The sequence below is a fragment of the Maribacter luteus genome, assembly GCF_009674825.1.
GTDB classification, from domain to species: Bacteria; Bacteroidota; Bacteroidia; order Flavobacteriales; family Flavobacteriaceae; genus Maribacter_A; species Maribacter_A luteus.
In genome coordinates, this window is record NZ_WKJH01000003.1 from 1 (window position 1) to 230686 (window position 230686).

General features: G+C 38.6%; 187 protein-coding genes and 2 pseudogenes (1 of these 189 cut by a window edge). 121 read left to right on the forward strand and 68 right to left on the reverse strand.

The window, feature by feature from the left end; translation table 11 throughout:
- Positions 1–204: 204 nt before the first annotated feature.
- Positions 205–474: pseudogene (locus GJ691_RS05840) on the forward strand (type II toxin-antitoxin system RelE/ParE family toxin); the annotation flags it as partial.
- A gap of 1 nt (position 475) precedes the next feature.
- Entirely contained in the window at positions 476–766 is a 291-nt protein-coding gene (locus GJ691_RS05845; RefSeq protein WP_089895954.1) for a helix-turn-helix domain-containing protein, read from the forward strand.
- A 660-nt stretch (positions 767–1426) separates the two neighbouring features.
- Here GJ691_RS05845 and GJ691_RS05850 read toward each other — a convergent pair.
- Positions 1427–1882 carry a winged helix-turn-helix transcriptional regulator gene (locus GJ691_RS05850; protein WP_246200127.1) on the reverse strand — a complete coding sequence of 152 codons (456 nt, stop codon included), beginning with the start codon at positions 1880–1882 and terminating at the stop codon, positions 1427–1429.
- 126 nt (positions 1883–2008) lie between these two features.
- Between GJ691_RS05850 and GJ691_RS05855 the strand changes: the two genes are divergently transcribed.
- The 4 genes from GJ691_RS05855 (at position 2009) to GJ691_RS05870 (ending at position 5331) form a co-directional block, all read left to right on the forward strand.
- Complete coding sequence (locus tag GJ691_RS05855) at positions 2009–2878, forward strand: SDR family oxidoreductase (protein ID WP_154364772.1); 870 nt, start codon at positions 2009–2011, stop codon at positions 2876–2878.
- A gap of 1 nt (position 2879) precedes the next feature.
- Positions 2880–3620, forward strand: a complete 741-nt coding sequence (locus tag GJ691_RS05860) for an SDR family oxidoreductase (RefSeq protein ID WP_154364774.1) — start codon at positions 2880–2882, stop codon at positions 3618–3620.
- 17 nt (positions 3621–3637) lie between these two features.
- On the forward strand, positions 3638–4003 hold the full coding sequence (locus GJ691_RS05865) for a nuclear transport factor 2 family protein (RefSeq protein WP_154364777.1): 366 nt from the start codon (positions 3638–3640) through the stop codon (positions 4001–4003).
- Between the two features lie 584 nt (positions 4004–4587).
- A complete protein-coding gene (locus GJ691_RS05870; protein WP_154364779.1) occupies positions 4588–5331 on the forward strand; it encodes a hypothetical protein in 744 nt (247 codons plus the stop codon).
- Between the two features lie 94 nt (positions 5332–5425).
- Here the strand turns inward: GJ691_RS05870 and GJ691_RS05875 are convergent, their stop codons facing one another.
- Complete coding sequence (locus tag GJ691_RS05875) at positions 5426–5632, reverse strand: transposase (RefSeq protein WP_154364781.1); 207 nt, start codon at positions 5630–5632, stop codon at positions 5426–5428.
- Between the two features lie 99 nt (positions 5633–5731).
- Here GJ691_RS05875 and GJ691_RS05880 point away from each other — a divergent pair, with 99 nt between their 5' ends.
- The 18 genes from GJ691_RS05880 to corA all read left to right on the forward strand — a co-directional run bounded on the left by GJ691_RS05880 (position 5732) and on the right by corA (position 27413).
- Positions 5732–6289 (forward strand): hypothetical protein, encoded by a 558-nt coding sequence (locus GJ691_RS05880; RefSeq protein ID WP_154364783.1) that lies wholly within the window; start codon positions 5732–5734, stop codon positions 6287–6289.
- Between the two features lie 324 nt (positions 6290–6613).
- Positions 6614–7054: a hypothetical protein gene (locus GJ691_RS05885; protein WP_154364785.1), complete on the forward strand. Its 441-nt coding sequence runs from the start codon at positions 6614–6616 to the stop codon at positions 7052–7054.
- A 131-nt stretch (positions 7055–7185) separates the two neighbouring features.
- A complete protein-coding gene (locus GJ691_RS05890) occupies positions 7186–8418 on the forward strand; it encodes an adenylate/guanylate cyclase domain-containing protein (protein WP_154364787.1) in 1233 nt (410 codons plus the stop codon).
- Between the two features lie 427 nt (positions 8419–8845).
- Positions 8846–9955 (forward strand): alpha/beta hydrolase family protein, encoded by a 1110-nt coding sequence (locus GJ691_RS05895; protein WP_154364789.1) that lies wholly within the window; start codon positions 8846–8848, stop codon positions 9953–9955.
- Between the two features lie 493 nt (positions 9956–10448).
- Positions 10449–12197, forward strand: a complete 1749-nt coding sequence (locus GJ691_RS05900; RefSeq protein WP_154364791.1) for a S41 family peptidase — start codon at positions 10449–10451, stop codon at positions 12195–12197.
- A gap of 236 nt (positions 12198–12433) precedes the next feature.
- Positions 12434–13186 (forward strand): DUF2971 domain-containing protein, encoded by a 753-nt coding sequence (locus GJ691_RS05905; RefSeq protein ID WP_154364793.1) that lies wholly within the window; start codon positions 12434–12436, stop codon positions 13184–13186.
- A gap of 526 nt (positions 13187–13712) precedes the next feature.
- On the forward strand, positions 13713–14207 hold the full coding sequence (locus GJ691_RS05910; protein ID WP_154364795.1) for a DUF6653 family protein: 495 nt from the start codon (positions 13713–13715) through the stop codon (positions 14205–14207).
- A gap of 149 nt (positions 14208–14356) precedes the next feature.
- A complete protein-coding gene (locus GJ691_RS05915; RefSeq protein ID WP_154364797.1) occupies positions 14357–15244 on the forward strand; it encodes a hypothetical protein in 888 nt (295 codons plus the stop codon).
- Positions 15245–15544: 300 nt separating this feature from the next.
- Positions 15545–16039, forward strand: coding sequence for a hypothetical protein (locus GJ691_RS05920; RefSeq protein WP_154364799.1), 495 nt, complete (start codon positions 15545–15547; stop codon positions 16037–16039).
- A gap of 190 nt (positions 16040–16229) precedes the next feature.
- Positions 16230–17036 carry a carboxypeptidase-like regulatory domain-containing protein gene (locus tag GJ691_RS05925; RefSeq protein WP_154364801.1) on the forward strand — a complete coding sequence of 269 codons (807 nt, stop codon included), beginning with the start codon at positions 16230–16232 and terminating at the stop codon, positions 17034–17036.
- A 454-nt stretch (positions 17037–17490) separates the two neighbouring features.
- A complete protein-coding gene (locus tag GJ691_RS05930) occupies positions 17491–20022 on the forward strand; it encodes a cellulase N-terminal Ig-like domain-containing protein (RefSeq protein WP_154364803.1) in 2532 nt (843 codons plus the stop codon).
- Between the two features lie 179 nt (positions 20023–20201).
- Positions 20202–21032, forward strand: coding sequence for an RluA family pseudouridine synthase (locus GJ691_RS05935; RefSeq protein WP_425481736.1), 831 nt, complete (start codon positions 20202–20204; stop codon positions 21030–21032).
- A 111-nt stretch (positions 21033–21143) separates the two neighbouring features.
- The gene (locus tag GJ691_RS05940) at positions 21144–22454 is read left to right on the forward strand and encodes a Kelch repeat-containing protein (protein ID WP_154364807.1); all 1311 of its coding nucleotides are present in this window, start codon (positions 21144–21146) and stop codon (positions 22452–22454) included.
- A gap of 31 nt (positions 22455–22485) precedes the next feature.
- A complete protein-coding gene (locus tag GJ691_RS05945) occupies positions 22486–23076 on the forward strand; it encodes a hypothetical protein (protein WP_154364809.1) in 591 nt (196 codons plus the stop codon).
- An 11-nt stretch (positions 23077–23087) separates the two neighbouring features.
- Positions 23088–24677: a glycoside hydrolase family 43 protein gene (locus GJ691_RS05950; protein WP_154364811.1), complete on the forward strand. Its 1590-nt coding sequence runs from the start codon at positions 23088–23090 to the stop codon at positions 24675–24677.
- 183 nt (positions 24678–24860) lie between these two features.
- Complete coding sequence (locus tag GJ691_RS05955) at positions 24861–25502, forward strand: hypothetical protein (protein ID WP_154364813.1); 642 nt, start codon at positions 24861–24863, stop codon at positions 25500–25502.
- A gap of 14 nt (positions 25503–25516) precedes the next feature.
- Positions 25517–26149 (forward strand): class I SAM-dependent methyltransferase, encoded by a 633-nt coding sequence (locus GJ691_RS05960; protein ID WP_154364815.1) that lies wholly within the window; start codon positions 25517–25519, stop codon positions 26147–26149.
- 331 nt (positions 26150–26480) lie between these two features.
- On the forward strand, positions 26481–27413 hold the full coding sequence (corA, locus tag GJ691_RS05965) for a magnesium/cobalt transporter CorA (RefSeq protein WP_154364817.1): 933 nt from the start codon (positions 26481–26483) through the stop codon (positions 27411–27413).
- Between the two features lie 181 nt (positions 27414–27594).
- On the opposite strand, the gene GJ691_RS05970 is transcribed toward corA, so the two are convergent.
- Positions 27595–28548, reverse strand: coding sequence for a phosphoribosylaminoimidazolesuccinocarboxamide synthase (locus tag GJ691_RS05970; RefSeq protein ID WP_154364820.1), 954 nt, complete (start codon positions 28546–28548; stop codon positions 27595–27597).
- A gap of 9 nt (positions 28549–28557) precedes the next feature.
- Complete coding sequence (locus GJ691_RS05975; protein ID WP_154364822.1) at positions 28558–29511, reverse strand: PhoH family protein; 954 nt, start codon at positions 29509–29511, stop codon at positions 28558–28560.
- Positions 29512–29639: 128 nt separating this feature from the next.
- On the opposite strand from GJ691_RS05975, the gene GJ691_RS05980 reads away from it, so the two are divergent.
- The 3 genes from GJ691_RS05980 to dnaN all read left to right on the forward strand — a co-directional run bounded on the left by GJ691_RS05980 (position 29640) and on the right by dnaN (position 32234).
- Positions 29640–30470, forward strand: coding sequence for an SAM hydrolase/SAM-dependent halogenase family protein (locus GJ691_RS05980; protein ID WP_154364824.1), 831 nt, complete (start codon positions 29640–29642; stop codon positions 30468–30470).
- Entirely contained in the window at positions 30471–30758 is a 288-nt protein-coding gene (locus GJ691_RS05985) for a putative quinol monooxygenase (RefSeq protein ID WP_154364826.1), read from the forward strand.
- Positions 30759–31115: 357 nt separating this feature from the next.
- Positions 31116–32234 carry a DNA polymerase III subunit beta gene (dnaN, locus tag GJ691_RS05990; RefSeq protein ID WP_154364828.1) on the forward strand — a complete coding sequence of 373 codons (1119 nt, stop codon included), beginning with the start codon at positions 31116–31118 and terminating at the stop codon, positions 32232–32234.
- A 76-nt stretch (positions 32235–32310) separates the two neighbouring features.
- Here the strand turns inward: dnaN and GJ691_RS05995 are convergent, their stop codons facing one another.
- Together GJ691_RS05995 and GJ691_RS06000 are read right to left on the reverse strand one after the other, a co-directional pair.
- On the reverse strand, positions 32311–32676 hold the full coding sequence (locus tag GJ691_RS05995; RefSeq protein ID WP_154364830.1) for a DUF4870 domain-containing protein: 366 nt from the start codon (positions 32674–32676) through the stop codon (positions 32311–32313).
- Between the two features lie 75 nt (positions 32677–32751).
- Positions 32752–33168 (reverse strand): hypothetical protein, encoded by a 417-nt coding sequence (locus GJ691_RS06000; protein WP_154364832.1) that lies wholly within the window; start codon positions 33166–33168, stop codon positions 32752–32754.
- 134 nt (positions 33169–33302) lie between these two features.
- On the opposite strand from GJ691_RS06000, the gene mnmE reads away from it, so the two are divergent.
- On the forward strand, positions 33303–34715 hold the full coding sequence (gene mnmE / locus GJ691_RS06005; protein ID WP_154364834.1) for a tRNA uridine-5-carboxymethylaminomethyl(34) synthesis GTPase MnmE: 1413 nt from the start codon (positions 33303–33305) through the stop codon (positions 34713–34715).
- Between the two features lie 230 nt (positions 34716–34945).
- Here mnmE and GJ691_RS06010 read toward each other — a convergent pair whose 3' ends face one another.
- The 6 genes from GJ691_RS06010 to GJ691_RS06035 all read right to left on the reverse strand — a co-directional run bounded on the left by GJ691_RS06010 (position 34946) and on the right by GJ691_RS06035 (position 44043).
- Positions 34946–37819, reverse strand: coding sequence for a type I restriction endonuclease subunit R (locus GJ691_RS06010; protein WP_154364836.1), 2874 nt, complete (start codon positions 37817–37819; stop codon positions 34946–34948).
- Positions 37820–39358 (reverse strand): Fic family protein, encoded by a 1539-nt coding sequence (locus tag GJ691_RS06015; RefSeq protein ID WP_154364838.1) that lies wholly within the window; start codon positions 39356–39358, stop codon positions 37820–37822.
- A 342-nt stretch (positions 39359–39700) separates the two neighbouring features.
- Positions 39701–41002 carry a restriction endonuclease subunit S gene (locus GJ691_RS06020; protein ID WP_154364841.1) on the reverse strand — a complete coding sequence of 434 codons (1302 nt, stop codon included), beginning with the start codon at positions 41000–41002 and terminating at the stop codon, positions 39701–39703.
- A complete protein-coding gene (locus tag GJ691_RS06025) occupies positions 41002–42582 on the reverse strand; it encodes a type I restriction-modification system subunit M (RefSeq protein ID WP_154364843.1) in 1581 nt (526 codons plus the stop codon). The genes GJ691_RS06020 and GJ691_RS06025 overlap by 1 nt, the downstream gene beginning before the upstream one ends.
- Before the next feature lie 6 nt (positions 42583–42588).
- Positions 42589–43086, reverse strand: coding sequence for a hypothetical protein (locus tag GJ691_RS06030; protein ID WP_154364845.1), 498 nt, complete (start codon positions 43084–43086; stop codon positions 42589–42591).
- A gap of 48 nt (positions 43087–43134) precedes the next feature.
- Positions 43135–44043, reverse strand: a complete 909-nt coding sequence (locus GJ691_RS06035) for a phospholipase D family protein (RefSeq protein ID WP_154364847.1) — start codon at positions 44041–44043, stop codon at positions 43135–43137.
- Between the two features lie 763 nt (positions 44044–44806).
- On the opposite strand from GJ691_RS06035, the gene GJ691_RS06040 reads away from it, so the two are divergent.
- The 4 genes from GJ691_RS06040 to GJ691_RS06055 all read left to right on the forward strand — a co-directional run bounded on the left by GJ691_RS06040 (position 44807) and on the right by GJ691_RS06055 (position 47809).
- On the forward strand, positions 44807–45022 hold the full coding sequence (locus GJ691_RS06040; RefSeq protein ID WP_154364850.1) for a helix-turn-helix domain-containing protein: 216 nt from the start codon (positions 44807–44809) through the stop codon (positions 45020–45022).
- Positions 45022–45369, forward strand: coding sequence for a HipA N-terminal domain-containing protein (locus GJ691_RS06045; RefSeq protein WP_154364852.1), 348 nt, complete (start codon positions 45022–45024; stop codon positions 45367–45369). Before GJ691_RS06040 ends, GJ691_RS06045 begins: the two co-directional genes overlap by 1 nt.
- On the forward strand, positions 45356–46333 hold the full coding sequence (locus GJ691_RS06050) for a type II toxin-antitoxin system HipA family toxin (protein WP_343033463.1): 978 nt from the start codon (positions 45356–45358) through the stop codon (positions 46331–46333). The genes GJ691_RS06045 and GJ691_RS06050 overlap by 14 nt, the downstream gene beginning before the upstream one ends.
- Positions 46334–46804: 471 nt before the next feature.
- A complete protein-coding gene (locus tag GJ691_RS06055; RefSeq protein ID WP_154364856.1) occupies positions 46805–47809 on the forward strand; it encodes a sugar kinase in 1005 nt (334 codons plus the stop codon).
- Between the two features lie 42 nt (positions 47810–47851).
- Here the strand turns inward: GJ691_RS06055 and GJ691_RS06060 are convergent, their stop codons facing one another.
- A complete protein-coding gene (locus tag GJ691_RS06060) occupies positions 47852–48763 on the reverse strand; it encodes a helix-turn-helix domain-containing protein (protein WP_154364858.1) in 912 nt (303 codons plus the stop codon).
- A gap of 252 nt (positions 48764–49015) precedes the next feature.
- On the opposite strand from GJ691_RS06060, the gene GJ691_RS06065 reads away from it, so the two are divergent.
- The 7 genes from GJ691_RS06065 to GJ691_RS06095 all read left to right on the forward strand — a co-directional run bounded on the left by GJ691_RS06065 (position 49016) and on the right by GJ691_RS06095 (position 57273).
- A complete protein-coding gene (locus GJ691_RS06065) occupies positions 49016–51133 on the forward strand; it encodes a DUF5916 domain-containing protein (RefSeq protein WP_154364860.1) in 2118 nt (705 codons plus the stop codon).
- A 62-nt stretch (positions 51134–51195) separates the two neighbouring features.
- Complete coding sequence (locus GJ691_RS06070) at positions 51196–52305, forward strand: carboxymuconolactone decarboxylase family protein (protein ID WP_179955041.1); 1110 nt, start codon at positions 51196–51198, stop codon at positions 52303–52305.
- Positions 52302–53378, forward strand: coding sequence for an alpha/beta hydrolase (locus tag GJ691_RS06075; RefSeq protein ID WP_154364861.1), 1077 nt, complete (start codon positions 52302–52304; stop codon positions 53376–53378). Before GJ691_RS06070 ends, GJ691_RS06075 begins: the two co-directional genes overlap by 4 nt.
- A 21-nt stretch (positions 53379–53399) precedes the next feature.
- Positions 53400–53852 (forward strand): nuclear transport factor 2 family protein, encoded by a 453-nt coding sequence (locus tag GJ691_RS06080; RefSeq protein WP_154364864.1) that lies wholly within the window; start codon positions 53400–53402, stop codon positions 53850–53852.
- A 35-nt stretch (positions 53853–53887) separates the two neighbouring features.
- Positions 53888–54388 carry a cupin domain-containing protein gene (locus tag GJ691_RS06085; RefSeq protein WP_154364866.1) on the forward strand — a complete coding sequence of 167 codons (501 nt, stop codon included), beginning with the start codon at positions 53888–53890 and terminating at the stop codon, positions 54386–54388.
- A gap of 188 nt (positions 54389–54576) precedes the next feature.
- A complete protein-coding gene (locus GJ691_RS06090; protein WP_154364868.1) occupies positions 54577–55044 on the forward strand; it encodes a (2Fe-2S)-binding protein in 468 nt (155 codons plus the stop codon).
- Positions 55045–55074: 30 nt separating this feature from the next.
- Complete coding sequence (locus tag GJ691_RS06095; RefSeq protein ID WP_154364870.1) at positions 55075–57273, forward strand: xanthine dehydrogenase family protein molybdopterin-binding subunit; 2199 nt, start codon at positions 55075–55077, stop codon at positions 57271–57273.
- Between the two features lie 108 nt (positions 57274–57381).
- On the opposite strand, the gene msrA is transcribed toward GJ691_RS06095, so the two are convergent.
- Together msrA and GJ691_RS06105 are read right to left on the reverse strand one after the other, a co-directional pair.
- Complete coding sequence (gene msrA / locus GJ691_RS06100; protein ID WP_246200128.1) at positions 57382–57879, reverse strand: peptide-methionine (S)-S-oxide reductase MsrA; 498 nt, start codon at positions 57877–57879, stop codon at positions 57382–57384.
- A gap of 133 nt (positions 57880–58012) precedes the next feature.
- Positions 58013–59578, reverse strand: coding sequence for a protein adenylyltransferase SelO (locus tag GJ691_RS06105; RefSeq protein ID WP_154364872.1), 1566 nt, complete (start codon positions 59576–59578; stop codon positions 58013–58015).
- A gap of 474 nt (positions 59579–60052) precedes the next feature.
- Between GJ691_RS06105 and GJ691_RS06110 the strand changes: the two genes are divergently transcribed.
- The 18 genes from GJ691_RS06110 to GJ691_RS06195 all read left to right on the forward strand — a co-directional run bounded on the left by GJ691_RS06110 (position 60053) and on the right by GJ691_RS06195 (position 78401).
- Entirely contained in the window at positions 60053–60487 is a 435-nt protein-coding gene (locus GJ691_RS06110) for a hypothetical protein (RefSeq protein WP_154364874.1), read from the forward strand.
- Between the two features lie 236 nt (positions 60488–60723).
- On the forward strand, positions 60724–63453 hold the full coding sequence (ppdK, locus tag GJ691_RS06115; protein WP_154364876.1) for a pyruvate, phosphate dikinase: 2730 nt from the start codon (positions 60724–60726) through the stop codon (positions 63451–63453).
- A gap of 163 nt (positions 63454–63616) precedes the next feature.
- On the forward strand, positions 63617–64354 hold the full coding sequence (locus GJ691_RS06120) for a tyrosine-protein phosphatase (RefSeq protein WP_154364878.1): 738 nt from the start codon (positions 63617–63619) through the stop codon (positions 64352–64354).
- Positions 64355–64867: 513 nt separating this feature from the next.
- Entirely contained in the window at positions 64868–65935 is a 1068-nt protein-coding gene (gene rfbB / locus GJ691_RS06125; RefSeq protein WP_154364880.1) for a dTDP-glucose 4,6-dehydratase, read from the forward strand.
- 3 nt (positions 65936–65938) lie between these two features.
- Positions 65939–66805: a glucose-1-phosphate thymidylyltransferase RfbA gene (gene rfbA / locus GJ691_RS06130; protein ID WP_154364883.1), complete on the forward strand. Its 867-nt coding sequence runs from the start codon at positions 65939–65941 to the stop codon at positions 66803–66805.
- Positions 66802–67218, forward strand: a complete 417-nt coding sequence (locus GJ691_RS06135) for a sugar 3,4-ketoisomerase (protein ID WP_154364885.1) — start codon at positions 66802–66804, stop codon at positions 67216–67218. The genes rfbA and GJ691_RS06135 overlap by 4 nt, the downstream gene beginning before the upstream one ends.
- Positions 67205–67612, forward strand: a complete 408-nt coding sequence (locus GJ691_RS06140) for a sugar 3,4-ketoisomerase (RefSeq protein WP_154364887.1) — start codon at positions 67205–67207, stop codon at positions 67610–67612. The genes GJ691_RS06135 and GJ691_RS06140 overlap by 14 nt, the downstream gene beginning before the upstream one ends.
- Position 67613: 1 nt before the next feature.
- On the forward strand, positions 67614–68636 hold the full coding sequence (locus GJ691_RS06145; protein ID WP_154364889.1) for a GNAT family N-acetyltransferase: 1023 nt from the start codon (positions 67614–67616) through the stop codon (positions 68634–68636).
- A gap of 140 nt (positions 68637–68776) precedes the next feature.
- Positions 68777–69346: a GNAT family N-acetyltransferase gene (locus GJ691_RS06150; RefSeq protein WP_154364891.1), complete on the forward strand. Its 570-nt coding sequence runs from the start codon at positions 68777–68779 to the stop codon at positions 69344–69346.
- 237 nt (positions 69347–69583) lie between these two features.
- On the forward strand, positions 69584–71308 hold the full coding sequence (locus tag GJ691_RS06155; RefSeq protein ID WP_179955042.1) for an HAD-IIIC family phosphatase: 1725 nt from the start codon (positions 69584–69586) through the stop codon (positions 71306–71308).
- A gap of 3 nt (positions 71309–71311) precedes the next feature.
- Positions 71312–71551, forward strand: a complete 240-nt coding sequence (locus GJ691_RS06160; RefSeq protein ID WP_154364893.1) for an acyl carrier protein — start codon at positions 71312–71314, stop codon at positions 71549–71551.
- Positions 71552–71571: 20 nt separating this feature from the next.
- On the forward strand, positions 71572–71994 hold the full coding sequence (locus GJ691_RS06165; RefSeq protein ID WP_154364895.1) for a VOC family protein: 423 nt from the start codon (positions 71572–71574) through the stop codon (positions 71992–71994).
- A 146-nt stretch (positions 71995–72140) separates the two neighbouring features.
- A complete protein-coding gene (locus GJ691_RS06170) occupies positions 72141–73208 on the forward strand; it encodes a 3-oxoacyl-ACP synthase III family protein (protein ID WP_154364897.1) in 1068 nt (355 codons plus the stop codon).
- Between the two features lie 5 nt (positions 73209–73213).
- Positions 73214–73429, forward strand: coding sequence for an acyl carrier protein (locus GJ691_RS06175; RefSeq protein ID WP_154364899.1), 216 nt, complete (start codon positions 73214–73216; stop codon positions 73427–73429).
- A gap of 182 nt (positions 73430–73611) precedes the next feature.
- Positions 73612–74715: a DegT/DnrJ/EryC1/StrS family aminotransferase gene (locus GJ691_RS06180; protein WP_179955043.1), complete on the forward strand. Its 1104-nt coding sequence runs from the start codon at positions 73612–73614 to the stop codon at positions 74713–74715.
- The gene (locus GJ691_RS06185) at positions 74708–76213 is read left to right on the forward strand and encodes an O-antigen translocase (RefSeq protein ID WP_154364902.1); all 1506 of its coding nucleotides are present in this window, start codon (positions 74708–74710) and stop codon (positions 76211–76213) included. The genes GJ691_RS06180 and GJ691_RS06185 overlap by 8 nt, the downstream gene beginning before the upstream one ends.
- Positions 76214–76248: 35 nt before the next feature.
- Positions 76249–77226, forward strand: a complete 978-nt coding sequence (locus GJ691_RS06190; RefSeq protein WP_179955044.1) for a glycosyltransferase family 2 protein — start codon at positions 76249–76251, stop codon at positions 77224–77226.
- Positions 77227–77417: 191 nt separating this feature from the next.
- A complete protein-coding gene (locus GJ691_RS06195) occupies positions 77418–78401 on the forward strand; it encodes a glycosyltransferase (RefSeq protein ID WP_154364906.1) in 984 nt (327 codons plus the stop codon).
- A 268-nt stretch (positions 78402–78669) separates the two neighbouring features.
- Here the strand turns inward: GJ691_RS06195 and GJ691_RS06200 are convergent, their stop codons facing one another.
- The 5 genes from GJ691_RS06200 to GJ691_RS06220 all read right to left on the reverse strand — a co-directional run bounded on the left by GJ691_RS06200 (position 78670) and on the right by GJ691_RS06220 (position 85720).
- The gene (locus GJ691_RS06200; RefSeq protein ID WP_154364908.1) at positions 78670–79581 is read right to left on the reverse strand and encodes a glycosyltransferase family 2 protein; all 912 of its coding nucleotides are present in this window, start codon (positions 79579–79581) and stop codon (positions 78670–78672) included.
- A 96-nt stretch (positions 79582–79677) separates the two neighbouring features.
- Positions 79678–80544, reverse strand: a complete 867-nt coding sequence (locus GJ691_RS06205; protein ID WP_154364910.1) for a VOC family protein — start codon at positions 80542–80544, stop codon at positions 79678–79680.
- A 31-nt stretch (positions 80545–80575) separates the two neighbouring features.
- Positions 80576–82960 (reverse strand): GumC family protein, encoded by a 2385-nt coding sequence (locus tag GJ691_RS06210; protein WP_154364912.1) that lies wholly within the window; start codon positions 82958–82960, stop codon positions 80576–80578.
- A 14-nt stretch (positions 82961–82974) separates the two neighbouring features.
- Positions 82975–83739, reverse strand: coding sequence for a polysaccharide biosynthesis/export family protein (locus GJ691_RS06215; protein WP_154364914.1), 765 nt, complete (start codon positions 83737–83739; stop codon positions 82975–82977).
- A gap of 46 nt (positions 83740–83785) precedes the next feature.
- A complete protein-coding gene (locus GJ691_RS06220; RefSeq protein WP_154364917.1) occupies positions 83786–85720 on the reverse strand; it encodes a polysaccharide biosynthesis protein in 1935 nt (644 codons plus the stop codon).
- Positions 85721–86520: 800 nt separating this feature from the next.
- Between GJ691_RS06220 and GJ691_RS06225 the strand changes: the two genes are divergently transcribed.
- The 8 genes from GJ691_RS06225 to GJ691_RS06260 all read left to right on the forward strand — a co-directional run bounded on the left by GJ691_RS06225 (position 86521) and on the right by GJ691_RS06260 (position 98331).
- Complete coding sequence (locus GJ691_RS06225; protein ID WP_154364919.1) at positions 86521–87918, forward strand: nucleotide sugar dehydrogenase; 1398 nt, start codon at positions 86521–86523, stop codon at positions 87916–87918.
- Positions 87915–88943 (forward strand): NAD-dependent epimerase, encoded by a 1029-nt coding sequence (locus tag GJ691_RS06230; RefSeq protein ID WP_154364921.1) that lies wholly within the window; start codon positions 87915–87917, stop codon positions 88941–88943. Before GJ691_RS06225 ends, GJ691_RS06230 begins: the two co-directional genes overlap by 4 nt.
- Before the next feature lie 119 nt (positions 88944–89062).
- On the forward strand, positions 89063–90061 hold the full coding sequence (locus GJ691_RS06235) for an SDR family oxidoreductase (protein ID WP_154364923.1): 999 nt from the start codon (positions 89063–89065) through the stop codon (positions 90059–90061).
- A 41-nt stretch (positions 90062–90102) separates the two neighbouring features.
- Positions 90103–91383: a nucleotide sugar dehydrogenase gene (locus GJ691_RS06240; RefSeq protein WP_154364925.1), complete on the forward strand. Its 1281-nt coding sequence runs from the start codon at positions 90103–90105 to the stop codon at positions 91381–91383.
- Positions 91384–91781: 398 nt separating this feature from the next.
- Positions 91782–93230, forward strand: coding sequence for an MBOAT family O-acyltransferase (locus GJ691_RS06245; protein WP_154364927.1), 1449 nt, complete (start codon positions 91782–91784; stop codon positions 93228–93230).
- Positions 93231–93240: 10 nt separating this feature from the next.
- The gene (locus tag GJ691_RS06250) at positions 93241–94155 is read left to right on the forward strand and encodes a hypothetical protein (protein ID WP_154364929.1); all 915 of its coding nucleotides are present in this window, start codon (positions 93241–93243) and stop codon (positions 94153–94155) included.
- Positions 94156–94788: 633 nt separating this feature from the next.
- Complete coding sequence (locus tag GJ691_RS06255) at positions 94789–95982, forward strand: O-antigen ligase family protein (RefSeq protein WP_154364931.1); 1194 nt, start codon at positions 94789–94791, stop codon at positions 95980–95982.
- A 453-nt stretch (positions 95983–96435) separates the two neighbouring features.
- On the forward strand, positions 96436–98331 hold the full coding sequence (locus GJ691_RS06260; RefSeq protein ID WP_154364933.1) for an Ig-like domain-containing protein: 1896 nt from the start codon (positions 96436–96438) through the stop codon (positions 98329–98331).
- 191 nt (positions 98332–98522) lie between these two features.
- Here GJ691_RS06260 and GJ691_RS06265 read toward each other — a convergent pair.
- Positions 98523–99644: pseudogene (locus GJ691_RS06265) on the reverse strand (IS3 family transposase).
- 397 nt (positions 99645–100041) lie between these two features.
- Here GJ691_RS06265 and GJ691_RS06270 point away from each other — a divergent pair.
- The 7 genes from GJ691_RS06270 to GJ691_RS06300 all read left to right on the forward strand — a co-directional run bounded on the left by GJ691_RS06270 (position 100042) and on the right by GJ691_RS06300 (position 108149).
- The gene (locus GJ691_RS06270) at positions 100042–101136 is read left to right on the forward strand and encodes a glycosyltransferase family 4 protein (RefSeq protein ID WP_154364935.1); all 1095 of its coding nucleotides are present in this window, start codon (positions 100042–100044) and stop codon (positions 101134–101136) included.
- Positions 101137–101353: 217 nt separating this feature from the next.
- Positions 101354–102475 carry a non-hydrolyzing UDP-N-acetylglucosamine 2-epimerase gene (gene wecB, locus GJ691_RS06275; RefSeq protein ID WP_154364937.1) on the forward strand — a complete coding sequence of 374 codons (1122 nt, stop codon included), beginning with the start codon at positions 101354–101356 and terminating at the stop codon, positions 102473–102475.
- The gene (gene wecC / locus GJ691_RS06280) at positions 102475–103686 is read left to right on the forward strand and encodes a UDP-N-acetyl-D-mannosamine dehydrogenase (protein ID WP_154364939.1); all 1212 of its coding nucleotides are present in this window, start codon (positions 102475–102477) and stop codon (positions 103684–103686) included. The genes wecB and wecC overlap by 1 nt, the downstream gene beginning before the upstream one ends.
- Positions 103687–103700: 14 nt before the next feature.
- Positions 103701–104771, forward strand: a complete 1071-nt coding sequence (locus GJ691_RS06285; RefSeq protein WP_154364940.1) for a glycosyltransferase — start codon at positions 103701–103703, stop codon at positions 104769–104771.
- Positions 104772–105267: 496 nt separating this feature from the next.
- Positions 105268–106020: a glycosyltransferase family 2 protein gene (locus tag GJ691_RS06290; protein WP_154364942.1), complete on the forward strand. Its 753-nt coding sequence runs from the start codon at positions 105268–105270 to the stop codon at positions 106018–106020.
- Between the two features lie 206 nt (positions 106021–106226).
- Positions 106227–107135 (forward strand): NAD-dependent epimerase/dehydratase family protein, encoded by a 909-nt coding sequence (locus GJ691_RS06295; RefSeq protein ID WP_154364945.1) that lies wholly within the window; start codon positions 106227–106229, stop codon positions 107133–107135.
- A 51-nt stretch (positions 107136–107186) separates the two neighbouring features.
- Complete coding sequence (locus GJ691_RS06300) at positions 107187–108149, forward strand: MraY family glycosyltransferase (RefSeq protein ID WP_179955045.1); 963 nt, start codon at positions 107187–107189, stop codon at positions 108147–108149.
- A 54-nt stretch (positions 108150–108203) separates the two neighbouring features.
- Here the strand turns inward: GJ691_RS06300 and GJ691_RS06305 are convergent, their stop codons facing one another.
- The 10 genes from GJ691_RS06305 to GJ691_RS06350 form a co-directional block, all read right to left on the reverse strand.
- Positions 108204–108569 carry a hypothetical protein gene (locus tag GJ691_RS06305; protein ID WP_154364949.1) on the reverse strand — a complete coding sequence of 122 codons (366 nt, stop codon included), beginning with the start codon at positions 108567–108569 and terminating at the stop codon, positions 108204–108206.
- Positions 108570–109316: 747 nt separating this feature from the next.
- Positions 109317–110483: an OmpA family protein gene (locus GJ691_RS06310; RefSeq protein WP_154364952.1), complete on the reverse strand. Its 1167-nt coding sequence runs from the start codon at positions 110481–110483 to the stop codon at positions 109317–109319.
- 119 nt (positions 110484–110602) lie between these two features.
- Complete coding sequence (locus GJ691_RS06315) at positions 110603–111001, reverse strand: hypothetical protein (protein ID WP_154364954.1); 399 nt, start codon at positions 110999–111001, stop codon at positions 110603–110605.
- Between the two features lie 67 nt (positions 111002–111068).
- Entirely contained in the window at positions 111069–112217 is a 1149-nt protein-coding gene (gene bshA, locus GJ691_RS06320; RefSeq protein WP_179955046.1) for an N-acetyl-alpha-D-glucosaminyl L-malate synthase BshA, read from the reverse strand.
- A 161-nt stretch (positions 112218–112378) separates the two neighbouring features.
- A complete protein-coding gene (locus GJ691_RS06325; RefSeq protein WP_154364956.1) occupies positions 112379–115291 on the reverse strand; it encodes a serine hydrolase domain-containing protein in 2913 nt (970 codons plus the stop codon).
- A 107-nt stretch (positions 115292–115398) separates the two neighbouring features.
- Positions 115399–115881: an ABC transporter ATPase gene (locus tag GJ691_RS06330; protein WP_154364958.1), complete on the reverse strand. Its 483-nt coding sequence runs from the start codon at positions 115879–115881 to the stop codon at positions 115399–115401.
- 37 nt (positions 115882–115918) lie between these two features.
- Positions 115919–116710 (reverse strand): (Fe-S)-binding protein, encoded by a 792-nt coding sequence (locus GJ691_RS06335; RefSeq protein ID WP_154364959.1) that lies wholly within the window; start codon positions 116708–116710, stop codon positions 115919–115921.
- An 18-nt stretch (positions 116711–116728) separates the two neighbouring features.
- On the reverse strand, positions 116729–118054 hold the full coding sequence (locus tag GJ691_RS06340; protein WP_154364961.1) for a 4Fe-4S dicluster domain-containing protein: 1326 nt from the start codon (positions 118052–118054) through the stop codon (positions 116729–116731).
- On the reverse strand, positions 118055–119023 hold the full coding sequence (locus tag GJ691_RS06345; RefSeq protein WP_154364963.1) for an MlaD family protein: 969 nt from the start codon (positions 119021–119023) through the stop codon (positions 118055–118057).
- Between the two features lie 55 nt (positions 119024–119078).
- The gene (locus GJ691_RS06350) at positions 119079–120374 is read right to left on the reverse strand and encodes an N-acetylmuramoyl-L-alanine amidase family protein (protein WP_425481735.1); all 1296 of its coding nucleotides are present in this window, start codon (positions 120372–120374) and stop codon (positions 119079–119081) included.
- 71 nt (positions 120375–120445) lie between these two features.
- On the opposite strand from GJ691_RS06350, the gene GJ691_RS06355 reads away from it, so the two are divergent.
- The gene (locus GJ691_RS06355) at positions 120446–123187 is read left to right on the forward strand and encodes a putative LPS assembly protein LptD (protein WP_246200130.1); all 2742 of its coding nucleotides are present in this window, start codon (positions 120446–120448) and stop codon (positions 123185–123187) included.
- 75 nt (positions 123188–123262) lie between these two features.
- Entirely contained in the window at positions 123263–123643 is a 381-nt protein-coding gene (locus GJ691_RS06360; RefSeq protein ID WP_154364965.1) for a RidA family protein, read from the forward strand.
- A gap of 3 nt (positions 123644–123646) precedes the next feature.
- Here GJ691_RS06360 and GJ691_RS06365 read toward each other — a convergent pair whose 3' ends face one another.
- From GJ691_RS06365 to GJ691_RS06380, 4 genes are all read right to left on the reverse strand, one after another.
- The gene (locus GJ691_RS06365; protein WP_154364967.1) at positions 123647–124498 is read right to left on the reverse strand and encodes an N-acetylglucosamine kinase; all 852 of its coding nucleotides are present in this window, start codon (positions 124496–124498) and stop codon (positions 123647–123649) included.
- An 81-nt stretch (positions 124499–124579) separates the two neighbouring features.
- Positions 124580–125581 carry a type I glyceraldehyde-3-phosphate dehydrogenase gene (gene gap, locus GJ691_RS06370; RefSeq protein WP_154364969.1) on the reverse strand — a complete coding sequence of 334 codons (1002 nt, stop codon included), beginning with the start codon at positions 125579–125581 and terminating at the stop codon, positions 124580–124582.
- 22 nt (positions 125582–125603) lie between these two features.
- Positions 125604–126587, reverse strand: coding sequence for a 6-phosphofructokinase (gene pfkA, locus GJ691_RS06375; RefSeq protein ID WP_154364971.1), 984 nt, complete (start codon positions 126585–126587; stop codon positions 125604–125606).
- Between the two features lie 158 nt (positions 126588–126745).
- Positions 126746–131131: a translocation/assembly module TamB domain-containing protein gene (locus GJ691_RS06380; protein ID WP_154364973.1), complete on the reverse strand. Its 4386-nt coding sequence runs from the start codon at positions 131129–131131 to the stop codon at positions 126746–126748.
- Between the two features lie 90 nt (positions 131132–131221).
- Here GJ691_RS06380 and tsaD point away from each other — a divergent pair, with 90 nt between their 5' ends.
- The 10 genes from tsaD (at position 131222) to GJ691_RS06430 (ending at position 146812) form a co-directional block, all read left to right on the forward strand.
- Positions 131222–132283, forward strand: a complete 1062-nt coding sequence (tsaD, locus tag GJ691_RS06385) for a tRNA (adenosine(37)-N6)-threonylcarbamoyltransferase complex transferase subunit TsaD (protein ID WP_154364975.1) — start codon at positions 131222–131224, stop codon at positions 132281–132283.
- A 10-nt stretch (positions 132284–132293) separates the two neighbouring features.
- Positions 132294–132644, forward strand: a complete 351-nt coding sequence (locus GJ691_RS06390; RefSeq protein ID WP_154364978.1) for a TfoX/Sxy family protein — start codon at positions 132294–132296, stop codon at positions 132642–132644.
- 15 nt (positions 132645–132659) lie between these two features.
- On the forward strand, positions 132660–133367 hold the full coding sequence (locus tag GJ691_RS06395) for a 16S rRNA (uracil(1498)-N(3))-methyltransferase (RefSeq protein ID WP_154364980.1): 708 nt from the start codon (positions 132660–132662) through the stop codon (positions 133365–133367).
- Positions 133368–133390: 23 nt separating this feature from the next.
- A complete protein-coding gene (locus GJ691_RS06400; RefSeq protein WP_154364982.1) occupies positions 133391–134041 on the forward strand; it encodes a DUF4159 domain-containing protein in 651 nt (216 codons plus the stop codon).
- A gap of 3 nt (positions 134042–134044) precedes the next feature.
- A complete protein-coding gene (locus GJ691_RS06405; protein WP_154364984.1) occupies positions 134045–135133 on the forward strand; it encodes an AI-2E family transporter in 1089 nt (362 codons plus the stop codon).
- A 73-nt stretch (positions 135134–135206) separates the two neighbouring features.
- A complete protein-coding gene (locus tag GJ691_RS06410) occupies positions 135207–136325 on the forward strand; it encodes a THUMP-like domain-containing protein (protein WP_343033466.1) in 1119 nt (372 codons plus the stop codon).
- A gap of 364 nt (positions 136326–136689) precedes the next feature.
- Entirely contained in the window at positions 136690–139878 is a 3189-nt protein-coding gene (locus tag GJ691_RS06415) for a SusC/RagA family TonB-linked outer membrane protein (RefSeq protein WP_246200131.1), read from the forward strand.
- A 9-nt stretch (positions 139879–139887) separates the two neighbouring features.
- Positions 139888–141582, forward strand: coding sequence for a RagB/SusD family nutrient uptake outer membrane protein (locus GJ691_RS06420; protein WP_154364988.1), 1695 nt, complete (start codon positions 139888–139890; stop codon positions 141580–141582).
- 37 nt (positions 141583–141619) lie between these two features.
- Entirely contained in the window at positions 141620–143227 is a 1608-nt protein-coding gene (locus tag GJ691_RS06425) for a fasciclin domain-containing protein (RefSeq protein ID WP_154364990.1), read from the forward strand.
- A gap of 255 nt (positions 143228–143482) precedes the next feature.
- The gene (locus GJ691_RS06430; protein WP_154364992.1) at positions 143483–146812 is read left to right on the forward strand and encodes a VCBS repeat-containing protein; all 3330 of its coding nucleotides are present in this window, start codon (positions 143483–143485) and stop codon (positions 146810–146812) included.
- Between the two features lie 97 nt (positions 146813–146909).
- Here GJ691_RS06430 and GJ691_RS06435 read toward each other — a convergent pair whose 3' ends face one another.
- The 3 genes from GJ691_RS06435 to GJ691_RS06445 all read right to left on the reverse strand — a co-directional run bounded on the left by GJ691_RS06435 (position 146910) and on the right by GJ691_RS06445 (position 159006).
- Complete coding sequence (locus GJ691_RS06435) at positions 146910–148418, reverse strand: sulfatase family protein (protein ID WP_154364994.1); 1509 nt, start codon at positions 148416–148418, stop codon at positions 146910–146912.
- Positions 148415–150142 carry a glycoside hydrolase family 9 protein gene (locus GJ691_RS06440; RefSeq protein ID WP_154364996.1) on the reverse strand — a complete coding sequence of 576 codons (1728 nt, stop codon included), beginning with the start codon at positions 150140–150142 and terminating at the stop codon, positions 148415–148417. The genes GJ691_RS06435 and GJ691_RS06440 overlap by 4 nt, the downstream gene beginning before the upstream one ends.
- A 266-nt stretch (positions 150143–150408) precedes the next feature.
- Complete coding sequence (locus GJ691_RS06445) at positions 150409–159006, reverse strand: T9SS type B sorting domain-containing protein (protein WP_154364998.1); 8598 nt, start codon at positions 159004–159006, stop codon at positions 150409–150411.
- A gap of 140 nt (positions 159007–159146) precedes the next feature.
- On the opposite strand from GJ691_RS06445, the gene GJ691_RS06450 reads away from it, so the two are divergent.
- Positions 159147–160268, forward strand: coding sequence for a PQQ-dependent sugar dehydrogenase (locus GJ691_RS06450; protein ID WP_154365000.1), 1122 nt, complete (start codon positions 159147–159149; stop codon positions 160266–160268).
- A 10-nt stretch (positions 160269–160278) separates the two neighbouring features.
- Positions 160279–160680, forward strand: a complete 402-nt coding sequence (locus GJ691_RS06455; protein ID WP_246200132.1) for a c-type cytochrome — start codon at positions 160279–160281, stop codon at positions 160678–160680.
- A gap of 6 nt (positions 160681–160686) precedes the next feature.
- Here the strand turns inward: GJ691_RS06455 and murQ are convergent, their stop codons facing one another.
- Positions 160687–161499, reverse strand: coding sequence for an N-acetylmuramic acid 6-phosphate etherase (murQ, locus tag GJ691_RS06460; protein WP_154365002.1), 813 nt, complete (start codon positions 161497–161499; stop codon positions 160687–160689).
- Between the two features lie 5 nt (positions 161500–161504).
- Positions 161505–162254 carry a DeoR/GlpR family DNA-binding transcription regulator gene (locus tag GJ691_RS06465; RefSeq protein WP_154365004.1) on the reverse strand — a complete coding sequence of 250 codons (750 nt, stop codon included), beginning with the start codon at positions 162252–162254 and terminating at the stop codon, positions 161505–161507.
- A 184-nt stretch (positions 162255–162438) separates the two neighbouring features.
- On the opposite strand from GJ691_RS06465, the gene nagB reads away from it, so the two are divergent.
- The 4 genes from nagB (at position 162439) to GJ691_RS06485 (ending at position 168812) form a co-directional block, all read left to right on the forward strand.
- The gene (gene nagB, locus GJ691_RS06470; RefSeq protein ID WP_154365006.1) at positions 162439–164367 is read left to right on the forward strand and encodes a glucosamine-6-phosphate deaminase; all 1929 of its coding nucleotides are present in this window, start codon (positions 162439–162441) and stop codon (positions 164365–164367) included.
- 65 nt (positions 164368–164432) lie between these two features.
- Positions 164433–165953, forward strand: coding sequence for a glycoside hydrolase family 10-like protein (locus tag GJ691_RS06475; RefSeq protein WP_154365008.1), 1521 nt, complete (start codon positions 164433–164435; stop codon positions 165951–165953).
- Positions 165950–167224, forward strand: coding sequence for an MFS transporter (locus tag GJ691_RS06480; protein WP_154365010.1), 1275 nt, complete (start codon positions 165950–165952; stop codon positions 167222–167224). Before GJ691_RS06475 ends, GJ691_RS06480 begins: the two co-directional genes overlap by 4 nt.
- Positions 167217–168812 carry a glycoside hydrolase family 3 protein gene (locus GJ691_RS06485; protein ID WP_154365012.1) on the forward strand — a complete coding sequence of 532 codons (1596 nt, stop codon included), beginning with the start codon at positions 167217–167219 and terminating at the stop codon, positions 168810–168812. The genes GJ691_RS06480 and GJ691_RS06485 overlap by 8 nt, the downstream gene beginning before the upstream one ends.
- Before the next feature lie 91 nt (positions 168813–168903).
- On the opposite strand, the gene GJ691_RS06490 is transcribed toward GJ691_RS06485, so the two are convergent.
- On the reverse strand, positions 168904–169710 hold the full coding sequence (locus GJ691_RS06490; RefSeq protein WP_154365014.1) for a 3-keto-disaccharide hydrolase: 807 nt from the start codon (positions 169708–169710) through the stop codon (positions 168904–168906).
- 89 nt (positions 169711–169799) lie between these two features.
- The gene (locus tag GJ691_RS06495; protein WP_154365016.1) at positions 169800–171311 is read right to left on the reverse strand and encodes a Gfo/Idh/MocA family protein; all 1512 of its coding nucleotides are present in this window, start codon (positions 171309–171311) and stop codon (positions 169800–169802) included.
- 347 nt (positions 171312–171658) lie between these two features.
- Between GJ691_RS06495 and GJ691_RS06500 the strand changes: the two genes are divergently transcribed.
- Positions 171659–172735 (forward strand): anhydro-N-acetylmuramic acid kinase, encoded by a 1077-nt coding sequence (locus GJ691_RS06500; protein WP_154365018.1) that lies wholly within the window; start codon positions 171659–171661, stop codon positions 172733–172735.
- A 10-nt stretch (positions 172736–172745) separates the two neighbouring features.
- Here GJ691_RS06500 and GJ691_RS06505 read toward each other — a convergent pair whose 3' ends face one another.
- Positions 172746–173414: a 3'-5' exonuclease gene (locus tag GJ691_RS06505; RefSeq protein WP_154365020.1), complete on the reverse strand. Its 669-nt coding sequence runs from the start codon at positions 173412–173414 to the stop codon at positions 172746–172748.
- Positions 173415–175325 carry a DUF294 nucleotidyltransferase-like domain-containing protein gene (locus GJ691_RS06510; protein ID WP_179955047.1) on the reverse strand — a complete coding sequence of 637 codons (1911 nt, stop codon included), beginning with the start codon at positions 175323–175325 and terminating at the stop codon, positions 173415–173417.
- A 195-nt stretch (positions 175326–175520) separates the two neighbouring features.
- On the opposite strand from GJ691_RS06510, the gene GJ691_RS06515 reads away from it, so the two are divergent.
- The 10 genes from GJ691_RS06515 to acs all read left to right on the forward strand — a co-directional run bounded on the left by GJ691_RS06515 (position 175521) and on the right by acs (position 186778).
- Positions 175521–175940, forward strand: coding sequence for a transposase-like zinc-binding domain-containing protein (locus GJ691_RS06515; RefSeq protein WP_154365022.1), 420 nt, complete (start codon positions 175521–175523; stop codon positions 175938–175940).
- A 108-nt stretch (positions 175941–176048) separates the two neighbouring features.
- Complete coding sequence (locus GJ691_RS06520) at positions 176049–177269, forward strand: hypothetical protein (protein WP_154365024.1); 1221 nt, start codon at positions 176049–176051, stop codon at positions 177267–177269.
- 13 nt (positions 177270–177282) lie between these two features.
- Positions 177283–177543, forward strand: a complete 261-nt coding sequence (locus tag GJ691_RS06525) for a DUF4212 domain-containing protein (protein ID WP_154365026.1) — start codon at positions 177283–177285, stop codon at positions 177541–177543.
- 29 nt (positions 177544–177572) lie between these two features.
- Positions 177573–179348: a sodium:solute symporter family protein gene (locus GJ691_RS06530; RefSeq protein WP_154365028.1), complete on the forward strand. Its 1776-nt coding sequence runs from the start codon at positions 177573–177575 to the stop codon at positions 179346–179348.
- Between the two features lie 84 nt (positions 179349–179432).
- The gene (locus tag GJ691_RS06535) at positions 179433–179627 is read left to right on the forward strand and encodes a hypothetical protein (RefSeq protein ID WP_154365031.1); all 195 of its coding nucleotides are present in this window, start codon (positions 179433–179435) and stop codon (positions 179625–179627) included.
- On the forward strand, positions 179620–182310 hold the full coding sequence (locus GJ691_RS06540; RefSeq protein ID WP_154365033.1) for a sensor histidine kinase: 2691 nt from the start codon (positions 179620–179622) through the stop codon (positions 182308–182310). The genes GJ691_RS06535 and GJ691_RS06540 overlap by 8 nt, the downstream gene beginning before the upstream one ends.
- Before the next feature lie 19 nt (positions 182311–182329).
- On the forward strand, positions 182330–182692 hold the full coding sequence (locus GJ691_RS06545) for a response regulator transcription factor (protein WP_154365035.1): 363 nt from the start codon (positions 182330–182332) through the stop codon (positions 182690–182692).
- Between the two features lie 51 nt (positions 182693–182743).
- A complete protein-coding gene (locus GJ691_RS06550) occupies positions 182744–182968 on the forward strand; it encodes a hypothetical protein (RefSeq protein WP_154365037.1) in 225 nt (74 codons plus the stop codon).
- Positions 182965–184857 carry an acetate--CoA ligase gene (locus tag GJ691_RS06555; RefSeq protein WP_154365039.1) on the forward strand — a complete coding sequence of 631 codons (1893 nt, stop codon included), beginning with the start codon at positions 182965–182967 and terminating at the stop codon, positions 184855–184857. The genes GJ691_RS06550 and GJ691_RS06555 overlap by 4 nt, the downstream gene beginning before the upstream one ends.
- Before the next feature lie 13 nt (positions 184858–184870).
- Positions 184871–186778 carry an acetate--CoA ligase gene (gene acs, locus GJ691_RS06560; protein WP_154365041.1) on the forward strand — a complete coding sequence of 636 codons (1908 nt, stop codon included), beginning with the start codon at positions 184871–184873 and terminating at the stop codon, positions 186776–186778.
- A gap of 72 nt (positions 186779–186850) precedes the next feature.
- On the opposite strand, the gene GJ691_RS06565 is transcribed toward acs, so the two are convergent.
- From GJ691_RS06565 to GJ691_RS06580, 4 genes are all read right to left on the reverse strand, one after another.
- Positions 186851–188068: a multidrug effflux MFS transporter gene (locus GJ691_RS06565; RefSeq protein WP_154365043.1), complete on the reverse strand. Its 1218-nt coding sequence runs from the start codon at positions 188066–188068 to the stop codon at positions 186851–186853.
- A 112-nt stretch (positions 188069–188180) separates the two neighbouring features.
- Entirely contained in the window at positions 188181–189722 is a 1542-nt protein-coding gene (locus GJ691_RS06570) for an acyl-CoA carboxylase subunit beta (protein WP_154365045.1), read from the reverse strand.
- Between the two features lie 3 nt (positions 189723–189725).
- Positions 189726–191168 carry an acetyl-CoA carboxylase biotin carboxylase subunit gene (gene accC / locus GJ691_RS06575; protein ID WP_154365047.1) on the reverse strand — a complete coding sequence of 481 codons (1443 nt, stop codon included), beginning with the start codon at positions 191166–191168 and terminating at the stop codon, positions 189726–189728.
- A 99-nt stretch (positions 191169–191267) separates the two neighbouring features.
- Positions 191268–191753, reverse strand: a complete 486-nt coding sequence (locus tag GJ691_RS06580; RefSeq protein ID WP_154365049.1) for an acyl-CoA carboxylase biotin carboxyl carrier protein subunit — start codon at positions 191751–191753, stop codon at positions 191268–191270.
- 491 nt (positions 191754–192244) lie between these two features.
- Here GJ691_RS06580 and meaB point away from each other — a divergent pair, with 491 nt between their 5' ends.
- The 3 genes from meaB to GJ691_RS06595 all read left to right on the forward strand — a co-directional run bounded on the left by meaB (position 192245) and on the right by GJ691_RS06595 (position 196151).
- Complete coding sequence (meaB, locus tag GJ691_RS06585) at positions 192245–193249, forward strand: methylmalonyl Co-A mutase-associated GTPase MeaB (RefSeq protein WP_154365051.1); 1005 nt, start codon at positions 192245–192247, stop codon at positions 193247–193249.
- Positions 193250–193287: 38 nt separating this feature from the next.
- Positions 193288–194376 carry a glycoside hydrolase family 76 protein gene (locus GJ691_RS06590; RefSeq protein ID WP_154365054.1) on the forward strand — a complete coding sequence of 363 codons (1089 nt, stop codon included), beginning with the start codon at positions 193288–193290 and terminating at the stop codon, positions 194374–194376.
- Positions 194377–194561: 185 nt separating this feature from the next.
- Positions 194562–196151, forward strand: coding sequence for an aspartate:alanine exchanger family transporter (locus GJ691_RS06595; protein ID WP_154365056.1), 1590 nt, complete (start codon positions 194562–194564; stop codon positions 196149–196151).
- Between the two features lie 101 nt (positions 196152–196252).
- Here the strand turns inward: GJ691_RS06595 and GJ691_RS06600 are convergent, their stop codons facing one another.
- From GJ691_RS06600 to mce, 10 genes are all read right to left on the reverse strand, one after another.
- Complete coding sequence (locus GJ691_RS06600; RefSeq protein WP_154365057.1) at positions 196253–196492, reverse strand: cysteine-rich CWC family protein; 240 nt, start codon at positions 196490–196492, stop codon at positions 196253–196255.
- A complete protein-coding gene (locus GJ691_RS06605) occupies positions 196485–197189 on the reverse strand; it encodes a Dph6-related ATP pyrophosphatase (protein ID WP_154365058.1) in 705 nt (234 codons plus the stop codon). The genes GJ691_RS06600 and GJ691_RS06605 overlap by 8 nt, the downstream gene beginning before the upstream one ends.
- A gap of 183 nt (positions 197190–197372) precedes the next feature.
- Positions 197373–199502 (reverse strand): methylmalonyl-CoA mutase, encoded by a 2130-nt coding sequence (scpA, locus tag GJ691_RS06610; RefSeq protein WP_154365059.1) that lies wholly within the window; start codon positions 199500–199502, stop codon positions 197373–197375.
- 5 nt (positions 199503–199507) lie between these two features.
- The gene (locus GJ691_RS06615; protein ID WP_154365060.1) at positions 199508–201298 is read right to left on the reverse strand and encodes a methylmalonyl-CoA mutase family protein; all 1791 of its coding nucleotides are present in this window, start codon (positions 201296–201298) and stop codon (positions 199508–199510) included.
- Between the two features lie 55 nt (positions 201299–201353).
- The gene (locus tag GJ691_RS06620; RefSeq protein WP_154365061.1) at positions 201354–202640 is read right to left on the reverse strand and encodes an acetyl-CoA hydrolase/transferase family protein; all 1287 of its coding nucleotides are present in this window, start codon (positions 202638–202640) and stop codon (positions 201354–201356) included.
- A gap of 44 nt (positions 202641–202684) precedes the next feature.
- Positions 202685–204007: a sodium ion-translocating decarboxylase subunit beta gene (locus tag GJ691_RS06625; protein WP_154365062.1), complete on the reverse strand. Its 1323-nt coding sequence runs from the start codon at positions 204005–204007 to the stop codon at positions 202685–202687.
- Positions 204008–204084: 77 nt separating this feature from the next.
- Positions 204085–204504, reverse strand: coding sequence for a biotin/lipoyl-containing protein (locus tag GJ691_RS06630; protein WP_154365063.1), 420 nt, complete (start codon positions 204502–204504; stop codon positions 204085–204087).
- A gap of 59 nt (positions 204505–204563) precedes the next feature.
- Entirely contained in the window at positions 204564–204932 is a 369-nt protein-coding gene (locus GJ691_RS06635; RefSeq protein WP_154365064.1) for an OadG family protein, read from the reverse strand.
- A complete protein-coding gene (locus tag GJ691_RS06640) occupies positions 204929–206488 on the reverse strand; it encodes an acyl-CoA carboxylase subunit beta (protein WP_154365065.1) in 1560 nt (519 codons plus the stop codon). Before GJ691_RS06640 ends, GJ691_RS06635 begins: the two co-directional genes overlap by 4 nt.
- 30 nt (positions 206489–206518) lie before the next feature.
- Positions 206519–206926 carry a methylmalonyl-CoA epimerase gene (gene mce, locus GJ691_RS06645; RefSeq protein WP_154365066.1) on the reverse strand — a complete coding sequence of 136 codons (408 nt, stop codon included), beginning with the start codon at positions 206924–206926 and terminating at the stop codon, positions 206519–206521.
- Positions 206927–207384: 458 nt separating this feature from the next.
- Between mce and udk the strand changes: the two genes are divergently transcribed.
- From udk to GJ691_RS19690, 9 genes are all read left to right on the forward strand, one after another.
- Positions 207385–207993: a uridine kinase gene (udk, locus tag GJ691_RS06650; protein ID WP_154365067.1), complete on the forward strand. Its 609-nt coding sequence runs from the start codon at positions 207385–207387 to the stop codon at positions 207991–207993.
- A 6-nt stretch (positions 207994–207999) separates the two neighbouring features.
- Positions 208000–208332, forward strand: coding sequence for an FtsB family cell division protein (locus GJ691_RS06655; RefSeq protein WP_154365069.1), 333 nt, complete (start codon positions 208000–208002; stop codon positions 208330–208332).
- A 213-nt stretch (positions 208333–208545) separates the two neighbouring features.
- Positions 208546–209319, forward strand: coding sequence for a ParA family protein (locus GJ691_RS06660; RefSeq protein ID WP_154365071.1), 774 nt, complete (start codon positions 208546–208548; stop codon positions 209317–209319).
- A complete protein-coding gene (locus GJ691_RS06665) occupies positions 209320–210222 on the forward strand; it encodes a ParB/RepB/Spo0J family partition protein (protein ID WP_154365073.1) in 903 nt (300 codons plus the stop codon).
- On the forward strand, positions 210215–210862 hold the full coding sequence (locus GJ691_RS06670) for a DUF5683 domain-containing protein (protein ID WP_179955048.1): 648 nt from the start codon (positions 210215–210217) through the stop codon (positions 210860–210862). Before GJ691_RS06665 ends, GJ691_RS06670 begins: the two co-directional genes overlap by 8 nt.
- Positions 210863–210866: 4 nt before the next feature.
- The gene (dapB, locus tag GJ691_RS06675) at positions 210867–211568 is read left to right on the forward strand and encodes a 4-hydroxy-tetrahydrodipicolinate reductase (protein WP_154365075.1); all 702 of its coding nucleotides are present in this window, start codon (positions 210867–210869) and stop codon (positions 211566–211568) included.
- 94 nt (positions 211569–211662) lie between these two features.
- Positions 211663–213405 carry a signal peptidase I gene (lepB, locus tag GJ691_RS06680; protein WP_154365077.1) on the forward strand — a complete coding sequence of 581 codons (1743 nt, stop codon included), beginning with the start codon at positions 211663–211665 and terminating at the stop codon, positions 213403–213405.
- 62 nt (positions 213406–213467) lie between these two features.
- Positions 213468–214103: a WbqC family protein gene (locus GJ691_RS06685; RefSeq protein WP_179955049.1), complete on the forward strand. Its 636-nt coding sequence runs from the start codon at positions 213468–213470 to the stop codon at positions 214101–214103.
- Positions 214096–214419: a DUF6122 family protein gene (locus GJ691_RS19690; protein WP_246200133.1), complete on the forward strand. Its 324-nt coding sequence runs from the start codon at positions 214096–214098 to the stop codon at positions 214417–214419. Before GJ691_RS06685 ends, GJ691_RS19690 begins: the two co-directional genes overlap by 8 nt.
- Here the strand turns inward: GJ691_RS19690 and GJ691_RS06690 are convergent.
- From GJ691_RS06690 to GJ691_RS06720, 7 genes are all read right to left on the reverse strand, one after another.
- Positions 214399–215418: an endonuclease/exonuclease/phosphatase family protein gene (locus GJ691_RS06690; protein ID WP_154365079.1), complete on the reverse strand. Its 1020-nt coding sequence runs from the start codon at positions 215416–215418 to the stop codon at positions 214399–214401. The two genes, GJ691_RS19690 and GJ691_RS06690, sit on opposite strands and share 21 nt — an antisense overlap.
- Before the next feature lie 2 nt (positions 215419–215420).
- Positions 215421–216293 carry a rhomboid family protein gene (locus GJ691_RS06695; protein WP_154365081.1) on the reverse strand — a complete coding sequence of 291 codons (873 nt, stop codon included), beginning with the start codon at positions 216291–216293 and terminating at the stop codon, positions 215421–215423.
- 2 nt (positions 216294–216295) lie between these two features.
- Positions 216296–217039 (reverse strand): rhomboid family intramembrane serine protease, encoded by a 744-nt coding sequence (locus GJ691_RS06700; RefSeq protein WP_154365084.1) that lies wholly within the window; start codon positions 217037–217039, stop codon positions 216296–216298.
- Positions 217040–218896: a DNA mismatch repair endonuclease MutL gene (mutL, locus tag GJ691_RS06705; protein ID WP_154365086.1), complete on the reverse strand. Its 1857-nt coding sequence runs from the start codon at positions 218894–218896 to the stop codon at positions 217040–217042.
- A complete protein-coding gene (locus GJ691_RS06710; RefSeq protein WP_154365088.1) occupies positions 218896–219195 on the reverse strand; it encodes a riboflavin synthase subunit beta in 300 nt (99 codons plus the stop codon). The genes mutL and GJ691_RS06710 overlap by 1 nt, the downstream gene beginning before the upstream one ends.
- Positions 219196–219318: 123 nt before the next feature.
- On the reverse strand, positions 219319–219801 hold the full coding sequence (ribH, locus tag GJ691_RS06715) for a 6,7-dimethyl-8-ribityllumazine synthase (RefSeq protein ID WP_154365090.1): 483 nt from the start codon (positions 219799–219801) through the stop codon (positions 219319–219321).
- On the reverse strand, positions 219801–220568 hold the full coding sequence (locus tag GJ691_RS06720) for a tetratricopeptide repeat protein (RefSeq protein WP_154365092.1): 768 nt from the start codon (positions 220566–220568) through the stop codon (positions 219801–219803). Before GJ691_RS06720 ends, ribH begins: the two co-directional genes overlap by 1 nt.
- A 124-nt stretch (positions 220569–220692) precedes the next feature.
- Between GJ691_RS06720 and recF the strand changes: the two genes are divergently transcribed.
- The 3 genes from recF to GJ691_RS06735 are packed head-to-tail and all read left to right on the forward strand — an operon-like array spanning position 220693 to position 222490.
- Positions 220693–221778, forward strand: a complete 1086-nt coding sequence (recF, locus tag GJ691_RS06725; RefSeq protein WP_154365094.1) for a DNA replication/repair protein RecF — start codon at positions 220693–220695, stop codon at positions 221776–221778.
- Complete coding sequence (locus tag GJ691_RS06730; protein ID WP_154365096.1) at positions 221775–222194, forward strand: hypothetical protein; 420 nt, start codon at positions 221775–221777, stop codon at positions 222192–222194. The genes recF and GJ691_RS06730 overlap by 4 nt, the downstream gene beginning before the upstream one ends.
- Positions 222194–222490, forward strand: a complete 297-nt coding sequence (locus tag GJ691_RS06735) for a DciA family protein (RefSeq protein WP_154365098.1) — start codon at positions 222194–222196, stop codon at positions 222488–222490. The genes GJ691_RS06730 and GJ691_RS06735 overlap by 1 nt, the downstream gene beginning before the upstream one ends.
- Before the next feature lie 75 nt (positions 222491–222565).
- Here the strand turns inward: GJ691_RS06735 and GJ691_RS06740 are convergent, their stop codons facing one another.
- Complete coding sequence (locus GJ691_RS06740; protein ID WP_154365100.1) at positions 222566–222985, reverse strand: nucleoside-diphosphate kinase; 420 nt, start codon at positions 222983–222985, stop codon at positions 222566–222568.
- A 338-nt stretch (positions 222986–223323) separates the two neighbouring features.
- Here GJ691_RS06740 and GJ691_RS06745 point away from each other — a divergent pair, with 338 nt between their 5' ends.
- The 3 genes from GJ691_RS06745 to GJ691_RS06755 are packed head-to-tail and all read left to right on the forward strand — an operon-like array spanning position 223324 to position 226044.
- Positions 223324–224340 (forward strand): DHH family phosphoesterase, encoded by a 1017-nt coding sequence (locus GJ691_RS06745; RefSeq protein WP_154365102.1) that lies wholly within the window; start codon positions 223324–223326, stop codon positions 224338–224340.
- Positions 224337–224885, forward strand: coding sequence for a gliding motility-associated peptidyl-prolyl isomerase GldI (gene gldI, locus GJ691_RS06750; RefSeq protein ID WP_154365104.1), 549 nt, complete (start codon positions 224337–224339; stop codon positions 224883–224885). Before GJ691_RS06745 ends, gldI begins: the two co-directional genes overlap by 4 nt.
- Before the next feature lie 10 nt (positions 224886–224895).
- Positions 224896–226044 carry a peptidylprolyl isomerase gene (locus tag GJ691_RS06755; protein WP_154365106.1) on the forward strand — a complete coding sequence of 383 codons (1149 nt, stop codon included), beginning with the start codon at positions 224896–224898 and terminating at the stop codon, positions 226042–226044.
- Positions 226045–226177: 133 nt separating this feature from the next.
- Here GJ691_RS06755 and GJ691_RS06760 read toward each other — a convergent pair whose 3' ends face one another.
- Together GJ691_RS06760 and GJ691_RS06765 are read right to left on the reverse strand one after the other, a co-directional pair.
- Positions 226178–226645 carry a CBS domain-containing protein gene (locus tag GJ691_RS06760; RefSeq protein ID WP_154365108.1) on the reverse strand — a complete coding sequence of 156 codons (468 nt, stop codon included), beginning with the start codon at positions 226643–226645 and terminating at the stop codon, positions 226178–226180.
- 94 nt (positions 226646–226739) lie between these two features.
- The gene (locus GJ691_RS06765; protein WP_154365110.1) at positions 226740–228200 is read right to left on the reverse strand and encodes an aminoacyl-histidine dipeptidase; all 1461 of its coding nucleotides are present in this window, start codon (positions 228198–228200) and stop codon (positions 226740–226742) included.
- A gap of 30 nt (positions 228201–228230) precedes the next feature.
- On the opposite strand from GJ691_RS06765, the gene GJ691_RS06770 reads away from it, so the two are divergent.
- Both GJ691_RS06770 and GJ691_RS06775 read left to right on the forward strand, forming a co-directional pair.
- Entirely contained in the window at positions 228231–229343 is a 1113-nt protein-coding gene (locus tag GJ691_RS06770) for a DUF3810 domain-containing protein (RefSeq protein WP_343033467.1), read from the forward strand.
- A 570-nt stretch (positions 229344–229913) separates the two neighbouring features.
- Positions 229914–230686, forward strand: partial view of an amidohydrolase family protein gene (locus GJ691_RS06775; protein ID WP_154365112.1) — the start only. 2173 nt of this gene lie beyond the right edge of the window; only the first 773 of its 2946 coding nucleotides appear in the window; its start codon is at positions 229914–229916; the stop codon falls past the right edge of the window.

Below are 230686 nucleotides of genomic sequence, written 5' to 3' on the forward strand. Positions count from 1 at the left end.
TGAACGTTTCATAAGCAAATAATCTATTTAAAGTTAAACATTTATTCGCCCTATTTTCTCTAATTTTATTCTGTCCAGTTTATCGGGAGGAGGTCATGAAAATAGTAACTTTTAAGTTACCTTTGAGCAATGGAAAAAGTAAGGGAAGTTATCCAGTATAAAGGGTATTTCGAAGAATTCTTGCTCAAATAACCGAAAAAGGTTCAGGACAAGATATTTAAAGTAATCGAAATAATCGAGACTTATGAAAGAGTTCCCTCCACTTATCTGAAAGCACTTGTCGGAACTAAAGGACTCTACGAAGCCCGAATAAAATTAGGCTCGGACATTTGGAGAGTCTTCTGTTTTTTCGACAAAGGAAAATTGGTAATACTCTTGAACGGATTTACCAAAAAATCGCAGAAAACACCAAAAAAAGAAATCGACAAAGCGGTCGGACTAATGAATTCATACTATGAAGACAAAAACAAATAAGATGGACACCAAGAGTTGGAAAGAAATCAAGGACACCGTTTATGGAAAAAAAGGAACGGAACGTAGAGACGGATTGGAAAGAGATTTTGAGTCTTTTAAAATCGGTTTGCTTTTGAGAAATGCACGGGAAGAAAAAAACCTTACGCAGGAACAACTGGGCGAATTAGTAGACAAAAAACGGACTTATATTTCACGAGTAGAAAACAATGGCAGTAATCTGACATTGAAAACGCTTTACGAAATTGTGGAAAAAGGTCTTGGCGGAAAAGTTACGATTTCAATCGAAGTGTAAAAAAAGTACGTTTTACAACAATAGTAACCGTTGCACAAGCCCTTGAACAGCAAAAAAAAGACCTCTTTTAAGCCCTTTTTAGGGGCTTTTTGTTTTTAGGACACTGGACATTCTAGATTTTTAGGGGGGCCTACAAGTGTTCTTTCAAGTTCTTGGCACCTGTTTTTTGTAAAAAATGATAAAGCAAGTAATCCCACCCCACTTTTCGTTCGTTTTCCCATGAATTTCAGGTATTTCTTCAGGTTGTAGGCGATCGTCAATTAAAAATGGGCGAACCGCTTTTCTTGATACTCCTTTTCCCCCGCATACCTAAAGTTACGATCCGTTTCCTGATCGGCAATGATCCACAATGACTTTTTTCTTAACTTGTGCAACAGGCACACAACCTATAAACAATACAGACTTCGGGTTTTACCCTAAGGCTTGTGCATTTTTATGAAGACCGCAAAATCTTATGGATTTAGCTTTGGACAAAAAAAGGAAAAACCAAAAGCTCTAGCTTCGTGCGTAGACGGAAACTGGCCAACACGCCAACTCGCCAGCTGCTAACGCAGACGGCGTACCTCCTCACTGCTCTTTGCTTAACCGTTGGCAACAAGCTGGAAAATTTCACCCCCTAGAATTAAATTAACTATTCTTTTTGGTAGCACAAACTTCACTCTATTTCCAATTTTCTAACTTATAGTCTTCAATTTTTTTATCAATAAAACCTTCTTTATTGTTTTTTATAATTTGAAGCGTTTCACCAGAATATAATTCTGGATGAAACTCTCTAACGTGTTTATCGCTCCAAAGAGATAATTCTGCTATTATGGGCATTAGATCTACACCCTTTTCGGTTAAAGTATAAATATTGGTTTTCTTATTATCTGGCAATTTATCTTTTGTGATAATCTTAAACTCTTCAAGCATTTTTAATCTTGATGATAATATGTTAGTAGCAATAGCTTCTTCACTCTCAATAAAATCTTTAAACGTTTTTTTCCCTTCAGTCAGCATTTGTTTAACAATAACCAAAGCCCATTTATCTCCAATAACATCAAGCGCAACAGTTATAGGACAATTACATCTGAATTTATGATCCATTATATCTAATGTATTTATAATTGATTGCAAAGATACAATTTTTAATTTTTTACTTGCAAAATGAAATTAATTCAGTTTTTACTTGCATAGTAAAAGTAACTTATATATTTTTACTTGCAATTTAAAAGTAATATACAATATATAAAACAAATAAAAATGAAAAATGTAATTATCACAGGAAGCAGTAACGGATTTGGATACCTTTCTGCAAAACTATTTGCAGACAACGGTTATAAGGTTTATGCAACAATGAGAAATCCTGAAGGAAGCAATTCTGAAAAGAAACAAGAACTGGAAAAATATTCTTCGAGTATTAAAGTAGTGGATATGGACGTTGCCGAAGACGATTCGGTAAAAGTTGCAATGGACAGCATAATTAAAGAAGTCGGTACAATTGATGTACTAATAAACAATGCTGGTATAATGCATTTAGGAATTGCAGAGGCTTTTAGTATTGCCCAAGCTAATGACTTAATGAATATAAACTATTACGGTATCATTAGAACCTCTCAGGCTGTATTACCAACAATGCGAAAAGAAGGAAAAGGGTTAATAATCAACACAACATCTGCTTATGGTAGAGTACCTGCTCCCTTTGCTTCAACTTATAGCGCATCTAAAGCAGCTGTAGAAGCTTATACACAAAGTTTAAAATATGAATTAGCTCCTACTGGAGTTGAATCCATTTTAGTTGAACCAGGACCATTTGCTACTAATTTAGGAAATTCATTTGTTCCAGAAGCTAGAACAGAAATTGTAGCAGAGAACCCAGAATTACAAAAGATTCTTGGCAGTATGGTTGAAGGATTTGGAGTGTTAATGCAATCAAAAGATATTCCACAGCCTAGTATAGTTGCCGACGCTTATTTAAAACTGGCAGAAATGTCTCAAGGCTCAAGACCAACACGTACCACAGTTGGATTACCATTTGGTGCAGACAAGGTTAATGAACTAACGCAGTCTATACAAGATGAGTCTTTAAGCAATTACAAATTAGAGTACTTATTAGAAACAAAAATCAAATAAAATGACCAATAATATAGCAGGCAAAGTAGTAGTCATTACAGGTGGAAGTAGCGGATTAGGAGAAGCTACAGCGCATTATTTGGCAGAAAAAGGAGCAAAAGTAGTATTAGGTGCTCGTAGAGTAGAAAAATTAGAAAAAGTGGCATCAGAAATTAAAAAAAATGGAGGTGCTGTTGAAATTTTAAGAACAGATGTTACCAGTGCCGATGATGTAAAAGCTTTGGTAAAAAAAGCCATTGACAGTTTTGGTAAAATTGATGTTATGGTCAACAATGCCGGTATTATGCCTTTGGCACCATTAAGTGCTTTAAAAGTTAACGAATGGGACAGTATGATCGATGTTAACATAAAAGGTGTGTTATACGGTATTGCTGCAGCCTTGCCAGAATTTGAAAAACAAAAATCGGGTCACTTTATCAATTTAGCATCTGTTGCGGGATTAAAAGTAAGTCCCGGAGGAGCAGTTTATAGCGGTACTAAATATGCAGTGCGTGCCATAAGTGAAGGATTGAGGCAAGAGGTTGGTAAAGATATTAGAACCACTATTCTTTCACCGGGTTTAATAGATTCTGAACTACAATTAGGAAGTTCAGATGAGGCAACTTCACAATTTGTACAGCAAGTTTACAAAGATGCCATTCCTGCAATTTCCATTGCAAAAGCTGTTGCCTACGCTATTGAACAACCTGCAGATGTAGATATTAACGAACTAGTAATTCGTCCAACGATACAAGAATTTTAAAATAAAATTAGAATAAAATGGAAGATTTTAAAAAAATATGGAATGACTGGTGTGAAAGTTGGACTATAACTAATAATACCGAAAGAGAACAAGAATTACAGAAATTTATAGCTGAAGATTTTAAATATACAGATCCACTTCAAGCAGTAAATGGTCGTGCACAAATATCGGATTATATAGGACAGTTTCAAGAGCAATTTCCTGGAACAACATTTGTTCCAACAAAAATACTTTCTCATCACGATAGATATCTAATAAAATGGGATATGCTAAACGAAAAGAATGAAGTTGTTGATGATGGAACGAGTTTTGCATTAGTTGAAGACAATAGATTAAAAGACATTACTGGATTCTTTGATGTAGAAAATTATCCTAATTTATAATTCAGTCTTCTTACGATTTAATGTTATTTCAAAAATCACAGTAGTATATTTCATTATTACTGTGATTTTTTTATTTACCCAATGTTTAAAAATGGTAACCGTTGCACAAGCCCTTAATTCCTACATAAACGGATTCATATAAGCCTCCTCAAGGGGCTTTTTTATTACTTCTTAGTGTTGGACTGTAAATTTCCGATGGCCTGAAAAAGCTAAAAACAGATCTTGCACAACACTTTATTAAAAAGCCTTAAATAAAAGTTTTCCTAGCCCACTATTGGAGCGTTTTTGCTCGAATTTCAGGTATTTCTTCAGGTTGTAGTCGATCACCAACCGGAAACTCGCAAACAGTTTTTCTTGGTAATCTTTCTTTCCCTGCATACCTAAAGTTACGATCCAAACGTTAAAATCACCTTTATCCTATGTGGTTTTTTCGTTAACTTGTGCAACAGGCACACAGTATATAAAAAATTGCTGGTGTTTGGTTTAAATAAAAGCAGTTGCACGTTTGCTACGTCTGATTTTCCTTCGGAAAATCCTCGCACGCAAACACGCAACTTTTCATACATAAACACGTTAGCTTTAATATGAAAAAAATAGCCTTACTTGTTGGATTTATATTAATTATTTTTTATTTTTTTCACAGATATCTAATCTTTAGTTCCCCATACATAATTGAATTAAAGGATAATGATAATTTAGAAATATATCAAATTCTTGATTTCGACAAAGACAGTCTATATATCTCTAAAGAACGTTTTATAACAGATATACCGCTAACAGATTCAAATTATAGTCAGTTTGTACATATTCGTAAAGGGATATTGAGAGATTCTAATAACACTATTTTTTTTGTTAAATCAGACTATAATAAGAAAGAAAAAGAAGTTTATAGGATTACAGATGACTATAAATACGAAAGAAGTGAAATTTCAGATTTAGATAAGTTAACACCTCTATATTACACAGAGTTCCCTAATGCCTCAGAGTTTAAACCATTTTACTATAAACTAAACGGCTACATAAATATAAATCCAGAAGCTACCAACCCAATTATTTTAGATTGCAAAAAGGAATTTTACCCTAGTTATTTTTTAAAAAACTTTTGGGAAATAGTATGTTGGAGTTTAAACCCTGCTGATTGTAGTCCAAATGCTCGAAAAGCGAAATACATAATCAAAATACAGTTAAAGAATCAAACATTAAAACTTAAGAGTAAAGGTACTTCAGATTATGCTTACTTAAATATCTATTATAAAGATAATCCCAAAACTGATGATTTTATCCTTATTGAGTATTTTAATTCATTGTGGATTGTAAAAAATAAATAATACTAAAGCTAACACCGGTAACCGTCGCACAAGCCTTTAATCAGACATAATATTATCAATATAAGCCTCTTCAAGGGGCTTTTTTTATACCTCCCTAGAAGTTGAAAGTGAATTTTAGATGCCATAAAAATGTTCTGTTCAGGTATTGAAAGGCACTTTTAACAAATGCAACCAAAGCAAGCAATCCCACCCCACTTTTCGTTCGTTTTCCCATGAATTTCAGGTATTTCTTCAGGTTGTAGGCGATCGCCAACTGGTAACTCGCGAACAGTTTTTTCTGATAGTCCTTCTTGCCTTGCATACCTAAAGTTACGATCCCTTTCCTGATTTAGAAAATAACCACGGTCTTTTTCATATCTTGTGTAACAGGCACGCTGCGTCAGCACTAATTTGAAAATCAATGAACCGATTCGCTAAAACCCTAGAAAAATACACTTCCGGAAAAAAAGTATTGGGTCTTTTTATACTCACCAATGTTATTTACCTATTCATGTTACTGGTTACGATTCCAAAAACAATGGGATTCTCGAACGGAATGAAATTGTTGGATATGCTTCCAACGGGATATAATCAGGACTATGTAAATAAATTATTTAGTACACTTGGTGAAAATGGGCGTGAAATTTATTTAACCAACCAAATACCTGTGGATATGATTTATCCGCTACTTTTTGGGCTGACCTATTCTTTGCTTTTGGCATTTTTTCTAAAAAAATTAAGCAAACTCAAGTCCCCTTTTACCTATCTTTCTATGTTACCAATAATTGCAGGAATCGCGGATTACCTGGAAAATATTGGGATTATCACAATGTTGAACAATTATCCGGACTTGACAGAGACTACAGTTAATGTAACCAATATTTTTTCAATTATAAAAAGCACTACAACCAGTATATATTTTGTTGCTTTGATAGTAATCTTAATAATACTTGGAATTAAATTCATAAAAAAGAAATAAAACTAGTGCTAACACCGGTAACCGTTGCACAAGCCCTTAATTCCTATATAAACGGATTTATATAAGCCTCCTCAAGGGGCTTTTTTCATTGTGTCCACAGGCTCCATCGTGTATAACAACCTTAATTCCCTCTTTTCTTCTGTCTGATTATATTATAAATTTAAAGAGGATCAAACCTAGGACGTGTATAATTAATTACTCGTTGCGTGTGTACTCTGAAAATCCTGCAGATTTCGATAATGATTAGTTTCCATTTACTATCTTAGATCTAACCAACGCAACAAATCATATACGAACACCTTGGCAAACATTTAGCGCGACCTCATGAAAAAAAGAAAGACAATTGCAATATTACTTTTGATTATCGGAATTGTTCTAAGTATCGCCTTTATAGTGAAGATTGATTTCCCCCAAGGTTTCGAGGCATATTTTAAAAGAGAGTATTATAATCAATTTGGTCCTTTAGCTATAAGTGTTGAGTTATTAATTGCTAGTTATTACCTATTTATAGGCCATAAAAAAACAAATTTCACTTTAGCTCTTTTTGGTTTTACTGCTTTGCTAGATCCCATTTTTAATCAAATTGGGCTTTTCAACAGCATCGTGCCTTTGTCTGGAACTATAATTTTATCGTTTTGTGCTTTGTTATGTCTATGGTTGGCATTTACAAACATTTATAAATTAAAACGCTTATCTATTTTTGCAGCTGTCCTCAGTGCTGTGCTTGGTGTCTTTATAGAACTGTTCTTCAATTACCTGCAATAACATTTACCAATAACGCGAATAGTTCATTACTTCTGTTTATTCAGTATCTTGGTATTAACACAACGAAACCATACACGAGCACATTGACTACAATATGAAAGCATTCAATTTTTAGCGAAAAAAAGGACCATATGCCCAATGATGATATAAGCAAAACTTCAATTTTCCAAAGAATAGTTGATTATGGTGCTAATAAGGAGTTTTCAATAACTGAGAATAGGTATCTGCGGATAACAAATATTGCCTCTATCCTTGGCATCTTATTCATGGTGATGTGGATGATTACTGCTCTTTATCTTACAGATGCCCCAATACTTCACGTGAGCAATGGACTCTTGGCATTGATGTTTTCATTCGTTCTACTGTTCAATGGCAAAGGTTGGAGGGTATTGGCTTCAACTTGGTTTACCGCTACAACTTATATTGGAATTATTCTATTTCTTTATTTGCTGGGTTACTCGTCAGGGGTTTGGGTCATTTGTTACATCATAATAATTACTCCATACATGACCTTCCCTAAAAGTGCGAGGAAATTAGCTATCGGTTTTAGTATATTGGGGGGCTTGACTTTGATTATTTCGGTTGTGCTTCAATCAAAAATTATTGCTCACTATAATGTATTGGACCCTTATTTTCTGCAAGTGATCAACATCAGCACAACGGGATTGATTTGCCTTACAATCGCATGGACTTTGTCTGTATTGATCGATAGGTCAGAAGAGTCTTTAAAGGCAGAGCAAAAAAGATCAGATGACCTTCTGCATAATATCCTTCCGGTAAATGTGGCAAGAGATCTAAAAGAAACTGGTAAAACAGTACCTAAAAGACACAAAAATGTAACTATACTGTTTACTGACTTCATAGGCTTTACCGAGTTAGTAGCTAGCATTCCTGCAATTACTTTGGTCAACGAACTCAATGATATTTTTGGACGATTCGATGAGATTGTCGAGGAGACAGGAGTTGAAAAAATTGAAACAATTGGGGATGCATATATGGCTGCATGTGGCCTTGAAGAAGAGGTTAAAGAACATGCCATTAATTGTATTAAAGCTGCACAACGCATGTTATCCTATCTTGAGGAGAGAAATAACAAACATGAAATAAAATGGAGAATGAGAGTTGGGGTACATTCGGGGCCAATAGTGGCCGGCGTAGTAGGAAAAAAGAAATTTAACTATGATCTCTTTGGAGATACGATTAATATGGCAAGTCGTATGGAATCTTTAGGAGAGCATGGCAAAATAAATATATCAAAAACAACCTACCAGCTTGTCAAAAATGATATCAATTGTGAAAGCAGGGGAAAAATTCACGCTAAAGGAAAAGGGGAATTGGAAATGTATTTTGTAAAATATAGCTGACAATATGTAATGTATAGCACCCTTCGGGATGCCACAACACCATATACAGAACAATGATGTAGCTTTATTCATATCATTTTCATTGATTTTAAAGGTATTCCTGTGTTCGCTGCGCTCGTGACGCCCGCGTCGACCATAATCCCTTCATCCCCTTTAGCCCCACTCCTTCCCCCACACTGTTTTCGCAGATGTCGCCCGGTCTTTTGGAAATGCTACATCATCGCAGCGCCATATGCAATTTATCACCGCTGCTTGCCTATCTTACGGGTGTTCATCCGTCGCTTTGATCAGTGGTAGACGTCATTTTATTCCCAATATTGTCGAAAACCTTTTAAGGTTTTCACTATATTCCCTTAAAAATAACGTGGACTTCACATAGCGCGGCGTTGGCGGTAATAAGAAAAACTACAGAACCAATTAAGAACATATGAAAATAGTAAAGAAAATAGGAAAGTGGTTTCTGATTTTATTGGGAGCAATTGTTGCGTTTATTTTAGTTGTTTTATTAGTAATCCGAATCAATAGTTCCGGAGATGAAGAACCTTTTTTAGACGAAAAGGGAAATGTGCTTCCAAATAGTATTGCTATGCACGAGGATATGACAATTAATGGAGTACCACAAAGGATTACCATTAGAGGAAAAGACAAAAACAATCCCGTGCTACTAAAAGTTCACGGAGGACCAGGAGCACCCATTTTACCCGTAATTTACAAACTCACAGGAGTTGATTTGGAAGATATATTTACGGTTTGTTATTGGGAACAAAGAGGCTCTGGACTAGCCTATAATGACAGCATACCTGATTCGTCGATTACCCTAAACCATATTGTGGATGATGGTTTGGAATTATCAAATCACTTAAAAAAGACTTTTAAAAAGGATAAGATTTACATCGAAGGTTTATCTTGGGGAACAGCGGTAGCAGCTTATATGGTTCAAAAAAATCCTGAATTATATCACGCCTATATTGGTAGTGGTCTTATGGCCAATCTATCACTTTCGGAAGAGTTATCTTATGAATTTGCAATGTCAGAATCGCAAAAACATAATGATACGATTTCAATAAATCAATTAAAACAAATTGGAAGACCACCTTATGTTAAAAACTCAAAAAATTCAGTAGTTGAAGCCTTTGAAATAGAACGACAGATTGTAATGAAATATGCACCGATAAAATTAGATACCGACTTTAATTTTATTAAAAGTATGTTTTTAGATGATGGATTGACGTTTAAGGAAAAATTTACCGATATGATAAATAGTCCTGAATCCTACTATCCTGCAGCTAAGATTTTACAACCTACTGCTATCGATATGAATCTAATGCGTGATGTTCCTGAATTTAAAGTGCCAGTATACATACTACAAGGAGACAATGACCATTTTACTGAAACGTCTGTAGCAAAGGCGTATTTTGATTCAATTATTGCGCCATCTAAAAAATGGTTTTTATTTGAAAATGGAACGCACGGAGTACAGGTTGAATATCCAGAAAAATATCGTTCAATATACATCAATGAAATACTGGGGAAATAATTACTACCGCCAACAATGAACTGAGCTAAAAAACAACTAAAACTTAGCTCAATCTGCCAGTATTCTCCCTATCATCTTCGTTGATTTTTAAAGGTATTCATATTTTCGCAATGCTCGGAACGCATGCGTCGACCAAAATCCCTTCATCTCATTTTGCCACCGCTCCCTCCCGCACACTGCTCTCGCAGATGTCGCCCGTTCCTTTAAAAATGCTACATCATCGCAGCGCTATGACAGATTGCCATCGGGATAGGATGAGAGGTCACTGGCAAATAACGCCGCTACGGCTTTTCAACGCAACATATCAATACGCTATATGCAATTTATTCACCGTTGCTTGCTTATTTTACGGGTGTTCATCGGTCGCTTTGCTCGGTGGTACACATGATTTTATTCCCAACATCGTAGAAAACTTATAATGGTTTTCACTATATTTCCTTAAAAATAACGTAGACTTCACATAGCGCTGTATTGGCAGCAAATTTCAAAAACCATGATTAAAAAAGCAACAACAATTCTCATAATTCTTTTTATCAGTTGTTCGCCAAAATCTGACTTGCCCGACAATTCACAGAAAATTGAAAACCTTAAAACCTTTTCCAAGATTTATGGATATATAAAATATTTTCATCCAAGTGATGAAGCCTTTGGACTCGATTGGGATAAATTTTCAATTTATGCCGCAAACAAGGTGTTGAAATGTGAAACAAACGAAGCGTTTGTAAACACAATCTACTCTTTATTTTCTCCTATTGCACCTTCAATTAGATTTTCTAATTCTAATGGTGATACTTTGGTTATAAAAAATTCGAATAATTCTGATGTTATTGGAGAACAATTCTGGTTTCACCAAGGGGTTGGATATGGAATGTCAATTCAGAATGGTCCATTTTACAGTAAGCGCATTATTGCCACCCCTGAAAATGATTCTATATCATTTCGACCAAGATATGGAGAGACCACAATTGTTAGCCTTAATGAAAATCGATATTTAGCTATTCCTTTAGTTGTCAACGTAAATGAAAGTGGCACAATTCCAAAATCCAGTAAAAAGAGTATAGAGAATCTTAGAAATAAACTAAACAATTATAAAATTGACAAAAGTTCAATATCCTTTAGACTAGGAAATATTATAAATACTTATAATGTGTTCCAACACTTTTTTCCCTATTTCGATGTTTTAAATTTGGATTGGGAAAATGAATTAGAAAGTGCTCTAATCAGGTCTTTTAAAGATTCCTCTTTAAAAGACCATCTTATTACACTCAGAAAATTCACATCGCCTTTAAAAGATGGTCACATATTCATAACTTCAAAAAGTGTTAAGGAAGAAGTATATGCCCCTCCCTTTTTTTGGGAGTGGTTAGATGATAAACTTGTGATTTCAGATGTTTGGGAAGATGATTTAAACCTTAAAAAAGGTGATGAAATAATAAAAATAAATGGAGTTGATTCAAAAGAATTTTTTGAAGAGATTAACTCAATGATATCCGCTGGAACTTTAGGCCGGTTGCGCCACAAATCAGAAGAGATTTCGCTTTTGGGAGAAAGTGGCTCAAAATTTACAATCGAAACTGTCAATCAAACAATTGAAGTTACCAGAAACCAAGAACCTTATAGTCATGCAAAATCACTTAACCCCTACACAAAGATTGAAGAAGGAATCCACTATCTAAATCTTTCCCTCATGGACATGGAAACCTTTAACTACCTGCTTCCTCAACTCGAAAAAAGTACTGGTTTAATATTTGATTTACGAGGTTACCCCTATAATAATGGTGAGATTATTAAACATTTAATGAAAGTAGGTGATACAACAAAGGATTGGATGTATATTCCTAAAATTGTTTACCCAGACCAGCAAAAACCTAAAAGTTATTTGACCGCAAGTTGGAAAGGATTTTTTGAACCGGCTTTACCATATTTGGGAGATAAAAAGGTAGCAGTAATTACCAACGGAAAAGCCATAAGCTATGCTGAGAGTCTAATGGGTTTCGTTAAGGGGTATAAATTAGCTACCATAGTAGGGCAACCAACTGCTGGGACCAACGGAAATTTCAATACGTTTAATCTACCAGGTGAAATTGAAATTAGTTGGACTGGAATGAAAGTTGTAAAACATGACGGCTCTCAATTATATGGAATAGGTATTTTACCCGATGTTTATGTTCAAAAAACAGTAAAAGGAATAAGAGAAGGCAGGGACGAGTTTCTTGAAAAAGCAATAGAAATTGTACGGTAAAAATCTGCTGCTAACAGAGCCTAAACGTAATGCGGGCTTCGGGCTTAATCTAAAGGTCTATGTATATTTATAAAGTCGCTAAATTGAATATTTCGCTGTCGCGTAATCTTTAATTTTAACTTTGGAAAAAAGAAAGAAAAAGCAAAACAAAAAGATTTTGCTATGTGCGTGGCGGAAAGCAAACGCTAGTTTGCGCCCATACTGTTCATAGCTCAACCGTTAGGCATAATAATGGCATGAAAGAAGAGATTAACTTAGCAGGAAGACCTTACATCTTTAGATTCAGACAGAATACTGACAGAACAATCGAGGAAATAGCCGAAAATTATATTTATTTTCCTGATAGAGAATCCCTGAATGACCCTTTTGATTCTAGTCCTGATTTAGTTTATTTGACAAAGAACCCTGAAGCCACCTTAAAACTTTATCAATTAGTTTCTGAAGGAATTACGGATAAAGCGGTTAAAAAACATTTTGACTCTAAATATGATTTAGATAAACTTCAAGAATTCGCACATGAAAAAGTTAAGGATTTTATACTTGAATTTGGAGTTGCATGCTTTTCAATGTATTATATGAACTTGCCACTTTGGGCAAACTATGCAAATGACCATAAAGGTGTTTGTTTGCAATTTGACAGCGACATTGACAAAGATTTTTTCTCAGTTTTAGGACCAGTAAGTTATGTAGAAGACTTAACAAAATTGGAATTCTCTCCGATTATTGAAGATTCTGACATGGGAAAAATTTTTTATAGAAAAGCCATAAATTGGAGTTATGAAAAAGAAGTTCGTTTAGTAAAAGGATTTAAAGGAAAAGCTAATTACAATAAAAGAGCATTGAGAAATGTGATTTTAGGATATAACTCTGACGATGATTTCAGAGATAAAATAGTTGAAGCAGTAAATAAAAATTATGAAGATGTTGGAGTTTACAAAATGGAAAAACCAACTAAAATAAATAAGTTTACATTGACAAAAATAAAATAATACTATGCCTAACACAGGTAACCGTTGCACAAGCTCTTGAACAGCAAAAAAAAGACCTCTTTTAAACCCTTTTTAGGGGCTTTTTGTTTTTAGGCCACTGGGCTATCTAGATTTTTAGGGAAGCTTACACTGCGTTGTGCCTAATTAAAAAATTCCGTTTCATAAAATAATTAAGATCAAATGATTTTATCTTTGATAGTATCAAAAATGAAACCGCGCTACCGATTACATCTTCTATTTTAAAATTAATAATTTCTATTTCAGAAAAAATAGGAGATGTAATGAAGATGTGAAAGATTCACTGAAAGCAAGTAAAGGTTCTATTAATGGAAATGTAAACTTGTTACTAAATCAAAATAGCATTGAATAATCTTGAGAATATTTTGGAGAAAGGATTGCAATTTGATTTAGGTACAGACAGTTTAAAGAAACAAAACCTAAATGAAATTCCAAATTATTATGAATTTCTTTAAAATGAAATACCACTACTGAAAATTAAATAGGAGTAAAAAAAACAAATAGAAATATGACCTTAGAAAAACAAATAGCTAAAATATTCAAACTTGATGGGGAGAGTTGGATGAAGCATACCAATCCTTGGTCTATATGGACAAGGTTTGCTACATTACCTTTTATAATTCTGGCTGTATGGTCGAGAATTTGGATTGGATGGTATTGTCTAATTCCGATTGCTATTCTTATTATTTGGATAATTATAAATCCAACCTTATTTAAGAAGCCAAAAAGCATAGAAAATTGGGGTGCAAAAGCCGTTTTAGGAGAAAGGTACTGGGCTGAACGAAAAACAGTATCAGTTCCAAAACACCACTCTACACCAATTCTTATTCTAACCATATTACAAACTGTTGGTGGAATTATTTTAATGATAGGTTTATGGAAACTAGAAATAAACTTGACAATAATTGGTGCGATTATGGCTTATATGTCTAAAATGTGGTTTCTAGATAGAATGGTTTGGATATTTAGAGAAATGAAAACGAACACCCAACAACATAAATAATTTATTGCCTCTTTTTGCTTACTTAAGAAAATCCTCCCGTATTTTCCATTCGGTCTGTATTTGCTAAATTAGTCGCTGAAAACACGCAACGAAATCAAATACAAACACGTTGGAAAACAATAAAGCAGAACCCCTTTAATAAGCAAATCATGAAAAATATACTATTGCTTTTTGTTATCGTGATTCCATCATTGGTATGTGGACAAAAGCAGGAAACTTTAAGTGGGATTTTATGGGGTAGGGTGAATAATTGTTACTCAATGTTTGAAGATATGGACGATGATGGGGTTCTTGATTTCAACAAGATCGATGACTCCCAAAACGGTTACCTAAAAATCTCTGGTAGCTGGCCAACTTGTGGATGTTCGTGTAATTCTACGGTTGGGGCCTATAAAAACAGTGAGGGTAAGTATGTAATCCTTCAATCAGATCAAGTAGAATGTAGTTGGGAAAGAAAAATCTCATCCAATCTGGACCTAAAAGAAGTTTTACCCATTGATTTTGGTATCAATAATTTTACATCAGAGCATATCGATAGCGAAAGCGACTATTCGGTTTTTTTTATTGACATTGAAATTCCTAGGATTGGAACAGATACCAAAGTTAAAATTGAATTGGTCCCCTTTGGATTAAGACCCAAAGGTGAAAATTTAATTTGTTTTGGATACAAAGTAGAGGAACCTTATAAATTTCTCTATGGTATTAAAAATGTAGCAAAAGGAATATCAGACCCAAATACCATATCTTATTTATTAAACGGCTCTTTTGATAAAATATCATCTTCGGACAACACACTAATATCAAAATTACTTGGACCTGAAGATGATCGTTTTGAATCTATGGAAGAGTTGAGCGAATATTTAAAAGAACTAAAGAATACTTATGATCTGTATTGCAAACTGAAAACCAATGAATTGATTCTGGGGTGGAATAGAAGTGAATCAAGGTTTTTCATAAAAGGTACAGGAGAAAAAATACCTGAAATATCATTTAGGGAATTCTTGATAAATAATAGCTATTGGAGCTGGATGTGCTAATAACACTATATAGGAATGCGCCTTTGGGGTACCGCTAGTGCAGACCCCGAACGTTGTCCATAGTTACACAATATGCTACCCCTACTTCAAAACCAATGAACTTTTTGCTTTCACGTTATTCGTATTAAAGTAAATTGAGTAAGATTTTGAGAAATATAGAAACTAGAAATTTGGCTACACGTACATTGGAAGTAAGCACCTTTTCCCCAAATCCCTATGAATTCTACTAAAATTCCGTTTTCTTTATCTAAATTAGTTTCACGACGGGTCTTGCGGCCCACCAAACCATGACATATACTTATGAAAAATGCAATACTAATTTTCATCTTATTGATAAGTACTGTTACGTATGCCCAAAAATCCAATCTTTCAATGTTCAATAATCTTGTGGGAAAATCTTGGAAAGCAAGTGGAACTTGGGGAGACGGGAATAAATTCGACCAAGAAATCAGGTTTCATTTTTCATTGGATAGCACGATAGTCATAGCTGAATCGTATGGATACATCAATAAGGAACAAACTAAGACAGGATTGCGAAATCATGGAATAAGACAGTATGATAAAAATACCGATAGTATAAAATTTTGGGAATTCGATGTTTTCGGGGGATTGACCAAAGGAAGCGTTTATTCCGAAGGGAAGAATATTATATATCAATATACCTATGGAACCTCAACTGTTACCGATATGTGGGAGTATGTTGATGACTCCACCTATAATTTCAAAGTCGGATTTTATGAAAATGGTGAATGGAAACAAGTATATCTGAGCACTAAATTCAAAAAGGTCAAATAAAATCATGTTAAACGGTTATTCTTCATAGCCAATCCTAACCTATATCCTAACTTAGCGATATCGGAATCTGCTGATTTTTAATTGGTTTGTATGCCAATTAGGTGTTAAAAAACACCTAACCTAACCACTTACAAATACATAATCCCTTATTTTTAAAAAGGCATTTTGTCATAATTACACCACGTCACCATTGCAGAAAAAATTAGGGATATCATTACTATTGATCATATTGACTTCTATTTCAGGAATGGGTCAAGAAAAAACCACCCTATTGAAAGGGATGGTAAAAAGCCTTAAGAATGATGTTTCCAATTTATTGATCGTCAACCTGAATTCTAAAAAATCCACGATTACCGATTCCTTAGGCCTGTTCTCCATTGAAGTAAAACTGAAAGATACACTGCAGATTAGTGCGGTTCAATATCAAACGAAGGAATTCATTATTACCGATACGATCATTAATCAGAATTTAGTCGTCATAAACCTTTCAGAGAACGTTATCAATTTAAATGAAGTCACGGTTACCCCTTATAATCTAACAGGGAAAATAGACCTTGACATTGAGAGGCTGGGAATTAAGCCTGTTGTCACTTCATCTTCATTAAAACTGCCCAATGCCAATATAGAGGTAATGACCCAAAGTGAACGTTTGCTCTTGGAAGCCGATAGAGGAAAATATGTTTATTATTATGGCATAGCACTAGTAATAAATACACATAAAATAATGAACAAGCTTTCTGGTAGAACCAAATCTTTCGAGGATATGATCGCACGTGATGAAAACATGGAACTGGAGAAGGAAATCATATCTAAGTTCTCAAAGAAAAAACTATCGGAAAGTTTCGATATCCCCGAGGCGAACATCGACGGATTTCTTACGTATTGCCTAATCCAAGAAGATTTCCCAAGTCTGTCTAACAAGAGTACAACAGAGGTTTGGAAATATCTGAAAATAAAAAGTGTAGCTTTCAAAGAAGCGGATTTCTTTAACGAATAACAGAAAAAAAATAGAATTGTTCCTTATAAAAGGGATGGCAAAACAAGCAGCTGAAGTTGTAATCAATTCCTATAAAACAGATTTGCAATAAACACACAATCATTTCAATTTTACTTCCATTATTTAAATGAACCTAGGCCTTATCACCACATAGTCCGTGAGGTATGACCCATTAATGAACCGATAACCCGGAATATACCTAGCCGAACCTCTTTACCCCTTATTTTGATTAAATCTATTGAACTAAAGTGGTATCTTTATTATCAATTCAAACTTACAAGCCGTTACCTTTATAATATGTTTTAGGAACTGATTTACCTACACTTAAAAGAAGGAAGCTATTTTGCTTGCAAGAGATTTTCAACAATGAATTCAACGTTCATACTTCTGTGGACAACACCATAAAGAATTACAAATTTATATCTATCTAGCTCGTTTTTAATTTTCGTCCAATATGAAAAAAGCAACGGTTTTATCACTTTTAGTACTACTATTATCAGCATGTAATTATGGTTTCAGCCAGGAATTGAAACTCAATGACCTAGAATATTTTGAGACGCAAGGTGTGAATGTACTAGTGTACAGCAACCTTTTTACAGGAGGTTTCAATGATGAGAAGACCGCTGGCATTGAATTGATTCATCATGGTGTCAGAACAGCACAAGGTGGGGCTGTTAGACTTTCCAGTACTCCAGAGCAGTGGGATCTTGTTCCTGAAATACCAACCCGAAAGGTAGATAAAGAATCGAAAAGCATTGAAGCTACATTAAGGTATGGAGATTACGATTTTGATTCACGCGTGGTTGTAACGGCTAAGGGCAAAGGTGTTGAGATTGCCATTTACCTGGACAAACCGCTTCCTAAGGAACTTGAAGGGAGTGCCGGATTCAATCTAGAGTTTCTACCCTCTCAATATTGGGCAAAGACCTATCTGATGGATGGCCGTATAAATCGGTTCCCACGCTATGTGGTAGGCAACACTATAACGAGACCCAACAGTGAAAAACTTAAACAATTCAAAGGATATGTAACGTATGACGACAGAGGAACGGGCAGATTTATAGAGCCCTTACCCCTCGAAACCGGCCGTTCCATTATCCTTGCACCCGATAAACCAGAACGTTTGGTGAAAATCACCTCACATGAAGCAGATCTTATGCTATTCGATGGCCGCGTATTGGCCCAAAACGGATGGTTTGTAGTACGCAGTTTGCTTCCAGCAGGGAAAACAGGCAAGGTGTTGACCTGGACCGTTGAACCAAATGCCATAAACGATTGGGTAAGGGATCCGAATATCGGTTTCTCTCAGGTGGGTTATCTCCCCTCGCAACAAAAAGTAGCCGTCATAGAACTCGACAAACATGATAAACCCCTTGAAAAAGCATCGATTTACAAAATCGGTAACGATGGTAAGGCAACTGAAGTTTTCAATGGCAATATCGCAACATGGGGAGACTATTATAAATACCACTACATTAAATTCGATTTTTCTTCAGTCAATACTCCCGGTATATACTATATAAAGTATGGCAACTTTAAAACAAACAACTTTTTAATTGAAAACAACGTTTACGACAAGATCACTGATGCCACAAGTGATATATGGATCCCCATACATATGAATCATATGTTCGTTAACGAGGCGTACAGGGTGTGGCACGGCGAGCCATTCAAGGAAGGTTATCTCCAGGCTCCACCAAATACCGATCACTTTGACCTGCATGGTCAAGGGCCAACAACCGATACAAAGTATAAGCCAATGGAAACGATTCCAGGATTGAACGTTGGCGGCTTTTTCGATGCCGGGGATTTTGATATCGAGACAGGATCTAACATTGGTGTGGTACAGAACTTTGTTAAAACATGGGAATATTTTAAACCCTTGCGCGATCAGAATTTTGTTGATGAGAAACAGCGTTATGTTGATCTTCACCGTCCGGATGGAACCCCTGACATATTGCAATTTATTGAGCATGGAACTCTGAACCTAGTGGCCCAGGCAGAGATTATCGGCCACATGGCACAAACACTTTCGAACTCTGTTTTAGATAATTACCATCACCTCGGTGACGCAGCATCGATAACAGACGGTCTCCCTTATAATCCGAACCTTGGTCCTTACGAAGTGGCCCCTGATGGCCGGTCGAGCGGAGTCAAGGATGATATGTGGGCATTTACAAGTCGTAATGCTGGTCTTAATCTTAGGGCAGCAACTATGTTTGCAGCGACAAGCCGGGTGTTGAAAGGATATAACGATGATCTTTCTGCAAGGACATTGCAACAATCAAAAAGACTCCTGAAGGAGGCTACGGAATTACTAGCCGAACAGCCACAGGACAGCCTTGGGTGGAGAGCCATTTCAGCAAATATGACCACCAACTTGCAACTGTACATCTCAACCAAAGAACAACAATACAAAGATAAATTCCAGGAACTTTTATGGCCTGCACTTGATAAAAACGTAAGTTTTACCATATTGACCGCTTTGGAGGCCATACCTCACATGGATATCGCTTTTAAAGAAAAACTGCGCCCATATGTAGTAAAATATAAAGAATATATAGACGAGCTTGAAAATGACAATCCATATGGTGTACCTATTGGCCTAGGTAATTGGGCACGGAGCGGAACCATAGTCAGTTTTGGTACCACCATCTGCTTTGCCAATAAATATTTTCCGGATATCATTGATGCCAGTCATGCTTTCAAAACTACCAATTGGCTGTTTGGCTGCCATCCGTACCACAATTACTCCTTAGTGGCAGCGGTAGGTGCAGCACGTCCAAAAAAAGTGTTTTATGGTAATAACAGGGCAGATTTCTCATTTATTCCAGGAAATGTAGCCCCAGGAATATTATTCAGAAAACCCGATCACTTTGAAAATTATGACGATTGGCCATTTCTTTGGGGACAAAACGAAGGCACAATTGGTGGTAATACCAACTATCTGATTTTTGGGTCGGCTTTTAAGAATTTAGTCAAATAACGGGTATTTCTTAATACTATATCAATCCTTGGACCAAAGACCGAAGTTGTTTTAAATTCGTAGATTCCATTAAAAAAGTCATCATACGTTCGTTTTATTGCCGATCGTGACCAACGATCGATCATAACCACTATATAAAAAACATTAAACCAATCGAAACCCATATTGCCCCCAAACTAATTGCTCCTGTACGGTTACAAGAGTATGGCGTAGGAATTTTCAATTCAGTCCCGACAAAATCGGCATTAAAGAAGGCGATAAAAAAACAATTGGTAACGGTCAATGATGTTATAGCCACAACGGCAACTTATATTCATGGCGGGGAATATATACGCCTATCAATACCAGAAGTACAGGCGCCAAGAAAAAAACTGGTATTTCCCCTGCAGGTCCTATATGAAGATGAATACTTAGCAGTAATCCATAAACCTGGTGGTATCCTTGTCAGCGGTAACGGTTTTAAGACCATTGCCCATGCTTTGGCACAGAACATAAAAAAAAGCAACCTTCCCGATGTCACTACCCCCCAGCCCGTGCATAGATTGGATTTTGCCACAACGGGCATTCTTTTAGTGGGTAAAACAAGCGGCAGTATACGTGCTTTGAATAAATTATTTGAACAAAGTGCCATAATAAAAACCTACTATGCCGTTACTATAGGCGAAATGGAGCAAAATGGGGAAATAACATCAGACATCGATGGCAAGAAATCGCGATCGAATTATACCCTTTGTAAATCCGTAGCCTCAGAAAGGTTCGGTACACTCAACTTGGTTAAACTTGAACCCCGAACTGGTCGTAGACATCAACTACGCAAGCATTTATCCTGTATCGGAAACCCGATATTGGGAGATAAGGTATACGGGATTGAAAATTTGATCCTCAATGGCAAAGGGCTGTACCTGCATGCTTATTCCCTGCAATTCATCCATCCGTTTACAAAGAAAGAATTGTACCTAACAGATGGCTTTCCCGAAAGGTTCAAAAAAATCTTCGGTCAATTGGAATAACTCAATTGATGTCCGAAAACAAATAGTAAAAACATTCCTTTTCAACATGTCATAAAAGCCAAGACGGTATAATATTCACTAAATTTGGTTGTCATTTAATCCAACTAAATCATGACCAAAATCCAATTTTTATTTAAATGTCTCCTACCCTATTTCCTGTTTTCAGCACCATTTCTGTTATTCTCCCAAACTACCGATAAATGGATTGACAAGAACGAGAATGAGAATTACACCGCACGCCATGAGTGTTCTTTTGTACAAGCCGGTGATTCCTTTTATTTATTAGGTGGAAGGGAAAATGCACAAACGTTGGAGGTGTACGATTTTGGGAATGATTCATGGAAAAAAGCGGGAAACAAAGTGCCGAAAGAATTCAATCATTTTCAAGCGACTTTTTATAAAGGTTTTGTATGGGTGATCGGTGCATTTAAGACCAACTCCTTCCCAAGGGAAATTCCTGAAGAAGCCATTTGGTTGTACCATCCTCCTACCGATCAATGGATACGGGGACCTGAAATTCCTGAAGACAGAAGAAGGGGTGGTGCCGGACTGGTCGTTTATAACGATGTTTTTTATTTGATTGGGGGAAATACCATAGGTCATGACGGTGGATACGTAAATTGGTTCGATGCCTACGACCCCAAAGAAAACAGCTGGACGGTTTTAGAAGATGCTTCCCAAAAACGGGATCATTTTCATGCTGCCATTATCGATGATGTGCTTTACGCCGTAGGTGGAAGACAATCTGGTGGTGAAGGCGGGGTTTTTTCACCACTGATCAGTATCGTTGACGTTTATGATTTTAAAACCAACAAATGGTCGACGTTGAAAAACGATTTACCTACACCTAGGGCTGCTCCGGGTATTATCGCGTTTAACAACGAATTATTCGTCATGGGTGGCGAAGGGGAAAAACAAGGTCCTGCGTTCAACATTGTGGAAGCCTATAACCCTAAAACAGAAAGTTGGACAGATAAAGCCCCCATGCACTACCCACGACATGGCACGCAGGCCATTTTATCCGGGGAAGGTATATATATTGCTGCCGGCTCCCCAACCAGAGGCGGGGGAAACCAACACCATATGGAGGTGTATCATAAAGACCAACCCTATGGCCAAAAATTAATCGCTTCCGAATTGGTCGTACCTAAAAAAGTAAAAATTGCGGAAGGCAACACCAAATCGATCACTGTTCACAATAAAAACGGTAATACGGGTAGTTTTGTCACTTCCATAAAGATATCCGGAGCGGCAAAAGACAATTTTGCTATTAAATCAAAGTCCGATAACTTTTTAGTTGACCCCAACGGTAAATTTGAGATTGAAATAGAACATCAGGGAAAGGTTGAAAACGGGAAAGCTTTTCTAGAGGTTTACTACAATGGTAACCTAAAGGAAACCATGGAAATACGAACAAAATAAATTTAATTATAACGTTAACAATCAATATCCAATGCACTATAAACTAATTTTCATTCTCATAATTTGCGGTTATTCCGGAATAGGTCAGGAAACTAAGATTGAATGGAGTCCGGATTACCAAATAACGATCGAGGATTTCAAAGGGCCACAAACGAAAATAAACCAAAAAGGGAGTTCGGTTTATGTGCAATCGGGCGTTAGTATGGAATTAGCCGTACAAATGAGCAACTTTGAATTTATGTTCACTAAAAATTTCAATTCAAAAATAACATGTACTTTTCAAAAAGAAGCCGCAACTCTAATAGCCCCCGACAGTATTAGGGCTGTACAATTGGCCAATCTGGTCCAATATGATTTTGACCTGTCTGAACTATACACCAGAAAGATCAGGAAAGAACTGTTCGAGAACAAAAAAACGTTCTCCAATGTCACCTTCTTTCAGCCCTATTTTGACAAAATGATCGCGGAACGTAATAAAGTGAGCTCCAAGATTTATACGGATACCGACTTTGGCACCAATACAGCTCTTTTAGAAAAAGAACATAAAGAAGTACTCAAAGAAATAGATTTACTGTCCGATTATTGCAAAGCATGCAAACCTCCCAAAAACAAAAAAAATTAAAAAAAACACCAATGGAAATAAAAAATCCCATACTTCCGGGTTTCAACCCGGATCCTTCGATATTAAGGGTAGAAGATGATTACTATATTGCCACATCAACGTTCGAATGGTTTCCCGGTGTCCAGATCCACCATTCCAAGGATTTGGTCAATTGGAGGTTGTTAACCCATCCTCTTAATCGCACTTCCCAATTGAACATGGCCGGTAATCCAAATTCCTGCGGGGTTTGGGCACCATGCCTTTCCTATGACAAGGGTACTTTTTATCTCATTTTTTCCGATGTAAAGACATTTAGGAGTCCGTTCAAGGATGTACATAATTACCTGGTTACTACCGACGATATTATGGGTGAATGGTCAGACCCCATTTATCTCAACAGTTCAGGTTTTGACCCTTCATTGTTCCATGACACCGATGGTCGAAAATGGTTGACCAACGTACTTTGGGACCACCGAAAAGGAAAGAATCCGTTTAGTGGAATCTTATTACAAGAGTATTCAACGGAGGAAAAAAAACTCATCGGCCCCATAACCAATATTTACCAAGGTACTGAAATAGGGCTGGTAGAAGGTTCTCATTTATATAAGAAAGACGGCTATTACTACCTCATGACCGCTGAGGGTGGCACAGTATATAAACATGCCGTGACCATGGCTCGTTCAAAACAACTTGCCGGACCATATGAAACCGATCCGGAAAATCCCATTTTAACATCATACAACAATCCGTCATTGGAATTACAGAGGGCCGGACACGCATCATTGGTAGAAACACAGACAGGGGAATGGTATTTGGCCCATTTATGTGGTAGATACCTTCCTTCTAGGGGAAGATGCATCATGGGACGTGAAACCGCCTTACAAAAGATGACATGGACACCTGACGGATGGCTGCGTTTGCAATGTGGTGGTAACGAACCCCAACTAACGGTCACGGCCCCAAAACTTCCTGAATGCAAATGGGATGCCCTTCCTATAAGGGATGATTTTGATGATGATAAACTTAATATCAACTTTCAATTCCTAAGGGTAAAACTGGATTCTGAAAGTTATTCATTGACCGAACGACCCGGATATTTACGACTTAAGGGGCGGGAATCGATAAATTCGCACCATACCCAAGCATTAATAGTAAGACGACAACAAGCGTTTTGCTATTCTGCGGGCACATGTCTCGATTTTAACCCGGAAAGCTTTCAACAAATGGCAGGTTTAACCGCTTTTTACGATAATGAAAACTTCTATTACCTATATGTGACCCACGATGCCGAACATGGTAAATGTCTCGATATTATGAGCAGTGTAAAAGGCAATATTGATTTTCCGTTGGAAAAAAAGATTCCTTTGAACGAACATAAGGAAAGCTATCTTCGTCTAAATGTACGCTATGACAAACTGAATTTCCAATACTCGGAAGATGGTCAAAATTGGAAAGGCATAGGTCCCGATCTAGATTGCAGCACCTTGTCCGACGAATTTCAGGAAGGCGATAAGAATGCCACATTTACAGGGGCTTTTGTAGGGCTGTGCTGTCAAGATCTTACAGGAAGGAGACTACCGTCCGACTTTGATTATTTTGATTATAAAGAAACTAAAGCTTAGAAAAAGGTCTTGAAGTCACGATTTATCTTTTCAGGGATCGGCTATCATGGAGACTAATGACAGGGCGTTTAAAATTAACGACGGAAATTAGAACCACTTTTACTATCTTGTTTCCGCAACACATTGTTAATGTGTGTTTTTTAACCAATTATGCCAAACCCTTTGTGATAACCCGCCTAAAAAATGAATATAAACAGTATTCCTATCGATTTAAAGAACATAATCGATCCCGAACAACCAGATTTCATAGTAAGGACCAAAAGGAACTATCCGCGTAAGAAAGGTATGTCCATGCTGTTTTTTTCCTTGTTCTGGAATGCCTTCATCAGCATTTTTGTCATAGCCTTTATCGTTCCGTTGGTTTCTGGCCAGGAAGTACATTTCAAAACCAACGATGTACCCACCTCTGGTAGTTTGGAAAATTGGGAACCCGTATTGGTACCTAGTCTTATTATTGGTCTTTTTGTCGCTGTGGGCATTGGTATGTTCATTTGGGCGCTGGTCATGCTGTTTCAAAAAGGTGCATTTTTCGCTGGAACGGAAACCAGGCTTATTAAATACAGGAACGGAAAATTGACCGTAAAGGATTGGGAGCAGTTTTCAGGGAATATTGAAGTGAAGCAAAAAAATGTTTACGGAGACCTGGAAATGGAAATGCGAACGGGCAAAATGAAAAGTCGAAGTAAGGGTTCCGACAAATTCGTTCCCGATATCATTTATATCTCCGGAGTGAAGAATGTTTTCGATATCGAAAGGAAATGTCGAATCAGAATCAAGGAAAACGACCCAACTCCGGTAATTGCGGTTGATAACACAACCTCATAACCAAACCTTTAAGAATGGAAGATAAATACCAAGAAACATTCGAAACTTGGAATAAAGTAGCCCCATTGTACGAGGAAAGATTCATGCAGCTGGATTTATACAATGACACCTATGATGTTTTCTGTGGGTTATGGTCCAAACCCAAGGCTAGGGTTCTTGAAATTGGTTGTGGCCCCGGTAATATCACCCGTTATGTAAAAACCAACAATCCTAACAGTCATATAACGGCCATAGATGTTTCCAAGAACATGGTGAAATTGGCAAAAAAGAATATTCCCGAGGTTGATTTTCGGATCATGGATTGTCGCAATTTACGGGATATCGGGAATTCGTTTGACGCTATCGTTTGCGGATTTACAATGCCATATCTATCAAAACCGGATTGCTCCAAATTAATTTCTGATTGTAAGGAATTAATGAACAAAGAGGCGGTTCTCTATTTAAGTTTTGTACCTGGGGACTATGATAGATCGGGGTATATTACAGGTAGTAGTGGAGATAGAACCTATTTTTACTATCATGACCCAAAAGCCATCATAAAAGAATTGCACAAAAATTCTTTTTCGGTAATCCATAATATTGAAAAAGAATATCCCAAATCCGATGGTTCCACTGAAACGCATACGATTATTATTGCCAAAAAATGAAAATGGCAGTCAACCATATTTAAAACATTCCCCATATCAACGATGCCTGCATTACGGTAAAATTTATGGTTTTCTTGTTAATTATACTACTTTCAGGCTTGCTGAGACTTTATGTTCTACGCAGATGGCTAGATGATTTAAATAATGGAAACAATAAACCCCATTCACATGTATTGATAAAATAAAATGCCCTGATTGCCCTTGTTATGGCGCTAAGTTTATAAATTTGGCCTCCTTTATATGAATACGCGCTGATTTTCAACGATTTCTTCCTTACAACGGTTCGTTGGCGAAAAGCTTAATCAAGAACCCTTAGTCAATACGAAGTGGAATGATCACACATACAAGCATCGAAAACGGTCTTTTCAAAGTAGAAACCGGACTTGAATCTTTGAATAAAAATATCTTCTGGATAGATTTGATCAATCCGACCAAGGAGGAAATAGAACGGATTGAAGAGTATTTTGGGGTAGAATTATTCACTTCCCAAGAAAGTGAAGAAATCGAATCGAGTTCCAAATACAACGAAACTGAAAATGAAATAGGGATCAACCTGAACTTTTTAAGAAAGGAAAACAACAAACATATTAATGATCCAGTCTCTTTTATCCTAAGAAAAGACTTTTTGATTACCCAGCGCGAACATGAATACAAAACCTTTCAAGACACTTATAAAAAGGTAAAATCGATACGGCCAAAAACCGGGATCGATGTATTTCTTACCATACTGGACACACGGATAGATTTTGATGCCGATTTAATCGAGAATATTACCGAACAGGTTACCGGAATCAGTAGAGGGTTGGTTAAGGACAATACCATTGAGCGTGAAGTTTTACTGAAAATAACCACCTTTCAAGAATCCACCATTTCAATACGTGAAAACATCATTGAAAAACAACGCATACTTTCTGCCATATTGAAGAGTAAATTCTTTCCGCAAGAGGATTATGAAAATATCAGGGTAATGATCAAGGATGTTGGTTCTTTGTTAGACCATACCAGCTTTAACTTTGAACGCCTTGAATTTCTACAAAACACGTTTTTAGGCTTGGTGGATATGGAACAAAACCGGATCATTAAGATCTTCACGGTGGTAACGGTAATTTTTATGCCCCCTACCCTGATCGCCAGTATGTATGGTATGAACTTTAAATTTATGCCGGAATTGGGTAAGACCTGGGGTTATCCATTAGCTATAGGACTCATGGTACTATCTTCTGTTTTGACGCTTTTATTCTTTAAACGTAAAAGATGGCTCTGATAATTGGCCTTTTTTAAATAAACCCTTACGGAAGAATAAAAAATATTGTGAAATTCTGAAATGGGTAGGCCATGTTCAAAAACTTAACACTGGTCTAAAAATACACTTATTGCCAAAAACGATTGAATCCCGCCTAATTACATCAAAAACACCTTTCTACAAGGCTGTTACGTCTTTTCCTTTATCTCGTTTTCAAGTAGTTCACGACATTGTTTTCAATACGCTCCTGAATATTCGAAATATTGGCTTTTTCAAAAGATTCCCCGGTAATATTCTCGTAGAGTTCAATATAGCGCTCAGAAACCGTTTCAATATAGGCATCGGTCATTTCGGGTAAGGTTTGTCCTTCCAATCCCTGAAAACCATTACCGATCAACCATTGGCGAACAAACTCTTTCGAAAGTTGTTTTTGGGCCTCTCCCCTATTTTGTCTGTCCTGATAACCCTCGGCATAAAAATAGCGTGAAGAATCGGGCGTATGTATTTCATCTATCAAAACGATTTTACCATCCTTGGTCTTTCCGAATTCATATTTGGTATCGACCAAGATCAATCCCCTAGCGGCAGCAATCTCGGTTCCCCTTTGGAACAATGCTTTCGTGTATTTCTCAAGCACAGCATAATCAGCTTCCGAAACAATTCCCCTTTTCAGGATATCCTCCTTTGAAATATCTTCATCATGATCGCCCATTTCTGCCTTTGTTGCCGGGGTAATTATGGGTTCGGGAAATTTATCGTTCTCTTTCATACCATCGGGCATGGGAACACCACAGAGCATTCTTTTGCCAGCCTTATACTCACGGGCCGCATGACCCGATAGATAACCACGTATAACCATTTCTACCTTAAAAGGCTCGCAAGCATGGCCCACGGCCACATTAGGGTCTGGGGTAGCCATTAACCAATTAGGAACAATATCGGCCGTATCTGCCATCATTTTAGTGGCGATTTGGTTTAAGATCTGTCCTTTATAGGGTATTCCCTTCGGCATTACCACATCAAAAGCCGAAAGTCGATCAGTGGCTATCATAACCATGATGTCATTTTCAAGACGGTACACCTCCCGCACTTTGCCTTTATAAACACTTTGTTGTCCTGGAAAATTGAAGTTTGTATCGGTTATCGTATTACCCATAGCGAATGCTTAATTTTGATGTTCTATGCTTTTGTAAGCATCAATTACTTTTTTGACCAATTTATGACGGATGACATCCTTGTCATCTAAATAGATCATGGAGATTCCGTTGACATTGCCAAGAATCAACAAGGCCTCTTTTAATCCGGAAATCACCCTTCTAGGTAAATCTATCTGACCTGGATCACCTGTAATCAGGAATTTGGCATTTTTACCCATTCGGGTAAGGAACATTTTCATTTGCGCGTGTGTGGTATTCTGGGCTTCATCCAGGATAACAAAAGCATTATCCAAAGTTCGCCCCCTCATAAAGGCCATCGGTGCTATTTGAATGGTTCCGTTTTCAATAAAATGGGCCAATTTTTCAGCGGGGATCATATCTCTAAGAGCATCGTACAAAGGCTGCATATAGGGATCCAATTTTTCCTGAAGATCACCGGGTAAAAAACCTAGGTTTTCCCCTGCCTCTACTGCTGGGCGGGTCAAAATGATACGTTTTACCTGTTTTTCCTTGAGTGCCTTAACGGCCAAAGCGACTCCGGTATAGGTTTTGCCCGTTCCTGCGGGACCAATGGCAAAGACCATATCGTTTTTAAGTGAGGCGTCTACCAATCTACGCTGGTTAACGGTCTGGGCCTTGATCAAGCGACCACTAACCCCATGTACCAGAACAGCTCCACTATTTTCAGGGGATTCATAATCCTCTTTTCCGTTACTGGTCAAAAGGCGTTCTATACTATTCTCGTCCAACTTATTGTATTTTATGAAATGTTGGGAAAGCATGTCGAACCTTTTGTCGAATTCCTCTAAAAGTTCCTCGTCTCCGTATACTTTTATTTTATTTCCCCGAGCTACTATCTTCAGTTTCGGGAAATACTTTTTAATGATATCAATATTCTCGTTTGCCTGTCCAAAAAACTCCCTTGGACTAATCTCGATAAGTTCTAGAATAAGTTCGTTCAAAAAATGGTGGGGTGTTAAATTAATGCCTGTAATAATAATTTCACTTGGCTGTTTTTTTGTTTAATTTTGTTTAACAAACTTAAGTAAAATTTAGGTTTGACGAATCAAAAACATATCAACATTGCTGTATGGCAATAATAACATTAACGACCGATTTTGGATTAAAAGATCATTTTGTAGGAGCTTTGAAGGGCGCTATCTACAAAGAACTCGCCGATGCAAGGATTGTTGATATTTCGCATAACGTTAGTCCGTTCAACATTCAAGAATGTGCATATATTCTAAAAAACTCTTATCAAAGCTTCCCAAAAGGCACCATTCATATCGTTGGTGTAGATTCGGAAGCCACTCCGGAAATAAAACATATTGTCGTACTTATCGACGGTCACTATTTCATTACGGCGGATAATGGGGTGATCGGTTTGATCATTTCCGAGATAAAGCCCCAAAAAGTCTTTGAGATCAACTTACCCAATACCGAAAATGGCCCTTTTCCCGTGTTGGATGTTTTTGTGAAAGTGGCCTGCCATATAGTTAGAGGGGGTACCTTGGAGGTTGTTGGCAAGTCGTTGGATACTTTGAAAGACCTTAGGGACTTTTCACCACGTATCGCCGATGATGGTAAAAAAATCATAGGCAGTATCATTTATATAGACAACTATGGCAATGTGGTGACAAATATTCAAAAAAGTCTTTTCGAGGCCTATAGAAAAGGACGCTCCTTCGAATTGCACGCAAGAACCAGTTTGATCACTAAAATCCTCAATAATTACAGTGAAATCGTTAATTATGAATTAGATCGTAACAGAAGAAAAGGTGCCGGTGACCTGCTCGCGCTTTTTAATTCTTCAGGGTATATTGAATTGGCAATCTATAAAAGTAACCTGAAAACCGTTGGGGGGGCCTCCACTTTATTAGGGTTGGATTATAGGGATACCGTGACGATAAATTTTTTATAAATGCTGGTACGTATCGTAAAACTAACATTCAAGACAGAACATATACACGAATTTGAGGGAATTTTTGAAGCTTCGAATGAATTGATAAGCAATTTTGAAGGATGTATTTCTGTTGATTTATTACAGGACATTGCAAACCCCAACGTCTTTTTCACCTATAGCCATTGGCAAAGTGAAGATCATTTGAATGCCTATCGAAATTCGAAAGTATTCAAAACAATTTGGGGCAAAACCAAAATATTGTTCAGTGACAAACCGGAAGCATGGAGTTTGCAAAAAAGGCATTGAGAAAAAAATGTACCATATATTCGGGGTTTGGCAATTTGGATTTCTTAGACTTATAAACATTACAAATGAATGGGGAATAAGATTTTTTTTGTCCGATATTCGATACCGTATTTTTAAAATATGACCCACTGTACTATTTACGGTCGATACCAACGTTTTTACCTGCATGCGGATCATTGTTTTATTTTAATTAAGGGACCTACATACGGAAAGGTGAGTGTTGATAAGTTTGTTTCCTTAAAAAGGACAATTAAAATATCTTTGTTTGATTGCGTAAGGCATGTTCAATAAAATTTAAGGGTGCATGGCCAGTAAAAAAAATCGAACAAAAAGTAATTCAGAAAAAAAGAACATCGAATGAAATTTATAGTATCCAGTACTTATTTGCTAAAACAACTTCAGGTTTTAGGTGGGGTCATCAATAACAGTAATACCCTTCCGATCTTGGACAATTTCCTTTTTGATTTACAGCAGAATAAATTAACGGTTTCAGCCTCCGATTTAGAAACCACAATGAGCACTGTTCTCGAAGTGGATTCTGACAACGAAGGAACCATTGCGGTACCCGCAAAATTATTATTGGAGACCTTAAAGACCTTTCCGGAACAACCATTGACTTTTGTTGTGGAAGATAACAACACTGTTGAAATAAGCAGTAACCATGGTAAATATGCCTTGGCATATGCAGATGGGGCAGAATTCCCCAAGGCTGTTGAATTGGCCAACCCCAGTTCTACCGTTATTATGGGCGATATTCTGGCCACCGCCATCAATAAGACCATTTTCGCTGCCGGGAATGATGATCTTAGACCGGTAATGAGCGGTGTGTTCTTTCAGTTTTCCCCTGAGCATTTGACCTTTGTGGCCACAGACGCCCATAAATTGGTGAAATACCAAAGAGCGGACGTTACCGCTTCGCAAGTGGCGGAATTCATCATGCCAAAAAAACCATTGAACTTATTAAAAGGGATTTTGGCAGGTAGTGAATCCGAAGTTACCATTGAATACAATGACAGTAATGCCAAGTTCAGTTTTGAGAACACCGAACTGATCTGTAGATTGATAGATGGAAAATACCCGAATTATGAAGCGGTGATTCCAAAGGAGAATCCCAATAAATTGACCATTGCCAGAAATCAATTCCTAAGTTCTGTTAGGCGAGTATCTATATTCTCTAACAAAACCACACACCAGATCAGGTTAAAGATCGCTGGTGCGGAATTGAATATTTCAGCCGAGGACATTGATTATAGCAATAAGGCCGAAGAACGTTTAACCTGTTCTTACCATGGTGATGACATGCAGATCGGCTTCAATTCAAGGTTTTTGACCGAAATGTTGAACAACTTGAATTCCGATGAAGTATCCTTGGAAATGAGTTTACCCAACAGGGCAGGAATCCTAACCCCTACAGATGGTTTGGATGAAGGCGAACATGTGACCATGTTGGTTATGCCGGTAATGTTGAACAGCTAAGAAATCATCGACCACATTCCATATAAAAAAGACCACTGATATAGTGGTCTTTTTTTATTTTAAGTAAAAATGTTTCTTAAGCAATAAATCGGATCGTTCCGAAGTAACTTGGTGATTCCCCATTACTGGCCCGTACGGCATTCACAATGGGCATGATCAAGGAAAGCATCCCTGCGAAAACCAACAGTAATATTCCCAGACCCAATAAAAGGATACTCGGTATACCTATTACCAAATAAAGGATAAGACTCAATTGTAGGTTAATTACAGATTTACCATGTTCGTTCATTCCAAGAACCGCATCCTTATTGGTAAGCCAAAGGATCAGGGGTACAATAAGACCACCAAATCCCGTTACATAATCTAAATATTGGGTCAAATGTGTAATGACCAAAAGTTGCCGATCTTCTCGAAAAGTGATGTTTTTGCTTATAATTTCCATTTTTTTGATTGATTTTAGATGAATAACTATATATAAGACGCAAAAACAAAGTTTTTGTTACAAAGAACCCTAAGGCTATTTATCCTTATTGAGTTTATTAAGTTTTACTTTATCCTTGGCTATTGAAGCTTTAAGTTTTTCTTTCTTAGCCTCCATCTTCTCAATATCAACAGGAGATAATTTACCTTTTGCCTTTCCTTTTTCCAATTTATCCTCTAAGGATAGTATTTTACGTTCATTTTTAGCAATGGCTTTTTGCTTTTCCCTTATACTTTGATCCAATTTATCGGCCTGTTTCTTTTTCTTGGCTTCCTTTTTCGCTTCTTTCTCTTTTTTAGCGGCTTTCTTTTCTTCTTTTTCGACCTTTTTGATTACCGCTTTCCGCTCTAACTCGGCCTCCTTTTCTATATCGGAAGTGCTACGGACTTCGGTCTGGGCCGATGATACCTGAAAGGCAATGACAAATAATAAAGTGAAGATAATCTGTTTCATTCTAATAAAATTATATGGTTAATGTTGGGGCGAATATATAAAATTCAATGATTGCTATTCAATATTATAACACGACGTTAACAGCCATGAAATATAGCCTTGATTTGCCTATTTTTGCCTTAAAATAACATCTCATGAATTCTATGGATACTATTGTTGCTTTAGCTACACCTTCAGGTGCTGGGGCCATTGCCGTAATTCGGGTATCGGGCAAGGACGCCATTACATTGGCCAATAGTGTATTTACATCTATTCACGGGAAAGATCTTACCCAGCAGAAAAGTCATACGATTCATTTAGGCCATATTATGGATGGAAAGAAAACCTTGGACGAGGTCTTACTATCCGTGTTCAAAGGCCCTAATTCCTATACAGGGGAAAACGTTATCGAAATATCCTGTCACGGATCACCCTATATTCAACAACAGATCATCCAATTGTTCCTTCGTAAGGGATGCCGAATGGCCGATGCGGGGGAATTTACCCTGCGTGCCTTCTTGAACGGAAAGCTAGACTTGAGTCAGGCAGAAGCGGTAGCAGATTTAATTTCAAGTGAAAACGAAGCATCACACCAAATAGCCATGCAGCAAATGCGTGGTGGTTTCAGTAACGAAATAAAAATGTTGCGGGACGAACTATTGAATTTCGCCTCCTTGATCGAATTGGAGCTCGATTTTGCCGAAGAAGATGTTGAATTTGCCGACCGTTCCCAATTCAAGGCACTTTTAAATAGGATCCAAGAAGTCCTGAAAAGATTGATCGATTCTTTCGCTGTCGGTAATGTTATAAAAAACGGAATTCCCGTGGCTATTGTCGGGGAACCCAATGTTGGTAAATCAACGTTACTGAATTCCCTGTTGAACGAAGAGCGAGCCATAGTTTCCGATATTGCAGGTACGACCCGCGACGCCATTGAGGATGAAATGAACATTGGGGGTATTGGTTTCCGTTTCATTGATACCGCAGGTATTCGGGAAACCAAGGACGTGGTCGAAAATATCGGCATAAAAAAAACCTTTGAAAAAATAACCCAGGCCCAAGTAGTCCTGTTTCTTCATAGTGCCGAAGAATTCAAAAAGTCGGAAATAGACCTTAAAAGCCTACAGACCGAAGTTGGTAAAATAGCTACCAAACATCCAGATAAACCTTTAGTTATCTTGGTGAATAAAATCGATATTCTAAGTGAAAAGGAAAGGGAATCCCTAAAGCAACTCCTTACCAATGTCGACGGCACTACCTTTCAAATGATTTCTGCCAAAACCGGTGAGGGAGTCGAAGCCCTAAAAAACCAACTTCTGCATTTTGTGAATACCGGTGCCTTGCGAAACAATGAGACCATTGTCACCAATACCCGCCACTATGATGCCCTTTTAAAAGCATTGGAAGAAGTGCAAAAAGTTCAATTTGGTCTCGAAAATGGGATATCCGGTGATCTTTTGGCCATCGATATTCGCCAAGCCTTGTACCATTTTGGTGAGATTACCGGTGAGATCACCTCTGATGACCTCTTGGGAAATATCTTTGCGAATTTTTGTATCGGGAAATAAAGGTTGTTTCTCCCATTGTACTTAAGAAAACCATCCTAAAACTTCTTCCCCAATAGTACCATTTAAACTATCCCCTCCCGGATATTAAATCACAGGTAGACGATGATCAAAAACCGTTAGGTAAACCTTTTTTCTCAAAATCCTTTATTCCTTGTATTATGTGGTCCTTGGTAACCTTATCGAACATCATTGTCTCTCTACTTGTAATTTTATAAAAAAATCATTCAATTTTAAGCACTTAATCCTTGAACGAAAATGGACACGAACTCTTTCATTTTATCTAAAATACGCTCCCCTATTTCCCTTGCTTTTAAAATGCTAGGTCTATTATCCAAACACTTAAAAACCTCGTCACGTATGGGTTCCTGGCCACTATAGATATAACTCTCGATCAAGGCATTGAACTGGCCCTTGTCAAGGTTTTCCTCTTCACACAATTTAGACAGCGCCAATACCTTTTGTTCTTGCCAGTACCTTTCAAATTCATCTTCAATATCATCTACATCATTAATTTGCGGTAAATTTTCCTCAATGAATTTCTCGATAAGCTCGCGTTTGCTACGCAGCATAAGATCTCCGCCCAATAAATCGATAATGGCTTTTTTTTGCGCCTTAACTTCCGATGTTTTGGCACCTTTGAGTTTGGCCAACAACTTCAAGATATAGGCGACATTTATTTCATCACGATGTATGAGCTCCAACTCAAAATCGATATCCTCCAAAATAGATGTTTTTTGCTTTGCCCTATCTTGCTTTATCCGGTCGTAGAGATCTAAATATTTACTTTTATAATCTTCGTATTCCTGTTCGTCTATAGTAAGGTCTTCCCAATCAAAATCGGTGTAGGACTGCAAAACGTTCATGCTTCGCATAAGTTTACGAAATGCCTGAACAAATTGTGCCTGTTCTTCTTCACTGGGTAAATCGTCCACACTTTTATAGGTAGGTACCACATCCCGTAAGTTTTTGAGTGCCTCGTCAAATTTGTTGGCTATCACCCCATAATCAGGCATAACGACCGTTTCAATGGCATCCTTATTGGAGAAAAGTGTTATGGCATCATCGGTCGCTTTTTTTAGGTTTCGGAAACAAAGGATGTTTCCTTGGGACTTCTGTTCCCCCAATATTCTGTTGGTTCGGGAGAAAGCTTGGATCAGGCCGTGCTGTCTTAAATTCTTGTCTACATATAGGGTGTTTACCTTTTTGGCATCAAACCCTGTAAGCATCATATTCACCACCAATACAATGTCCAATCTATCCTTTTCATCATTAAAGGTGGTTTTCTCCCGCTCCTTTAAACGTTTGCTGATGTCTTTAAAGTAATTCTCAAATTGTTGGGCGTCCTTTGTGGAGAATTTGGTGTTGTACATTTTGTTGTAGTCACCAATAAATGCATCCAATTTATCCCTCGTATGACTGGATAGGTATTTTATTTCCGATTCCGCTGCCTTTGGCAATTCATCACCTGGCAAATAATCCTGTGCCTCTTCATCTTCTTCATTGGCTCCATAGGTGAATATCGTGGCGACACGTATATTGTGCCTGCCTTCTTCCTTTTTCTTTTGAAAGAGCTCGTAATACCGTATCACATTATCGATACTGCTAACCGCGAACAGGGCCGAATACTCTTTACTGAAGGTTTTTTGGCCGTGGTAGGCAATGATATAATCCACGATTTTCTCCAAACGTTTGGGGTCATCAAAGACTTCTTTTTTATCAATATCCTCGACCTCGATATCTATAAAGGTATTTCCTTTTTGCTTGTACCTGCCCACATATTCAATTCCGAACTTAAGCACGTTCTGGTCCCTTATGGCATCCGTGATTACATATTTATGCAGGCAGTTACCGAAGAGGTCCTTCGTGGTACGTTTCCCTAAATCGTTTTTTGATGCATTATCGGCAAAAATGGGCGTACCCGTAAAGCCGAACAGCTGACTTGCCTTAAAATATTCGTTGATTTTTTTGTGCGTTTCCCCAAACTGACTTCGATGGCACTCATCAAAAATAAAAACCACTTTTTTATCCTGTAAATGGCCTAGGCTTTTCTCGTACCGGGCTTTGGAAATGGCATTGTTCAATTTTTGAATGGTAGTCAATACCAGTTTAGAATCGTCCGAGAGTTGTTTTACGAGAGAACGGGTATTGTCGGTAACGTCTACACTGTCTTTTTTAAAGGCATTGAACTCCTTCATGGTCTGGTAATCGAGGTCTTTACGGTCTACTACAAAAACCACTTTATGCACCTCGGGCAGATCCATCACAATTTGGCTCGCCTTAAAAGAGGTCAAGGTTTTGCCCGATCCCGTGGTGTGCCAGATATAGCCATTTTCGTTGGAAGTCGCTACTTGGTTTATGATGGCCTCTGCGGCGTAGTACTGATAAGGCCGCAGTACCATCATGATCTTGTACGCCTCGTTCATTACCACATAGTGGGCGATCATTTTACCCAAATGATCTGGATCAAGGAATGCTTCTGCAAAAGCCTCTAATTCGGTTATATTCTTATTGTTCTTATCGGCCCAATAGAAGGTCTGTTTTACCGATTGCAATTTGTTGTTTGCCAAATACTTGGTATCGACCCCATTGCTGATCACAAACAATTGTACATATTGGAACAAGCCGTGATTGCTCCAGAAAGAATGTTTTTGATAGCGATTGATCTGGTTGAAGGCTTCCTTTATTTCAAGTCCTCGACGTTTAAGCTCAATTTGCACCAGAGGCAGGCCATTGACCAATACCGTAACATCGTAGCGGTTTAAGTACGACCCTTCTTGCTGCAGTTGGTTGGTGACCTGAAAGCGGTTGTTCTTCCAGTTTTCCGAATCAAAAAAACGCACATACACCACCTCACCGTCTTCGCGGGTAAAGCTTAAGCGATCCCTTAGGGTTTTGGCCTTTTCAAATACATTGCCTTTGGCCAAATGGTTTAGAACGGTATCGAACTCCTTATCGGAATAGGTAATTTTGTTAAAGGCCTCTAACTGTAACTTTAAATTGGAAACCAGGGCATCGCCATCTTGTATTTTTACAGCAGCATAGCCCAGGCCAATAAGTTGTTGGATCAAGTTATGTTCTAATAGGCACTCTGGTTGTTTGGTCATTTAATCTTCTAAAAAAATGGTTTTATATTGCTTTTCGATTTCCATGATTTCTTTCTCTTTTAAAACCGAAAATTCTTTTTTCAACGCTCTTTTTGATAAAACGCCATCATTTTGTTCTAAAAAACGAACCAAATGGGCAACCAATTTATCCGGCATTTCAAAATTGTTGTCTATATACCTTTTAAATGCATCATAGTTTTGCAAATAGGTTACTTCTTCCGGAATAACGCGTTCTAGAGTATCTTGTACGCAATCGTATAAAAATTCCGCTTGTTTTGTAGCATCGAAATAACGGTAAAAATCAATGGTATCATTAGTAACATCAACATTATGGTCTTCGGTTTCTTTCCAATCAATATGGTTCAACAAGGGGTGTGAATACGATTCCAAAACGGTTTTGTAATCATCGATGTGGTCGAGTATGGATGAGGATACAGGAAAAATAACACCTTGTTGTGTAAATTCTTTTTTTGCTAAAATATGATGGATAATATAGCGATGTAATCGTCCGTTACCATCAACAAAAGGATGTATGAATACAAATCCGAATGCTATGGTCGCCGCTGCCAACACCGCATCATAGGTTTGGTCTTGCAATGCTTCATTGGTTGCCATCAATCCTTTTAATAGGGGTTCAACATCAGCTGCCTTAGCGGATATATGGTCTGGAATAGGTTCTCCGGTGACGCGGTCATGTTCGCCAACAAATCCGCCCTTTTTTCTCAATCCCATCTCTAAAAATCGACTGTTTTCTATGACTATTTGCTGTAAGCGAATTAATTCATCTATGCTTAATGGTTTTTGACCCGCTTGCCCAATAGCTTTTCCCCAACGCATGGCCCTGTTGTTTCCGGGGTTTTCGCCTTCTATGGTAAAAGAGGCTTTGGAATCTTTTAGCAATAAAAAAGAAGATGCGCGTTGTAAGACATCTTTATGGATACCGTTAAGGAATGTATTTTTCTTACCCGCTATATTGGCATTGATATAGGTTTCCAGTTTCTCGGTCTTAAAAATCAACGGACAAAAATCTTTGGTTCCCGGAAGGTTGTTTATAATGCGGTGTCTTGATGAGCGACTGCCTTTAACGCAGTACTGCATTTTGTCGTCTATTAACGGTACAAAATTTTTAATGGTCAAATCTTTAATAGCCAGTTGCTTTTGCAAAAGCCATTCGTAAAGAAACCATATTTTTCGACTGTACTGCCCGGTGGGTTCCAATTGTACTAATGTTGTGATGTCTTGTTCAGATAGTTGATCAAATAGTTTTTTAAAGAACAAAAGATTAATGCCTTCGTATTTTAAGGCGAAAACCAAATGCCTGTACAACGTATCATCAAAGGCTGCCCTGGAAGAAAACACCTTCCAGTTTTCTGTACTATAGCTCCGTCTTTTAGTGCTTATAATTGCCAATTTTTCGGGGAAAGGCATTTGTAATTGGAAGCCTTCCATTATAGCACCATAACCCACTAACACACCTTCTTCTGGTGCTTTTATACCGTGAAAAACAGTTATTTTATGTGAAAAACGTTTCGTATTCATGGGTTTAAGTTACAAACAGTACTATCAAATATAATGGAAAAACAGGTTTTATTTTGGAAAAACGGGTTTTATTTTGATTATTTAAGGAAAAACGGGTTTTTAAGTATTTTGGATTATTAGGTTTTATAATGACATTTTAGGTTTTATTTTACTTGTTATTGGAAAATTAGGTCTAAAAACGTGGGGCAATGAATAAAAACGAGCGCAAAACTTACTACTACTAAAATACGTGCGCCACTATTCTTTAATTTTCGAATAACCTGTTGTTTCCAATGCTTTTTTTTGTTTCAGCTACGCTCAACAATCAAGCACCGATAATACTATGTATTACAATTTTAACCCTTAGACAAACATCTGCTGCAACAAGCCTTTTTTAAAGATTTGGGTCTGGTTGAGTTGTTGGTTGACCTTTTCTATTTTGGTATCGATACTGGATAAATAACTAGCGATTTTTTGTTGTTCTGGGAGAGTTGGGATTCTAATCTTACCACTAAGTATATAATCTGAATCCGCAGTAATATAGCGATCACCAACTAAAACATATTTTCTTAGAAAATTATTTGCTCTATATGAATCACTAAAATAATATTCTAGAAATAATGGGTTTGCTTTTTCCTTCACTTTGAAGGTATAATATAAAGTCGATAGTAAACCATCTCTACAAAGATTGGCTTTGAAAACGCCAAAAGGCGCATTAGCACTAATGCTTTTTGCGTATACAAAGTCATTCAACCGTGTTTTTACATAATTTAAGTGGTTTACTTTACTGTAGGTATCTTGAAGCAATTCTTTTCTGTCTACTATTCCGTACTTTGAGGAAAGCGATAGAATATCATCTATACTAAACTCCTCATCCTTATTATTTTCTGAGTACCTTACTAGCAATTGGGATAAACGATTTTCTTCATAGTCACCAGTAAACTCAGGAAACCTCAGTTTACCAGAAAACAATTGTTGCATCACCCCTTTTTTGTAGTCCAATAGCAAGGCTTTCTTTTGGGTGAGCTGCTGTATTTTTTGATCTACGGCAGCCAAAAAGGCCGCTATTTTTTGTTGTTCGGGGAGATTTGGGCATTGAATTTTGACTTTTCTTAAATCAGCCAAAGAGATTTCTTGAAATGTACTCCCCTTTGACACTGAAAGAATTCTCTTTACTACTGACAATGTGTGCAGTGAATGAAAAGTAAACAAATTTGATTGCTTTTCTTTTACAGAAATTCGTGCCGTTCCTTGTGTAAGATTAGCAACCTTTATTGAATCGGGTAATATTTGTGAAACGCCTATATTACCTCTCAAGGAAAATATAACATCGCCAGGTGATACTTCAGATCTTTGATATTTCTTTGCGATTTCATCAGAAGTACGTTCGAGTTCGTCCAAAATTATAGGGCTATTTAAGTCTTTACTTTTAATATAAGGCATCCCGCCTTCAATGTGTTCACCCGCCTGAACTATTCCATAGGAAATCTTTTTACCTACTATTTCTTCTAACTTATAGCAACTCCATTCTCCTTCAAACTCTTTAAAGCGTAATGTGGGAACAAGTGATTGCTTCGTTGTCTTCGAAAGGGCAGATTGCTTCGCTCCTTCCTCACTCGCAATGACGGGTTGTTTTGAAATGATGGTTTTGTTTTGTACTGCCATTAAAAAGGGGTATCTATGCCCAGTTCATCACAGAACTGTTGTATGGTGTTATCGGTTTTCCTTATCTCTTTTTCGAGTTGTTTCAAGTCTTGGGAAACCTGTTGCAAGTCCACCGGCTCTTCTTCCTCAAAGGTGTCCACATAGCGCGGTATGTTCAGGTTGTAATCGTTTTCGGCTACCTCGGCCAATGGGGCCACATAGCTGTATTTGTCCACCTCGGCATCGTCAAAGGCTCCACTGCTGTAGGCCTTGTAAACATCTATTACTTTGGTAATGTCCCCGTCCCGCAACACATTTTGGGTCTTTACCTTTTCAAAATGTTGGCTAGCGTCTATAAAGAGTATATTCTTAGCTTCTGACCTGTTTTTCTTCAATACCAAAATACAGGTAGGGATGCTCGTACCGTAAAAAATATTGGCGGGCAGGCCGATAACGGCATCGAGGTAATTGCGGTCTTCTATCAGGTACTTACGTATATGCCCTTCGGCAGCTCCCCTAAACAATACGCCATGGGGCAATACACAGGCCATGGTACCATTATCGGCCAATTGGTGCACCATGTGCTGTACAAAGGCAAAATCGGCCTTACTGCCCGGTGCCAGTTTGCCGTAGACGGCAAAACGGTCGTCGCTCATAAACAAGGGACTGGCACTCCACTTGGCCGAAAAGGGCGGGTTGGCGACAATGGCCTCAAAACGCATATCTACATGCTGTGGTTTTTCGAGGGTGTTCTCGTTTTTTATATCGAACTTTTTGTAATGCACATCGTGCATGATCATGTTCATGCGACACAGGTTGTAGGTGGTGGGGTTCATTTCCTGACCGTAGAATCCGCCCACTTGCTTTACTTGTTTGGCAACGCGCAGCAACAAAGAGCCAGAACCACAGGTGGGGTCGTAAACCGACTTTAACTTGTCCTTACCCAAAGTGACCAATTGCGCCAATACGTTCGATACTTGTTGGGGCGTGTAGAACTCCCCTGCTTTTTTACCCGCACCGGAGGCAAATTGCCCGATCAGGTATTCATAGGCATCGCCCAGCATATCGCTTTCTGAATTGGCAATATCAAAATCGATTTCCTCTAAATGCGAAAGCACTTTTACAATGAGTTCGTTCTTATCGTTCTCCGACTTCCCGAGTTTGGAGCTGGTGAGATCCAGATCCTCGAAGAGGTTGCCAAAATCCTCTTCACTTTCACTGCCCATGGTACTCTGCTCAATGTGCGTCAATACCCTAGTTAAATCCCCTAGGATAAATTGGTGTTTTCCGCCGGAATTGCCACGTCTGGCCAGTTCGGAGAACAGCTCAGAGGGCAATAGAAAATAGCCCAGTTTATCCAAGGCGGCATCCCGTACGGCTTCTATGTATTCCGCTTCCTGCGGATGGCCTTCCAAATCACGGAACTTTAGTTGGTCGGGTTCCAAGATTTCGTTGGCATAGAGTTCCATTTTTTTACTCAGGTATTTGTAAAAAATGAAGCCTAGTATGTAGTCCCTAAAATCATCGGCATCCATCTTCCCCCGAAGGGTATTGGCAATATTCCAGAGTTGTGCTTGTAATTGTTGTGTTTGTTGGGTCATTTGCTATTATTCATCCTTTTTTATTATGAATTCTCCCTTGAAGTTGTAAATAATTCCATCTGCATAGAACAACTCCTCATCGTCAAAATATTGTATCTTATTAAATGTTGGTTCTAGAATATAGTCGCCATATCTATTAATGACCCCCATTTTCCAATCATCATTAGCCACAGAATAGTAGGCTCTATCATTTTCACTTAAGCCAAAACCAGTAAACATTACTACAAATAATTTTACTCCGGGTATATAATGGTGGATTTCTTTAATTCCTTTTTTAACCAAGTCACCATCTTTTGAAACAATTGCAAAATGGTCCGTACCTTCCCATTCTCCATACTTAACCTGTAAATAGTTCTTGTCTTCTCCCAACCATTCACATTCGGATACAGTTGCATTTAATAATTTTTCTAAATCGATTACAATTGTACCGTTGCCTTTATCAAGCTTATATTTGGTTACTTCGTCACCTTCAACATTTTCTTGGTAGGTTATTATTTCTGTCATTAAGCGTTTTTAATTATTTCGGAATAGTAATTATTGTGAACTTCTAATTTATATTAATTCGGCTAAAGACTGTGGGTAAACAATCCATTTATTGCCTTTGGTATTTTCTTTATATTCAATCCCAACCAATCTACCTTTATCGGTTATGGTCGTCTTATCCAACACATATCCTTTCGCTATCATTACTTCAATGACTTCCGCAAAAGATTTATCCTTTAACTTACCGAGATTTGTTGCCGAAAGAAGTTTATCTTTTACTATAGGTTCCTGAACTTCAATAATGGTTTCAGCTTGAATGTTTTGTTTTTCAAATTCTTCCCTACTGGGTCTTTCCATATGGTCTGCCATATCCACAAAGGTTTTGTCCATAAATTCAAAAACACTCCGTTTCGTTTTGATTCCACCATTTAATAATTCATCAGTAAGGTCTAAACGAGTTTCGGACCCAACATAATCTTTTGCTATTAAATACTTCTTTTTATAATTCGGTCTTCGTATAAAAATAGTGTAGTTTTTTCCTAGAGTCTTCATTGATTCATCCCAAGCCTGTTTGTCTATTCCTGAGCCTCCGAATATGGAAGTTTCACTGATGACCCCAAACTCCACATTGTTTTTAAAGGAGTAATCATACAGATTGATGGATGTTATGATACCTCTTTTTTCATTGGCATAATATTTAGCATGTAGATTTGGAATAAAGACAATAGAAACATTCGGGAAATCCTTGAAATAATTAAGGTCTTCTACTTTCAAACTTTTTTCAGGATGCTTTTCATTTTTTCCAAATGCGATAATAATATGTAGTTCAGAGTTTCTTTTATGGTTTTCAAAAAGTGCTTTTTTGAAATAATCATCGAGTTTAATATAAGGCGACACGATCAACAGTTGCTTCTTCGCCTTATGGATGATTTCATAAACTTCTTCTGTAAGTTCTTGTCCTGTAATGAATTTTGCCATTTTAATTGGTTATTTAATATGAAGTTTTTTTAAATAGTTTTCAAATTGTAAACGGATTAATACGACATGTTCAATCATTGTGTTTGTTGAATAAATTCATGCTTTCCAAACCTGGAACGGTAAAAAAAGCTAAATATATTAGGCCCCATTTTTTTTGTAAATAACAAAGATTCCAATAATCAACTTAGAGCAACTAAAGTTAAAACATTTATTTAGTTGAAGGCAAATCTTACGCTAAAGAACGAATATAAACTTTGGTCTTATTATAGCCTTTCTACAAACAGCTTATTTTTAAATTCAGCATGCCTTTGCAACTTAGAACATTTTAAATTATTACCCTTACAGATATCTGTAAGGACCATAAAATAATTATTAGTAAGCATAATGGGAGACATTTACCAATTCTTAAACTAGGATCGTCTAAGTTTAAAGGTTTATCTTTTATTTCCCGGAATAAAGACCCCAACCTACCCTATATTAAAAATTCAATATTTTTGGCGGTAATCAACTACCATATTCCCTACCCGGTTAACTACCCGGTTAACTACCCTAATTTTTATCATTCACATTTATTCCATCGGAATATTAAATACTCTTTACCAACCACTTACATTAATTAACGTGTTTAATAGTGCATTATAATGCACTATTATCACTCAAAGAGCAAAAAAAATAAAAAAGTACCCTTTTAGTGCTATTTAATGCACTTTAATGGTGTTTATTCCAAATAAATACCTATTTTTACCCTTAAAAGAGCCATATAATGCACTTTAATAATCTTATAAATAGTATAAAAGAGCGAAGAGAAATGCTAAAAGTTACCCAAGAAACATTGGCAGAACTTTCAGGAGTAGGTCTTCGTACCCTTAAGCAATTTGAAAGTGGCAAAGGCAACCCTACGGCAGAAACATTGAACAAATTGGGTGATGCATTAGGTATGGAACTCACTTTTCAAGTAAAAAAGACAAAACCTGAATAATGAGGCAAGCTGTTGTTTTATACAAAATGGAGGAGGCAGGACTGCTGACCCAACGCGATGATGGTAGTTTCACCTTCCGTTACAATGACCTATGGTTTGAATCAAGCGGAAAACCAGCCATTAGCCTTACCCTACCCAAAAGCCAACAAGAGTATCATTCAGAATTTCTTTTTCCTTTTTTTTATAACATGCTACCTGAAGGTTCTAACAAGCAAAATATTTGTTTTGAAATGCGTATAGATTTAAAAGACCATTTTGGTCTACTATTGACTACGGCTAAATATGATACCATTGGAGCTATTCAGGTCAAGGAAATAAAAAACAATGAGCCCAATGAACATAAATAATTGCCCTGGCACTTTAAAGAAAGGACTCAATGCTTACAGTAAAACAGCATTAAATCGTTTATTCAACGGTAGAAAAGTAAGTCCTACCCTACCCTATGAATCACCCGTTACCAATGCAATTACCGAAGCGCTTTTTAAAGAAAGCAAAAAACGATTATCAATTTCCGGGGTACAAGAAAAATTCTCTGTACTACTGGAGAAGAATAAACTACGTTTGATCAATGAAGGAGAACAAGGACAGTATATTTTAAAACCAATTCCCAATGTAGGAAACCGAAAAGAACAAATGCCGGCCAACGAACATTTGAGCATGCAGATAGCACGCCAAGTATTCGGAATAGAAACCGCGGAGAACGGCCTGGTATTTTTTAAAAACGGAGAACCCGCCTATCTTACAAAACGTTTTGATGTGCAAGAAGATGGCACTAAATGGGCCATTGAAGACTTTGCCGCTCTTGCTGGTAGAACACCACAAACCCATGGAACGGATTTTAAATATTCTGGAAATTATTTAGAACTATTTGGCCTTTTAAAAAAATATGTCCCTGCCTATCCCATTGAGGCCATCAAATTATTCAAGTTACTTCTCTATAACTATCTTATATCCAATGGTGATGCCCATTTCAAAAATTTCTCTTTGATAGAAACAGCATTAGGAGATTTTAAATTGAGTCCGGCTTATGACCTACTGAACAGTAGGATCCATATTGAAGACAGGGATTTTGCCTTGGAAGATGGGCTTTTACCACTAAACCAATCAAGCGGTAAGATTGCGGAGCAGTTTTTTAAACTAGCAGAACTTGCCGGCATTTCCAAAAAGCAATGTGAAAAGACATTTAAAAGTTTAACCACCCATCAAGAAAAGGTTTTGGCCTTAATCGAACTTTCATATCTCGATGAAAAGACAAAAAGAACCTATGCACAAGGGTATCAAACGAGACTTAAGAAACTTTTACGCACCTAACTTTATATTTTTGGTATAAATTATCCTAAAACGTAAAAACAAACCTTCGGTAGAAAGAAACACCTGCAGCGTTCCCCTTTTGCTCCTTTAACGCTATAACCCCAATTTATATTTAAATTGTTGCATATTGAACGAGACTACCACCCCCTTCCTAGTACTTATCATATAAACTACACATACATCCCTTCTTAGGTTTGAAAGTTTTTCCATTTTAGACTACCCTCTTGATTTCTTATTGCCAATCCAAAAAGAATAAAAATATGGGGAGATTAAAGGGGAATCCTTAAATTAGTAAAATGAAGATTTGAAAAAGCCAATTTCCGTGCTAACTTCCGAGACTTATTGTACCTCATGCGCCTCAACATCCAGTAATATATAGAAAAATAATTTCTGTATCGGCAAATAACCATTACAAAAAAAAGCCTTGGAATCGTTCAATTTATCAATACTGTCAACCAATAAAATTAAAGTATGCCCAAAAAAGTAATAACATTCGGAGAAGTAATGATGCGTTTATCCCCTCCCGGGTATTCAAAATTTTCCCAAGCAACTTCTTTTGATCTTGTTTATGGGGGTGGCGAGGCAAATGTAGCCATATCATTGGCCTATCTTGGAATGAAAGCGGCCCATGTAACCCGTTTCCCTGACAACGCACTTGGTAAGGCAGCCACACAATTCTTACGTAAACACTGGTTGAGCTCCGAACATATTATCTATGGCGGAAATATGATAGGCAAGTATTTTCTGGAAAAAGGTGCCGTTCATAGATCTAGTGAAGTCATTTATGAAAGGGAAGGGTCTTCCTTTTCTTTAATAGAACCTTCGATGATCGATTGGGAAGTTGTTCTTAAAGATGCGGATTGGTTTCATTGGACAGGAATAACACCGGCCATTTCCGATGGGGCCGCAATGTGTTGTTTGGAAGCCATTAAAACCGCGAACAGAATGGGCATAACCGTTTCAGGGGATATTAATTCCCGTAAAAATATGTGGAAGTATGGGAAAACCATGCAAGAAGTAATGCCGAAATTGGTAGAGCATTGTGATATTGTAATCACTAGCAGTCGGGGAATTCATGAAATGTTCAACATTGGACAAACGGGGGACAAATTTCGGTTTATGGCCAAACAACTAATGGAAACCTTTCCAAGAATCAAAAAAGTAGTGGGAAAGACCAGAAGATCCATAAGTGCATCACACCAACAAATTCAAGGTAAAATGTGGAACGGTACGGAATATATCAAAACCGAGACCTTGAACGTTACCCACGTTGTGGATCGTGTGGGCACTGGAGATGCATATGCAGCCGGACTAATTTATGGTCTATTGCATTATGGGAAAGACATGCAAGCATTGAACTTTGCCACTGCGGCATGTGCCCTTAAACATACAATATTGGGCGATGTGAATATCGTATCCTTAGACAACGTAATAAGCTTGATGAAGGGTGATACTTCTGGGGCCATTCGAAGATAACAGGGCACTTTCATTAATTGGGAAAGAACAGTATACCCAAACCTAATTCAACGATCTAAATTCATTGGGGGAATACCCAACCCTTTGTTTAAAAAGTCTACTAAAATGTTGTGGATATTTAAAGCCAAGTTCATAAGCCACCTCACTTATTGACTTTGCCGGGTCAAAAACCTTCTCCTTGGCAACCTCTATCAATTTATCCTGAATATATTCCTGTGCGGATTTCCCGGTTTCCTTTTTGACCATATCCCCAAAATAATTGGAAGAAAGATGAAGTTGATCGGCAAAATATCCTACAGAAGGTGTACCATGTTTTTGTGGTTTGTCCGATGTAAAATAGTTCATCAACAAACTGTCGAACTCCTGTAAAGAACCCTTATTTACATTCTCCCTAGTAAGGAATTGACGGTCATAAAAACGTACACAATAATCCAGAAAAAGTTCAATGTTGGCCACGATCAATTTTTTACTATGCTTATCGAGATTCTGATCAAGTTCAAACTGTATTTTTTCGAATAGCCCCAAAATTACTTTTCTTTCCCTTGCAGAAAGATGGAGCGCCTCTTTGGTAGAATATGAGAAAAAACTATAATTGTCCATTTTTTTTCCTAAATCGGTTCCCAATAGCAAATCCGGATGAAATAGCAATGCGTATCCTTTAGGTACGTAATTGGGATCATAATCACCTAATTCAATCGTTTGGTTAGGACTCAAAAAAACAAGGGTACCCTCATCATAATCATAGGGTTTACCTCCATAGGTGATCTTACACCCCATAGCATCCTTTAAAAATATGGCGTAACACTTATAATGAAAGGCATCATATCCGTCATTGGTATATCCTTCTTCGCCCAAATCATTAAAATCGATTATCCCTACCAACGGGTGCAACACCACACATCTGCGCAATTTAAAATAATCGGCAACCGATTTTATATGTAGAATATTAGCCATAACCAAGGTATTTTAAGTAAATATAAGATATTGGATATCAGTATTTAAAACAACAATCGTAAAATCCGTAATAATGGTATGAACATCCGTAATCTGGGTATTACTTAACGGGTATCCAATCAATACTTTTGGAATATGGTTACGGATAAATCCAGAATAACATATAATCTAAATCTAAAAAAGGTTCTTTTAACAGGTGCCCTATTGTTTGGGTTTAATATTGCCTTAGGCCAAAATGTCCAAAAAAGCCATATGGCCAAATACATCACGGAAGAAATTGTCTTGGACGGTAATATGAATGAAGCTGTTTGGGATGAAGCCGAAACAGGTGGGGACTTTTGGCAATACTTTCCTTCCGATAACGAGCAGGCCAAATACCAGTCAAGTTTCAAAATTCTTTATTCCGAAAAAACCCTCTTTATAGGCGTTCGTGCCGAAGCGGCAAATGGCAAATATGTGGTTTCCTCTCTAAAAAGGGATTTTAGTGCATTGACCAATGATAATTTTTCTTTGTTGTTCGACACTTTCAGTTATGGCAATACGGCTTTCTTTTTTGGGGTTACCCCTTACGGAGTGCGACGGGAAGGTTTGGTCTCTGCAGGTGGTGATGATTTTAACAACACCTGGGATGTAAAATGGCAAGCAGAGGCCCATCGCTTCGATGACCATTACACTATAGAGATCGCCATACCCTTTACCTCACTAAAATTTGCGGAGGGTTCTACAAAATGGCGCTTTCGTCCCTATCGCTGGAACCACCAATCTAACGAACAAACCACTTGGAACCGTATACCCCAACAGCAAAAACTCTCAAGCTTGGCCTATATGGGGGAACTCAGATTTGAAAACCCCCTAGGCAAATCGAGAACCCCCATCGCCTTAATACCTTATGTTAATACGCTCAGTGATAAAGATTATGTTACCGAAGACTCCAAAACGGACTTAAAAGTCGGTGGTGATGCCAAAATTGCAATTGGTGATGGTATGAACCTTGACCTTACATTTAACCCCGATTTCAGTAATGTCGAAGTAGATGATATTTTCACCAATCTAACACGTTTTGAAATTTTATTACCTGAAAAGCGACAATTCTTCATTGATAATAGTGATCTATTTTCTTCTTTTGGAAATTACTTCAGTGAAGGCAGTCCGTTTTTTTCTAGGCGAATTGGATTGGCAAGGGATCCTTCCGGGAATTTAATCCAAAATCGAATAATAGCCGGTGCCCGTCTTAGTGGAAACTTAAACAAAGATTGGCGGTTAGGATTTTTAAACCTTCAGACCGAAGAAGACCCCGATAATGAAATTGCCTCTGACAATAATATGATGTTCGCCTTGCAAAGAAAGTTGGGAAGCCGCTCCAATATTGGGGTTTTCATAGTGAACAGACAGACTTTTGGAGACTATGTTTTTTTGGATGACAGTGAAACATATAACAGGGTAATCGGGGCTGACTATAATTTGGCGACCCAGGATAATACATGGGCGGGTAGGTTCTATGTACATAAGTCGTTTCAACCAAACGATTCTAAAGGTAATCTTGCATCACAAGCCGCCTTGGTTTACAACAAGAACAATTGGTATATCGGAAGTGAGGCATTTTATGTAAATGAAGGTTTTCAGGCAGATTTAGGGTATATGCCCCGAAAAGATATTTTTAAGTTCGGAACATTGGTCCAACGGTATTTGTATCCCAAAAACAGGGATTTTTTGAACAGACATAGTTTTCAGGTTATTTACAACGACTACTGGAAACCAAGCAGTGATTTTAAAAAAACGGACAATCGAATAATCGCATCTTGGATTGCTGAATTCAAAAATCAATCCGATTTAACCTTAGGTTATTCCAATGAATACATTTTTCTTTCCAATGAATTTGACCCAACCCGTTCAGAGAATGCCGTACCATTACCCATCAACTCTGACTATCGCTTTAACCGATTCTATTTTGAATACCAATCAAACAACACTAAACTGCTCACCTATGGGGCCAATGCCACTGTGGGTAGTTTTTACAATGGGGATATTGTCTCTTTAGGAGGACAAATTGCGTATAGAATACAACCTTGGGTGCAGTTCGGCATGGCGATTGATTATGACGGTATTCGACTACCAGAACCTTATGAAAGTGCCGATATTTGGTTGGTTACGCCCAGAATGAACGTGACCTTCAACAAAAAGCTTTTCTGGTCTACATTGATACAATACAGCAATCAACGAAACAATCTGGGTATCAATTCTCGCCTACAATGGCGTTTTGCTCCATTGTCAGATCTATATTTGGTCTACAACGATAATTATTTCACCGAAATTTTCGCCCCTAGGTTTCGGTCCATCAACCTAAAACTTACTTATTGGTTGAATCTTTAAAATAATCAATATGGATAAAAAAGCCTAATTTGTAGTTTGAATAAATCCTAAGTATTGCCATCATGAAAAATACGTTAACGTTAAAATTGCTAACCTGTCTGATCTCTCTGATGAGCTTTACCCTTTATTCAAATGTAGGTGAACCCAAAGTCCTGACAGCGAAAGAAAAATCAATAGTTACCATTTCGACACTGACCGCAAATGGAGATTTGGAAAATCTTAATACGGCCATTACCGATGGACTAGAAGTGGGTTTAACAGTAAATGAAATCAAAGAGGTTATCGTGCATATTTATGCCTATTGTGGTTTTCCACGAAGTATTAGAGGACTCCAAACGGCAATTGCGGTTCTGGATGAACGAAAGGCGCGAGGGATCATCGATGTTATGGGTAAAGAAGCTTCCCTTATCAAGGACAATAGGCCTAAGTATGATCGTGGTAAAGAAAACTTGGAAAAACTGGTCAATGCAAAGTTGAACGGACCCCAAAAAGCATATGCCCAGTTCTCCCCAGAGATAGAGGTTTTCTTAAAAGAGCATCTATTTGCCGATATATTTGAACGCGATGTACTCAATTTTAGACAACGCGAACTTGCAACGGTAGCAGCCCTCATTGCCGTAGGCAAGGTAGAACCCATGATACGCTCCCATATGAATATTTGTTTGGTACAAGGAATAACCCCGAATCAACTGTCTCATTTGGTTAAAATTACGGAGCAATACATCAAAAAGGATAAAACAAGCGCAGCAAAACAAGTATTGGATCAATTACTCGAAAGTCTTAAACTTTCTATCGAAGATGCTGACGAAAACAAAAGGGACAAACCAAGAGAAAACAAATCGGAATTCATCATCCGCATTTCAGAAATAGAAGTACATCCCGAATTTCTTAACGAGTACAAGGCTATTTTGAAGGAAGAAGCAGCAGCTTCAGTAGAATTAGAGGCCGGGGTCATCTCTATTTTTCCCATGTTTGAGGAAGAAAAACCTTGTCATTTAAGGATTTTGGAAATCTATGCCGATTTAGGCGCATATGAATCCCACCTGCAAACACCACATTTCAAACATTATAAAACCTCAACGGTTAAAATGGTAAAGTCATTGCAGCTAGTGGATATGGAAAGTTTGGATGTAGAAACCATGGATGAAATATTCAAAAAATCAAAACAATGAAAAAACCAATTGCACTACTTGGAATAGTACTTGCTTCATTAGTACCTCTTAATCACCTAAGGGCACAAACTTCCGAAAAGCAAGAGCCGATTATGATAGAGAGACAAGGTAGCTTTGCCATTGGTGGTTCGGTCATTAAAAATCCTGGCACGTTTGACCCTATAGAGCGTACACCGGAAGGTCAGACTTTTCATGGTGACCATGCCTACGTTTTTTACCAAATACCTTTAGAAACCCGAAAATACCCCTTGGTCATGTGGCATGGTTTCGGTCAATTTTCGAAAACATGGGAAACTACACCTGACGGACGGGAAGGCTACCAGAACATATTTTTACGACGTGGTTACAGCGTTTATTTAATGAACCAACCAAGAAGGGGAAATGCAGGCCGAAGTACAGAACTAGCCACCATTACACCTACCCCGGATGAGCAATTCTGGTTCAATATATTTCGAATTGGTGAATGGCCTAACTATTTCCCAGGAGTACAGTTTGCTGAAGATAAGGAAACCTTGAATCAATATTTTAGGCAAATCACCCCTAATATCGGAGGATTTGATAAGGAGGTGATTACTGATGCCGTATCCCTACTTTTTGATAAAATCGGGGAAGGTATTCTGGTTACCCACTCACATTCCGGAGGTTTCGGATGGGCAACCGCTATAAAAAACCCGAAAATAAAAGCCATTGTTTCTTATGAACCTGGCTCTGGTTTTCTTTTTCCAGAAGGTGAAGTCCCTTCCCCTATTGCAAATTCAGCAGGTCAATTAGAAGCTCTTGGTGTTCCCAAGGAAGAATTTTTAAAACTGACGAAGATCCCTATCATTATATACTATGGCGACAATATTCCTGAGAAGCCCGATCCAAATCCTGGAATCGATGGCTGGCGTGCAAGATTGGAAATGGCAAGACTATGGAGCGACACCGTAAACAAACATGGCGGAGATGTAACGGTTGTACACCTACCGGAAATCGGAATCAAAGGCAATACCCATTTTCCGTTTTCCGACTTGAACAACGTGCAAATTGCGAACTTGATGTCAAGTTGGCTACAAGAGAAAAAACTGGATTAATATCCATAAAATAAAACAACAATGAAACAATCAAAAACAAAATTATTAGTGTTTATGTGCATTCTATTCGGTCTTCAATGGTCCGTTGCACAAGAAGTTGACACGAAAAAAGAAATCAAAGAACTTTCAATGAAAAAGTGGCAATGGATGGCGGACAAAAATGCTGACAGTCTTGCCATTCTTTTCCATGATAAGGCCAAATTCGTACATATGGGAGGCACATGGGGCAAGGACCGTGAAGTGGATATCATCAAAAGTGGAGGCATTCATTACAAAAAGGCAGATGTACATGAAGTGATGATAGAAGTGCTGAATGAATACACCGCAATAATCTGGAACCGAATTACCCTTGTGGCCGTTGTCGGGGGTAATGAAGTAACAAATCCGTTTATGGTAACAGAAGTGTATACCAAAGAAAACGATACTTGGAAACTGGCCGATTTGACCTTTAGCAAACTTCTGGTTCGGGAGTAAGTAGGTGGAATAATATCAAAGAAATAAACAACCCTATGAGATCTAATGTAATCATACTGTTAATGGCCACTACCCTAATTTTGAATATGGCCTGTAAAATCGATTCCCAAAAAAACAAGGATTCAACCATCGAATCTTCCGCTTTACTATATGATAAAGGAATGAAGATCGAAAATAGCAATTTTATCGGCAATGCCTATTTAACCGGATTGGTCAAGGCGGATAGTATCAACACCAATGCAGTGGGTAATGTTCATTTTGAGCCCGGAGCGAGAAGTAACTGGCATCTTCACCCGGCCGGACAAATTCTACTTGTAACTGATGGCGAAGGATACTATCAAGAAGAAGGAAGTCCTTTAAGGGTATTAAAAAGGGGCGATGTGGTCAAATGCCCTGCAAATACCCCTCATTGGCATGGTGCCAGTATTGATAGGGAATTTGTACAAATAGCAATAACGGGTAGACAATATGGCCCTACGGAATGGCTACGTCCTGTTACCGACGAGGAATATAATTCACTAACAAGTACAGAATGATCAATTGCCTCATACACTTAATATAAACATTCAAAATTAAAATTGAACATAACCTGTTTACGCTAAGGGATTGATTATTAATTCAATAAGTATTTAACATTTTTTTAATTAACACCTTAACAATCCTACTGGTTTATCTAGGATTATATTTCGTAACTTCAACTCATTCATTCACTTATACTTAAATCATGGCTAGTTTTAATTTGAATATCAACGGAAAATCGCAACAAGTGGAAGTTGACCCCTCTACCCCTATTCTTTGGGTACTGCGTGATCATCTTGATCTTGTTGGCACTAAGTACGGATGCGGCATTGCCCAGTGTGGTTCGTGTACCATACACGTAAATGGTATGGCGGTAAGATCCTGTCAATTGCCTGTTTCCGCTGTCGGCAATCAAGAAATCACGACAATTGAAGGCTTATCGGAAAATGTTGACCACCCCGTTCAAAAAGCTTGGTTAGAACATGATGTTTATCAATGCGGGTATTGCCAAGCAGGACAGATAATGTCGGCCACCGCATTATTGAACAGCAATCCGAATCCCAGCGATGAGGAAATCGAGGGTTCCATGAATGGCAACATCTGTCGTTGTGGCACATACACTCGAATAAAAAAGGCTATCAAAACAGCGGCATCCAATATGGAAAACGCTTAAAATTACCTTCTACAACCTAAAAAAATAAAAATGACACGTATTAAGACCTCCTATAATCGACGCTCTTTTATGAAGATATCCGCAGCCGCAAGTGGGGGAATGCTCATCGGCTTTAGCTGGCTCAATGGTTGCGTACCTGCTACTCCGGATAAAAAAACCGGATTGGCCGTTCCTAAAGAATGGTTTGATATCAATGGCTATATAAAAATAGGGGATACCGGAGTGGTGACCATTTATTCCCCCAATCCCGAAATCGGTCAAAATGTAAAGACCTCAATGCCCATGATCGTTGCAGAAGAACTCGACATACCTTGGGAAAATGTCATTGTTGAACAGGCACCTCTGAACACTGGGTTCTATCAAAATCAATTCGCAGGTGGAAGTCTTTCGATACGATTGAGCTGGAACGCCCTTCGAATGGCAGGTGCTACAGGTAGAAGAATGCTAATGGAGGCTGCCGCCAAAGAATGGGGATTAGCAGTTTCCGATGTGGATGCCAAGGATGGAATGATTCATGAAAACAATGGTGAGCGCTCCGTCTCATATGGTGAAATAGCTTCGAAAGCTGTAGGTATTGAAATTCCCGAAGAAGTTGAACTTAAGGAAATAAAAGATTTCAGACTGATAGGTACCAGCAAAAAAAATGTAGATGGCAAGAAAATATTAAAAGGAGAACCTTTGTTCGGATTGGATTTTAAGAGGGAAGGCATGAAAATTGCCATGATACAGCACCCACCCGCGTTTGGCATGACAGTGAAGGATTTTAATGTCGATGAAATCAAGAACATGCCAGGGGTTACCGATGCATTTATTGTTGATACTACGTTGCCAGAACCAGGAATGTTCGATGAAAAAGGATTTTTACAACTTATCGCCATTGTCGGGGAATCCACTTGGCCTTTAATGCAAGCCAAAAAGGCCATTAAAGCCAATTGGGAAACCGTTGATGCATTGGAAGATTCCGAAACTCACACCAAACGCTTGGAAAAAGCCCTGGAATCGGGGAAAGCAAGTGAAATTCGAAAAGACGGTAATCCAGATGCCGCCTTTAAAAAAGCAGCCAAAGTCATAGAACGAACCTATAGTGCCCCTTTCATTGCCCACAACACGATGGAGCCTATGAATTTCTTTGCCCATGTCACCGAAAATTCCGCGGAGCTCATTGGTCCTACCCAAACCCCAGAGGCAATGGAGAAATCGGTATCAAAACTTTTGGATATGCCCATCGAGAATATTACGGTGAACATGACCCGGATCGGTGGTGGTTTCGGAAGAAGGCTCTATGTTAATTTTGGGGTCGAGGCTGCTGCCATTTCCAAGAGAATCGGCGCACCGGTAAAATTGATATATACCAGGGAAGATGATATGTCCCAAGGAACCTACAGACCCACCTATAGGTCCAGGTATAAGGCCGGTTTGGATGAAAACAATAACCTTATCGCTTTTTCCGTCAAAGGTGCGGGATTACCAGAAAGCCCTGTATTTCCAAAACGTTTTCCTGCAGGAGCGGTTGAAAACTATGTTGCGGAAAGAATTCATGGGAAAACCAATGTTACCACTGGGGCATGGAGGGCCCCAAGATCTAATTTTACCGCAGGGGCCGAACAATCGTTTTTAGATGAAGTAGCAGAACTGGCCGGTAAGGACCCTATAGATTTTCGATTGGAATTGTTTGAAAGGGCCATGAACAATCCCGTTGGTGAAGAACATGATTATGAGGCGGAACGCTATGCCGGCGTTTTGAAAATGGTAAAAGAAAAATCGAATTGGGGAGAAGAAAAACCAGGGGTATACCGAGGCGTGGCCGCCTATTTTTGCCATTCCAGCTATGTTGCCGAAGTCTTTGACATGATAATGGTAAACGGACAACCGAAAATCAAAAAAGTGTGGTGCGCCGTTGATTGTGGTATTGTCGTGAACAGGGATGCGGCCAAAAATATGGTCGAAGGAGGGGTTATCGATGGTATAGGACATTCAATGTACAGTAAACTGACCTTTGCCAATGGTGCGGCCAGTGAAATGAATTTTGACAGGTACCAATTGATACGCCATTCCCAAGTACCCGAAGAAATCGAAGTGTTCTTCGTGGAGAATGAAATAGCCCCGACCGGATTGGGAGAACCAGGTCTGCCCCCTGCAATCGGAGCATTGGCCAATGCCATGTACAAAGCCACGGGACAACGCTATTACCATCAACCTTTTGCAACGGAACGGCAGGTAATCGGCTAAAAAACCAATATACAACGTAATAAAAAAGGAGGGTAAATAATTACCCTCCTTTTTTTATTGAAATTATCATTTACCCTTCAAATAGAATAGGTATATAAATCCCAAATCTTATAAAAAACTTTCAGTAAACCGCTCAAAATGGCAGGTATACCCATTAGGATTGCGCACCAAATAATCTTGATGTTCAGGTTCTGCTGGCCAAAACGTCGTATAGGGTTCCAAGGTCGTCACAACTTTCCCTTCCCATTTTTGTGAGGCGTCAACAATGGCCATGACTTCCTGCGCTTGTTCTTTTTCCTCTTCATTCTGAAAAAAAATGGCCGAACGGTAACTAGAGCCTAAATCGTTCCCTTGCCTATCAATGGTTGTGGGGTTGTGCATCCGAAAGAAATAATCCAGCAGCTCTTTAAATGTGGTAACTGAAGGGTCATAAGTAATTTCTATACCTTCGGCATGACCGGGGTGATTTTTATAGGTCGGATGTTCATTTTCCCCACCGATATATCCTACTTCGGTATCCTTTACTCCGGGGCGTGTTCTAAAAAGTTCTTCCATTCCCCAAAAACACCCACCGGCTATATATGCTTTTTTATCGTTGTTCATCATCTAAGAATTTAATTGTAATGCAATATCAATATAACGGGAATGTTAGTCAATTTTAATTTCAAAAAATTACATGTTGATGCGATTATTTACATCTTTTTTGATCGATCATCATCCTGATTCGTAAGAAACAAACCTACGAACTACAGGACAACATAGAACAGCCTACTTTGTTCCTTGCCCATTCGGGACGTTTGGCAAACCATTTGCCGCTATCGGGCTGCTCATCATAAGGCTTCTTCAAGAGGTTGAAAAGTTCATCCAAAATAGTGTAGTCCCCTTTATCGGCGGCATCAATGGCCAATTGGGCCATATAATTGCGAAGTACGTACTTAGGATTTACGGTATTCATTCCTTCAACCCGTTCAACGTCGTTCTTCTCCTCTAATTTCAGACGTACCCTATAAGCCAAAAACCACTCTTTCCATTGTCTTGAAACTTCACCTTTAATTTCTTCAGGATGGTAAAAAGCATCTTTTATCAAATCCAATCCATCATTGGAATCATCTCCTTTAAAACCAGTAAGCAATCTAAAGAAGATAGTCATATCGGTTTCTGAAAGTTGTAGTACATCTTCCAGTTTATCTACCAAATCCTGATCATTTTCAACTGTCTTATATAAACCTAACTTAGATTTCATCATGTTCAGATAAGCCACTTTCAACTCATCTTGATATTCTGCAAGTACGGCCTGTAGAGGTTCCGCTTCTTCAATAAGTGGATATAAGGCATTTGCTAGTTTCAATAGGTTCCATAGAACAACCTGAGGTTGGGTGCCATACCTATAACGCTTATGTGCTTTATCAGTTGTATTGGGTGTCCACCCGTGATCATACCCCTCTAACCATCCATAAGGGCCATAATCAATGGTAAGGCCTAAAATGGACATATTATCGGTATTCATTACCCCATGCACAAAACCTACACGTTGCCAATGCATCACCATTTCCAGGCTTTTCACGGCAACTTCCTTAAAAAAAGCCAAATAAGTATCCTTGGAAGGTTTGCCCAAATATGAAAAATAGTGCTTTATGGTAAAATCGGTTAATTCACGTAAGGTTTTCACATCCTCTTGTGCCGCCAATATCTCAAAATTCCCAAAACGGATAAAAGATGGTGCCACCCGACATACTATAGCTCCTTTTTCATAGGCAGGGTTACCGTCATACATAACATCCCGCAAAACCTCATCACCACTTAATACAAGGGATAATGAACGGGTGGTGGGTACACCAAGATAAAACATGGCCTCGGCACATAAATATTCCCGAATGGAAGAACGTAAAACGGCCAAGCCATCTGCAGTTCTAGAATATGGGGTCTCCCCTGCCCCTTTGAGCTGAAGCGCCCATGTTTTACCATTATTTTCTACCTCGGCAAGGTTTATGGCCCGACCGTCACCCAACTGTCCTGCCCAATTCCCAAACTGATGTCCGCCATAACACATGGCATAGGGTTTTGTTCCTTTCATTACTTTGGCACCCGAGAATACATTTAAAAAATCTTTTGACTCAATAGAATTCATTATCCCCAGTGTCTCTCCCATTTCTGGTGAAACATGCACCAATGAAGGGTCGGAAGGCTTTCTTGGGGTAACATAAGAGAAACATGCGTTACGTACTTGTCTTCTAGTATTCCGCTCATTAGGATCAGCCGGAAGCTCCTTATTGAATTTATCCGCTATGTTGAGTTTTAATTTCAATAATACATTTATTAAATTAGAATCAAAGATACCATCTTCATTATATATTTAAAACAATTACAAAACAAGGCCTTTATGGGTTCAAATCACGAACCCGACCAAATTCTAATTACCTTAAGCCTTAATAACCTAAGGCAAATTAAGAAAAGAAACTACCCTATTGGCACATATTGTAACTTAATGGTTAATAAACCATTATAGCCTACTCAAGAGTAATCTGCCAATTAAACAAGGATTTCCTATTCAAGTTGAAGAATATTTGTACATCTTCCCTAATTCAAATTTCTAAACAATGAATGTGACCAATATAAATAGAATTATAATAGGTCGTAGAATCCTTTGAAAACCGTTAACATTTAGTTAATAATTCGTTATTAATAGCCATTTACACAATTGTAAGTATAAAAAGTCAATTTAATTCTTAATTTTAAACCACTTTCCCCATTATAACTCCCCCCTGTAAGAATTTTGAATATGAAACATGAAAAACGACCAGAAGGTCTTGGTTTGGGAGAAAGTCAGATTAAGGGCTATCAAAATCAAGATGAAGTACATATGGGCCATTGGAATTCTGAAGTTTCAGATTTCAGTCTAGAAATAGATGTGACTACCTACATTACCGTGGTTAAAGTTAGACTCGCTGAAATAGAATCAGCAAGACGATTATGGATATCATGGGGTGATTTTGAAACTGACAGAATATCCTTTAATCATGAAATAAACTATACCGATTCACCGGAATTGGGATTACCTATTTCCCTCCCAAAAAGAAGATACGAAGCATTACATGTTTATGACAAGCCTAAAGATTCAAGCGAATTCGAAAAAAATATCACTGTAAGAATTCAGGATCATTCAGGGAGTATCCGCCAATGCTCGAAAACAATAAATATATCCCATATTTTTTAAACCACCTCTCACGAAACAGTAATTGTAAAACCATTCTTTTTAGAATGTAGATGAAATAAAATTTAGTCAAGAATGAAAATTTTTAAATAAAAATTCAATAACCAAATAAAAACCCCGTTTTAAGTACAATAATTTTGTAACCTAGGTTACACAGAGGTAGTTATCATGATAAATGTCATGAGATTTGGTTTTCTAAGTCTTTAAATTTGGTAGAATACATACTAATATAAATTCTTATGGAAACCTTAACAGAAATAAAAAAAAGAGTATTCCTATTTGGAGATAAAAAAGCTGATGGGAACAGTAAAATGAAAAACCTTCTAGGAGGTAAAGGGGCCAACTTAGCCGAAATGAGTGCAATTGGTATACCCGTGCCCCCAGGATTCACAATTACCACAGAGGTATGTACGGAATATAACACCCTAGGAAAAGATATAGTGATCAATGAACTTAAGGAAAGTGTTGAATCGGCTATCGAATCCATCGAAAAAACAATGGGCACTAAATTCGGGGATTCCGAGAATCCATTGTTGATTTCCGTACGATCCGGTGCTCGGGTTTCCATGCCGGGAATGATGGACACCGTTCTTAACCTTGGACTTAACGACCAAGCAGTACTAGGCTTGGTAAAGAAAACCAATAACGAGCGATTCGCTTGGGATTCATACCGTAGATTCATTCAAATGTACGGTGGTGTTGTTCTAGGAATGAAACCCCATACCAAAGAAGATATTGATCCTTTTGAGGAAATAATGGAGCACCTTAAGGATAAAAGAAATATAGAGTTGGATACTGAATTCACGGTTCAGGATTTACAGGATTTGGTCTATGACTTCAAAGATGCCGTAAAAAAACGAACCGGTCATGATTTTCCTACCGATCCTTGGGATCAATTGTGGAGAGCAGTAATGGCCGTTTTTGATAGTTGGAACGGTGATAGGGCCAAATATTATCGTAAAATGCATAATTATCCTGGTGACTGGGGTACAGCTGTGAATGTACAGGCCATGGTTTTCGGTAATATGGGAACCAATTCCGGTACGGGCGTTTGCTTTACCCGTGACGCAGGTACAGGTGAGAATGTTTTTAATGGCGAATACCTAATTGATGCCCAAGGAGAGGATGTTGTAGCCGGGGTAAGAACCCCACAGCAGATTACAAAATTGGGGTCACAACGTTGGGCAGAACTAGCTAAGGTTGAAGAAGCGGATAGAGCTGAGAATTATCCTTCTTTGGAAGAATTGATGCCTTCTATATATGCCGAACTCAATGAGTACCAACAAAAACTGGAAGACCATTACTCCGATATGCAAGATATGGAGTTTACCATCCAAGACGGTAAATTGTGGATCCTACAAACACGAATAGGTAAGCGAACCGGTGCCGCAATGGTCAAAATAGCGATGGACCTCTTTAAAGAAGGAGTTATAGATGAAAAAGAAACCTTATTACGTATTGAGCCCAATAAATTGGATGAATTATTGCATCCTGTCTTTGATACGAAAGCCTTGAAAAGAGCCAATGTAATTGCACAAGGGTTACCTGCATCCCCAGGTGCGGCAACCGGTCAGATCGTTTTCTTTGCTGATGAGGCCAAAAAATTCAAGAATACCATATTAACACGAATAGAAACATCTCCTGAGGATTTAGAGGGTATGAATGTCGCTAAGGGAATCTTAACCGCTCGTGGTGGTATGACCTCCCATGCAGCCGTTGTGGCACGTGGTATGGGCAAATGTTGTGTTTCAGGGGCAGGAGCCTTAAAAATCGATTATAAGAATAGGGTTCTAAGAGTCGATGGCAAGGAATTTCATGAAGGGGATTGGATTTCCCTAAATGGATCTACCGGGAACATCATCGAAGGTAAAGTCGCCACTATGGAACCCGAATTAAGTGGTGAATTTGGGGAAATTATGGAACTTTCGGATAAATACAGTACCATGGAAGTGCGTACAAATGCCGACACCCCCAAAGATGCGGCCATCGCAAGAAACTTCGGGGCACAAGGTATCGGGCTCACAAGAACGGAACATATGTTCTTTGAAGTAGACCGGATTAAAGCCATGCGTGAAATGATATTGGCCGATACCGTTAAAGGAAGAAAACATGCGTTGGAAGAATTACTTCCTATGCAACGAAGTGACTTTGAGGGTATCTTCGAAGCTATGCAAGGGTTACCGGTAACCGTTCGTTTATTGGATCCCCCATTACATGAATTTGTTCCCCATCAATTGGCAACACAAAAAGAATTGGCCGAAGATATGCATATTTCCTTGGCCGCAGTCAAAAATAAAGTGGCCGAACTACAGGAATTCAACCCCATGTTGGGGCATAGGGGATGTAGGCTGGGTAACACCTACCCTGAAATCACGGAAACGCAGACCAGGGCGATCATAGAGGCTGCACTGAACTTAAAGGAAAAAGGCATAGTGGCCAAACCTGAAATAATGGTGCCGCTCGTAGGAACCGCTAATGAGTTCATAGAACAGAAAAAGATCATTACCGAAACTGCCAATAAAGTTTTTAAAGAAAGAAATGACAGCATCGAGTATTTGGTCGGTACAATGATCGAGATTCCACGTGCCGCATTAATGGCCGATAAGATTGCCGAACATGCGGATTTCTTTTCTTTTGGAACCAATGATTTAACACAGATGACCTTGGGCTATTCCAGGGACGATGCCGGTAAATTCTTGAATGTATACCTTGAAAAAGGGATCCTTACCCACGATCCTTTCGAAGTATTGGATCAAGAAGGCGTTGGCCAACTAGTGGAAATGGGAACGTTAAGGGGCAGAAGCACCAAACCGAACCTAAAAGTAGGTATTTGTGGTGAGCATGGTGGAGAACCAAGCTCAGTGGAATTCTGTAACAAAACAGGTATGAATTATGTTAGTTGCTCGCCCTTTAGAGTGCCTATAGCAAGACTTTCCGCTGCTCAGGCCGCCATTAAAGCAAAAGCTTAACAATGCTATTATTATTTTTAATAAAGGCTTTACAACACTGTAAAGCCTTTATTGTTTAAACGAACTAAAGGTTCATTAATCGCTGTAACACTCAAAATAGAAGTACTATATTTGTTGTTTCCAAACTACACGATTGTAGTGTAGCTACAAATTAATTTGAATAATGTTTGACTTTTTCAAAAAGAAAAATTTTCTAGTCGATTATTTAGAAGGTTTTATTGATATTCACAATCACATCTTACCGGGTATTGATGATGGGTCAAAAAATGTTGATGAATCCATTGAGCTGATCCAAGGCTTTGGAGAAATCGGAGTTACCGATTTCATTGCAACGCCACACATTATGAACAATTATTACCCGAACGATCCAAAATCCATTAAGGAAGCTTTGATTGTTGTAAAAAATGAATTGATACAACACAAATTGAAAGATGTCTCTATTCGGGCCGCAGCCGAACATATGATCGATGACAATTTTGAAGCTATTCTGGAACGGGATGAGATCATGCCATTGGGAGGCAATTACCTCTTGGTTGAGATGTCTTATTTACAGGCGTCCATCAATTTTGAGGAGGCGTTGGAAAAAATCAGGCAAAAAGGGTATTTCACCATCTTGGCCCACCCGGAAAGATACCTTTACCTACATTCAAAGATGGGATTCCATAAAGCATATAAAAAGCAGGGAGTACTCTATCAGTTGAACTTACTTTCATTAAGCAAGTACTATGGTAAAGAAGTACAACAAATGGCCATGAAATTATTGAGCAAGGGATTAATAGACTTTGCTGCGACCGATGTTCATAATAAACGGCAATTGAACAGTCTTAAGGAAGTACAGGTAGATACCAAAACAATGGAACTACTAAAACCTATACTCCTTAAAACGAATAATTCTTTTTAAAAGAGGTTAAAACTTCCACCACTTTTTGGTGGTTTTGCCATAGCCATATCCGTATTTACCACCGTAACCCAAGTTGGAGTCCTTAACACCATTAACGATAAAGGACAATCCTTCTAATTATTTATATAAGAAACATTTGGTTTAATCTTAATCATTCCTGTTGAAATTAAAATTTGTTTAAAATCGTTTTTGAAGGTAAAGTTTGATAAAAATGCTAGGCACAATTCCATTTAAAAGACCTATAAAATTTTGAACTACAGCTATTTTAAATGATTTAAAAATGAAAGAAGTTTCTTATTACGGGATGAAAACACACAGAAAAGTGTAGATAAAATATTTTTTTCGTACTTAAACGAGTTTTAGAATACAAACCTTTGTAAGTGCAATATCTTCGATTTATAAATGCTTATCGAACATTTCTCAAATTTAGCTAGAACTTTAAAATAAATAATTGATTTAAGAGTTTCTTCTGAAGAAATCAGAATATAAAAAGTAAGTATAATTACCTATAATATGCAAAAGAAAAGTAATTCTAGTAAAAATATTTTAGTAACCGGAGGTGCTGGTTTTATAGGTTCCCATGTCATTCGCAGATTTGTTACAAAATATCCCGACTATCAAATTTACAATTTGGACGCATTAACTTATGCTGGGAATTTAGAAAATCTAAAGGATGTTGAAAATGAAGAAAATTATCATTTTCTTCAAGGAAACATTACAGATGAAGATTTTATTAATAAGATTTTCAAGGAATATCGTTTTGAGGGCGTAATACACCTCGCGGCAGAGTCCCATGTAGACCGGTCGATAAACGACCCTTTGGCATTCGCCAAAACCAATATTTTAGGTACCATGATCCTTTTGAATGCATTTAAGGAATTATGGGATAAAGACTGGAAAGGAAAGCGTTTTTACCATATAAGTACGGATGAGGTATATGGAACTTTGGGCAAAACAGGATTGTTTAAAGAAACAACTTCCTATGACCCTAATTCCCCTTATTCGGCATCAAAGGCAAGTTCGGATCATTTCGTACGGGCTTATGGGGAAACATACCATCTTCCTTATGTGATTACCAATTGCTCTAATAATTATGGGGCAAACCAATTTCCGGAAAAATTAATACCCCTGTTCATTCATAATATAATTCATCATAAACCATTACCTGTTTACGGGGATGGAAATTATACAAGGGATTGGCTATATGTAATTGACCATGCTATTGCAATAGACCTTGTTTATCATAAGGGAACGGACAAAGAGACCTATAATATCGGTGGTTTCAATGAATGGAAGAATATTGACTTGGTAAAATTACTTTGTCAACATATGGATGAAAAATTAGGACGTGAAAAAGGAAGTAGTGAGCAACTTATAACCTATGTAAAAGACCGTCCTGGACACGATTTACGTTATGCCATTGATGCCAGTAAGATCAACAAGGAGTTGGATTGGAGTCCGACAGTAACCTTTGAGGAAGGCTTATCAAAAACCATAGATTGGTACTTAAAAAACGAAGAGTGGCTAAACAATGTTACCAGTGGGGCCTATCAAAAATATTATGCAAAACAATATCAATAAAAGATGAAAGGAATAATTTTAGCAGGAGGTTCAGGAACTAGGCTTTTCCCAATTACCATATCAATCAGTAAACAATTGCTGCCTGTATATGATAAACCCATGATATATTATCCTTTATCTGTTTTAATGATAGCAGGAATCCGGGAAATACTTATAATAACCACACCTCATGACCAAATGGCATTTCAGAACCTTTTAGGGGATGGTTCACAAGTAGGTTGCAAATTCGAATATGCCGTACAACCCGAGCCTAACGGATTGGCTGAGGCTTTTATAATAGGTGAAAAATTCATTGGTAACGATAGGGTGGCCCTTGTTTTAGGGGACAATATATTTTATGGCCATGGACTAGGAAGACTATTAAGGAGTAAAACCAATATTGATGGTGCCTCAATTTTTGCATATCCGGTGAATGATCCAGAACGGTACGGCGTGGTTGAGTTCGATAAAGACGAAAAGGTCATCAGTATTGAAGAGAAACCCCAACTTCCAAAGTCTTCCTATGCCATTCCTGGATTATATTTCTATGACAACAAAGTAGTAGAATATGCAAAAAAAGTAAAACCATCTGCAAGAGGGGAAAAAGAAATTACCAGTCTTAATCAAATGTATCTGGAAACTGGAGATTTGGAAGTCGGTATCATGGAAAGAGGAATGGCTTGGTTAGATACCGGCACAGTAGACGCCATGGATGACGCTTCTGAATTTGTAAGGGTAATGGAAAAACGAACCGGGAATAAAATCGCTTGTATTGAAGAAATCGCGTATTTGCATGGCTATATTGATAAGAATCAAGCCATAAAAATTTCTGAAAAATATGGCAAAAGTGGTTATGGGTCGTACATTTTGAAAGCAATATCCGAAGCATGAAAGAAGCGCAAATAATTGAATTACCTAAGATTCTTGACCCAAGGGGAAACCTGAGCTTTTTTGAAAGCAACAATCAAATTCCCTTTGAGATCAAACGGACCTATTGGATTTATGACGTGCCCGGGGGTGAAATTAGGGGTGGTCATGCCTTTAAAGAACAAAATGAATTTATCGTAGTTTTGTCCGGTAGTTTGGATGTTGCCGTGTTTAATGGTTCGGAAGAGAAAAAATACTCATTGAACCGCTCATATTACGGACTGTATATTCCCAATGGATTATGGCGTCGTATGGAAAATTTCGCTACGAACACATTGGCATTGGTTGTATCCAGCACATCTTATGATGAAAAAGATTATATAAGGGACAAAGATGAGTTTATAAAATTAAAATCGAAGGAAAATGACAGTATTTGATTGTTCTCTCATAGAACTGCCTCGCATTCAAAATAGATCAGGCAATATTACACCCATTGAGAATAATGTAGAAATACCATTTGAGGCCAAGCGTGTATTCTATTTGTATGATATTCCAGGAGGGGAAAGCAGGGGGGCCCATGCACATAAGCAGTGTCATCAATTTTTAATTGCCGCATCAGGTAGTTTCGAGGTTCAATTGGATGATGGAAAGGTAAAAAAAACCGCTATGCTCAATCAACCCTACAGAGGTTTACACATTCCTCCAGGTATCTGGGCATCGGAGGTGAACTTTTCTTCAGGAGCCATTTGTCTGGTTTTAGCTTCGCATACCTATGACGAAAATGATTATTTACGGAATTACGATTCATTTCTAGAATTTACTAAGCGATAAAATGGAAGTTTTACCAACGATAACAGTTAGAAAATATAAAAAAGAGGACAAAGAAATCTGGGATGACTTTATTGATCATTCCAAAAACTCCACTTTTTTATTCAAAAGGGATTTCATGGATTACCATAAAGACCGCTATAGGGACTGTTCATTAATGGTTTTTGAAAATAACCTACCGATTGCCGCTCTCCCAGCACATAGATTTGACAATAATACCATTGCATCACATTTTGGATTGAGTTATGGCGGAATAATTTTAAGAAAGACGGAAACACTTCACAAAACACTGCAGATTGTTTATAAAATACTCTACGTTTTAAAATCAAATAATATTGAGAAGATTATTTACAAATCCTTTCATAAGTTTTACAATTCAATTGGTTCTGAAGAAATCACTTATGCCAAATACTTAATCAAGGCTAAATTAACAGTACGCCAATTTTCCTCCGTTATCAATTTAAACGATAAATTGGAAATGAACAGAACTCGATTGAGATTAGCTCGTAGAGCTTTGAAAATGGGTGTGATAATTAAGGAGGTAGATAGTTTTGATGACTATTGGAACAGCGTATTGATTCCTAACCTTAAGAATAAATATGAGGCAAAACCCGCCCATACCGTCGAGGAAATAACAAAATTACATAAGTCGTTCCCTAAAAACATTCGTCAATTCAATGCCTATTTAAATGATTCGATTGTAGCTGGGGCCACAATATTCGAAACAGCCAACGTGGTGCGGGTACAATACAATTCGGCAAATGAGGAAGGTAGGTCATCTGGAGCGTCCGATTTATTATACCTTGAATTGATAGAGAGATATTTTAAAAACAAGAATTATTTTGATTTTGGAACTTCATTTGATGCCAATGGTTTAAACCTTGGATTATTAAACTGGAAGGAAAGTTTTGGAGCCAGGGCATTTTCAATTGATACCTTTGAAATAGAAACGAAAAACTTTATCTTATTGGAAAAAAGTATTAATTGCGATAATGGGAAATTGGTTCAGAATTATCATCACCATTAACAACAATATTACAAATATCTTAAAAAGTACTTGTTTGTAATTGTTCAATTGAAAAACCAGATATTCATATACCGATAAACGGATCGTATAGATAAAAAGAAGAAAAACAAGAACTTAGATTTATATAAAAAAAAGGACCAATGGTTAATAGTAGAAAAAAAATTATAGATGGACTTTTACCTGCGAAGGCATATGGTTGTTATTTTAGACTTGTAGAAATTGAAGATGCCGAATTTATACTTTCACTACGAAACAATGAAAAACTGTCAAAGCATATCAACCCAACGAGTACTGATATTGAGGAGCAAATCAAATGGATAAAGGAATATAAAATTCGAGAAGAAAAAGGAGAGGATTTTTATGTCATATGTATGAAAGATGACAAAAAGACCAAACTGGGATTGAATCGAATATACAATGTTACGAAAGATACTTTTGAATTTGGTAGTTGGTTATACAGCCCGGATGCGGGGTCAAATGTTGCCGTTTTAGGGGAATTGTTTACCAAGGCTTTGGCTTTTGAACATCTTGATTGTAAAATCTGTAAAATGTCTACCATGAAAGAAAACAAACGGGTTCTATGGTATTGCAAATCATACAATCCTAAGTTCACTGATGAAGATGAATTAAGTTTTTATTTCGAGTCTGATTACGAAAATTTCAAGGCCCATAGATCCAAATACCTGAAATTGTTTCAAATGGAAGAATAACAATAAAAAAAGCTTCTTAGAAACGAAAATTTGAACAATAAAATTTAGCATCAAACGATTTAAATTTTGGTTTAAAGTGCATTAACCCGGTTCAAGGAAAGAAGTAATAGTTTACCCCCAAAAGATACGAGCCCTGATACTTTCAATATATTTTGTGGTAAAGGGGAATATTGAAGACGATTTTTAATAATAGATCGTTATAATAAAAATAACCAAGAATCATAGAAGACAACTATTGTGAAAGATTTTTTACAACTTAAGAAAAACATCAAAAAAGATTTCTCCGGTTTTAAAACTATCAAATTGGCGGTTTTAGGGGATACCGCTACCCAGTTCTTAACACAAGCCTTAGTGGGCCAAGGTTACGAACATGGAATAAACCTTGATATCTGGGAAGCTGATTTCAACCAAATAGAAAGGCAGGTTTATGATCCTTCATCCGAACTCTATGGGTTTAAACCGGAATATGTAATCGTATTCAAAGCTTCTCATAAATTATTGGGCAAATACAATAAATTAAAACCCGATGAATATACCATGTTGGCCTCGAATGAAATTTCTTCAATAGAAACGATCTGTTCCACGATTACCAATAATCTTGATGCCAAGGTAATCTACTATAATTACACTGAAATAGATGACGCCATCTTTGGAAATCACGCCAATAAAACAGAGTCTTCATTCTTGTATCAATTAAGAAAGCTCAATTTCGGTCTAATGGAATTGGCTTCAAAAAACCCTAATTTATACCTTTGTGACCTTTCTTCCATCCAGAACCAAGTAGGAAAACCGGTCATGTTTCAGCCAGCAATGTACATAAATACGGAAATGGTTCTTAGTATAGATATTTTACCTAACGTTGCTGCAAAAACACTTGATTTAATTAGTACGCTGAACGGAAAATTCAAGAAATGTGTTATTCTTGATTTGGATAATACAACTTGGGGCGGTATTATCGGGGATGATGGTCTAGAAAATATCCAAATTGGTAGTTTGGGTATAGGAAAGGCCTTTTCCGAATTTCAATATTGGGTAAAGAAATTAAAAAACCGTGGTATTATCGTTGCTATTTGTAGCAAGAACACAGAGTCTGTAGCCAAGGAACCTTTTGAGAAACATCCCGATATGGTCTTGCACTTGGAAGATATTTCGGTTTTTATTGCCAATTGGGAGAATAAAGCGGATAATATTCGTCAAATCCAAAGCATCCTGAACATAGGATTTGATTCCATGGTGTTTTTGGATGACAATCCCTTTGAAAGAAACATTGTCCGGGAAAACATTCCTGAAATATGTGTTCCCGAATTGCCTGAAGACCCTGCCGATTATCTTGAGTTCCTATATGGGTTGAATCTTTTTGAAACCGTATCCTTTTCCAATGAGGATTCTGAACGCACCAAGCTCTATCAAATAGAAGCGGAAAGAGCGAAAACAGCCCAGAAATTCACTAATGAAGATGATTTTTTGAAAAATTTAGCAATGGTATCGACCGTTGCCCCCTTCAACAAATTCAACACCCCCAGAATTGCACAACTTTCACAACGTTCCAACCAATTCAACTTAAGAACGGTACGTTATTCTGAAGCGGATATTGAACGAATATCCAAGTCAGGGGACTATGCCACTTTCTCATTCACCCTCGAAGATAAGTTTGGCGATAACGGTTTAATTTGTGCTATTATTTTACAAAAGGAAAATGAAGACACCTTGTTTGTGGACACTTGGTTTATGAGTTGTAGGGTTCTTAAACGTGGTATGGAAAATTTTGTACTTAATACAATAGTCGATTATGCAAAGGAAAATGGTTTCCATACTATTAAGGGTGAATATATACCGACCGCAAAAAACCCAATGATGAAAGATCACTACCCCAATTTAGGGTTTGATAAGGACGGTACATTTTTCACATTGGATGTAAATCACTATCAAACCAAAAGCAATTATATTAAAGTTAAGAATTAGTTTATGACAAGAAATGAAATACTTACATCGGTAAATGAAATATTCATTGAAACAATGGATAATAAAGATATCGTACTTGAAGAGAAAACACAGGCGGCTGACGTAGACGAATGGGATTCAATCATACACATTTTGTTGGTTGTGGCCATTGAGAAGAAATTCAATATCCGTTTTGCTTCCAATGAAATCCAGAACTGGAAAGATATTGGTGAGATAATCGATTCTATAAGTAGTAAAATTTAATTGCATCAAAGGATAATTCTATGGACAATCCAATTCAAAATAGTTCATTTGGACTTGACTTTCATCATACAGGCGTTCTTGTAACCGATATCGTTTCCTCCTTAGAACATTTTAGTATTGTTTTTGGAAAAGAAAGTATTTCCGAAATTTATGAGGTAAGTACACAAAAAGTCAAGGTTTGCTTCATTAAAAATGGCGAGAACAGTTTTTTGGAACTTGTTCAACCCTTGGGGGACGATTCTGTTGTTTCCAAGCTTTTGAAAAAAAGAATCAGTTATTATCATGTAGCATATAAGGTAAATGACATACATCATACTATTGAAAACTTAGAAAAGATAAATTACAAGTCGTTGGGCCTTTTTAATTCAGAAGCTTTTAAAGGCAATTTATGCGCATTTATGTATTCGCCAGATGGTCATCTGATCGAATTGATTGAAAACTAATTTAAAATGACTTTTTAAGACTTGAATAACATTTTATAGCGTTGTTGAACTTTAAAAAGTTCTTATGAATTGGATTATTGAATGAATGGCACACGGGGCCTATTCTAAATTAACTTTTACAACTAATTAAAACCCATTGTTTCAAAATGAACTTAAAATTTAAAAACAAAAAAATAACCGGAATACTTACCGTGTTGGGCGAAGATGAAATCAAATTTGATGATGAGATAGCAAACTATGGCTTCACTAAAAGTCAATCCATGAAACTTAAAATGGTCATGGGCTACAACAAAAGAAGGGTTGTAAAAAAAGGAACTACAACATCTGATTTATGTGTATTCGGGCTAAACTATCTCTTCGACAAAGGACTCTTGAAGAAAGAGGATATTGATGCAATGATTTTAATATCGCAATCACCTGATCATCTTATGCCTGCAACCAGTTATATTGTTCATGGGAGATTAGGCTTAAAGCAGGACATGGCATGTATAGATATAAATCAAGGATGTGCAGGTTATGTGACAGGCCTTAGTCAGGCATTTATGCTCTTGGAACAAGATGAAATAAAAAAAGTAGTGGTGATCAATGCCGATATCTTAAGTGCAAAGGTTTCTAAAAGTGACAGAAGTAGTGGCCCTTTGACCGGGGATGGCGCTACCATAACCATTGTGGAGAATGACCCTAATGGGGGAGTTATCTATGGTTCCGTAAAAAGTGATGGAACAGGAGCAGATGCATTGATTATTCCCGCAGGTGGATTTAAATTACCTTCAAGTGAAGAAACAGCAAAATTAGAGACAGACAAATCAGGAAACGTAAAATCATTGGATCATTTGGACATGAAAGGCGACCTGATTTATAATTTTGTTATCAGGGAAGTCCCTCCAATGATAGATAACCTCTTGGAAAAAGCGGGAAAGACCAAAGAACAGGTCGATTATTTCATGTTTCACCAGCCCAATAAATTCATGTTGAAACAAGTAACTAAACAATTGGAAATCCCAGAAGACAAACTACCAACGAATGTTGTTGAGAATTTTGGCAATGCCAGTAGTGCTACGATTCCGACCACAATAGCCCATAATCTTGGGGAAAAATTGAAAACAAACTCATATTTGATTTGTATGGCCGGATTCGGTATTGGATTAAGTTGGACATCCATGTTGATGACTCTTGGGAATCTAAGTTTTTGTGAAAAAATTAATTATAAATAAAGTATATGGAAAAATATTTATCAACTATAACCGAATTTTTAGAAGTCGACAGTGTTGATTTAAACGATTCGCTTACCTCCTTTGAGAGTTGGGATTCAATGACCATCTTAATGGTGATTGATTTTTGTGCAGGGGAGTATGGGATAAGTTTATCTGCAGATGAAATTGAAAACTCTGAAACCATTCTTGGCTTAAAGGAATTAATCGATTCTAAATTATAAATCCAAACTGAATTAATCATATTTGATTCTTCCCCCAATATGATTTTGTTTGCCAAACCTAACTGTTTTTTGTTGGGTATGTAGACCAAGGATAAACAGCCAATTATGACCATTAGACCACAGTCATCCTTCTGATAGTCCTTCTATTACAAATGACCCATTAATTTTTAAAAAATATTTTTGTGATAAAATTTCTAGATCTTCAAAAAATCAATGCTTTCTATGCCCAAGAACTGAAGGAGGCAGCCAACAGGGTCATAGACTCCGGTTGGTATTTAATGGGAAAAGAATTATCCGCTTTCGAAAGCGATTATAATGAGTATTGTAAAACAAAGTTTACGATTGGGGTTGCCAATGGTCTAGATGCTCTTCGCCTTATTCTAAAGGCTTATATTGAACTTGGGGTAATGCAGAAAGGTGACGAAGTGATTGTCCCTGCCAATACATATATTGCCTCGATATTAGCTGTTACGGACAATGAGCTTACCCCTGTATTTGTTGAGCCAAATATTAGTACATTTAATTTGGATGCTTCAAAAATTGAAGCTGCAATTACACCAAAGACAAAAGCCATCCTAACCGTTCATTTATATGGGCAAATTTCGATTGACCAACAAATGTTGGATATCTGTAACAAATATGATCTAAAACTTATTGAGGATGGGGCACAGTCCCATGGGGCCGAATGGCATGGGATGGTTTCCGGTGCCATTGGTGATGCCGCAGGGCATAGTTTTTATCCTGGTAAAAATCTTGGGGCCTTAGGGGATGCAGGTGCAGTTACCACGAAAGATGAAGGGTTATCCCAAGCGATAAGGGCACTTGCCAACTATGGATCCCATAAAAAATACGAAAACATATACCAAGGACTTAATTCACGTTTAGATGAAATACAGGCTGCCTTTCTAAACGTAAAATTGAAATATATTAAGGACGATATTGCCGGAAGAAGAAAAGTCGCCAATTACTATTTGGAACATATCAATAACCCATCAATTGTATTACCGAAGGTAGTTCATGACAAAGGGCATGTTTGGCACTTGTTTGTTATTCGAACACAGGACAGGGATAAATTACAGCAACATCTTCTGAATGAAGGTATACAGACCCTTATCCACTACCCTATTCCCCCACACAAACAGGAGGCCTATAAAAAATATAAGGATTTGCATCTTCCGATCACCGAACAAATACACAAAGAAGTGTTGAGCTTGCCCATAAGTGCTGTAATAACCCAGGATGAAATAGAACAAGTGGTCAAATCACTAAATAGCTATAATGACTGAAAACAGTACCAAAAATAAAAACAGTAGTTATAGGCAAATTATGAAGGCGACCTCTATTTTCGGGGGAGTCCAAGTTTTCAATATTATAATTTCCATTGTTAGGTCCAAAGTTATCGCCCTATTATTGGGCCCTGCCGGTATGGGTATCGCAGGTCTTTTGAATTCTACCTTGAATATCATAGGGTCTATTTCCAATTTCGGTCTGGGCATAAGTGCAGTCAAAGATATTGCCGAAGCCAACCAAGAAGGAGATGAAATTCAAATCTCAAGGGTAATTATCGTGATGCGCCGTTTAGTCTGGTTTACAGGTCTATTAGGAGCAATCGCAACCTTTTTTCTTGCTCCATGGTTAAGTGAATTATCTTTTGGCAACCACGAATATACTATTGCCTTTAGATGGCTTTCAATTACCCTATTAGTAAAACAACTTTCTAGCGGCCAATTTGTTTTATTACAAGGAATGCGCAAATTGAACCACTTGGCCAAGGCTAACATGTTGGGTTCTGTTTTTGGATTGATCATTACGATTCCCTTATATTATTATTACAACATAGAAGGTATAGTTCCGGCCATTATTATAACGGCCTTCATGACTTTAGCCATAAACCGATATTTTTCCAGCAAAATAAAAATCCGGGAAACCAAGGTTTCAGCGAAAGAAACCAAGGTCATAGGAAAAGGGATGCTTGTTTTAGGTTTCGTGCTAAGCTTATCCGGTTTAATGGCAAGTGCAGAATCCTATGTAGTTCGGATTTTCATTAGCAATATTGGGGGCATAGAGGAAGTAGGGCTCTATAATGCGGGTGTCGCCATCATTACAACCTATGTGGGGTTGGTATTTACGGCTATGGGAACGGACTACTATCCAAGGCTGGCAGGTGTTTCAAAAGATAATGTGAAAACGGCCGAATTGATAAATCAACAGGCCGAAATTGCCGTATTGATATTGGCACCCATATTGGCCACATTTTTAATTTTCATAAATTGGGTTATTATCATATTGTATTCCGATAAATTTATTGGGGTAAGTGCCATGATATACTGGGCTGCACTAGGTATGTTCTTTAAAGCGGCAAGTTGGTGTATTGCTTTTATCTTTCCTGCTAAAGGTGCCAGTAAGCTGTACTTTTGGAATGAGCTCGTAGCCATAATAATTCTTGGTGGATCAAACGTATTGGGCTATTATTTAGCAGGTTTAACAGGCTTAGGAATATCCTTTTTAGTTGCCTATTTTATCTATCTGATACAAGTGTTTCTAGTGGCCAAGACCAAATATGATTTTTCTTTCCATTCAGATTTTTTAAAAATATTCATTATTCAATTCTTATTGACCCTATGTTGTTTCCTAACGGTTAAATTCATAGTAACCCCTTGGTCTTATTTTATTGGCATGCCCTTTATCCTAATTTCATTATGGTATTCTTATAAGGAATTGGACAAGAGAATAAATATAAAGGGTATAATTAACAAATTCAGAAACAAATTCAGAAATAAATAATGCAGTTGACTCATAAAGAAATAACAAACAAACCGATGGGTGCTGAAATTACGTTACCCCCGTTGGTATCCATTGTGGTGGTAACCTATAATTCTGCCCAATTTGTTTTGGAGACCCTGGAAAGTGCGAGAAACCAATCCTATAAAAATATAGAATTGATAATAACCGATGATTGCTCAACGGATAACACTCTAGAAATATGTTCAACATGGTTACAGAAAAACAAAGCCGAATTTGTTCATTCAACCATTATTACCCATGACAAGAATACAGGAATCGCAGCAAATTGCAATCGTGGTTTTACTGCTGCCAAAGGGGAATGGATAAAAGGAATCGCTGGAGACGACATATTATTTCCTGATTGTATTTTAGATAGCATTGAGTTCTCTAAAATAGATAACGCAATCAATATTTTCCAGTCCTTGGCCAAAAATTATTTAGACACTTTTGAAGAATGTAATTTTCAAAGTATAACGGCCAATAAAAATTACCCCTATGGCCACTTAACCAGTAAGCAACAATACGAAATACTTCAATATGCCAGTTTTCCAATTGCGTCAGCAGTTTTTATGAAACGATCTTTTTTCATGGATATGGGTAAGTATGACGAATCCTTACCTCTTGAAGACTGGCCATTTTGGTTAAAAATCACAAAACGAAATCAAAAAATATACCAACTCAATAAAGTAACGGTCGGTTACAGGATCCATAATAAATCGGCATTCCATCAAAAACAGAACAAGTCTATATTTTCAAAATATTACTTAAGAGACCGAATGGTTTATGATAAATACATTAAAGGTAATTGTAGTAAAACCACTAAATTCTTTATCAATTATAAACATTATATTCAAGTTTATTTTGACAAGTTACGATTGAACAATAAATCAATTTATCCGATTAAGGCTCTATTTTATCTATTGAACAAGCCTTATCAATACCGAGTAAAACATTTATTATCAACATTTGAGCATCAAATTAATAAAGAGGATTTAAAAAACGTAGAAGTATAGCATATAAAAATCCTTTTATTTTCACCGTTTTGGTTTTAGAAAAACTAATAAAGGAAAATAATACGGAAGGACCTAAGGATAAGTACCATCTATCCTACTTTTTACGGCAAAACCTTATCCAATTTTGATCCTATTATGGTATGGTAATTAAAGAATAGCTGTCACAGAATCTCCAATAGTTAATTAATATCATGATGAAAAAGGAGCAAATAAAACCAAATACAGGCGATAATTCAACGAATCCCTTGGTATCTATTGTTGTAATCACTTACAATTCAGCAAACTTTATCCTTGAGACCTTGGAAAGTGCCAAGGCACAATCCTATGCAAATATAGAATTGATTATAACCGACGACTGCTCCACTGATAATACCTTAGAGATTTGTAAGGAATGGTTGGTCAGGAACAATACACGCTTTGTTCAGACAGCCCTAATTACCTCGGACAAAAACACTGGAATCGCGGCAAACTGCAATCGTGGTTTTACAGCGGCAAAAGGAGAATGGATTAAAGGAATTGCCGGAGACGACATCCTGTTCAAGGATTGTGTCCTAGATAGTATCCAATATATTACTGAACATAGAGAAGTTAATATCTTCCAATCTTTAGCTAAAATTTACATTGACACCTTTGACGAAATCCATTTTCAGCGCATATCCTCGAATTTAAATCATCCGTTTAGTTTTGCTTCAAGTGAACAACAATTTAAATTATTACAATACCAGAGTTATCCTATTGCCCCTGCCATTTTCATGAAACGATCTTTTTTCATAAATATGGGTAAGTATGACGAATCCTTACCTCTTGAAGATTGGCCTTTCTGGTTAAAAATAACCAAAAGAAATGAAAAAATATACCAATTGGATAAAGTAACCGTCGGTTATAGAATTCACAATAAATCAGCTTTCAATCAAAAAAAAGAAAGTACTATCTTCTCAAAGTATTATTTAACGGATAGGGCCGTCCATAAAAAATTTGTTTTTGGAAATTGTTCCAAATCGACTAAATTTTTTATTGACTATAAACACTATACCAGATTATATTTTGATAAATTGGGGTTGAACAATAATTCTTTCTTTTTATGTAAAGCTTTGTTCTATGTTTTAAATAAACCTTATTCTTATCATTTGAAATATCTTCTGTCTAGAATAAAGACCGAAAGAATGACCAGCTGAACAAGTCCTTCAAAGTCTCACCCATATAAAAGAACATGTTATCCTTTCGTTCCACTTGTACTCTTTTTTCATTTAATATAGTCCATGCTTCAAAGGCACTTATTGCATTGAGTTTGAAATCTATTAAATCATATATAGTAGCTTAAAACTACTTCGTAAATCTATTACGAAAATCACATAATCAGGATAAACATTTTGACTTCCGTAAAAAAAGGAAAAGCTTGACCCCTACATTTTTTAAATTACAACCTTTCGTTAATTATATGCCCTATTTATGGGTTGCTTTTCGGTAATCTCTAAGTCCTTTATTATATCCTTTTATTGCGGTCATCGCTTTTTTCCAATCCCAAGTGGCAAAAACATACAACCCAATAATGGACCAAAAATGGGCGAGTTTATTTGATAAAATTTGGGGGAAATTTTTTTCGAAAATATATCTATGGTTGTACATATACATACGTCTATTCTCAAAGTAATTTCCTCTCCCTCCAGCTGCATGTCTATGCTCTGCCTTAGCTCTTGGATTGTAAAATAATTTATATTTTTTAGAGACACGACGCGAAAAATCTATATCCTCCATATAAGAATAGGCCGAAAAATGTTCATCAAATTCAAATTCATCAAAAACTTCCTTTTTATATGCCGTTATGCCCCCTGATAGTACTTCAGTATCTAAAAACATCTTCTTTCCATGGGGAAAACCCGGAAATCCGGATTTTCTAAATTTACCATTACCGTAACCGTGCCTTAACAGAAAAAACCTTAAAGCCCTTGTATATAATTTAGTCTTGAATGTGGCCACCTTAATATCGGTCATTGCGCCCATCCCTCCAAAATAATCATTATTATCCTTAAAAACCTTTACCATATCTTCTAAGAAATCATCCTCAAGAATCAAATCATCATCAAAAAAGAAAAATAGCTCTCCCTTGGCTGCTTTTATGCCAATATTTCGTTGTTTTGTTAAGCCAGGTTCAGAATAAATAATATTAATGAACTTTGTTTTACCGAAAATGACCTCTAAATCAACGTGGGTAATCTTTTCTTTATCACTACTATCAACAATAATTATCTCATAGTTCGTATAAGTCTGTGAAACAATAGAATTACATATACGTAATAATATTTCTCTTCTATTTCTAGTACAAATTATGATACTTGTACGAATATTTTCCTCCATATGATCTTTATAACAGAATCTTTAAGAATACTAGTTTTACTGTATTCCAAAATTCTAATTCAACTTATTCTATAATTAGCTTAATTGATGAACTCCCTAATCTGTGCAATTTTTCTTTGATTCAATTATTTTTATCAACAATTGATCAGGTCCACGAAGAGTAAAGGTCTTATGACCATAAACCGGATCCTGCTTCAATTCCTCAACAATTTCAATATTAGCAGATTTTAATTGTCCATAAATTGATTCAACGCATTCAAATGAAAAACCAAGATGGCCAAAAGGGGCATTATCAGTAGGCTCAAAAGGCTCATTCAACCACCAGGATTCTTTCCCTTCCGGTTTACCAAACACAACAATATCTATATCATTTACCGTTATGAAATTCCATTTGAAACCCCTTGGATTATCAACAGCCTTTCTATAAACTGAATCTAATCCTAGGTTAGACGAAAACCATCGCATAGTTGCATCCACATCTGTGGCCAACAAGTGAATATGCTCAAAGGCATGTCCCTTTTTACGTGTATAAACTTCAACCAGTTCTTGGTTAGGCCCTAAAAAATACATGAAATGATCCTCATCAAGGGAGGTTACGGGGGTATGCACTTCTATACCTTCCTTAACCCGCCAATCCATTTCCAATTGAGCATCTTCCCCTGACCATCCGATATGCCATAAGCTCAAGTTTTTATTGACTATAGGTATTTCTTCAACCTGATTCAAAAACAGCAATGTCTTATCTGCATCCAAGACATCATTATCATTGAAATACCTTACTCTTTTGGCGCCAAAGTACTTTTCATAAAAAGAGAGACTAACTTCATAATCTACAACATTTAAACCAATATGATGTAAATTGGCAGATTCAGATACTTTAAACCGTCCGATATTTGCAATCGAATATTTAAATTCAGAAAGAATTGACCTTACCTTTCGATACAAATTCAGTATAAACTTCATCTAGATGGTTTGGTTATTTTTTCATAATTCTTTAGAATTTCCACCACTTTTTGGTGGTTTTCCCATAACCATAACCATATTTACCCCCATACCCCAGGTTGGAATCCTTAACGCCATTAACAACAAATGCTAAGCCTTTTAATTTACCTTCATCGTGTAATTTAAGGGGATAATCCAAAACTTTCAATTCGGTCATTCCTGCCCGTGTTACGTATAGAATCTGATCTGCATACTCACTGATCAACAAGGTATCGGTTACCACTAATAAAGGTGCTGTATCAACTATAATATAATCATACTCATCAACAACTTCATCCAACAACTCCTTCACCCTTCCATTCATCAATAATTCTGCCGGATTAGGAGGAATTTTACCTGAATAAATGACATCCACGGTTTGCTCATGCGCAAGCATCGGGGTAATTATTTCATGACTCCCAAGGGTTTTGTCCACTAAATAATCAGTAAGCCCTTTATCCTCTTTGTTTCTAGAAGGTTTCCCCAATTTATCCACATTCTTCCCAGAATAAAACTGGTAGATTTTCGGGTTTCTAATATCAGCCCCGATGAGTAAAACCTTTTTCCCTGTATTCGCGAAAATCATGGCCAAATTGGAGGATAATAACGTTTTACCTTCCCCTGAGGCACTAGAAGTCACATAGACTATACTACCCTTCTTACTTTCACTTTTATTCGCTTTAATAATATAATCCAAGTTGGTTCTTAAAATCCGTAATGATTCTGCCAAAACCGTACGCTCCCCAAGTTTTACCAAAGTATTTTCTTTCTTGGAGATTTTTGGCAACTCAGCCAAAACTGGAATATTTCCAGTTAATTTTTCCAAACTAACTTTATTTTGAACCTTATTATCCAAAATATCTTTAATGAAAACGATTGAAAAGGGAAGTAAGAACCCTAAAATCATGGAAGCCAATAATATAATCGGCTTCTTAGGAGAAACCGGAAACCTACTTCCTAAATAGGCCCGATCGATAACTTTAGATTTTGGGGCGGCGGAAGCAAAGGTTATCTGGGACTCCTCCCGTTTTTGCAAAAGATATAGATAGAGTTGTTCCGTGGTTTGTTGTTGCCGGGTTATATCCCTTAAGGCACGCTCATTTTTGGGAGCGGAATAAATTCTTGAGTTGATTTTAGATAATTGGCTACTTAAGCTATTTACCTGCATTCCCAAATTATTGGTTACACTACCCAAGCTCGATTGCATACTACGTTTAAGACCTGCCAATTGCTGATCTAAATTTACGATAATCGGGTTTTTTTCATTGGAACTTTCCAATAAACGCTTGCGCTCCAAGGCCAACTCATTATATCTTGCCGTAGTACTTGCAATAGAAGCATCGGCAAGACCAATATTGGATGGGAGCAATTCATAACCTTCCTGATTATCAATAATATCCTTCATCGAAGAAGCGATATCCAATTGTACCGATGCGTTTTGCAATTCTTGTTGGTTGGCTGCCCCTATATTTAAGTTTACATTCGTTTGGGTCGCTATGTCAGCAATCCCTCTACCCGATTTAAAATCCTCCGCATTTTGATCTACTGAAGATAAATCCCCATAAATGTCCGCTATACGATCATTGATAAAATTAGAAGTCCTGTCCGCAATGGCTTTCTTATCATCAACGGCATTCTGGTTATAATTGGCAACCAGGGTATTTAAAATATCCTTTCCTCTTTCAATAATGGGATCATTCAATGAAATTGAAATAATATTCGACATTTCCCCAGTTAAGGAAATATCTATTTTCCTTTGATATACTTCGGCCATGGTTGCCAATGGGGTTACGGCCACCATGTACTTTCTATCCTTATAGGCCCCGATATTTTTAATATTAGGGGTGATAATCACTTCCCCGACTCCCGTGGAAATTGGCTTTCCAAAAGAAATAGGTTGAACAGGTCCATCTTCTTCATTCGAAAATTCAAAAGTTGTTTCCGAAGAAATGGTGATAAAGAAATCATTTTTTGAATTGTAAATCACAGAATCCGGCGCAATAAAATTTACATTGAAAGGTGGATTATGATAAAGCTCTGAACTTTTGATTTGACCCAAAGCAATTATTTTTTTATTCAATCCAAGTTTTTTAACAACCTCAATTAAATTGGACCTCGAACCCAACACCTCAATTTCATCTTCAATGTTGCTCCCTCCGCCCCCAAAAACGCCCAAATCCCGAAAAACATCAAGTTCAGAAGTGGCTCCCTGCTCTTCCAATATTTGGATTTTAGTCTGCAATTCGTATTGGGGTACGGAATAACGAATTTTCAATACGCCAATTAATATGGCAATGGCAATGGAGAGCGTAAACCACTTCCAATTCCTAACATAGGGCTTAATCAGCTCTCCTATATCCAGATTATTCTCAGACAGTTGGGTACGATCGGTTTTCATTAAATTATTGGAATTTATTGTCTAGAAAGGATAATAACCGTAGATGTAATTAAAAGGGATACAATCGATATAGCGATATTGGCCCTATTATCCAAAGAGGAAGCTGTTATTCCCGATCGATTCGGCTCTACGTAAACGACATCATTCTGGGTCAAATAGAATACTGGGGATTTTACCATATTCTTTGTTGTTAAATCGATACGATTATAGACTTTCGTACCATTAAAATCACGAATCACCAATACATTTTCCCTTACACCCCTAATGGTCAAATCCCCCGCAAGACCTAAAGCCTCCAATATAGAAATTTGTTCTCCGTTAACGGGATAGGTCCCTGGTCGATTAACCTCCCCTAATACAGTTACCGTGAAATTTTGAAGTCTTATATTTATGATAGGATCTTTTAAATAGTCTGAAAGACGTTCACGTAGAAGCGTCCGCAATTCATCAGGGGATAGTCCTGATATCTTCAACTTCCCGATAACCGGAAAATCGATTTCCCCGGCCTGGTCTACCAAATAATCAACCTGCTCTGCTTGCATACCACCTTCACCGGCACCCCTAAAAAGGTTAAATGGGGCACTGGCCTCAGGATTCAAAGAAGATATATGTATGGACACCAAATCATCCACTTTAAACTTGGAGACAAAATCATTGTTGTTAACCAAGGTCTCAAAATCCCCGGTATCCTGAAAATAGACTACCTCTTTTCGCGATGCACAGGATGTTATAAATGTAACGGCTAATAATAAAACAATAGATTGAACGTAATTCTTCATATTTTTAAACATAGTTATGGCTTTATGGTGCAATTATACTAAAAAATTAAGAGTGTAAAACCTTGAGGTTACTTTTATTGGACTCCTTTTTCCCTGAGGTATTATCATGTTTGCACAAATCGGAATTATTGGAGATATATTCAGGAACTATTTCCTTCATTAACTTTACGGTATCACCGTTAAAGAACATATTATTGACGCAAAGCTCATCTATCTTGGTACGTACAAAATTGTAATCCAATTCCCGAACTTTACCGATCATTATCTTTTTATGGTAGGTAGGCATGGTATCTTCACCATTGGCCAACAATTCTTCGTATAATTTTTCCCCAGGTCGCAATCCTGTGATTTTGATATCGATATCCTCAGGATAACGTAATCCGGATAACTTGATCATGTTTTTGGCCAAATCGAATATCTTCACCGATTCACCCATATCAAATATGAATATCTCGCCACCTTTACCCATGGCACCAGCTTCCAATACCAATTGTGAAGCTTCGGGTATAGTCATAAAATAACGGGTTATGTCCTTATGGGTAACTGTTAACGGCCCACCCTTTTCTATCTGTTTTTTGAACAATGGGATTACAGATCCATTAGATCCTAGGACATTACCGAATCGCGTTGTAATAAATTTGGTTTTACGTTCCTGTTGCATACAACTGATATACATTTCCGCTATTCGTTTGGTAGCCCCCATTACATTTGTCGGGTTCACTGCCTTATCCGTAGACACGAAAACGAATTTATCAACATTGTGCATTATGGATAAATCAACTATAGCTTTGGTACCTGCAATATTTATTTTTATGGCCTCATACGAGTTATATTCCATCAAAGGCACATGCTTGTAGGCCGCCGCATGAAAAACAAGGTTTGGCTTGTATTCTTGAAATAAATTGTTCATCCTATTCTTATCCCTAATATCGGCAACGATCGGCGTAAAATTGAAATGTCCGTTTTGTTTCAATTCTTGTTGCAAATCGTAAAGAGCTGATTCTGCCTGATCTACGATAATCAAAGTATTATAATCGTATTTGCATAGCTGTCTTACTATTTCACTTCCTATAGAACCTGCACCCCCACTTACCAAAATAACCTTTCCATTAACTTCTCTACTAATTTTGGAATTCACGATGTCTATTGGTGGTCTGTTCAATAAATCTTCTATCTGTACTTGTTTTATTTGCGAAGCACTCAACTCCCCGTTAATCCAGTCTTCAACAGGGGGGACTTTTTTGACAACAACAGGAAAATCGACCAAACCTTCTACCAATTCCTTTAATTTACTTGGGGCTATTTTTCGAATACAAAAAATGACTTCCGAGATATCTTTTCTAAGAATAAAACTCTCAGTAAGATTGTCCGGACCGTACACCGTAACGCCATTAATTTGTTTCCCTATTTTCTTAATATCCTTATCGATATAACCAACAACCTTTATATTACTTTTGGAATGGTTGGTAATAGCCTCATACGTTAAAATACCAGATTCCCCAGCACCATATATCAGTACTTTTTTACTCGATTTGAATTCACTGGCCAAACTGTTGTAAATAGATTTGAAAATGTATCGTGATGCCGTAAGGGCAACAAAACTGATAAGACTGTGTATGATAATTATGGACAAGGGAATTGTAAAATTTTCAACAAAACCGAACTGTCTATTAGTGATAATCAAAAAGATCGCAAAGATACTTGAAAGGCAAATAGCATTGAATAAATTATATACATCACGTACCCCAGTGTGGCGCACTACCCCTTTATACGATCCAATAATCAAGAATGCCATTAATGAAATCCCCAAAACTACAGGTAATTGAACCAAGAGTTTATTTACCTCAAAATTAAAGGTCAAATTAAATCGGATAAAGTAAGACAACAGAAAAGAGACTGCCACTACAGTCAAATCTATGGCCAGAACCACCCATTTGGAGCCATATCTTTGGACATTTTTAATCAAAAAATTGTGTATCATAATACAAGTGTCTTGATGATTTTAATTATGTATGTCAAATTTTAATCCAAATACTATGTTCCATTTCCCCGGCTAACTTTCCCAACATATTCCATTGTTGTGCCATAATGCGCTTCACAAATTACTAAACCAAAAAAATTAAATGGTTAAAAATGATTTTATTATGTACTCAGGTATTTCTTTGGGGGAAAACTTCAATCAAAATATCTATTATAACCAGTTATCAAAATGATTTAAATCATTCAAAAAAAATATAAACCACTAATAACTAATAACATGATTCCTTTGAGATTTAAACCAAAGTTACTTATTAAATCTTAGTCCTTGGATTTTTATTAAGATAGATCGGTAAATGTGTAGATAAACTCGGTTTAATGCTTTTTTAGTTAGTTGCGACCGCATTCCCAATAAAGCTTTTATATTTTTCAAAATCTTTTGCCTTCAAGAACGAAGTTTAATTTCCAATCATCTAACAGAAGTTTGGGCCTATAGTAGGTTACAAAAACAAATTACCGGAGAAGCCCTATATGTTTATCGTTCATAATTTCATTTTATAATTCAAATTATAATCACCATCCTTTTGCATCATGTAAAGACCACAAAATGAATATGACCCTTAAATATCCACCACTTCTTATCCATGCCGCCATATTCTTTAAAAAAATACTCACTTCCGTTAATTTAATCTAAAATAGACCTTTTGCTCAACTGAACATACACAATATTTGTGTTTTTAACGACAATCTTCATCTTATTACTAAGATATTTTTAATCTTTGTAGCTCTTAAACAAAAATATCGATGCAAAAAATCACAAAAATCTGTTGTATAGGAGCTGGGTATGTTGGTGGACCGACTATGTCAGTAATAGCGAACCAATGTCCTGAAATTGAAGTTACCGTAGTGGACATCAACCAAAACAGGATTGACCAATGGAACGATGAAAACCTGGACAACCTACCCATTTATGAACCGGGTCTTAAAGAAATCGTGGCCGAAACCAGAGGAAAAAACCTTTTCTTTTCCACGGAAGTGGATAAGGCTATCGATGAAGCACAACTGATTTTCATTTCGGTAAATACCCCTACCAAAACCTACGGTAAAGGAAAGGGGCAGGCCGCAGACTTAAAATATATTGAGCTATGTGCCCGAAATATCGCACGGGTAGCCAAAGATGATAAGATCGTGGTTGAAAAATCGACCTTACCGGTACGTACTGCTGGTGCTATCAAAAGCATTTTACAAAATACAGGGAACGGAGTGAATTTCGAAATACTCTCAAATCCTGAGTTTTTAGCCGAAGGCACAGCTATAAACGACCTTTTGAATGCCGACCGAGTACTGATTGGTGGTGACGAGACCCCTTCGGGCCAGGAAGCAAAAGATGCCCTAAGTGCGATTTATCTGCAATGGTTACCTAAAGAAAGGGTGTTACAGACCAATGTATGGTCATCGGAATTATCGAAATTGGTCGCAAATGCCTTTCTTGCACAAAGGGTTTCTTCCATAAATTCTATATCCGCACTATGTGAGAAAACAGATGCCAACATTGCGGAAGTTTCCAGGGCCATAGGCTTTGATAGCAGAATCGGTTCTAAATTCCTGAATTCCTCTGTTGGTTTCGGGGGGTCATGTTTTCAGAAAGATATATTGAATCTTGTTTATATCGCCAGAAGTTTTGGACTACCCGAAGTGGCTGATTATTGGGAGCAGGTCATCATTATGAACGATTACCAGAAGAAACGTTTCGCCGAAAATATCATCACTACCCTATACAATACGGTTTCGGGTAAAAAAATCGTATTCTACGGTTGGGCATTCAAAAAAGACACCAATGACACTAGGGAGTCCGCAGCAATCTATGTAGCCGACGCCTTATTGGACGAACAGGCGGAAATCGTGGTTTACGACCCAAAAGTACCTGCGGAAAGAGTATATGCAGACCTTGATTATTTGAATACAAGGAGTCCTGAAGAAAACAGACGACTTTTAAAAGTGGTCAACGATCCTTCCGAAGCGGTTGAGGATGCCCATGCAGTTGCCGTACTTACGGAATGGGACGAGTTCAAAACATACGATTGGAAAGCCATCTACGATAAAATGCTGAAACCAGCTTTTGTTTTCGATGGAAGACGTTTGCTGGACAAGGAAGAAATGGAAACTTTAGGGTTTGACTATTACAAAATTGGACAGTCTTGAAAATTCTGATAACCGGTGCAGCGGGGTTTATAGGTTATCATTTATGTGAATTATTGCTAAAGAACAACTACGACGTTGTTGGTCTGGACAATATAAACGACTATTATAGCAAAAGTCTTAAGTACAGTCGACTTCAGGCCTTAGGCATTGATAGAAAAGATGCTGAAAATTTCAACATAAAATGTAAGGGTTCTTTATATGATGGCCGATTTTCCTTTGTACGAATGGACTTGGAAGACCGTGAAGCCTTGCCCCTACTCTTTGAGAATGAAAAATTCGATGTGGTCTGCAATCTTGCGGCACAAGCCGGGGTACGCTATAGCATTGAGAACCCTAATGTGTATGTCGATAGTAATATCATAGGGTTCCTTAATCTGTTGGAATGCTGTAGACATAACAATATTGATCATCTTATCTATGCCAGTAGTTCCAGTGTATATGGTTTAAATGACCAAATACCGTTCTCGACTACCGACAAAACGGATACGCCCATAAGCCTGTATGCCGCTACCAAGAAAAGTAATGAGCTAATGGCGCACACTTATAGCCATCTTTATGGTATACCCACTACAGGACTGCGCTTTTTTACGGTTTACGGTCCATGGGGAAGACCCGACATGGCTATTTTCCTCTTTACCGAAGCCATTTTAAAAGGGAATCCTATAAAAGTGTTCAATAATGGCCATATGGAAAGGGATTTTACCTACGTAGGGGACATTGTTAAAGGGGTTTTGGCGGTTTTGGAAGAAAACATGGAACCTCGCAAGACCAACAAAGAACTATACAAACTGTATAACATAGGTAACAACAAGTCGGTTAAACTTCTTGAGTTCATCAATGAAATTGAATTAAACCTTGACCGTACAGCCATAAAGGAGATGTTACCTATGCAACCCGGGGATGTGGAAAAAACCTGGGCCAATGTCGACAACCTTATCAAGGACTATGACTATTATCCCGATACCACCATTCAAGACGGGGTAAAAGAATTTGTTCAATGGTATAGGAATTATTACAAAGTTTAACACCAATCTGATCATATGAGCCCTTAATAGTTGTCAAGGGCTTATTATTTTTAAAGGCTTCACGCCAAAAATCAAATCCCCCAAACTATATTTGACCTTTCTCTTTTACAATGACACATATGAAGATTGCACATTTACAACTAAATCCAACATTCAATATTCTCGTTACCGGAGGTGCAGGTTTTATAGGCTCTAACCTATGTAAGGCCCTACTTGAAAACGGGAACAAGGTCCGGTGTTTGGACAATTTGGCCACAGGCAAGATCGAAAACTTAAAAGAACCGATAGAGAACCCTGATTTTGAGTTCCTTAAAGGGGATATTAGACATTTGGACACCTGTAAAAAAGCCTGTGAAGGGATCGATTACATCTTACACGAAGCTGCTTTGGGATCCGTTCCCCGATCGATCAATGACCCGATAACGACCAACGAAGTGAATGTTTCCGGTTTTTTAAATATGTTGATCGCCGCACGAGATGCCAATGTAAAGCGGTTCATTTATGCGGCAAGTTCCTCGACCTACGGTGATTCCACGAATATGCCAAAGGTAGAAGATATCATAGGGAAACCTTTGTCCCCCTATGCCATAACAAAATATGTTAATGAACTCTATGCCGATGTTTTTGGAAAAACGTATGGAATGGAAACCATTGGTTTACGTTATTTCAATGTCTTTGGAAGACACCAAGACCCTGATGGGGCCTACGCAGCGGTCATCCCAAAGTTCGTTAAGCAATTAATGTCCCATGAATCCCCCACTATAAACGGAAACGGCTCCTTCTCACGTGATTTCACCTATATCGATAATGTAATCGAGGCCAACATCAGGGCCATCACCACAAAAAAACCAAGTGCGGTCAATATGGTTTATAATGTTGCGTTCGGGGAACGTACAACCCTAAAAGAACTGGTTTTCCTATTACGGGATTACCTTGGGGAGCTAGACCCAAAGATCAAGGATGTTAATGTCATATTCGGGCCGGAAAGAGTTGGGGACATTCCCCATTCATTGGCCGCCATCGACAAGGCTAAGGAATTACTGGGCTATAATCCACAGTTCAATATTGAATCGGGCCTAAAAGAAGCCGTGGGTTGGTATTGGACGAATTTAAAATAGTAAGTTTGCCCATACCTAATGTATTGAAGAACAAATCAAGTATGGACTCACCCAAAATCGCCATCATTGGTCTTGGCTATGTAGGACTACCAATGGCCTGTTTATTTGCAACGAAATATCCTGTAATAGGTTTCGATGTGAACGAAGAACGAATCAATGAACTATGTTCTGGCCATGACCGCACCTTGGAGGTCGATAAAAAGGATTTGACCCAAGTCAAAAGCGATATCCCCCTTAAAACGAACGGAATATACTTCACCCCCGATAAGTCATATTTGGCTGATTGCAATTACTATATCGTAACCGTACCCACCCCTGTCGACAAAAACAATAAACCGGATTTATCTTCTTTACGATTGGCTTGCGGGACCCTTGGCCCGGTTTTAAAGAAAAATGATATCGTAATTTTTGAATCTACCGTTTATCCCGGGGCAACGGAAGAATTTTGTGTACCCATTCTGGAAAAAGAAAGTGGTTTGGCCTTTAACGTGGATTTTTACGTAGGGTACTCCCCCGAACGTATCAACCCTGGGGACAAGGAACATACCGTAGATAAAATTTTAAAGGTAACATCGGGTTCTACTCCCGAAATAGGTAAAAAAGTGGATGCCCTATATGCCTCCGTAATTACCGCAGGAACCTATTTGGCCCCTTCCATCAAAGTTGCCGAGGCAGCCAAGGTGATTGAAAATTCACAGCGGGACATTAATATCGCCTTTGTCAACGAACTGGCCAAAATATTCAATCTTATGGGCATCGATACCCATGCCGTACTGAAAGCTGCGGGAACAAAATGGAATTTCCTACCCTTTAAACCCGGACTGGTCGGCGGGCATTGCATAGGCGTTGACCCCTATTATCTGGCGCAAAAAGCTTTAGAATTAGGTTACCACCCTGAGATTATCTTAACCGGTCGCAGAATGAACGATGGTATGGGAAAATATGTAGCAGCCGAAGTAGTGAAATTAATGGTCCGGAATGACATCAAGGTCAATGGTTCCAAAATCCTGGTTTTGGGTATCACCTTCAAAGAAAACTGTCCGGATGTTCGCAATACCAAAGCGGTCGATGTCATTAACAACCTTAAGAGTTACGGAACCGAGGTTACGATCTTTGACCCATGGGCTTCCCCGGAAGAAGTTAAGCATGAATATGATTTGGTTACCATAAAGACAATTCCCGATGATACGTACGATGCCATTGTACTGACGGTAGCCCATAAAGAATTCCTGAACATACATTTAAGGGATCTGATAAGGGAAAATGGCGTCCTCTATGACGTAAAGGGTATTTTAAAAGAAAAGGTAGAGGGCAGGCTTTGAGCCTGTTTCCATAGATTAAAACAAAGTCCTGATTTAAAGAAAAATATTTTCAAAAAATATAACTACTACATGTCCACTTTTCAGTTGTACAAAGGTGGTAGTTTTACGTTTTATCGATTTACACACCGCTTTAACCCCTTATTTTAGATTCAATTACTATTTTATTCTATTTTTAGTCAATTCAATTAAGAATGGCTGAAGAAGCCATAAAAAGAAAACCAAATAACCCATTGGGTTAATACCCTTAAAATTTTAATTTTACTAAATTACCTATATAATTAGGTTTCAATTAAAGTAAGAAGTTCTCCAAAAGCATATTCATTTAAAAACTAATTCTTTTGTTTATTAAAAGAACATGATAAATGTACAATTAGTTTAAATCAGAATAAAACATAGAAATGCTCTTTAACTCTCTTGACTTCGCGATTTTCTTGCCCATTGTTTTTATACTGTATTGGTTCGTTACAAACAGTAACCTGAAGCTTCAGAACCTACTGATCGTGGCCGCCAGTTATTTGTTTTATGGTTGGTGGGACTGGAGGTTTCTATCCTTGATCCTTTTCAGTACTGTCGTTGATTATTCGGTCGGAAGAAAATTAAGGACGGAAGAAAACCAAACCAAAAGAAAAGCACTCTTATGGACCAGTATTTTGGTCAACCTCGGTTTCTTGGGCTTTTTCAAATATTATAATTTCTTCCTCGACAATTTCGTTTCGGCATTCTCTTTTTTCGGAATAGACATAACGGCCAATACATTGAATATCATCCTACCGGTCGGCATAAGTTTCTACACCTTCCAGACATTGAGCTATACCATCGATGTGTACAAACGTAGGCTAGAACCAACAAAGGACTTTATCGCCTTCTCGGCCTTTGTAAGTTTCTTTCCTCAATTGGTGGCCGGCCCCATAGAAAGGGCCACCCATCTACTCCCCCAGTTTTATAAAAAAAGAACATTTGATTACACCAAAGCGGTAGACGGTATGCGCCAAATATTGTGGGGGTTGTTCAAAAAGGTGGTCATCGCGGACAACTGTGCTGAATTCGCCAATCAAATATTCAATAATTCGGCCGATATGAATGGTAGCACCCTAGTTCTAGGAGCGGTCTTTTTCACCTTCCAGATTTATGGGGATTTTTCTGGGTATTCGGACATTGCCATTGGCACATCCCGATTATTCGGTTTCGACTTAATGCAGAATTTCAATTTCCCATATTTCTCGCGGGATATTGCGGAATTCTGGAGACGATGGCATATTTCACTTTCCACTTGGTTCAGGGATTATCTGTATATTCCTTTAGGAGGAAGTCGCGGCGGCACTTGGATGAAGGTCAGGAACACCTTCATTATCTTTATCGTAAGCGGATTTTGGCATGGGGCAAATTGGACGTTTATCGTCTGGGGAGCTTTGAACGCCATCTATTTCCTGCCACTTTTATTGACTAAAAACAACCGTAACAATTTAGAAACCGTGGCCCAAGGAAGGTACTTACCGAATTTCAAGGAACTTTCCCTGATGCTTTTGACCTTTGGACTGACCGTTTTTGCATGGATCTTTTTCAGGGCGGAAAATATAACGCATGCCATAACATATATTTCAGAGATATTTTCGGCCTCTATATGTGAAGTCCCCCAATTTACAGAACGCCTAGAAGCTTTAAAAATAACGAAACTGATTGCTTTATTCTTATTGATGGAATGGGTCGGGAGAGAAGGGCAATTCGCCATTGAAAAAATCGGTTTGAAATGGAATCGATTTTTTAGACACTTGATGTATTACTCCATAATCTTATTGATTATTTGGTACGGTGGTAAAGAACAACAATTTATTTATTTCCAATTTTAATCCATAGACGATGTACCGATTCCTACGTAAACTATTCTTTTTTTTACTTTATCCCGTCATCGCTATCATCCTGATTGAAACGTTTTGTAATCTACTTAATATACCTAAAGCTTCTTATAGTAATCTTGAGGCCAAAGGTTTGACCCTAATTCCTAAGGTTGATAATTCATCTATAATACTAGTAGGGGACAGTAGAATCGAATGGGGAATTAAACCGGAAATGATATTGAATCCCGAAGGGGAAGTTTATAATTTGGCATTCCCGAACAGTAATGGATTTGATATATTAAAGTATTTACTGGATAACCGGATTTATCCTAAGGCTATTATAATGGGATTTACACCCAACAACCATCGCTATACAAACCACAACTTTGATACTATGGAATTTTCAGCCAAAAATAGAATGATCGAAAATGTCAAATATTATTTAAAACAGAATTCCTATGTGTATGATTGGGGGTCAATTTTATCCTATTTCTACGGAACACACCCTTTTACCATAGATCATTCTTACGACAAATGGGGAGGTGTAACAGTAACCGAACACGGGGATTTTGAACATCGATTTAAAATGACCAAAGAACATCATAAAGAATGGGAAGAAACCTTTGACAGTTTAAAATACCAACATTACATCATTGAGTTGAACGACCTATTGAATAAATTTCGAGGAAAATCAGAGTTATTTGGTCTTTATATGCCGGCCTCAGAACCGATAATGAAATTGGAAGGTACATACTATAACAAAAAGGAGATAAGACCCTTATTTGAACACTATCTGGATTATTCAAAATCAATACAAGCGAATGACAGTACTTATTATTTAGACGGAAGTCATTTAAGCAAAGAATTCGCCATTCGATTTTCGAAAAAAATCGATAGCGTCCTAAAATTAAGTAAAACCACCAATAAACCATATTGAGTTTCCCTTTATAACAAAACCTGACTCCTAAAACATCAGGAATAAAACAAACCTATTTGCAAACAATTTTTTTAAAGAATACCAGTAATATTCTGAATGAAACAAATATTCATGACGCTCGCAACAATCAATAGACTATTATAGGTATACTACGCGTTTTGAATAGAATAATCACAACTTTACGATTCACTTCAGGAAGAATTTCAACAGCACGAAAGTATAATAGCAAGTAACTTTATTCCATGTTTTTTTAGGCAAAAACATTGGATTTTACATTCATTGCCAAATTGGAGCTATTTAATGCTACTTCTCATTCATTTTTTTTAATATTTGTATCCATTATGTATTGACTCTAATCAATGCCTTTGCCTTAAAAAATATTTATTAACGAACCTTTATTAAGGGATAGGATTACTATTGGTTCATATATCTAATTTATATGCATAAAAAGGATGATTATTTTAAGATAGCACAAAGTGGTTTATATTTACGAATTAAGTTAAATATTGAAGCTGTGTAAAAAGGATATTCTTTTTATTATATCTAAAAATGAGCAACAAAACTATCCTATTTCTAAATTATAGTGCGTATTAAACCTTTTTATTAGAAAACAATCAGAACAAAACACCACCCATGAACCATCAATTTCGAGGCTTTATAAGACCAATTATTGGGGTTTTAATTTTTTTAACCATCCTGTTGTATTACGCAGGGCTTAATTGGGGACTCAATGCCATCGGGTTTATGGTGTTGTTCAACCTATTATTCGTGGTTACCTTTTCAATTGATTTAGGCAGAACCATGTTCAATAGGCCTGAGATGCTCTTGTTCTTAATATTTTTGCTCCTTTCGTTTGTCGCTGTCTTTTATCCCGACATTGATTATGAAAGTTTCAACTTTACCATAACCAAAATCTTGGCGGCCTTTATGGGGGCCTATATCGCTATTGCGCTTGTTCAAATATTAGATTTGGAAGATTACTTCCATTTTGGCTTTATCATCGCCCTGCTCCTGATCATATATGCCGAATATAGTGCGGGCACTTTTAAACCAATGACTTTTTATGCGCCTACTGCAAGTCGCCATGATTTTTTGTACAATGCCAATTATTATTCCTATATGGGATTATTTGCCAGTTTTTCTATATTTAGGCTTCACCTAAAATACAGGAACGCCTGGACTTTTGCAGGATTGGTTTTGATTCCGTTATCGGCCATTGCAATAGCCTTTACGGCCCAGACAAGATCCGGATTAATTTTTGTCATTCTAGTCAATGCCCTTTTCTGGTTTTGGGTGAACAAACCGAAAAAAAAGAATCCAATCTATTCCATATTTAGAAAACTTCTGTTATTAGGGATTAGCCTATTTTTGACTTTTCAATTTATCAATATTTACACGAATTCCAGTATCGAAAATCGGCTTTCATCAACTTCGGCCAAGGAAGAGTCTCGGGGATATCTTATCAAAAAAGGTATAGAGGTTTTTATAGATCATCCCTTTACCGGGGTTGGCCCAGGCAACTTTATTAATTACAACAAAAGAAGGCAAATGAGCCATAACAACTATGTTGAAGCTTTGGTAGAACATGGTATTTTTATTGGCCCAATAATTTTGTTGGTTTTTCTATTACCATTTTATAAATCCTTTAAATTATATGTAACCAACAAGTCGAACCCTGAATATAAGTTAAGCCTATTGTTCTTTGGTATTTTTCTGTTGTTCAACAATATTTACGTATTTTACAGGGCAAGTAATGCCATGATGTATTTCTTTGTTATGCTAGGAATACATTACAGGTTTTTGGATAATAAAAACCAATCAACTTAAAATACGATTGTTTTCCATTTTGCCTTGGTCCTTTTTTATCAGATGACTTAATACTATAACTTCTGCACCTCAAAAGAAGAAACCTTTCCCTCTTTATATCCTTTGACAAAAATTCAATATCACCCATAGCAACCTCTGAATATTATTATCGCTTCATTTACTAGTTCAATCAATTTACGTATACCTCTTAATAAATACCCAATACATATCAGTATTTAAATAAAAGCACCTTTACCATAAAGTATAGTTTTAATAGAATATGTTAAAAATAAAGGTAGTTCATCGAATAAATCATCCTTAAAAATCCAACCTAGAGTATTCACCCGTATAACCCATGATATCTAATAGTGCATTTCATCGAAAAAAGAATGAATTTCATCGACTTGAATTAATTTTTAGATAGTTTTATAAACCCAAATAGAAATTGTTATCATACATAATCTCAAATTCCCCATGAATTTTAAAACACTAGCCCCACTAAAAGTGTTCCTACTTAGCATTTTTATCGTTTCTCAAATTTCCTGCTCCAAGGATTCGGACTTACTGACTGACTATGTTGTGTCGGAAACCCAAAATACATTGGATCTTAGTGCGTTGATTCTAGATGATACCTTTATCGTAAATTCAAGAGAAAGTATTACCTTGGATGTACTGGCTAACGACGGCTTTGAGAATACCCAAAATGTAGTGATCACCCAAACATCTGAACCCCTAAACGGTTCAGTGGCCATTAATACCGATAATACCCTAACCTATACACCCGAAACAGTTGCGGAAACCACTTCCAATACTACAGAAGAAATTGAGGATACCTTTACCTACACTACTGAGGTTGTCAATGAAGATGAAACGGTATCCACAGGTACCGGGAATGTAACGGTTACCTCCGAAAACAAAACACCCATTAGCGGGGATAATGTATACTATGTAACAACTACGGGTAAAGCTAATAATGATGGTAAATCTGAAGCAACTGCATGGAGCATCCAACACGCCTTTGCATCAGCTAAAGCCGGTGATGTCGTTTATATAAAAGCAGGTGATTATGTTGTAGACAATAACTTGACCCCAAACAGTGGCACAAACAATAATCCAATAAAGATTATAGGCTATAATACAGAAGTTGGCGACATAATCTCCTTGGATGAACCAACAATAACCTATGACGATTATCTTGACAATGGTAATGACCTTGATTCTTCTGATATGCCTTTAATAAGAAGAAGTTCAATCCAGATAGAAAACGATAGCAATAGAAAGGGAATGAATTTAGGAGGAATTAGTTATGTTGAAATTGAAAACTTACAATTTAAATGGCAGGAAAGGGCCGTTGAAGGTTTCCAACATGGCCCTGGTATTAAAGTAAAAAATATTATCGTTGCGTGGGTTGGAAATTTCAACCCCATCGATACTTGGACTTCAGGAAATTTAACATATGACCCACCATTACCTTCTGTAGCATCAGGAGGCGAATCAACTAATCAAGTAGGCAGAGGTATTGATCTTAGTGGTTCAATTGGTGCTGAAATTGAAAATTGTTTAGTTATTAATGCAGGACATACAGGTATAGTAGTAGGAACAATAACTTCACTTCCCCAAACACTTAATGCAACTATAAAAGGATGCAGAGTATATTCTGACTCTCAAATAAATCCTTGTGATTATTATATCGAAGCTTATAATTCACAAAATACCTTGGTTGAAGATTGTGAGGTTTACAGAATTAAAGGATTGGTCCATCAAGGCCATGGTATAGATTTTAAAAGAGGAAGCAACAATACGGCAAGAAATTGTTATGTTCAAAATACTTGGTTAGAAGTAAATATAGCTTCACACGGTAATACTTTTGAGAACATTACTATTAAAGGAATGCAAGATTACTCCCCTAATCGTAGGTCAGGAGGTGTAAAAATTTATCATGGATCCCATGGTAATACATTTAAAGATATTGAATTCATTGATGCTGATGGTGTACTATTTGCTGACGTATGGGACGTAGTAGCCACCCCAAATGGTAGCGCTGGTCATGACAATACATTTATGAACTGTGTTTTCCGTAATACACAAGTGAATTTGTATCGTAATTCTGACTCACCTATTACCTTTGAAGCAAATAGAGGCCTAGAAGCTGGTGGATTCAATGACAGTCCCGTATATAACAATAAATTCATTAATTGTACTTTTGAAAATGCAGCTGCTATGTTTACAGTAAATAGGCCAAATTATGACAACGAATTTATTGATTGTAATTTTATTAACATCCCTCTTGTATACTCAACACGTTCTTGGGGCGACAAACTAAATGCTATTTTTACCAATTGCAACTTCGAGAATTCTCAAGTCCCTTAATAAACTATGCTTTTATTTACATATTTGGTAGTATAAAAATTAAGAATGACTTTGCTTTAAAAATTGATTTATTAAAATTATCTTTTTTAAAACGTTAATCCTATCAAAATTGGTTTAGTAAATTAATTCTTAGAAAAGAAGTTTAATACTACTTTTCCAAAAAGCTTTCTTTCCTTGACCTCCTCCCATAATTAGGTACTTGTCATAACTAGAGAATCAGGGCTATTTTCATTTATTTCGATATACTCGTTGGGGGACATGTCCCCCAACGAGCTATGCGGTCTAAAGCTGTTGTAGTCCTTCCTCCAAATATCGAACTTTTCCTGTGCATCTTCCAAGGAAAAGAACCAATTTACATTCAGGCATTCATCCCTGAACGAACCGTTGAAGCTTTCGATAAACGGATTATCCGTAGGTTTCCCAGGCCTTTAGAAATCCAGTTCCACTTTATTTCCATAAGCCCATTTATCCAATACCTTGCTGATGAACTCTCTGCCGTTGTCCACTTTTATGCGTTTTAGAAGCACTTTGCCCCCAAAGGTAATGGTTTCCATGACTTGTACCACATCACTTCCTTTTAAGGACTTGCCTTCATGGATGGCAAGGCATTTTCTACTATAATTATCCTCTACAGTCAAGCTCCTGAACCTACAGCCGTTGTACAGCTGGTCAGAGACAAAATCCATGCTCAAACATTCGTTCAAACTGGAGGCGCTCCCCTCTTCGGGCTGTCAATGTGCGGCTGAACGGTTACGTTTTGGGCGCTTGCTCCTCAAGTTCAGACCTTCCTCACTAGACCCTGTACATTCGTTTGTGATTGTCCATAAAACCTTCCCTGCGCAAAAGGATATGGATGCGCCAGAACCCGTAGCGTACCCGGACAGCGGTAATCTCGTTCATCCGCATGCGCAACAGTTCATCACTACGTCCCTTGGTCTTGTAATAGAAAACGCTCTTGTGCAGTAAAACCAGCTTACAGCAACGCTGGATGGAAATATTGTATTCCATTCTGATATTACCGACCATCCCGCGCTTTCGGAACGGCCTCAAAACTTGTTTTTCAATACGTCCTGCAAGATCTGTTCGTCCGAACTCAGGTCGGCCACAAGTTTTTTCAACTGTGAATTCTCCTCCTCTAGGTTTTTTAGCCTGCGCAGTTCCGAGACCCCGAGACCCGCGTATTTCTTCTTCCAATTGTAAAATGTGGCCTCGCTGATCCCCATCTTGCGGCAGACCTCTTGGATACGGGTCCCCGTTTCTACTTGTTTGATCGCAAAGACGATCTGCGATTCCGAATACTTTGATCGTTTCATAAGCAAATAGTTGTTTAACGTTAAACATTTATTCGCCCTATTTTCTCTAGTTTTATTCAGTCCAGTTTATCGGGAGGAGGTCAGGTATTTTTGGTAGTAAAATATCTCAGTAAATAGTTTTATCTATGATTGTTTAAACATAAATAAGAAAAAATTATATTTGTTATTAAAAAATTTATGATTTTTTGATAGTCAAATTTATTTAAACATCTCTTTTATAGTAGACTTAACAAATATATTATCATTCTTAGATAGATTAGATGTTTTATAATCTTCTGATTCAAAACCTTTTTATTGATAATGTTAACTTAAAAATTGACACCCAAACTAATATTTAGAAATTCATTAAAAATGATAGGCAAAAGAATATTCAGGAAGTAATAACAATAATTCAAAAATGACGAGCAAAAAGAAAATTGGCTTCGTACTGACATCTTCCCTACACAAAGGAGGGATTTCTAGAGTATTATCAATAATATCAAATGAGCTTTGCGAATTTACAAATTATGAAATTCACATAATTAGTTTTTACCCATCAGTTGTTTCAGGATATACTTGGAACAAAAAAATCATCTTCCATGATCTTTTAACAAGTAAAGTGGGTATGAAAAGGGGTATTTTACCTGCTTCTAAAAAACTTAGGCGTTTATTAAAAAAACATGAAATAGATATTCTCGTTTTATGTGGACATAACGTTGGTCTCTTGTCTATTTTATCCAGTTTTTTTCTAAGAACAAAACTAGTGTATTGGCCTCATTCTAGCTTTTCAGGTTACAAATTATTGACAAAATATCTAAACGAAAGGATTAATGCTGCCTTTGTTAATGTTGTTGTCACTCTTACAAAAGCTGATAAAACTAACTTCCTACAAAAAACATTGGCTAGAAACGTCGTTCAGATATATAACCCAATAGACCCAGAACTTGACATAACATACCAAAAATATAATCCAAACACTAAGAAAATTTTAAGTGTTGGCCGTTTAAATGAAGAGAAAAACTTTCATTCACACTTAATAGAAATTGCCAAAATTGTTCTTTCAAAACACGAGGATTATGAATGGCACATTTATGGATCTGGTGAATATCATGAAAATATCCAGATTAGAATAAATGAAAATAAACTAGCCGAGAAGGTAAAGCTTATGGGCCATAAAAGTGATATATATTCAATTTATGGCGATTATTCTTTGTTAGTAATGACTTCGCAGTTTGAAGGATTCCCGATGACACTATTAGAAGGTATGAGCAAAGGTCTGCCTTTGCTAAGTTTTGATGTGCCAACCGGACCAAATGAGATTATTATGGAAAATAAAAATGGGTTTCTGATACCTCCATTTGACATTCATGAAATGGCAAATAAAATATGTTTATTAATTGAAAACACTATGACAAGAAATGAGTTTTCAAAGGAAAATAAAAATTTTGTGAAGGAATTCAATATTAAAAAGATTGGAAATAAATGGGTCTCACTTTTTGAAAGTTTAATTTAACCAGCTTTTTTATTGTTTTAAATATCAATAAATTATAATAGATGAATATAGACCAGCCTCCTTTAAAAGTTCTAATATATCATATTGAAACACTTTATCTCTAAAATAAGTCTTATATCAATTTTATTATTTGTTCCTAAAATTATACATTACTATTGTATTGTTTCTTTTAAGAATAGTATTTTCTTAAAACCAACTTTATAAAAATTTTTTATCCATGAAATATAAAAATTTGATAATTTTCGGAACACGACCAGAAGCCATCAAAATGGCTCCTCTCGTCAAGGCATTTTTAAAAAACCCAAGATTTGAAACCAAGGTCTGTGTTACGGCACAACATCGTGAAATGCTAGATCAAGTATTGGATTTTTTTGAAATTACACCTGATTACGATTTAAACTTAATGAAACCGGGGCAGAACCTATATGGCTTGACTGCTGATATCATTACAGGGTTACAACCCGTCTTGGAAGAGTTTCAACCAAATTATGTCTATGTTCATGGAGATACCACAACCACAATGGGATCAAGTATTGCTGGGTTTTATTCAGGGGCTAAGATTTGCCACGTTGAAGCAGGTTTACGAACCTTCAATAAGAAATCCCCTTTTCCCGAGGAAATCAATAGAACCATAACGGGTCATATAGCGGATTACCATTTCGCCCCCACCCAAACCTCTTATAATAATTTACGTAATGAAGGTATTTCAAAAGAGGATATTTTGATTACCGGTAATACTGTTATTGATGCACTTTTCGAAAGTGTTTCCAAAGTAGACAACATTGATGACCCTGAAATAAAAAAACTTAAGAGTGAGATAGATTTCACCAAAAGAATCGTGTTAGTAACTGGTCACCGAAGAGAAAATCATGGACAAGGGTTTATTAATATTTGCAATGCCTTAAAAAAAATTGGTGAATCTATAGATAATGTACAAATTATTTATCCTGTTCATTTGAATCCGAAAGTCCAGAAACCAGTTTATGAAATTTTAGGAGGTATAGACAATGTCAATTTGATAGCTCCATTGGCCTATCCGGCCTTTGTTTGGTTAATGAACAAATGTGAGCTTGTAATAACCGACAGTGGTGGTGTTCAAGAAGAGGCTCCAAGTTTGGGTAAACCTGTTTTAGTCATGCGAGACACAACGGAAAGGCCAGAAGCGGTTGATGTCGGAACAGTAATTTTAGTTGGTACAGATAAAAATAAAATTGTGCGTGAGACCATTGATCTCATGAAAAATCCTGAGCGTTATAAAGAAATGAGCAAATTGCACAATCCCTATGGAGATGGCAAAGCCTGTGAACGAATTGTAGAATTTATAGAAAAATTGGCATAATGAACAATCCTGAAGTAGTAATGATAGGTCTTGGCTATATAGGCCTTCCCACTGCAGCGTTAATCGCTGAGGGAAAAACCAAGGTCCTCGGAGTAGATATCAATAAAAATGTAGTTGACACCATCAATAAAGGAGAAATCCATATTATTGAACCTTCCCTAGGTGAATCTGTGGCACATGCGGTAAGCCAAGGGTATTTAAAAGCTTCATTAACACCTTCTGCGGCTAATACCTACCTTGTTGTTGTACCAACACCTTTTAAAGATAAAAATGAACCTGATATCTCTTTTGTGAAAGCGGCTACAAAAGCGATTATTCCATTATTGAAAAAAGATGACCTCTACATCATTGAGTCTACCTCGCCTGTTGGCACAACCCAAAAGATGATGGATTTCATATATCAGGAACGACCGGAATTGGAAGGCCAACTATATATTGCTTATTGTCCTGAAAGAGTCTTGCCCGGGAATGTGATGTATGAATTAATTCACAACGACCGGGTAATTGGCGGTGTTGATGAAGCATCAACCGAAAAAGCGGTTGATTTTTATTCCAAATACGTCAAAGGCAACTTACACAAAACAAATGCTCGTACGGCCGAAATGTGCAAATTGGTCGAAAACTCATCAAGGGACGTACAAATAGCATTTGCAAATGAACTTTCCCTTATCTGTGACAAAGCGGATATTAATGTATGGGAACTAATAGAATTAGCAAATAAACATCCCCGTGTGAACATTTTGCAACCCGGTTCGGGTGTTGGTGGGCATTGTATTGCTGTAGACCCCTATTTTTTAGTTTCCGATTACCCCATGGAATCTAAAATTATTGGAACAGCCAGGGAAGTCAATAATTACAAATCCTTTTGGTGTGCTGAAAAAGTACAGAAAGAAAAATTACAATTTGAACTTGAACATGGTAGAAAACCTAAAATAGCCTTAATGGGATTGGCTTTTAAACCAGACATTGATGATTTAAGGGAGTCACCGGCAAAATATATCGTACAAAAAGTCTTACAAAATGCAAATAACGAAGAATATTATATTGTGGAACCTAATATTCAAGAACATAATGTTTTTAAATTAACTGACTACCAAGAGGCGTTTGATAAAGGAGATATTATCGTTTTCTTAGTTGCCCACAAAGAATTTAAAAAACTGCCATTAAACACCAAGAAAGTAGTTTTGGATTTTTGTGGCAGTTTTAAATAATACATCCCATATCTATGGAAAGTTTAAAAAAACAAAAACTCATAGTCTTAGCTCAATCATTAGAACAACCACGTGTTGTAAAGAGGATTATTAAAATGTCTGAAAAGTATGACTGCATACATGTTTATGGTTTTTTAAGGGATATTAAAAATGTAGGAAATCATCATTTATTAAAGAATCAACCTAATATTAAATTGAACATAGTTCAGGAGATTGAAGATAAAAAATACTTAAAAAGATTTTTGGGCCTGTGCAAATTGCTTTATTTAGTATACATAGTTTTTGGCTTTAAAAGAAAAAATATTTATGTATTCGGGTTAGATTTGAGACTACTATGTTTTTTCATATTTAGAGCAAATGTAACTTATGAAATTAGCGATATTATGTGGCTATATCTAAATAAACCTAAAAGAACCCTATTCGAACACCTTGATAAAAATTTAGCAAAAATATCATCTCGGGTCGTTTTTACTTCATTTGAATTTTACAATAGATATTACAAAGAATATATTGACAAAGAAAAAGTGTCTATTGAAGAAAACAAACTAGAGACATATAACAAGGTTATACCTCTAGAAAATATCCCAACTGATAAAATTAGAATTGCTTATGTTGGAGCTTTCCGATATACTAAAATTATTGAAGATTTAATTGATGTTGTAAAATCAGATAAATCGATAATATTAAATTTCCATGGAGATGGATACTCTGAAACTGTTGGTCTAATAAAAAAGACCTGTAAAGAAAATTCAAATATTTTTTTTCACGGGGCTTTTAAAAATCCTGATGACCTAGAACACATTTATTCTAAAAACAATCTCAATTTTGTAGTCTATCAAAATACCTTGGAAAATGAACAGGTTGCCATGCCGAATAAATATTATGAATCGGGGTTCTTTAACATTCCAATAGTATGCGCTTCAAATACTTATGTAGGACGAAGAGTTGTCAGTAATGGAATTGGGTGGATGATAGATACAGACAGAAAGTCTTTGTATAATTTTTTAATAAATTTGAAGATAGAAGACTTATTGAACAAACACCAGCAAATTAAAAAATTGCCCAAAGACATGTTTGCAATTTGAGATTTATGGAATAAGTTTATCAAATTCGAAACAAACACTTATTTCACATGGATTTAATATTACTCATAATTAAAGTAGCCTCAAATATAGATGTAAAAGCAAAGGGAGGCTCCTATTTGAGTGAATTTATCCTAAAGATGAAGTGAGGGGAAGAATGTTCAAACCTTATTCGTTAAAAATAGAAAATACAACCCGATGAACCCTACAATCTGAACACTATGAGCTATGCACACATATAATTGGAATCACCTGTATTCACAACAAATGATGAGGGTAGTTAAACATTTCGTATTTTAAGTGCCGTACGAATACGGTGACTTGCTAAAAAAAGATGTTTCCAAATTTTATGCACTCAAATGGCAAGACTAGGATGACATACTACAAAGAACCTCAAATTTTTATTTGTACTATTAAATCCTTTAATCCCCATCTAAAACAAGATAATTATTGCTGAATGAAAATCTGTAAAATTGAATTATAAAACATTAATTATATCATGAAGGTCAGTATCATAACGGGTACTTATAACAGTGAAAAATATATTGGGGACTGCCTTAAAAGTATCTATGAGCAAGACTTTCCAGAGATTGAACACATAATCATTGACGGCGCATCTAAAGACCGTACACTTGAGGTTATTGAAAATACCGATAATCGCGTGGCTCAAGTGATTTCAGAACCTGACAAGGGAATTTACGATGCTATGAACAAGGGAATAAAACTGGCATCGGGGGAAATTGTTGGGATTTTGAATTCAGATGATTTTTACAATTCAAATGAGGTCATTTCCAAAGTGGTCAAGGCCTTTGAAGAGAATAATGCTGATTGTGTATTCGGCAACCTGTATTATGTAAAACCAGATGACACCTCAGTCATAGTGCGTAAATGGGTCACTGGTCCATATAATAAAAAATATGGGTTTCGTTGGGGGTGGCACCCGGCCCATCCAAGTTTCTTTGTTAGAAAAAACATCTATGAGAAATACGGCTATTTTCAGGCCGACCATAAAATATCGGCCGATTTTGAATTGATGTTACGATTTATTGAAAGGTTTAATATTAATTCAACTTATTTGGATTTCCCTATGGTTCGGATGAGACTTGGCGGTGAAAGCAGTAAAGGATTCAATAGTCATTATATCGGCAACAAAGAATGTTATAGGGCCTTTAAAAGAAACAATCTTCCTGTACCATGGTTTTATCCTCTGGTAAGGGTGGGTTCTAAATTGAAACAGTATTTTAATCACTAAAGGTAAAGTAACTAGAGTGACTTTACCTTTAAAAATATATTCCGGAATATTACCTGATATAATTGTCAGGTACTTTTGAAAGCTAACTTACTAGAAATAAAAAATTATTTTTGAATTGTTTTTTTATAGTGAATCTACAAATTATTAAGAATACCAGTTCACTCAAAAATATGCGATCAAATTAAATATTTATAAATCTAATAAAAATGAAAGTACTATTGACCGGCTCATCAGGGTTTTTGGGAGTGTCACTTCTAGAGGCGTTCAATGGTCTAGGATATTCGGTAGACACGTTGGGCAGGTCTAACGAAAACGACATTATAGCAGACCTGGCGAACATGACTACAAAACTGGAAACACCCTATGATTTGGTTGTACATGCTGCTGGGAAAGCCCACGTAATACCCAAAACCCCAGAAGAAGAAACTCTTTTTTATGAGGTGAATGTAAAGGGAACAAAAAACTTATTGGAGAACCTCAAAGTAGTTCCCAAGTTTTTTGTTTTTATTAGTTCAGTGGCCGTTTACGGTTTAGACCATGGTACCGACATTGACGAGAACCATCCTTTACAAGCCCAAGATCCTTATGGCGAAAGTAAAATAATGGCGGAAAACATAATTAAGAAGTGGGCTGAATCAAATAACGTAAAAGCTTCACTCTTAAGATTGCCCTTATTGATCGGTAAAAACCCAAAGGGAAATCTTAAAACCATGATAAATGGCATAGAAAAAGGATATTACTTCAATATCGGAAAAGCAAATGTAAAAAAATCAATGGTGTTGGTCGATGATGTAGCTGATTTCATACCAACGATAATGACCCATGGCGGAACCTATAATCTAACAGATGGGTATGACCCTACATTCAAGGAACTTTCGGATACTATTTCAAACCACTTTTCAACCCGGAGAATAATTTCAATAAACTACCAATTTATTAAACTAGTCGCCTTGGTTGGTGATTTAATCGAAAAAACAACCCAAAAGAGAATGCCCATAAATAGCATGAAAGTTGATAAAATAACCAAGCCATTAACTTTTAACGATGAGAAAGCAAGAGCCATGGGTTGGAACCCACGAAAAGTTCTAAAGAACAAAAACCTGTGGTTGAATTAACAAAACAGTACTAAAGAAGGAATGTTTTTTCACTCCTGCTACTTAATAGATATGAGCGATTCACTAACTTACATTGCTACCGTCATTGCACTTTTCATTTTTTCTTATCTATACATTTCTTTGGCCAAAAAATGGGGTATAGAAGATGTTCCGAACGAAAGAAGCTCACATAGCCAAAAGACGATCAGGGGTGGTGGAATAATTTTTGTCGTCGCCCTACTCATTTATTTTGTATCCCATTCACTTAGCTATCCATATTTGGCAGCAGCCATAGCTATTTTGGCCATAATCAGCTTCATAGATGATATAAGATCTCTTGGCACAGGAATACGGCTTGTTTTTCAATTTGTGGGTATTGGACTTATCTTATATCAGGTTAACCTATTTCAAATGCCCTTTTGGTATTTGATTCCCATTTTTATTACCTGTTTGGGAATGTTGAATATCTTCAATTTTATGGATGGCATCAATGGAATAACCGGGTTTTATACATTAGTTGCCATCGGCACTTTTCTATACATGAATCAAATAAACCCCATAATAGACAACGCTATTTTAATCTATGGGTTTATTGGAGTGGCCGTATTCGGTTTTTTCAATTTTAGGAAAAAAGCACTTTTCTTTGCCGGGGATATAGGCAGCATAACCATTGGTGTTTTCATACTTTATTTAACATTGCATTTCTGCATTCAATTGAATAGTATTATCCCATTACTTTTTATCTCGGTCTATTTCGTGGATGGTAGTGTAACCATAATGGAAAGGCTCCTGAAAAAAGAAAACATCTTTAAACCCCATAAGAGTCATTTATACCAAGTACTTACCCAAAAAACGGAATTAACCCATTTACAAGTTTCCGGACTTTTCGCCTTTGTTCAATTATGCATCAACGGCGTAGCCATTTATAGCATTTTAAAGGGCAAACCCAATACTGGCATCCTTTTCACTTTAATAGTCCTTTTAATCCTTACCATTTCCTGTTTTATCATAAAACGTAAAGTAAACAAAAAATAGATTTTTTTTCTAAAGCTGAAATAGTGTTATAAAAATCCGGTAAGACAACCATACCTAGGCTATTTTAAGAGAAAAAGATTTATAAGATGTTAGGGCATATATGAATATGGATAGACCCAACATCTCCAAAAACTCTTCACAGGTATACAATATCAAGAACAAAGGGTCATAAAAGCCATAATTCTCGGCTACCCACCCTTCCGGCATTTCGATTAGCAGTGCACCGGTAATATATACAAAGGCAGAAAGAACAAATAATCGGACCGTGGTTCTTGGCAGACGTTTCAAGAATTTATAATATATAACCGATAATACCAACAATGCAATTCCATACGGTATGACCCATGCAAAAAAGAATATACCCGATACATTTAACTGGGCCTTGGTAGTCGTGATCAAAAGTTCATGGATTGAGGTCATTTCATCAATGGATAAAAACAGGAACACGAAACTTAACCCGAACCAGTCAAGATACTTACCTTGAAAAAACCTTTCACTTTTGCCTATAATAAAAAGTAGGAAAGCACATATAACCAATAATAAGGCTGAAAAAAAAGTGGGAACATTCATTTCCTCATTAAAGTCAAATAGCCTGACCAAAAAGTTGACATAATTAAATCCATAAAACGTTTGTGAAGATTCTATCAATGGCAATATATAGAACACATTAATAAGGATAGAAACAACATTCAAAGTTAAAAGCACTAATATTATCCCAAATAATATCCTAAATAAACTTTTTGGATGAAACGAGATATCCATACTTTTTTAGTTAAAATAAAACGAATTGACTATACAAAGAATTTAAATCGATTATATCAACTAAATTTCGATGAAACTGCTTACAAAAAGCTGACTATAAATAAGGTAGGGTTTACCAAAGAGATAATTTCCGGCAAATTCAAGCAGTAAATAGATTGAAGCTTTTCAAAAACACCTTCCTTTTTACAAGGCATAATACCAAATACCAGATCGCATTGAATATACCTTCCAAATAACCTTTATATATCCTATTCAACCGATAAACCTAGTTAATTCAATGAGAACGACATTTTGAAACTCTGTCAAAATTGTAGGCATCGTATAAACACTGTATCTTAAAGTCCTAGTCTTTTTTAGCATATGACCCACCTAAGGTTCCCATATTATCATGAGGGGCTTATGGGACTAAAAATTTATTACCTCAAACTCAGATCTCCTATTCAGCCTGTGCTTACTTTCAGAACAACGGACGGTACCATCACATTCATTGACCAATTGGGTCTCTCCAAATGCCTCTATTTGCAATCTATCCGTGGTTATTCCTTGAGCTACCAAATACTCCAAAGTGTGTTCGGCCCTTTGTTCCGATAACCATAAATTATAGGATGCCGCACCCCTGGAGTCGGTATGGGCCCCAATCAAGATGGTTATTGTAGGGTTCTCTTTAAGGATTACGACCAATTGGTCTAATTTCTTCCTGTATGACGCATTCAAAAAAGACGATTCAAAATCAAAATAAACATTACCTAAGGCAGCGATAGCTTCTTTTATCCCTTGATTACGCTGATTCTCGGCATCGATTTCCGCTGCCAATCTAGCTTTTTCCTTTTCTTGGGCCAAACGTTCCGCCAGAACGGCCTCGTCTTTGATACGTTGCTCATTGGCCAAGGAATCGGCAATACGTTGATTTTCCTTTTCCATAGCCTGTATCAAGGCCAATTTTTCATCTCCTTTTTTAGAAAGTCCTTTTTCAATTCCGAATTGATACACCACTCCAGCAGCGTGTTGAATGTGATTGGTAGCCTCATCATTGCCCATAGCCCATTTTCCCGAAGAACTTAGGTCTATACCCCAACGATCAGAGAACCACGCCCTAAAACCTACTACGGCATTGTAAGTGCCCCTTGTTTGATCATTGGCGTCGGTATATCCTGCCCCAACCCCAACGTATGGATCAAACCAACCAGTCTCCCCTATCAATTTGTTCAGATCATAGGTTAACCTTGCATCCAATCCTAAATAAGTGGTTTCAGAAGAGTTTATTATATTATCCACAGTCTTACCAACCTTATATTTATTATAAGTCCCGATAGCCTCAAGTCCCAAACCGTTTTTAAAATACCTGCCTATACTTACCCTGGAAGGAAAGGCAACGGCATTCCATTGTTCATCAACAGAAAACAACTGATCGAAAACATCACCGGAATCATCTACGATATTGTAACCGATACCGAACATCCAAGAGCTTTGAACAATACTATCCTTTGAGGTGAGTTGTAATTCGTCTTGTGAAAAAATCGGAGTGCAGGCAAGCATTGAACATGCCAATGCACACATCATACTTTTCTTCATAGGTTAAAATTTAGGCTTTAAAAAAACAAAGTAATCTGCAAATAAAGTCCCCTACAAATAAGTTGTTTGAACTGCACGGATTTTCGTTAGGTTACATAAAAAAAGTCCTAATTATCATCTTACTGCTCTTTCTGAAAAGTGATTCTTTTAGATGTCAATGGTATTTTATACACACTAAACGGACTTATAGTGACTGAAGATGTACCTTTTTTTTTCATTTTGGTAACAGATGGCCGCAACCTTATCTCTTTGTCATTTTCATTGGCAATAGACCATAAAACCTGTTCCCCCAGAGGTTGCTCCCCTGGGCAATGGATCAAAACCATGTCTTTGGTGAAGTCGACAACCGGTATGGGAATCCCTGGTTTTCGCGTTCTATTGATCTTTGAAAAGAATTTTTGTAAAGATTTTTGGTCCCTTATTATCAGTGTTTCCGAAGTGTCGGCCCCACTGTAATTATCTTGAAGTAACAAGATTAAACCTTCTTTTGATGAATTTGCCCCTTTTACATCCCCCATAGTTGTTTTTTTCTGTCCGTTACAGGAAAAAAGAACTATAAAAACAAATACAGGTAAATATCTCATCTTACTTTACCATCTCATTCATTCGGGTATTATACGCTTTTAAGTAGATGGTCTCGTACATCGGCAGTACATTCAAAATATCGAATTTGGCAGCCACTTTTACAGCATTCTGCTTGAATTTCTCCAAGGTTTCATCATCCCGTAAGATTTTCAAAGCGTTACTGGCCATTTCGTCAACATCACCGACATCGCTTAAATACCCTGTCACACCTTGTATGTTGACCTCTGGGATACCACCTGCATTACTCGAGATTACCGGAACCCTATTGATCATAGCCTCCAAAGCCGCCAAACCAAAACTTTCCGCTTTCGAGGGTAGTAAGAACAAATCCGAAAAGCATAATATCCTGTCTATTTCATTACTGTTCCCTAAAAAGTGTACCTTATCGGTAATACCTAATTGCTCGCACATGAATTCCGCATTTTCCTTCTCTGGCCCCTCTCCTACCATGACTAATTTGGCCGGAATTTCCTGTTGGATCTTATTGAATATTTTGATTACATCGGGAATATGCTTTACAGCCCTAAAATTACTGATATGCGTAACGATACGCTCATTATCCTGAGCCATCATGGATCGTTGACAATCGGTGTATGATGCATTCTCATACTTAGATTTATCGATAAAATTGGGAACTACCTCAATTTCCTTCTTAATATCAAAGAATTCCAATGTTCGCTGTTTTAAATTCTCGGAAACCGCGGTTACCACATCAGATTGATTGATACTGAAATTTACGGCCGTCTTATAAAATGGATGTTTACCTACTAGAGTAATATCAGTGCCGTGCAACGTTGTTATCATTGGCAGGTAGATTCCCTCTTCCTCCAACATTTTTTTTGCCATATATCCTGCATAGGCATGGGGTATGGCATAATGAACGTGCAATAAATCTATCCCGAATAATTTAACCGTATCGACCAATTTACTGGACAAGGCCAATTCATAAGGCTGATAGTGGAATAAAGGATATTCAGGCACATGTACCTCATGAAAGTGTATGCGCTGACTCAACAAGTCCAAACGTACAGGTTGGCGATAAGTTACGAAATGTACTTCATGCCCCCTATCGGCCAATGCTATGCCCAATTCGGTGGCCACAACACCACTTCCTCCAAATGTTGGGTAACAAACTATTGCTATTTTCACTCGTTGAGAATTTTATATTATTCAATAAAAAAGAAATAAGGATAAATCCTATTCGATCTTAGTCGGTATTCTATGATTTCCTTAATAAAAAAACAATTATTCTATCATCAATACGAATTGACCTCCTAAAAAATGCAATCTCATTTTTACAAAACTACTTTTTAATTGATAATAGCATCGTAAATAGCTTGCTGAATCCTGGTTCTTAACGCAGATTTAACTAAAAGGGTGTTCGATGAAGACGGGTAGGTTCTGTTCGATAAAAAAACATAAACGATTTCCTCCTCTGGATCGGCCCAAGTAAAGGTACCCGTAAAACCGCTATGACCAAAACTCTTTCTAGAAACACATCCGCAAGTTGGGCCACTTTCCTTCAACTGTGGTTTATCAAATCCAACCCCCCTTCGTACGTTCTTATCGCAAAAGTAGCAGGTATTGAATTTTTTTATGGTCCTCGCATCCAAAAACCGGGTTCCACCATATTCACCTCCTTGTAGGTACATTTGCATGATCTTTGCAACATCATTGGCATTACTGAACAGTCCTGCATGCCCACCTACGCCACCTTGCATGGCCGCACCCATATCGTGCACATAACCTTGCACTGTTTGATAACGGTAATACTTATCTACCTCTGTAGGCACGATCCTATTTTTTGGAAATTTTTCCAACGGATTATAACTGGTATCCATGGCCCCCAAAGGTTTATACAGAAAATCGTCCGCCAATTTATCCAAACGGGTCTTATAGGTGTCTTCTATATATTTTTTCATTACATAATAAGTGACATCACTATACCGATATCGGTTCGATTTCAGGTCCTGTCTGCCTATTCTATTGTAAATGGAATCCTTATAAGCATCGGTCAAATAGAGATTGTCGGTTACCTTGATACTGAATCCTGGGGTTGGCTTGTTCCTATAAAACTCTGAAGAAGGTTTTCTTTTTTCATCCAATGTACTGACATAAAAAGCTATCCATGCCGGTAAACGCCCATAATGCGACAATGCCTTTAAAACGGTCACGTTCTTAATTGCGGTATCGGAATATTCGGGTATTAGATCCTGAAAAGTATCGTTCAAGGCGATTTTTCCCGTTTCCTCCATTTTCATTAACATAGGTAAGGTTGCCAATATCTTTGTCAACGAAGCAAGGTCGTAAATATGGTCCGTGGTTATACTATCAGTGGAGGCATAGGTAGGTTTTCCAAAACCTTTGTTATACACGACTTTCCCTTTTCGGGCCACCAAAACCTGGGCCCCTGGAAACATCAATGAATCCAATCCGTTATGTACAAGCCTATCGACCTCGGCCAATTTCCCCGAGCTTAACCCCACCCGTTCGGGAATACTATATCCCAAACGTTTCAATGAACTTAGATTTACAGAAGTATTAACCGGAAAATCAGCATGTGATGATACTGGCAAAACACCTTTGGCACTAATTGCCCCGAAAATAAGCTGGGCCGTTTTCTGTTGTGCCAATACACTATTTTGATAAGCAACGACAACTCCGTCTATACTGTTGAACGAAGTTATATCTTTTAAAGCATAAGGTTTTGTAAATACGGCGAGGACAAGGTTAGAAGACCTCTCACTGGCTATTCCCTGTAACCATTGCAACTCCTGCTTTGTAAACTTATAGGCTTTCCATGGACTTTCATTACTCTTATGATGCCCTATGATCACTAGATTATAGTCCTTAAGTTTTTCTTTGAGCGTAGCCAGGTCTTTACCATTAACCTGGGTGACTTTTGCATATTTATTCAACTCATCAAGAAATGGCTTACTGTCGGCATCCCCGAATTTTACATAAGCGATTTTTTTATTCTCCAATTTCTTGATTCCCAAAAGATAGAATTTATTCTTGACCACAGTGATGGCATTCTCAATGGCCTCTTCATAAATGAGGTCATTCTCCAACCCATTAAGATTTTCATATAGATTATCAATCGGAATAGGTTTGTACTTATTTAGCCCGACCTTATATTTGGCCAATAGGATTTTTTTAACGGAATTGGCAAGTCTTTCCTCCGAAATCCTTCCACTTTCATATGCCTTTTGCAGTTTTTCCTTGGCCTTGGTCACCGCTGTGGGCATTAATAAAATATCATTGCCCGCCAAAAAAGCAGCCAACTCAACATCGCCATCCTTTCCCCTGGTACTTACCCCCTTCATATTCAATGCATCTGTAAAGACCAAACCTTCGAAGCCCATCTGCTCTTTTAGGATTCCAGAAATTATCTGTTCTGATATAGATGAAGGAAGATCTTCTTGGATTTCCATGGCCGGAACATTCAAATGTGCCACCATTACACTGCTTAACCCCTCTTGTATTAACCTGCGATAAGGGTAGAGTTCCAAACTATCCAAACGTTGTCTTGTAAAGGGTATCAACGGCAATGCCTTATGCGAATCCGTTGCCGTATCACCATGACCTGGAAAATGTTTTCCGCTAGAGAGTACGCCTGCACTTTCCATACCTTTCATAAAGGCGATTCCTTTATTGGCCACATTTTCCCTATCCTCACCAAAAGAGCGATTTCCGATAATGGGATTCAAAGGATTTGTATTGATATCGATATCGGGGGCAAAGTTTATATGTACCCCCAACCGTTTGGCATGTAATCCTATCTGTTTCCCAACTTTTTCTACAATTGAATTATCTTTTATGGCCCCTAATGTCATATTCCACGGGAAAGCATAGGTAGAATCCAATCGCATGGCCAAACCCCATTCCGCATCCATCCCGACCAATAGAGGTATTTTGGATAGGGATTGAAATGAATTTGTGATTTTTGCCTGTCGGATGGGTCCCCCAGTGGAAAAAATAACCCCACCTATATGTTCTTCCCTTATAAGGGTTTTTATGTTGGCGATACTAGCCTTGTCCTGGCTTGATGCTACACTCACCATGAACAATTGCCCCAATTTTTCATCCAATGACATGGCGTTGTACTGGGATTCGACCCAACGCTCTTGCCCAAGGCTATCGTTGACCACCAATGGGTTATGCTGTGCATTGGCACAGTACATAAATAATAAGAAAAATGAAAAAATGCTATACAAACGCATATTGGACAAGTCTAAGGAAATAACTTAAAAGGAAAATTAATATTGCATATCACTAAGTAACCCTTATGTTAAAACATATCGATTGCAAATACAACACCAAGAAAAAACTACATAAAACGGCTATGCCAGCTTTCAGAAGCAGGAACCTCCCAATGCTCTGAATATTCCCCTTTATTTGTTACTAAATTATTAAAAACTATAGTGTTTTTTGAAACCGCCTTTTGCTTGGCCATTTTCTTGAATTCGCTCAATGGTTTGTAGGCTATGTAATCCCCTTGTTTATAAGATACATTCATCTTATCCAATAATTCCACATCGTATTTCTTTTCCAATTTTTGGATAAAATGTACCGATGCATCAATAGAGCAGCCAGAGGCCGAAGTCAACGTTTGATCCAATGCCAATATTATAAATCTCTTGTACCGTAACTCGTAACCGGCCTTTAAATCACTACCATGGGTAGTCCACTCCTCAATGAATGCATCTAACTCCAGCCCTATTTCCTGCAATTCCGAATCGGAAAAACTTCTATTGGCCTGGAATACCCATATTTTGGATGAATCCGGTAATGCATTGAAATCTACTAACATAGTAAAAGATTTTGGGTATTATTAAAAATAAAACAGTTTACAGGTCCTCGGCGTTCGCGATAAGCTCGGCAATATCCATTACCTTGATTTCACTTTCCTTTTCTTTGTTCTTGACCCCATCGGTCATCATGGTATTACAAAAAGGACAAGCAGCGGCAATAATCTCCGGTTCTGTCTCCAAGGCCTGCTCTGTACGCTCAATATTAATGTCCTTATCGCCCTCCTCTGGTTCTTTGAACATTTGGGCACCACCGGCCCCACAACATAAACCCCGGGACTTACAATTCTTCATTTCAACCAATTCGGCATCCAACTTTTTGATCAAATCCCTAGGGGCTTCATAAACATTGTTCGCCCTACCTAAATAACAAGGATCGTGAAAAGTGATTTTTTTCCCTTTGAACTTTCCTCCTTGCATCGAAATTCGACCTTCTTCCAACAATTGTTTTAAAAATTGGGTATGGTGCACTACCTCATAATTACCTCCTAATCCCGGATATTCATTTTTTAAGGTATTAAAGCAATGCGGACAAGTGGTAACCACCTTCTTTACCTCATAAGCATTCATCACCTCTATATTCGTAACAGCCTGCATCTGGAACAAAAATTCATTTCCTGCCCTTTTTGCCGGATCACCGGAACAACTTTCTTCGGTACCTAATACAGCAAAGGACACATTGGCCTTATTCAGGATCTTTACGAAGGCTTTGGTTATTTTCTTTGCCCGATCGTCAAAACTCCCTGCGCAACCTACCCAAAACAAAACTTCGGGTTGTTTACCGGCCGCAAAAAGTTCAGCCATTGTCGGTACTTTCATTTCACTTCCCATACTAAGGATTTATTTTGTTTAGGATTCGTCTTTCCAATTCAACCTATCCATTTGATTGAATGGCCATGGCGCCCCGTTATTCTCTATATTGCCCATCATATTATTCAAATCTGATGGTGCTGCGGATTGTTCCATTACCAAATATTGTCTCATATCCATGATAATGGATAATGGATCTATACTTACAGGACATGCTTCGGTACATGCGTTACAAGAGGTACAGGCCCAAAGTTCTTCATTGGTAATATAATCGCCCAACAATTGTTTGCCATCATCAACGAATTCACCATTATTGGCATCTATATTCTTACCTACTTCCTCTAGTCGATCACGGGTATCCATCATGATCTTTCGAGGTGACAGTTTCTTTCCTGTAAGGTTCGCGGGACATTCACTGGTACAACGGCCACATTCGGTACATGTGTAGGCATTGAGCAATTGTACCCTGCTTAAATCCATCACATCCGATGCCCCGAATTTACCGGGTTCCCCTGCGTCCTCAGCGGGAGCGGCATAAGGATCCGCATCGGGATCCATCATTAGTTTAACTTCTTGGGTAACGGCATCCAAATTCCTGAATTTACCTTTTGGTCCCAACTTACCGAAATAGGTGTTTGGGAATGCCAACAAAATATGCAAATGTTTGGAATAGTACAGGTAATTCAAAAAACATAGAATACCGACAATATGCAACCACCAAGCTGTTCTTTCAATAATGATCAATGTTTGTGCTGACATTCCATCTAAAATCGGCACCAAAAATTGACTTATGGGAAAGGTTCCGGCCTCAACATAATGTGCAGCCCCTAACTGCTGCAACTGAAAATCAGCGGCATTCATGGTTAAAAACAGGCACATCAGGACCAATTCTATATACAAGATCATGTTCCCGTCATTTTTCGGCCATCCACTCATTTCAGGGCTCATGAACCTCTTTAACCGGATAACGTTTCTTCGAATCCAAAAGAGTATGACCGAAATGATAACCAAAAAAGCCAAAATCTCAAATGAAGCGATCAAAACATCATAAATTACTCCTAAGTCCGCAAAAATCCTGTGAGTGCCCAAAAGGCCATCAATGATTATTTCCAGAACCTCTAAGTTTATGATAATAAAACCTACATAAACCAGAATATGTAAAATACCGGGTACAGGCCTAACCACCATTTTGGTCTGGCCCAAAGCGATCTTGACCATATTCTTCCATCGTTGGGGTTTGTTGTCGCTTACATCGACCTCTTTTCCCAGCTGAATATTACGAATAAGCTTTTTTACATTACGTGCAAAAAAAACAATACCGATAACCAGTATCAGTGCGAAGATAATATTGCTAATATATTCCATTTATGGCTGTTCTTTATTTTCCGCAGGGTCATTTTCAGGAAGCGTATAATCCTTTTGCTTTTTTCCGAAAACGGATACGTTTACATATCGTTTCGGATTTAAACGAAAATCCTGTAATAACAGATCTAATTCCTTTGATGCGTTGTTCAGGTTATTATACAGGGCCTCATCTTTCATAAGTTTCCCCATTGATCCATCACCGCGTTCTATTTGCCCCAGAATCTTATCCAAGTTGGAAACAGTGGATTCCAAACTGGCCATGGTACGTCCTAATCCCGCATTGTTCAATGAATCTGAAAGTTTAGCGAAATTAGAGGATAGCTCTGAGAAGTTGGTCAATGAACTATCTAACTTCCCTTGGTTTTTTTGTAATAATTGATTCAACACCTCGGCACTGCCTTGCAGACTATGCATAAGCTCGTTAAGACCGGCAATTGATTCCCTTAATTCGTTTTTGGTCTTATCGTCCAATACTTGATTCACATTCATCAATAAGGAATCGGCATTGGTAAAGGCCCCTTCTATTTTCTGTTGTAACGGTGTAAGTTTTTGCTGAACCAGTTCGGTCAATCCAGGACGGGTATCCGTAATCAAGGTATCCCCTGATTGGGCCTCAGGGGCACCATCAAAAACAGGTCTGATCTGAATTCCCTTACCTCCGATTATTCCAGTATCGTACAATTCTGCCTTACTGTTCTTGGAAAAACTGAATTCATTGTTCACGGAAAAAGTGACCAATAAATTTCCGGTCTCATCTTTGAATTTTATGTCATTGACTATACCTACATTATACCCATTGATAGAAACCTGTGTTCCGGGCTGAAGCCCTCCAACATGCTTATAAACAGCATAAAAAGTCTTACTATTATCAAATATAGGTGTTGATTTTAAATAGCTAAAACCTAAAATAAAAAGGAGGATGCCCCCTACCACTATTATTCCCGTTTTAATTTCCCTGGATAGTTTCAAATGGATTGATTTATCGTTTCTAACAAAATTAGAAATAAAATTGAGACTGCTGTTATTATTCCGAAACGTATTTAAGAGCATCGGCTACAGGTATGCGCACACCATCCTTGTAAGCAACGATATAGGAGCCTGTAAACCCTTTTATATCAGCGTTTGACTTTAACATTTTCGCTTCTTCAAAAGAATGGGTTTTACCGTACATGTAGCGATAAAGGTTCTTAAAACGTTCTCGTGAAACATTTCCCAGCCCCTTGAAATTTTGGGGAATCAATTCCAAATCCTTGCCACTCGCCATGATCTGCACCTTAAATGCCACATTGGTCTTTTCCATGGATTTTACCGCTGTTATCCCCTCTTCTTTTTTCTTGACCTCTTCTTCTACCTTGGTTTTCGATGCGGCTATTTCTTCTTTAATAGGCTCCTTTTTCAAATCAACAGGCTCTGGTTCAGGTTTCTTTTCTTCCTTGGGAATCGGAGGCACTTCAATTGGTTTTTCCTCCTTTGCGGGTAAAACTTCTTCATTTAGGGCAACTTCCGTATCAAGGGTTTGTTGACCGGTTATCCCCGTATGTACGCTATTTTTGTACTTTAAAACAGCTTCCGCAATGGCCTGTGCAATTTGGGCCTGTCCCTTTTTTGAGTTCAAATAAGCCCCTTCTGATTTATTGGTCAAAAATCCTGTTTCTACCAGAACACTCGGCATAAACGTTTGGTGCAAGACTATAAAACCTGCTTGTTTCACTTTGCGGTTTACCCGATTCAGTTTTCCTGAAAAATTATCCTGTATCATTTTGGCCAGGGCAATACTTTGGTCCAAGAACTCCTCTTGCATTATGGTCAACCCAATGATCGACTCTGGGGAATTGATATCGTAATCGGCATATCGATCCTCATAATTATCCTCCAAATAAATTACCGAGTTCTCTTTCTTGGCTATTTCAAAATTCTGTTTATTGGCATGTAGCCCCAAAACGAACGTACCAGCCCCATGGGCATCGGAAGAATGCGAATCACAATGAACGGAAACAAACAAATCGGCATTCGCCTTGTTCGCAATTTCACCCCGAACGAACAAATCAACGAAGGTATCGTCCTTTCTGGTGTATATTACCTTGAAATCCGGATTGGCCTCCAATATCCTACCAACATTCAATACAATATTCAAGGCAATATTTTTTTCTAAGTAGCCATTGCCAAGGTTACCAGGGTCGTGCCCTCCATGTCCTGCATCCAAAACGATCACGAATTTACCATCATTGCGTTGAAGCCCTTTGTTTACTGTGTTTGCGCAAAGTAGTATTGGAAATAGTAATATGGTTAAAAGATAAAAACGTTTCAAATTCATTTTCATGAGGTAATTTGAGAATCTTAAATAGGTTAAATTTATTGTAATACCCTATAAGTGGAACAAAAAATATATGTATGTTTGACCTTCAAAAAGTCAAGCCAACCTTTACAAAAATAGGATATCTAGCCTTGCAATCAAATAAACAATATTTACTTTTCATTTTCCTACTTATAATCGGTAGTGGTATCGGGCATGCCCAAGAGGACAAAATAGTGCCTTTAACCATTAAGGTTGAACAGGATACTATTTTCGCCCCCCTTTTGACCGAGGCTGAACTCAGAAAAGAAACGGGCAATGATTCTACCGAGGTCGATACTACAAAAACCAAACCACCTTTATTATTGGATGTAATAAAGTACAAGGCGAAGGATTATGTACGTATGAGCCAAAAAGAACAAAAAATCTACCTTTATAACGAAGCTGAGATCCTATATCAAGATACCGAACTCAGGGCAGGTATAATCGTTATGGATTATGTGAAAAATGAAGTTTATGCCGGACGAATCAAAGATTCACTGGGCAATTACACCCAACTCCCATTTTTTAAACAAGGTACCAATGAAGTAATCCCTGACTCAATCCGGTTCAATTTCGATACACAAAAAGCGATTATCTGGAATTCCCGTACAGAACAACAAGCTGGTCTTGGCCAATTGGGCAGTGATGCCATGAAGGTATATGCAGATATCACGAAAAAAGAAAATGACTCGGTCTACTTTTTGAGTGAAGGAAAGATCACCACCTCTACCGATACCATTGATCCTGATTATTATATCAGGATCCGAAAGGCTAAATTTGTACCGAAAAAGAAAGTGATAGCAGGTTTCAGTAACCTGTACATTGCAGATGTGCCAACACCGATAGCGCTACCTTTTGCTTACTTTCCCTTAAGTGTGGGAAGAACGGCGGGAGTAATGATGCCAACCTTTGGTAACCAAGCCGATAAAGGATATTTTTTACAGGATTTGGGCTATTATGTTCCTATTGGGGAGTACGCCGATATTTTGGTCACAGGTGATTTTTATACCAATGGTAGTTGGGGTTTCAAGACCCAATCCATTTACTCCAAACGTTATAAATACAGCGGAAATGTAAATTTCAGGTTTGAGAACATCATAACAAGTCAAAAAGGCTTCAGTGATTACAGCCTCACCAAGAACTGGAACATTCAAATATCACATTCACAGGATACCAAGGCCAGTCCAAATTCCAGGTTCTCGGCATCGGTGAACATGGGAAGTAGTGAGTACTATCGTAATTCTTTGCAACAAAGAAACTTGCCGAGTACCCAAAACAATACCTTGTCTTCATCTATTTCCTATTCAAAGACTTTTCCCGCCTACCCTTCTGTGAATATGAGTTTATCTGCCACGCATAGCCAAAATACAAATACAGAGGCCATTGAATTGACCCTACCAACTTTACAGGCAAGCATGGAGCGTATTTACCCTTTTGCAGAGCGAGATGGCATTAAGAAGGGGATCATCCAAAACATCAACTTTCAGTATGATTTAAATGCGGCGAACAAAATATCGACTACTGATGATGATTTTCTGAAAGCCGAAATGTTCGATGGGGCTAAAATCGGGGCAAAACACTCCATACCACTTACCACGAACTTCAAGGTCGCAAAATATTTCAGTGTTAGTGTAGGGGGAACTTATCAGGACATATGGACCATGCAGACTTATGGCCAAAGTTATGATGAAACAGAGGACGAAGTGGTCACCGATACGATAAGTGGTTTCGACCGTTTCAACAAATACAATTTCAGTGCTAGTATAGGAACCACCTTATACGGTACTTTCAATTTCGGGGAAGATAAAAAAATACAGGCCATAAGGCACGTAATGCGACCGTCCATAAGTTATGGTTACGCTCCTTCTTTTGAGCAGTTTTATGATGAGTATATTGATGAAGACGGGGATGTGGTGCAATATTCCAGATTTCAAAACACCCTTTACGGATCACCCAGCCTTAGCAAATCGAACAGTTTAAGCTTTTCACTAGCCAATACACTTGAAGCCAAGGTTCGCGACAAGGACTCAACGGCCACAGAACCAAAAAAGGTCCCCATTCTGAGTAACTTCAATATTTCAACAGGATATAATTTTGAATCGGACTCGCTCAGATTAAGTCCGTTAAGTGTAAATGGCGGTACGACCTTATTGGACAGTAAGATGTCAGTGAATTTCTCCGCTGGTCTTGACCCCTATGCTATTGACAATAATGGTACACGAATAAACACCTTAAATATAAAAAACGGGGGAAGCCTATTTCGTCTAACCCGCGCTAACGTTAATGTAGGGTATTCATTAAGCAGTGATATGTTCAGTAAGGACAAGGGCGAAGACAAGGAGAAAAAAGATGATCGTTTTGACTATGTGGCACAAAGTGGTGGCCGTACGGATGATTTATTCGGTCGGGCCGATAGTTTTCAGGACAACCCGGACCAATCAAAAGAAGGTGAAGATGTTGAAAACCCCATATATGGCACCAAAATTCCTTGGAACCTTAGATTGGCTTACTCGGCTTCTTACACCAATTCGGCGAGGCAGAACGAATTTAGCAGTCACTCCCTTATGTTCTCCGGAGACGTAGAACTGTCACCTAGATGGAAGGTTGGTGGTTCCTCTGGGTATGACTTCAAAGGAAAAGGCTTTACCCTTACCCAATTGCGTTTTGAACGCGATTTAAAGAGTTTCGTAATGCGTTTCAACTGGACACCCTTCGGAACTTATAAACGATGGTACTTCTTTATCGGAATCAAAAGCTCAATACTTAGTGACCTTAAATGGGAGAACAGAAGTAAGTAAATTTCGGAACCGCGTTTTAACAACAGTATTAATCATACTATATAAAATCCCTAACATTATAACAACAATAGACCTATGAAGAAAATAATAAACACAGAAAATGCCCCTGCACCAATTGGCCCATATAACCAAGCCGTACTTTCTGGAAACACCTTATATATTTCTGGTCAAATACCCATAGACCCTAAAACAGGTGAACTTGTCGAAGGTGATATTGCCAAAGAAACGGAACAATGCATGAAAAACCTAAAGGCTATACTTACTGAAGCTGGAATGACTTTTGAGCACGTGGTCAAGTCTTCTATTTTCATAAGTGACATGAACCAATTCGCTGAAATAAATACCGTTTACGCCAAATACTTTAATGCAGAGACTGCTCCTGCCCGAGAAACGGTAGAAGTCGCCAATCTGCCCAAATTCGTAAATGTGGAGATCTCGATGATCGCCGTTGCTTAAAAGCTATAGATTCTGTTGATGGAACTGCATTAAACCTTCAATAGGTTTTTGACGGATTTCACCCACGATCAAATCATTACGTTCCAATACCGTGGTAAGTTCCTCTTTTAGATAATAAGCAATACTGCCCACAAAATTGATCGGCACTTTAGTGGCCAACTCAAATTGCATAATGTAATTGTTCACGAACTGCTGAAAACCTTTGTCTATCACCCCTTTGCAGTATGGATGCTCCTTGTTTTCAATCAAAAACCTGGCGAATGTTGCCAAATATGTATTAGGATTGGGCTGCTTATATAGGTTTTCTTTGATAACGTCAGCTTCTAAATCGTATTCCTTAGCGAATTTCATACCTAAAGATTGAGGCATTTTATGAAAGTAAAAGTCCCTAATCAATTTTCTACCGAAGAAATTACCGCTTCCGTCATCCATCGGGATGTAACCCAAAGACGTTACTTTCTGTATGGCCTGGTTACCATCGTAATAACAGCAATTGGACCCTGTACCTAAAATACAGACAATTGCCTGATGACCTATTTTCGTTGTAGCATAAATGGCTGCATAAGTATCTTCCTTAATATTGGCCTTGGCGTTTGGAAAGAAATCGGCAAATATTTCCTTTAAGAAATTCCTCATGCGATCCGTACCACAACCAGCCCCATAAAAATAAAGCCTGGTTACCTTTTCACTATTCTTGGAAAGTTCAAAATTATTGGCCAAACGATCCTCGATTACCGAACGGGTAAGTACTTCCGGACTCAAACCTAGGGTTTGGGTCATGAACAATTGATTTCCTTTCTCATCCAATGCAATCCAATCGGACTTCGTAGCCCCACTATCAACAATTAAAATCATAGATCACTATTTAAGAACAATCCTGAAAACTATTGATCAGATCATAATTTTCAGGATTGCATATTCTAATTAATTTAAAACTTATAGGCTGTTTACATATTGTACCATATCAACCATTTTATTGGAGAAACCTGCTTCGTTATCATACCAAGAGATAAGTTTAAAGAAACCAGGGTTCAATTCAATACAGGCCTCTGCATCAAAAATACTAGTCCTTGAATCCCCAACAAAATCTTGGGAAACCACTGCCTCTTCAGTATATCCTAAAACACCTTTCAATTCTCCTTCTGAAGCAGCTTTGAATGCTTTTTTGATCTCGTCCAAAGAAGTTTCCTTAGAAACCTTTACTGTTAAATCAACAACAGAAACATCTGCAGTAGGCACCCTAAAGGCCATACCTGTCAATTTACCTTCCAAAGCTGGGATTACCTTGGTTACCGCTTTTGCAGCACCTGTAGAAGCAGGGATAATGTTCAACATAGCACTTCTACCACCTCTCCAGTCTTTTCTAGAAGGACCATCAACGGTCATTTGTGTAGCAGTGGTTGCGTGTACAGTAGTCATTAAAGCTTCTTCGATACCAAAGTTATCATTCAACACTTTAGCCAATGGAGCCAAACAGTTCGTGGTACAAGATGCATTTGAAACTATGGTATCAGATGCTTTTATCTCTTTATGGTTAACACCATAGACGAACATTGGCGCGTCTTTTGAAGGAGCTGAAATAACAACTTTTTTAGCACCACCATCAATATGGTATTGGGCAGTTTCCAAAGTTGTGAAGATACCTGTACATTCCGCAACGATTTCAGCACCAACAGCATCCCACTTAATTGACTTAGGATCTCTTTCTGCAGTAATTCTTACCGTATTACCGTCAACTATAAGGTTACCATCTTTTACCTCAACTGTTCCATCGAACTTACCGTGAACAGAATCGTACTTCAATAAATATGCTAAATGATCCACATCTAACAAATCGTTGATGGCAACGACCTCTACATTATCGTTTTTCGCTGCAACACGAAACACCAATCTTCCAATTCTACCGAATCCGTTAATACCTATTTTCAATTTTGACATTTTTCACTAATTTAAATTAAAATTATATTGACATTATATCCGAAACCCTTATGAGTTCCTTATCTATTTTCGTATGACCTTTAATGGCCTTGTTTATCGGGGTAAGTATTATCTCATTATCCTGTATACCCACCATTAAGTTGGTTTTTCCCTCTAAAAGTGATTCTACAGCCTTAACCCCCATTCTACTGGCCAAAACACGATCGTAACATGAAGGCGAACCACCACGTTGCATATGCCCCAGTACGGACACCCTAACATCATAGTCCGGGAAATTATCCTCGACATAGTCTTTAAGCTCAAAAATATTCTTTCCGGTTTTATCGCCCTCCGCAACTATTACTATACTTGAAGATTTACCCGACTCCTTACTTCTTTTAAGGGATTCCAACAATCTTTCCCTTCCTAAATTCTCTTCCGGTATCAAAATCTCCTCAGCCCCAGCCCCGACTCCAGCGTTCAAAGCGATATGGCCTACATCCCGGCCCATTACCTCAACAAAGAACAATCTGTTATGTGAACTTGCCGTATCCCTGATTTTATCAATGGCCTCTACTACCGTATTCAAAGCCGTATCAAAACCTAAGGTAAAGGTTGTACCGAAAATATCATTATCTATAGTACCGGGAATTCCGATAACAGGGAAGTCAAATTCCTGATTGAAAATCATTGCTCCGGTAAAACTACCGTCACCTCCAATGACAACAAAAGCATCTATGCCTGCAGCGATTAAATTATCATATGCTTTTTGGCGACCTTCCTTGGTCCTGAATTCCTGGCATCTTGCGGATTTCAAGATCGTACCACCTTTGTTTATGATATTGTTCACACTACGTGCTCCCATGGGTTTAAAATCACCCTCTATCATACCTTGATAACCTCTGTAAATCCCTATACACTCGACCTTTAAATAAGCACAGGTCCTAACAACTGAACGTATTGCCGCGTTCATGCCCGGAGAGTCTCCTCCTGAAGTAAAAACACCTATTTTTCTTATATTATTCATATAGAAAATTAAGCCAACAAAAGTAACAAACTTTTACCACAAAAAGAACTCTTTGACCCTTATTATTACACCTCAAATTACACTAAATCGTTTTCGGATATAAATAAATTTAAGAGTGTTTCAAATATCACATTACAAAGGCATAATGTTGTAAAAAATCACAATTCTTTTGTTTTTCCTTGAAAAATTATCAAACTATCACGACCCATCACCTGAACCGGGTTGGCATTGCTTTGTTTTGGGGTATCTTCAACCTTATCGCGCTTGAACATTTTCCGCATCAGTTCTTTAAAACTATTGAAATCCACCTCATAGGACAACCCCACCCCTTGGGTATACCCTTGGCGATCCCCTAAGAATGCCTGAATCTCATTTTCCCTATTAAAGAACTTTGCACTCAACGTTCCTTCCTCATTTAAAAGCAACTGCAGCTCAAAGTCACCCGCGACAACGGTTTCGGTAGCACCACCAACAGGAACCCCCACCTTACCGTTTAATAAGACCCTATCGCTAATTTGGGTAGATACGGTCACCCCTATCCGGTTTTCGGTCTCAATATCCGTACTGGCGTCCTGTATGCCCTGCTCATAAGAAAGACCTAAATTGAACTTATCATTACCACCACTAAGTACCTGGTTCAACAATCCCGAAGCGGATTGGATCAAATTCCCCGTAACCGCCTGCGAATTAATACCACTTTGGTCATTGACAAACGTTCCTTGGGCCAAAAGAAAAATCGCATTCTTCTCTTCTACTTGTGGATCTTGCAGGCTATATTCCAACTCTGATTTGATTATTGAGCTCGTACCTGGGAATTCGATACCAAAATCTATCTCAGGACTCTCAAGCTTATCTGTAAGGTGAATGATCACATCTGTAGCAATTCTTCTCGTGTACCCAGAATCTTCGAGTAAAGGCGCAGGGTTCGCATTTAAGGAATAAACAGCCTCCATATTCAACTCTGCGGATAAAGGATCACGATCCCATACGATAGTGCCCCCTGGTTTTACCTTGAAGGTTTTATTGATCACGCCCCCGAACTTATAATTGAACTCCCCGGTGACCACAACGAAATCCCCGAACATCTCGAACCTATCCTTGGTGTTTATACGAATCAACAAAAGTCCTTCACCGGTACCCTTTAATGAACTACCTGTTTTCTGGTCGGTAACTATTTCCACTTCCGCATCAGGGGTAACGTCCAAGTTGAATTCCATCTCCAATCCTTGAATCTCATCCAAGACCCGTTGTACGTTTTCCGCATCGGTCTCATCTTTTTCAATGAATTTGATATATGAGTAATCACCAACCGTTGCAACATCACTCAAAGGTATTTTAAGAGAGGTTCCTTTAGCCGTTTTACCATCTACATTTATGGTCAAAGCTTTTGTTGAACCAAAGATATGGCCAGAGCCATTTAAAAAGCCCGTACCATAATATAACACCTCTTCTTCGAACGGAGTATCCAAAATCAAGAACCGGTCGTTATTCGTATTTACTTTTAAATCGAGCTCCCAGTCCTTAAAGAAGCTATGTGTTATTGAACCGTCTAGGGTAGCTTTGGTGTTACGGGCAACGTCGGTAATCGCTATTTCTTCAAAATTGAAGGACTGCTTAGCCAGCCTCACCTTCGAATTTTGGGCAAAACCATAATCCACATTCAAATATGGAATTGCAAGTCCTGCATTGTTCAAGGTTAGCAGACCACTAAAATTAGGGTTATCTATATCACCTGTAAATTTAGCACTCCCATAAAGATCGCCCCGGATATTGGTTATCACATCTTCCCCCAAGGGACTAAATGGCTCCAGATCAAAACCGTTGAAATTAACCATTAGGTTGGCCTGTGGCAACTCGGTCTTATTCTCTATATCCCCAATGATACTCAATTTCTCTTTCCCACCATCCATTATTTGGGCATTGACCACAAAATCAGTCAAATCCCGATTACCGACTATACCTATCGACAAATCGCCCAAACGCATATCGTTAACAGAAAAATCAGTAATCCCCAGATTTGAAGAAGGCAAATACACTTCATCCTTTTGTAAAACGTTCAACGTACCATTTACCTCACCCCCCAATTTTAAACTATCTATAGATGGTGTGATTTTATCTAGGGAAACGATCTTAAATTGAAGTTCTAGGTCCTTATAGGTAGAATCTGCCAATTGCCCTCGTAGACGAATTTGTTCGCTTTCGTTATTGTTCATCACGATTTCTTCAATCTGAATACTATCGAGTGTCCTATTTACTATTACCTTGTTCTTGGAATTACCCTCCTTATTAAGAATCCAGGTGTTGTTCTTAAAACTGATATCCGACCTTTTTAAACCAATTACCGACCTATTCTGTTTATTGAAGGTGTGATAAAAATTAAGGTTATAACTATCATTGTATTCACTGCCCCCTTTAAACTCTGCCCTAAAGAACAAAGTGTCTTTTAATGTCGTATTGATTAGGTTAAAATCCTTGACATCGTAATAATTGGTAGAAAGGTCCCCCACAGAGACAAATGTGTTGAACAAAGGGTTCTTGTTATCTATCTTAATATCTATATTATCGGCCTCATTGCCAAAAGCGATAATACTGGGCGATTTAAACGTAAGTTTAAAGTCGCCTTCATCCGCAATAATATTACCCTTTATAAATGTATTGGGATCGAATTTCACTTCAGGGAAGAAAACATCCACGATCTTGTTATAGATCTTAAAATTAAATGCCAATGTTTGACCGTCAGAAATCTCATAGGGTTTATAGTTAGTGTATATGCTACCCAAGGAGTTTTGAACCAACCGTCCCAGTTCCTTGACCCGGAAATTCCCTTTTAGATAACCGGTTATGATATCGGGCGAATTTATATCTATGATCCTTGTGGAATCATTCTCAAAAGATGACGAGACCTTAAAATCATCGAAGTAATAGGTATCGTTCACATTTTGGAAAACAGTCTTCGTGAAATTCACGTCCCCCACGATATTGTCCAACGAATTACCGCTTATATCAATATTCACATTTCCTTTGAAAACGGAAATACTATCATTTATGAAATTCAACCGTTTTAGGTCGGCATGTTCCACATTGGCAATGAAATTAAAATTGTTGTGATCTTCCCCAAAATCAGCCAATCCTTTAAAATTGAATTTAATGTTGGGGTCGTTACTGAATATAGATCCATCAAAAAGTTGTTCTTTAAGAACACCTGAAACCTTTAGGTTCTTATAATCATAATTATTGAAATTAACCGAGTACACTTCCCCTATCACCTCCGTATTGAGCTTTTCCTTTACAAAACCTTTCCCTTCAACATTAAAGTCCAAGGTTGTTTTCCCCAATCTTTCATTATCGACAAAATAACCCAGATCAAAATCGATCAAGGAAACAAAGCCTTGATAAGCTGCATTTTCTATATTGTTGAAATCGGTCAATTCCAAATCCGTATAGCTGCTACCTATGGCCGTATTTAAGTTTACCTTGGCATAGACCGAACTTTCGGTTACCGTAGCATCTCCCCTTACGGTAAACTGACCGAACTTACTAAAGGCCGAGGACATTGATTTACTACCTAAGAAATTCGGCATCAACGCCCGCAATTCATAATAAGTACTGGTCACATTTTTCATTTGGGCCTTCATCACAAAAGGCGCATCTTTTGAAAAGAGGTTCTTAAAATTAAAATCGCCACGCACTCCGGTATTTTCAGACAATAAAAAAAGGTCGTCTGTATTAAGGTCATTAAGGACACCGCTGACCTTTGATGAAAAAGAAACCATTTTCCCTTTCCCGAATTGATCGTAAAGCAGGTTTATTTCATCGAGGGAAACGTTTGAATCGGTGAACTCAGCCGATAGCCTTACTTTGTTCAAAAAGTCTTGAAAATCCTTTCTTTCGTAATCAAATACCAAGTTACCGATCAATTTGGATTTGGGTGTTTCAATACTTAGGGTATCGAAACTCATTCGCTGTTTGGTATATTTAAACTTCGTTGCAAGCTTTTTTACCTCAAGATTTCTTTTATCAATGAATGACAATGCCCCTATATCGGTTGAAACCTCTGGACCTAAAATCAAAAAATCCTCTGCGGATATTTTCAACTTTTTAAAGTTCAAGGTCTCTTTGTTCTCCAGGTTTTCATCGATCAATTTAAAAGTACTATTCGCAATTTCAACATTGGAAGAAGAAAAAAAGAAGGGAGGGGTTCCCGGGTCCCTTGGCTTTTTATCATCAAGCTTATCAATGAAAACCTCTAAATTGGTACTGATGGAGTCTTTATAGGTAATCAACTTAAAATCAAGTCCGTCAATATCAATATGCCCAAATTCCAACCTACCATTGGCTAAATTCCTAGCACTTAAGACCGAAGTTCCCAATTCATCAATATAAAACAGTGTATCCTTCTTAAAATCCTCAATATAGATACCCTTGATGGCCACATCCCAAGAAATCAAAGAAAGACGTATCTCATCAATATTAATATTGGTACCATACTCCTTATTTATAGTATTGGTGGCATATTTGGCAAAACGTGTTTGCACAAAAGGCATGGAAAGTATTATAGTGCCCAACACACAGATGAGCAATAATACCAAGAGTATTCTAACCAGTATTTTTCTCAGTTTTCTGATAGGGCTATAATGTTTTACCTTTGTACTTCAATTTTTATTCCAAACCTTGTGGAAACAGAAACCATTTATATTCTTGCCATAGAATCGTCTTGTGATGACACTTCTGCGGCCGTTTTGTGCAATGACAAAGTCATTAGCAATGTTGTTGCAACCCAAAAAATCCATGAGGAATATGGGGGCGTTGTACCCGAGCTTGCCTCTAGGGCACACCAACAAAACATTGTTCCCGTGGTACACCAAGCTTTGCTCAGAGCAAATATCGACAAAAAACAATTATCAGCCATAGCTTTTACGCGCGGACCGGGACTTATGGGCTCACTATTGGTAGGAACGTCTTTTGCCAAGTCGTTGGCACTCGGTTTGGACATCCCTTTAATAGAGGTCAACCACATGCAAGCCCATATTTTGGCCCATTTCATTACCGATGAAAACAACCCGAAACCAAGCTTCCCTTTCTTGGCCATGACCATTAGCGGAGGACACACACAGATCGTTAAGGTCAACGACTATTTTAATATGGAAATATTGGGCGAAACCTTGGACGATGCAGTCGGTGAAGCTTTTGACAAAAGTGCCAAAATACTCGGCTTACCCTATCCCGGCGGGCCTTTAATAGATAAAAATGCCAAATTGGGGAATCCCAAGAAATTTCCATTTCCGAAACCAAAGGTCGGTGAATTGAATTTTAGCTTTAGCGGATTAAAAACAAGCATTCTGTATTTTATTCAACGGGAGACCAAAACAAACCCCAATTTCATAGAGGACAATCTGAATGACATTTGCGCCTCTATACAGTATACCATTATCAATATTTTGATGGATAAACTTAAGAAAGCCGTAAAGGAAACCGGAATAAAACAAGTGGCCATTGGAGGTGGGGTTTCCGCAAATTCCGGAATACGTACGGCATTGAAAAATGCCGAAAAAAATTACGGATGGTCTACTTATATCCCTAAATTTGAGTACTGTACCGATAATGCGGCCATGATCGGAATTGTGGGCTACCATAAATACAAACAAAATGTATTTACTTCCCAAGATGTTACGGCAAAAGCCAGGTACATTATATAACAGTAAAAAAATGGCCTACGACCAAAATCTGGAGCAAAGATTGGATTATGCCTTTGACGTATTTCCTAAAGGGTTTACAAAGGACATTACAAAAAAGAAAATGTTCGGCGGATTGACCTATCTTTTCAAAGGCAAGATGACTATAGGGGTTTTTAAAAAAGATCTTATGGTTCGCGTAATCGATAGCAAGATGGAAGAAATGCTAAAAAAGGATTATGTTCGCCCTATGGATTTTGCAAAAAGCCCAATGAAAGAGTTCGTTTATGTCTCCCCTAAAGGATACCGGACAGAAGAAGCCCTCCAAAATTGGATTGAATTAGGAATAGAACATGCCCAAATAAGATTACAGGGCGCCAAATAGAAACAGTCAACGATTATGCAATTATTTTATTATCCAAAATTAGACAATAGCACGGCCCAGTTTGTTTTTACACCAGAGGAAAGCCACCATATCGTAAAGGTATTACGAAAAAAAGAAAACGACACCCTTCTTATAACCAACGGAAAAGGGCGCATTTTTGAAGCTAAGATATTATTGGCCGATGCTAAAAAATGCAAGGCACAAATAACCTCAACCAAGAAAAAACATCGAAAAATGTACTGGTTCCATTTAGTGGTAGCCCCTACGAAAAGTAACGATCGTTTTGAATGGTTCCTTGAAAAGGCCACGGAAATTGGTATAGATGAGATCACGCCCATCATTTGTGATCGTTCTGAACGAAAAGTAATAAAGCCGGAACGCATGGAAAAAGTATTACAGTCCGCAATGAAACAATCTATGCAAGCCTACCTTCCAAAACTGAATCCGGCCGTAACCTATAACGAGTTCATAGAACAAGAAAGAGAAGGACTCTTGTTCATTGCGCATTGCGAAGATGACGAAAAAATGGAATTAAAAAGACGTGTGGCCCCGGATAAAGACATAACCATCCTCATTGGTCCTGAAGGTGATTTTTCGAGAAATGAGATCGACAAGGCCTACGAAAAAGGTTTTCTCCCAGTTTCATTGGGCCAAAACAGACTCCGAACGGAAACTGCGGCAATCGTGGCCTGCACCACAGTAAACTTGATTAACAACGGGTAAATTCGTAATATTATAATGTAAGAATGGGATATTCCAAACTTCTTTTTCTATTGTTTTTTGCAGCGTTGGCAAACACGGGCAATGCTCAAGAAATTGCAATTCTCAAATATAAAGGAGGGGGTGACTGGTACGCAAATCCCACAGCATTACCCAATTTAATCCAATTTTGCAACTCAAATATCGGAACCAAAATCAAAGAACAACCCGAAACAGTGGAGATAGGCGATGTTACCATATTTCAATATCCGATGCTTCATATGACCGGGCACGGTAATGTTCTGTTCTCCCAAGAAGAAGCGGACAACCTAAGAACCTATTTGCTATCAGGTGGATTTTTACATATCGACGATAATTATGGTATGGAACCTTATTTACGCAAAGAACTCACCAAAGTTTTCCCGAACACTAACCTAGAAGAACTAGGAGTTGACCACCCGATCTTTAAAGAACATTACCAATTCCCTGACGGATTGCCTAAAATACATGAACATGATGGTAAACGCCCCCAAGCTTTCGGTATAACCATTGACGGTAGATTGGTGCTCTTATTTACCTATGAATCCGATTTGGGCGATGGTTGGGAAGACCCTTCGGTACACAATGACCCGGAAAACGTACGCACAAAAGCTTTACAAATGGGTGCGAATATCATATCTTATGCTTTTAAAAATTAACGAATGACAGCCAAAACGATCTCAGACGGCATTTTAAGGGCGATAGCCATTCTACTTGGGATTAGCCTAGTATTATTGTTCTTATACAAAATACAATCGGTTCTGGCTTATTTGGCCATAGCCTTAGTAGCCTCATTATTAGGAAGACCCATAGTAATGTTTCTACGAAAACGATTAAAATTCAACAATACCTTGGCCGTCATCGTTACCATGTTATTGCTAATAGGAATCATAGCGGGGATCATTGCACTGTTCGTTCCCCTTTTGGTTGCCCAAGGCCAAAACCTATCCCTTTTGGATATTGAGGCCTTGCAGGTTAATGTAGAAAACCTTTACCGACAGGTAACTGAATATTTTGGATTAAGCTCATCGGAAATTGAACAAGGCATCAAAGAGTCGAAAGTTTTCGCCAACCTGAATTTCGGGTTTATACCTGATGTCCTCAATTCATTTGTTAGTGTTTTGGGAAGCTTGAGTATCGGTTTGTTCTCCGTTCTATTTATCGCATTTTTCTTCTTAAAGGACAGCAAATTGTTTGAGCAAGGCTTAATGGTCTTCATTCCTGAAAACAAAGAAGGCCGTTTAAAAAAATCATTGAACACCATAAAGGATTTACTTTCAAGATACTTCTTGGGACTCGTTTTACAAATCCTTATCCTGTTTGTAATCTACTCTATTGTACTGTTCATTTTCGGTATAGAAAATGCCATCGTAATAGCCTTTTTATGTGCCTTGTTGAATTTGATTCCTTACGTGGGCCCGATCATTGGCGGAGTGCTTATGATGACCTTGACCATGACCAGTAATCTTGGGTCCGATTTCAGCACGGTAATCCTACCAAAAACCGTCTATGTAATGATAGGATTCATCATAGGACAATTGGTAGATAATTTCTTTTCCCAACCTTATATTTTTTCGAATAGTGTTAAGTCACACCCCCTCGAAATCTTTCTCATCATCATCATAGGAGGATTACTTTTCGGTATCACGGGAATGATCATTGCAGTGCCGGGATACACGGCTATCAAGGTGATTTTAAAGGAATTTTTAGCCGAAAACAAGATTGTGAAATCCTTGACAAAAAATATATAGTATCACTTTGAATAAAGATATATTAAATACTGGTGTACAGGATTTTATAAACTCTAAAATATACACTGACATCATGTCAGTTTTACTTAAAAAAAGTCCTTTTCCGAGTATAAGCCCCAAAGAATTGGCCGAACAGATCCAAGCTAAGGAAAAGTGTGAAAAAAAACTTCCCACTTGGTTCAATACTGAAAAAATTTACTACCCCAATAAGTTGAATATTGAACAATGTTCTTCAGAAACCACAGCTGAATACAAGGCGCAAATCGTGGATGGAAAATCACTGGTTGATATGACCGGGGGCTTTGGTGTGGACACCTACTTTTTCTGCAAGAAAATCGACGCTGTTTTTCATTGCGAAATCAATGAAAAACTTTCTGAAATAGTTGCCTATAATTTTAAGATTTTAGGACTAAATAATGTCCATACCACACCAATGGACGGTATGGAATTCCTTAATGGTTCTGACCAAGAATTTGATTGGATATTCATTGACCCCTCAAGACGATCCGAGAGCAAAGGAAAAGTTTTTTTATTGTCGGACTGCAGTCCAAACGTTGTAGAACAGTTACCTCTTTTATTCAAAAAATCCGACCATATTTTAATCAAGACTTCTCCGTTATTGGATATTTCAATCGGACTCAACCAATTAAGCAATGTTAAAGAGATACATGTTGTTGCCATTAAAAATGAGGTCAAGGAATTATTATGGGTCCTAGAAAAAGATTATGAGAGTGATGTAAAAATAAAGACGATAAATTTTACCCAGCCCAAGATACAAACCTTTGAATTTAATCTTTTAGAAGAGAAAAACGCTTTAGCTTCACTTGGCTTACCTCTTTCCTATTTATACGAACCAAACGCAGCAATTTTAAAGGCCGGTGCTTTCAAACAAATTGCCAAATTTTTTAAAATAGACAAACTAGGTGATCATTCACACCTGTACACTTCTGTAAATCTTATCGAATTCCCTGGACGAACATTTCGTATTGAACAAGTAATGGGATATTCCAAAAAAGAACTTAAGCCTTACCTGGGTACGAAAGCCAATATTACGACGAGGAATTTTCCCGACAACGTTGCCAAAATCAGAAAAAAATACAGGATCCATGATGGTGGTGAGGTGTATTTGTTTTTCACAAGATTGATCAACAACAAATTAGTAGTGATACGTACCACAAAAGTAACGGAGTAATCACTTGATTAACAATTAACTCCATTTTTTCAGATTAGAACAATTCTAAATTACGGATTGTGAATTATTCATATCTACCATTTAATTAGAAATTAATCAGTGTTTTTTTACCCTGTTTACCTTCCTAACCCCCATAAACATTACGAAAACGTTTGAGTAGAGCTTTTTCGAAACTCTATTATGTTAATTTTAACAAAACAAATAATATCAATATTTGACAAAATATGACATGTTATATCACCCTTCATTCTATAAATTTGTTAATATAACCTTAAATTATTGCGAACTATATATATTTTTTAGGCAAAAATTAAGGCTTTACTACATCACTATTTATTATTAAACTAACAAAACAACAAGGATTATGAATCAAAAACATGATTACAAATCGTTAAAGCCTAAAGGAAGATTTACTTCTTTCGGAATTGGGCTTTTATCGTTCATGATTTGCTTAAGTGCCCAAATGGCCTTGGCAAATTCTGAAACATCATTTTTAAAGGTTGATCTGGAAAGTTCCTTTCAATCCATTATTACCGGAACGGTCTCTGATGAATCGGGACCACTACCTGGGGCGAGTATCGTTATCAAAGGTACGACCCAAGGAACACAAAGTGACTTTGATGGTAACTTTACATTGGAAGCGGATAGCGATGCTGTTTTGGTCATCAGTTACATTGGTTACCATACACAGGAAATTGCTTTGGATGGTAAAACTACCATTAATGTGGTTTTGGCCGAAGACGCAAGTTTATTAGAGGAAGTAATTGTAATAGGTTACGGTACCCAAACAAGAGGTGACATAACCGGTTCGGTTGCATCTGTTGATATGGGCGAAGCTTTAAAAGCACCTACATCAAACGCCGCTGAGGCCTTGCAAGGTAGAGCTGCAGGTGTAACGGTTGTAAACAACAACACTCCGGGAGCCGCTCCTAAGATCAACATTCGTGGTTTTGGTACTACCAACAATACCGACCCGCTTTATATTATAGACGGTGTACAGACTGATGATGCTAGTTTCTTAAACAACCTTAACCCTACCGACATTGATCAGATGAACGTACTGAAAGATGGTGCAGCTGCTATTTATGGAGCAAGGGCATCCAATGGGGTTGTAATCATAACGACCAAAAGTGGTGGTTATAATATGGATAAAGCAGAAATTTCAGTTGATATGTACACTGGTTTTTCCAAAATCTCCAATGCACCTGATTTGCTGAACGCCCAACAACATGCAGATATGATTTGGCAAAGTCAACTAAATGATGGTGCTATTCCATCACATGCACAGTATGGCAGCGGGGCCAACCCAGTTGTTCCTACTTCGATTATAGGGTATACAAGGGTTCAAACTTACAACCCAATCGTATACTATCCGGTAGGGGAATTAAATGCAACTGTTAAGCCAGGAGGCACTGATTGGATCGATGAGCTTACCCGTACCGCTCCCATTTCTAACATGTCAGTTTCCCTTTCCAACGGAACCGAATCAGGCAAATATTTCATGTCTGTTGGTTATTTGGAAAGCGACGGTATTCTTAATGAAACTGGATTCAGTAGGGTAAGTACGAGACTGAATTCTGAATTCAAGATCGGTGAAAGATTAAGAATCGGGGAACATTTGAATGTTTCCTACTCCAACACGAGGACAGGAAATTCCGAAGCCATGGAAATGGCCCAAAGGATGTCCCCTTTAGTTCCTGTTTATGATGATGAAGGCGAATTCGCTGGATCTGCAGCCCCTGGATTGGGTAACGGTAGAAACCCAGTAGCATTGAATTATAGGACCAGAAACGATTACAATAAAAGATATGCGGTTTTAGGTGATATCTATTTAACGTATAACCTTCTTGATGAACTGACCTTTAAAACAACATTGGCCGGTGGTTTCAACACTTTTGATTCCAGGGCTTTTACTTCATTGGATCCTGAATTCAGTGAACCGATATCCGATCGATCTTTAAATGAGCAAGACCAAACCAATTATAACTGGATCTGGACGAACACTTTAAATTACAACAAGACATTTGGAGAGCATAGCATTAATGCCTTAATCGGTGTTGAAGCGGTAAAAGGTTCCGGAAAAGGCAAAGGTATCACCCGTTCTGGATACCTTTTCGAGGATCCGGATTTTTATCTTTTAAGTAACGGTACAGGTTCGCCAAACGTAGACTATGCCTATGATGGTTATAATACCTTATTTTCTGTTTTCGGTACCGCCAATTACTCGTATATGGACAAGTATTTTATATCCGCAACAGTACGACGAGATGAATCGTCTAGGTTCATAGGAGACAATAAGAGTGATATCTTCCCTTCATTCAGTGGGGGTTGGTTAGTGAGTGCTGAGGATTTCTATCCGCAAGATGCCTTTGTCGGCCGATTGAAATTAAAAGGATCATGGGGGAAATTAGGAAATCAATCCTTACCAGTGGATAATCCTACATCCAATATTTCTATCTTAAGCGACCAGTATGCCAATTACGCTTTGAGTGGAACCAGTATAGCGACAGGAGCAATTTTGAGTCAAGTTGGTAATACCGACCTTAAATGGGAAACCAGTGAGACTACGAACTTTGGTATAGAATTGGGAATGTTGGAAAACAAATTAACATTTGAAGCAGAATATTTCAATATCACGACCAAAGATTTGATTACCCAAGATTTTGGAGCTATAAGTTCTACTGCTATTGATGCCAGTGCTCCTTACGTAAACCTAGGGAACATCAAAAATACCGGTTTTGATATAAGTGCCGGGTACAGGGACGAAACTGATTCTGGTTTATCCTACGGCATTACTGCAAACTTGTCCCATTATAAAAATGAAGTTACCGAGCTTATTGATGGTACACCAGTAACGGGATCTGGAACCAATTTAAGGGGTCAAACCCCAACGAGAACGGAAGTCGGTGAACCATTATCCTTTTTCTATGGTAGAAACGTAGTCGGGTTTACCGACCAAGGAAGGTTCCTCTATGAAGATGTTAATAATGACGGTACGATCAATGATGAGGACAGAACAAAAATCGGTTCCCCACATCCTGATTTTACTTACGGAATAAATATGAATGCTGCTTATAAAGGTTTTGATATCTCCTTATTCTTTAATGGATCTCAAGGAAACGAAATCTATAATTTCAATAAGTACTACACTGATTTCCCTTCATTTGTAAACGGTAATAGAAGTACTCGGGTTTTAGAATCCTGGACTCCAACAAATACCAATGCTTCCTTACCGGGATTATCAACCTCAATAACCAATAATGAGGGTGATCCAAATTCTTATTATGTTGAAGATGGTTCTTATTTGCGATTAAAGAATACACAAATAGGGTATACTTTACCTCAGAAAATTTCTGATAAGATAGGTATGAAATCTTTGAGATTATATGTACAAGCTACCAATCTGTTCACGATTACCGATTATGAAGGCTTTGATCCAGAGATTGTTTCCAACTTAGGAAGTGGAGAAAGTGCCAACTTAAGTCTTGGTATTGACGGCCGGGTATTTCCCGCTTCAAAGGTGTTTACTTTGGGTGCTAATATTAAATTTTAAAAAAAAAAGATGAAAAGAATAGTAACTTATTTATTTATGCTAATAGGTATATTGGCATGTAGTGACGATTTTACTGAATCGCCCGCAATCGGGTCATTAAGTGATGAAGCGCTTAAGAACGAAACCGGCGTAGACCTTTTGCTGGTCGGTGCCTATTCCGCTTTGGATGGTGTTCGTAACAATGAATTTGGCGAAGGATGGTCAATGTCCGGTGACAACTGGATCATGGATGTTTTAGCAGATGATGCCCATAAAGGGAGTACCGATGGGGATCAGCCCGAATTATACAACATAGAGACAATGAATTGGACATCCGGTAGTTCTTATTTCTTAGGAAAATGGGGTGTTATATTCGCTGGTATCAACAGGGCCAATGCCGTTATTTCATTAATCAACTCGATTGAAGAGGGCGATTTCTCAACTCAATTGGCCGAGGCTCGTTTTCTAAGGGGACATTATAATTTTGAACTTCAAAAAATGTGGGGTAATGTACCTTACATCTCAGAGGAAAATTATGCAGCGACTGAATTCAACCAGCCAAATCCAGGTGACATTTGGGAAGAAATTGAAGCCGATTTTCAATATGCGATCGATAATTTACCTGCATCCCAAGAACAAGTTGGCAAACCAAGCTCTTGGACCGCCAAAGCTTTCTTAGGAAAGGCTCATTTACACCAATCTGATTGGGATACCGCTTTTCCTTTATTGAATGATGTAGTTCAAAATGGTCCTTATGACCTATTACCCGATTTTGTTGACAACTTTAGATTGGCAGGTGACAATAGTGTAGAGTCCATTTTCTCTATTCAATTTACCACGGATGACGGACAATCTTACAACGCCAATGTCAAGGGAGCACTTAATTTCCCTAACCCTGGACCTTTCGGTTCTTGCTGTGGTTTTTACCAACCTACCCAAGATTTGCTGAATGCTTTCCAAACAGATGGTACAACAGGATTACCATTATTGGACACATATAACCAAAACGATGTGACAAGTGATTTTGGTATTGATTCCAGTGAACCGTTTACACCGTACGCCGGTCCTTTAGACCCTAGATCGGACTACACTGTAGGTCGTCGTGGCATCGATTACAACGGATATGGCGAACATGTCGGAAATGATTGGATCAGAGCGGAATACACTGATATATCCGGTTCTTACCTACCTAAGAAAAACGTATATTGGTCAGGTGAAACCGGGAACATAGCAACTGGCTCATGGGGTCAACAGCATTCCGGTGTCAATTACCATATAATGCGTTTTGCAGATGTATTGTTAATGGCCGCGGAAGCTGCCGTAGAAAAAAGCAGTCCTGACCTAGCATTGGCCCTTGAATATGTAAATAGGGTACGTAACAGGGCAAAAAACTCGAACTATATGCAAACAGTTGATGATTCTGGTGATGCCGCCAATTATGTAATAGAGCCTTACACCTCATTTGCCAGCGTTGCCTTTGCCCGTAATGCAGTTCGTTTTGAAAGACGTTTGGAATTAGGAATGGAAGGCCACCGTTTGTTCGATCTTAGAAGATGGGACAATTTCGTAGAAGTCATGACCGAATATGCTGAAAATGAAGGCCGTACCATCCCACCATTCGGTGAAGAAGTAGGGACTTATTCCGATATTCATTATAATTTCCCTATTCCTATAACCGCTATTGACCAAAGTGGTAATATTTTAACTCAAAATACAGGGTATTAATCAAACATTCAAGCAATTAAATTTAAAAAATATAGACATGAATAAAATTCGAACTATAGGTATTGTTTTGTCGATGTTCGCATTACTAGGTTTAAATTCCTGTGATGACGATGATATCGATTCGCCTGGAAGCGCAATAATTGGCCCAGGCACAGTACATACGAGAATCAGTAAAAGTGGAGCTTTGACATCATTGGAGTCAGCTCTTGAGGCAGCGTCAGGAGACCTAACCTCAACTTTGGAGGGTACGGGACCTTTTACCGTATTTGCACCCAATAATACGGCATTTACCGTATTAGCAGAATCCCTCGGGTATGAATCCACAGATGATGAAACGGCAGCTGAAGCTTTATTGGCAAATATAGATCCAGCCCTACTCTCACAGATATTGACTTACCATGTAGTATCTGGCAATATGGATGCAGCATCGTTTTCAGACGGCACAACACTAACTACCGTTTTAGGAGATGAAATCTCCGTTATCGTAACGGAAGATGGTGATATTCAATTATTAGATGCTACCAAAGAACCACAGACCAATCCTGTATCGACAGTCGTACAATCAAACGGATATGCCGACAATGGAATTGTTCATTACATTGATAAGGTTCTTTTACCACAGGCAGCAATCGATGATTTGGATTTTGATGTTCGACCAACTATATTGGAATGGGCCACGGGAACCGATGATCTTAGTATTTTAGCAAGCGCAGTTGAAAAAGCCGGTTTGGCAGATGCTATTGCAGGGTTGGATACCGCAAGGGTTTTAGCCCCCAATAACCAGGCCTTTGCCGATCTTTTAGATGCACTCGGAGATGATTACAGTAGTCTGGATGATTTTGATAATGATGCGGAAATAGCTTTACTAAGTAATATTCTATTGTATCATGTACTGCCTCCTGTTGATGGTTCCATTGATTTGACCGTAGGCCCTGCCACAACTCTTCTTGATGATAGTTTTGTGGATGTTACAGCTGATGGTACAGGGTTTGCCTTTGGCGATGCCACAGCCACTACCGCAAGTACGTTAACTGCCGGGATAGATGCTAAGAATGGTCTTGTCGACATAATCGATAAGGTACTTTTACCTCAAGCAGCATTGGACTTTTTAGCATTATTAAGTTCTGATGACTTGGCTACCACTGTAATTGCAGCTCCTGATCTTAGCATTCTGGAAGAAGCATTGATTGCAACTGATTTGGCCGGTGCCTTTGCTGATGTCACAAATGTTCAGGACGATGAGGCCACCAATTACACCTATTTTAGACCTGCTACTGTCTTTGCCCCTACCGATGCTGCTTTTAACGAGCTATTTGATATTTTAGGTGCTGATTATACAGGTATAGCAAGTTTTGATACGGAAGAGGAGTTAGAACTTCTGACCGAAATACTTCTATACCATGTTTTGGCAGGAAAGGTTGTTAGCGGGGATTTAGAGGCTGGTACAGTAACTACAGCTTCTGAAAACGATATTGAAATCATTAGTGTAGTTGGTACGGAAAATTTTGTTATCGGCGATGCTACCAATGATGTAAACGCTAATATAACAACTCCCGATGTCCTGGCAAGAAATGGGGTTGCCCATATTATCGATAAGGTTTTACTACCTAAAAACGCAATTGATTTTATAAATTCCATGGAATAATAAAAATTGTTCCGTATTGACATTTATTTATCAATGTCAAAAATACTTAACCACCCTGTACCAAAGATTCAGGGTGGTTTTTTTATACATGCATTCGTACGTCCGGGAAAAGAAGGCAGATATGTTCTTTTTGTTTATCGATTTCTATTTTTTACCTTTCCATTCACTTTAGAGCGTTGCGAATTTCCCAAACACTTTCAAATAGTTTAATCAGGTCCTAAATTACCCGGCCCATAAAAAAGCAATTAATTAAAAATGAAAAAAATAAGTTTGTTTTTTCTTGTAGTGACAATATTGGTTTCATGTAATAAAAAAGAGGACACCCTATTCTCTATGGTTTCATCGGATCATTCCGGAATAACCTTTAACAATAAAATTACCGAAACAGATAGCTTCAATATATTGACCAGTGAGTATATTTTCAATGGAGGGGGTGTAGCCGTTGGGGATTTTAATAATGACGACAAACAAGATCTCTTTTTCACAGGAAACCAAGTGGCCAACAAACTGTATATAAACCAAGGCGATTTTAAATTCAAGGATGTATCCAAAATAAGTGGTATTGAAGCATTGAACAGGTGGAAAACCGGAGTATCCCTTGTCGACATTAACAATGATGGTTTTTTAGATATCTACGTTTGTACGGCATTGTTCCCCAACTCTACGGAAATGGAGAACATATTATTCATAAACCAAGGTCTTGATGTAAACGGCATACCAACTTTCAAGGATATGGCAAAAAGCTATGGTATCGCAGATGCCGGAAATACCATGAACGCTACATTTTTCGATTATGACAAAGATGGTTTTTTAGACCTCTATGTGTTGAACAATGTTGATATTCATGAGCTACCATCAAACTATCGTGCAAAGATCACTGACGGTTCGGCCTTAAGTAACGACAAATTGTACCGTAATAATGGTGATAACACCTTTACCGATGTAACCCTAGAAGCCGGAATCACAATCGAAGGTTATGGCCTTGGCTTGGCTATTGCCGATCTGAATTATGACGGCTGGCCAGATATTTATGTCAGTAATGATTATCTCACCAATGATCTCTTATATATCAATAATGGTGATGGCACCTTTTCCAATAAAATCGACAAGCTTCTAAAGCATCAGGGTAGGTTCTCTATGGGTAATGATATATCGGACTACAATAATGATGGTTATTTGGACATCATGACACTCGATATGTTAGGTGAGAACAACCACAGACTTAAGACGACAATGCGGGAAAGCAGGTACAACGATTATATTTTCAATGAAAAATTCGGGTATGAATATCAGTTCTCGCGGAACATGCTTCAAACTGGTCAAGGTGATGGAATACCTTATCAAGAAATCGGTTTAATGGCCGGAATCGCCAAAACCGATTGGAGTTGGTCTCCCCTTTTTGTAGACATGGACAATGATGGTTATAGGGACTTATTGATCACGAACGGATTTCCTAGGGATATAACCGATCTTGATTTTGGGGAATTTGAATTCAATGTACGACGTTATATGAAACCTATGCAAATCTTGGATTCAATCCCAATAGTCAAAATACCAAATTTTGCTTACAAGAATGATCAAAATGGTCTTTTTACCGACGTAGGCCAAGAATGGGGACTTAACGTGCCCTCTTTCTCCAATGGTGCCGTATTCGCTGATTTGGATAATGATGGGGATATGGATTATGTCGTCAACAATATCAATGACGAAGCTTTCCTTTTTGAAAATACATTGGATAAAAACCTTGACCTTGCACACAATTATCTAAAGGTAGATTTAAAAGGGCCTAAAACGAACATATCGGGAATCGGGGCGAAAATCGCGATTAGACTGCCAGATGACACTATACAATATTATGAACATCATTTAAGCAGGGGCTATATGTCCTCCGTTCAGAATATCGCCCAATTTGGTTTAGGAAAAGAGCATCTTATAAAATCACTTGAAGTAATCTGGCCCGATGGCAAATTTCAAAAAATCAACGATGTTGAAAGCAATCAGACCATTGTATTGGATCATAAGAATGCGACCAAGGTAAATCCGATTGAAATCACCTTCCCTTTCATTCCTAAAAAACCAAAATCTATATATGTAGAAGTTACCGATAGTTTAGGAATTGATTATGTACATGACGAAAAAGATATGATCGATTATAATGTGCAACGCATATTACCCCATAAATTAACCCAGAATGGCCCTTGTTTGGTAACAGGCGATATAAATGGTGACGGTACCGAGGATTTTATCGTCGGGAGTTCATCCGGTAATTCCCCTCAAATATTTTTACAGAAAAAAGACGGCTCTTTTAAAAATTCCCAACTTTTCACCGAACTAAAGGATATGAAGTTTGAAGAAGAAGGTTTGGCCCTTTTTGATTTGGAGAATGACGGTGACCTTGACCTTTATTTAGTCTCGGGCAGCAATGAATTTGAAAAAGGCAGTACCTTTTATTCCGATCGCTTAATGATCAACGATGGTCAAGGAAACTTTTCTTTAGCCCCTGATAAGATGCCGGAAATCAAAGCCAGTGGTTCCGTGGTAAAAGCACATGATTTTGATGGCGATGGTTATACCGACCTCTTTGTAGGTGGACGAACGCCATTTGCGGAGTTCCCAAAGCCAGAGAGAAGCTTTCTTCTAAAGAACGACAACGGTGTTCTTAGAAATGCAACCGATGAATTATGCCCTGCCCTAAGCGATATAGGTATGGTTACCGATGCAATTTGGACGGATGTTGATCAAGACGGACTCAGTGATCTTATCTTAGCCGGTGAATACATGCCTATCACAATATTCAAGAATGAAAGATCTTCTTTCCGAAAATTAAGGGAAACCGGTATAGACGGTCTAAATGGTTGGTGGGAAAGCCTATTGGCCCATGATTTTGATGGGGATGGTGACCTGGATATCGTAGCTGGTAATTTAGGGGCGAACAATTTTTATCAACCCACCAAAGAAAGGCCTGTAACCTTACTTGCCAAGGATTTTGACAATAATGGCACGGTAGATCCTGTAATGTTCGCCTATTTCAAAACCGACTTTAATGATCCAACTTATAAATCTTATCCAACAAATTTTTGGGGAGATCTTTATGGGCAAAGTCCATTGTTTAGGGCTAAGTTCAATTCGTACAAAGAATATGCAAAAACCACGGAAAATGATCTATTGACCCCTAAAGAAATGAAAGATGCCATGAAATTGTTCGTTAATTATGACAAAAGCAGTTATTTCGAAAATTTGGGTAATGGCAAATTCAAAAGCCATCCATTACCACTAGAAGCCCAAATTGCGCCGATTAACCGTATGGCAGTAACGGATTATGACAACGATGATATAAGTGACCTTTTATTGATCGGAAACAACTTTGGTAATGAAGTTTTCATCGGTCGCCTTGATGCATTCAACGGCGGATTACTTAAGGGGGATGGCCATGGGGGTTTTGAGACGATCAAAACCAAAGAAAGTGGATTTTTGGTTACCGGTGATGCCAAGGACATGGTAATACTCCAAAACGCCCAAGGAAAATCCCCATACATTATCGTTTCCCAAAACAGGGGTAGGATTAAGATCTTTCAGAAGAACTGAGAATTAAAAAAATCATCCAAAAGGTTTTTGTTTGCTAACCTCTTGGATGATTCTTTAGAATATAAGACCACTTTTTTATCTTAAGCACTCTTATAAATCAAAACTCATTCTTATGCTTAAAATCACCTGTACTATATTTTATCGTACGCTTAAGTGGTATCTGCATTCCATTGGTGCTCTCTAACCAATCATAAATCGCAGTCGACATTTCTTTGGCAATTTCCTGCTTATCTGGATCAGCTATCAAATTGTACATCTCATCAGGATCATTTTGAAGGTCGTAAAGTTCATTGCGATCCCAAATGCCTTGATACTTGATATACTTGTATTGGTCTGTTCGCATTCCGAAAACCGTAGGGGTCATTGGAAAGTCATATTCCCAATAATACTCATAAAAAACCTCTTTACGGGAAGGGGCATTGGTATCACCCGTGAGTATTGGAATAAAAGAAACCCCTGGCATATTATCGGGCTGTTTTACCCCTGCTTCTGCCAAAATAGTGGGACCTATATCTATATTTTGTACCATTTGCTCGGGTTTTTTACCCCCTTCAAACAACTCGGGACAACGAACCAATAAAGGAACTTTTACCGATTCTTCATAAAAATGTCTTTTATCTATAAGTCCGTGCTCACCCCAACTAAATCCATTATCCCCCATATAAATGACCAAGGTAGATTCATCCAAACCTTCTTTTTTCAAGTACTCCATAATGGTACCTACACTTTCATCTACCCCTAACAAGGTCTCACAATAATCAACTACTTTATCATAAATACCATCATTCCCATGGTACATATAATCGACCCCGTGCCAACTTACCCGCTGGTCGGCAACCCATTGGGGCCAATTTAAATCACGATACTCCCCGGTCTTGGTTTGGTCATACGTTGAAGGTAAATCTATTCTTTTTCCTTTGTATTTTCCTTTGTGTCGTTTGGCCGGCTTAAAAGCTGCATGTACGGCTTTATGAGATAAATACATGAAAAAGGGTTTATCCTTATCTCGATTATCCAACCAATCAACAGCATGTTCAGTAAGTAAATCGGTGATATAAGTTGAATCTTTATAAGCCACCCGTTTACCATTGATATTCAACGTAGGGTTGTAATACACCCCCTGTCCGGGAAAACTTTCCCAATGGGTAAAGCCAGGTTGGGGTTCATCCCCATGATCACCCATATGCCATTTTCCGAAAAATGAGGTCTGATAACCTGCCTTTTCGAGGTACTGTGGAAAATAAACAAGATTACCTGGATCTGGCGCCTGATTATCCACTATGGTGTGTGAGTGCGAAAATTGGCCGGTCAAAATCGAAGCTCTACTGGGCGAACATAAAGAAGTGGTAACAAATGCATTGGGAAGGTAAGCCCCTTCAGATGCTAATTTATCCATATTTGGGGTTTCTAACCAAGGTACTTTTCCCGTAAAGCCCATATAATCATACCTATGGTCATCCGTTAGGATAAATATTACATTACGAGGTTTCTTTTCAACCTTTTTCACAGGGGAAACAACAGTGTCTGACACGTAATTCGCATTGGCCCTATTCCCGCATAAAACCAAACAACAAAAAGTAAAAAATAATGTTCTTAATGATTTCATTTTGATTCTTGGTCTAAAAATCCAAGGATGTACGTTAAAGGGGCATTCCAATTTAAACAGATTTCATTACTTGCATAACTTGGTTCTTGATCTACCCAACTTTTCATAGGCGGAGCATTATCCGGATATACTACCCCGGATGCCGCATCTTGCTTTCCAAAATTAGGTCCACCACACACAAAACCGGGCACAGGTTCCACTATTTCATCGGCTGCGCTTTGTCTATGGTGAATATTCATTGGGTACTTATCCCCATAGCCGGTTACGAAACTATACCCTGTCGCATTAGTACCGAATATATAATCGGCACATTGTTGTACGCCTCTCAAATATTCCGGTTTAGAGTTTAAACGATACGCCTGCGCCATTATCATAGCGGCATTGAGAACATCGCTGTTTGAACCCCATTGAAAATCATCGATTGGTTGAAAATAATCCAAACCCCCTGCTTTTTTGACCAAGGCATCTGCCCTTTCCCCTATACCGGTTTTAAGCACTTTGTACAAACTCTCCGGAATATCTTCCTTGTTTTCCAACAAACTGAACATTCCCGAAAACTTCATGAACTTAGCCCAATTATCACCTTTGGCGAATTCAAAATTCAATGGATTTTTATTTATCCCGTCCAAATAATTCGCTTCCTTGGTCGCGATAAACAATTCAGCATTGGCCCAAAACCATTCCTCTTCAAAGTTTTTATCCCCATATTGTCCCGTACTTACATCTTCCGGATTTAAAAATTCAATGTTCGGGTTTTCAACGGCCCAATGATAGGCTTTTTTAGCCGCTGCGAGACATTGATCGGCATAGGTAGGTTCAATATCCTTGAATACCCTATAGGCCTGTGCCGCACATGCAGCAAAATCCAAACTGGCCGCAGTGCCTTTACCTACAATAAAGCGTTGACTTGTTGCTTTATCGGGCATTACTATTCCTTCGAAGTTCTTTGTAGTTAATTTGTGGTATAATCCGCCATCATCATCTTGCATGGTCAATAGCCAATCCATCTCATATTTCAATTCATCCAATAGATCGCTTACGCCATTACCGCTCTCTGGAATATTAAGTCCGCCATCAGTAATAATCCCTGGATACTGTTCATACAATGTATAAAACTGACCTAAGGGAAAACTCCCGTTTACAACATATTTGTTATAGTCACCCGCATCGTACCAACCTTTGGTTGAAGAAATATATCCTTCGTTTTTACCGCTGGAAGGATGAAATACCACACTATCATCAGGGTGGCCCATTTCGCGTTTCCACTTACCGGCATATTTTTCTTCCAAAGCCATACCCGTTCGTTGATAGTACATGGCCTTAATGGAGCCGATAAAAGCATCGTGCATAACATGGTCCCCAACTTGAAAAGGATAAGAATACCCCAACCCTTCTATATAAATGGAATAATCCCCAGACGTATTCAAACCGGTAAAATCAGCTACTTGGATTTGCTCCCCAGCCAACTTCCATTCCTTTGTTTCTGTCAAAGGCCCTGAGAAAACAATTTCTTTGGTTTCATTATTTACCAATGAAAATTCTTTTAACCCCTCTCCATTTACAATAACCGCTTTTTTAGTAGCAAATGGGTAATACCCAACTTGATTCAATCGTATTTGTTCGCTGAATTCCCCATTATTATCTGGGAGTCTTTCTTTACATCCAAAAAGTAAACAGATGACCAATAACGGTAAATAAGCAAACTGGAATATAGGATATCTCATTTTATATTGTTTTAAAACCACCATGAAATTAGCACAAAACAAACTCAGAATTTTCCTTTATTTTATCACTTACCTATTAAAAACCTACAACTTTTAACCACTGGGGAATAATCATGAATAAATATTCCATAAACATCATACCAAGCCGATAATCTTCATCTTACGGGAAGGTCAAATATCTTCAATAGTACTATGTTTTTGATCCCCTTAGTAAAAAAAATGCCGATTGATAACAATCGGCATTTTTTGTATGAACTTAATTTTATTTATCTGTAAAGTGTAAAATGACCTACATAGCGTAGCTTGGTCTTGTCATTTGCATTGACCACGTACCAATAATCACCTGAAGGTACCGGACTACCATCATAATAACCGTCCCAATTACTAACCGCATCAAGTTCGGCCACTACCCTACCATAGCGATCATAGATCTTGACCTCAATATTAGGGAAAAATTCACGGTTCTTTGGTGCCCAAACATCGTTATTATTATCACCATCAGGAGTGAAGAAATTAGGTATTTCCAACATTCCCGTAAACTCGAACGGAACTGTTATCAAAGCCTCACATCCATTTTGATCCACGACCCTGGCCGTAACGGTTACACTTTCGTTGGTCGTAAACACATTTTCACTACCATAGGATTCCCCTTGGAAGAAAAACTCATATCCTCCAAAACCTCCACTAGCGGTAACCGTTAACTCATTCGGACCTGTTTTGACTCCATCTATGGTCAATGGCTCATAATTTTCAAGAGTGAACTCTTCAAAACTGGTACAACCATTTTCATGATAAATGTAGATCGTATGATCTCCTGCCGGAAGGTCTCCCCAAGTGGTTACGGTATCCGCTACATTAATATCGTCAACATCCAAGGAGAAAAGTAATTGCGGCAATAAACCGGTTTCTTGCATTTCAAGGGAAACCGTACTATAAGGGAAGATACCTTCACAGCCATATTGCACTATAGCATCCGCTGTTAAATCAACCCCTATTTCTATAGGAATCAATGCATCGGTACCACACATATTCGCATCTTGGACAAATACAATGTAAGTTTCGCCCCCTGCAAGATTTTCAAAAGTTAAATCGTCATTACGAACAAAAACCTCACTACCATCCGAATCAGGACCGACCAACATGGTTTCGTAATAAGATACCGAGGTAATCGGATCTACAAAAGGTGTACCCCCAGAGACCGTTAATTGTGCTGTACCATCGGCAAACCCGATACAGGTTTCAGGCGTAGTCGCAACATCATCTATACTTACGACTGGTGGTTCCGTTACCGTAAGCACGTCTTTTTCAAAACATCCGTTTTCGTCCTGAATCAAGATTTCATAACTACCTGCCGGAAGCTCCTCGAAAGTATATGTACCCGGATTTGATGGATCACTAAAGAATTCGTTGAAATTCGGTTCTATCGCGAATTGAATCAATCCAACACCTCCGCTGGTAACCTCAATCGTAATGGACCCGTCCTCATCTCCAAAACAACTTACCGGAACAGGATTTGCTTCGAATATAATCGGTTCAGGTCTTACAATTTCAAAAGGACCCGCAATATCACTACATGTTGCCCCACTTGTTACGACTATATAATAATCTGTACCTGCATCCAAACCTTCGAAAGTTCCATGATCTTGTGGGCCACGAACAAGGGTTGCCGTTGCTGACGGACTAAATGCATCAACAGGGTCACCCGAATACAAGTAGAACTGATTACCCCCTACGCCACCGTTAGCAAAGGATTCTATCCTTCCGTCCAATTCAGATGCACAAGAAATATCATCCGGTAAATTAGGTAATAATGTTATTCCGGTCGCATCGGTCATGGTAATACCATTGGATCTTACTGCCGGACAAATATTTAAAGCATTTTTCTTTCTTACATCGAACTGATAAGTAATTCCGGCCACACCGGTAAATAATTGTGAAGTACCGGTCATATCAGTATAAACCCCGACTTCGACCCCATTCTCAATACGAACATATTCGTAAGTAAACAATGGATCCGGATTTTCTATGGTTAATCGGATTTCTCCCATACCACCACAGCCAGGAACTGCGGTCTGCACCAATTTAGGCTGTACGGCCGGTGGTGGGTCCACATAATAAGGCTCCGTGACGAATGTACAATCAAAACTGGAAGACACTTCTATAGCATACCAGCCTTCACTAATGAAACCACCGGTTGCCCCAATGAAAGTAGGTGTATTCTGCAATCCGCTTGTAGATACTATATCGGTATTATCATTACTGTTAAGGTATAACAATTGATAGTTATATCCAGCTCCGGGATATCCTCCCGTAGCACCGGCGATTGCGGTTACTGCATCTCCCGATGATGTATCATACGCTTCCAATACGGCATTGTTACCTCCTGGACATTGTAAAGCCAATGGTTCACGAATACCAGCATTAATCTGTGGAACCGGGGCCAAATTAATTTCAAACGTATCAGTACAACCTTCTACATCTTGGATTTCAATTTGGTAATCACCACTTGGTAAGTTTTCAAATCTGCTACTGTTCGAAAATGGTACAACCTCTGTGGCATATGTTGCCCCTCCGTCAGAACTTACCAGAAGTCTGTACTCATAAGGGGAACCATCCCAGCCACCTTGACCAGTTGCCTCTATAATACCTGTATCATCATTACATCCTGTATTACCGACCTCTATAGCGGTCACCTCCAATTCCCCGTTCGGTGTTCTTATCGTAGCAACATTACTGTCACTAGAACAATAGGGTACATCATCTGAAATAACCTCAACAAAGAAATTACCCCCTGTTAAACCGGTTATGGTCTCTGGATTATTGGCCGTATCAAAACTACCCGTTGTTAATACCGTGGTTTTTCCTGTATCGCTGGCACTGTAGACATTATAAGTGTAGGAACCTATATAATCCGTAACTTCTATAGACAACTCACCGTCATTGCCCGGATTGAAACAAGTTATCGCTTTAGCCTCACTTATAACAACCGTAGGACTAGTTGGCTCTACGACAGTATGTACGGGCATTGGGTATGTACACCCTCCTATATTGTCGGTAACCTCAAAAATATAGTCCCCAGCAGCAGGCAAGTACATATCTACATAATCATTGCCTGCAGAATTTGTCACTGGAGTAATAGGAGCTACTGAAACAGCACTTACCGTGAAATCAGTCGTGCCCGCTACTTGGATACGTACTCGTTCATCATCCCTACAGTTCAAGGCATCTACATCAATAATCGTTGAAGTAATATCATCTGGTGTAGCCAAAGTCGGTAAATCAAAGAAGGTTTGACAACCATTGCCATCAATGGCATAAACAGTAATATCTTGGGGAGAACCATTATCAACGATTTCAAAAGAATTTGATGATTGATAATCCGAATACCCCGTGATACTATATTGATATCCACTACCTACAGTTCCCGGATTTGAAGGATCTACCGTTACGGTAATCGTAGTAGAGCTATATCTATTTGCGCCTGTTTCACATGCAAAAGGAGGTGCTGTTGCCGTAATGGCAAAATCATCAGGTTCGGTGATTTCCAAATCCCCAGACAAGGCTTCACAATTTCTGGCAGAGGTTACGATTACCTCGTAGTTGCCAGGTCCTAAATTCGTAAAAGACCCTGAATTGTTCGTTGTTATCGGAGTTCTACTGACAAAATCAACCAATTGATATGAAATTGGTCCATCGACGTCAGTACCAGCTTGCAAGACAATATCGATACTACCATCATTATCCCCAAAACAGGTGATATCATGCAGATTCGTTGCCTCTATAACTGGGGTAACGGCCGCATCCAAATGAATATTCGAAATGGTAAAATCACAATAATCCGTACCATCAAACATGATATTGTCCACAACGTGAACGGAGTAAGTCCCCGGGAATATGCCCGTAAACACATTAGAAGTTTGTGTTGTTGAAACTACATTGGAGTTATAGTCGGTACCGGTAAGCTCAAAAGTAAAATCACCACTACCGCCCGTAGTTTGTATGGTTATCTCCCCATCCGCATCGTTACAGGTAGTTGCTGTCGTAAAACTTCCTGAAGCCGATAAAAATTCGTAAACATGTGCCGTAGCCTGTGAGGTACACCCGTTGGCATCGACCACGTCTACAACATAATCACCGGGGGTGGAAACAACATAGGTCCATTCATAAACACTTCCATTCAATACACCATAATGCTCCTCTCCGCCCAAACTAAATAACGGTGTATCTATCGTATCCGGTACACTTACCGTAATATCAAAAGCCGTGGATGTAAAATCACATTGATTAACAACCGTTGTAGTGATAACAGGAGGAGTATCAGTAGGAATAATACTCGCTATTGCAAAAGAGCTACAACCACTAAAATCTTTTACATAAACGTCATAGTCCCCTGCAGGCCCAAAGAAAGTGGTTGCTGAACCATAATCACTAGCAATAGGTACATCACCCTGCGGCATAAAAGCAAAGCTATAGGAAATACCATCACCTCCCCTACCTTGTACGGTAATGGATCCATCGGAATTACAATTCGCAGGGGTCGTATTTAATATATCAATAGCTGGTAGATTTTGATCTATGGTAACTGCAACTGCATCGACGCAAGTATCTGTTAAATTCTCAACAATAATCTGATAATCCCCATAAGGTGCATTATAACTTCCGGTATGTGGGGTCGCCGAAGTAGTAACAGAGGACTCTAAGGTAATTCGTGAGCCGTCCTGTTCGTTCAACAATTCAATCTGTAAAATATCCCCAACAATAAATCCTGTGATTTCATACAAAATCTGACCATCGGTACTTGGGTAACACGCAGCTGGATTTGCTGTAGCCGTCACCTCTAGGGTAGATGGACCTTCAATCGGAGGAATCTCCTGTTCATAAATACATCCAGTTCCTGTATCAGTCACCATCACAGTATATGTAACACCATATTGAATACCATCAGTCGAATTACTGAATGTATGATCGTTTACAGCTGGCGTATTGTTTAATGGGTAGTACGCCGGTTGATGCTCCAATTTTATTTCATAAGAGCCTGATCCACCACTAACACTTACGGCATAGGTAAAGCCACTATCATCACAAATAACAGGTATTGGAGGAGGAATAGGCGTAATCACCACCTCATTGGTCGTTATGGTTACTAAATCTAAATCGGTACAACCGTTGGCATCCACAGTAATTACCCTATAATCGCCTGGTATCAAGGCTGTATCGGTTATCGCGTATGGCAACGAAGATCGAGCCACATCATCTTCCCTAGTAATAAAATTACCAAAGCTATCTTCTATGACAAAACTGAAATTTTCTGTACCGTCTATAACATTGGTAATTTCAATACCACCACTGACTGCACTTAGTGAACAGGTAGCAGGTATTTCTGTAACCATAGCATTGGGTACTGGCGTAGGATCGTTGTTAATGTCAATGGTACCTGTATACAAACATCCTCTTGCATCCTGTATTTCCACATCATATGTACCTACGGCCAAATCCGAAAAAGCACTTTGGGAACCAAATCCTCGATTATCAAAATTAATTAGATAAGGAGGTACCCCACTAGTGGCATCCGGGGTGATGACTACCCTACCATTATTGATAGCACCCCCACAACTTACATCAAAAGTTTCTATTGTTGGTGGATCCAAAGAAGCCGGCGGTGCTAAATATATTGGTGCTGACTCCGCAGAACAAGCACTATTGGTCGTATTTTCATCAAAAACGCGGAATATATAGTCTCCGTCTAAAGTAGTATCGTATAAGAAACTATTGGAAGTAAATGTGGTCAATGCCCCCCAAGTAGCCCCATTATCAGCACTCACTTGATACTGTTTGGTTCCCGGTCCTGACAAATAACCCCCTGTTACACTTACCCTTATTGTTCCAGGGGTTCCTCCACATGGGATTTCAGTTTCAATACTCGTAGAAACACGTAACTGTGGCTCAATGGTTATTGAAAGATCGTCACTACAATCATTACCATCAACAACCTCAATTGTATAATTACCTGGCGTTAGCCCTGTAAATGTTGGACTAGCTTGTAGCGCTCCCCCATTAATACGATACTGATGACCACTTAAAGGTGCCGTACCAGCTGTTGATGTTACTGTTGCAGTTGCACCAAAACTAGGGTCGTAACAAAAATCGGAAGCAGCTGTATCCAAACTTATAGTTGGAGCGTTTAAAGGTTCAAGATCAAAAGTAAAGGTATCTGTACAACCTTCTGAATCTTCAACTGTTAAGGTATATACATCTGAAGGATCCAATGGGTCCGTTCCTTGGCTAAGGTTACTAAATGTCCTACCCGATTTAGGTCCCACGGTAGTACTTCCATCAGGATAAAGCAAGGTATACCTATAAGTACCCCAACCCCCAGTGGCATTTGCAACAACCCGACCTAAATTACCATTGGCACAAGTCATGGCCGTAACCACACTGGTACTTAAATCTATGGGCGAAGCTTCTTGAATATCAAATGAAGCCGTATCGGTACAACCTGTATCCGCATCAGTAACTGTAATGGTATATGTCCCCGCTCCCGAAAGTGGCAATACAACCTCACCATCGCTCTGTGGACCTCCTGAAAACAATCCACTATTGATATCATATGTATAGTTATTCGCAAAACCATCGATTAAAAATGTTCCGGTTCCATCAGTGGCCCCATTACAAACATTTAAATCCCCTCCAGATTTAACCCTTGCCCGGATAGAACTTATTACTGCAGGTGTAAACCCTTCTGTATAGGTACATCCGTTAACGTCGGTTATCTGAAATATATAAGAGGTACTGGTACTCAGACCTACGAAGGTATCACTAGCCCCATTGTCGATAACGCTTGGACTTATAACCGAATAATTGGCTATTGCCGCATTGGCCGTAGCAGTCAACTGTACATCGGAAGATCCCAAAGAACAATTGATATTGCTTTGGGCAAAATCGAGATCCGTTGGTGGATCAACATCCAAAATTGTTATTGGCGTTAATTCCAATCGGCATCCGCCCCCGTCCTCTATCATTGGCGTATAGGTTCCCGGTGATAAATTAGCATACGATGTAGTACCCGTAAAGTTTAGCCCGTCGATACTAAAAACATACCCACTACCAGAGCCTCCGGTAAAAGGCCCAACAAAATCTATTTGACCTCCATTGGTTCCTCCACTACCATCACAGGTACGATCTGTAATTTTGGTCGCTGAACCGGAAATCACCCCTACACTTGAAACTGTTACATCCGATAAGGGCAGGGTACATTCAAATCCTCCTTGTTCATAATGCACTTCTATCTCGTCATAAAGTGTACCTGAAGGCGATGCTGAAACTGATATTTCAGGAGTTGTCTCCCATGCATCCGAACTACTGACCCTATAAGATAGATTATATCCTCTTGCATCTGTAACATTAAAATTAATTTTCGCTCCACCATTGGAGCATGTACCATCTGTTCCCGTTGCTGTTACCGATGGCGGTAGCAGCGTTTCCACACTGGCCGAAGCCGTAATGGAACAACCATTACTATCGGTAATCACTATATCATATGAACCGGCTGAAGTTACCGTATATGTCGTTGATCCCGTATTGGTCATGGCATCACCAAATGCCGGTTGTGCGGCTCCACCATTTACCGTAAAAGTATATGGTGCGGCTCCACCGGAGGTATTGATCGTAACATCAACATCGGAAATGACATTAGGGGCAATAGTACACCCAAAACTACTATGTACCTCTGTTGAGGCATCAAGAGCAATTAAACCATCACCTATTATTATCGGATTTCCAAAATCATCTAAACTTTCTTGTGGCGGGTCTATCCCATTTAGTACATCTCCATAACATTGTTGTGTTTCTACTTGTACAGTATAGGTGCCAAAACCTACCGCTGAAAAAGTATAAGGATTATCAGAAATTGGAGCTGTGTACTCTTGGACTACCCCACTCGCATCCAACAAGGTGTAAATATAAGGTCCGGGTACATCATTCACCGTTACCTCAATAGAACCTGTTTCCCCATAGCATTGGGCATCGACGAAAGTCACCCCGATATCAATATTGCGTTCTTCTATAACTATAGGTGTGTAAGGATATTCACAAGTATTCGGTGTATTCTGCAATCTTGCCTTAACCACATACGTTCCAGGAGTTAAATCGGTAAAAATAGGACCTTGCCAAGGGCCATATCCACTTCCGCTATCAATACTGAACTCATATGCACTGGAAAGATTGGTTATCTGTATTCTTCCCGGTACGTCACAGATATAATCTTGCTTTACAAAGGTCTGGGTAATCGTACTTTTCTTAACCTTAAAATAATAATAGGGTCCTGATCCATTGACCCTTACCCTGAATTCACCTCCTGTAGTTGAAGAAACAGTACTAGCATCAATGGTAAAGTTCTGTGCAGTACTAACCTGAGTATAACAAGAATTTTCCGTTTCGGGACAATCCTCATTAATATCGGCAGAACAAGAACCTCCTAATATTTCCCATGACACAGAACCAAAAGGAGCTCCTGACAAGGAAACAACCCTATCATCGGAATCACCACAAAGATTAAAACGCGCAATAGTACTACCATCATTCGTACATGCAACTTCTTCATCGGCACCTTGGATTATGGTGGTGAACATGGGCATCGGTGATGAAACGTTCAATGATTTTTGTTCTTCTAAAACAATTGACGTTTTGGACGTTTTGGAAACTTCAGTCTCCGAGCTACGTTCTTCCGTAGAAACAACCTTCTCGAGGACTTCCGAAATCCCAACTACAAAATTGTAGTCATAATTTGCAATAGCCGAAGTGCAAACCGCAGAGAATAGCAACAGCAATATGGCATAAAGTATATGCCTTGGGCTTTTTGGAAACATAGGTTAAGTCAGTTATGGCAAGAACATGCTTGGATTGGGGTGCAAGTATATTCTTTAGCGTATTTATTTAAACTTATATAATTCTATTTATCTTTAGGGCTGATAGCCTTTCATATAATATTTAATTTTAACGTCAAAATATGAAGAATAGTATTACATACCTCTATTTATTCGTTATAACGCTTAATTTTTCTTGCGCCCAGGAGCCTGAAAATAAGGCAAATACACCAAATAGCATTCCTTTTACAGCAGAGCTATTCGTCGATGGACTCCAAATACCATGGGGCATGGCGTTTCTTCCTCATGGCAGCATGCTCATTACGGAAAAATCCGGAGATTTGATTCACTTTCAAGAAGGGAAAAAAAACCATATTGCAAATGTTCCTAAAGTATATGTTAGAGGCCAAGGAGGTTTAATGGATATATGTTTACATCCCGATTATGAAACCAATGGTTGGTTGTACATAACCTATGCTTCTGAAGAAGGAAACGAAAAAGGAGGACATACTGCTTTAATGAGGGCAAAACTAAAAGATAACATATTGTATGACAATGAGTTACTTTATAAAGCTGGTCCAAATACCACTAAAGGACAACATTTTGGATCACGTATAGCATTTGACAATGAAGGATATTTATATTTCTCTATCGGAGAACGAGGTGCAAGGGACGAAAATCCGCAAGATATAACCAGGGATGGGGGCAAAATATATAGGTTGAATGACGATGGAAGCGTACCCGAAGACAATCCTTTCATCAACGAAAAAGGTGCTAAAACGGCTATTTACAGTTATGGGCACCGAAATCCCCAAGGACTGGTAAAACATCCTGAAACAGGGGAAATCTGGGATCATGAACATGGGCCTAGGGGTGGTGACGAGATCAATATTATTGAAAAAGGGGCCAATTATGGTTGGCCTTTGATTACATACGGAATCAATTATAGCGGAACGCCCATTACCGATAAAACCGAAATGGAAGGCATGAAACAACCCATTCACTATTGGGTTCCTTCCATAGCCCCCAGTGGAATGGCCTTTGTAACTTCTGACAAGTATAAAGATTGGAAAGGTAGTTTATTGGTAGGATCCCTGTCTTTTCAATATCTGGAACGTTTGACCTTGGATGGAACAAAAGTCACGAACAGGGAAAAGTTGTTGGAGAACATGGGCCGGGTTCGCGATGTTCGTCAAGGTCCCGATGGAATCATTTATGTGGCCATAGAAGGCAAAGGAATTTATAAATTAATCCCTAAACATTAATCCCCCACACATGAAATTAAGACTATTGACCATCTTATTTTTTTTAATTGGCGTATTCTACACCAATGCACAAGAACCTGAATTACAATCCAGTATGGTAAGGGGAAGTGAAATATATAACGACTTCTGTGTGGCTTGCCATATGCCTGCAGGAGAAGGTATTCCTTTTGTTTTTCCTCCTTTGGCAAAATCGGATTATTTAAAACAGCAAAGAACTGCAAGTATCAAAGGTGTGAAATTCGGACAGGAAGGGGAGCTCATCGTAAACGGCGAAACATACAATAACACCATGGCCCCCATGGGATTGGATGACGGGGAAATTGCCGATGTCATGAACTATATCATGAATTCATGGGGCAATTCAACGAACGAAATGGTTACAATTAAGGAAGTGGAGGCTATTACCGAATAATAGTCCCTATGGTCTTACCGCATCCAAGGCCTTTTTGACAGAACCATGTTTTTTAAGCAATTGTTCCGCCTCATCATAGTCTATACCTAAACCTTCGACCAAGTAACGGGTTCCACGGTCGACCAATTTTGTATTGGTCAATTGCATATTCACCATTTTATTTCCCTTAACACGGCCGATTTTGATCATCAAGGCAGTGGTTATCATATTAAGTACCAATTTTTGGGAGGTCCCACTTTTCATTCGCGTACTACCGGTAACGAATTCAGGTCCAACATTTACCTCTATAGGGATATCCGATACCACAGCTAAAGGGGAACCAGGATTGTTCGTAATGCCACCAGTTAACAAACCATGCTCTTTAGCCGCCTGAAGTCCACCGATTACATAAGGGGTTGTTCCAGATGCTGCAATACCCACGATCACGTCATTTTCACAAACATTGAACTCTTTTAGATCCAACCAAGCCTGGTTTACATCGTCTTCCGCATTTTCAACAGCTTTTCTAATCGCAGTATCCCCACCGGCAATCAATCCAATTACCCGGGAGTGGGGCATTCCGAAAGTTGGCGGTATTTCAGAAGCATCCAAAATTCCGAGACGTCCACTAGTACCTGCTCCAATATAGAATAAACGTCCACCTTTATCAAAACGTTCCGCTAAGGCATCGACCAATTTTGTTATATTCGGAATAACCTCGGCCACGGCTAGAGCCACCTTTTGATCTTCATTGTTAATACTCTCTAAAATAGTAGAAGTACCCATATTCTCCAATTGATCGTAATTGGAGGGGGTTTCAGTAATCTTTTTATAGTCCATAAAAATTATATCAGGTGTACGTTGTTGTTCCGAAAAAGTTTAAGTTGATCATCATCCGGTGATAACTCCGTGATCATGGTGTCAACCGCTGTCATATCACAGGTTTTATATCGATGTCTCGAATTCAATTTTTTTGATATACACAAAAGTATTGTTTTTTTCGAGGCCTTCATAATTGCTTTTTTCACTTGAACAACGTCCCAATCAAAATCTGTCAACCCGTCCGAGGCATCAACATACCCCGTACCTATAAAACCATAATCCACTTTTATTTCAGATAGGGCATGGGTAGCATTGGCCCCGATGGCAATTTGTGACTCTTTGGAAATTTTACCCCCAATGAATATAACATCGACCTTCGGTTTTGTGGTCAGCTCCATCGCCACTGGCAAACTCATGGTAAAGCAGGTCAATTTTAAATGCAAAGGAATTATCCTTGCGAACTCCATACAAGTTGTACCACCATCAATAAATATGACCGCATCATTTTTCAGCAAAGTTGCCGCTTTTTCCGCAATGGTTATTTTTTGTGGCAACGCATATATATTGGTATTCCTAGTACTACTGGTAGTAAAACCAAGGGATATGGCACCACCATGTACTTTTCGCAATTTGTTCTCTTGATCCAATTCTTTAACATCCCTTCGTGCCGTGTCAATTGATACGTCCAATTTCTCGGCAATATCGGTAAGTAACACCCTATTATGTAATTCAACTTGGGACAATATGGCCTGATGTCGCTCTTCCTTAAGCATAACCGTTTATTTTGATCCTTCAAAGATAATAAAAGAATTTAATTGCAGTTTTATTCCTTTTTTTTAAACAAAACCCCTATAAATTATATTATAATGCAATTTACTGCAATTAAAACAGCAAAAAACAGCAATTTGTTTTAAAATACATTACATTTGTAACTCAATCATATTCAAGAACAGTCAAATGAGCACACTTTTAGAAAAAACAGCAAAAGACATCAGCTACAAACCCGTAGGTCAATTTGAGGAAACACGTTTTGAAAAAATTCATAATGTAATTTTCGAAGATTCCAATGAAGGCTCTATTCAGGTCGCTAGGGAAATATCAGATCTGATTCGCAAGAAACAGGCATTAGGAGAAAACTGTGTCCTTGGTCTTGCTACAGGCTCATCCCCTATCAAGGTTTATGAGGAATTGGTGCGAATGCACCGGGAAGAAGGTTTAAGTTTTTCCAATGTAATTACCTTTAATCTGGATGAGTACCTGCCCATGGACAAGTCGAACATGCAAAGTTATTATTACTTTATGCACGAACACTTGTTCAACCACATAGACATTCCTGCTGAAAGCATCAATATCCCGGACGGTAGCCTTCCGCAAGAAGAAGTGGTAGACTTTTGCCTGGCTTACGAAAAGAAAATAAAGGATAACGGTGGACTTGACTTTCAACTATTGGGTATCGGAAGGACAGGGCACATAGGTTTTAATGAGCCGGGGTCACATTTCAATTCAGGCACCCGCGTCATAACCCTTGACCACATCACAAGGGTAGATGCCGCACCAGCCTTTTTAGGTATTGACAACGTTCCCAGAAAAGCAATCACAATGGGGATCGCAACAGTGCGGAACGCCAAAAGAATCGTTCTACTTGGTTGGGGTGACAATAAAGCGAAAATCATTAAACAAACCATTGAAGGCAAGATTTCCTCACAAGTACCTGCCACCTATCTTCAAGAACATGATAATGTAACGTTTGTATTGGATAAAGGTGCAGGTGGCGAATTGACACGAAACAAGACGCCATGGTTGGTTGGACCATGTGAATGGACAGATAGTCTTACCGCTAAAGCAATCGTATGGTTATGTGGTAAAACTGAAAAATCCATCCTAAGCTTAACCGATAAGGATTATAATGACAACGGTATGTCCGACCTTTTATCCTTGGAAGACTCCTACGACTTGAATATTAAAATGTTCAATAAGCTTCAACATACCATTACGGGGTGGCCAGGTGGCAAACCCAATGCCGATGACACCAGCAGGCCGGAACGCGCGGAACCTGCCAAAAAACGTATCATCATATTCAGCCCTCATCCAGATGATGATGTTATATCAATGGGAGGCACATTTGACCGTTTGATCGAACAGGGGCACGATGTACACGTGGCCTACCAAACATCGGGCAATATAGCCGTTTCTGACACGGAAGCATTGAAATTTGCCGAAATATCGAATACCATAACCCCTTCGACCGAATCCCAAAGTATAATAGACACTCTATTGAACAAGGACGAGAACAGTTTTGATGTCGCGGAGGTGAGGTCATTGAAAGGCGCTATACGTAGAGCGGAATCCTACGCAGCAACCCGTTACTTAGGATTGGAAGATTCCCATGTACACTTCTTGAACTTACCCTTTTACGAAACTGGTACAATTAAGAAAAACAACCTTTCAAATGCCGATATCGATATCATGGCAGACCTTATAAATGATATAAAACCACATCAGATTTATGCAGCTGGCGATTTAGCCGATCCACATGGCACCCATAAGGTTTGTTTGGACGCGCTTTTCGAAACCCTAAAACGCCTTAAACCCGAACCATTCATGAAAGACTGTTGGTTATGGCTATATAGGGGAGCATGGCACGAATGGGATATCAACGAAATAGAAATGGCCGTACCGATGAGTCCGGATCAGGTTTTGAAAAAACGATATGCGATTTTCTGCCATCAATCACAAAAAGACGGAGCAATGTTCCAAGGGGATGATTCAAGGGAGTTTTGGATGCGCGCCGAGGAACGCAACCGAAACACCGCTGCCAAATACAAAGCATTAGGCTTGGCAGATTATGCGGCCATGGAAGCATTCGTGCGTTATAAATTAGATTAATTACACCTCTTAATACATTTTAAAGGCCTATTTTTAGTTTAAAATAGGCCTTCTTTACAATTACAATGATCAAAAAATCCAGTTTATTACTAAGCATCCTTTTTTTTGCTTCTTGCTCTGTTTTTAAACCTTCTCCCCAACCGAGGACAGAATTCAGGGGCGTTTGGGTAGCGACAGTAGTCAATATCGATTGGCCAAAGAGCGGTTCAGATTCCATAGAAAAACATAAAAAAGATTTCTTAAACATCCTCCAATTTTACCAAGACCTTAATTTCAATGCCATAATCGTTCAAGTACGAACGGCCGGAGATGCTTTTTATGAATCAAATTATGCTCCCTGGTCCAGGTTTTTGACCGCAAAGGAAGGGGTAGCCCCAAAAAACGATTTTGATTACCTGGATTGGATGATCAAGGAATCTCACAACAGGGGAATGGAGTTTCACGCATGGCTAAATCCGTATAGGGCCACTTTTGACCTAAAAACCGATATTCTTAGTCCTACCCATGATTTTAACCTTCACCCGGAATGGATGATCAAATACGGTAAAAAATATTACTATGACCCAGGCCTTCCTGAAGTTCGAAAAAGAATGGTCTCCATAATGAACGAACTGGTCACCAATTATGACATTGACGCCGTTCATTTCGATGATTATTTTTATCCGTATAAAATCAAAGATGAAATATTCAAAGATTCAACTTCCTATATTTCAAATGCCCTGCCGAACCAAACATTGGATGATTGGAGACGTAGCAACATCGACTCCTTAGTCATGAATATGCACAAGACCATAAAACAGGACAAACCCTGGGTACAATTCGGTATTAGTCCATTCGGAGTATGGAAAAACCAAAGCACTGATCCAAGGGGCTCCGATACCCAAGCAGGACAAACGACTTACGAGGACCTTTACGCAGACCCTCTTACTTGGATGGAAAATGGATGGATAGATTATATTGTTCCCCAAGTATATTGGAGTATGGATCTTCCTGTAGCGTCCCATTCCAAAATTGTGGACTGGTGGGCAGAAAACAGTTCCAACACCAATCTATATATCGGAAATGGAGCCTATAAAGTCCGAAACAATAGTGACAAAGCTTGGGACAATAAAAATGAACTTCCCAACCAATTAAAACTGGCCAGAAAGACCCCAGCAGTTGAGGGCAACGTATTCTTTAGTGCCAAAAGCCTTATGGAAAACAATCCTGATGTTGTAGAAACCCTAAAAAAGAAAATTTACCACTCCCCATCCCTACCGCCAACCTCTCCTTTGGAACCCGAATTACGTAGACAAAGAGTGCAACTGGAATCTTGGGAGACTAAAAATGAAAACCACGTACTCCAATTTAAAAACACCGGGCCATATCGTTATGCAATGATCTACCGAACAGGAAAAAAGACGAAAGATCCATATCCCATGAAAAAATTACTTTTCAAAACAAGCATCGATAACGGCAAAAGTATATCAATCCCATTCACAATACTAAACGACCAAAAAAGAATCGCAATTACGTTCATAGATAAATTCGGTCATGAAAGTACCCCTATCAACTTACCTTTAAACCAACAGAAACCAACTAAATGATACAAAAAGACAAACGGGCCTGGGCTTGGATCCCCCTGCTCTATTTTACCCAAGGACTACCTTATGTATTGGTGGTGACCGTATCTGTAATCATGTACAAAAAACTAGGGGTAAGCAATGAAGATATAGGACTGTACACCAGTTTATTGTACCTCCCATGGGTCCTAAAACCACTTTGGAGTCCTTTTATAGACTTAAAAAGCACGAAGCGGAATTGGTTTTTGGCCATGCAACTTCTTATTTCGATTGCCCTATTGGGAGTAGGTTTAAGCTTACCGACCCAAATGTTCTTTATGACCACCTTAGCGTGCTTTTGGATGGCAGCTTTTGCTTCCGCGACCAATGATATTGCATCAGACGGATATTACATGTTAGGTCTTACGGAAAAAAAACAATCCTTTTTTGTCGGTATCAGAAGTACATTCTATCGTTTGGCAATGGTTACCGGTGAGGGACTAATTGTCATTTTAGCCGGATTTTTAGAACAGAAATACGGGGACAACACCAAAGCTTGGAGCATTACCATGACAGCAACTGCCTTTCTGATGTTGGCATTGACCGTATCCAACTTTTTCGTTACACCCAAATACGAATCCTCAGAGGCCATTGCCACACAGAAACCGAAAGGCTTTTGGGAAGTCTTCACATCTTTCTTCAACAAACCAAATATTGGCATCGCATTGACCTTTATCTTAACCTATAGGTTGGGTGAGTCACAACTTGTAAAGATGGTCTCACCATTTTTATTGGATCCTTTGGAAAAAGGAGGTCTTGGCTATTCAACCGAGCAATTGGGAACTATTTTCGGAACGGTTGGAGTCATATTTTTATCGTTAGGTGGAATATTAGGTGGAATCTTAATATCAAGGGACGGACTGAAAAAATGGATGCTGCCCATGGTCCTATCACTTAACATACCCAATATACTTTATGCAATACTCGCCTTTACAAAAACCACTAGTATTGTTGCCGTTACGACCACGGTAATCTTTGAGAAGTTCGGTTATGGCTTTGGCTTTGCCGCGTTTTTAATGTATCTGATATACATTGCCGAGGGCAAATCCAAAACATCACATTATGCCATAGCTACAGGGTTCATGGCCCTTGGAATGATGTTACCCGGAATGATCAGTGGCTATATTCAACAATGGCTGGGTTACGGGGGCTTTTTTATCTGGGTCGTCATAGCCTCTTTACCTGCTTTATTCTTATTGAAATTCATTACCTACCCTGCCGATTTCGGCAAAAAAACAAAAAACACCGATGCATAAATTGCTTCCATACGAATTAGCAGCCCAAGAATTGACCCCTATTGAGAAAATTGGGCAACTGTTCATGCCCGCTGCGTTCATTAATGATTCAGAAGAAGAAATAAAAATCTTGGAACGACTCATAAGCGAAAATCATATCGGAGGGCTTTGTTTTTTCCATAGTAGGGCAAGTGCGGCCACCAATTTTGAAGGTAAAAAAAAGATTGTTTACAATGAGCATAGTTTTGAAACACTACAAAAACTTATACAACGTTACCAAAACAAATCCAAGCATAGGTTACTTATTGCCATTGATGCCGAATGGGGCTTGGCCATGCGGATTGAAAACACCCCTCAGTACCCATATGCGCTAACTCTGGGAGCAATCAAGGACAATAATGAACTTGTATATCAAGTGGGAAAGAACATTGCCAATGATTGCAAACAAGCAGGTATTCATTATAATTTAGCCCCTGTTTTGGACATTAACAACAATCCGAAAAATCCGGTTATCGGTTATCGGTCATTTGGCGAGGATAAAATTAATGTAGCCCAGAAAGCATCGGCGTATATAAGTGGTATGCAAAGTGAAGGTGTTCTCGCCAGTATAAAACATTTTCCTGGCCATGGAGACACTGCCACAGATTCCCATTTAGGACTTCCCATCATAAAAAAAACGAAGGAAGAGTTACTCGACAATGAATTATTTCCGTTTAAGAAACTGATAAAGGAAGGGATTGATTCCTTGATGGTCGGGCATCTTTGTGTACCAGCCCTTTCCAATGGAAAAGAAATACCATCGAGCATTTCAAAGGACTTGATCAAAGGTATTTTACGGGATGAACTTGGTTTTGAAGGCGTTGTGATATCCGACGCCCTGAACATGCATGCCGTTTCTAAAAACTACCCTGTAAAAGGTGAATTGGAGTGGTTGGCCTTTGATGCCGGAAATGATATTCTTTGTTTTGCTGAAGAGGTTGAAGCCGGAATGGAAATGATTTTGAAAAAAGCCACCAATCGGCAAATAGAAGAATCGTTTGCTCGAGTTTGGGCCTTGAAAGAAAAAGCTATCCCAAATGAACCCGAAACATTGTCCGCTCTAAGCATGCCTGACTCACTAAATAAAGAAATCGCAAAAGCGAGCATTACAATTGTACGTGGCACTGAAAATGACATAACCTCTTTTCGGGAAAAGGGCTTCATTGGTTTTACAAATACCATGATAAGTGAAAACCCGTTTTTCCAAATGATTACCAAGGAGAATAGTTTTCATATGCATTCTTTCTTAGACACTTCCCTTGAAAAAATTGGGGAATTGACCAAAAAAGAAGAAAACCTTCTTATGGCCATTGTACCTCCACAAGCTAAACCAACCCATGATTTTGGTTTTTCAAAAACTGAAATAGACTTGTTCAACAAAATGATCCATACAAAAAATGTTGTTCTTTATTTTTTTGGCAACCCTTATGCTCTGGAACTTTTTGATTACAAAAATGCCAATGTGGTGATTATGGCCTACCAAAACTTCAATACCTTCCAAAAGGTAGCTGCCACCCATTTTTTGGGCAAACTAGCTGCCAAGGGCGAACTTCCCGTTCATCTAAAATAAAAGTCATGCCGATTGGCGAACCTATAACAACAAAAAGCCCCATAAAATCCTAAAATGATAGTATGGGACTTCGATTATAATTATTACTTTATTACAATTCCTTGATCTTTATATTACGGAACCATACATCATCGCCATGATCTTGAAGACCAATATATCCTTTTGAAGGAACTTCGGCCCAATCAGGATTCAAGGCAGGGAATTTACTACCTGCAACCAGCTCCTTCCATTCTGGAGTCCATAAATGATACTCAACTACGTTCTCACCATTCTGATTATGGATAACGGTACCTTTAAACACGGTAAGTTCCACGGTATTCCATTCACCAGCTGGTTTTGCGTTCTGTGGTTTTGCAGGAATCAAATCATATAACGAGCCCGCCATGCGATTACCATCTTTGCCTAATTTAGCATCTGGGTGCCGCTCATTATCCAAAACCTGCATTTCAGGAGCTGTTTTCCAAATATAATCCAACTCTTCTTCCCCTAGGTAGAAGATACCTGAATTTCCTCCTTCAGAAATTTTCCATTCCAAACTAAGTGTAAAGTTTTGGAACTTCTTATCGAAAATAATATCACCTCCATCTTTAGAACCTGCCTCGCCCCGTCCAGAGCCGATCATATGCAACGTGCCATCAACGATTTCCCATCCTTCTGGAAAGTGGTCTTTTTTATAACCGCGCCATCCTTCGGAGGTCTTGCCATCGAAAAGCATAACCCATCCTTCGGCTTTTTGTGCTTCGGTGAGTCCATTCATAGGGGCTTCTTCAACGGTTTCCTTAACCATTTCAGCTTCGGTTGCCGCTTCTTCTTTTTGTTCTGCTTTTTTCTCCTTGCAACTATTGAGCATTGGGAGCATAATCAATCCGAAAATAAAAACTAAACTTATTTTTCTCATTGGTAACTATTTATTGATTTTAAGAACAGAACCGGCCAATAAAGGCTGGTTCTGTATTTTTAAACTTTGATATATCGCTTTTTACAATTCTATTTTGGCATATCTGGCAATGACCAACCATCCCTATAGGTATGTTTAACCAATTCCTCGGCGTAGGCATTCGCATTCATAGGATCTGTCCAATCTTTATTAAAGGTTGGGTGACCATCGTGAATTTTGAATCCGTCTTTGATAACGGTCTTGATTTCCTCATTTGAACCGATATTGGTAAATTTCATGTTTTCACCATCCCATTCAAGTGTTTTGTTCAATGCCTGTAAACGCACGGCCAATACTCCCATTACTACCATCTCATTAAAAGGACCTGCCTCAGCAAAGTCGGATGTACATGGTTTTCTGTTTTCGGCACTTTCTTTACAAGCACGTACCCAATCCATTTCATGGGCTCCGGAATTCCAGCTTAAACCTAATTCATCCTCTACCCTACGTTCGGTTTTAGGAGCTGATATTTTCCTGCCTGACAACAATTCTGGCTCAACACCATAGCAACCTACGTGAAGAATATCCTTGGTTCCATAGAAGAAGGTTCCACCACCACTTTTATTCGGGTTTTTACCTGATGGCCAATTATCGGGCAACATAGGTTTAATACCACCATCGTACCAGCTTACATCTACTTCTCCCAACTTCATCTTACCTTGTCTGCCCCTTGATGGGAAAGTAAGTTTTACAGCTTGTGACACGGGAGCCGAATCGTTCAATAACAATGAGGAACTCGCTTGCACCTTGGTCGGGTACCCTAATTTCAATCCTTCAAATACAGGATGTAAGATATGGCATGCCATATCTCCTAGCGCACCTGTACCGTAATCCCACCATCCTCTCCAGTTCCATGGATGGTATACTTCATTAAAGGGACGCATTTTTGCAGGACCCGTAAACAAGTCCCAATTTAATGTATCAGGTACCCAATCCCCTTTTTCAGGAGTATTCAGTCCTTGTGGCCAAATAGGCCTATCAGTAAATGATTCAACTTTGGTTACATCCCCTATGGCACCACTCCATAAAATCTCACATGTTTCGGCAACACCGGCACCTGAGGCACCTTGGTTACCCATTTGGGTAGCTACTTTATGCTTATCGGCCAATTTTGTCAATAATCTGGACTCATAAACGGAATGGGTCAATGGTTTCTGCAAATAAACATGTTTACCCATTGTCATTGCATTAGCGGCTATAACGGCATGCGTATGATCCGCAGTGGCAATTACGACCCCGTCTATCTGATCCGCCATTTCATCGAACATCTTACGCCAATCCCAATATTTTTTGGCGTTTGGATATCTATCAAAAGCGCCTTTGGCATATTTCCAATCAACATCACAAAGTCCTACAATATTTTGGCTTTCCAAATTCTTTAAATTGGCTAGACCCATACCTCCTACACCAATACCTGCAATATTCAATTTATCACTCGGTGCTACATGGCCAAGTCCACTAACAGCATACGACGGTACAATCGTAAACGCAGCTGAGGCAGCCAAGGTTTTGCCGACAAAGTCTCGGCGTGATAAAGTGTTCTCTTTCTTCGTCTTACTCATATTGTAATACTTTATAATTGGTTAATTAAACAGTGAATCAATTTATGCTAGGAACCATCTAATTAAAGTAGCAAATGAAAATTGCCAAACTACTATCTTGGTATTTCAGATTTCTACTTTAAAAACAAATGGCTTTAAAAATTCATAATCCTAAAATTAAACATTTTTGATAAAAATGAATAGGTAAAAACAGCAGAATAATAATTTAAATTGAACTAAAAATAGATTTTTGCAAATTTCATGTAAACAAATGCAAAAAATGTATCATTTGGTTTTAATATTTAAGAGTGAAACACATTACCTTTCGGTATTTTTGATACTTAATAAACTACAAAAGCATCTTCATTATGAAAACATACAAGGTCATAGGACTTATGTCGGGCACTTCTTTGGACGGACTTGACCTCACTTATTGCCATTTCACAAGGACTTTGGATCGTTGGGAGTATAAAATAATGAATAGCAAGAGTGTTTCTTATTCTCCTGAAATGAAGGATAACTTAAAAGATTCGATCCACCTTTCTGCCGATTCCCTCTTGATCTTAAACAATACCTATGGTGAATGGCTTGGTAAAGAAGTAAATACTTTCATTCTAGAAAATGACCTGCAGGTAGATTTCATAGCGAGCCATGGGCATACGACACATCATCAACCAATGAACGGACTCACCTATCAAATAGGGTCTGGCCAGCATCTTGCCAATACTTGTCGCCACAAAGTAGTATGTGACTTTAGAACCAACGATGTTGCATTGGGAGGTCAGGGAGCCCCTCTTGTGCCCATAGGTGATCGATTATTGTTCGGTGCGTATGATTTCTGTTTGAACCTTGGTGGTATCAGTAATATCTCTTTTGAAAAAGACGGCGGACGCATTGCATATGATATTGGTTTGGCCAATATGATTCTAAACCATATAACACAAAAAATAGATTTGAATTATGATAAAGGAGGGGCTTTAGCGAAAAGTGGAAAACTCAACGATCAAATGCTTGAGGCATTGAACAACCTGGAATATTACCGATTACCATACCCCAAATCCACAGGATATGAATGGTTTACAGAAGAAGTAGTCCCCATTGTCGAAGCCACTAAGGATAGTATCGAAAATCTTTTGCACACCTCAGTTCATCACCTATGCGAACAGATTGCCATACAGGTCCTAGCGGTTAAGAGTACATCACCAGCCAGCTTATTGGTTACTGGTGGTGGCGCTTTAAACGACTTTCTTGTGTCAACGTTAAAGTCAAAATTAGGTGAACAGGTCAACGTTGTGGTACCTTCGAAGGAATTAATAGAGAATAAGGAAGCCTTAGTGTTCGCATTAATGGGTGTATTACGCATGGAACGTGAAATAAATGTACTCTGTTCGGTCACTGGGGCCAAAAGGGACTCTTCCTGTGGTGTCCTATATTGGCCAAATTAAACTACGCCCATTACAACAACCCCCTGCGATCCCAATTAAAAAAAAGATCACCTAAAACCAGGATTCTATTCTTAGATAGATTCGCCACTATCTTCAAGAATACCATTGCCGTCAAGAAAGCATCACCGGCCGCCGTATGCCTATCATGTTTTTTCAAATTGAAGAGTGAACATAAACGATCTAAGGAAAAGTATTCTTCCCTGTCTTTGCAAAAATCTGTTTTCTTAAAGACGATTCCAGTGTCGAGCACTTTATTCTTGAGCTTTGGAAGCCCCATTCTATCTAATGCTATATTGATCATCGCAATATCAAAAGCTGCATGATGAGCCACCAAAACAGCATTTTCAATATAACCCAAAAAGATTTTTATCGCCTCTTCTTCGTTTAATTTAGGAACATTTCCCTCTTTTAAGATCCCATGAATACCCACGGTCTCGGGATTGAAAATCTCCTGCTTCACATACACTTCCAAAGAATCCCCAACATCTATCTTTAAGTTATTGATAGCAACGGCCCCAATAGACAAAATACGATCTCTTCCAATATCGAGGCCTGTAGTCTCCGTATCGAAGACCACAAAACGAACCTTATCCAAATCCGCTGACGTTTTATCTTTGAAATGACGTGCATAATCCTTCCAAAAAACCGGTTTATCCCTATTAAAAATATCACTGAACATTTACATCATTTGAGCAAGGTTAAAACGTACTTTTATCAATTCCTGAATATCTTTTATAGAACCAAAACATCCTTTCAATTTTAGGCGATTGGCCTTACTGAGCGACTTTAAATCTATAAACCTTCCTGAATCACCCTTCTTAAGTCCCTCAACCGTCCTAAAACGTAATAGGATCTTGAAAGCGTCTATACAAGCGTTGTAGACATCCCCATTCTGTGGTTCTAATTCGGCAAGTTTTTTAAACCTTTCAATCGTATTGTTATGATCCTTGATGTTTTTTGAAAGAACCAGGAGCCTAGCCGAATCTACCAAAGGCATCATAGCCCTAGCCTTAATATCGAAAAGATCCTTATGCTCTCCGCTGGACTCTACCAAGAACTGTCTGAAAAAACTTAATGGTGGCGGATTCTTTATGGCATTCAGAGCTAGGAAATTTAAAAATATGGTATAACTATCTATTGAATTAAAAATGCTTTCCGACATCTGCTCAACTAAAGCCGAATCCCCATAAGCCTTTTCATAATCAAAGAAAATGGTGCAGAGCATTATCTTGTCTTCATCAGGTTTGGTAACCCAATCATTGAATTGATTATTCCATTCGGAGAGCGACAAACACCATTTCGGATTACTCGCCATCATCTGCGCAGGACAAAACTCGAATCCTACGATATTCAATTTTACAGTAACCAGTTGGGCCAATTTTAGAAAATAGGCCTTGGTTTTCGCCTCATCTTCCAAAGCTACATCTGCATATACTAGTGCATTGTCCTGATCGGTCAACAACAATTGCTCGGCCCTACCCTGACTACCCAGTGAAAGCCAAGAAAAAGCTACAGGAGGTTGACCTTGCATTTCATCTATACTTAATGAAATCGCTTTTTGGGTAATGGCCTCATTAATCGCGGATACAATTTTTGAAACGAAGCCTATTGGGATATGCTGATCTAGGTACCGCTTCATCAATCCTTGGGATTTCAATCGAATATCACGAAGTTTCTCAGCAGTTTCGGCTCGTTTTACCTCCTTGATCAAGAAAGAAGGATTATTACTTTGGGCAACAACGATATCATGTTCGGAAAGCACACCCACCAACTCGGAATGAGGTGTCCCATTTTTTGTGATACAGAGGTGCGTTATTTTATTACGCAACATTGTTATTTGGGCCTCAGCTATCGATACATTTTCTGCTATGGTTATAACCGGGTAGCTCATAATACTAGTTACTATATCTGAGATAGCGAATTTACCTGTAGCTATTTTGGTTCGTAGATCCTTATCGGTGATTATCCCTATGGGTCTGTTTTCCTTAGTAATGATTATGGAACCCACTTTTTTTGCGGTCATGGTCAGTGCCGCATTCCCGATCTGGGTATTCGGCGGACAAGTCACTGGTGTTTTTTTGTAGGTAACATTCTGAATAAAAGCCAAGTGGCCAGTTTCCTTATCAAACTCACCTTCGGTGGAATATAATCCTGCTCTATCTTTATCCGAATATCGGTCCAAGGTATTGGAAGCAAAGCTCGCCATGATAAACTTATTCGCTTCAATATTGCTGGTTATGAATTCATCCAACAAGTCCGATGATATGGCATATACGATACACTCTTCAATAGCTTTGGCACTCAATCTATAATTACTCTGGCGAATTAGCGCCCTTAATCCGAATATATCCCCTTCATCACATTCATCAACAAGAACATCCAATCCCCGAAAAATACCCACAGCACCATCTTTTACGACATAGAAAGCATCATGCAAGCTTTCATTTTCCTTGAAAATATAATCCCCAACTTCATAATAACCGACTTTGACCTGCTCGCAAATGGTCATCAACTGGGCATTATCCAAGGTATTGAAAGGAGGAAAGTCCTTTAAAAAATCGTAAATACGTTCTGCAATGGTATTTTTCACATCTTAAAGATAATCAATGAAATTCACTCACAATCAAAGAATTATCATCTTCATTTAAAATTTGAAATAGTGAGATGGCCTTAATAGGTACAAAGCTTTATTAGTTATCCAATAATACGGTAAATAATCAAGTGAAAATATCGGCATTATTTATATATTTTGCTAAATTAATATATTTATGCTAATTTTATATATATGAAAATAAACAGCTGTCCCAATTGCGGATCCGAGAAGTTTGTGAAAAGTGGAATCATTAAAGATAGGCAACGCTACAAATGCAAAGCGTGTAATTATTTCTTCTCGGTCAACAAAATAGGCAAAAGCATAGACCAGTATTATGTAAACAAGGCATTGCAATTATATCTAGAAGGTCTGTCCTATCGAGAAATTGAACGTATTTTAGGTATTTCACATGTAAGTATATTAAACTGGGTTAAGAAATATAACATCAAAAGACCCTATAATCCCGACTACCACCCAACCTATAAAATATTGAATGCAGTTGAACTTTCGCACTATTTTCAGGATACCGACAATCTTTCAGGTGCTGGGGTCGTGGTTACCGAACTGGGCGACAAGTTCATGCTCATTAAATGGGAGCGATTTAGAAATTAGCTATACTTAATTACCATTTATATATATTGTTTTTTATTTAACACTTTCTTTTGAGGAGTTTAGCAAAGCACACAAAACCAATTTGTTACTAACTTAACTCCTAACTTTATGAAGAAACATGCTTTACTCCTGGCAGGGCTATTCTGTACCTTTCAGTTAATGCATTCACAAGGGTCACCCGATTATAATGGTGGCCTTAAAGTGAAACTAGATGAAGAAGGCAATAAATACCTTCGTGTCATTTCATGGGCCCAAGTACAAGGCACATACAACTCCGATGCACCGGACAATACGAGCAGCACGAGTTTCAACCTCAGAAGGGCCCGTGTTCTGATGTTCGCCCAGATCAACAAAAAATTCATGATCCTTACCCATTTCGGGCTTAACAGCCTAAATAGCGGAACTTTGTCACCGACAGGAAAAGGCGAAGGCTCCCAACTGTTCTTCCATGATGTTTGGGCACAATACAATGTTGGTGAGGACCATGTTGTTGGTGGTGGTTTACATTATTTCAATGGGATATCAAGGTTGAACAATCAGAGTACCTTGAACTTTATGACGCTGGACAATAATCGCCAGTCGTGGTCAACCTTAGGCCTTACCGATCAATTTGCCAGGCATATTGGTGTTTTCGCCAAAGGTAAATTCGGCAAGTTACAATACAGGGTCGCCATAAATGATGCGATTACCAACGGTCTCGACACCCGCACGCCCGAAGCAAACGGTGCCGCGGTTTACGCTGGCAAAAGATTACTGGGTTCAAAAGACTCCGGTAAAGCATATGCCGGTTATTTTGATTTTAATTTCCTGGACCAAGAATCCAATTTCCTTCCTTTTAAGGTAGGTTCGTACTTAGGTACCAAAAAGGTATTTAACATTGGAGCCGGATTTTTTCTACATCCTGGCGGATCGGTAATCGCGGATGCCGTTGGAAATCTGGAAAAAGAAGATGTTAGCATATTCGGAATCGATGCCTTTTACGACACCCCATTAGGGGATGACGGTAGCGCACTGACGGCTTACGCCACATACCAGAGCAACGACTATGGCAGGGATTACCTATTTAGCGCTTATGGAACGGGAAGCATGCTGTACTCGCACTTAGGCTACGTTTTTGCCGGTGATAAAACAAAAACCAGATATCAACCTTATGTGTCATTTGCTTCTAACAGCTATGACGCCACTGACGATAACAGAAATGTTTTTGGTATTGGGGCAAACGCCTATTTAAACGGTCATAACTCCAAATTAACACTGGAATACAAAAACCAAAAGTTTGGTGATACTGACACAGGGGCCATTACCCTTCAAGCAATGATTTACCTATAAAAAACCAACAACTATGAGTGAAAAACAAAAAAAGGCCACCGCCTATTGGAAAGAAAACCTAAAGTATCTGATCATACTGCTTTCTATATGGTTCGCGGTATCGTACGGCGCAGGAATACTATTCAGGGAAGCCCTAAATGAGTTTCGTTTAGGCGGATTCAAACTGGGATTCTGGTTTGCACAACAAGGTTCTATCTATGTCTTCGTGATACTGATTTTCGTTTACGTAAGATTGATGAACAAACTAGATAAAAAATACGGTTACGACGAGTAATCCATTCACTAACCAAAAAAATAAAAATTATGAGTGTTCAATTATGGACTTGGATTTTAGTTGGGATTACCTTCGCCCTGTATTTCGGAATTGCCATATGGGCAAGGGCCGGATCTACTAAAGAATTCTATGTGGCCGGTGGTGGGGTTTCCCCATTGGCAAATGGTATGGCTACGGCAGCCGACTGGATGAGTGCCGCATCGTTCATCTCTATGGCCGGTATCATTTCCTTTGCTGGTTATGATGGATCGGTTTACCTAATGGGATGGACCGGAGGATACGTGCTTCTTGCCCTACTCCTTGCACCCTATCTTCGAAAATTCGGAAAATTTACCGTACCTGATTTTATCGGTGATCGATATTATTCCAATACGGCCCGTACAGTAGCTGTTATTTGTGCATTGATCGTTTCGTTTACATACGTTGCCGGTCAGATGCGGGGTGTGGGAATCGTATTTTCACAATTCTTACAGGTCGATATTAATATCGGAGTAATCATAGGTATGGCCGTAGTTCTTGTTTTTGCTTTCTTAGGTGGAATGAAAGGGATTACCTATACTCAGGTAGCACAATACTGCGTGCTGATTTTTGCCTTTATGGTACCGGCATTTTTCATCTCTATGCAAATGACGGGTAACCCAATTCCTCAACTGGGAATGGGTGGCAAGGTCGAAGGAGGTACTTTTCTACTGGATAAGTTGGATACCCTTCATACCCAATTAGGATTTAACGAATACACCAGTGGGACAAAATCAACCTGGGACGTTTTTGCCATTACACTTGCCCTAATGGCAGGTACCGCAGGATTACCACATGTTATCGTACGTTTCTTTACCGTACCAAAAGTTAAAGATGCACGTAAATCGGCCGGATTGGCTTTACTATTCATCGCCATACTTTATACAACGGCACCGGCCATTGCGGTTTTTGCCAGAACAAATTTAATCGAAACGGTAGATAATAAATCTTATTCAGAAATTCCCCAATGGTTCAAAAATTGGGAAGATACAGGTCTGATCGCTTGGGCTGATAAGAATAATGACGGAAAAATACAATATGTTGCCGGTAGTGCCCTAGAAGGTAAAAAACCTGCCTTCACAGATGCCCGTGGAGCCAATGGCGAACGTCTTATTTCAAATGCCAACAGTTCTTCCAATGAACTTTATGTAGATAGGGACATCATGGTATTGGCCAATCCTGAAATAGCCAATTTACCAAACTGGGTAATAGCCCTGGTGGCCGCAGGTGGCTTGGCCGCAGCTTTATCAACTGCTGCAGGATTACTTCTTGTAATATCAACATCGATTTCGCATGATTTGATCAAAAAACAGATTAACCCGAACATCTCTGAAAAAGGGGAGTTAATGGCGGCCCGTATCGCAATTTTGGTTGCTATCGTTATCGCAGGTCTTTTCGGTATTTATCCGCCCGGCTTTGTCGCAGCGGTTGTCGCCTTGGCATTTGGTCTCGCGGCAGCCTCATTCTTCCCCGCCATTATTTTGGGGATTTTCGATAAAAGGATGAACAGCAAAGGGGCTATTGCCGGTATGATCGTTGGTATAACATTAATGCTGTTCTATATGATCCGGTACAAAACGGGATTGATCGGTGTCATGGATGCAAGACCCGCAAGTGAATGGTGGTTTGGAACCTCTCCAGAAGGATTTGGAACCATTGCCATGATCATCAATGTAATCGTTTCAGTGGTGGTCTCAAGAATGACCCCTCCACCACCGGAAAATGTACAGGAAATGGTTGAAAGTATTAGAATACCTAGTGGAGCTGGTGATGCAAGTTCCCATTAAAATAGTTAGTTGATTATTATAAAAAGCGGTACTTCATTCTGGAGTACTGCTTTTTTCATATATTTATTATTACAGCCCCATAAAATGAAAAAACGCCACGAACAGAAATTGGTCATTGTATCCATAGCCCTTTTATTGGTATTGAACATTCCTATAGTCTTGGTTTTTAATTTAGACGGCGCCATTTTTGGCATACCCTTATTCTATTTTTATGTTTTTACGGTCTGGATTCTCTCCATCATCATATCTTATATAGTTCTAAAAAGATATTATGAATAACTATTTCTTGATCATTATCATCTTGTGTTACTTGGCAGTACTTTTCTACATTGCCTTTATTGCTGAAAAAAACGCTAAAAGTAAATGGGTCAACAACCCTTATATCTACACCTTGTCCCTTGCAGTGTATTGCTCCGCCTGGACGTACTATGGCAGTATTGGCACGGCGGCAAGTTCTGGCGTAGGCTTTTTACCGATATATCTGGGTCCGGCCATAGCAGTACCTTTATGGATCATCGTACTTCGTAAAATCATTCGGATTTCCAAACAACATAAAGTATCATCCATTGCGGATTTTATTTCCCTTAGATATGCGAACAATCGCTTTTTGGGAGCTTTAATAACCGTTTTATGTATTACGGCCACTGTTCCATATATTTCATTGCAATTGAAGGCCGTAGCAGAATCATTTGCAATAATGACAAATGAAACCCATGGCATTACTGCAAGTATTTTTGACGACTCTACCTTTTACATTGCTTTGATATTGGCGATTTTCGCCACATTTTTTGGCACTCAGGCAACAGATGCTTCAGAAAAACATAAGGGAATCGTAACTACAGTAGCTTTTGAATCGCTCTTAAAACTTACTTTCTTTTTAATTATTGGTGCATACGTCACCTATTATCTTTTCGATGGCACACAAGACATATACGACAAGGTTTCAATAACACCCGATTTCAACAATTTAGTTAAACTTTCAGGCTTGGAGGGAGGTATCGATTGGGGGTTTATGATATTGCTATCCTTTACTGCGATATTTTTATTACCTAGACAATTTCAGGTTTCCGTATTGGAAAACACTAGGGAAAAACACTTAAAAAAAGCCATTTGGTTGTTCCCTCTCTATCTATTGCTCTTTAACGTATTCGTGATCTTTATTGCTTGGGCCGGTAAATTGACTTTGGAAGAAACAGCCAATCCGGAATACTATGCACTATTACTCCCATTGAACAGTAATCATACTTTTTTGGCTTTATTGGTATTTCTCGGGGGGTTATCGGCAGTAATTTCCATGGTTGTGGTATCTACCTTGGCTTTATCAAAAATGATTAGTAACAACCTGATTATCCCATATGGTTTCTTGGAAAAATTTATCAAGGCAAAACCGGAAGAAAATGCCATCTACATCAAAAACATAAGACGCATATCTATTTTTACGGTAATCATACTTGCCTATTTTTTTTACAATAACTTTTCCATAGAACTTTCTTTGTATTCCATCGGGTTGATTTCTTTCGTTATCGTAGCCCAATTAGCGCCTTCCTTTTTCATTGGCCTCTATTGGAACCGCGGTTCTTCCTTAGCTTCGATATTGGGTATAATCCTAGGCTTTTTAATTTCTGCATATACGTTGATCCTGCCATTTACGATAGAGGCATTTACGGGTAGTAGTGAATTTACGGAATTTGGGTTATTCGGAATCTCCGCATTAAAGCCCTATGCCCTATTCGGCATTGATTTCCTGAGTCCGCCCGCCCATGCTTTTTTCTGGAGTTTAACGGCCAATATCTTATGTTACCTGATTATTTCATTGGCTTTCAAAGGACATTACAGGGAACGTAATTACGCTGAAATGTTCGTCGATAGCAAGAACTATTCCTCGCTTCAGGATAGCGCCTTGGTTTGGAAAGGGGAAGCCTATGTGGCCGACATAAAAAACGTATTGACCAAATTTTTAGGGGAAGCAAGGACCCAACGTGCCCTACAGATCTTCTTTAGAAAATATGATATCCCTAGCGATACACAAATGGCCGATGCCCGTTTGATCAATTTTTCAGAGAAATTATTGACCGGAAGCATTGGTGGGGCATCTGCAAAAATCTTGATTGCAGGGGTAGTAAAGGAACAAGAGATAAGTCTTCCCGAGGTTTTGAAAATCCTGGAAGAATCCAAAGAAACCATTATCAGTAACAAAGCCTTACAGGATAAATCTTCAGAGCTAACTCTTTTGACCGCAAAACTCAAGGATGCCAATGAGGAACTGATTGTAAAAGACAAACAAAAAGACGAGTTTTTGGATACGGTGGCGCATGAATTGAAAACGCCAATTACAGGAATCAGGGCCGCCTCTGAACTCCTGATGGATGATGACGACGAAATGCCGGTTGAAATGAGACAGACTTTCCTGAAAAATATCGTTGATGACTCCGATCGCTTATCTCGATTAATAAATAATATATTGGATTTTGAAAAACTCTCCACGGGCAGGGAACAATTGAATTTAAAGAAACGCAACATTCAGGATACCCTTAAAAAAGCAATCGGTAATACACAGCATATCGCAGCGAAAAAGGAAATTGAAATAGTAAACAAAAACCGTTTTCATTTTGAACTTCCTTACGATGAGGATCGTATTTTGCAGGTCCTGACCAATTTGCTTTCGAATTCAATCAAATTCTGCGAACCAAAAAAAGGAGTAATAACGTTGGACTATAAATTAGGGAATGATTGTATCGAAGTTTTTGTAAAGGACAACGGGAAAGGTATACCCGATGAGGATATAAACTATATATTCGATAAATTCTATCAATCTAAAAACCAAAATACGATTAAACCCCAAGGTAGTGGTTTGGGGCTGGCCATAAGCAAACAAATCATTGAAAAACACCATGGCCGCATTTGGGTAGAAAAAGGAAGTAAAGTTGGAACAACTTTTGGATTTAAGCTACCTTTTAATTAAATTGTAAGCACTATTGGGAATGAAAAGAATATTGATAGTCGATGACGAGCCGAATATTGTGATGACTTTGGAATACGCCTTCAAGAAAAAAGATTTTGAGGTTTATATCGCAAGAGACGGTGGGGAGGCAATGCAAATACTTAAAAACAATATTCCCGATGTGGTATTACTAGATATAATGATGCCCAATGTAGATGGTTACCAAACATTGGATCATATTAAAAAAAGTGAAGCTTTAAAGAACACAAAAGTTGTGTTCCTTACCGCTAAAAATAAAATTTCAGATATTGAAAAAGGATTGAAACTTGGGGCGGATAAGTATTTGACCAAGCCTTTTTCAATTAAAAAGATAGTTTCAGAAATACTAGAACTTCTTAATTAACAATTGGTTTTGTGTGCAAACAACACCTTTGTCTAATTAATGTAAGTTAAAATGAAATTACGTCTTAATCCTTTGACATCGGATATTCTTATCTGTGTCTATGCCGTTGTATCCCTTTATCTACGTTTTAAATTTGAAAGCGAAACGGCAATCAGTCCTATGAACTCCATAGTCATGGGAATTTGTTTCGTGGTTATTCTTTGGGTACTTATTAAACTTAAGGTACTTAACCCCAATTGGTTTGGACTTTTCAATGCTAAAAAAACCAAGTCATGAAGTATCAGGAATTCTACAAAAAAAGTATTGAAAATCCGGAACGTTTTTGGGAAAAACAAGCCCATCAGCTGCAATGGTACCATACCCCCAAAAATATACTTTCCAATGACGACAATGGTTATCCCCAATGGTTCGTCGACGGAAAATTAAACCTCAGCCATTTATGCATAGACAAACATATTGAAGATGGTTTTGGAAGGCAAAATGCCATAATTTATGATTCGCCGGTAACCAACACCAAAGAAATCATCACCTATAATCGCCTGCAAAAAGAAGTTTCCAAACTAGCTGGGGCAATAAAGGATTTAGGACTAAAAAAAGGGGATACCGCCATCATATATATGCCCATGATTCCACAGGCACTATATGCCATGCTTGCCTGTACACGAATAGGTGTTATCCATTCCGTGGTATTTGGAGGCTTTGCCCCAAACGAGTTGGCCATAAGAATAGATGATTGTACGCCCAAGGTTATTATCACGGCATCTAGCGGTATTGAGATAGACCGAATAATACCCTATAAACCTTATGTTGACAAAGCTATTGAATTGGCTTCCCATAAACCCGAAAAGGTAATCCTCTTTCAAAGACATTTAGGTGCCGCTACCCCCGCAAAACCATATGATATAGATTATTTGGAAGCGATTAAAAATGCAAGTCCCGCCGAGCCCATTGAGGTGGAATCGAACCATCCTTCCTATATATTGTACACATCCGGCACAACAGGGACACCTAAAGGGATAATCCGTGATACGGGTGGCTATGCAACAGCCTTGAAATTCTCAATGAAGTATATCTATGGGGTAGATCCAGGTGATGTTTATTGGGCAGCCAGTGATGTTGGTTGGGTGGTTGGCCACAGCTATATTGTTTACGGCCCATTATTAAATAGAAACACTACAATTCTTTTCGAAGGAAAACCTATAAGAACGCCCGATGCCTCAACTTTTTGGAGGGTGATCAGTGAGCATAAGGTAAAAGTGATGTTTACCGCCCCAACAGCAATAAGAGCAATCAAGAAAGAAGACCCTGAAGGAAAAATGATCAACGATTATGATCTATCTAGCCTTAAATATCAGTTTTTGGCCGGTGAACGTTGTGATGTTTCTACCTTAAAATGGACAGAGGACAAATTAAAGGTCCCGGTAATCGACCATTGGTGGCAGACCGAATCGGGCTGGCCCATGTTGGCAAATATGGTCGGGGTTGAATTGGCTAAGGTAAAACCGGGATCGGCAACCTTTCCGGTATGTGGTTATGATATTCAGATATTGAACGAGGACGGAGAAGTTCTAGGACCAAATTCAGAAGGTTATGTTGTGGTAAAACTGCCACTGCCCCCTGGTAATTTGAGAAACATATGGGGCAATCCCCAAAGATTCCAAGCTGGCTATCTAGAGCGTTTCCCCGGGTATTACTTTTCGGGTGACGGAGGTTATAAGGATGAGGAAGGTTATGTATTCATTACCGGGCGGGTCGATGACGTTATCAACGTTGCGGGACATAGGCTCTCAACCGCCGAAATGGAAGAAATAGTCGCTTCACATTCCCAAGTGGCCGAGTGCGCGGTAATAGGGATCAACGATGACCTTAAAGGTCAAATACCATTGGCCTTGGCAGTTACCAAATCTGGAAACGAAATTGCCGAATCGGTCATCCAAAGTGAAATTATAAAGGAAATCAGAAGTCAGATTGGGCCCGTAGCATCCTTAAAACAGGTTATCCTGGTAAGTAGATTGCCCAAAACACGATCAGGGAAAATCCTACGTAAATTATTACGAGGAATCGCAGACAATGAGGATTATAGCGTGCCTTCGACGATTGATGACCCTCTAATCATAGATGAAATAGCAAAAGCATATAGAACACATAAAATAGGATCCAACTAAAAAACGAATAATAATGAGTAATTATCACATTAAACATCTAGAAGAATATTATCAGGTATATAGAAAATCTGTGCGTAACCCCGAGGGTTTTTGGGAAGAAATCGCAGAAGAACATTTTATTTGGCGAAAGAAATGGGACAATGTTCTAGAGTGGGATTTCTCTAAACCGGAAGTAAAATGGTTCCAAGGCGCACAGCTCAATATTACCGAAAACTGTATAGACCGGCATTTACCTACACGAAGAAACAAAACCGCCATCCTTTTTGAACCTAACGACCCAAAGGAAGAAGCCTTGCATATTACTTACGGGCAATTATTTGAGAAGGTTTGCAAAATGGCCAATGTTTTGAAAGCCAATGGCGTTAAAAAAGGTGACCGTGTTTGTATATATCTTCCGATGATACCAGAACTGACCTATGCCGTTTTGGCCTGTGCAAGGATCGGGGCAATACACTCGGTGGTATTTGCAGGTTTTTCATCGAATGCACTAGCTACGCGAATCAATGATTCCGATTGTAAAATGGTGATTACATCCGATGGTTCATTTAGAGGAAGTAAATCAATCGACCTAAAAGGAATCGTGGATAAGGCTTTGGAAGATTGTCCTGGTGTTAATACCGTCTTGGTCGCCAAGCGGACCAAAAGTGATATTGAGATGGTAGAGGGTAGGGATAAATGGTTAGCTCCCTTAATGGCAGAGGCCTCTGCAGATTGCGATGCTGAAACCATGAATGCCGAAGACCCCCTTTTTATTCTCTATACCTCTGGATCCACAGGCAAACCCAAGGGTATGGTACATACTTGTGGTGGTTATATGGTTTATACGGCATATACGTTCAAAAACATTTTTCAATATCGTGAAGAGGATGTATACTGGTGTACTGCTGACATTGGTTGGATTACCGGCCATTCCTATATCGTTTATGGTCCATTAGCCAATGGGGCTACTTCGATAATGTTCGAAGGGGTCCCCTCCTATCCCGATTTTGGTCGTTTTTGGGAAGTGGTGGAAAAACATAAAGTAAATCAGTTTTACACCGCACCTACGGCTATTAGGGCCCTGGCCAAAGAGAATTTGGATTATTTGGAGAAATATGATCTTTCCTCATTAAAGGTTCTAGGTTCTGTAGGAGAGCCGATAAATGAAGAAGCATGGCATTGGTACAACAATAATGTAGGTAAGAAAAAGAGTCCGATCGTAGATACTTGGTGGCAAACCGAGACGGGTGGAATCATGATTTCCCCTATACCTTATGTTACACCGACAACACCAACATTCGCCACATTACCCTTTATAGGAATACAACCGGCCTTAATGGATGAGGAAGGCAAAGAAATTAAAGGTAACCAAGTAGAAGGCCGCCTATGTATTAAATTCCCCTGGCCATCGATTGCACGAACTATTTGGGGCAATCATGAACGTTATCGGGATACTTACTTTTCGGCTTACAAAGACATGTATTTTACGGGTGATGGCGCCAATAGGGATGCCGTTGGCTATTATAGGATTACAGGTCGGGTAGATGATGTGATCATCGTTTCTGGCCATAATTTAGGTACCGCACCTATAGAAGACGCGATAAACGAGCACCAAGCAGTTGCTGAATCTGCCATTGTAGGTTTCCCACATGATGTTAAAGGAAACGCACTTTATGGTTATGTTATCTTGAAAGAAACAGGGGAAAGTCGTGACAGGGATAACGTTCGTAATGAAATAAACCAACAGATTACCGAACTTATAGGCCCCATTGCCAAATTGGATAAAATTCAATTCGTATCAGGATTGCCCAAAACCCGAAGTGGTAAAATTATGAGAAGAATTTTACGTAAAATCGCGAGTAACGACACTTCCAACCTTGGGGATACCAGTACCCTATTGAATCCTGAAATTGTAAAGGAAATCATGGATAACGTTTTATAAGAATCTGGTAGAAACCAACCAACCTGACCAAACCGTTCTTAGGCCAAACCTTTGAACGGTTTTTTTATGTATTTAGGCCATGACCTTTGCTCGCCTTGAAGCCCTTCTCCTCACCAATATAAAAATAGCGAGGGATACCATTCCACAAATTGCCAAGCCCATGAACATGGGCAACACCGATTTTTGGATAAAACTGCCCACAAAGGCCGCTATGGGAATGGACAATAAAGTAGAAATAAAACCTGTAATCGCAGCACCTATTCCCGCTATATGTCCAATTGGCTCCATGGCTATGGAACGAAAATTCCCCCACATAAAGCCCAAGCAGAAAAACTGTAAAGAAAGAAACCCGATCAATATTGCTACGTCAGGGTTTCCTGAATTCCAGAACAATAGTACATATATCAATGCTACACTGCTGAATATGGAAAGTGCGGTCAAAGAAAGTCTTCGCATTCCAAACTTCAACACAAGGGTTCCGTTTAAAAAAGTTGACAAACCAATGGATACCGACAAACCGGCGAAAATCAGTGGAAAAGCCTCCTTCAGTCCGTAAATATCCTCGAAAATATGTTGTGAAGAACTTAAATACACCAAAAAAGAACCTGTGATCAAACCAGATATCATGGTAAATGCCAAGGTTTCTTTATACTTAACCAATTCCTTAAGTCCATCTACGAAAATATGGCTTGAAAAAGGTATTTTATATTCGGGATGCAAGGTTTCCGGTTGTCGTTTCCAGAACCATATACACACAACCAATGCAAGGATCAATTGCAAATAGAATATGGCCTGCCAGCCAAAAAAGCCCATAACCCCCTTACCAATAGCAGGAGCTACAACAGGGACCAGAATAAAAAATGCGGTTACGAACGACATCACCTTGGCCATATAATCACCCTTATAAGTATCCCTGATAATCGAGATACTAATGGTCCTAGCGGCAGATAGCCCTATACCCTGGAATATTCGCCCAACGATCATCCATTCCAACGAAGGAGCCCAAAGACAAAGGATACTTGCGAGTGTAAAAACACTGAACCCTAAATAAACCATAGGTTTTCTACCAAATGTGTCGGATAACGGCCCAAAAAACAATTGACCTATTCCCAAACCTAAGAAAATCATGGTAATCAGTAATTGATGATCGGTAGAATCCAGGCTATTTATGGCCACACCGATATCGGATAACGCCGGCAACAAAGCATCTATCGCCAATGCGGCAATAGACATCAATGCCGCCATTAAGGCTACAAATTCAAAATTCGGTTTTACATTTTCCTCTTGCATCGGGCAAAGGTAGCCATATCCCTTTTAATTTTTCATTAATAAAAAATCAAATCATTGTAAGAAAGAATATCTTTATTGGTTTACGAAGATTCAATAATCCATCCTCAAAAGCTTATAAAGGTATATTCCCATGCTTTCTGTCGGGCTTTACTACCTCTTTCCCTTCTAACATACTAAAGGTCTTTATCAATTTACGCCTTGTATTTTCGGGTCGAATGACCTCATCGATAAATCCTCGCCTTGCCGCACGATATGGGTGTGCAAACTTCTCAGCGTATTCGGCTTCTTTTTCGGCTAATTTAGCGGTTGGGTCATCAGCTTCCGTGATTTCCCTTTTAAAAATTATCTCACTGGCCCCTTTGGCCCCCATGACGGCTATTTCAGCCGTTGGCCAAGCGTAATTAAAATCTGCCCCAATATGTTTGGAGTTCATTACATCATACGCACCACCATAAGCTTTACGGGTAATTACCGTTACCCTAGGCACAGTCGCTTCACTCAAGGCATACAATAACTTTGCTCCGTGAACTATAATACCATTCCATTCTTGATCGGTTCCCGGTAAAAACCCAGGAACATCAACCAATACTAAAAGCGGAATATTGAAAGCGTCACAAAAACGGGTGAAACGAGCTGCTTTAATCGAGCTTTTCACACCTAAAACACCGGCCAAGAACATAGGTTGATTGGCAATAATACCAATACTCCTACCTCCCAACCTAGCAAAACCCACAATCATGTTCTCTGCAAAATCCTTATGGATCTCAAAGAATGAATCCTCATCAATAATACCTTTGATGACCCCATGCATATCATAAGGCTTGTTCGGGTTTTCCGGAATAATGTCCTTCAACACTTCCCTGACCTCGTCTTTCAATTCATACGGCAATTTTTCCGAAACTTCTTTATTGTTCTGTGGAAGGTACCCCAATAACTTTTTAAGGTCTTCCATACATTCCACATCATTGGCCGATGTACAATGGGCCACCCCTGATTTAGAGGCATGGGTATTCGCCCCACCAAGCTCTTCAGACGTAACCTCTTCATTGGTAACGGTTTTCACCACATTAGGACCCGTTACGAACATATAACTTGTTTCCTCAACCATTAAGGTGAAATCGGTCATTGCAGGTGAATAAACCGCCCCACCGGCACAAGGACCCATTATGGCAGAAAGCTGGGGAATTACACCCGAAGCCTGCACATTCCTATAAAATATATCGGCATAACCACCTAAAGAACGAACACCCTCTTGTATCCGTGCCCCTCCCGAGTCGTTTAAACCAATAATCGGGGCACCGACTTTTACGGCCAGATCCATTACTTTACAGATTTTCTCGGCATGTGTCTCTGATAGGGCCCCACCAAAAACGGTGAAATCTTGGGCATAGACATAAACCAATCGCCCATTTATAGTACCATAACCCGTTACGACGCCATCACCGAAATACTGCTTCTTTTCCATACCGAAATCAGTGGATCGGTGTGTGACCAAAACCCCCATTTCTTCGAAAGACCCTTCATCTAAAAGATAATCGATACGTTCCCGAGCGGTCAATTTTTTCTTGGCATGTTGTTTATCAATACGCCGTTTGCCACCACCTCTGTGTGCCAAAGCCTCTCTTTCTTCGAGTTTTTTCAATCGTGGATCCATAATTTATTGTCTTGGGGTTCTTAGGATTTTTTGGTCTTCCCTGTATTTCTTTAATGCGATGATCGCAGCAATTCTAGCTTCTTCATGTGTTTTTGCCTTGAGGACTTCAGGAGAATAATGATCTTTTACAAAATGGGTATCAAAGTTGCCGGTACGAAAGGCATCATGCTCACAAACGAATTTACCGAATGGCAAGGTTGTTTGCACACCCCTTATGGTATAATCACTAATAGCCTTTAACATTTTCTGGATGGCTTCCTCCCTGGTTTCCGCATAGGTGATCAACTTGGACAACATAGGATCATAATAGATCGGCACCGCCATACCTTCTTCAAATCCATTATCAACACGAACGCCAATACCTGTAGGTAACTTATAGGTTTCCAAGGTTCCGATACTAGGTAAAAAATCATTCAACGGATCCTCGGCATACACCCGAAGCTCAAGTGCGTGACCTTTGATTTTAAGATCTTCCTGTTTCATTTCAAGGGCTTCGCCTCGGGCAACGCGAATCTGTAATTCAACCAGATCAACACCGGAAATAAGTTCACTTACCGGATGTTCTACTTGAAGCCTTGTATTCATTTCCAAGAAATAAAAGTTATGGTCGGCATCTAACAGAAATTCAACTGTGCCTGCTCCCAAATAATCACAGGCCTTTGCCACTTTAATGGCCGCCTCTCCCATTTTTTTACGAAGTTCAGGAGAAAGAACGGATGAGGGGGCCTCTTCGATTACTTTTTGGTGCCTTCGTTGTATACTGCACTCCCTTTCAAAAAAATGAAGGATGTTCCCATGACTATCGGCCATTACCTGGATTTCGATATGTCTTGGGGATTTGACATACTTTTCAATGAATACGGATCCATCACCAAATGCCGAAGTTGCCTCACTAATGGCCCTGTTCATTTGGGACTCCAGGTCTTTTTCCTTTTCTACGATACGCATGCCTTTACCCCCGCCCCCGGCTGAAGCCTTTATTAAAATCGGGAACCCGATTTCCTTGGCTATCGTTTTGGCCTTTTTAACATCGGTTATCGCCTCATCAATGCCGGGAACCATGGGAATATCATATTTTTTGACGGCCTCTTTTGCCGCCAGCTTACTTCCCATTACCCTAATGGCCTTTGATTTGGGACCTATAAAAATGATATTGTTCTTCTCTACTTCTTCAGCAAATTCAGCATTCTCACTCAAGAATCCATATCCTGGGTGAATGGCATCAACATGTAATTTTTTGGCAACCTCAATGATCTTCGAAATTACGAGATAGGATTTATTCGATTGTGGTTCCCCGAGACAAGCGGCTTCATCTGCAAATTTCACATGGGGTGCATCCCTATCTGCCGTAGAATAAACCGCAACCGTCTTTATGCCCATTTTTTGGGCAGTTCGCATGACGCGTATCGCAATTTCACCCCTATTCGCAACTAATATTTTTTTCATCTGTACTTTTTGTTTTTCCATATTCTTCAGATGTAATTCGCTATTTATCGTTTGTGTCAATTTAAAGTCGTAATCGATTGGAATCAATTCAGAAGGAGCTTATTCAAACTCTATCAACAATTGTTTTTTCTCTACGGCTTCCCCTTTATTTATTGATATGGATTTTATGGTTCCCGTTCTCGGGGACGCAATTACATTTTCCATTTTCATGGCTTCCAAAATCAACAAGGGATCTTCTTCCTTCACGGTCTGGCCAATGGAAACATTTATTTCCAGGATAAGACCTGGCATAGGGGCATGTATGGCATCGACATTCTTGGTAGAACCGGTTGAAAACCCCATTTCATTGATCAATAGATCTAGATCATCCGAAATGACCGTTTCATAGGTGCTGGTATTAACCTTTATGGTGTATTTTTTCTTATTGAAATCCGAAGATAGGATTTCGGCAAGGAACGGTTTGTTATCCTTTAAAATATGGTACGTTGTTTCTGAAGTGGGTAAGGCATCCAAACTTGAAATATCTTGGTCCATAATATTGAAAGACATATCATGGTTTACGTTTACCTTGAATTTTTTATTCATAGTCGGTGCGGTTTAGAATTATCTATTTTATTATTCAAAATCAGGCCATAGGTGCCATAAATTTATTCTTGGGCTTCCAATACCGATCCAAACCCCCACTCTTCATATTTGAAAAAGCCAATGGCCTTTTAAAATCTTATTTCATTTTTTTGGACATTAAATACGCTTACATATTTCTAAAGGAATTACATGAACAAGTATAACTATAAAAAAAGAAACAAAAAATGAATTTTATCATTTATTGACAAAATACACCCTCTTTTATCTTCGTTCTGATGATCTGAAATATAAATTATTGATATATTAAAAATACCAAGATGTCACTACTGATAAATATGAATCTTAATTATGGTGCTTTTACCTTTATGACTACCTTTGTCACTTTCATTTTTTAAGCTAAATCCTGTTGAGGAAACACCTCATTTTCCTTACGGAAAACAGAGCGTTTTTTTTCGTTTAAAAAGAGATAACACGATTTTATCCAGTACTCCATGACAAACTACAAACCAAAGGGAAGACTAACTGCAAAAGAATATATTGATGGTATCTTAAAGGGAGACAGGGTTATCCTGTCCCGGGGCATCACCATTGTAGAAAGCAATTTAGAAAGCGATAAAAAACTGGCCAAGGAAATCATACAGGCGATACTGCCCCATTCGGGAAATTCGATACGAATCGGTATTACCGGGGTTCCCGGGGTAGGGAAAAGTACTTTTATCGAGGCCTTTGGCAAATATCTTATCGGCCAAGGGCATAAAGTCGGTATCCTGTCCATTGACCCAAGTAGTCAACGTTCAAAAGGTAGTATTCTTGGCGACAAAACCCGAATGGAAGAGCTTGCCAATATGGAAGATGCCTATATTCGACCTTCTGCAACCGGCGACACCCTTGGGGGCGTGGCCAATAAAACAGGGGAATCCATGTTACTTTGTGAAGCTGCAGGCTACGATATTATACTGATCGAGACCGTTGGTGTAGGACAATCCGAAACTGCCGTTCACGGTATGACCGATTTCTTTTTGCTGCTGATGTTATCCGGAGCAGGTGATGAACTCCAGGGCATTAAAAAAGGAATCATGGAGATGGCAGATATGGTCGTCATCAACAAGGCCGACGGGGACAATATCAAGAAAAGTGAAATGGCCAGACGTCAATACCAAAACGCTTTGCACATTTTCCCATTGTCCGAATCCGGATGGAGTCCGGTTGTTACAACAGCCTCTGCCATAAAGAATATCGGTATAGATACCGTTTGGGAAGAAATCTCGAAGTATAAAAAACAGGTTGATGAAAACGGTTACTTCATAAAAAACAGGAACCATCAACAGATAAAATGGATGTACAATAATATAAATGAGGAATTGAAACAATTGTTCTATGGCTCAAAAAACATAGCCGATCATTTATCCGACTTGGAAAAGGATATCATTTCCTCTAAAATCTCACCTGTAGAGGCCGCCCAAAATATTATCCAAGAATTCAAGAATTCCATTTAAGGTTCTATTATCGACCTAAGAATTAAATTTAGTTTTCAATGAAGAAATCGATACTATTTATTTTTGTATTTCTCTCGGCAATTCAATTATCGTTGGGCCAAGAAACCATTGAAGACCAATCAAAGGAATTAGTGCGCTATTTGGATAATTGGCATAATGAGGAAACCGGTCTTTGGGAAACCACTTCATGGTGGAATGCTGCAAACATCCTAACTGCCCTTATCAATAATGCCAAGTTGACCAAAAACACCGATTTTAAGGAAAGTATTGAGGATATTTTCAATAAGACGAAGGAGTTTGAGGTTGAGGCCACGGAAACGAAACCTGCATGGGTCTGCAAGAATTACATCAACGAGTTTTATGATGATGAAGGTTGGTGGGCACTTGCTTGGTTAGATGCTTGGGAGTACACCGGGGAAAAAAAGTACTTAGATATGGCCAATATCATTTTTAAGGATATCACTACAGGATGGAGCGATACCGGTGGATTATATTGGAAAAAAGAACTGGAGTTCAAAGGATCTATCAGTAATGGCCTTGCCCTAACATTGGCCACAAGATTGCATTTGGCCGGTACCAAAGAAGTAAATGGTAAAACAGCGCTACGTTGGGCGATATCCATTTGGGATTGGATGATCAAATCGAAATTGATAAATAGCAACGGGAACATGCAAGATGGGATTCGGTTTAAAAACGGAAAGGAATCTATTACAGAAAATGTTTGGACCTATAATCAGGGCGTTGTTCTGACCGGTTTGGTACACCTAAATAAGATAACAGGCGAAAAGCATTATATAAAAAGCGCCCATGACCTTGCCAAGGCAACAGTAAAAAACATGACGAATAGCGATTTGGTCTTGGTCGAGAAAAGATGTGAACCGGATAAATGCCGTCCGGATTCCAAACAGTTCAAGGGTGTCTTTATGCGGCATCTTATGTTCTTAAATGAACAAAGCCCAAAAAAAATGTATAAACAATTTATCAAAAAGAATGCGAATGCCATATGGAACAAGGCCATGAACAAAGGTAAACAAGACCCTGGCGTGGTTTGGGATGCGCCTTCGGAGCCAAATGCAGCGACGGTTTCCTCCGCCCTTGATGCATTCAATGCTGCCTTATCACTTTAGTATTAAAGTCAATTCGTGATGGTGTGGTGGTGTTGTACTTTTTCAGATGACCCAGTGTAAAGGCCATATTTATGAATTCGATAGCATTTTTAACGATTTAGTTTTTTAGGAAATATAACAAATGTCAGTTTCAGCAACTTTTTAATAATTTACTTTTGTCACTTATTTTTTCAAAATAAACCTTCATGCACTTTTTAGACACTACCTACCTCGTTTTATTCTTGATCATTTGTATCGGATTCATCATTGGAAACATAAAAGTAAAAGGGATATCATTGGATATTTCCGCCATTATATTCGTCGCCCTTCTTTTTGGACATCTTGGCGTTTCACTTCCGAATATCCTTCAAAAAATAGGATTGATATTGTTTATCTACACCATAGGCTTGCAGGCCGGTCCCGGATTTTTCGATTCTTTCAGAAAAGATGGGAAGAACTTGATGATCATGGCGACCATAGTAATTATATCCGCCGCCGTTTTGGCCCTACTTGCCATTGTGGTTTTGGATATAGACAAATCCATCGCCATTGGTTTAATGGCCGGTGCACTTACAAGTACACCGGGTTTGGCAACGGTAATCGATATAACACATTCACCATTGGCATCTATCGGTTATGGTATTGCCTACCCATTCGGGGTCATCGGAGTTATCCTGTTCGTTAAACTGTACCCGAAATTTTTAAGAATAAACCTTACCAAAGAAGAAAAAGACTATGAGGCGAAGGCACTTAGTCATTACGAAACCATTACCAGGGCCAATTTCGTTGTAGAGCACGAAGGGGCCATAAATAAAACCATTGGGGAACTTAGGGTACGCTCCATGACCAAAGGGGTTATTTCAAGGGTTATGCACGACGGAAAGGCCTTTACCCCTAAGAAAGATACGGTATTACACAAAGGCGATTACGTGCGGGTCGTAGGAAGCGAAGAATCGCTAAGACGAGTCGAATTATTGATTGGACCAAAATCAGATGTTGAAATTGCCTTTGGAGAGCAATATGTATCCCAATCCTATTTGATGACCCGAACTGAATTGGTGAATAAATCATTAGGGGAATTGAATTTGAGGGAAAATTTCAATGCCACCATAACCAGAATACGAAGAAGTGGTATAGATTTATCACCAAATTCAACCCTAAAATTACAGATCGGGGACAAATTGATGATCTCTAGTGAAAAAGACAATGTTTCCCAGATATCGCAATTGATCGGGAATAATAAAAGTGAACTTTCCGACACCAACTTTTTTCCATTGGCATTGGGTATCGTCATCGGTATTTTGGTCGGAGGGGTTTCCATCAATTTTGGTGATACGTTCAGTTTTAACCTAGGTCTTACAGGAGGTGTTCTGATTGTTGCCATGATATTAGGCCGTGTAGGCAAAACCGGGAATGTTTTATGGATGATGAGTGGCAATGCCAATCAACTTCTGAGACAGTTCGGACTAATGCTTTTCTTGGCTGTTGTGGGTACTGAAGCGGGGGCCACATTGGTAGAGACCTATTCGCAATATGGCATTAAACTATTCTTGGTCGGTGGCTTAATGACTTTTCTACCCATGCTTTTCGCCGCGATTGTTGCCCGTATCTTTTTCAAAATAAACGCTTTGACCTTATTAGGAACCATTACGGGATCAATGACAAGTACCCCTGGGTTGGCCGCTGTTGACACAATGACCAAAACAGACGCACCATCCTTAGCCTACGCAACGGTCTACCCTATAGCGATGGTACTATTGATTATTTGTACTCAGATTTTAGGGCTATTGTTCTAATAGTTGGGAATCGGTATTAAAAAGAGCTTTGTAGGCTTCGCTAGTGACGAACATATGTTTTTAGCCCTTCGGGATTTCGCAATAGCTTGAGGCGAATAAATTTACCTTTTAGTCTTACCCGACAGCTTATCTATATTTTCCTGGAGTAGGTTGTTATGGTACTCGGCCTTTACTGCTTGCATACAGGAAGCGCAAAGGCAATCGGTATACCTTTCCCTTAAGTATGCACGTTCTTCCTCATTTAACGTTACCGTGGTGCATTGACATAGTAATATGGAACCCACTTTACATTCGAAGACCGTATTACATCTTTGGCAATTTTTATCCTCGTGTTTATTCATTCGTTTCCAAGGGTATTAAATCACAGAACCAAAAACCGTTAGTAGTTTCCCCATTTTTATATTCCCGATACACTTTTTCCCCAACAGTGAATTGAACTGGGTTTTTAAAATAGGGAGCATCGAAACAAAAGGTATGGAATTCACCGTTTTCACCACAAGGATCGACCCCTTCGGGCAAATCGTTTATAAAATCCTCATCGATGATCCTTCCGGCAAACGACTCGTCCAAGACGGCAGCGTTTACGCAGACTACAATGGTCCTGAAACCTTTGCCCAAGAAATCCTGGATCAATTGGGTGGTATCTTTTTTCCATAACGGGAAGACAGTTTTAATACCAACTTGCGCTAGTTGTTGCTCACGATACACCCTTAGGTCTTCCAAGAAAATATCGCCAAAACCAGCATATTCCATTCCCTCAGCTTTTAATTCTTCGACCTTTTGGCCCATCAGTTTTTCATATTCACCATTTGAAGGACTCTCTGGCAACGCCACCCTATGGCTTGGCAAGCCAATGGACTTAACTTGTTGTTCCAGCATTTCAATCCTTAACCCATGCATGCTGACCCGATTGAAATGTGCATTTACGGTCGTTAGTATACATTCAACATTATATCCGGGGTCCTGCAAGAGGTAATGGAGCCCAAGAGCGGCATCTTTACCACTGCTCCAATTCATATAAGTTCTAAGCTTCGTCATAAATAATTTGGATGGATGACTTTAGGGTTAAAAAATGATAAAGTTAATCAGTAATGTTCATATCCATGAATCATAAAACCACTATCCAATAAAAAATCAGATAGTGGTTTCTTTTTATTTGAGAGCAATTTTCGCCTTAGTAAATGATAGACCTTGACAAAAACCGCTTAAGGAAACAAATCCTTATTGCTCTAAATATTTCTCCATTATTGTAATGGCAGATTCGGAAATTACGGTACCAGGTCCGAATATGGCAGCTACTTTCCTTTCCAATAAATAGTCATAATCCTGTTCGGGAATTACTCCACCTGCAAATACCATGATATCAGGTCTTCCAAGTTTTTCCAACTCACCGATCAATTGTGGTATCAATGTTTTGTGCCCTGCAGCCAAACTTGAAGCCCCTACAAAGTGAACATCGTTCTCAACAGCCTGTTTCGCAACCTCCTCAGGAGTTTGGAACAAAGAGCCCATATCTACATCAAAACCTAAATCCGCAAAACTAGAGGCAACCACCTTGGCTCCCCTATCATGGCCATCTTGCCCCATTTTAGCAATCATCACCCTTGGGCGACGACCTTCAATTTCGGCAAACTTATCGGCCAATTTTTGTGCTTTTTCAAAAGTACTATCGTTATCCACTTCTTTACTGTATACACCACTGATTAATCTAGTATCTGCTTTATGACGACCAAAATGAACCTCTAAAGCATCTGAAATCTCACCTAAAGTAGCAAAATTCTCGGCAGCCTCAACGGCCAATTCCAATAAATTCCCTTTACCTGTCTCAGCACATTTCGATAATGCGGCAAGATTGGCATCAACAACTGATTGATCCCTATTGGCACGTAGTTTTTTAAGACGCTCTATCTGTGAATCACGAACGACCGAGTTATCAACCTCAAGAATCTCGATATTGGCTTTCTCTTTGGTCCTGAATTTATTCACACCTACCAAGATATCCTGACCAGAATCCAATCGGGCCTGTTTACGGGCCGAGGCTTCCTCGATACGCATTTTAGGTACCCCGGTCTCGATGGCTTTTGCCATTCCGCCCAGTTCTTCAACTTCTTCAATCAATTTCCAAGCTTTTTTGGCAATCTCCTGGGTTAGGTACTCTACATAGTAAGAACCGGCCCATGGATCGACCGCTTTGGTCATCTGCGTTTCATCCTGGATATAAATCTGTGTATTACGAGCAATACGGGCAGAGAAATCGGTCGGTAAAGCAATAGCTTCATCCAACGCGTTTGTATGTAAGGATTGTGTTCCTCCCAATCCGGCAGCCATAGCTTCGATACATGTACGGGCAACGTTGTTGAAAGGATCTTGCTCACTTAAACTCCATCCTGAAGTCTGACTATGCGTACGCAATGCCATTGACTTTGGATTTGTTGGGTTGAATGATTTTATGATCTTTGCCCATAGCATACGTGCGGCACGCATTTTGGCGATTTCCATAAAGTGATTCATACCAACCGCCCAGAAGAATGACAAACGAGGAGCGAATTCATCGATTTTTAAACCGGATTTCAATCCCGTTCTAATATACTCCATTCCATCAGCCAATGTATATGCCAACTCAATATCGGCCGTTGCACCAGCTTCTTGCATGTGATAACCGGAGATAGAAATTGAGTTGAACTTTGGCATATTCTTAGTGGTGTAATCAAAGATATCACCAATAATTTTCATTGAAGGTAATGGTGGGTATATGTATGTATTACGCACCATGAACTCTTTTAAGATATCATTCTGGATCGTCCCGGATAGTTTATCCAAAGAAACCCCTTGTTTTCTCGCTGCAGCAATATAAAAAGCCATAATGGGCAATACCGCACCGTTCATTGTCATGGAAACCGACATTTTATCCAAAGGAATCTGATCGAACAGGATTTCCATATCTAAAATAGAATCTATGGCAACCCCGGCCTTACCAACATCACCGGTTACACGGGGGTGATCGGAATCGTACCCACGGTGTGTGGCCAAATCAAAGGCCACAGAAAGTCCCTTTTGACCTGCAGCCAAGTTTCTTCGATAGAAAGCATTAGATTCCTCAGCAGTTGAGAAACCTGCATACTGGCGGATCGTCCAAGGGCGCATGGCATACATTGCACTATAAGGCCCTCTTAAAAAAGGTGGCACACCAGCGGCATACCTTAAATGCTCCGCATCCTTAATATCTTCGGCTGTAAATTGTTTTTTTACCGGTATTCCTTCAGGAGTATTCCAAACGTCTTGATTCTCTGAAGTAGCAGCCGTTTGCTTAACAGCTGAATTTAATTTTATATCTGAAAAATCTGGTTTCATACTTCTTAAGATTTTAGTGTTTTTTGAACTTTTTCCTGAATACTTGAAAGTGTTACCAGAACATCGGTTCTCATATTTACAATTCCGTCTAAACCTGCTTCAGTCAGTTCATCCATATTTTTAGGGGCACCGGCCAACAATAAAACCTTGCTGGTAGTAATGGCCCTAAATGCTTTTATAAAGTCGAGTGCCGTTTCATCATAATCCTGATCGGAACTACATATAACCACTACGTGCGAATTTGATTTTGCACTTTCCGTAGCAGCAACCGCAGCGCTTTCAAAACTTTCTTCTTGATGAACGTCAAAACCACTAACACCGATAAAATCGTAAGCAAAAGCAGCTCTAGCCTTACGCATGGTCAAATTACCATAACTTGCCAACTGGACTATAGGTCGTACCTTGGTTTGTGCCACCAATTCTTCGGTCTTTCTTCGCATGGCCTCAATTTCCAAAGAAGCCCTTCTTGGAGTCAACAATTTTGGATTATCTTCCGCACCTCTAGAAAGCAAATCGGATGCAACGCTTTCCATTAAATTGGGATATTTGTTCACCCCGACCATAGGAAGTCTACGCTGACTGATCAATTTTAATTTTTGTAAACGGATATCAGCGATTTGTTGTTGGATCGTTTCGTTTTCAAATGCCGCATAAAAACCTCCTGCGGTTTCGATAGCCTTGAACAATTCCAAAGCTTTTTCCGCAATTTTAGTAGTAACCTCTTCAACATAGTAAGATCCATCTACTGGATTCGTTACTTTACCAAAATAGGATTCTTCCCTTAATATCGTGGTTATGTTACCCGCTATTCTATTTGAAAACTCTGAGGGCTCTTTAAATTCCTTATCATAAGGATCAATTAAAACGCCATCAACATTACCCAATATTGCGGACATGGCCTCTGTGGTAGCGCGCAACATATTCGTATTGGCATCTGTTATTGATTTACTCCAGATAGAAGTTTTTGCCGTAACTGTTTTGTTAACCTCGGCTACACCATATTTAGCAGCAATTTCGGCCAATAAACTATTAAAGGCCCTAAACTTACCTATCTCAACAAAATACTCTAGACCAATGGCCAATTTAAAGTTCAAGTTGTTGAATATATCATTGGTATCTACACCTTTTTCAGTTAATTTATCGGTTAGGAAAACCAAAGAATTCAAGGTGTAGGCAATCTCTTGCACTTGGTTAGCACCTGAATCCAAATATTCAGTTCCCGAAATCGTGATTGCCTTGAAACTTGGGAAATCAGCCGTTAATTTGATCAATTCTGAAACAACTTCAATTTGACCTTCATCAAAAGAACCTGTGGTAACATAATCGGAAATTATTCCCGTATCTATATATCCTTTCAAGTCTTTTCCTTTGGCAACCTTCACCAATTCAGCCGTAAAGTGAACGGCGTTGTCCGCCAACTCAAAAGAAACCGCAATTTCATTTAAATCGATACCATTTAACAGGCTTGCGGCCGAAACATTTCCCTTTACTTGGAAAATGATTCCGTTCATTCCTTCTTCAACGGCTTTTAAGGCTAACTTATTTCCACTCTCTGCGTTTGCCACGGCAACGCTTCTATAATTAAATAGGGATTGGGAATTTTCCCCTGTATTTTTAAGTTGTTCAATTTTGCTATCAGCATTATAACAAGGTTGGATATTGATTCCCGAAAGGTTTTTCCAAACCAGTTTCTTTTCAAAATCTGCTCCTTTTAAATCTGCCGTCACCCTTTCCATCCACTGCTCGGTAGAAACCGGAGGGAATTCTGAAAAAAGTGATTTATTCTTATCGTTCATAATATGTGCTATTAGTAATGATATATTAATTTGCTATTCTATATCTTTTAAAAAACTACACCGAAATGGTACTTCCGAATCTTTCGAAGATAGCTTTATCAAGTTCTTCCCTGCTATCTGGATGTGCAATATCCCTTAGCGCAACGGCCCTTTGTTTCAAGCTTCTTCCGAACAGTTCGGCAACACCATATTCCGTTGCCACAAAACGTGCATGGGCACGTGTAGTAACAACCCCAGCCCCTGGTTTTAAAGCAGGTACGATTTTAGAGACCCCTTTTAATGTTGTTGAAGTAATTGCACAGATCGGTTTTCCTCCTTTTGACAATGCCGCACCTCGCATAAAGTCCATTTGCCCACCAACTCCTGAGAACATTCTTGTACCGATTGAATCAGCACAGATCTGCCCGGTCAAATCCACTTCAATAGCAGAGTTTATAGCGGTTACCTTAGGGTTTTGACGAATGACCGCTGTATCGTTCACATAAGCGATGTCTTTCATTTCAATTTCTGGGTTATCATCCATAAAGTCATATAAACGACGTGTACCCATTGCGAAACCTGATACGATTTTATAAGGATTCGTTTTTTTCTGCGAACCGTTTACGATACCTTTTTCAACGAGGTCAACGATACCTTCTGAGAACATTTCTGTATGAACCCCTAAGTTCTTGTGATTGTGCAAAAACGTTAAAACGGCATTAGGAATTCCTCCAATACCCATTTGAAGTGTTGCACCATCCTCTATGATCCCAGCAATATTTTTACCTATGGCTTTTTCTGTTTCAGAAGGATCCACAAAGCTCATTTCGTAGATTTCCTCTTCGATTTCAACACAAGCATCAAAGTTTTTAACGTGAATTTGTGCGTCGCCAAAAGTACGTGGCATTAACGGATTGATCTGGGCAATTACTTTTTTACCTTGCTCAATTCCAGATAGGACAATATCAACCGAAACCCCTAAGGAGCAGAAACCATGCTTATCTGGAGGGGAAACATTGACCATAACGACATCAAGATCCATATACCCTTCCCTGAACAAACTAGGGATATCACTTAAAAAAATAGGAATATAATCAGCGGTATCACCTATTCTTTTTCGAATATTACCCCCAATAAAGAATGCATTGGTATGAAAGCTTTCCCTATATTCAGGCTCGGTATACCCGCATTCACCTTCAGTATGCAAGTGTACGATTTCAACATTCCTTAATTCAGGAGCCCTTGCGACCATCGCTTTAATCAAAGCTTGTGGTGTTGCTGAACCACCTTGAATTAATACCCTATTTCCAGATTCTATCAATTTTACAGCTTCATCAGCTGACATTACATTCGGAATTTTCATCTTTCTAATTTTTATATCTAATTATCCAATCTAAATACGTTCAATTATGCTAAGAAACTCAACAAAATACCTGCTGCGATAGCAGAACCTATAACTCCTGAAACGTTTGGAGCCATGGCATGCATCAACAGATAATTATGCGGGTCTGATTTTAGCGCCTCGGCATGTACAACCCTAGCACTATCAGGAACTGCCGAAACCCCTGAAGCACCGATCAACGGATTGATCTTATTATCCCCTTTAAGGAATAGGTTCATGAATTTTGCAAAAAGTAACCCTCCCATAGTGGCAATCACAAATGAAACGGCACCTAGTGTAAAAATCAACATTGAATCCTTGGTGATAAATATATCCGCTTGTGTTGAGGCACCTACCGTAACACCTAGCAATATAGTAACAATATCGATAAGTTTTGTTCTGGCCGTATCGGCAAGACGTTCTGTTCTACCAGACTCCTTTAATAAATTACCGAAGAACAACATACCCAATAGTGGTAATGCACTGGGAGAAATAAAAGTAGTCAACAATAGAGCAACTACAGGGAAAATCATTTTTTCCTTTTGTGTAACTGCCCTTGGTGGTTTCATCCTGATTTTCCTATCCTCTTTATTAACCAACAACCTCATAATAGGTGGTTGAATAACGGGAACCAAGGCCATATAAGAATAAGCGGCAATGGCAATAGGTCCGATCAGGTTTTTAACAGTTGTTCCATCAGGGAGGATATTGACACCATTCGCCAATTTAGATGACAAGAATATCGCCGTAGGGCCATCTGCCCCACCAATGATGCCAATTGCACCTGCCTCAGGCAAAGCGAACCCTAGATAAAGCGCACCCAAGAATGTTCCAAAAACACCGATCTGCGCTGCAGCGCCCAATAACATCAATTTTGGATTGGCGATCAAAGAGGAAAAATCGGTCATTGCCCCGATACCCAAGAAGATCAATGGGGGATAAATCCCTTTTACCACCCCAAAATAAAGGTAGTTCAATACAGATCCCGTCTCGTAAATACCTGTTTGGTTACCTGCGACAAAGGGGATGTTCCCTATAATCACACCAATACCAATCGGAATCAGTAATAATGGCTCATAATCAAATTTAATGCCCAGGTAGATAAATACAATCCCGATCAGGATCATTAATATATGCCCCCAAGTGGCATTTGCGAATCCTGTATAATTATAGAATTGCTGCATACCGTGCATCGCGTTTTCAAAAACCCCTTCCCCTTGTTCAACGGTAGGTAATTGATCCACGGTTGTAATTTCATCTTTAGGATCAGCATCACCACTGAACCCCAATACAGGTCGTATAAAGATCAGTAATGATAGTACTCCGAATATTAAAAGTATTTTCTTCATTTTATGTTTTTTTGCGAGTATTTGCAAGGCATTGGTTCTGCAAGAAAGCAGGGACAACGCCTACAATTACGAAATTTCTACTCAAGTTCTATCATTACTTCGTTCTGCAATACTTGCTGACCAACATTAACATTCACCGCAGTGACGGTTCCTGCTTTTTCGGAAGCGATGTTGTTTTCCATTTTCATGGCCTCTAACACCAATAAACGGTCGCCTACTTTTATGGTATCCCCAACTTTAACATCAAGGGAAAGTACTACTCCCGGAATGGGTGCAACGATCTTTGTCTTTGATGAACCTGGATTTACCTTTAAAGGCTCTGCAGGTCTTTTTGACGCTGCACGAACCAAAGTAGGTGTTTTGGCTTTTTTGGTTTCCTCCTTCATTTTTACGGAATAGGAGGTTCCGTTTACTTCCATTTCAATGATATTTCCTTCGTGCGAAAGAATCTTTACATTGTAATTGTTATTCTGGATATTAAAATTAAAGTGTTTCATTCTTTTGGTTGTTTCTTGTTACCGGATCTGCTAAAAAATTATACGACAAACCAATATTTTTATTTAAGTTTTTGATGTGTACCATAAATTTTGGAACTCCAAGGAGAATATAATTTTCTGGCTTGTTTAATGGTCAATACGGCATTTTCATCATCATGCTGTTCATTTAAATACAAATGAATAGCTGTTGATATGGCCGCTGCAACTTCGCCGGTAAAATTCTCATCGGCGGTGATAGGAATATCCTTGATCTTTTTGTCCCTTCCTTTGGTAATGATCCGATATAGATATAACATCACCGGCAACCCAAATTGAAAGAACAATGAAAGGATCAATAATGCACTGAAGACAATTAGAAGTCCAGTCAACAATATAACATACCCTTCACTGATCTGATCTGCTTGCATACTCATAGTCAATAACATCATAATGGTAAGTTTGAGTGTTTTTTAGGAGGGTTGACCTCTTTCTTGTTCGAAAGTAATTCCAAAGCCCTAACTATTCTGAAACGAGTATTCCTAGGCTCAATGACATCATCGATAAAACCGTATTTTGCCGCAACATAAGGATTGGCGAATTTTTCGGTGTACTCATCTTCTTTCTTGGTGATGTACTTACTTTTCTCATCGGCATCCTCGATTTTACGAATATTACTTCCTTCGAGTACCTCAACAGCTCCTTTTGCCCCCATTACCGCAATTTCAGCAGTTGGCCAAGCATAGTTCAAATCACCTCTTAATTGCTTACAGCTCATTACATCATGGGCACCACCGTAAGATTTACGTAAAGTTATGGTTACTTTAGGAACGGTTGCTTCACCATAAGCGAACAACAATTTGGCTCCATGAAGGATGATACCACCGTATTCCTGTCCTGTTCCTGGCAAGAACCCAGGTACATCTACCAATGTGACGATAGGAATATTAAAAGCATCACAGAAGCGTACAAAACGTGCTGCCTTTCTAGAGGCTTCAATATCCAATACACCGGCATAATATTTAGGTTGGTTGGCAACGATACCTACCGAACGACCATTGAATCTAGCAAAACCTACACAGATATTACGTGCATAATTCCTATGAACCTCTGTAAACTCACCATTATCGACAATGATAGAAATAACATCTACAATATCATAAGGTTGGTTCGGGTTCTCAGGAATGATTTCATTCAAGGCATCTTCTAAACGATCTATTGGATCATCACAAGTTATGCTTGGTGGATCTTCAAGGTTATTTGAAGGCAAGTAGCTCATTAATTTTCTAATCAACAACAAGTTCTCTTCATCACTTTCTGCCAAGAAATGCGATACACCCGATTTTGTAGAATGTATATTGGCACCACCTAATTGTTCTGCCGTTACCACTTCCCCTGTAACTGTTTGTACAACCTTAGGACCTGTTACGAACATGTAACTGGTTTTGTCGGTCATAACGGTAAAATCGGTCAATGCTGGAGAGTAAACCGCTCCACCGGCACAAGGACCTAAAATTGATGAAATCTGTGGTATAACCCCAGAAGCCATAATATTTCTTTGGAAAATCTCGGCATAACCGGCCAAAGATCTTACCCCTTCTTGAATACGTGCACCACCACTATCGTTAAGTCCGATTACGGGAACCCCGATTTTCATCGCCATGTCCATAATCTTACAAATCTTCAATGCGTAGGTTTCCGAAAGTGATCCACCGAAAACAGTGAAATCCTGAGAGAAAACATAAACGATCCTACCGTCTATGGTACCGTGACCGGTAACCACACCATCGGAAAGGAAACGCTGCTTATCCAACCCGAACGATTTTGTCCTATGGGTTACGAACATATCGAACTCCTCGAAACTATCTTCATCTAACAATAGATCAATTCTTTCCCTCGCGGTAAGTTTACCTTTAGCGTGTTGGGAATCAATCCGTTTTTCACCACCACCTAATCTGGCTTCGGCCCTTTTCTCAATGAGTTCATTGATTTTTTCTTGATTTGCCATTCTTATTTATATTGGTTATTTGATTCCTAATTATTGTTTTTTTGAGCAAAGTTCAGTTAAAACACCGTGTGTGGATTTAGGATGCAAGAATCCGATGTTCAATCCTTCAGCACCTTTCCTAGATACTTTATCAATTAAACGAACACCTCTTTCTTCAGCTGTTTTAAGGGCTTCATCTGTATCTTTGACCGCAAAAGCCAAATGATGTATACCCGGTCCTTTCTTTTCAATGAATTTACCAATAGGACCATCCGGTGAAGTACTTTCCAGTAATTCTATTTTTGTGGAACCTACCATGAAAAAGGCGGTCTTCACTTTTTGATCGGCCACTTCTTCAATAGCGTAGCATTTTAGGCCCAACACTCCTTCGTAGTATTTTATCGACTCTTCGAGATTATCTACGGCTATTCCTAAATGTTCAATGTGGGAAATGTTCATGGTTGTTGAATTTTACGTATGATTATTATTAAAAACTATTCCTTTAAAACCTATTTTATTGAAATTAAGGGACAAATTTACCCCCAACTTCTACCCGATTTTATGACAGATGTCATAAAATATAATAAAATCAACTAAAAATGACCCCATTATGCCTTTTATTCTCAGGAATCTACGAATCATGGATTAGTCTATCACTGCATACTGGGACAACTTTACTTGTTTAATAAAATTAGGAAATGAAATCAATAACCAACGATTTCATTCATGAAGGAATCATTAAGTATTACAATACTGTTTTTCACACCCATTATTCTATGGCCGAGCCCTTTATAAAATAAAGAACAAGTGAACATTTTACCTATTATAAGAATCAAAAAAGCCCAAGTTCAGGTAAGAAGCAAATTTCAAAGCTTGGTTTTCGTCCCAAATCGCTATTTTTGCCAAAAAAACTAAACATGTTGATAATTGGGATTGCTGGAGGTACAGGCTGTGGAAAAACTACAGTGGTCAATCAAATAATCAATGAATTACCAACCGATGAGGTCGGTGTAATTTCTCAGGATTCTTACTATAACGACCTTTCGCACTTACCGTTACCAGAACGGAAAAAAACCAATTTCGATCATCCGAAATCTATTGATTTCCCTTTATTGGAAGAACACTTAATAGCACTAAAATCAGGGCAATCGGTACAGCAGCCGGTTTATTCGTTCATTGATTGCAACAGGACCGACGAGACCGTTGAAACCTACGCAAGAAAGGTAATGATCGTAGAAGGTATTTTAATCATGACGAATCCCAAAATACGTGAAATGTTGGATATTAAGATATATGTACATGCCGATTCGGATGAGCGTTTGATCCGAAGACTGAAACGGGATGTAAATGAACGGGGTTGGAACATGAACGAAACTTTGGACAAGTACCAATCTACCCTTAAACCCATGCATTTACAATTCATTGAACCGACCAAGGAATATGCCGACATCATTATTCCGAACAACAAATACAATACCGTGGCCGTTGATATAGTACGCACCATCATTACCGAAAAATTGGTATAAAACACTATGGGTTTCAAGGATCTTAAAAAAAAGAAATGGTTTTCCTTCTTAACGAACATCTACGTTCTGGTGCTTACGGTCTTCGTTATCTGGATGCTTTTTTTCGACACCAATTCTTTCATGATCCATCGGGAATTGAGAAAAGAAATAAAAAATCTTGAAAAAACCCAGCAATTCCTGCGTAGCGAAATCGAAAAGGACAAAAAAATCATTGAAAAATTATCTGACACCAATGAACTGGAAAAATTTGCAAGGGAACAATACTATCTAAAAAGAAAGAATGAGGAGATCTACCTGATTGAATATGAGGACAGCCTGAATATTGACAACAAAAAATAGAAATAACCTATGTTTTTACTTAAAACAGGATTCCCAGAATAACCCCACAGCTGAAAACCTTAAAACACCTTAATTCTTGAGTGCCGGACATCCAAAATTTATAACTTTAACTCAATTTAACGCCCCTAGACCCCGTTATTCACCCTGTGTTAACAAAATTCATTTTATAACGCCATAAATAATTGTATTTTTAACCCCTAACTTACTATGATTATGGGCAAGATTATTGCTATAGCAAATCAGAAAGGTGGTGTAGGAAAAACTACGACTACCGTAAACCTAGCGGCCTCACTAGGTGTTCTGGAAAAAAAAGTACTCTTAATCGATGCGGACCCCCAAGCCAATGCAACATCAGGATTGGGTATAAATGTTGATGAAATCGAAACAGGCACCTATCAATTACTTGAGCACACCAAAACCGCCAAAGAAACCATTATCCATACGGATTCCCCAAACTTGGACCTGATTCCGTCACATATCGACTTAGTGGCCATTGAAATAGAACTGGTAGATAAGGATGAAAGGGAATATATGTTGAAAAAGGCTATTGTTGGACTTAAAGAAGATTACGATTACATTCTGGTGGATTGTGCCCCGTCTTTAGGACTATTGACATTAAACGCCTTGACCGCCGCAGACTCCGTTATTATCCCGATACAATGTGAGTATTTTGCTTTGGAAGGATTGGGGAAACTTTTGAACACTATTAAAAGTGTACAGAAAATACATAATCCCGAATTGGATATCGAAGGGCTTTTATTGACCATGTTCGATTCCCGGCTTAGATTATCAAACCAAGTGGTGGAAGAAGTACGCAAACACTTTTCCGACATGGTATTCGATACCATTATACAAAGAAACGTTCGTTTGAGTGAAGCCCCTAGTTATGGCGAAAGCATTATAAAATATGATGCGAGTAGTAAAGGCGCGACCAATTACCTGAATTTGGCGAATGAATTATTGAAGAAAAACAAGGAAACCGTTTAAATGGCGAAGGCAACAAAAAAACAGGCACTGGGCCGTGGACTTTCCGCCCTGTTAAAAGACCCTGAGAATGATATACAATCCGTTTCGGATAAAAATGCCGATAAGGTAGTCGGTAATATTGTGGAACTTGACATTACGGCCATTGAGGTCAACCCTTTTCAGCCTCGTTCCAGTTTTAACACCGAAGCCCTTGAGGAACTTGCTTCCTCTATTCGCGAACTTGGTGTAATACAACCCATAACCGTTCGTAAACTCGATTTCAACAAATATCAGTTGGTATCTGGGGAAAGACGTTTTAGGGCATCTAAAATTGTGGGGCTGGAAACCATTCCCGCATACATTCGTATTGCCAATGACCAAGAATCGTTGGAAATGGCCTTGGTCGAAAACATTCAAAGACAAGATCTAGACCCTATCGAAATAGCACTTTCCTATCAACGATTAATAGATGAAATTCAACTGACACAGGAAAAATTGAGTGAACGTGTGGGAAAGAAAAGATCCACGATCACCAATTATATGCGTCTATTGCGGTTAGACCCCATCATACAAACCGGGATAAGGGATGGTTTTATGAGTATGGGCCACGGAAGGGCATTGGTCAATATTGATAAAAAAACCGACCAAATCGCTTTATACGAAAGAATTATCGGCGAAAACCTTTCTGTACGTGACACGGAACGGGCCGTAAAAGCTTATCAAGAAGGAAACGGTTATACAAAGCAAGTAAAGAAAAATGCAGCCCCACCACCGTTCACCAAAAAAGCTTCAAAAGAACTCGGCAACCATTTAGCCGCAAAAGTGACCGTAAATGCTACGGAAAACGGAAAAGGTAAAATTATGATCCCTTTCAATTCCGAAGAAGAATTCCAACGTATTAAAAAATTAATCGTAGGTGAATAAATTCCTTCTTACTCCATTATTTTTCATATTGGCCATCCTCACTACCTCAGGGCAGGAAAATGACTCCATTCCCAAAGCCAAGGATTCCCTCGACCTTGAATTAAAGGAAGAAGGAATTGTAGTTCAGGACATAATGGTCGAGAAAAAAAAAGAAATAAATCCTTTGGCCCCAAGTAAGGCCGCATTTTATTCAGCCGTTCTTCCAGGGTTGGGACAAGTGTACAACAAAAGATATTGGAAAGTGCCGATCGTTTATGCCGCTTTGGGCGTTGGCGTATATGCTTACAAGTACAATGACGATTATTACAAGCGATTTAGAACAGCGTACAAAAGAAGGCTGGCAGGTTTTACAGATGATGAATTTTATGACATAAACGGGGATAATGTCGAAGGGGCCGACCCAGATTTGGATTCAGACGATTTGGAATATCAACAAGAGAACTATCAACGTGATCGCGATTTATCGTTGGTACTCACCATTGCCATGTATGCACTGAACATTATTGACGCCAATGTAGATGCCCATTTAAAACAATTTAACGTTGATGAAGATTTAAGCCTTGATGTACACCCCTATTTAAATCTGAATCCCGTTACCAGTGACCCCAATTACGGGCTCGCTTTTACCATTAAATTTTAAACTTATGAATATAGCCTTGTTCGGATACGGAAAAATGGGCAAGATGATTGAGAAAATCGCTTTGGATAGAGGACACAAAATTGTGGCCAAAATAGACGTGGACACCAAAGAAATAGATTTTTCCCAAATGGATGTGGCCATTGATTTCAGTATGCCTTCCGCTGCTTATAAAAACATTGAGCAATGCATTTCCCACAATGTACCCATCATCTCCGGAACGACCGGTTGGTTGCAGGATTATGATAAAGCCGTGGCCCTGTGCCAAGAGAAAAAAGGGGCGTTCATCTATACCTCCAACTACAGTTTGGGAGTGAATATATTTTTTGAGCTGAACAACTATTTGGCCAAAATGATGCAGCATTTAGACCAATATAAGGTTAGTATGGAAGAAACACACCATACACAAAAACTTGATGCCCCGAGTGGCACGGCGATTACCTTGGCAGAAGGTATCTTGGCCAACTCCAAATATCAAAACTGGAGTCTTGACCAAGGTAAAGAAGACGAGATAGTGATCAAGGCAATTAGGGAGAACGATGTTCCCGGCACACACGTTGTTGACTATAGTAGCGATGTTGATAGCATCGAAATTAAACATACGGCACATAATCGGGAAGGTTTTGCCCTAGGAGCAGTAATAGCATCGGAGTGGATTATTGGCAAAACAGGGGTGTTCTCTATGCGAGATGTGTTAAACCTTGGTTAAAAGCGTAACAAAAAAAGATCTAAAAGACTTATGGATTATTGATGTTATCAATACTTCTAAAATATTCATCCCATTTCAATAAAAAATAAAAAAGATGAACGGTACCCAGTGGATTATTTTCATATTGATCATTCAGGTCATTCATTTTCTAGGAACTTGGAAATTATATGTAAAAGCAGGTAGAAAAGCTTGGGAAGCGGCAATTCCCATATATAATGGCATTGTATTGATGCAGATAATCAACCGCCCCAAATGGTGGGTCATCTTACTTTTTATTCCCATCATCAACCTTTTGATGTTTCCGGTGATATGGGTAGAGACCATTCGAAGCTTTGGCAGAAAAAGCCTGATGGAATCTTGGCTTGTCGTATTGACACTAGGTTTTTACATCTATTATGTAAATTATACGATGGATGTGAAACATATCAAAGATCGTAGCTTGCATCCAACAACCGCACTAGGAGAATGGGTGAGCTCTATAGTTTTTGCAGTTGTTGCCGCAACATTGGTTCACACCTATTTTATTCAACCTTATGTAATCCCCACAGGTTCTTTGGAGAAAACACTTCGAATAGGTGATTTCCTTTTTGTTAGTAAGTTCCATTACGGTGCAAGGGTTCCCATGACCACTATTGCAGCCCCTATGGTGCACGACACCATTCCCGGTTTGGGCATACGGTCTTATGTAGCGGATGTGGACCCAAAAACCTATAAAACTTCGCTATTGAATAAAACCCACCTGCCTTATTTAAGGTTGCCAGGTGTAACCAAAATAGATAGGAATGACATTGTGGTATTCAGTTGGCCAGCAGATACGGTATACCGGTTTTTCAAAAAAGAAAGGGGAGTAAAAAAACCGATAGATAAAAAATCGAATTATGTGAAGCGCTGTGTAGGCATCCCTGGTGATTCATTGGCCGTAATCGATGGTTATGTCTATATAAATGGGAAGCAGACCGTTTTACCGGACAGGGCCAAACCCCAATACGACTACATGGCCTATTCCCAAAAAGGAGTTTCCTCGAGGCTTTTAAAAGAACTTGGTGTAACCGATTTTAATCGTATTTATGTCACATCCCAAATCAACCAAAACCAATTGAATGTGATTATGCCCTACTTACTAGGAAGTAGACGGGCTGAATCCGGAAACATAGAACTTATTACGAATCATTTAGGAATTCCGACTAACGTAATCAGAAGTGCTGGATTGTCCTTAAAAGAACAAACCGATAGACAGCGCCTATTGACCATTACTGAAGATTTGGCAGAAAAGTTGAAGAACAATGCCGCCTTGGATTCAGTGGTTAAAATCATTTCCCCAAAAGGGGAAAAAGGTTACAATATATTTCCCCAGAATAATTCCTATGCATGGAACAACGACAACTTCGGCCCTATTTACCTACCGGAAAAAGGTAAAACCGTGGACTTGAACCTTGAGGTTCTCCCCCTTTATAAAAAAATCATTAAGGATTATGAAGGGAATACCTTATCCGTTAATGGGAGGGAAATTAGTATTAATGGAAAACCGACCGACACCTACACCTTTAAACAGGATTATTACTGGATGATGGGTGACAACCGAGATCATTCCGAAGACAGTAGAACTTGGGGCTATGTACCGGAAGACCATATTGTAGGTACGCCGATATTTATTTGGATGAGTATCGACAACTTTAGGGACGGTTGGCGTAATTGGAGTATTCGTTGGGACCGTGTATTTACGACCGTTAATGGTTCTGGCGAACCTGTTTCCTACTTTAAATATTTTCTTTTGGCATTGGCTGGTTGGTTCGTCTTCGATTTTTTCAGGAAAAGAAGAAAGAAAGCTAACGACTAATACCAATTTGAAAGTTTCTAAGCCAGAATAAAAGAATCTATTCAATAAAATATTAGCATAAAGTGAAAACCCTAATTCATCCTACATATTTTCCCAATATAGTTACTTGTGCTATAATGGCACAAAAAGATGTAATCTGGGAAGTCGAGGATAATTACCAAAAACAAACCTATAGAAACCGTTGCTATATCTGTACGGATCGCGGCCGACACCTAATGAGTATCCCGGTTAAACACGTCGGGGGCAATCATGGCAGACAAAAATATAAAGATGTACGGTTGGACAACGATTACCAATGGCAACGACAACATTGGCGTACCCTTGAAACCGCCTATCGCACTTCTCCCTTTTTTGAATTTTATGAAGACGAGCTTCATGCGGTTTTCGATAATTCCTATGAGTTTTTGTTGGATTTTAACCTGAATGCCATTCAGATCATAAATTCATGTTTACAAATTGATACGGGAATGGCCCGAACAGCGTCGTATGAAATAACCGTAACGGATGAAGTTTCGGATGGTCGATTCTTGGTAAGATCCAAACAAGAACAAGGTTTTTTACAAGAACCTTATGAGCAGGTTTTTAGTGATAGACATGGATTCGTAAAAAACACCAGTGTTCTAGACCTACTGTTTAATGAAGGCACCAATGCTTTGACCTATCTTAAAAATTTCAATCTTGACTTTTTAAATGCTTAGGTTCACACTACACTATGGCATACACTTCCTTGTCCCCATCATTGTTGCTTTCTATTTTTTTAAGGGACAAAGTCTAAAAATTGCCCTCTTTCTATTATTGGGCATCCTAATCGATGTGGACCACTTATTGGCCACTCCGATATTTGATTCAAATAGATGCAGTATTGGTTTCCACCCCCTTCATAGCTATTGGGCCATTTTCATGTACACCTTATTTTTATTTTTCAAAAAAACACGGATTCTCGGGCTTGCATTAATGATTCATATTTTAGCAGATACCGTTGACTGTATTATGTTATTCCTTCAATCGGAATGAAGCCATAACGGGAGTGTGATCTGACAACCGTACGTCAAAGTTTTTGTGGGAGGTTATTTCCAATTCAGGATCGGTCAAGATAAAATCGATACGAAAAGGTAAGAATTTAAAAGTATAAGTATTGCCCAGACCGCTCCCCTTTTCTTGGAACGAATCTTTCATATCACCTTTAATAGTGGCATAAACACTGGAGAACTGTGTATTGTTGAAATCGCCACATATAATTTTTTTATAGCGTACTTGATTGGCATGTTCTTTAACCAAATTAGCCTGTTGCTGTTGTTTTTGAAAGGACTTATTCAAGCGATTGAACAATCTATCAGGTGCTTCCCTTTTAAATGAACGCGGCCTTACTTTATAGGATTGTAGATGAATGTTATAAACCCTTAAAGTATCTGTTCCCTTCAAAATATCTGCATAAATACCATCATTGGCCGAATCGGGGAAATTAAATGCCCCCTTATTGATAATAGGATATTTTGAAAAAATAGTTTGTGGACTTTTGTCTGACTCATTTGGTATAATAAATCTATACGGGTAATGATTAAACTTTTTCCTAATTCTACTATCAAATTCCTGAAGGCATAAGATATCTGCATTTTGCCGATTAATGAAATTGATGATTCTTTCTTTTGGTATAGGATTTCTCATCCCTTCGATACCATTAAATCCCCCAACATTAAATGTCAATATTTTTATATCTCCTTCTCCAAGTTCGTCATAGGCATCGAAAATCTTAAAAAATGAATCTTGGGTAAAGTATCCGAACAAGAGTATCAAAATCGGTAAAAGTATTTGTCTTTTTCCCTTAAGCGCCCAATACACAAGAAAAAACGCATTGGTCACAACCAAATAGGGAAGGAAAAGACTGGGAAATGTAAGGAAGGAGAAAACACCCCAACTTATAAAATGCGAAATACATGCAAGTAGCATGAACAAAGCCGCTAGGACATTTAAGAAAAATACCAGTTTGTTGAACTTACTAAGACCTTTTCCCAAAATTAATCCTCTTTACCGGCTTGAAACAAAAAATCCTTTTCATCTTTCGACAGGCTTTCGTAACCTGATTTACTGATCTTATCCAAAATGGTATCTATCTTTCGCTGATGGCTTTCCTTCTTATACTTTTTACTCGCAGAAGTTGTTTTGGTACTGCGATAAACAGTTTTCATTGGCGCCTTTTTCTCGGACTTTTTAAATAGATTTATAACACTATCTACCATTTTGGAAAATCCTTCACCAATGTCTTTACCGTTCAATAATTGTCGGGCATAGACATACCCCAACAAGGCTCCTCCCAAATGCGCAAAGTTACCGCCCGGATTCATACCCATTGATAATTGCACCAAATCCATGACAACGATAAACGCCCCTAAATACCATAGTTTAAGATTAAAGAAAATCAATCTGACCTCCTGGTTGGGAATATAAGCACATATAAAGATCAATATGGCCCTTACCCCTGCGGAAGCTCCAATCAATGCGGCATTGACCTTAAAAAACGCCGGAAAAACATTATAACCGACCATAAAGAACAGTCCACCCAATATAACGCCCAAAAAATAAACATTCAAAAACCTTCTTCCGTTGAACAAGTTTAAAAATATGCGTCCCACATAATACAGCACCAGCATATTCCAGAAAATATGGCCAATCCCTGCATGAAAAAAGGAATAAGTAACAAGCGACCATGGTTGCATTAAAAAATCGAAAAAATCTTTGGGCAACTGAAACCATTGCACTAGAATGTCTGGGTTTGTTCGGAACAATAACGTAAACAATCCGTTTACGATGAATACCAAAACATTAACCACGATCAATTTCTCCGCAATGGACAATCTGGCATAATGATATCTTAAATTACCTGTATTCATTTCTAATTCCAACGATTATTATTGAACTGGTTTTTCTTCCAGTACCACATCATAATAAATCCGGCTATAGCTCCCCCAACATGGGCGAAATGGGCTATGCCTTGACCAAAAATACCATAACCGGTTACCCCGGAGAAAAGATCCAAAGCGATTAAAACCGGAATAAATATTTTCGCTTTAATGGGTATGGGCAAGAAAATAAGAAACAGTTCACTGTTAGGGTACGACATACCAAACGCCACCAAAACCCCATAAATGGCTCCTGAAGCACCGACTGCGGGAGTATTATAAGCACTAAGGAAATTATCAATCGTACTTTTCGAAGCAATATCATACCATGCCGGACTATATTGCCCTCCAGAAATAATCTCCATAACCTGGCTTTTTGCAATCCCTGAATTCACCAAAGCTTGCATACCTTCATTAAAATAATAATAATTCACACCTGTATGGATCAATGCAGCCCCTAATCCTGCCGAAAAATAAAAAAACAGGAATTTGTTCCTACCCCACATACGTTCCAAAGGTGTTCCAAACGCCCAAAGCGCATACATATTGAACCCAATATGCGCTATACCGCCATGCATGAACATGTGGGTGACCAATTGCCATAATCCAAAATTCCCATTCTTTGGAAACCAAAGGGAAAACCATTCGTACATCTGATCCCCGTAAAGCGAAGTGGCCACGAAAAAAAGTACATTTATTATCAATAAATGCTTTATAGCATCTGTTATCCTTCCCATCTAAATAAATTTTTTATCAATATCATTTTCGGTAATGGTCACATATACCGGTTTGTTAAACGGACTCCATCGAGATTCCTTACAAGCGAATAAATCATTAACCAATGCCAATTGTGAGGTGTTGTTCAACACTTCCCCCGTTTTAACCGATAAAGTCTTTGCCAAGGTCTTCGCCAATATATCGGTTTGGGAAAAACTATCCTCGGTAACCTGCAATTGGAAATCGGAAATCAATTGATCCAAAACCATGCCAACCTCACTCTCCGATACTAAAGGAGGTACACCGGTTATACGTACTTCTTCCCCATTAATATGTGAAAATATAAAACCAATACTTGTTAAACTATCTTTTATTTCCTTCAAAATATCAATATCGCTCTTTGAAAAGGATAATTGCAAGGGAAACAACAATTGTTGGCTTACCGCTTCATTCACGGTTATATTCTTTAAAAACTGCTCATAAAGCACCCTTTGATGGGCCCTACTCTGATCAATGACCACCATACCTGATTTAATAGTAGTGACAATATATTTTCTTCTCAATTGAAAAGTAGTGGCAATAGATTCCAGACTTTCTTGATGTGACTCAAAAAAACTACCTGTATTGGATTCAGATTCGAATTTTACACTGCTGAAACCATCATCCTGGCCAACCTTGGACTCCAACCCCACATATAAATTCTCCCATCCTTCGGTATTCTGTTTTTTATAGGATTTAGTTCCCGCAGGTTTTGTCGAATTTGCAACTTCTTGAAAAGGATTGAATGCCCTATCTACGCTTACGTTAGGCTGTACGGCATTCTTATCCCTGTAATTGTATGGGGTTTCCAGGTTCTGATCCTGATCAAAATCCAGCGCAGGTACAACGTTGAACTGTCCCAAACTGTGTTTTATAGTGGATCTTAGAATGGCATATAAGGTATGCTCATCATCAAACTTAACTTCTGTTTTCGTTGGATGTATATTGATATCGATAGATGCCGGGTCAACATCCAAATAAAGGAAATACCCCGGATAGGAATCCGATTTTATCAAACCTTCAAATGCTGCCAATACCGCATGATGTAAATACGGACTTTTTATAAATCGGTTGTTTACAAAGAAAAACTGCTCTCCCCTACTTCTCTTGGCAAATTCAGGTTTATTTATGAAACCCGATATTTTGACCACCTGCGTCTCTTCATTTACTGGCACCAATTTCTCATTGGTCTTACTGCCGAAAATATGCACGATCCTTTGCCTTTGGTTCGCCTTTGGCAAATTAAAAAGCTCACTACCGTTATTATAAAAATTAAAGGCGATATTCGGATGGGCCATGGCTACCCGATGAAATTCATCTGTAATGTGCCGTAGTTCAACCTGATTCGATTTGAGAAAATTACGTCTGGCGGGAATATTGAAAAACAAGTTCTTAACCGACATTGAGGTGCCCTTAGGGGCCACACAAACTTCTTGGAACTTTATCTCACTGCCTTCTATTCGTAAATGGGTCGCCATTTCATCCTGTTCGGGCTTTGTCTGCACTTCAACATGGGCTATTGCCGCTATTGATGCCAAGGCTTCACCCCTAAACCCTTTGGTGTTTAAACGGAAAAGGTCTTCGGCCTTTTGTATTTTGGAAGTAGCGTGCCTTTCGAAACCCATTCGGGCATCGGTCGGAGACATCCCTATTCCGTCATCAATGACCTGAATAAGGTTCTTACCACCATCCTTTATAATAAGTTTTATAGAATCTGCACCGGCGTCTATGGCATTTTCCAATAATTCCTTGACTACGGATGCGGGTCGTTGTACCACCTCACCTGCTGCAATCTGATTAGCAACATGGTCGGGTAAAAGTTTAATGATATCTGCCATTATCGCTTATAGAATATGGAGATGTCAAAATCGATTATATACAGGAAAACAAGTATCAAAACCGCCAAAATTATAATTAAACGCATCTTCATATTACGGTCTCCCTCGGTTTTCATATCATCGATGGCCGAATTGAACTTACCTTTGATTCCCCTCGGGGTATCTACGGTACTACGGAACTTATCGAACTTCGATTCTATTTTAAAAGGGTTTCCTTTACCCTTATCATCATAGAAACGAGGTTTATAGTCGTACTTTCTATTCTTACTGATTCTTGTAAATTTCTTTAGAATACCCATTGTTTTCAAAGTTACTTAAAATCAAAAAAAATGCGGTATAGGTATTCCCAAAATTTGTTAACAGCCTAAAAATGGGAAATTGCCGGAATTTATTTTTGGTAGTAGGTAGTAAAACATGGAACCTTATTGGCCCAAAACAGCCATTTTTATAGCTGCAACAGCCGCCTCTGCACCTTTGTTACCATGTTTGCCACCACTACGGTCAATGGCTTGTTGCATGTTGTTATCGGTAAGTACACAAAAGATAACAGGTGTGTCGTGCAAGACATTCAAATCCTTTATACCTTGGGCCGTGGCACTGCAAACAAAATCAAAATGTTTGGTTTCACCTTGTATTACACTACCTATGGCAATGACCGCATCTACCTGCTGGGTTTCGATCATTTTTTTTGAACCATAAGTAAGTTCAAAGCTACCGGGCACATTCCAACGAATGATATTTTCTTTAATAGCCCCGCAATCGACCAAGGCTTCTAACGCCCCTTCATACAGACCCTCGGTAATTTGGGAATTCCATTCAGAAACAACGATCCCAAAGCGAAGGTTTTTCGCATTTGGGATCGTTGCTTTATCGTATTCGGATAAATTCTTATTCTCTGTAGCCATTAATTTGTGCTTTTGGCCATTGCTATAAAAGCATCAATGGTATTGGCGGCATCTGATTTAGGAAACTCGTCCTTTATTCTCTGAAAATATTTCAAGGCCTTATCGTTTTGCTTCAATTCCAAAGCCGTAACTCCGGATTTATAGAGGAATTTAGGTGTGGTAAAGTCATTATTACTATGTTTGACCGCACTTTCATAATAGCCCAAGGCATCCTCAGGTTGTTCCAATTGCATGAACGCATCTCCCAATCCACCTTTCGCAAGGGCCCCTAAAATAGCGTCATCGGAAGAGAATTTTTCCAAATGATCAATTGCTTCCTGATAATTGTTCATATCCAAATAAGCCATTCCAGCAGAATAATTAGCCAAATTGGCCGCTTTTGTACCGGAATATTCTTCAATGATATCCAAGAAACCATATTTACCCTCTGCACCGTTCAATGCCAAGCTATATAAAGAATCTTTTGCTGTGGTGGTATTCAGGGCTTGTTCAAAATATTGTTGTGGATATAACAACTCATTGGTCGCTTCGGCATCCTTAGGTTTTTGAATAAATTGGATATATGCCAAATAACCCAAAACGGCAACGGCAATGAGACCAATGACCCCTAGGATGTAATTCTGGTTTTTGGAAACCCACTCCTCGGTTTTCGAAGCACTTTCGTCCAAGGTACTGAACACCTCGGCCGTTGTACTTTCCTGTTCATCGAATTTTTGCTCTTCAACTTTATTTTTAGGTTTGTAACCCCTCTTTTTATATGTTGCCATTGGTAATTTTATTAATCGCGCAAAAATAAAGTTTTTATTGAAATCCGAAGCGGTATTTATTCGTTATTTTTGATATTTTGCAAGATACCCTTGTTCCACTTTTTAAAAAACCGAGGTTTCCATAATGTTTCTTAAGAGATTATCGCTCATCAATTATAAGAATTTTGACACACAGACATTTGATTTCGACGTAAAGATCAATTGCTTTGTTGGCCCTAATGGAATTGGGAAAACCAATGCCTTGGATGCCATTTACCATCTGACCTTTGGCAAAGGTTATTTTAATCCCGTAGCCACCCAAAACATTAAACACGGGGAAGAATTTTTCGTTATTGAGGGTGAATTCGAAAAATCGGATCGGGAGGAAAAAATTGTTTGCAGCCTTAAAAAAGGCATGAAAAAAATCATAAAACGAAACGGAAAAGCCTATGATCGCCTGTCGGACCATATTGGGTTATTGCCCTTGGTCATTATATCACCGGCAGACCGGGATCTGATCATTGAAGGTAGCGATACACGTAGAAAATTCATTGACGGGGTCATTTCACAATCTGACAAAGAGTACTTACAGACACTTATAAAATATAACAAGGTGCTGCTACAGCGTAACTCCTTACTGAAATACTTTGTGGCCAACCGCACTTTTGATCAAGCCACCCTACAGGTCTATGACGAACAATTAAACACCTACGGCACAAAAATATTCAACAAGCGCCAAAAATTCATTGAGGCATTTATACCTATTTTCAAGGAACAATACAATGCCATTTCCGGCGGTAATGAAGAGGTAATGTTGAATTATGACAGCAAGTTACAACAGAAAGACCTACTCACATTATTGTCCGAGAGCCTGGAAAAGGACCGTATATTACAGTATACATCCGTAGGGATACATAAAGACGATCTGAGTTTTGAGATTACTGGCCACCCCATTAAAAAATTCGGCAGTCAAGGCCAACAGAAATCGTTTTTGATCGCTCTTAAATTCGCCCAGTTCCATTTTATAAAAGAGCAGGCCAAAACCACTCCGATCCTTTTATTGGATGATATTTTTGATAAGTTGGATGAAAATCGGGTCGCCCACATTGTAGGCCTTGTTGACAATGAGAATTTTGGTCAGATCTTTATCAGTGACACCCACGCCGAACGCACCGAAAACATTATTAAGAACATACATCAATCTTACAAAATATTTAAACTGGAATCATGAAGCGAATTTTATTTTTCGGTATCATATTGATACTTTCATCATGTAAAGAAAAAGTCTCGCCCGAAGATCTAACCTTATTGAACGGTTACTGGGAAATAGAACAGGTTAACTTGCCGAATGGCGAGACCAAGGCATATTCGGTAAATACCACCGTTGATTATATTCAAATTAAAGATCTTTCAGGATTCAGGAAAAAGGTATATCCCCAACTCGATGGAACCTATGACACTTCCAACGATTCGGAACATTTCGAATTGATAGAAAAACCGGAGGGATATGAATTTCATTACAAAACCGAATTGAGTGAATGGACAGAAAAACTCAATTCATTACAGGCGGATTCATTTTCAGTTACAAACACTGACAATATTACTTATACCTATAAACGTTTTCAACCCATAAACGTTCAAAAATAATGACAGCACAAAAAAAAGACAACGTACCATTACGCGACGCCCTTAATGATTTTATACAGAAGAACAAACTTCAGAAAGGCATTGACAAAGTGAATGCCCGTGAAGCTTGGGTAAATTTAATGGGTAATGGTGTAAACAATTATACTACGGCCATTGAACTTCGTAATGAGACACTATATGTTTCCTTATCCTCATCGGTTTTGCGTGAAGAGTTGAGTTTGGGGAAATCTAAAATAGTACAAATGTTGAATGAGGAACTCGGAAAAGACCTTGTCAAGAAAATAATACTGCGATAAAAGAAAAACCTGCAAGGAAATACCATTAAATTGGTATCCCTGCAGGTTTTATTTGAATTTAAAAGTCTTCTGGGTTTAGTAAACTTCCCTTCCTGAAAAATGAAAAGCACCTTCTATTGCTGCATTTTCATCACTATCCGATCCATGCACCGCATTTTCCGAAATACTGGTAGCAAACATTTTACGAATGGTACCTTCTGCAGCTTCGGCCGGATTGGTGGCACCGATTAAAGCCCTAAAATCCTCAACGGCATTTTCCTTTTCCAAAATAGCGGCTACGATAGGACCCCGGGTCATAAATTGGACCAAATCAGCAAAAAACGGACGTTCATTATGTATTTCATAAAATTTTTCAGCATCGCCCTTGCTCAACTGGGTAAATTTCATGGCTACGATTTTGAATCCCGCAGAATTGATTTTCTCAAGGATGGCTCCAATGTGTCCTTTTTCAACCGCATCGGGTTTGATCATCGTAAAAGTTCTATTTGTTGTCATTTTTAAAAAATTTTGTCAAAAATACGTTTAATTCCCAAAAATCCTAAAGCTACTTAAATTAATATGATTGCTACATTTGAGCCAGCAAATGGCCTTGCCTCCAAAACATTACCCATAAATGATTGGTTTCATCATGTAGGTTGCAAGAACCAAAAGCTACGATGAATGTATCGGGGTCGGAAATATGAAGACCGAATCCCTGTTTTGGTTTGCAACTTACCAAAAGTAAGCTTACCACTAAAAGGAAAAGAAATCGATTCATTTTCTAGATGGACTTATACTATGTAAAAATAGGTCATTGTGATGAAAGTCCATGCTATATTACTATATTTGGTGGCATGAATTTAGAGGACATAAACGCGGTAGCAAAGCTGCTTTCCGAACCCCAGAAAATAGTAATCATACCCCATAAGAATCCCGATGGGGATGCAATTGGCTCAACATTGGCCTTATGGCATTACCTAAAGAACAGGGGACAGAACGCCCAGATCATAGTTCCGAATGACTTTCCAAAGTTTCTAAAATGGATGCCCGGTCAGGATCAGATCATGAATTTTGAAAAGGAAAATTCCCAATCGAAAGCACTGATCAATGAGGCTACGATAATCTTTACCTTGGATTTCAACCATCTGGGGCGTATTGCACAAATGGAACCCGTTCTAATTGAAAGCGACGCCACTTTCGTCATGATAGACCACCACCAAGCACCTGCCGATTATGCACAATATATGTATTCGGATGTATTAATGAGCTCTACCTGTGAAATGGTCTATAACTTTATTGAGTTTTTAGGGGATGAGGACAAGATCACCCCAGAAATGGCGATTTGCCTTTATACGGGGATAATGACCGATACGGGTTCGTTCAAATATTCGTCCACAACAAGTAGAACCCATCGTGTAGTCGCTAACTTGATCGACAAAGGAGCGGAAAACACAAAGGCACACAATCTTGTTTTCGATACCAATACACCAAACCGATTGCATCTTTTGGGTTGCGCCCTAAAGAACATGGTTATTTTGGAAGAATATAATACGGCCTATATAACCCTCAGCCAAGATGAACTGGATACGTATGGTTTTCAAAAAGGCGATACCGAAGGATTCGTGAATTACGGACTTACCCTTCACGGTATACGTTTTGCCGTGATCTTCATAGAAAACAGGGAAGAAGGTATTATTAAAATTTCATTCCGGTCGGAAGGGGAATTCTCTGTAAACGAATTTGCCAGAAAGCATTTTAACGGAGGTGGGCATACCAATGCAGCCGGAGGACGCAGCGATATACCTTTAAAGGAAACCGCTGAATATTTTGTATCGCTTTTAAAAGAATATAAGACCCAATTAAACCCATGAAACAGTTTTCCATATTTTTGACGGCCCTATTACTATTCGGTTGCGGAAGTCCCGAACCCAGACGGCCCGTACAAACGAAAAGTGGCCACATCAATTCCTCTATTGAACGTAGTAAAAAATTGTTGGCCTTGGAAGAAAGCATGATCAATGAAATCATTAAAAGGGATTCACTTCACAAATACAACCATAGCAATACCGGAACTTGGTATTATTATGAACAAAAGAACGATCAGGCCGATTATACCCCACAACCCGATGACCTTGTTACCATGACCTACAACGTAATGGGGTTCAACAACGACACCATATACACCCAAGAAGAAATTGGTGTTTTCAATTACAAAGTAGATAAACAAGAACTTTTCCCCGGACTACGGAACAGTATAAAATTATTGAAGGAAAACGAGACCGCTACCTTCCTATTCCCTTCTTCCCTAGCCTATGGCTATCACGGGGATGAACGTAAAATAGGGGTAAATGTGCCCATTAAGGCAACGGTTACCTTATTAAAAATTCAAAAACAACAAGATAGTATTCAAAATTAAACTGATAACAATGAGAAAACCCTTTCTATTTTTACTTACTCTTTCAATGGCCATTGTGAGCTGCAAATCGAGCAAATACACCGATTTAGGCGATGGCATCTTCGCAGATATACAAACCAACAAAGGTGATATCGTAGTTAAATTGGAAGATGAAAAAACACCCATAACGGTGGCTAACTTCGTTTCCCTTGCAGAAGGAACAAATCCTTTCGTAAGTGAGGAATACAAAGGCAAAAAGTATTATGACGGAGTCATTTTCCATAGGGTCATTAAAGATTTCATGATACAGACAGGCGACCCAACCGGCACAGGAAGCGGAAACCCAGGGTACAAATTCAAAGATGAGTTCAATGATTCATTGACCCATGACAAGGCCGGCATTCTTTCCATGGCAAATTCGGGTCCTACCACCAACGGTAGCCAATTTTTCATTACCCACAAAGAAACCCCTTTCCTAGACGGAAGACACACCGTTTTCGGGGAAGTCGTAAAAGGGATGGATGTCGTAGACTCTATCGCAAATGTAGAAACCTCAAGAGCCCCACAGAAAGACAAACCTGTTGAGGATGTGGTTATGAACTCGGTCGTGATTATCCGTAATGGTAAAGCCGCCAAAAAATTCGATGCCGTGCAGGTCATGACCGATTATTTCGATGCCGAGAAAAAAAGGTTGGCCGAAGAAGAAAAAGAGAAGAAAGCCCTTCAAGAAGCCTATGATAAAATGTTGCCGGAATTCAAAGCCGCCTTGGCTGCCGATAAAGAGAAAGCGAATACCCTGCCATCAGGTTTACAGATTTTGACTTTGGTCGAAGGTTCGGGTGAAAAGCCAACCGTTGGACAAAAAGTAAAGGTATTCTATGCGGGTTACCTGGAAGACGGCACTCTCTTTGACAGTAACTATGAAGAAGTGGCCAAAAAGTTCCTTCAATTCAATGAACGTAGAAAAGCCGGTCGAGGTTACGAAGCAATACCTATGCCTTACAGTCCGGATGCCGGATTGATCCCAGGTTTCAAGGAAGGACTTTTGACCATGAAAGTCGGTGACAAGGTTCGCTTGTTCATTCCCCCATATTTAGGTTACGGAGAGCAAGGTAGTGGCCCAATTCCACCGAATTCAAACCTAATATTCGATTTGGAGATCACAGGAATCGCCGAATAGCAATTAATACTTAATTTAAAAAATCCCGAAACCAAATATGGTTTCGGGATTTTTTTATGCCTTTTTTTCAGTACAGATTATTTACCCTTTGAATGAAACATTACAGGTTATAATCGGAACTTTACCGTAAGGATCATTTTTTCCAATTCTGGGATTTTAACATAACGGTAGCCTTTAGAATATCCTTCTGGGAAATCTGGCCTACTAATTTACCATCTTCCACAATGGGAAAACGCCTGCGTTTATCATTGAGGAATTTGTTCGCCGCATCGAAGATATTCATATTACCGTCGATGGTCTCAACGTTGCGTACCATCTTCTTTTCAATGGAACCATCTTCCATGGGCATATTGTAATAACGACTATCACTTATGTGTTTAATACAATCCCCTTCGGATATGATCCCCACTAACTCATTCTTGTCATTGACCACGGGTCCGCCAGAAATCCTATTGCTGATCAGAGCATCGATTACTTCCTCGACAGATTGTTCTGGCCGAAAAGTTATAAGCTTCGTGGTCATATAATCACTGACCTTTAGTGGAATTTCCTCTGTGGCGTTTTGATTTTTTCTTGCTCCTTGAAAACTTTTTATACCCATAACCTTACATTTTACTATTACTTAAAGTTAAATAATATAAATAAACAAAATGAATATTACAAGTTAATTTATTATGCCATTCTTTCAATAAATGTTAATTTTTGGGAATATCCTTAAGCACCTCCAATACGAATTTCCAGAACTTTTGCACGGATGCAATGCTCGCTCTTTCATCTGGGGAGTGGGCTCCTTTGATCGTTGGGCCAAAACTGATCATATCAATTTCGGGATAATTTTGTCCTAGTATCCCACATTCCAACCCGGCATGGCAGGCCACTACCCTTGGTTTTTCATTGAATAAAGACTCGTATTTAGCTTCTAACACCTTTAAAATATCAGAATCAGGATTGGGGTTCCAACCGGGATAGTCACCATCCAATTCAACTTTGAAATCGGCCATTTCGAAAGCTGATTTAAGGGCGTTCGCCAAATCCATTTTTGCGGAATTAACCGATGATCGGGTTAAACAACCTATTTTTATTTGTCCGTCTTTGACCAAGACACGGGCGATGTTGTTCGACGTTTCGACCAAATCAGGTATGGCCGCGCTCATGGCATATACACCATTGTGGGCCGCATAAATTGATTTTATGACTTTATCCTGACTAGCTTCCTCCATTACTTTTGCCGGAGGTTCTGACAAAACCATGGTAATCGACAGCTCGGGTTCTTTAACCGACAACTCGTTCTTTATCGTCTTTGCCCACTGCTTGAATGCACTTTCAAAGTCATGGGCATCGTTTCTTTTCACCGCAATTTTGGCAAAACTTTCCCTAGGGATGGCGTTACGCAAACTACCCCCGTCTATCTCGGAAATCTGTATATCGAAAGATTCCATGGCATTGAAAAGCAAACGGTTCATGATCTTGTTCGCATTTCCCAATCCTTTGTCTATGTCCATTCCACTATGGCCGCCCTGTAAATCTTTTACGGTAATGGAGCACCCAATCGCATCAGGACCAACAGCTTCCTCTTTATAACTTCGTGTTGCCGTTACATCTATTCCTCCGGCGCAGCCGATATCTATCTCATCATCATCCTCAGTATCCAAATTCAATAGGATATCACCTTGCAATACCCCACCTTCAAGCCCCATGGCCCCAGTCATTCCTGTTTCTTCATCAATGGTGAACAATGCCTCTAAAAAAGGATGGGGAATATCGGTACTTTCCAACAAGGCCATGATCGTGGCCACTCCCAATCCGTTATCCGCACCCAAAGTGGTTCCTTTGGCCCTTACCCAATCACCATCGATATACATTTTTATCCCTTCTGCATCAAAATCGAACTTTGTATCCGCATTCTTTTGATGTACCATATCCAAATGGGATTGCAGGGTAACTTTTTTCCGGTCTTCCATACCTGCAGTGGCCGGTTTTCTGATGATCACGTTCCCCACCTTATCCGAAAAGGTTTCCAACCCAAGGGACTTACCAAAATCCAACATGAACTTTATAACTCTTTCTTCTTTTTTCGAAGGTCTGGGCACCTCGTTCAAATCAGCGAATTTATTCCAAACACACTGTGGTTCCAACTGTCTTACTTCTTTACTCATACTATAATTTTTGCACTTCAAAAGTACGGCATGCGAGCGAGATTTAGGGTATTAATCCCTATTTTTGAAACCATGGTCGATAAAATCAAAAATTGGGTCGCGTTATCTATTATTCCACAGATTGTACTCGTAAAATGGCTGGGAAACCACCCGGATACCATCGAAAAGTATTATAGTAACAGCCTGTATCCTATGATATCGGGGTTCTTTAGGATTTTATACGGATGGATTCCCTTTTCTATCGGCGATATCCTCTATTTTACATTATCCCTTTTGGCGATCAGATATGTTTGGGTACATAGGCTGCACATTAAAACCTTTCCCTTATTGTTTATTCGGAACATCGTATTTATCCTGTCGATCGCGTACTTCACCTTTCATTTGCTATGGGGACTCAATTATTATCGCGAACCCATTGCCAAAAGGTTCGCTCTTGAAGACCGACATACCGATACTGAACTATTGACCTTGACGGAAGCTTTGATAGCAAAAACCAACGCACTACAATACCAGATTACCAAGGATACGGCTTTGGCAGTTGCTACACCCTACACCAAAAAAGAAATTTTTGAAAAAACCTTGATCGGATATGAAAATCTTGAAAAAACCTATCCCTTCTTGGCTTATCGGCATCCGAGCATTAAAACCTCACTTTTCAGTACGGGATTAAGTTATATGGGGTATGGCGGTTACCTAAACCCGTTTACCCATGAGGCACAAGTAAACGGGCGACTCCCGAATTTCAGGTTTCCTGTGGTTGCGGGACATGAAATTGGCCACCAAGTTGGCTATTCCGCAGAGAACGAAACCAATTTCATAGGGTATTTGGCCACGCTTTACAATCCAGATACGTATTTTCAATATTCCGCCTACGCTTATGCCTTAACGTATTGTCTTAGTGACTTAAGAAGAAACGACGAAGCCAAATTCAAGGAAATGTATGCCAAGTTGAATCCGGGCACACGAAAGAATTTTGAAGAAATGGCCCATTTCTGGCAGTCGTTCGAAAATCCTATGGAACCCGTTTTCAAATCCATTTTCAATACGTTCCTAAAAGCGAACAATCAAAAAAAGGGTATAAAGAGTTATAATGCCGTGGTTTCACTTATGGTAACGTATCATAAGGAACATCCGATACAGTGAACAGTAAGCAGTGATCAGTTGATCATCTTTAAGTTAAAAAGTTAAGAGCTAAGAGCCAAAGGCCAATAAAAGAGTAAGCAGTGGGCAGTAGGCAGTATTCAGTGGGCAGTGATCAGTTGACATTTTTAAGTTAAAAAGTTAAGAGCGAAAAGCTAACAACCAAAGGCAATGAGCCAAAAGCAAAGAGCCAAAGGCCAATAAAAGAGTAAGTAGTGTTCAGTAAGCAGTGGGCAGTGATCAGTTGATCATCTTTAAGTTAAAAAGTTAAAAGCCAAAAGCTAACAGCCATAGGCCAACAGCCAAAGGCAAAGAGCTAAAAGCTAACAGCTAAAGGCTAATAGCCAAAGGCAAAGAGCTAACAGCCAAAGGCCAATAAGAGAGTAAGCAGTGGTCGGTCTGCAGGTATTTGATAATTATGTTACGGAATTTGGATTTTTGACCTTCGGAATCCCTCCTTTTACTCAACCTCTAGCTTTTAACTTTCACACTAAAACGTTAAAAAAAGTTAACGCATTTACGTTGTTTAAATGCTTCTTCTATCTTTAGTTGCTTAACTACTAAACCAACTCTATGAAAATGAAACTCTTGGCACTTACACTGCTTTGGTGTAGTGCAACCTTATTGGCCCAAGATTACTTTCCCGAAAACGAAGGGGTAAAGTCAAAAAACAACAATTACACGGCCTTTACGAATGCAAAAATCTATGTAACACCCACACAGGTCGTAGAACAAGGAACCTTACTGATCCAGAATGGAAAGGTGGTACAGGTAGGTTCATCGGTAACCCTGCCCAAGAACACCGTTACCATTGATCTAAAAGGAAAAACAATCTATCCTTCTTTCATCGATATTTATTCGGATTTTGGGGTTAGCAAACCTAAAAAAGCGGAAGGTTCAAGACGATCCCCACAATACAACCCAACACGGGAAGGTTTTTATTGGAACGACCATATAATGCCCGAAAAGAATGCGATCAACGCATTCAAATACGATGAAAAAAAGGCCAAGGAACTTAGAAATGCAGGTTTTGGCGTCGTTAATTCACATATACAAGATGGTATTGCCCGAGGCACGGGAATACTTATTGCCCTTAACGGAAAGGGTGATGATTCCCAAAGGGTCCTGGATGACCGTTCGGGCCAATATTTCTCTTTCACAAAAAGCATAGCTTCAAGACAAAGCTACCCCACTTCCTTAATGGGGGCGATGGCCTTGGTTCGCCAAATGTACACCGATGCGGATTGGTACGCCAAAGGCAATGTAGATACGAAAGACCGCTCTCTAGAGGCCTTGAATGCCAATAAAGGTTTGGTTCAGATTTTTGCCGCAGGTGATAAGGGCAA

Coding starts and splice junctions, on each gene's coding strand:
- GJ691_RS05845 (WP_089895954.1), top strand. CDS start 476: ATGGACACCAAGAGTTGGAAAGAAATCAAGGACACCGTTTATGGAAAA.
- GJ691_RS05855 (WP_154364772.1), top strand. CDS start 2,009: ATGAAAAATGTAATTATCACAGGAAGCAGTAACGGATTTGGATACCTT.
- GJ691_RS05860 (WP_154364774.1), top strand. CDS start 2,880: ATGACCAATAATATAGCAGGCAAAGTAGTAGTCATTACAGGTGGAAGT.
- GJ691_RS05865 (WP_154364777.1), top strand. CDS start 3,638: ATGGAAGATTTTAAAAAAATATGGAATGACTGGTGTGAAAGTTGGACT.
- GJ691_RS05870 (WP_154364779.1), top strand. CDS start 4,588: ATGAAAAAAATAGCCTTACTTGTTGGATTTATATTAATTATTTTTTAT.
- GJ691_RS05875 (WP_154364781.1), bottom strand. CDS start 5,632: ATGCAAGGCAAGAAGGACTATCAGAAAAAACTGTTCGCGAGTTACCAG.
- GJ691_RS05880 (WP_154364783.1), top strand. CDS start 5,732: ATGAACCGATTCGCTAAAACCCTAGAAAAATACACTTCCGGAAAAAAA.
- GJ691_RS05885 (WP_154364785.1), top strand. CDS start 6,614: ATGAAAAAAAGAAAGACAATTGCAATATTACTTTTGATTATCGGAATT.
- GJ691_RS05890 (WP_154364787.1), top strand. CDS start 7,186: ATGCCCAATGATGATATAAGCAAAACTTCAATTTTCCAAAGAATAGTT.
- GJ691_RS05895 (WP_154364789.1), top strand. CDS start 8,846: ATGAAAATAGTAAAGAAAATAGGAAAGTGGTTTCTGATTTTATTGGGA.
- GJ691_RS05900 (WP_154364791.1), top strand. CDS start 10,449: ATGATTAAAAAAGCAACAACAATTCTCATAATTCTTTTTATCAGTTGT.
- GJ691_RS05905 (WP_154364793.1), top strand. CDS start 12,434: ATGAAAGAAGAGATTAACTTAGCAGGAAGACCTTACATCTTTAGATTC.
- GJ691_RS05910 (WP_154364795.1), top strand. CDS start 13,713: ATGACCTTAGAAAAACAAATAGCTAAAATATTCAAACTTGATGGGGAG.
- GJ691_RS05915 (WP_154364797.1), top strand. CDS start 14,357: ATGAAAAATATACTATTGCTTTTTGTTATCGTGATTCCATCATTGGTA.
- GJ691_RS05920 (WP_154364799.1), top strand. CDS start 15,545: ATGAAAAATGCAATACTAATTTTCATCTTATTGATAAGTACTGTTACG.
- GJ691_RS05930 (WP_154364803.1), top strand. CDS start 17,491: ATGAAAAAAGCAACGGTTTTATCACTTTTAGTACTACTATTATCAGCA.
- GJ691_RS05940 (WP_154364807.1), top strand. CDS start 21,144: ATGACCAAAATCCAATTTTTATTTAAATGTCTCCTACCCTATTTCCTG.
- GJ691_RS05945 (WP_154364809.1), top strand. CDS start 22,486: ATGCACTATAAACTAATTTTCATTCTCATAATTTGCGGTTATTCCGGA.
- GJ691_RS05950 (WP_154364811.1), top strand. CDS start 23,088: ATGGAAATAAAAAATCCCATACTTCCGGGTTTCAACCCGGATCCTTCG.
- GJ691_RS05955 (WP_154364813.1), top strand. CDS start 24,861: ATGAATATAAACAGTATTCCTATCGATTTAAAGAACATAATCGATCCC.
- GJ691_RS05960 (WP_154364815.1), top strand. CDS start 25,517: ATGGAAGATAAATACCAAGAAACATTCGAAACTTGGAATAAAGTAGCC.
- corA (WP_154364817.1), top strand. CDS start 26,481: ATGATCACACATACAAGCATCGAAAACGGTCTTTTCAAAGTAGAAACC.
- GJ691_RS05970 (WP_154364820.1), bottom strand. CDS start 28,548: ATGGGTAATACGATAACCGATACAAACTTCAATTTTCCAGGACAACAA.
- GJ691_RS05980 (WP_154364824.1), top strand. CDS start 29,640: ATGGCAATAATAACATTAACGACCGATTTTGGATTAAAAGATCATTTT.
- GJ691_RS05985 (WP_154364826.1), top strand. CDS start 30,471: ATGCTGGTACGTATCGTAAAACTAACATTCAAGACAGAACATATACAC.
- dnaN (WP_154364828.1), top strand. CDS start 31,116: ATGAAATTTATAGTATCCAGTACTTATTTGCTAAAACAACTTCAGGTT.
- GJ691_RS05995 (WP_154364830.1), bottom strand. CDS start 32,676: ATGGAAATTATAAGCAAAAACATCACTTTTCGAGAAGATCGGCAACTT.
- GJ691_RS06000 (WP_154364832.1), bottom strand. CDS start 33,168: ATGAAACAGATTATCTTCACTTTATTATTTGTCATTGCCTTTCAGGTA.
- mnmE (WP_154364834.1), top strand. CDS start 33,303: ATGAATTCTATGGATACTATTGTTGCTTTAGCTACACCTTCAGGTGCT.
- GJ691_RS06010 (WP_154364836.1), bottom strand. CDS start 37,819: ATGACCAAACAACCAGAGTGCCTATTAGAACATAACTTGATCCAACAA.
- GJ691_RS06015 (WP_154364838.1), bottom strand. CDS start 39,358: ATGAATACGAAACGTTTTTCACATAAAATAACTGTTTTTCACGGTATA.
- GJ691_RS06020 (WP_154364841.1), bottom strand. CDS start 41,002: ATGGCAGTACAAAACAAAACCATCATTTCAAAACAACCCGTCATTGCG.
- GJ691_RS06025 (WP_154364843.1), bottom strand. CDS start 42,582: ATGACCCAACAAACACAACAATTACAAGCACAACTCTGGAATATTGCC.
- GJ691_RS06030 (WP_154364845.1), bottom strand. CDS start 43,086: ATGACAGAAATAATAACCTACCAAGAAAATGTTGAAGGTGACGAAGTA.
- GJ691_RS06035 (WP_154364847.1), bottom strand. CDS start 44,043: ATGGCAAAATTCATTACAGGACAAGAACTTACAGAAGAAGTTTATGAA.
- GJ691_RS06040 (WP_154364850.1), top strand. CDS start 44,807: ATGCACTTTAATAATCTTATAAATAGTATAAAAGAGCGAAGAGAAATG.
- GJ691_RS06045 (WP_154364852.1), top strand. CDS start 45,022: ATGAGGCAAGCTGTTGTTTTATACAAAATGGAGGAGGCAGGACTGCTG.
- GJ691_RS06050 (WP_343033463.1), top strand. CDS start 45,356: ATGAACATAAATAATTGCCCTGGCACTTTAAAGAAAGGACTCAATGCT.
- GJ691_RS06055 (WP_154364856.1), top strand. CDS start 46,805: ATGCCCAAAAAAGTAATAACATTCGGAGAAGTAATGATGCGTTTATCC.
- GJ691_RS06060 (WP_154364858.1), bottom strand. CDS start 48,763: ATGGCTAATATTCTACATATAAAATCGGTTGCCGATTATTTTAAATTG.
- GJ691_RS06065 (WP_154364860.1), top strand. CDS start 49,016: ATGGCCAAATACATCACGGAAGAAATTGTCTTGGACGGTAATATGAAT.
- GJ691_RS06070 (WP_179955041.1), top strand. CDS start 51,196: ATGAAAAATACGTTAACGTTAAAATTGCTAACCTGTCTGATCTCTCTG.
- GJ691_RS06075 (WP_154364861.1), top strand. CDS start 52,302: ATGAAAAAACCAATTGCACTACTTGGAATAGTACTTGCTTCATTAGTA.
- GJ691_RS06080 (WP_154364864.1), top strand. CDS start 53,400: ATGAAACAATCAAAAACAAAATTATTAGTGTTTATGTGCATTCTATTC.
- GJ691_RS06085 (WP_154364866.1), top strand. CDS start 53,888: ATGAGATCTAATGTAATCATACTGTTAATGGCCACTACCCTAATTTTG.
- GJ691_RS06090 (WP_154364868.1), top strand. CDS start 54,577: ATGGCTAGTTTTAATTTGAATATCAACGGAAAATCGCAACAAGTGGAA.
- GJ691_RS06095 (WP_154364870.1), top strand. CDS start 55,075: ATGACACGTATTAAGACCTCCTATAATCGACGCTCTTTTATGAAGATA.
- msrA (WP_246200128.1), bottom strand. CDS start 57,879: ATGATGAACAACGATAAAAAAGCATATATAGCCGGTGGGTGTTTTTGG.
- GJ691_RS06110 (WP_154364874.1), top strand. CDS start 60,053: ATGAAACATGAAAAACGACCAGAAGGTCTTGGTTTGGGAGAAAGTCAG.
- ppdK (WP_154364876.1), top strand. CDS start 60,724: ATGGAAACCTTAACAGAAATAAAAAAAAGAGTATTCCTATTTGGAGAT.
- GJ691_RS06120 (WP_154364878.1), top strand. CDS start 63,617: ATGTTTGACTTTTTCAAAAAGAAAAATTTTCTAGTCGATTATTTAGAA.
- rfbB (WP_154364880.1), top strand. CDS start 64,868: ATGCAAAAGAAAAGTAATTCTAGTAAAAATATTTTAGTAACCGGAGGT.
- rfbA (WP_154364883.1), top strand. CDS start 65,939: ATGAAAGGAATAATTTTAGCAGGAGGTTCAGGAACTAGGCTTTTCCCA.
- GJ691_RS06135 (WP_154364885.1), top strand. CDS start 66,802: ATGAAAGAAGCGCAAATAATTGAATTACCTAAGATTCTTGACCCAAGG.
- GJ691_RS06140 (WP_154364887.1), top strand. CDS start 67,205: ATGACAGTATTTGATTGTTCTCTCATAGAACTGCCTCGCATTCAAAAT.
- GJ691_RS06145 (WP_154364889.1), top strand. CDS start 67,614: ATGGAAGTTTTACCAACGATAACAGTTAGAAAATATAAAAAAGAGGAC.
- GJ691_RS06150 (WP_154364891.1), top strand. CDS start 68,777: ATGGTTAATAGTAGAAAAAAAATTATAGATGGACTTTTACCTGCGAAG.
- GJ691_RS06160 (WP_154364893.1), top strand. CDS start 71,312: ATGACAAGAAATGAAATACTTACATCGGTAAATGAAATATTCATTGAA.
- GJ691_RS06165 (WP_154364895.1), top strand. CDS start 71,572: ATGGACAATCCAATTCAAAATAGTTCATTTGGACTTGACTTTCATCAT.
- GJ691_RS06170 (WP_154364897.1), top strand. CDS start 72,141: ATGAACTTAAAATTTAAAAACAAAAAAATAACCGGAATACTTACCGTG.
- GJ691_RS06175 (WP_154364899.1), top strand. CDS start 73,214: ATGGAAAAATATTTATCAACTATAACCGAATTTTTAGAAGTCGACAGT.
- GJ691_RS06185 (WP_154364902.1), top strand. CDS start 74,708: ATGACTGAAAACAGTACCAAAAATAAAAACAGTAGTTATAGGCAAATT.
- GJ691_RS06190 (WP_179955044.1), top strand. CDS start 76,249: ATGGGTGCTGAAATTACGTTACCCCCGTTGGTATCCATTGTGGTGGTA.
- GJ691_RS06195 (WP_154364906.1), top strand. CDS start 77,418: ATGATGAAAAAGGAGCAAATAAAACCAAATACAGGCGATAATTCAACG.
- GJ691_RS06200 (WP_154364908.1), bottom strand. CDS start 79,581: ATGGAGGAAAATATTCGTACAAGTATCATAATTTGTACTAGAAATAGA.
- GJ691_RS06205 (WP_154364910.1), bottom strand. CDS start 80,544: ATGAAGTTTATACTGAATTTGTATCGAAAGGTAAGGTCAATTCTTTCT.
- GJ691_RS06210 (WP_154364912.1), bottom strand. CDS start 82,960: ATGAAAACCGATCGTACCCAACTGTCTGAGAATAATCTGGATATAGGA.
- GJ691_RS06215 (WP_154364914.1), bottom strand. CDS start 83,739: ATGAAGAATTACGTTCAATCTATTGTTTTATTATTAGCCGTTACATTT.
- GJ691_RS06220 (WP_154364917.1), bottom strand. CDS start 85,720: ATGATACACAATTTTTTGATTAAAAATGTCCAAAGATATGGCTCCAAA.
- GJ691_RS06225 (WP_154364919.1), top strand. CDS start 86,521: ATGCAAAAAATCACAAAAATCTGTTGTATAGGAGCTGGGTATGTTGGT.
- GJ691_RS06235 (WP_154364923.1), top strand. CDS start 89,063: ATGAAGATTGCACATTTACAACTAAATCCAACATTCAATATTCTCGTT.
- GJ691_RS06240 (WP_154364925.1), top strand. CDS start 90,103: ATGGACTCACCCAAAATCGCCATCATTGGTCTTGGCTATGTAGGACTA.
- GJ691_RS06245 (WP_154364927.1), top strand. CDS start 91,782: ATGCTCTTTAACTCTCTTGACTTCGCGATTTTCTTGCCCATTGTTTTT.
- GJ691_RS06250 (WP_154364929.1), top strand. CDS start 93,241: ATGTACCGATTCCTACGTAAACTATTCTTTTTTTTACTTTATCCCGTC.
- GJ691_RS06255 (WP_154364931.1), top strand. CDS start 94,789: ATGAACCATCAATTTCGAGGCTTTATAAGACCAATTATTGGGGTTTTA.
- GJ691_RS06260 (WP_154364933.1), top strand. CDS start 96,436: ATGAATTTTAAAACACTAGCCCCACTAAAAGTGTTCCTACTTAGCATT.
- GJ691_RS06270 (WP_154364935.1), top strand. CDS start 100,042: ATGACGAGCAAAAAGAAAATTGGCTTCGTACTGACATCTTCCCTACAC.
- wecB (WP_154364937.1), top strand. CDS start 101,354: ATGAAATATAAAAATTTGATAATTTTCGGAACACGACCAGAAGCCATC.
- wecC (WP_154364939.1), top strand. CDS start 102,475: ATGAACAATCCTGAAGTAGTAATGATAGGTCTTGGCTATATAGGCCTT.
- GJ691_RS06285 (WP_154364940.1), top strand. CDS start 103,701: ATGGAAAGTTTAAAAAAACAAAAACTCATAGTCTTAGCTCAATCATTA.
- GJ691_RS06290 (WP_154364942.1), top strand. CDS start 105,268: ATGAAGGTCAGTATCATAACGGGTACTTATAACAGTGAAAAATATATT.
- GJ691_RS06295 (WP_154364945.1), top strand. CDS start 106,227: ATGAAAGTACTATTGACCGGCTCATCAGGGTTTTTGGGAGTGTCACTT.
- GJ691_RS06300 (WP_179955045.1), top strand. CDS start 107,187: ATGAGCGATTCACTAACTTACATTGCTACCGTCATTGCACTTTTCATT.
- GJ691_RS06305 (WP_154364949.1), bottom strand. CDS start 108,569: ATGACCTCAATCCATGAACTTTTGATCACGACTACCAAGGCCCAGTTA.
- GJ691_RS06310 (WP_154364952.1), bottom strand. CDS start 110,483: ATGAAGAAAAGTATGATGTGTGCATTGGCATGTTCAATGCTTGCCTGC.
- GJ691_RS06315 (WP_154364954.1), bottom strand. CDS start 111,001: ATGGGGGATGTAAAAGGGGCAAATTCATCAAAAGAAGGTTTAATCTTG.
- GJ691_RS06325 (WP_154364956.1), bottom strand. CDS start 115,291: ATGCGTTTGTATAGCATTTTTTCATTTTTCTTATTATTTATGTACTGT.
- GJ691_RS06330 (WP_154364958.1), bottom strand. CDS start 115,881: ATGTTAGTAGATTTCAATGCATTACCGGATTCATCCAAAATATGGGTA.
- GJ691_RS06335 (WP_154364959.1), bottom strand. CDS start 116,710: ATGGGAAGTGAAATGAAAGTACCGACAATGGCTGAACTTTTTGCGGCC.
- GJ691_RS06340 (WP_154364961.1), bottom strand. CDS start 118,054: ATGGAATATATTAGCAATATTATCTTCGCACTGATACTGGTTATCGGT.
- GJ691_RS06350 (WP_425481735.1), bottom strand. CDS start 120,374: ATGAAAATGAATTTGAAACGTTTTTATCTTTTAACCATATTACTATTT.
- GJ691_RS06355 (WP_246200130.1), top strand. CDS start 120,446: ATGTTTGACCTTCAAAAAGTCAAGCCAACCTTTACAAAAATAGGATAT.
- GJ691_RS06360 (WP_154364965.1), top strand. CDS start 123,263: ATGAAGAAAATAATAAACACAGAAAATGCCCCTGCACCAATTGGCCCA.
- GJ691_RS06365 (WP_154364967.1), bottom strand. CDS start 124,498: ATGATTTTAATTGTTGATAGTGGGGCTACGAAGTCCGATTGGATTGCA.
- gap (WP_154364969.1), bottom strand. CDS start 125,581: ATGTCAAAATTGAAAATAGGTATTAACGGATTCGGTAGAATTGGAAGA.
- pfkA (WP_154364971.1), bottom strand. CDS start 126,587: ATGAATAATATAAGAAAAATAGGTGTTTTTACTTCAGGAGGAGACTCT.
- GJ691_RS06380 (WP_154364973.1), bottom strand. CDS start 131,131: ATGCCTTTTGTGCAAACACGTTTTGCCAAATATGCCACCAATACTATA.
- tsaD (WP_154364975.1), top strand. CDS start 131,222: ATGTTTTACCTTTGTACTTCAATTTTTATTCCAAACCTTGTGGAAACA.
- GJ691_RS06390 (WP_154364978.1), top strand. CDS start 132,294: ATGGCCTACGACCAAAATCTGGAGCAAAGATTGGATTATGCCTTTGAC.
- GJ691_RS06395 (WP_154364980.1), top strand. CDS start 132,660: ATGCAATTATTTTATTATCCAAAATTAGACAATAGCACGGCCCAGTTT.
- GJ691_RS06400 (WP_154364982.1), top strand. CDS start 133,391: ATGGGATATTCCAAACTTCTTTTTCTATTGTTTTTTGCAGCGTTGGCA.
- GJ691_RS06405 (WP_154364984.1), top strand. CDS start 134,045: ATGACAGCCAAAACGATCTCAGACGGCATTTTAAGGGCGATAGCCATT.
- GJ691_RS06410 (WP_343033466.1), top strand. CDS start 135,207: ATGTCAGTTTTACTTAAAAAAAGTCCTTTTCCGAGTATAAGCCCCAAA.
- GJ691_RS06415 (WP_246200131.1), top strand. CDS start 136,690: ATGAATCAAAAACATGATTACAAATCGTTAAAGCCTAAAGGAAGATTT.
- GJ691_RS06420 (WP_154364988.1), top strand. CDS start 139,888: ATGAAAAGAATAGTAACTTATTTATTTATGCTAATAGGTATATTGGCA.
- GJ691_RS06425 (WP_154364990.1), top strand. CDS start 141,620: ATGAATAAAATTCGAACTATAGGTATTGTTTTGTCGATGTTCGCATTA.
- GJ691_RS06430 (WP_154364992.1), top strand. CDS start 143,483: ATGAAAAAAATAAGTTTGTTTTTTCTTGTAGTGACAATATTGGTTTCA.
- GJ691_RS06435 (WP_154364994.1), bottom strand. CDS start 148,418: ATGAAATCATTAAGAACATTATTTTTTACTTTTTGTTGTTTGGTTTTA.
- GJ691_RS06440 (WP_154364996.1), bottom strand. CDS start 150,142: ATGAGATATCCTATATTCCAGTTTGCTTATTTACCGTTATTGGTCATC.
- GJ691_RS06445 (WP_154364998.1), bottom strand. CDS start 159,006: ATGTTTCCAAAAAGCCCAAGGCATATACTTTATGCCATATTGCTGTTG.
- GJ691_RS06450 (WP_154365000.1), top strand. CDS start 159,147: ATGAAGAATAGTATTACATACCTCTATTTATTCGTTATAACGCTTAAT.
- GJ691_RS06455 (WP_246200132.1), top strand. CDS start 160,279: ATGAAATTAAGACTATTGACCATCTTATTTTTTTTAATTGGCGTATTC.
- murQ (WP_154365002.1), bottom strand. CDS start 161,499: ATGGACTATAAAAAGATTACTGAAACCCCCTCCAATTACGATCAATTG.
- GJ691_RS06465 (WP_154365004.1), bottom strand. CDS start 162,254: ATGCTTAAGGAAGAGCGACATCAGGCCATATTGTCCCAAGTTGAATTA.
- nagB (WP_154365006.1), top strand. CDS start 162,439: ATGAGCACACTTTTAGAAAAAACAGCAAAAGACATCAGCTACAAACCC.
- GJ691_RS06475 (WP_154365008.1), top strand. CDS start 164,433: ATGATCAAAAAATCCAGTTTATTACTAAGCATCCTTTTTTTTGCTTCT.
- GJ691_RS06480 (WP_154365010.1), top strand. CDS start 165,950: ATGATACAAAAAGACAAACGGGCCTGGGCTTGGATCCCCCTGCTCTAT.
- GJ691_RS06485 (WP_154365012.1), top strand. CDS start 167,217: ATGCATAAATTGCTTCCATACGAATTAGCAGCCCAAGAATTGACCCCT.
- GJ691_RS06490 (WP_154365014.1), bottom strand. CDS start 169,710: ATGAGAAAAATAAGTTTAGTTTTTATTTTCGGATTGATTATGCTCCCA.
- GJ691_RS06495 (WP_154365016.1), bottom strand. CDS start 171,311: ATGAGTAAGACGAAGAAAGAGAACACTTTATCACGCCGAGACTTTGTC.
- GJ691_RS06500 (WP_154365018.1), top strand. CDS start 171,659: ATGAAAACATACAAGGTCATAGGACTTATGTCGGGCACTTCTTTGGAC.
- GJ691_RS06505 (WP_154365020.1), bottom strand. CDS start 173,414: ATGTTCAGTGATATTTTTAATAGGGATAAACCGGTTTTTTGGAAGGAT.
- GJ691_RS06515 (WP_154365022.1), top strand. CDS start 175,521: ATGAAAATAAACAGCTGTCCCAATTGCGGATCCGAGAAGTTTGTGAAA.
- GJ691_RS06520 (WP_154365024.1), top strand. CDS start 176,049: ATGAAGAAACATGCTTTACTCCTGGCAGGGCTATTCTGTACCTTTCAG.
- GJ691_RS06525 (WP_154365026.1), top strand. CDS start 177,283: ATGAGTGAAAAACAAAAAAAGGCCACCGCCTATTGGAAAGAAAACCTA.
- GJ691_RS06530 (WP_154365028.1), top strand. CDS start 177,573: ATGAGTGTTCAATTATGGACTTGGATTTTAGTTGGGATTACCTTCGCC.
- GJ691_RS06535 (WP_154365031.1), top strand. CDS start 179,433: ATGAAAAAACGCCACGAACAGAAATTGGTCATTGTATCCATAGCCCTT.
- GJ691_RS06540 (WP_154365033.1), top strand. CDS start 179,620: ATGAATAACTATTTCTTGATCATTATCATCTTGTGTTACTTGGCAGTA.
- GJ691_RS06545 (WP_154365035.1), top strand. CDS start 182,330: ATGAAAAGAATATTGATAGTCGATGACGAGCCGAATATTGTGATGACT.
- GJ691_RS06550 (WP_154365037.1), top strand. CDS start 182,744: ATGAAATTACGTCTTAATCCTTTGACATCGGATATTCTTATCTGTGTC.
- GJ691_RS06555 (WP_154365039.1), top strand. CDS start 182,965: ATGAAGTATCAGGAATTCTACAAAAAAAGTATTGAAAATCCGGAACGT.
- acs (WP_154365041.1), top strand. CDS start 184,871: ATGAGTAATTATCACATTAAACATCTAGAAGAATATTATCAGGTATAT.
- GJ691_RS06565 (WP_154365043.1), bottom strand. CDS start 188,068: ATGCAAGAGGAAAATGTAAAACCGAATTTTGAATTTGTAGCCTTAATG.
- GJ691_RS06570 (WP_154365045.1), bottom strand. CDS start 189,722: ATGGATCCACGATTGAAAAAACTCGAAGAAAGAGAGGCTTTGGCACAC.
- accC (WP_154365047.1), bottom strand. CDS start 191,168: ATGAAAAAAATATTAGTTGCGAATAGGGGTGAAATTGCGATACGCGTC.
- GJ691_RS06580 (WP_154365049.1), bottom strand. CDS start 191,753: ATGAATAAAAAATTCAAGGTAAACGTAAACCATGATATGTCTTTCAAT.
- meaB (WP_154365051.1), top strand. CDS start 192,245: ATGACAAACTACAAACCAAAGGGAAGACTAACTGCAAAAGAATATATT.
- GJ691_RS06590 (WP_154365054.1), top strand. CDS start 193,288: ATGAAGAAATCGATACTATTTATTTTTGTATTTCTCTCGGCAATTCAA.
- GJ691_RS06595 (WP_154365056.1), top strand. CDS start 194,562: ATGCACTTTTTAGACACTACCTACCTCGTTTTATTCTTGATCATTTGT.
- GJ691_RS06600 (WP_154365057.1), bottom strand. CDS start 196,492: ATGAATAAACACGAGGATAAAAATTGCCAAAGATGTAATACGGTCTTC.
- GJ691_RS06605 (WP_154365058.1), bottom strand. CDS start 197,189: ATGACGAAGCTTAGAACTTATATGAATTGGAGCAGTGGTAAAGATGCC.
- scpA (WP_154365059.1), bottom strand. CDS start 199,502: ATGAAACCAGATTTTTCAGATATAAAATTAAATTCAGCTGTTAAGCAA.
- GJ691_RS06615 (WP_154365060.1), bottom strand. CDS start 201,298: ATGAACGATAAGAATAAATCACTTTTTTCAGAATTCCCTCCGGTTTCT.
- GJ691_RS06620 (WP_154365061.1), bottom strand. CDS start 202,640: ATGAAAATTCCGAATGTAATGTCAGCTGATGAAGCTGTAAAATTGATA.
- GJ691_RS06625 (WP_154365062.1), bottom strand. CDS start 204,007: ATGAAGAAAATACTTTTAATATTCGGAGTACTATCATTACTGATCTTT.
- GJ691_RS06630 (WP_154365063.1), bottom strand. CDS start 204,504: ATGAAACACTTTAATTTTAATATCCAGAATAACAATTACAATGTAAAG.
- GJ691_RS06635 (WP_154365064.1), bottom strand. CDS start 204,932: ATGATGTTATTGACTATGAGTATGCAAGCAGATCAGATCAGTGAAGGG.
- GJ691_RS06640 (WP_154365065.1), bottom strand. CDS start 206,488: ATGGCAAATCAAGAAAAAATCAATGAACTCATTGAGAAAAGGGCCGAA.
- mce (WP_154365066.1), bottom strand. CDS start 206,926: ATGAACATTTCCCACATTGAACATTTAGGAATAGCCGTAGATAATCTC.
- udk (WP_154365067.1), top strand. CDS start 207,385: ATGTTGATAATTGGGATTGCTGGAGGTACAGGCTGTGGAAAAACTACA.
- GJ691_RS06655 (WP_154365069.1), top strand. CDS start 208,000: ATGGGTTTCAAGGATCTTAAAAAAAAGAAATGGTTTTCCTTCTTAACG.
- GJ691_RS06660 (WP_154365071.1), top strand. CDS start 208,546: ATGGGCAAGATTATTGCTATAGCAAATCAGAAAGGTGGTGTAGGAAAA.
- GJ691_RS06665 (WP_154365073.1), top strand. CDS start 209,320: ATGGCGAAGGCAACAAAAAAACAGGCACTGGGCCGTGGACTTTCCGCC.
- dapB (WP_154365075.1), top strand. CDS start 210,867: ATGAATATAGCCTTGTTCGGATACGGAAAAATGGGCAAGATGATTGAG.
- lepB (WP_154365077.1), top strand. CDS start 211,663: ATGAACGGTACCCAGTGGATTATTTTCATATTGATCATTCAGGTCATT.
- GJ691_RS19690 (WP_246200133.1), top strand. CDS start 214,096: ATGCTTAGGTTCACACTACACTATGGCATACACTTCCTTGTCCCCATC.
- GJ691_RS06695 (WP_154365081.1), bottom strand. CDS start 216,293: ATGAATACAGGTAATTTAAGATATCATTATGCCAGATTGTCCATTGCG.
- GJ691_RS06700 (WP_154365084.1), bottom strand. CDS start 217,039: ATGGGAAGGATAACAGATGCTATAAAGCATTTATTGATAATAAATGTA.
- mutL (WP_154365086.1), bottom strand. CDS start 218,896: ATGGCAGATATCATTAAACTTTTACCCGACCATGTTGCTAATCAGATT.
- GJ691_RS06710 (WP_154365088.1), bottom strand. CDS start 219,195: ATGGGTATTCTAAAGAAATTTACAAGAATCAGTAAGAATAGAAAGTAC.
- ribH (WP_154365090.1), bottom strand. CDS start 219,801: ATGGCTACAGAGAATAAGAATTTATCCGAATACGATAAAGCAACGATC.
- GJ691_RS06720 (WP_154365092.1), bottom strand. CDS start 220,568: ATGGCAACATATAAAAAGAGGGGTTACAAACCTAAAAATAAAGTTGAA.
- recF (WP_154365094.1), top strand. CDS start 220,693: ATGTTTCTTAAGAGATTATCGCTCATCAATTATAAGAATTTTGACACA.
- GJ691_RS06730 (WP_154365096.1), top strand. CDS start 221,775: ATGAAGCGAATTTTATTTTTCGGTATCATATTGATACTTTCATCATGT.
- GJ691_RS06735 (WP_154365098.1), top strand. CDS start 222,194: ATGACAGCACAAAAAAAAGACAACGTACCATTACGCGACGCCCTTAAT.
- GJ691_RS06740 (WP_154365100.1), bottom strand. CDS start 222,985: ATGACAACAAATAGAACTTTTACGATGATCAAACCCGATGCGGTTGAA.
- GJ691_RS06745 (WP_154365102.1), top strand. CDS start 223,324: ATGAATTTAGAGGACATAAACGCGGTAGCAAAGCTGCTTTCCGAACCC.
- gldI (WP_154365104.1), top strand. CDS start 224,337: ATGAAACAGTTTTCCATATTTTTGACGGCCCTATTACTATTCGGTTGC.
- GJ691_RS06755 (WP_154365106.1), top strand. CDS start 224,896: ATGAGAAAACCCTTTCTATTTTTACTTACTCTTTCAATGGCCATTGTG.
- GJ691_RS06760 (WP_154365108.1), bottom strand. CDS start 226,645: ATGGGTATAAAAAGTTTTCAAGGAGCAAGAAAAAATCAAAACGCCACA.
- GJ691_RS06765 (WP_154365110.1), bottom strand. CDS start 228,200: ATGAGTAAAGAAGTAAGACAGTTGGAACCACAGTGTGTTTGGAATAAA.
- GJ691_RS06770 (WP_343033467.1), top strand. CDS start 228,231: ATGCGAGCGAGATTTAGGGTATTAATCCCTATTTTTGAAACCATGGTC.